Source organism: Haemophilus haemolyticus (assembly GCF_003493605.1).
Classification (GTDB): Bacteria; Pseudomonadota; Gammaproteobacteria; order Enterobacterales; family Pasteurellaceae; genus Haemophilus; species Haemophilus haemolyticus_J.
In genome coordinates this window covers 1-230,686 of record NZ_QQKA01000001.1, presented here as the reverse complement: position 1 = coordinate 230,686, position 230,686 = coordinate 1, and the positions used below count along the sequence as shown (strand labels likewise).

The 230,686-nt window shown below is 37.8% G+C and carries 214 protein-coding genes, 3 tRNA genes, 1 other RNA gene, 6 pseudogenes and 1 riboswitch (1 of these 225 cut by a window edge); of the genes and pseudogenes, 136 read left to right on the top strand and 88 right to left on the bottom strand.

Annotated elements, in window-relative coordinates; translation table 11 throughout:
* From radA to DV424_RS01105, 5 genes are all read left to right on the top strand, one after another.
* On the top strand, positions 1-426 hold the 3' end of the coding sequence (radA, locus tag DV424_RS01125; RefSeq protein WP_118858770.1) for a DNA repair protein RadA. Its footprint begins 951 nt before the window's first position; 426 of the gene's 1,377 nt are visible here — the last part of the coding sequence; its start codon lies off the left edge, out of view; the stop codon is at positions 424-426.
* Positions 427-548: 122 nt separating this feature from the next.
* On the top strand, positions 549-1,028 hold the full coding sequence (gene lrp, locus DV424_RS01120; RefSeq protein ID WP_005644818.1) for a leucine-responsive transcriptional regulator Lrp: 480 nt from the start codon (positions 549-551) through the stop codon (positions 1,026-1,028).
* A gap of 1 nt (position 1,029) precedes the next feature.
* Positions 1,030-3,804, top strand: a complete 2,775-nt coding sequence (locus DV424_RS01115; RefSeq protein ID WP_118858769.1) for a DNA translocase FtsK — start codon at positions 1,030-1,032, stop codon at positions 3,802-3,804.
* A gap of 17 nt (positions 3,805-3,821) precedes the next feature.
* Positions 3,822-4,439 (top strand): outer membrane lipoprotein periplasmic chaperone LolA, encoded by a 618-nt coding sequence (gene lolA, locus DV424_RS01110; protein WP_118858768.1) that lies wholly within the window; start codon positions 3,822-3,824, stop codon positions 4,437-4,439.
* 60 nt (positions 4,440-4,499) lie between these two features.
* On the top strand, positions 4,500-5,840 hold the full coding sequence (locus DV424_RS01105) for a replication-associated recombination protein A (RefSeq protein ID WP_118858767.1): 1,341 nt from the start codon (positions 4,500-4,502) through the stop codon (positions 5,838-5,840).
* A gap of 83 nt (positions 5,841-5,923) precedes the next feature.
* On the opposite strand, the gene aroA is transcribed toward DV424_RS01105, so the two are convergent.
* The 3 genes from aroA to DV424_RS01090 form a co-directional block, all read right to left on the bottom strand.
* On the bottom strand, positions 5,924-7,222 hold the full coding sequence (gene aroA / locus DV424_RS01100) for a 3-phosphoshikimate 1-carboxyvinyltransferase (RefSeq protein ID WP_118858766.1): 1,299 nt from the start codon (positions 7,220-7,222) through the stop codon (positions 5,924-5,926).
* Complete coding sequence (purU, locus tag DV424_RS01095; RefSeq protein WP_118858765.1) at positions 7,222-8,058, bottom strand: formyltetrahydrofolate deformylase; 837 nt, start codon at positions 8,056-8,058, stop codon at positions 7,222-7,224. Before purU ends, aroA begins: the two co-directional genes overlap by 1 nt.
* A gap of 70 nt (positions 8,059-8,128) precedes the next feature.
* Positions 8,129-8,533, bottom strand: coding sequence for an H-NS histone family protein (locus DV424_RS01090; protein ID WP_005632458.1), 405 nt, complete (start codon positions 8,531-8,533; stop codon positions 8,129-8,131).
* A gap of 217 nt (positions 8,534-8,750) precedes the next feature.
* Positions 8,751-8,928: riboswitch (Lysine riboswitch) on the top strand.
* A 57-nt stretch (positions 8,929-8,985) separates the two neighbouring features.
* On the opposite strand from DV424_RS01090, the gene DV424_RS01080 reads away from it, so the two are divergent.
* From DV424_RS01080 to ilvN, 3 genes are all read left to right on the top strand, one after another.
* Positions 8,986-10,506, top strand: coding sequence for a Na+/H+ antiporter NhaC family protein (locus DV424_RS01080; protein ID WP_154099476.1), 1,521 nt, complete (start codon positions 8,986-8,988; stop codon positions 10,504-10,506).
* Positions 10,507-10,772: 266 nt separating this feature from the next.
* Positions 10,773-12,494 (top strand): acetolactate synthase 3 large subunit, encoded by a 1,722-nt coding sequence (locus DV424_RS01070; protein WP_118858763.1) that lies wholly within the window; start codon positions 10,773-10,775, stop codon positions 12,492-12,494.
* Positions 12,494-12,985: an acetolactate synthase small subunit gene (ilvN, locus tag DV424_RS01065; protein WP_005647229.1), complete on the top strand. Its 492-nt coding sequence runs from the start codon at positions 12,494-12,496 to the stop codon at positions 12,983-12,985. Before DV424_RS01070 ends, ilvN begins: the two co-directional genes overlap by 1 nt.
* Positions 12,986-13,278: 293 nt before the next feature.
* On the opposite strand, the gene argS is transcribed toward ilvN, so the two are convergent.
* Positions 13,279-15,012 carry an arginine--tRNA ligase gene (gene argS / locus DV424_RS01060; protein WP_118858762.1) on the bottom strand — a complete coding sequence of 578 codons (1,734 nt, stop codon included), beginning with the start codon at positions 15,010-15,012 and terminating at the stop codon, positions 13,279-13,281.
* 79 nt (positions 15,013-15,091) lie between these two features.
* On the opposite strand from argS, the gene DV424_RS01055 reads away from it, so the two are divergent.
* The 3 genes from DV424_RS01055 to DV424_RS01045 are packed head-to-tail and all read left to right on the top strand — an operon-like array spanning position 15,092 to position 16,449.
* On the top strand, positions 15,092-15,661 hold the full coding sequence (locus DV424_RS01055; RefSeq protein WP_118858761.1) for a VOC family protein: 570 nt from the start codon (positions 15,092-15,094) through the stop codon (positions 15,659-15,661).
* A gap of 4 nt (positions 15,662-15,665) precedes the next feature.
* A complete protein-coding gene (locus DV424_RS01050; RefSeq protein ID WP_114908984.1) occupies positions 15,666-15,962 on the top strand; it encodes a hypothetical protein in 297 nt (98 codons plus the stop codon).
* Positions 15,963-15,987: 25 nt separating this feature from the next.
* Entirely contained in the window at positions 15,988-16,449 is a 462-nt protein-coding gene (locus DV424_RS01045) for an outer membrane lipoprotein (RefSeq protein WP_118858760.1), read from the top strand.
* A 227-nt stretch (positions 16,450-16,676) separates the two neighbouring features.
* Here DV424_RS01045 and pgi read toward each other — a convergent pair whose 3' ends face one another.
* From pgi to pyk, 4 genes are all read right to left on the bottom strand, one after another.
* A complete protein-coding gene (gene pgi, locus DV424_RS01040; RefSeq protein ID WP_118858759.1) occupies positions 16,677-18,326 on the bottom strand; it encodes a glucose-6-phosphate isomerase in 1,650 nt (549 codons plus the stop codon).
* A 106-nt stretch (positions 18,327-18,432) separates the two neighbouring features.
* Positions 18,433-19,515: an alanine racemase gene (gene alr / locus DV424_RS01035; protein ID WP_118858758.1), complete on the bottom strand. Its 1,083-nt coding sequence runs from the start codon at positions 19,513-19,515 to the stop codon at positions 18,433-18,435.
* 9 nt (positions 19,516-19,524) lie between these two features.
* Positions 19,525-20,940 (bottom strand): replicative DNA helicase, encoded by a 1,416-nt coding sequence (locus DV424_RS01030; RefSeq protein WP_272941228.1) that lies wholly within the window; start codon positions 20,938-20,940, stop codon positions 19,525-19,527.
* Between the two features lie 132 nt (positions 20,941-21,072).
* Positions 21,073-22,509, bottom strand: coding sequence for a pyruvate kinase (pyk, locus tag DV424_RS01025; protein ID WP_118858756.1), 1,437 nt, complete (start codon positions 22,507-22,509; stop codon positions 21,073-21,075).
* A gap of 228 nt (positions 22,510-22,737) precedes the next feature.
* Here pyk and DV424_RS01020 point away from each other — a divergent pair.
* A tRNA-Val gene (locus tag DV424_RS01020) sits at positions 22,738-22,814 on the top strand.
* A 134-nt stretch (positions 22,815-22,948) separates the two neighbouring features.
* Here DV424_RS01020 and DV424_RS01015 read toward each other — a convergent pair.
* Positions 22,949-23,353 (bottom strand): Z-ring associated ZapG family protein, encoded by a 405-nt coding sequence (locus DV424_RS01015; RefSeq protein ID WP_013527781.1) that lies wholly within the window; start codon positions 23,351-23,353, stop codon positions 22,949-22,951.
* A gap of 30 nt (positions 23,354-23,383) precedes the next feature.
* Positions 23,384-23,734 carry a RidA family protein gene (locus DV424_RS01010; protein ID WP_005629055.1) on the bottom strand — a complete coding sequence of 117 codons (351 nt, stop codon included), beginning with the start codon at positions 23,732-23,734 and terminating at the stop codon, positions 23,384-23,386.
* A gap of 111 nt (positions 23,735-23,845) precedes the next feature.
* Here DV424_RS01010 and DV424_RS01005 point away from each other — a divergent pair, with 111 nt between their 5' ends.
* Positions 23,846-24,562, top strand: a complete 717-nt coding sequence (locus tag DV424_RS01005) for a YwiC-like family protein (protein WP_118858755.1) — start codon at positions 23,846-23,848, stop codon at positions 24,560-24,562.
* On the top strand, positions 24,563-25,105 hold the full coding sequence (locus DV424_RS01000; protein WP_118858754.1) for a tetratricopeptide repeat protein: 543 nt from the start codon (positions 24,563-24,565) through the stop codon (positions 25,103-25,105).
* A 13-nt stretch (positions 25,106-25,118) separates the two neighbouring features.
* Here the strand turns inward: DV424_RS01000 and DV424_RS00995 are convergent, their stop codons facing one another.
* Positions 25,119-25,526, bottom strand: coding sequence for a Cd(II)/Pb(II)-responsive transcriptional regulator (locus tag DV424_RS00995; protein WP_118858753.1), 408 nt, complete (start codon positions 25,524-25,526; stop codon positions 25,119-25,121).
* Between the two features lie 95 nt (positions 25,527-25,621).
* Between DV424_RS00995 and DV424_RS00990 the strand changes: the two genes are divergently transcribed.
* The 8 genes from DV424_RS00990 (at position 25,622) to hypE (ending at position 31,762) form a co-directional block, all read left to right on the top strand.
* Positions 25,622-26,305, top strand: a complete 684-nt coding sequence (locus DV424_RS00990) for a DUF4198 domain-containing protein (protein WP_046949690.1) — start codon at positions 25,622-25,624, stop codon at positions 26,303-26,305.
* Positions 26,306-26,317: 12 nt separating this feature from the next.
* Complete coding sequence (locus DV424_RS00985) at positions 26,318-26,803, top strand: hypothetical protein (RefSeq protein WP_005632431.1); 486 nt, start codon at positions 26,318-26,320, stop codon at positions 26,801-26,803.
* The gene (gene cbiM, locus DV424_RS00980; protein ID WP_118858752.1) at positions 26,803-27,423 is read left to right on the top strand and encodes a cobalt transporter CbiM; all 621 of its coding nucleotides are present in this window, start codon (positions 26,803-26,805) and stop codon (positions 27,421-27,423) included. Before DV424_RS00985 ends, cbiM begins: the two co-directional genes overlap by 1 nt.
* Positions 27,423-28,055: an energy-coupling factor transporter transmembrane component T family protein gene (locus DV424_RS00975; RefSeq protein ID WP_118858751.1), complete on the top strand. Its 633-nt coding sequence runs from the start codon at positions 27,423-27,425 to the stop codon at positions 28,053-28,055. The genes cbiM and DV424_RS00975 overlap by 1 nt, the downstream gene beginning before the upstream one ends.
* 1 nt (position 28,056) lies before the next feature.
* Positions 28,057-28,674 (top strand): energy-coupling factor ABC transporter ATP-binding protein, encoded by a 618-nt coding sequence (locus DV424_RS00970; RefSeq protein ID WP_118858750.1) that lies wholly within the window; start codon positions 28,057-28,059, stop codon positions 28,672-28,674.
* 147 nt (positions 28,675-28,821) lie between these two features.
* Positions 28,822-29,631: a hydrogenase nickel incorporation protein HypB gene (hypB, locus tag DV424_RS00965; RefSeq protein WP_118858749.1), complete on the top strand. Its 810-nt coding sequence runs from the start codon at positions 28,822-28,824 to the stop codon at positions 29,629-29,631.
* Positions 29,632-29,634: 3 nt separating this feature from the next.
* Complete coding sequence (hypD, locus tag DV424_RS00960; protein ID WP_005632422.1) at positions 29,635-30,747, top strand: hydrogenase formation protein HypD; 1,113 nt, start codon at positions 29,635-29,637, stop codon at positions 30,745-30,747.
* Position 30,748: 1 nt separating this feature from the next.
* Positions 30,749-31,762 carry a hydrogenase expression/formation protein HypE gene (hypE, locus tag DV424_RS00955; protein ID WP_118858748.1) on the top strand — a complete coding sequence of 338 codons (1,014 nt, stop codon included), beginning with the start codon at positions 30,749-30,751 and terminating at the stop codon, positions 31,760-31,762.
* 51 nt (positions 31,763-31,813) lie between these two features.
* Here hypE and ssrA read toward each other — a convergent pair.
* Positions 31,814-32,179, bottom strand: a transfer-messenger RNA (tmRNA) gene (gene ssrA, locus DV424_RS00950).
* 173 nt (positions 32,180-32,352) lie between these two features.
* Between ssrA and dinB the strand changes: the two genes are divergently transcribed.
* The 19 genes and pseudogenes from dinB (at position 32,353) to aroG (ending at position 49,727) form a co-directional block, all read left to right on the top strand.
* Positions 32,353-33,420 (top strand): DNA polymerase IV, encoded by a 1,068-nt coding sequence (gene dinB, locus DV424_RS00945; RefSeq protein WP_118858747.1) that lies wholly within the window; start codon positions 32,353-32,355, stop codon positions 33,418-33,420.
* Between the two features lie 32 nt (positions 33,421-33,452).
* A complete protein-coding gene (locus DV424_RS00940) occupies positions 33,453-33,989 on the top strand; it encodes an elongation factor P hydroxylase (RefSeq protein ID WP_118858746.1) in 537 nt (178 codons plus the stop codon).
* A gap of 103 nt (positions 33,990-34,092) precedes the next feature.
* A pseudogene (locus DV424_RS00935) lies at positions 34,093-34,416 on the top strand (tetratricopeptide repeat protein).
* Positions 34,417-34,427: 11 nt separating this feature from the next.
* Positions 34,428-35,450 (top strand): tetratricopeptide repeat protein, encoded by a 1,023-nt coding sequence (locus tag DV424_RS00930; RefSeq protein WP_118858745.1) that lies wholly within the window; start codon positions 34,428-34,430, stop codon positions 35,448-35,450.
* Between the two features lie 105 nt (positions 35,451-35,555).
* Complete coding sequence (gene prfA / locus DV424_RS00925) at positions 35,556-36,638, top strand: peptide chain release factor 1 (protein ID WP_046943218.1); 1,083 nt, start codon at positions 35,556-35,558, stop codon at positions 36,636-36,638.
* Between the two features lie 52 nt (positions 36,639-36,690).
* Complete coding sequence (locus tag DV424_RS00920; protein WP_192880616.1) at positions 36,691-37,131, top strand: RDD family protein; 441 nt, start codon at positions 36,691-36,693, stop codon at positions 37,129-37,131.
* Positions 37,131-38,009, top strand: coding sequence for a peptide chain release factor N(5)-glutamine methyltransferase (prmC, locus tag DV424_RS00915; RefSeq protein WP_118858743.1), 879 nt, complete (start codon positions 37,131-37,133; stop codon positions 38,007-38,009). The genes DV424_RS00920 and prmC overlap by 1 nt, the downstream gene beginning before the upstream one ends.
* Entirely contained in the window at positions 38,009-38,812 is an 804-nt protein-coding gene (locus tag DV424_RS00910) for a SirB1 family protein (RefSeq protein WP_005632383.1), read from the top strand. Before prmC ends, DV424_RS00910 begins: the two co-directional genes overlap by 1 nt.
* 14 nt (positions 38,813-38,826) lie before the next feature.
* Complete coding sequence (gene kdsA / locus DV424_RS00905) at positions 38,827-39,681, top strand: 3-deoxy-8-phosphooctulonate synthase (protein WP_005632382.1); 855 nt, start codon at positions 38,827-38,829, stop codon at positions 39,679-39,681.
* Between the two features lie 62 nt (positions 39,682-39,743).
* Complete coding sequence (locus DV424_RS00900; protein WP_005632381.1) at positions 39,744-40,691, top strand: 2-hydroxyacid dehydrogenase; 948 nt, start codon at positions 39,744-39,746, stop codon at positions 40,689-40,691.
* Entirely contained in the window at positions 40,691-41,872 is a 1,182-nt protein-coding gene (locus tag DV424_RS00895) for a lipoprotein-releasing ABC transporter permease subunit (RefSeq protein ID WP_005632380.1), read from the top strand. Before DV424_RS00900 ends, DV424_RS00895 begins: the two co-directional genes overlap by 1 nt.
* A 21-nt stretch (positions 41,873-41,893) precedes the next feature.
* Entirely contained in the window at positions 41,894-43,198 is a 1,305-nt protein-coding gene (bioA, locus tag DV424_RS00890; protein ID WP_005632379.1) for an adenosylmethionine--8-amino-7-oxononanoate transaminase, read from the top strand.
* Positions 43,185-44,327, top strand: coding sequence for an 8-amino-7-oxononanoate synthase (gene bioF / locus DV424_RS00885; RefSeq protein WP_005632378.1), 1,143 nt, complete (start codon positions 43,185-43,187; stop codon positions 44,325-44,327). The genes bioA and bioF overlap by 14 nt, the downstream gene beginning before the upstream one ends.
* Before the next feature lie 9 nt (positions 44,328-44,336).
* The gene (locus DV424_RS00880) at positions 44,337-44,984 is read left to right on the top strand and encodes a DUF452 family protein (protein WP_005632377.1); all 648 of its coding nucleotides are present in this window, start codon (positions 44,337-44,339) and stop codon (positions 44,982-44,984) included.
* Positions 44,972-45,754 (top strand): malonyl-ACP O-methyltransferase BioC, encoded by a 783-nt coding sequence (bioC, locus tag DV424_RS00875; RefSeq protein WP_005632375.1) that lies wholly within the window; start codon positions 44,972-44,974, stop codon positions 45,752-45,754. Before DV424_RS00880 ends, bioC begins: the two co-directional genes overlap by 13 nt.
* A gap of 9 nt (positions 45,755-45,763) precedes the next feature.
* The gene (bioD, locus tag DV424_RS00870) at positions 45,764-46,405 is read left to right on the top strand and encodes a dethiobiotin synthase (RefSeq protein ID WP_005632373.1); all 642 of its coding nucleotides are present in this window, start codon (positions 45,764-45,766) and stop codon (positions 46,403-46,405) included.
* An 81-nt stretch (positions 46,406-46,486) separates the two neighbouring features.
* The gene (gene lolD / locus DV424_RS00865; RefSeq protein WP_005632371.1) at positions 46,487-47,170 is read left to right on the top strand and encodes a lipoprotein-releasing ABC transporter ATP-binding protein LolD; all 684 of its coding nucleotides are present in this window, start codon (positions 46,487-46,489) and stop codon (positions 47,168-47,170) included.
* A complete protein-coding gene (lolE, locus tag DV424_RS00860) occupies positions 47,170-48,420 on the top strand; it encodes a lipoprotein-releasing ABC transporter permease subunit LolE (RefSeq protein WP_032825161.1) in 1,251 nt (416 codons plus the stop codon). Before lolD ends, lolE begins: the two co-directional genes overlap by 1 nt.
* Before the next feature lie 218 nt (positions 48,421-48,638).
* A complete protein-coding gene (gene aroG / locus DV424_RS00855) occupies positions 48,639-49,727 on the top strand; it encodes a 3-deoxy-7-phosphoheptulonate synthase AroG (RefSeq protein WP_005632367.1) in 1,089 nt (362 codons plus the stop codon).
* Between the two features lie 62 nt (positions 49,728-49,789).
* Here the strand turns inward: aroG and DV424_RS00850 are convergent, their stop codons facing one another.
* Positions 49,790-50,230 carry a LexA family protein gene (locus DV424_RS00850; RefSeq protein WP_005632365.1) on the bottom strand — a complete coding sequence of 147 codons (441 nt, stop codon included), beginning with the start codon at positions 50,228-50,230 and terminating at the stop codon, positions 49,790-49,792.
* 287 nt (positions 50,231-50,517) lie between these two features.
* On the opposite strand from DV424_RS00850, the gene sstT reads away from it, so the two are divergent.
* The 3 genes from sstT (at position 50,518) to DV424_RS00835 (ending at position 53,045) form a co-directional block, all read left to right on the top strand.
* Positions 50,518-51,762 carry a serine/threonine transporter SstT gene (sstT, locus tag DV424_RS00845; protein ID WP_005632363.1) on the top strand — a complete coding sequence of 415 codons (1,245 nt, stop codon included), beginning with the start codon at positions 50,518-50,520 and terminating at the stop codon, positions 51,760-51,762.
* A 120-nt stretch (positions 51,763-51,882) separates the two neighbouring features.
* Positions 51,883-52,491 (top strand): NAD(P)H-dependent oxidoreductase, encoded by a 609-nt coding sequence (locus DV424_RS00840; protein WP_005632361.1) that lies wholly within the window; start codon positions 51,883-51,885, stop codon positions 52,489-52,491.
* Positions 52,491-53,045 carry a TorD/DmsD family molecular chaperone gene (locus tag DV424_RS00835; protein WP_005632359.1) on the top strand — a complete coding sequence of 185 codons (555 nt, stop codon included), beginning with the start codon at positions 52,491-52,493 and terminating at the stop codon, positions 53,043-53,045. The genes DV424_RS00840 and DV424_RS00835 overlap by 1 nt, the downstream gene beginning before the upstream one ends.
* Positions 53,046-53,092: 47 nt before the next feature.
* Here the strand turns inward: DV424_RS00835 and DV424_RS00830 are convergent, their stop codons facing one another.
* Positions 53,093-53,647 (bottom strand): NAD(P)H nitroreductase, encoded by a 555-nt coding sequence (locus DV424_RS00830; protein ID WP_005632356.1) that lies wholly within the window; start codon positions 53,645-53,647, stop codon positions 53,093-53,095.
* 97 nt (positions 53,648-53,744) lie between these two features.
* Between DV424_RS00830 and sppA the strand changes: the two genes are divergently transcribed.
* A complete protein-coding gene (gene sppA / locus DV424_RS00825; protein WP_118858742.1) occupies positions 53,745-55,592 on the top strand; it encodes a signal peptide peptidase SppA in 1,848 nt (615 codons plus the stop codon).
* A 65-nt stretch (positions 55,593-55,657) separates the two neighbouring features.
* Here sppA and mnmC read toward each other — a convergent pair whose 3' ends face one another.
* The gene (mnmC, locus tag DV424_RS00820) at positions 55,658-57,670 is read right to left on the bottom strand and encodes a bifunctional tRNA (5-methylaminomethyl-2-thiouridine)(34)-methyltransferase MnmC2/FAD-dependent 5-carboxymethylaminomethyl-2-thiouridine(34) oxidoreductase MnmC1 (protein WP_118858741.1); all 2,013 of its coding nucleotides are present in this window, start codon (positions 57,668-57,670) and stop codon (positions 55,658-55,660) included.
* Positions 57,671-57,818: 148 nt separating this feature from the next.
* Between mnmC and fabB the strand changes: the two genes are divergently transcribed.
* Positions 57,819-59,039, top strand: a complete 1,221-nt coding sequence (gene fabB, locus DV424_RS00815; protein WP_118858740.1) for a beta-ketoacyl-ACP synthase I — start codon at positions 57,819-57,821, stop codon at positions 59,037-59,039.
* 64 nt (positions 59,040-59,103) lie between these two features.
* Here fabB and DV424_RS00810 read toward each other — a convergent pair whose 3' ends face one another.
* On the bottom strand, positions 59,104-59,367 hold the full coding sequence (locus DV424_RS00810) for a GrxA family glutaredoxin (protein WP_005628952.1): 264 nt from the start codon (positions 59,365-59,367) through the stop codon (positions 59,104-59,106).
* Positions 59,368-59,483: 116 nt separating this feature from the next.
* Here DV424_RS00810 and DV424_RS00805 point away from each other — a divergent pair, with 116 nt between their 5' ends.
* Both DV424_RS00805 and fdhF read left to right on the top strand, forming a co-directional pair.
* Positions 59,484-60,398 carry a RimK family alpha-L-glutamate ligase gene (locus tag DV424_RS00805; RefSeq protein WP_118858739.1) on the top strand — a complete coding sequence of 305 codons (915 nt, stop codon included), beginning with the start codon at positions 59,484-59,486 and terminating at the stop codon, positions 60,396-60,398.
* 239 nt (positions 60,399-60,637) lie between these two features.
* Positions 60,638-62,797 carry a formate dehydrogenase subunit alpha gene (fdhF, locus tag DV424_RS00800; RefSeq protein ID WP_239993563.1) on the top strand — a complete coding sequence of 720 codons (2,160 nt, stop codon included), beginning with the start codon at positions 60,638-60,640 and terminating at the stop codon, positions 62,795-62,797.
* A 102-nt stretch (positions 62,798-62,899) separates the two neighbouring features.
* Here fdhF and hypA read toward each other — a convergent pair whose 3' ends face one another.
* From hypA to htrB, 5 genes are all read right to left on the bottom strand, one after another.
* Positions 62,900-63,241 (bottom strand): hydrogenase maturation nickel metallochaperone HypA, encoded by a 342-nt coding sequence (hypA, locus tag DV424_RS00795; RefSeq protein ID WP_005633520.1) that lies wholly within the window; start codon positions 63,239-63,241, stop codon positions 62,900-62,902.
* 94 nt (positions 63,242-63,335) lie between these two features.
* Positions 63,336-64,550, bottom strand: coding sequence for a sodium/glutamate symporter (gene gltS / locus DV424_RS00790; protein ID WP_118858738.1), 1,215 nt, complete (start codon positions 64,548-64,550; stop codon positions 63,336-63,338).
* A 29-nt stretch (positions 64,551-64,579) separates the two neighbouring features.
* On the bottom strand, positions 64,580-66,835 hold the full coding sequence (gene parC, locus DV424_RS00785; protein WP_118858737.1) for a DNA topoisomerase IV subunit A: 2,256 nt from the start codon (positions 66,833-66,835) through the stop codon (positions 64,580-64,582).
* Between the two features lie 67 nt (positions 66,836-66,902).
* On the bottom strand, positions 66,903-68,801 hold the full coding sequence (gene parE, locus DV424_RS00780) for a DNA topoisomerase IV subunit B (RefSeq protein ID WP_118858736.1): 1,899 nt from the start codon (positions 68,799-68,801) through the stop codon (positions 66,903-66,905).
* A 73-nt stretch (positions 68,802-68,874) separates the two neighbouring features.
* Positions 68,875-69,810: a lipid A biosynthesis lauroyl acyltransferase HtrB gene (gene htrB / locus DV424_RS00775; protein ID WP_118858735.1), complete on the bottom strand. Its 936-nt coding sequence runs from the start codon at positions 69,808-69,810 to the stop codon at positions 68,875-68,877.
* Between the two features lie 96 nt (positions 69,811-69,906).
* Here htrB and hldE point away from each other — a divergent pair, with 96 nt between their 5' ends.
* The 3 genes from hldE (at position 69,907) to rpsO (ending at position 72,712) form a co-directional block, all read left to right on the top strand.
* Positions 69,907-71,337, top strand: a complete 1,431-nt coding sequence (gene hldE / locus DV424_RS00770; RefSeq protein ID WP_118858734.1) for a bifunctional D-glycero-beta-D-manno-heptose-7-phosphate kinase/D-glycero-beta-D-manno-heptose 1-phosphate adenylyltransferase HldE — start codon at positions 69,907-69,909, stop codon at positions 71,335-71,337.
* Positions 71,338-71,461: 124 nt separating this feature from the next.
* Positions 71,462-72,307 carry a ModD protein gene (gene modD, locus DV424_RS00765; protein ID WP_118858733.1) on the top strand — a complete coding sequence of 282 codons (846 nt, stop codon included), beginning with the start codon at positions 71,462-71,464 and terminating at the stop codon, positions 72,305-72,307.
* A gap of 135 nt (positions 72,308-72,442) precedes the next feature.
* Entirely contained in the window at positions 72,443-72,712 is a 270-nt protein-coding gene (gene rpsO, locus DV424_RS00760; RefSeq protein WP_005628925.1) for a 30S ribosomal protein S15, read from the top strand.
* Between the two features lie 140 nt (positions 72,713-72,852).
* Here rpsO and DV424_RS00755 read toward each other — a convergent pair whose 3' ends face one another.
* From DV424_RS00755 to dacB, 3 genes are all read right to left on the bottom strand, one after another.
* Positions 72,853-74,622 carry an ABC transporter ATP-binding protein/permease gene (locus DV424_RS00755; protein ID WP_118858732.1) on the bottom strand — a complete coding sequence of 590 codons (1,770 nt, stop codon included), beginning with the start codon at positions 74,620-74,622 and terminating at the stop codon, positions 72,853-72,855.
* 61 nt (positions 74,623-74,683) lie between these two features.
* Positions 74,684-76,933: a TonB-dependent siderophore receptor gene (locus tag DV424_RS00750; RefSeq protein WP_118858731.1), complete on the bottom strand. Its 2,250-nt coding sequence runs from the start codon at positions 76,931-76,933 to the stop codon at positions 74,684-74,686.
* Between the two features lie 185 nt (positions 76,934-77,118).
* Positions 77,119-78,558, bottom strand: coding sequence for a serine-type D-Ala-D-Ala carboxypeptidase (gene dacB, locus DV424_RS00745; RefSeq protein WP_118858730.1), 1,440 nt, complete (start codon positions 78,556-78,558; stop codon positions 77,119-77,121).
* 163 nt (positions 78,559-78,721) lie between these two features.
* On the opposite strand from dacB, the gene greA reads away from it, so the two are divergent.
* Positions 78,722-79,198 carry a transcription elongation factor GreA gene (gene greA / locus DV424_RS00740; RefSeq protein ID WP_118785747.1) on the top strand — a complete coding sequence of 159 codons (477 nt, stop codon included), beginning with the start codon at positions 78,722-78,724 and terminating at the stop codon, positions 79,196-79,198.
* A gap of 39 nt (positions 79,199-79,237) precedes the next feature.
* Here the strand turns inward: greA and yhbY are convergent, their stop codons facing one another.
* On the bottom strand, positions 79,238-79,537 hold the full coding sequence (gene yhbY / locus DV424_RS00735) for a ribosome assembly RNA-binding protein YhbY (protein ID WP_118858729.1): 300 nt from the start codon (positions 79,535-79,537) through the stop codon (positions 79,238-79,240).
* A gap of 126 nt (positions 79,538-79,663) precedes the next feature.
* Here yhbY and rlmE point away from each other — a divergent pair, with 126 nt between their 5' ends.
* The 8 genes from rlmE to bioD (DV424_RS00695) all read left to right on the top strand — a co-directional run bounded on the left by rlmE (position 79,664) and on the right by bioD (DV424_RS00695) (position 87,103).
* The gene (rlmE, locus tag DV424_RS00730; RefSeq protein ID WP_118858728.1) at positions 79,664-80,293 is read left to right on the top strand and encodes a 23S rRNA (uridine(2552)-2'-O)-methyltransferase RlmE; all 630 of its coding nucleotides are present in this window, start codon (positions 79,664-79,666) and stop codon (positions 80,291-80,293) included.
* Between the two features lie 89 nt (positions 80,294-80,382).
* The gene (ftsH, locus tag DV424_RS00725; protein WP_118858727.1) at positions 80,383-82,275 is read left to right on the top strand and encodes an ATP-dependent zinc metalloprotease FtsH; all 1,893 of its coding nucleotides are present in this window, start codon (positions 80,383-80,385) and stop codon (positions 82,273-82,275) included.
* Between the two features lie 123 nt (positions 82,276-82,398).
* Positions 82,399-83,229 (top strand): dihydropteroate synthase, encoded by an 831-nt coding sequence (gene folP, locus DV424_RS00720; RefSeq protein WP_118858726.1) that lies wholly within the window; start codon positions 82,399-82,401, stop codon positions 83,227-83,229.
* Positions 83,230-83,266: 37 nt separating this feature from the next.
* Positions 83,267-84,601, top strand: coding sequence for a phosphoglucosamine mutase (gene glmM, locus DV424_RS00715; protein ID WP_118858725.1), 1,335 nt, complete (start codon positions 83,267-83,269; stop codon positions 84,599-84,601).
* 62 nt (positions 84,602-84,663) lie between these two features.
* Positions 84,664-85,158 carry a phosphohistidine phosphatase SixA gene (gene sixA, locus DV424_RS00710; protein ID WP_118858724.1) on the top strand — a complete coding sequence of 165 codons (495 nt, stop codon included), beginning with the start codon at positions 84,664-84,666 and terminating at the stop codon, positions 85,156-85,158.
* 209 nt (positions 85,159-85,367) lie between these two features.
* Complete coding sequence (locus DV424_RS00705; RefSeq protein WP_192880615.1) at positions 85,368-85,931, top strand: prolipoprotein diacylglyceryl transferase; 564 nt, start codon at positions 85,368-85,370, stop codon at positions 85,929-85,931.
* A gap of 75 nt (positions 85,932-86,006) precedes the next feature.
* Entirely contained in the window at positions 86,007-86,273 is a 267-nt protein-coding gene (locus tag DV424_RS00700; RefSeq protein ID WP_118858722.1) for a YcgL domain-containing protein, read from the top strand.
* A gap of 101 nt (positions 86,274-86,374) precedes the next feature.
* Positions 86,375-87,103: a dethiobiotin synthase gene (gene bioD, locus DV424_RS00695; protein WP_118858721.1), complete on the top strand. Its 729-nt coding sequence runs from the start codon at positions 86,375-86,377 to the stop codon at positions 87,101-87,103.
* Between the two features lie 86 nt (positions 87,104-87,189).
* Here the strand turns inward: bioD (DV424_RS00695) and metF are convergent, their stop codons facing one another.
* Complete coding sequence (gene metF, locus DV424_RS00690) at positions 87,190-88,071, bottom strand: methylenetetrahydrofolate reductase (protein WP_118795789.1); 882 nt, start codon at positions 88,069-88,071, stop codon at positions 87,190-87,192.
* Between the two features lie 319 nt (positions 88,072-88,390).
* Between metF and rplM the strand changes: the two genes are divergently transcribed.
* The 4 genes from rplM to DV424_RS00670 all read left to right on the top strand — a co-directional run bounded on the left by rplM (position 88,391) and on the right by DV424_RS00670 (position 90,492).
* Positions 88,391-88,819 (top strand): 50S ribosomal protein L13, encoded by a 429-nt coding sequence (rplM, locus tag DV424_RS00685; protein WP_005628896.1) that lies wholly within the window; start codon positions 88,391-88,393, stop codon positions 88,817-88,819.
* A 16-nt stretch (positions 88,820-88,835) separates the two neighbouring features.
* The gene (rpsI, locus tag DV424_RS00680) at positions 88,836-89,228 is read left to right on the top strand and encodes a 30S ribosomal protein S9 (protein WP_005631594.1); all 393 of its coding nucleotides are present in this window, start codon (positions 88,836-88,838) and stop codon (positions 89,226-89,228) included.
* 173 nt (positions 89,229-89,401) lie between these two features.
* The gene (gene sspA / locus DV424_RS00675; protein ID WP_118858720.1) at positions 89,402-90,040 is read left to right on the top strand and encodes a stringent starvation protein SspA; all 639 of its coding nucleotides are present in this window, start codon (positions 89,402-89,404) and stop codon (positions 90,038-90,040) included.
* On the top strand, positions 90,040-90,492 hold the full coding sequence (locus DV424_RS00670; protein WP_005644698.1) for a ClpXP protease specificity-enhancing factor: 453 nt from the start codon (positions 90,040-90,042) through the stop codon (positions 90,490-90,492). Before sspA ends, DV424_RS00670 begins: the two co-directional genes overlap by 1 nt.
* Before the next feature lie 35 nt (positions 90,493-90,527).
* Here DV424_RS00670 and dxs read toward each other — a convergent pair whose 3' ends face one another.
* From dxs to xseB, 3 genes are read right to left on the bottom strand one after another with little or no spacing between them, the layout of a single operon-like run.
* Positions 90,528-92,405 carry a 1-deoxy-D-xylulose-5-phosphate synthase gene (gene dxs / locus DV424_RS00665; protein ID WP_118858719.1) on the bottom strand — a complete coding sequence of 626 codons (1,878 nt, stop codon included), beginning with the start codon at positions 92,403-92,405 and terminating at the stop codon, positions 90,528-90,530.
* A 54-nt stretch (positions 92,406-92,459) separates the two neighbouring features.
* Complete coding sequence (gene ispA, locus DV424_RS00660) at positions 92,460-93,350, bottom strand: (2E,6E)-farnesyl diphosphate synthase (protein ID WP_118858718.1); 891 nt, start codon at positions 93,348-93,350, stop codon at positions 92,460-92,462.
* Positions 93,350-93,589: an exodeoxyribonuclease VII small subunit gene (gene xseB / locus DV424_RS00655; protein WP_005628882.1), complete on the bottom strand. Its 240-nt coding sequence runs from the start codon at positions 93,587-93,589 to the stop codon at positions 93,350-93,352. Before xseB ends, ispA begins: the two co-directional genes overlap by 1 nt.
* A gap of 158 nt (positions 93,590-93,747) precedes the next feature.
* On the opposite strand from xseB, the gene thiI reads away from it, so the two are divergent.
* From thiI to cspD, 5 genes are all read left to right on the top strand, one after another.
* Positions 93,748-95,205, top strand: coding sequence for a tRNA uracil 4-sulfurtransferase ThiI (thiI, locus tag DV424_RS00650; RefSeq protein WP_118858717.1), 1,458 nt, complete (start codon positions 93,748-93,750; stop codon positions 95,203-95,205).
* A gap of 14 nt (positions 95,206-95,219) precedes the next feature.
* A complete protein-coding gene (locus tag DV424_RS00645; RefSeq protein ID WP_118858716.1) occupies positions 95,220-95,540 on the top strand; it encodes a YqcC family protein in 321 nt (106 codons plus the stop codon).
* A complete protein-coding gene (gene truC / locus DV424_RS00640) occupies positions 95,534-96,253 on the top strand; it encodes a tRNA pseudouridine(65) synthase TruC (protein ID WP_118858715.1) in 720 nt (239 codons plus the stop codon). Before DV424_RS00645 ends, truC begins: the two co-directional genes overlap by 7 nt.
* Positions 96,246-96,404, top strand: a complete 159-nt coding sequence (locus tag DV424_RS00635) for a YoaH family protein (protein WP_005628875.1) — start codon at positions 96,246-96,248, stop codon at positions 96,402-96,404. Before truC ends, DV424_RS00635 begins: the two co-directional genes overlap by 8 nt.
* A 144-nt stretch (positions 96,405-96,548) precedes the next feature.
* A complete protein-coding gene (cspD, locus tag DV424_RS00630; RefSeq protein ID WP_005628872.1) occupies positions 96,549-96,767 on the top strand; it encodes a cold shock domain-containing protein CspD in 219 nt (72 codons plus the stop codon).
* Between the two features lie 67 nt (positions 96,768-96,834).
* Here cspD and matP read toward each other — a convergent pair whose 3' ends face one another.
* Complete coding sequence (gene matP, locus DV424_RS00625; protein WP_005628871.1) at positions 96,835-97,281, bottom strand: macrodomain Ter protein MatP; 447 nt, start codon at positions 97,279-97,281, stop codon at positions 96,835-96,837.
* A 126-nt stretch (positions 97,282-97,407) separates the two neighbouring features.
* On the opposite strand from matP, the gene DV424_RS00620 reads away from it, so the two are divergent.
* From DV424_RS00620 to tyrA, 11 genes are all read left to right on the top strand, one after another.
* Positions 97,408-99,183 (top strand): AAA family ATPase, encoded by a 1,776-nt coding sequence (locus DV424_RS00620; protein WP_192880614.1) that lies wholly within the window; start codon positions 97,408-97,410, stop codon positions 99,181-99,183.
* A gap of 167 nt (positions 99,184-99,350) precedes the next feature.
* Positions 99,351-99,884, top strand: coding sequence for a bifunctional 3-hydroxydecanoyl-ACP dehydratase/trans-2-decenoyl-ACP isomerase (gene fabA / locus DV424_RS00615; protein ID WP_118858713.1), 534 nt, complete (start codon positions 99,351-99,353; stop codon positions 99,882-99,884).
* Between the two features lie 241 nt (positions 99,885-100,125).
* Positions 100,126-100,854 carry an RIO1 family regulatory kinase/ATPase domain-containing protein gene (locus DV424_RS00610; RefSeq protein WP_118858712.1) on the top strand — a complete coding sequence of 243 codons (729 nt, stop codon included), beginning with the start codon at positions 100,126-100,128 and terminating at the stop codon, positions 100,852-100,854.
* A complete protein-coding gene (locus DV424_RS09015) occupies positions 100,854-100,988 on the top strand; it encodes a hypothetical protein (protein WP_005628603.1) in 135 nt (44 codons plus the stop codon). Before DV424_RS00610 ends, DV424_RS09015 begins: the two co-directional genes overlap by 1 nt.
* 103 nt (positions 100,989-101,091) lie before the next feature.
* Positions 101,092-101,168, top strand: a tRNA-Met gene (locus tag DV424_RS00600).
* Positions 101,169-101,354: 186 nt separating this feature from the next.
* Entirely contained in the window at positions 101,355-101,810 is a 456-nt protein-coding gene (gene rimP / locus DV424_RS00595; RefSeq protein WP_118858711.1) for a ribosome maturation factor RimP, read from the top strand.
* 17 nt (positions 101,811-101,827) lie between these two features.
* Positions 101,828-103,315: a transcription termination factor NusA gene (nusA, locus tag DV424_RS00590; protein ID WP_118788395.1), complete on the top strand. Its 1,488-nt coding sequence runs from the start codon at positions 101,828-101,830 to the stop codon at positions 103,313-103,315.
* 11 nt (positions 103,316-103,326) lie between these two features.
* Positions 103,327-105,861 (top strand): translation initiation factor IF-2, encoded by a 2,535-nt coding sequence (gene infB / locus DV424_RS00585; RefSeq protein ID WP_118858710.1) that lies wholly within the window; start codon positions 103,327-103,329, stop codon positions 105,859-105,861.
* 211 nt (positions 105,862-106,072) lie between these two features.
* The gene (rbfA, locus tag DV424_RS00580; protein WP_118858709.1) at positions 106,073-106,459 is read left to right on the top strand and encodes a 30S ribosome-binding factor RbfA; all 387 of its coding nucleotides are present in this window, start codon (positions 106,073-106,075) and stop codon (positions 106,457-106,459) included.
* A complete protein-coding gene (truB, locus tag DV424_RS00575) occupies positions 106,459-107,379 on the top strand; it encodes a tRNA pseudouridine(55) synthase TruB (protein WP_118858708.1) in 921 nt (306 codons plus the stop codon). The genes rbfA and truB overlap by 1 nt, the downstream gene beginning before the upstream one ends.
* 89 nt (positions 107,380-107,468) lie before the next feature.
* Positions 107,469-108,593 (top strand): bifunctional chorismate mutase/prephenate dehydrogenase, encoded by a 1,125-nt coding sequence (gene tyrA / locus DV424_RS00570; RefSeq protein WP_192880613.1) that lies wholly within the window; start codon positions 107,469-107,471, stop codon positions 108,591-108,593.
* A 32-nt stretch (positions 108,594-108,625) separates the two neighbouring features.
* Here the strand turns inward: tyrA and queF are convergent, their stop codons facing one another.
* Genes queF through DV424_RS00545 form a run of 5 tightly spaced genes read right to left on the bottom strand, consistent with a single transcriptional unit; the run spans position 108,626 to position 112,356 of the window.
* The gene (gene queF, locus DV424_RS00565; RefSeq protein ID WP_118858706.1) at positions 108,626-109,465 is read right to left on the bottom strand and encodes an NADPH-dependent 7-cyano-7-deazaguanine reductase QueF; all 840 of its coding nucleotides are present in this window, start codon (positions 109,463-109,465) and stop codon (positions 108,626-108,628) included.
* A gap of 54 nt (positions 109,466-109,519) precedes the next feature.
* Positions 109,520-110,305, bottom strand: coding sequence for a Zn-ribbon-containing protein (locus DV424_RS00560; RefSeq protein ID WP_118858705.1), 786 nt, complete (start codon positions 110,303-110,305; stop codon positions 109,520-109,522).
* Positions 110,296-110,676, bottom strand: coding sequence for a SufE family protein (locus DV424_RS00555; protein ID WP_118858704.1), 381 nt, complete (start codon positions 110,674-110,676; stop codon positions 110,296-110,298). The genes DV424_RS00560 and DV424_RS00555 overlap by 10 nt, the downstream gene beginning before the upstream one ends.
* Positions 110,673-111,872, bottom strand: a complete 1,200-nt coding sequence (locus DV424_RS00550) for a cysteine desulfurase (RefSeq protein ID WP_118858703.1) — start codon at positions 111,870-111,872, stop codon at positions 110,673-110,675. Before DV424_RS00550 ends, DV424_RS00555 begins: the two co-directional genes overlap by 4 nt.
* Positions 111,862-112,356 carry a thermonuclease family protein gene (locus DV424_RS00545; RefSeq protein WP_192880612.1) on the bottom strand — a complete coding sequence of 165 codons (495 nt, stop codon included), beginning with the start codon at positions 112,354-112,356 and terminating at the stop codon, positions 111,862-111,864. The genes DV424_RS00550 and DV424_RS00545 overlap by 11 nt, the downstream gene beginning before the upstream one ends.
* A 117-nt stretch (positions 112,357-112,473) precedes the next feature.
* Between DV424_RS00545 and DV424_RS00540 the strand changes: the two genes are divergently transcribed.
* The 4 genes from DV424_RS00540 (at position 112,474) to DV424_RS00525 (ending at position 117,136) form a co-directional block, all read left to right on the top strand.
* A complete protein-coding gene (locus DV424_RS00540; RefSeq protein ID WP_065246224.1) occupies positions 112,474-112,905 on the top strand; it encodes a CidA/LrgA family protein in 432 nt (143 codons plus the stop codon).
* A gap of 20 nt (positions 112,906-112,925) precedes the next feature.
* A complete protein-coding gene (locus DV424_RS00535) occupies positions 112,926-113,621 on the top strand; it encodes a CidB/LrgB family autolysis modulator (protein WP_005631777.1) in 696 nt (231 codons plus the stop codon).
* A gap of 92 nt (positions 113,622-113,713) precedes the next feature.
* Positions 113,714-115,099, top strand: coding sequence for an anti-phage deoxyguanosine triphosphatase (locus DV424_RS00530; RefSeq protein WP_118858702.1), 1,386 nt, complete (start codon positions 113,714-113,716; stop codon positions 115,097-115,099).
* Between the two features lie 93 nt (positions 115,100-115,192).
* Positions 115,193-117,136: an ABC transporter ATP-binding protein gene (locus DV424_RS00525; RefSeq protein ID WP_118858701.1), complete on the top strand. Its 1,944-nt coding sequence runs from the start codon at positions 115,193-115,195 to the stop codon at positions 117,134-117,136.
* 28 nt (positions 117,137-117,164) lie between these two features.
* Here the strand turns inward: DV424_RS00525 and can are convergent, their stop codons facing one another.
* Both can and asnS read right to left on the bottom strand, forming a co-directional pair.
* Entirely contained in the window at positions 117,165-117,854 is a 690-nt protein-coding gene (can, locus tag DV424_RS00520; protein WP_118858700.1) for a carbonate dehydratase, read from the bottom strand.
* A 75-nt stretch (positions 117,855-117,929) separates the two neighbouring features.
* Positions 117,930-119,333 carry an asparagine--tRNA ligase gene (asnS, locus tag DV424_RS00515; protein ID WP_005662510.1) on the bottom strand — a complete coding sequence of 468 codons (1,404 nt, stop codon included), beginning with the start codon at positions 119,331-119,333 and terminating at the stop codon, positions 117,930-117,932.
* 226 nt (positions 119,334-119,559) lie between these two features.
* Between asnS and ribH the strand changes: the two genes are divergently transcribed.
* The 6 genes from ribH (at position 119,560) to dapB (ending at position 123,469) form a co-directional block, all read left to right on the top strand.
* Complete coding sequence (gene ribH, locus DV424_RS00510) at positions 119,560-120,033, top strand: 6,7-dimethyl-8-ribityllumazine synthase (RefSeq protein WP_005628657.1); 474 nt, start codon at positions 119,560-119,562, stop codon at positions 120,031-120,033.
* Between the two features lie 3 nt (positions 120,034-120,036).
* Positions 120,037-120,471 (top strand): transcription antitermination factor NusB, encoded by a 435-nt coding sequence (gene nusB, locus DV424_RS00505; RefSeq protein WP_005628659.1) that lies wholly within the window; start codon positions 120,037-120,039, stop codon positions 120,469-120,471.
* 65 nt (positions 120,472-120,536) lie between these two features.
* Positions 120,537-121,523: a thiamine-phosphate kinase gene (thiL, locus tag DV424_RS00500; RefSeq protein ID WP_118858699.1), complete on the top strand. Its 987-nt coding sequence runs from the start codon at positions 120,537-120,539 to the stop codon at positions 121,521-121,523.
* Positions 121,520-122,011, top strand: a complete 492-nt coding sequence (locus DV424_RS00495) for a phosphatidylglycerophosphatase A family protein (protein ID WP_118858698.1) — start codon at positions 121,520-121,522, stop codon at positions 122,009-122,011. The genes thiL and DV424_RS00495 overlap by 4 nt, the downstream gene beginning before the upstream one ends.
* Positions 122,011-122,640, top strand: coding sequence for a LysE family transporter (locus DV424_RS00490; protein WP_192880611.1), 630 nt, complete (start codon positions 122,011-122,013; stop codon positions 122,638-122,640). The genes DV424_RS00495 and DV424_RS00490 overlap by 1 nt, the downstream gene beginning before the upstream one ends.
* 16 nt (positions 122,641-122,656) lie before the next feature.
* Complete coding sequence (gene dapB, locus DV424_RS00485; protein WP_118858696.1) at positions 122,657-123,469, top strand: 4-hydroxy-tetrahydrodipicolinate reductase; 813 nt, start codon at positions 122,657-122,659, stop codon at positions 123,467-123,469.
* On the opposite strand, the gene yfaE is transcribed toward dapB, so the two are convergent.
* Positions 123,464-123,712 carry a class I ribonucleotide reductase maintenance protein YfaE gene (gene yfaE / locus DV424_RS00480; RefSeq protein ID WP_118858695.1) on the bottom strand — a complete coding sequence of 83 codons (249 nt, stop codon included), beginning with the start codon at positions 123,710-123,712 and terminating at the stop codon, positions 123,464-123,466. The genes dapB and yfaE overlap by 6 nt on opposite strands.
* A gap of 48 nt (positions 123,713-123,760) precedes the next feature.
* On the opposite strand from yfaE, the gene DV424_RS00475 reads away from it, so the two are divergent.
* From DV424_RS00475 to DV424_RS00440, 8 genes and pseudogenes are all read left to right on the top strand, one after another.
* Complete coding sequence (locus tag DV424_RS00475) at positions 123,761-124,438, top strand: hypothetical protein (protein ID WP_239993558.1); 678 nt, start codon at positions 123,761-123,763, stop codon at positions 124,436-124,438.
* A gap of 148 nt (positions 124,439-124,586) precedes the next feature.
* On the top strand, positions 124,587-125,576 hold the full coding sequence (gene pheS, locus DV424_RS00470) for a phenylalanine--tRNA ligase subunit alpha (RefSeq protein WP_005637841.1): 990 nt from the start codon (positions 124,587-124,589) through the stop codon (positions 125,574-125,576).
* 33 nt (positions 125,577-125,609) lie between these two features.
* The gene (gene pheT / locus DV424_RS00465) at positions 125,610-127,997 is read left to right on the top strand and encodes a phenylalanine--tRNA ligase subunit beta (protein ID WP_118858693.1); all 2,388 of its coding nucleotides are present in this window, start codon (positions 125,610-125,612) and stop codon (positions 127,995-127,997) included.
* A 1-nt stretch (position 127,998) separates the two neighbouring features.
* The gene (locus DV424_RS00460; RefSeq protein WP_005628676.1) at positions 127,999-128,289 is read left to right on the top strand and encodes an integration host factor subunit alpha; all 291 of its coding nucleotides are present in this window, start codon (positions 127,999-128,001) and stop codon (positions 128,287-128,289) included.
* 52 nt (positions 128,290-128,341) lie between these two features.
* The gene (locus tag DV424_RS00455; protein WP_046950270.1) at positions 128,342-128,827 is read left to right on the top strand and encodes an NlpC/P60 family protein; all 486 of its coding nucleotides are present in this window, start codon (positions 128,342-128,344) and stop codon (positions 128,825-128,827) included.
* 65 nt (positions 128,828-128,892) lie between these two features.
* Positions 128,893-129,072 (top strand): annotated as a pseudogene (locus DV424_RS00450) (WYL domain-containing protein); the annotation flags it as partial.
* Positions 129,073-129,154: 82 nt separating this feature from the next.
* Positions 129,155-129,712, top strand: a complete 558-nt coding sequence (locus tag DV424_RS00445; protein WP_118858692.1) for a 5' nucleotidase, NT5C type — start codon at positions 129,155-129,157, stop codon at positions 129,710-129,712.
* A complete protein-coding gene (locus DV424_RS00440; RefSeq protein WP_118858691.1) occupies positions 129,709-130,419 on the top strand; it encodes an SIR2 family NAD-dependent protein deacylase in 711 nt (236 codons plus the stop codon). The genes DV424_RS00445 and DV424_RS00440 overlap by 4 nt, the downstream gene beginning before the upstream one ends.
* 51 nt (positions 130,420-130,470) lie before the next feature.
* Here the strand turns inward: DV424_RS00440 and DV424_RS00435 are convergent, their stop codons facing one another.
* Entirely contained in the window at positions 130,471-131,472 is a 1,002-nt protein-coding gene (locus DV424_RS00435; protein ID WP_118858690.1) for a virulence RhuM family protein/type II toxin-antitoxin system death-on-curing family toxin, read from the bottom strand.
* Positions 131,473-131,704: 232 nt separating this feature from the next.
* Here DV424_RS00435 and DV424_RS00430 point away from each other — a divergent pair.
* The 13 genes and pseudogenes from DV424_RS00430 (at position 131,705) to recD (ending at position 145,520) form a co-directional block, all read left to right on the top strand.
* Positions 131,705-131,904: pseudogene (locus tag DV424_RS00430) on the top strand (DNA translocase FtsK).
* Between the two features lie 259 nt (positions 131,905-132,163).
* Positions 132,164-133,843 carry a solute:sodium symporter family transporter gene (locus DV424_RS00425; protein WP_118858689.1) on the top strand — a complete coding sequence of 560 codons (1,680 nt, stop codon included), beginning with the start codon at positions 132,164-132,166 and terminating at the stop codon, positions 133,841-133,843.
* Positions 133,843-135,288, top strand: a complete 1,446-nt coding sequence (locus tag DV424_RS00420; protein WP_118858688.1) for a sulfatase family protein — start codon at positions 133,843-133,845, stop codon at positions 135,286-135,288. The genes DV424_RS00425 and DV424_RS00420 overlap by 1 nt, the downstream gene beginning before the upstream one ends.
* Positions 135,289-135,372: 84 nt before the next feature.
* Positions 135,373-136,185 carry a D-hexose-6-phosphate mutarotase gene (locus DV424_RS00415; protein WP_118858687.1) on the top strand — a complete coding sequence of 271 codons (813 nt, stop codon included), beginning with the start codon at positions 135,373-135,375 and terminating at the stop codon, positions 136,183-136,185.
* A 130-nt stretch (positions 136,186-136,315) separates the two neighbouring features.
* Positions 136,316-136,861 (top strand): translation initiation factor IF-3, encoded by a 546-nt coding sequence (gene infC, locus DV424_RS00410; protein ID WP_425613348.1) that lies wholly within the window; start codon positions 136,316-136,318, stop codon positions 136,859-136,861.
* 210 nt (positions 136,862-137,071) lie between these two features.
* Complete coding sequence (gene rpmI, locus DV424_RS00405; RefSeq protein ID WP_005596065.1) at positions 137,072-137,269, top strand: 50S ribosomal protein L35; 198 nt, start codon at positions 137,072-137,074, stop codon at positions 137,267-137,269.
* 65 nt (positions 137,270-137,334) lie between these two features.
* Entirely contained in the window at positions 137,335-137,688 is a 354-nt protein-coding gene (gene rplT / locus DV424_RS00400) for a 50S ribosomal protein L20 (RefSeq protein ID WP_005596075.1), read from the top strand.
* A 334-nt stretch (positions 137,689-138,022) separates the two neighbouring features.
* The gene (locus tag DV424_RS00395; protein WP_118858686.1) at positions 138,023-138,568 is read left to right on the top strand and encodes a tetratricopeptide repeat protein; all 546 of its coding nucleotides are present in this window, start codon (positions 138,023-138,025) and stop codon (positions 138,566-138,568) included.
* A gap of 13 nt (positions 138,569-138,581) precedes the next feature.
* Positions 138,582-139,184, top strand: a complete 603-nt coding sequence (locus tag DV424_RS00390; protein WP_118858685.1) for a hypothetical protein — start codon at positions 138,582-138,584, stop codon at positions 139,182-139,184.
* 118 nt (positions 139,185-139,302) lie between these two features.
* Entirely contained in the window at positions 139,303-139,629 is a 327-nt protein-coding gene (locus tag DV424_RS00385; protein ID WP_118858684.1) for a tetratricopeptide repeat protein, read from the top strand.
* 93 nt (positions 139,630-139,722) lie between these two features.
* Positions 139,723-141,330 (top strand): annotated as a pseudogene (locus tag DV424_RS09040) (UvrD-helicase domain-containing protein); the annotation flags it as partial.
* A gap of 240 nt (positions 141,331-141,570) precedes the next feature.
* A pseudogene (locus DV424_RS09035) lies at positions 141,571-143,598 on the top strand (3'-5' exonuclease); the annotation flags it as partial.
* Entirely contained in the window at positions 143,598-145,520 is a 1,923-nt protein-coding gene (recD, locus tag DV424_RS00370; RefSeq protein WP_118858683.1) for an exodeoxyribonuclease V subunit alpha, read from the top strand. The pseudogene DV424_RS09035 and the gene recD, both read left to right, overlap by 1 nt.
* 46 nt (positions 145,521-145,566) lie before the next feature.
* On the opposite strand, the gene ybaK is transcribed toward recD, so the two are convergent.
* Positions 145,567-146,043 carry a Cys-tRNA(Pro) deacylase gene (gene ybaK, locus DV424_RS00365; RefSeq protein WP_118858682.1) on the bottom strand — a complete coding sequence of 159 codons (477 nt, stop codon included), beginning with the start codon at positions 146,041-146,043 and terminating at the stop codon, positions 145,567-145,569.
* A gap of 58 nt (positions 146,044-146,101) precedes the next feature.
* On the opposite strand from ybaK, the gene DV424_RS00360 reads away from it, so the two are divergent.
* Entirely contained in the window at positions 146,102-147,055 is a 954-nt protein-coding gene (locus DV424_RS00360; protein ID WP_118858681.1) for an oxidoreductase, read from the top strand.
* Between the two features lie 19 nt (positions 147,056-147,074).
* On the top strand, positions 147,075-147,431 hold the full coding sequence (locus DV424_RS00355) for a DsrE/DsrF/TusD sulfur relay family protein (RefSeq protein ID WP_118858680.1): 357 nt from the start codon (positions 147,075-147,077) through the stop codon (positions 147,429-147,431).
* A gap of 50 nt (positions 147,432-147,481) precedes the next feature.
* Here DV424_RS00355 and trpA read toward each other — a convergent pair whose 3' ends face one another.
* The 3 genes from trpA to DV424_RS00340 are packed head-to-tail and all read right to left on the bottom strand — an operon-like array spanning position 147,482 to position 150,259.
* The gene (gene trpA / locus DV424_RS00350) at positions 147,482-148,288 is read right to left on the bottom strand and encodes a tryptophan synthase subunit alpha (RefSeq protein ID WP_118858679.1); all 807 of its coding nucleotides are present in this window, start codon (positions 148,286-148,288) and stop codon (positions 147,482-147,484) included.
* Positions 148,288-149,481, bottom strand: a complete 1,194-nt coding sequence (gene trpB / locus DV424_RS00345; protein WP_118858678.1) for a tryptophan synthase subunit beta — start codon at positions 149,479-149,481, stop codon at positions 148,288-148,290. The genes trpA and trpB overlap by 1 nt, the downstream gene beginning before the upstream one ends.
* Positions 149,482-149,500: 19 nt before the next feature.
* Positions 149,501-150,259 (bottom strand): SDR family oxidoreductase, encoded by a 759-nt coding sequence (locus DV424_RS00340; RefSeq protein ID WP_118858677.1) that lies wholly within the window; start codon positions 150,257-150,259, stop codon positions 149,501-149,503.
* Between the two features lie 179 nt (positions 150,260-150,438).
* Here DV424_RS00340 and purM point away from each other — a divergent pair, with 179 nt between their 5' ends.
* Both purM and purN read left to right on the top strand, forming a co-directional pair.
* On the top strand, positions 150,439-151,473 hold the full coding sequence (purM, locus tag DV424_RS00335) for a phosphoribosylformylglycinamidine cyclo-ligase (RefSeq protein WP_118858676.1): 1,035 nt from the start codon (positions 150,439-150,441) through the stop codon (positions 151,471-151,473).
* Between the two features lie 54 nt (positions 151,474-151,527).
* The gene (gene purN, locus DV424_RS00330) at positions 151,528-152,166 is read left to right on the top strand and encodes a phosphoribosylglycinamide formyltransferase (protein WP_118858675.1); all 639 of its coding nucleotides are present in this window, start codon (positions 151,528-151,530) and stop codon (positions 152,164-152,166) included.
* A gap of 84 nt (positions 152,167-152,250) precedes the next feature.
* On the opposite strand, the gene DV424_RS00325 is transcribed toward purN, so the two are convergent.
* The 3 genes from DV424_RS00325 to fnr all read right to left on the bottom strand — a co-directional run bounded on the left by DV424_RS00325 (position 152,251) and on the right by fnr (position 155,120).
* Positions 152,251-153,087 carry a DUF4198 domain-containing protein gene (locus DV424_RS00325; RefSeq protein ID WP_118858674.1) on the bottom strand — a complete coding sequence of 279 codons (837 nt, stop codon included), beginning with the start codon at positions 153,085-153,087 and terminating at the stop codon, positions 152,251-152,253.
* Between the two features lie 196 nt (positions 153,088-153,283).
* A complete protein-coding gene (gene uspE / locus DV424_RS00320) occupies positions 153,284-154,213 on the bottom strand; it encodes a universal stress protein UspE (protein ID WP_005634635.1) in 930 nt (309 codons plus the stop codon).
* Positions 154,214-154,346: 133 nt separating this feature from the next.
* Positions 154,347-155,120, bottom strand: a complete 774-nt coding sequence (gene fnr / locus DV424_RS00315; protein WP_005634634.1) for a fumarate/nitrate reduction transcriptional regulator Fnr — start codon at positions 155,118-155,120, stop codon at positions 154,347-154,349.
* A 285-nt stretch (positions 155,121-155,405) separates the two neighbouring features.
* On the opposite strand from fnr, the gene DV424_RS00310 reads away from it, so the two are divergent.
* Positions 155,406-155,491 (top strand) — tRNA-Leu (locus DV424_RS00310).
* 188 nt (positions 155,492-155,679) lie between these two features.
* Here the strand turns inward: DV424_RS00310 and ftnA (DV424_RS00305) are convergent.
* The 8 genes from ftnA (DV424_RS00305) to mukF form a co-directional block, all read right to left on the bottom strand.
* Positions 155,680-156,177, bottom strand: a complete 498-nt coding sequence (gene ftnA, locus DV424_RS00305) for a non-heme ferritin (RefSeq protein ID WP_005637808.1) — start codon at positions 156,175-156,177, stop codon at positions 155,680-155,682.
* A 17-nt stretch (positions 156,178-156,194) separates the two neighbouring features.
* On the bottom strand, positions 156,195-156,680 hold the full coding sequence (gene ftnA / locus DV424_RS00300; RefSeq protein ID WP_118858673.1) for a non-heme ferritin: 486 nt from the start codon (positions 156,678-156,680) through the stop codon (positions 156,195-156,197).
* A 698-nt stretch (positions 156,681-157,378) separates the two neighbouring features.
* Positions 157,379-158,800 (bottom strand): exodeoxyribonuclease I, encoded by a 1,422-nt coding sequence (sbcB, locus tag DV424_RS00295; protein ID WP_118858672.1) that lies wholly within the window; start codon positions 158,798-158,800, stop codon positions 157,379-157,381.
* A 12-nt stretch (positions 158,801-158,812) separates the two neighbouring features.
* Entirely contained in the window at positions 158,813-159,688 is an 876-nt protein-coding gene (locus DV424_RS00290) for an EamA/RhaT family transporter (RefSeq protein ID WP_118858671.1), read from the bottom strand.
* Positions 159,689-159,691: 3 nt separating this feature from the next.
* The gene (locus tag DV424_RS00285; RefSeq protein WP_118858670.1) at positions 159,692-160,600 is read right to left on the bottom strand and encodes a DUF5655 domain-containing protein; all 909 of its coding nucleotides are present in this window, start codon (positions 160,598-160,600) and stop codon (positions 159,692-159,694) included.
* Positions 160,601-160,675: 75 nt separating this feature from the next.
* Complete coding sequence (gene mukB / locus DV424_RS00280) at positions 160,676-165,208, bottom strand: chromosome partition protein MukB (RefSeq protein ID WP_118858669.1); 4,533 nt, start codon at positions 165,206-165,208, stop codon at positions 160,676-160,678.
* Positions 165,208-165,942, bottom strand: coding sequence for a chromosome partition protein MukE (gene mukE / locus DV424_RS00275; protein WP_105891036.1), 735 nt, complete (start codon positions 165,940-165,942; stop codon positions 165,208-165,210). The genes mukB and mukE overlap by 1 nt, the downstream gene beginning before the upstream one ends.
* A 259-nt stretch (positions 165,943-166,201) precedes the next feature.
* Positions 166,202-167,536 (bottom strand): chromosome partition protein MukF, encoded by a 1,335-nt coding sequence (gene mukF / locus DV424_RS00270; protein ID WP_118858668.1) that lies wholly within the window; start codon positions 167,534-167,536, stop codon positions 166,202-166,204.
* Positions 167,537-167,685: 149 nt separating this feature from the next.
* Between mukF and ttcA the strand changes: the two genes are divergently transcribed.
* The 5 genes from ttcA (at position 167,686) to DV424_RS00245 (ending at position 174,757) form a co-directional block, all read left to right on the top strand.
* Positions 167,686-168,627 carry a tRNA 2-thiocytidine(32) synthetase TtcA gene (gene ttcA / locus DV424_RS00265; protein WP_118858667.1) on the top strand — a complete coding sequence of 314 codons (942 nt, stop codon included), beginning with the start codon at positions 167,686-167,688 and terminating at the stop codon, positions 168,625-168,627.
* Between the two features lies 1 nt (position 168,628).
* On the top strand, positions 168,629-168,958 hold the full coding sequence (locus DV424_RS00260) for a TusE/DsrC/DsvC family sulfur relay protein (RefSeq protein ID WP_118858666.1): 330 nt from the start codon (positions 168,629-168,631) through the stop codon (positions 168,956-168,958).
* A 119-nt stretch (positions 168,959-169,077) separates the two neighbouring features.
* Positions 169,078-169,287: a TOBE domain-containing protein gene (locus DV424_RS00255; RefSeq protein WP_005631673.1), complete on the top strand. Its 210-nt coding sequence runs from the start codon at positions 169,078-169,080 to the stop codon at positions 169,285-169,287.
* 162 nt (positions 169,288-169,449) lie between these two features.
* The gene (locus tag DV424_RS00250) at positions 169,450-171,873 is read left to right on the top strand and encodes a TonB-dependent receptor plug domain-containing protein (RefSeq protein WP_118858665.1); all 2,424 of its coding nucleotides are present in this window, start codon (positions 169,450-169,452) and stop codon (positions 171,871-171,873) included.
* Positions 171,874-171,976: 103 nt separating this feature from the next.
* Positions 171,977-174,757, top strand: coding sequence for a M16 family metallopeptidase (locus tag DV424_RS00245; protein WP_118858664.1), 2,781 nt, complete (start codon positions 171,977-171,979; stop codon positions 174,755-174,757).
* A 122-nt stretch (positions 174,758-174,879) separates the two neighbouring features.
* Here the strand turns inward: DV424_RS00245 and thrS are convergent, their stop codons facing one another.
* Entirely contained in the window at positions 174,880-176,811 is a 1,932-nt protein-coding gene (gene thrS, locus DV424_RS00240) for a threonine--tRNA ligase (protein ID WP_118858663.1), read from the bottom strand.
* A 283-nt stretch (positions 176,812-177,094) separates the two neighbouring features.
* Here thrS and DV424_RS00235 point away from each other — a divergent pair, with 283 nt between their 5' ends.
* Positions 177,095-177,679: an FMN-dependent NADH-azoreductase gene (locus DV424_RS00235; RefSeq protein ID WP_105892068.1), complete on the top strand. Its 585-nt coding sequence runs from the start codon at positions 177,095-177,097 to the stop codon at positions 177,677-177,679.
* A 75-nt stretch (positions 177,680-177,754) separates the two neighbouring features.
* Here DV424_RS00235 and topA read toward each other — a convergent pair whose 3' ends face one another.
* Positions 177,755-180,361 (bottom strand): type I DNA topoisomerase, encoded by a 2,607-nt coding sequence (topA, locus tag DV424_RS00230; RefSeq protein WP_118858662.1) that lies wholly within the window; start codon positions 180,359-180,361, stop codon positions 177,755-177,757.
* Positions 180,362-180,456: 95 nt separating this feature from the next.
* Between topA and DV424_RS00225 the strand changes: the two genes are divergently transcribed.
* On the top strand, positions 180,457-181,374 hold the full coding sequence (locus DV424_RS00225) for a LysR family transcriptional regulator (protein WP_118858661.1): 918 nt from the start codon (positions 180,457-180,459) through the stop codon (positions 181,372-181,374).
* A 61-nt stretch (positions 181,375-181,435) separates the two neighbouring features.
* Here DV424_RS00225 and pntB read toward each other — a convergent pair whose 3' ends face one another.
* The 15 genes from pntB to DV424_RS08895 all read right to left on the bottom strand — a co-directional run bounded on the left by pntB (position 181,436) and on the right by DV424_RS08895 (position 204,483).
* Complete coding sequence (gene pntB / locus DV424_RS00220; RefSeq protein ID WP_005637794.1) at positions 181,436-182,860, bottom strand: Re/Si-specific NAD(P)(+) transhydrogenase subunit beta; 1,425 nt, start codon at positions 182,858-182,860, stop codon at positions 181,436-181,438.
* Between the two features lie 10 nt (positions 182,861-182,870).
* The gene (gene pntA, locus DV424_RS00215; RefSeq protein WP_118858660.1) at positions 182,871-184,409 is read right to left on the bottom strand and encodes a Re/Si-specific NAD(P)(+) transhydrogenase subunit alpha; all 1,539 of its coding nucleotides are present in this window, start codon (positions 184,407-184,409) and stop codon (positions 182,871-182,873) included.
* Between the two features lie 306 nt (positions 184,410-184,715).
* Positions 184,716-185,222, bottom strand: coding sequence for a DUF5384 family protein (locus tag DV424_RS00210; RefSeq protein WP_118858659.1), 507 nt, complete (start codon positions 185,220-185,222; stop codon positions 184,716-184,718).
* Positions 185,223-185,237: 15 nt separating this feature from the next.
* A complete protein-coding gene (locus DV424_RS00205) occupies positions 185,238-185,741 on the bottom strand; it encodes an outer membrane lipoprotein (protein WP_118858658.1) in 504 nt (167 codons plus the stop codon).
* A 277-nt stretch (positions 185,742-186,018) separates the two neighbouring features.
* Positions 186,019-188,484 (bottom strand): glycogen/starch/alpha-glucan phosphorylase, encoded by a 2,466-nt coding sequence (locus DV424_RS00200; RefSeq protein WP_118858657.1) that lies wholly within the window; start codon positions 188,482-188,484, stop codon positions 186,019-186,021.
* 246 nt (positions 188,485-188,730) lie between these two features.
* Positions 188,731-190,161 (bottom strand): glycogen synthase GlgA, encoded by a 1,431-nt coding sequence (glgA, locus tag DV424_RS00195; protein ID WP_118858656.1) that lies wholly within the window; start codon positions 190,159-190,161, stop codon positions 188,731-188,733.
* A gap of 106 nt (positions 190,162-190,267) precedes the next feature.
* Positions 190,268-191,569, bottom strand: coding sequence for a glucose-1-phosphate adenylyltransferase (gene glgC / locus DV424_RS00190; RefSeq protein WP_192880610.1), 1,302 nt, complete (start codon positions 191,567-191,569; stop codon positions 190,268-190,270).
* A gap of 22 nt (positions 191,570-191,591) precedes the next feature.
* The gene (gene glgX / locus DV424_RS00185; protein WP_118858654.1) at positions 191,592-193,571 is read right to left on the bottom strand and encodes a glycogen debranching protein GlgX; all 1,980 of its coding nucleotides are present in this window, start codon (positions 193,569-193,571) and stop codon (positions 191,592-191,594) included.
* A 146-nt stretch (positions 193,572-193,717) separates the two neighbouring features.
* On the bottom strand, positions 193,718-195,913 hold the full coding sequence (gene glgB / locus DV424_RS00180) for a 1,4-alpha-glucan branching protein GlgB (protein WP_118858653.1): 2,196 nt from the start codon (positions 195,911-195,913) through the stop codon (positions 193,718-193,720).
* Positions 195,914-195,922: 9 nt separating this feature from the next.
* On the bottom strand, positions 195,923-198,013 hold the full coding sequence (gene malQ / locus DV424_RS00175) for a 4-alpha-glucanotransferase (RefSeq protein ID WP_192880609.1): 2,091 nt from the start codon (positions 198,011-198,013) through the stop codon (positions 195,923-195,925).
* A gap of 177 nt (positions 198,014-198,190) precedes the next feature.
* Positions 198,191-200,035 carry a UDP-glucose:protein N-beta-glucosyltransferase gene (locus tag DV424_RS00170; RefSeq protein WP_118858651.1) on the bottom strand — a complete coding sequence of 615 codons (1,845 nt, stop codon included), beginning with the start codon at positions 200,033-200,035 and terminating at the stop codon, positions 198,191-198,193.
* Positions 200,036-200,169: 134 nt separating this feature from the next.
* On the bottom strand, positions 200,170-200,601 hold the full coding sequence (locus DV424_RS00165; protein WP_118858650.1) for a YcgN family cysteine cluster protein: 432 nt from the start codon (positions 200,599-200,601) through the stop codon (positions 200,170-200,172).
* Positions 200,602-200,666: 65 nt separating this feature from the next.
* Entirely contained in the window at positions 200,667-202,334 is a 1,668-nt protein-coding gene (glnS, locus tag DV424_RS00160; RefSeq protein ID WP_118858649.1) for a glutamine--tRNA ligase, read from the bottom strand.
* 197 nt (positions 202,335-202,531) lie between these two features.
* Complete coding sequence (locus DV424_RS00155) at positions 202,532-204,307, bottom strand: YadA-like family protein (protein WP_118858648.1); 1,776 nt, start codon at positions 204,305-204,307, stop codon at positions 202,532-202,534.
* Between the two features lie 26 nt (positions 204,308-204,333).
* Positions 204,334-204,483, bottom strand: coding sequence for a hypothetical protein (locus DV424_RS08895; protein WP_192880608.1), 150 nt, complete (start codon positions 204,481-204,483; stop codon positions 204,334-204,336).
* Positions 204,484-204,713: 230 nt separating this feature from the next.
* Here DV424_RS08895 and tdeA point away from each other — a divergent pair, with 230 nt between their 5' ends.
* Together tdeA and DV424_RS00145 are read left to right on the top strand one after the other, a co-directional pair.
* Positions 204,714-206,081, top strand: a complete 1,368-nt coding sequence (gene tdeA, locus DV424_RS00150; RefSeq protein WP_118858647.1) for a toxin/drug exporter TdeA — start codon at positions 204,714-204,716, stop codon at positions 206,079-206,081.
* A 90-nt stretch (positions 206,082-206,171) separates the two neighbouring features.
* Positions 206,172-206,801, top strand: a complete 630-nt coding sequence (locus tag DV424_RS00145) for a histidine phosphatase family protein (RefSeq protein WP_118858646.1) — start codon at positions 206,172-206,174, stop codon at positions 206,799-206,801.
* Between the two features lie 159 nt (positions 206,802-206,960).
* On the opposite strand, the gene pepT is transcribed toward DV424_RS00145, so the two are convergent.
* Positions 206,961-208,199, bottom strand: coding sequence for a peptidase T (gene pepT / locus DV424_RS00140; protein WP_118858645.1), 1,239 nt, complete (start codon positions 208,197-208,199; stop codon positions 206,961-206,963).
* A 296-nt stretch (positions 208,200-208,495) separates the two neighbouring features.
* On the opposite strand from pepT, the gene potA reads away from it, so the two are divergent.
* The 4 genes from potA to DV424_RS00120 all read left to right on the top strand — a co-directional run bounded on the left by potA (position 208,496) and on the right by DV424_RS00120 (position 212,438).
* Positions 208,496-209,614: a spermidine/putrescine ABC transporter ATP-binding protein PotA gene (gene potA, locus DV424_RS00135; RefSeq protein WP_005645368.1), complete on the top strand. Its 1,119-nt coding sequence runs from the start codon at positions 208,496-208,498 to the stop codon at positions 209,612-209,614.
* Positions 209,598-210,458 (top strand): spermidine/putrescine ABC transporter permease PotB, encoded by an 861-nt coding sequence (gene potB / locus DV424_RS00130; protein WP_005638601.1) that lies wholly within the window; start codon positions 209,598-209,600, stop codon positions 210,456-210,458. The genes potA and potB overlap by 17 nt, the downstream gene beginning before the upstream one ends.
* Positions 210,458-211,228 (top strand): spermidine/putrescine ABC transporter permease PotC, encoded by a 771-nt coding sequence (potC, locus tag DV424_RS00125; protein WP_118858644.1) that lies wholly within the window; start codon positions 210,458-210,460, stop codon positions 211,226-211,228. Before potB ends, potC begins: the two co-directional genes overlap by 1 nt.
* A 127-nt stretch (positions 211,229-211,355) precedes the next feature.
* Entirely contained in the window at positions 211,356-212,438 is a 1,083-nt protein-coding gene (locus tag DV424_RS00120) for an extracellular solute-binding protein (RefSeq protein ID WP_118858643.1), read from the top strand.
* A gap of 105 nt (positions 212,439-212,543) precedes the next feature.
* Here DV424_RS00120 and folE read toward each other — a convergent pair whose 3' ends face one another.
* Entirely contained in the window at positions 212,544-213,200 is a 657-nt protein-coding gene (gene folE, locus DV424_RS00115) for a GTP cyclohydrolase I FolE (protein WP_112071527.1), read from the bottom strand.
* Between the two features lie 137 nt (positions 213,201-213,337).
* Here folE and moeA point away from each other — a divergent pair, with 137 nt between their 5' ends.
* From moeA to DV424_RS00100, 3 genes are all read left to right on the top strand, one after another.
* Positions 213,338-214,552, top strand: a complete 1,215-nt coding sequence (moeA, locus tag DV424_RS00110; RefSeq protein WP_118858642.1) for a molybdopterin molybdotransferase MoeA — start codon at positions 213,338-213,340, stop codon at positions 214,550-214,552.
* Positions 214,553-214,555: 3 nt separating this feature from the next.
* Entirely contained in the window at positions 214,556-215,287 is a 732-nt protein-coding gene (gene moeB / locus DV424_RS00105) for a molybdopterin-synthase adenylyltransferase MoeB (protein ID WP_118858641.1), read from the top strand.
* A gap of 66 nt (positions 215,288-215,353) precedes the next feature.
* The gene (locus DV424_RS00100; protein WP_005628170.1) at positions 215,354-215,677 is read left to right on the top strand and encodes an HI1450 family dsDNA-mimic protein; all 324 of its coding nucleotides are present in this window, start codon (positions 215,354-215,356) and stop codon (positions 215,675-215,677) included.
* A 67-nt stretch (positions 215,678-215,744) separates the two neighbouring features.
* On the opposite strand, the gene DV424_RS08890 is transcribed toward DV424_RS00100, so the two are convergent.
* From DV424_RS08890 to msrAB, 4 genes are all read right to left on the bottom strand, one after another.
* On the bottom strand, positions 215,745-216,662 hold the full coding sequence (locus DV424_RS08890) for a LysO family transporter (RefSeq protein WP_192880607.1): 918 nt from the start codon (positions 216,660-216,662) through the stop codon (positions 215,745-215,747).
* Between the two features lie 180 nt (positions 216,663-216,842).
* Positions 216,843-217,313: a redoxin family protein gene (locus tag DV424_RS00090; RefSeq protein ID WP_118858640.1), complete on the bottom strand. Its 471-nt coding sequence runs from the start codon at positions 217,311-217,313 to the stop codon at positions 216,843-216,845.
* A 25-nt stretch (positions 217,314-217,338) separates the two neighbouring features.
* A complete protein-coding gene (locus DV424_RS00085) occupies positions 217,339-217,980 on the bottom strand; it encodes a cytochrome c biogenesis protein CcdA (RefSeq protein WP_118858639.1) in 642 nt (213 codons plus the stop codon).
* 11 nt (positions 217,981-217,991) lie between these two features.
* A complete protein-coding gene (msrAB, locus tag DV424_RS00080) occupies positions 217,992-219,053 on the bottom strand; it encodes a bifunctional peptide-methionine (S)-S-oxide reductase MsrA/peptide-methionine (R)-S-oxide reductase MsrB (protein WP_118858638.1) in 1,062 nt (353 codons plus the stop codon).
* Between the two features lie 174 nt (positions 219,054-219,227).
* Here msrAB and DV424_RS00075 point away from each other — a divergent pair, with 174 nt between their 5' ends.
* Entirely contained in the window at positions 219,228-220,091 is an 864-nt protein-coding gene (locus DV424_RS00075; protein WP_118858637.1) for a DMT family transporter, read from the top strand.
* 95 nt (positions 220,092-220,186) lie between these two features.
* Here DV424_RS00075 and DV424_RS00070 read toward each other — a convergent pair whose 3' ends face one another.
* Both DV424_RS00070 and DV424_RS00065 read right to left on the bottom strand, forming a co-directional pair.
* Positions 220,187-220,360 carry a zf-HC2 domain-containing protein gene (locus tag DV424_RS00070; RefSeq protein WP_005631822.1) on the bottom strand — a complete coding sequence of 58 codons (174 nt, stop codon included), beginning with the start codon at positions 220,358-220,360 and terminating at the stop codon, positions 220,187-220,189.
* 8 nt (positions 220,361-220,368) lie between these two features.
* Positions 220,369-220,914: a sigma-70 family RNA polymerase sigma factor gene (locus DV424_RS00065; RefSeq protein ID WP_118858636.1), complete on the bottom strand. Its 546-nt coding sequence runs from the start codon at positions 220,912-220,914 to the stop codon at positions 220,369-220,371.
* Positions 220,915-221,006: 92 nt separating this feature from the next.
* Between DV424_RS00065 and DV424_RS00060 the strand changes: the two genes are divergently transcribed.
* A complete protein-coding gene (locus tag DV424_RS00060; protein WP_118858635.1) occupies positions 221,007-221,225 on the top strand; it encodes a hypothetical protein in 219 nt (72 codons plus the stop codon).
* Between the two features lie 40 nt (positions 221,226-221,265).
* Here the strand turns inward: DV424_RS00060 and DV424_RS00055 are convergent.
* The 8 genes and pseudogenes from DV424_RS00055 to rng form a co-directional block, all read right to left on the bottom strand.
* Positions 221,266-221,370 (bottom strand): annotated as a pseudogene (locus tag DV424_RS00055) (N-acetylmannosamine-6-phosphate 2-epimerase); the annotation flags it as partial.
* A 147-nt stretch (positions 221,371-221,517) separates the two neighbouring features.
* Positions 221,518-221,973 (bottom strand): type II toxin-antitoxin system VapC family toxin, encoded by a 456-nt coding sequence (locus tag DV424_RS00050; protein ID WP_118858633.1) that lies wholly within the window; start codon positions 221,971-221,973, stop codon positions 221,518-221,520.
* 1 nt (position 221,974) lies between these two features.
* The gene (locus DV424_RS00045) at positions 221,975-223,087 is read right to left on the bottom strand and encodes an AAA family ATPase (RefSeq protein ID WP_118858632.1); all 1,113 of its coding nucleotides are present in this window, start codon (positions 223,085-223,087) and stop codon (positions 221,975-221,977) included.
* 125 nt (positions 223,088-223,212) lie between these two features.
* The gene (locus tag DV424_RS08950; protein ID WP_118858829.1) at positions 223,213-223,353 is read right to left on the bottom strand and encodes a zf-HC2 domain-containing protein; all 141 of its coding nucleotides are present in this window, start codon (positions 223,351-223,353) and stop codon (positions 223,213-223,215) included.
* A 206-nt stretch (positions 223,354-223,559) separates the two neighbouring features.
* Entirely contained in the window at positions 223,560-225,047 is a 1,488-nt protein-coding gene (locus DV424_RS08945; protein WP_239993556.1) for a YadA-like family protein, read from the bottom strand.
* A 632-nt stretch (positions 225,048-225,679) separates the two neighbouring features.
* Positions 225,680-226,072, bottom strand: coding sequence for a type II toxin-antitoxin system VapC family toxin (locus tag DV424_RS00030; RefSeq protein WP_118858631.1), 393 nt, complete (start codon positions 226,070-226,072; stop codon positions 225,680-225,682).
* A complete protein-coding gene (locus tag DV424_RS00025; protein ID WP_005631831.1) occupies positions 226,073-226,333 on the bottom strand; it encodes an antitoxin in 261 nt (86 codons plus the stop codon).
* Between the two features lie 82 nt (positions 226,334-226,415).
* Positions 226,416-227,891 carry a ribonuclease G gene (rng, locus tag DV424_RS00020; RefSeq protein ID WP_118858630.1) on the bottom strand — a complete coding sequence of 492 codons (1,476 nt, stop codon included), beginning with the start codon at positions 227,889-227,891 and terminating at the stop codon, positions 226,416-226,418.
* Positions 227,892-228,006: 115 nt separating this feature from the next.
* On the opposite strand from rng, the gene putP reads away from it, so the two are divergent.
* Positions 228,007-229,521 carry a sodium/proline symporter PutP gene (putP, locus tag DV424_RS00015; RefSeq protein ID WP_118858629.1) on the top strand — a complete coding sequence of 505 codons (1,515 nt, stop codon included), beginning with the start codon at positions 228,007-228,009 and terminating at the stop codon, positions 229,519-229,521.
* Positions 229,518-230,483 (top strand): tRNA 5-methoxyuridine(34)/uridine 5-oxyacetic acid(34) synthase CmoB, encoded by a 966-nt coding sequence (gene cmoB, locus DV424_RS00010; protein ID WP_118858628.1) that lies wholly within the window; start codon positions 229,518-229,520, stop codon positions 230,481-230,483. The genes putP and cmoB overlap by 4 nt, the downstream gene beginning before the upstream one ends.
* Before the next feature lie 40 nt (positions 230,484-230,523).
* Here the strand turns inward: cmoB and DV424_RS00005 are convergent.
* Positions 230,524-230,686 (bottom strand): IS3 family transposase (locus DV424_RS00005; protein ID WP_154099475.1); only part of this gene is annotated, 163 nt, incomplete at its 5' end.

The following is a 230,686-nucleotide window of genomic DNA, read 5'->3' as shown; positions in this document are numbered from 1 at the left end:
CATTCAATGCTAGCAAATCCTCGCCGTGTTGCGGTGGGATTAGAGCAAAATCGCTTAGCACTATTATTGGCGGTGTTACATCGACATGGTGGTTTACAAATGGCTGATCAAGATGTCTTTGTAAATGTCGTTGGTGGTGTAAAAGTGAGTGAAACAAGTGCGGATTTGGCTTTGTTGCTTGCATTAATTTCTAGTTTTCGTAATCGCCCTTTGCCACAAGATTTAGTGATTTTGGGCGAAGTTGGATTAGCGGGAGAAATTCGCCCTGTTCCAAGTGGGCAAGAACGTATTAGTGAAGCGGCAAAGCATGGCTTTAAACGCGCGATTGTTCCTTTTGGCAACAAACCAAAAAGTGCGGTCGAAAATATGCAAGTTTTTACGGTGAAGAAACTTTCCGATGCGCTAGCTGTATTGGATAATTTCTAAATACTTCCATTAGAGATAATTAATAGACTCAATGGAAATGAATTATCTAATTCCGTTGTACTGAAAATGTTAGCAAAATTTGTTAAAATAAACATACTTTTTATTCAAAGAAAAATAAGAAAATGGAAAAAAAACTGAATAAAGCGCTGGATGCGATTGATATAAAAATTCTTAATGAATTACAACGCAACGGTAAAATTTCTAATATTGATTTGTCGAAAAAAGTAGGGCTTTCACCTACGCCTTGTTTAGAACGTGTTAAACGTCTAGAAAAACAAGGTGTAATTATGGGATATCGTGCGTTGTTGAATCCTGAATTATTGGAAGCGCCTTTGCTTGTGATCGTGGAAATTACGTTAGTTCGTGGAAAACCTGACGTATTTGAGGAATTTAATGCTGCGATTCAAGAGTTGGAAGAAATTCAAGAATGCCATTTGGTATCGGGCGATTTTGATTATTTATTAAAAACTCGTGTTGCCGATATGGCTGAATACCGAAAATTTCTGGGGACGACATTATTGCGTTTACCTGGTGTAAACGACACTCGCACTTATGTTGTGATGGAAGAAGTAAAACAAACCAATTTCCTTGTATTGAAATAATATGATTAAACAAATAACAGAACGATTTACACCAAGACAGTATTTAGCTGAACTTTTGCTTGGATTGACCGCACTTTTCGGGCTTTATTTAATTATTGCTTGGTCAAGTTATACTCCGCTTGATAATTCTTGGGCAACGGCTGGTGCGCATGGTGAAACAATTAATAAAGTCGGCGCATTTGGTGCGTGGATTATTGATCTTTCTTTTGTTTTCTTAGGCTATGTCGCCCATATTATTCCTTTTACAGTTTTTTTTGTACCTGTCTATTTATTGAAAACAAAAGCGGTTAAAAACCTTTCCTGTACTCGAATTATTTTACGTGGTTTTGGCTTTACCATGTTGATTATTGGGCTTTGCGTAATGAGTATGTTGCTTTTGCAAAGCAATGCCTTTTATTTAAGTGGTGGCGTATTGGGCGGTTCACTTGTTGTAAATTGGCTTTATCCAGCATTAGGTAAATTCGGAGCAGTTTTAATTGGTTTTACATTTGCTTTAATCGGTTTTATTTTTTGCTCTGGAGCCTCATTAATTCGACTGATTGTGGCCTTTTATCATTGGTTGACAATGAAAAATGAGCAGGAAGGAAGTGTTGAGCAAGAAATATCAACGGAAGAATTAGAGCAAATCGTGATTGTAAAATCAGATAGTTCAGAAACAGAAAATCTAGATCAAAATAATCTTAATGTAGAACCAAATAGTGAGATTGAAACTCAAAAATCGTCTTTAGAGGAAGAAGACAACAACTCAGTTAATCATCCTTCGCATTTAATTAATATTCATGGTTTAAATCCAGAGGTTTCTATTAAGTCAGAATATGAAGTTTCTCCTGAAGAGAGTGTAAAAACTCAGTTTTCTCTTGAGTTTGAATCTGAAGCATTACCTAGCGTGAATTTATCGAGTGATTTACATAGACAAATAGTAAGTAAAAATGATTTTGTGCCAGTGTGGAATAAACCGATAAAGCCTGCTGTTCAGGATGATGTATCAATGAATCAAAGTGCGGATGATTTTACTAAGATTTCCTTGCTTACAAATGATGAAATGCCAACAGTTTCATTAAAACCGACTCATGAATCTTTGAATACGGAAATGGCGGATAATAATTTTGATGTTCAAGCTGATGAAAAAGTCCGTTTGGGTGATGATGAATTAAAATTTAACGTATCCTTACAGGATGATATGAGGGATGTTCAATTAGACAAAAGTCAAGAAGAATCGCCTAACTATAAAGGTTATAGCGGTAGCTTGATTCATCCTGCATTCCAACAGCAAACAACTAAACGTGAAAAGCCTAGTACACCGTTACCAAGTTTAGAGTTATTATCAAAACATCCAGCAGTGGAACAAAATATTACGCAAGAAGAAGTTTTTGAAACGTCTCAACGTATTGAACAACAATTACGCAATTTTAATGTAAAAGCCAGCGTAAAAGATGTGCTTGTTGGCCCTGTTGTTACGCGTTATGAATTAGAATTACAACCTGGGGTGAAAGCGTCAAAAGTCACGAGCATCGATACCGATTTAGCAAGAGCATTGATGTTTCGTTCTATTCGTGTGGCAGAGGTTATTCCAGGTAAACCTTATATTGGTATTGAAACCCCAAATCTTCATCGTCAAATGGTGCCATTACGTGATGTATTAGATAGCAATGAATTCCGTGATAGCAAGGCAACTTTACCTATTGCTTTAGGTAAAGATATTAGTGGCAAACCAGTCATTGTTGATTTAGCAAAAATGCCACATTTATTGGTAGCAGGTTCTACGGGATCAGGTAAGTCTGTTGGTGTGAATACGATGATTCTAAGTTTACTTTATCGTGTTCAACCAGAAGATGTGAAATTTATTATGATTGATCCTAAAGTCGTCGAACTTTCTGTTTATAATGATATTCCGCATTTACTGACACCAGTTGTAACGGATATGAAAAAAGCCGCTAATGCGTTGCGTTGGTGCGTAGATGAAATGGAACGTCGTTATCAGTTGCTTTCAGCTTTACGCGTACGAAACATTGAAGGCTTTAATGAAAAAATTGATGAATACGAAGCAATGGGAATGCCAGTGCCAAATCCAATTTGGCGACCTGGCGATACAATGGATGCAATGCCACCTGCATTGAAAAAATTGAGTTATATTGTGGTTATTGTCGATGAGTTTGCTGATTTAATGATGGTAGCGGGTAAGCAAATTGAAGAACTCATTGCTCGCTTAGCACAAAAAGCGCGAGCTATCGGCATTCATTTAATTTTAGCGACACAACGTCCTTCTGTCGATGTGATTACCGGTTTAATTAAAGCGAATATCCCAAGTCGTATTGCCTTTACCGTTGCAAGTAAAATTGACTCACGCACTATTCTTGATCAAGGTGGGGCAGAGGCCCTTTTAGGTCGTGGTGATATGCTTTATTCTGGGCAAGGTTCATCAGATTTAGTGCGTGTTCATGGTGCCTTTATGAGTGATGATGAAGTTATTCGTATTGCGGATGATTGGCGAGCACGTGGTAAACCGGATTATATCGATGGCATTTTAGAAAGCGCTGACGATGAGGAAAGTTCAGAAAAAGGGATATCAAGCGGTGGGGAATTAGATCCACTCTTTGATGAAGTAATGGATTTTGTTATTAATACCGGTACAACCTCAGTATCTTCTATTCAACGTAAATTCAGCGTGGGTTTCAACCGAGCCGCTCGTATTATGGATCAAATGGAAGAACAAGGAATTGTTAGCCCAATGCAAAATGGTAAGCGTGAGATTTTATCGCGTCGTCCGGAATATTAATTTAAAAGGAAAGTAAAATGAAAAAAACAACGTTAAAATTTACCGCACTTGCCTTACTTGGTTTGAGTAATTTGGCATTGGCTGATGCGGCAAGTGAATTGCAAATGCGTTTAGCCAAAGTCGATGTGTTAAGCGCTGAATTTGTGCAGACAGTGACTTCTGGAAGTGGCAAAAATGTTCAACAGGGAAGTGGCAAACTTCAAATTAAACGCCCAAATTTATTCCGTATGGATACTAAAACTCCTCAAGAAACCCAGATTATTTCTGATGGTAAAACCTTGTGGTTCTACGATCCATTTGTGCAACAAGTAACAGCACAATGGGTGAAAGATGCGGTAAATAACACCCCTTTTGTCTTGCTTACAAGTAATGATAAAAGCCATTGGGATCAATATTCGGTCATGCAACAAGTGGATACTTTCGTATTGAAACCCAAATCTTCAAAAAGTAATATCAAGCAATTTGATATTCGCGTCGATGCAAATGGCGTATTAAGAAATTTCAGTACGACAGAGAAAGATGGGCAAACCAATCTTTATGTTTTACGTAATATTACGAATCAAACCTTGTCTGATAGCTTGTTCCAATTCAAGCCAGAAAAAGGAGTTGAAGTGGATGACCAACGTAAAAAATAACAAATGATTATTTTAAATAAGGGCGTAGAAATACGCCCTTCAATTTTGTGAGAAATAAATATGTCTAATCTCAATTTTGATTTTGCCGAAAATGATTTTCGTCCACTGGCAGCCAAGATGCGTCCAACGAGTCTAGAGCAGTATTTTGGGCAAACTCATCTTATTGGTGAAGGTAAGCCGCTGCGTAAAGCTATTCAAGCTGGGCATATTCATTCTATGATTTTCTGGGGGCCTCCAGGTACGGGAAAAACAACGCTCGCAGAAATTATTGCCCAACGTATTAATGCTGAAGTTGAGCGAATTTCTGCGGTGACGAGTGGCATCAAAGAAATTCGTGAAGCGATTGATCGTGCAAAACAAAATCGTCTTGCGGATCGTAAAACTATCTTATTTGTGGATGAAGTCCATCGTTTTAATAAAGGCCAGCAAGATGCATTTTTACCGCACATTGAAGACGGAACGGTTATTTTCATTGGGGCGACAACAGAAAATCCCTCTTTTGAGCTAAATAATGCGTTGCTTTCTCGTGCTCGAGTGTATGTGCTGAAATCACTCACAACTGCTGAAATTGAACAAGTTTTGCAGCAAGCCGTAGAAGATCCCGAACGTGGATTGGGTAAAGAGCGGTTAATTTTAGAAGAGAATTTACTGCAAGTACTTGCCGAATATGTTAATGGGGATGCGCGATTGGCCTTGAATTTCCTCGAATTAATGGTGGATATGGCAGATGAAACGGAAAATGGAAAGAAAATTGACCGCACTTTATTAAAAGAAGTCTTAGACGAACGCCAAGCGAGATTTGATAAACAAGGTGATCGTTTCTATGATTTAATTTCTGCGCTACATAAATCTGTTCGAGGTTCTGCACCAGATGCTGCATTGTATTGGTATGCACGAATTTTAACAGCGGGTGGAGACCCTTTATATGTTGCGCGCCGATTACTTGCCATTGCTTCAGAAGATGTGGGAAATGCAGATCCTCGCGCTATGCAAGTCGCATTGGCTGCATGGGATTGCTTTACGCGAGTCGGGGCTTATGAAGGGGAGCGAGCCATTGCCCAAGCCATTATCTATCTTGCGGTAGCGCCAAAAAGTAATGCCGTTTATACCGCATTTAACACTGCAAAACAGCAAGCGAAAGATTTGCCCGATTACGATGTTCCACCACATTTACGCAATGCGCCGACTAATTTAATGAAAGAGCTTGGCTATGGTGCTGAATATCGTTATGCTCATGATGAACCTAACGCTTATGCGGCAGGTGAAAATTATTTCCCGCCTGAATTAAAAGACACTCAATATTATTTTCCGACAAATAGAGGTATGGAAATTCAGATTAAGGAAAAACTAGAACGATTACGTGAGCAAGATAAAAGTGCGGTGAAAAAACGGTATAAATAATCTCAATTTGGGATTTTTTAAGAATGGAATGAAAGTGCGGTTAATTTTGAAAACTTTTTTGAAATTTACCGCACTTTTTTAATTTAACCTCTTAAGCAGATTTTCTCAAATTCACTAAAAAATGTTGGAAAGGTTTTGGCTGTACATTTGGGATCTAAAATCGTCACTGGTGTATTGGACAGAGCGATTAGAGAAAAACACATTGCCATGCGGTGATCGTTATAAGTTTCAATATCAGCATGTTTAAATTGATTGAGTACGAGCGGTTGAATGCGAATAAAATCTTCACCTTCTTCGACTTCTGCACCGACTTTACGGAGTTCGGTTGCCATTGCTGTTAAACGATCTGTTTCTTTCACGCGCCAGTTATAAATATTTCGAATGACGCTTTCCCCTTTAGCAAAAAGAGCAGTGGTTGCAATCGTCATTGCGGCATCTGGAATGTGGTTCATATCCATATCAATGCCATGCAATTCAGCACGTTCGGCTTGAATAAAATCCTCTCCCCAAGTGATTTTTGCCCCCATTTTCTCTAATACATCAGCAAATAAACGATCGCCTTGAATTGAGTTTTTGCCAATGCCTGTTACTTTCACTTTTCCTTTAATTGCTCCAGCTGCAAGAAAGTAAGAGGCTGATGAGGCATCGCCTTCTACCAAGTATTTATTAGGCGAAATATAGGATTGATTTCCCTTAACTTGAAATTTTTGGTAGTGATGATTTTCAACCTTAACACCAAAATCTCGCATCATTGCAAGGGTAATGTCAATATAGGGTTTAGAGACTAGTTCACCGATAATTTCTATTTCTGTGTCATTTTCTGCAAGTGGCGCAGACATTAAAAGTGCGGTCAAAAATTGGGATGAAATTGAACCATCAATTTTGACTTTTCCACCTTTTATCCCTTTGTTGCGAATTGCGAGTGGAGGATAACCTTCATTTTCTAAGTAGCGAATATCTGCACCCGCTTGACGTAAAGCATCGACTAAATGGAGTATTGGACGCTCTTTCATACGAGGTTCACCCGTTAAGATGATTTCAACTTCGGAGGTGCCTTTTAAGCAAAGCGCAGCGGTTAATGGACGCATTGCCGTCCCCGCATTGCCAAGAAAGAGCGAAAGATTATCCTGTATATTGAATGCTCCGCCTAATCCCTCTATTTCACAAATAGTTTTGTCGTCAGAAAGCTGATAGCGTACGCCTAACGCTTTGAGGGCGTTAAGCATATGTCGAATATCATCGCTATCTAATAAATTGGTTACTTTTGTTGTGCCTTTAGCTAAGGCGGCTAAAAGTAATGCGCGGTTCGATAAACTTTTAGAACCTGGTAAATTAATTGTTCCTTCAACCGCACTTATTGGCACAAGGGTGATTTTTTCCACTACAACACCACCGTTTTATTTTTATAAACAAAAATTCTATCGTGTAAAGCAAGATCAAGGGCACGACTTAACACGGTTTTTTCTACATCACGACCGGCGCGCATCATGGCTTCAGCGCTATAAGTATGATCCACATTAATGACGCTTTGCATAATGATTGGGCCTTGATCCAATTCATTATTAATGAAATGAGCCGTTGCGCCGATAATTTTTACACCTCGTTCATAGGCTTGTTGATAGGGTTTCGCGCCAACAAAAGCAGGTAAGAATGAATGATGGATATTAATCACTCGATTTGGATAACGAGCAACAAATTCAGGATTTAACACACGCATATATTTAGCGAGAACAATATAATCTGGCGTGTATTCATCAATTTTTTCAGCTAATAATTTATCGTGCTCAATACGAGTCAAGCCTTCATGACTAACCAAATGAAACGGAATATTAAATCGCTCAACGAGCTCGCGTAAATTATCATGGTTGCCGATGACTGCTGCAATTTCTACATCAAGCGCACCATAATAATTTTTCATTAAAATATCGCCGAGGCAGTGAGCTTCTTTGGTGACTAAAATAACAATTCGTTTACGTTGTGTACCAATTAATCGACAATGCGTTCCTTCGGGTAAGCTATATTTTAGATCTTCTAATAAAGTAGCTTCGTTAAAAATACCTTCTAATTCTGTGCGCATAAAGAAATGTTTGGTTTCAAAATCTACAAATTCATTATTATGCAGAATGTTTAGTTGATGTTTGTAACAAATGTTGGTTATTTTAGCTATTAAGCCTTTATCATCGGGACAATCGGTGAGTAATATTTTTTTTTCGATCATAATGTTGTGTGTTACGTTTAGATAAAAAAATAGAACCCATAAAAATGGGTTCTAGTTTCAAATAGAAAAATTAAATTTCGAAATCAGATAATGATTTACCAGAATTCAATGCATTTTGAATTGGGCGTGGTGTGCGGCCTTGGCCAGTCCATGTTTTACGCTCGCCATTTTCATCAATAAATGCATATTTTGCTGGGCGAGGTGGACGTTTTGCTCTAGCAGATGTTGCTGCTGTACCAAAGATCTCTTGTAATTCTTCAGGTGTAATACCTTCTTTTTCCATTAATTCTTTATATTTAGCTAAACGTTCTTTTCGCTCTGTTTCTGCTTTAATTAATTCTGCTTCATTAGCACGTTTCTCTTCAACAGCAGTTTGTAATTTTTCAAGAGCACTTTCCGCTTGTTCTAAAGTTAATTCGCGCACTGCCGCACGTAAACTACGAAGATTTGTCAAACCTTTTGCTAATTCGCTCATAATAAACCTCGATAAAATAATCTTGTATGTGGAAAACTTATTTAATAATAGGGAAAATAATATTTATTGTAAATATCTATTTTAAATAAATGGTCGGAGCAGGTATATATCTTTAAATTTCTTTTTGTTTATTTTTTATATTTTTAATTCAATCCAATAAAAAATTTTATAAAACCTGTTGGCATTTGGATTTTTTTACGGTAATCTCTTGAATCACTACAAAAGTAGAGGTGCAATCATTATAAGTATTTTTTCAGAGTGGATAACGATGAAGAAAAAAGAAAGGAATGATTGCCGAAATCAAACAGAAGTCATTTTGTTTGGTTGGTGGCGTACTCGAAAGGGGCGACACTGTCATAGTTTTTTTTGATTAACTATGGAGCGCTACGGTTGTTCTGGTCTTATTCTGTCCTTTGCTTTCCGTTCTCTCCATTAATTGTAGGTATCTCTTAATGGAACTTATCGATTTTTCATCCTCAGTTTGGTCAATCATTCCAGCTGTATTGGCGATTGTCTTGGCCATTGCAACCCGTCGTGTATTGGTGTCTCTCAGTGCAGGGATTATTGTTGGTGCGTTAATGTTAGGTGGCTGGAATATTGGCTCATCTTTCAGTTATCTATCAAGCAACGTGATTTCACTTGTTTATGCTGATGGCGCAATTAACTCTAATATGAACATTGTCTTGTTCTTATTATTGCTTGGTATTTTAACCGCACTTTTAACCGTATCAGGCAGTAACCGTGCGTTTGCTGAATGGGCACAAAACCGTATTAAAGGCCGTCGTGGTGCTAAATTATTAGCTGCATCATTAGTTTTTGTTACTTTTATTGACGATTATTTCCACAGTCTTGCTGTAGGCGCAATTGCTCGTCCAGTGACAGACCGTTTTAAAGTTTCTCGTGCGAAACTTGCTTATATTTTGGATTCAACGGCAGCGCCGATGTGTGTAATGATGCCAGTTTCAAGTTGGGGTGCATATATTATTACCTTAGTAGGCGGTTTATTAGCGACTTATTCGATCACTGAGTACACACCAATTGGTGCATTCGTGGCAATGAGCTCAATGAACTTCTATGCAATTTTCTCAATTATCATGGTGTTCTTTGTGGCATATTTTTCTTTCGATATTGCTTCAATGGCACGCCATGAACAATTAGCTTTGGAAAATTCTGAAAATGAATTAGAAGAAGAAACGGGTGCAAAAGGTCACGTACGTAATCTTATATTGCCTATTTTAGTTTTAATTATTTCAACAGTTTCAATGATGATTTACACGGGTGCAGATGTATTAGCAGCGGATGGCAAAGTGTTTAGTGTTTTAGGTGCATTTGAAAACACAGTAGTAGGAACATCTTTGGTTGTAGGTGGATTCTGTTCAATTATTATTTCTACTTTATTAATTATCCTTGATCGTCAAGTGAGTGTTCCTGAATATGCACGTTCTTGGATTGTGGGAATTAAATCAATGTCAGGCGCAATCGCAATTTTATTTTTTGCTTGGACAATTAATAAAATCGTAGGAGATATGCAAACAGGTAAATATTTATCTTCTCTTGTGTCAGGTAATATTCCAATGCAATTTTTGCCTGTTATACTTTTTGTTCTTGGTGCAGCGATGGCGTTCTCAACAGGTACGAGCTGGGGGACATTTGGCATTATGTTACCAATTGCCGCAGCAATGGCAGCGAATGCGGCACCAGAATTATTGCTCCCTTGTTTATCTGCAGTAATGGCAGGGGCTGTATGTGGAGACCATTGCTCGCCAGTGTCGGATACAACAATTTTGTCTTCAACGGGAGCAAAATGTAATCATATTGATCATGTTACTACTCAGCTTCCTTATGCTGCTACAGTTGCAACAGCGACGGCTATTGGTTACATTGTTGTAGGGTTTACTTATTCAGGTTTAGCTGGTTTTGTAGCAACGGCAGTTTCATTGATTGTCATTGTATTTGTAGTTAAAAAACGCTAAAAGTGTGATCTAATTCAAAAAATTGAATAAAAAATAATATTTTTACTATTTTATAAAATGCGGCATTTTGTCGCATTTTTTTATTTTTATTAATAAAAGATTTTATAAAAAACTAAATTTTCATTTATTTTTGGTTTTTTATATTTTTTTAATTAATTTTTTTGTTGTTTTAGTGGCTAGACAAATTTTTTTTACTTTGTATGATGTGAAACATCGACATAACCTGTTCGTATTTTTAAAAGTGCGGTGAATTTAAGGAGTGAAAAATGAAGAAGTTATCTGGCGCAGAGATGGTGGTTCAATCTTTACGCGATGAAGGCGTAGAGTATGTATTTGGTTATCCTGGTGGGGCGGTATTAGATATTTATGATGCAATTCATACGCTAGGTGGTATTGAACATATTTTAGTTCGCCACGAACAAGCCGCGGTGCATATGGCGGATGGTTATGCTCGTTCAACGGGTAAAGTAGGATGTGTACTTGTGACTTCGGGACCTGGTGCAACAAATGCTATCACTGGCATTTTAACGGCTTATACCGATTCTGTGCCTATGGTTATCATTTCGGGTCAGGTTATGAGTAATTTAATTGGCAGTGATGCTTTCCAAGAATGCGATATGGTGGGTATTTCTCGTCCTGTTGTGAAGCATAGCTTTATTGTAAAAAAGGCGGAAGATATTCCATCTACTTTGAAAAAAGCCTTTTATATTGCATCTACGGGTCGTCCCGGCCCTGTTGTGGTGGATATTCCAAAAGATACTGTAAATCCGAATTTTAAATATCCTTATGAATACCCTGAATCTGTCGAGTTACGCTCTTATAATCCCACAGTAAATGGACACAAAGGTCAAATTAAAAAAGCGTTAAAAGCACTTTTAGTGGCGAAGAAACCAATACTTTTTGTCGGTGGTGGCGCGATTGCTGCTGAATGTAGTAAACAGTTAATTCAATTTGCACAACGTTTAAATTTGCCAGTGACTTCATCATTAATGGGATTAGGAGCTTATCCAAGTACAGATAAACAATTCTTAGGTATGTTGGGTATGCACGGTACTTTAGAAGCTAATACGGCAATGCACGAAAGTGATCTTATTTTGGGGATTGGCGTTCGTTTTGATGATCGCACGACAAATAATTTAGAAAAATATTGCCCAAATGCAAAAGTGATTCATATTGATATTGATCCAACCTCGATTTCTAAAAATGTGCCAGCTGCGATTCCAATTGTCGGAAATGCGAAAAATGTATTGGAAGAATTTTTGAGTTTATTGAATGAAGAAGGCTTGAGATCGCAAACAGATCTTGAAAGTTGGTGGCAAGAAATCAACCAATGGAAAGCAAAAAAATGTTTGGAATTTGACCGCACTTCTGGTGTGATTAAACCACAACAAGTAATAGAAGCCGTATATCGCCTCACGAAAGGACAAGCCTATGTCGCTTCTGATGTAGGTCAGCACCAAATGTTTGCTGCGTTACATTATCCATTCGATGAACCTCGTCATTGGATTAATTCTGGCGGTGCTGGCACAATGGGTTTTGGTTTTCCTGCAGCACTTGGTGTGAAATTAGCTCATCCTGAAGGAACTGTTGTTTGCGTTACTGGCGATGGTAGTATTCAAATGAATATTCAAGAGCTTTCTACCGCAACCCAATATGGCATTCCTGTTGTTATTATTTGTTTGAATAATCATTTCTTAGGAATGGTAAAACAATGGCAAGACTTGATTTATTCTGGTCGTCATTCACAAACCTATATGAATTCCTTGCCTGATTTTGTGAAATTGGCTGAATCTTATGGTCATATCGGTATAAAAATTGCTACGCCAGATGAACTTGAAAGTAAATTGCAAGAAGCATTCAGTATTAAAAATAAATTAGTATTTGTGGATATTAATGTAGATGAATCTGAGCATGTGTATCCAATGCAAATTCGTGGTGGCGCAATGAATGAAATGATTTTAAGTAAACCTCAAGAGGAGACAAACTAATGCGTAGAATTTTATCTGTTTTACTCGAAAATGAATCGGGAGCATTGTCGCGTGTTGTTGGTTTATTCTCTCAACGTGCCTTTAATATTGAAAGTTTGACGGTGGCGCCAACGGATGATCCAACGCTTTCCCGAATGACTATTGAAGCGGTGGGCGATGCTCAGGCATTGGAGCAAATCGAAAAACAACTCCATAAATTAGTGGATGTGTTCAAAGTGGTTAATTTAAGTGAGCAGGAACATATAGAACGAGAAATTGTTTTAGCGAAAGTAAGAGCAGTGGGATCATCTCGCGATGAAATTAAACGATTAGCGGATATTTTCCGTGGTCAAATTGTAGATGTTACACCTAAATCTTATACGATCCAATTAAGCGGTACAAATGATAAAGTTGATGCGTTTATTTCTGCACTGAAAGAAGAAACCACATTATTAGAAATTGTTCGTTCTGGCTTGATTAGTGTATCTCGTGGAGAAAAGAATATTCTCTAAAGTAGGGGCGTAAAGTGCGGAAATATTTTAATAAAATTTTTACCGCACTTTATTAAAAACGTTGTTGTTTTAAGGTTTTAATAAAAAAATCGTGACCAAGTTCACAAATCTAAAAATATGTATTTGCATAACTGATCGGATTTCTTTATTCTGAAACCACTAAAAACAAGTGCTATCTTAAATAGCCGACATCTATTTTGCTTTCCGAGTAGTGCCCCATTGGGGCACTTTTTTTATGCTTATTTACAGAATAAAAAATCCCTTTCGTGAGAAAGGGATTTTAATTATCTAAATTACATTTTTTCTACGGTTTTAATACCGAGTAACTCTAAACCTTGTTTCAAGGTTTTTTCCGTTAATAATGCTAATTTCAAACGACTTAATTTTACGGCCTCATCTTCAGCATTTAAAATTGGGCAATGCTCGTAGAATGACGAGAAGATGCCTGCTAGTTCGTATAAATAAGCACAAAGCACGTGTGGTGTGCCTTCTTTTCCGACAGTCTGCACGGCTTCTTCAAATTGTAGAAGTTTGATTGCAAGCGTTCTTTCTTTATCATCTTTAATAGTTAAAGGTGCAGCCAAAAGTGCGGTCGAATTTATATTAGTTTTATTAAAGATCGAACGAATACGGGTGTAAGCATATTGCATATAAGGTGCAGTGTTGCCTTCGAAACTTAACATATTATCCCAATCAAAAACGTAATCAGTAGTACGGTTTTTGGAGAGATCTGCATATTTCACCGCACCAATACCGACAGCCTCAATCACGGCTTCTTTTTCATCATTAGATAAATTGGTATTTTTTTCATTAATTAATACAGTGGCGCGTTCGATGGCTTCATCTAATAGATCGGCTAATTTTACCGTGCCACCAGTACGAGTTTTAAATGGCTTGCCATCTTTACCAAGCATCATCCCAAAGTTTTTATGCTCTAATGAGAAACTGTCTGGTACATAACCTGCTTTACGAGTAATTAACCAAGCTTGTTGCATATGTTGGCTTTGGCGAGTATCTGAAAAAACAAGTACGCGATTAGCTTTTAATGTTTCATAACGATATTTTGCTGCAGCTATATCGGTTGTAGTGTAAAGAAAACCGCCGTCTTTTTTCTGAACGATTACGCCCATTGGGTCGCCATCTTTATTTTTAAATTCATCTAAATAAACAACCAATGCACCATCATTTTCTACAGCCAAACCTTGTTTTTTAAGATCTTCTACAATGCTTGGTAACATAGGATTATAAAGACTTTCGCCCATTACATCTTTCTCGGTTAAAGTGACGTTTAAGCGATCATAGTTATGCTGATTTTGTTGCATAGTAATATCGACTAAACGTTTCCACATAGCTCGACAATATTCATCTCCACTTTGTAATTTCACGACGTAATTACGCGCTTTTTCTGCGAATACTTCATCTTCATCGTAATGTTTTTTGGCTTCGCGATAAAAGGCTTCAAGATCTTGTAATTCCATTTCACTGGCGTGTTCGTTTTGCATTTTTTCAAGATAAGCAATAAGCATTCCGAATTGCGTTCCCCAGTCGCCTACGTGATTAGCGCGGATGACATTGTGACCTAAAAACTCAAGGGTTCTAGCTACAGCATCGCCGATTATTGTAGAGCGTAAATGACCTACGTGCATTTCTTTTGCTACGTTTGGAGAGGAATAATCAATCACAACTGTTTGTTTATTGGTAGCTTGAATACCTAAATTTTTGTGGGAAAGTGCAGCTGAAATTTCAGTTGCTAGCCAAGTTGGATTTAAGAAAATATTGATAAAACCTGGGCCTGCAATTTCTAATTTTTCTGCAATATCAGATAGTTGAAGATTATCTAAAACTTTTTGAGCAAATTCTCGTGGATTTAAACCTAATTTTTTTGCTGCAGCCATAATGCCATTGGCTTGATAATCGCCAAATTGTGGTTTGCCTGATTGACGAACAAGCGCATCGCAAGATTGATCAGCTCCTGCAAGAATCATCGCTTGTTTAATTTTATCGGATAGAATAGATTGAATATTCACGTTTTTTCCTATGTTCAAATTGAATAATAAAAATAATCAGTTATGATACCGTTCTTTGTATATTTCTCAAAGGGACAAAATGACAAATTTACAGGAAAATTTGACCGCACTTTCAGCAGATTTAGCAATATTTGAAAGAAAAATTCAGCATTTAGCCAAAGAAATGACAATAGATTTGTCTCATTATGAAATCGATCACCTTGCATTACGGGTAAATAGTGAGCAAAGTGCTAAAAATTGGCTGATACTTTTATTAAAGTGCGGTAGAATTTTATCTGATAATATTGTTAATGGTCGTAAGATTTATCTTATTGAATTAGAAAAACCAGTTAAATTTGCCAATCAATTTGTGGATATTATTGAACTTCCACTTCCTAAAAATAAAAAATATCCAATTGAAGGTTGGGAACATATTGAGATTGTAGTGCCATTTTTACCGAATGAATCGATAAATGAATGGATTGACCGTGTTAATATGTATTTTTTATGGGACAAATTAACTCAATTAACCATTAAAGTGAGCGAGCCTAAAGTGGATGGCGAGAGATTACCTAATCCATCTATTGCAGTAAGTTTTGTTGATAAGACATCAAATCATACTTGTATTAAGGTTCATCCTTATTCTATAAAGAAAATACTCGAGGTTTAGCAAAATGAAAAAATTATCTCTTGCATTAGCGGTTTTAGCAGCTGTAGGTTTAAGCGCTTGTTCTTCTTTCCAAAAAGATGAAAATGCTTATAAAGGTCAAATCGTTTTTAGTCAAATGGAAGGTGAAAATCTTAAATTAACCATCCGTAAAAATAATTGTTCAGGTAATCAACAAGAAGGTGAGCAAGTTGTGCTTACTCACAAGTATGATTCAACCTTGGTTGTGGGGGCTTGTGTTTTAGTATCAGAGAATGGTAATACTAAAAACATTTCAACTTTTTCTCCGAGAAATCCACTTTAATTCCTTTTCAGAGGGAACATAGCATATAAAAAAAACAAGTATGGCATTAGCACTGTTAGTTGCTTTTAGTGTAACTGGTTGTGCAAATACTGATGTTTTCAGCGGTGATGTTTATAGTGCGTCTCAAGCTAAAGAAGCTCGTTCAATTACTTATGGTACGATTGTTTCTGTGCGTCCTGTTAAAATCCAAGCGGATAATCAAGGTGTTGTTGGTACGCTTGGTGGTGCTTTAGGTGGTATTGCAGGTAGTGCAATTGGCGGTGGTCGTGATCAAGCTATTGCTGCAGTAGTTGGCGCAATCGGCGGAGCAGTAGCTGGAAGCAAAATCGAAGAAAAAATGAGTCAAGTAAACGGTGCTGAACTTGTAATTAAGAAAGATGACGGTCAAGAGATCGTTGTTGTTCAAAAGGCTGACAGCAGTTTTGTAGCTGGTCGCCGAGTTCGTATTGTTGGTGGTGGCTCAAACTTAAATGTTTCTGTGCTATAACTAATAGCGTTAACGCTTAATATATTATTAATCAGCGTCTTAACTTAATCAGTTAAGGCGCTGATTTTTTTATTATTAAACATACAAAAAACAATCAATTAAAAATTGCTATATCTATTCATAACATCTTAAAGATAAATTTAAAGGACTAAATCCTATAATAAATATGGAATTTAGTCCTTTATATAAAATTATAATTGTTTAAATATTTTATATTAAATAAACAATTAACGCCATGCTTTAAATTGATTAATTAACCCATTGGTTGAACTGTCATGACTTGCTACTTTTTCAGAATCTGTTAATTCAGGAAGAATTCTGTTTGCAAGTTGTTTGCCTAGTTCTACACCCCATTGATCGAAGCTAAAGATATTAAAAATGACACCTTGTACGAAGATTTTATGTTCATACATAGCAATTAATGCTCCCAAGGTAAATGGCGTGATTTTTTGAACGAGAATCGAATTAGTTGGCTTATTACCAGTGAATACTTTAAATGGAACGATATTTTTTACATCATCCAAAGATTTACCCGCTTTTACAAATTCAGCCTCAACTTCCTCTTTTGTTTTTCCGAATGCTAATGCTTCTGTTTGTGCGAAGAAGTTAGAAAGCAATTTATTGTGATGATCTGCCAATGGGTTATGGCTTTGGGCTGGCGCAATAAAATCACAAGGAATTAAAGTAGTGCCTTGGTGAATTAATTGATAGAACGCGTGTTGTCCGTTTGTACCAGGTTCTCCCCAAATGATAGGGCCAGTTTGATAATTTTTAATGACATTGCCATCACGATCGACATATTTACCATTTGATTCCATATTACCTTGTTGGAAATAAGCCGCAAAGCGATGTAAATATTGATCATAAGGTAATATCGCTTCTGTTTGTGCACCAAGGAAATTAGTATTCCATAAACCAACTAATGCTAAAGTGGTAGGAATATTTTTTTCAATTGGAGTAGAGCGGAAATGTTTATCCATTTCATGCGCACCATTCAATAGCTCTTCAAAGTTTTCAAAGCCAATTGATAGTGCAATTGAAAGACCAATAGCCGACCACAAAGAGTAACGGCCACCAACCCAATCCCAAAATTCAAACATGTTATTGGTATCAATACCAAATTTTTCTACATCTTTGGCATTGGTTGATAATGCTGCGAAATGTTTTGCAACCGCACTTTCATCTTTCGCTGCTTTCAGTAGCCAATCACGTGCACTTTGCGCATTTGTCATGGTTTCTTGAGTGGTAAACGTTTTAGATGCCACTAAGAAAAGAGTGGTTTCTGGATTTACTTTTTTTAAGGTCTCCGCAATATGTGTACCATCCACATTTGAAACAAAGTGCATATTTAGATGATTTTTATATGGGCGAAGTGCTTCGGTTACCATATAAGGACCTAAATCAGAGCCACCAATACCAATATTCACAACATCAGTAATGGCTTTTCCTGTATAGCCTTTCCATTCTCCCGAAATGATACGCTGGCAGAAATCTTTCATTTTAGCTAGCACAGCATTGACTTCAGGCATAACATCTTTACCATCAACAAGCACTGGCGTATTAGCGCGATTGCGGAGTGCGGTATGTAGCACAGCACGATTTTCAGTACGATTGATTTTATCGCCAGTAAACATTGCTTCTTTTGCGCTATCAAGAGAGCATTCTTGAGCAAGTTGGCGAAGAAGTGAAAGGGTTGTTTGATTGATATTATTTTTGGAAAAATCTACAAGAATTTGGTTATTGAATGTTAAAGAATAATCGTCAAAACGATTTTTTTCTTGTTTAAATAAATCTTGGATAGTAGTGTTTGATAATTCAGCTTTGTGTGCTTCAAGAGCTTTCCACGCTTGGGTGTGAGTTGGGTTAATATTTTTCATAGTATTTCCTTTCATTAAAAATAATTGAAATTTTAACCGCACTTTCTGGGATTTTTATTAGAGAGGGAATGAATCCCTCTTTTCAGAAAATGCAGTGATTAACAGATTAATCAATATATTCAGTTATAACACGCGGAGTTAATTTTGTAATTAGCTCGTAGCTTAAAATTCCTGTGAATTTAGCTACGGTTTCAATAGGTAATTCCTTACCCCATAGAATTACTTCATCACCTACTTGATCTTGGCTATCAGGTCCTAAATCAACGGTTAACATATCCATTGAAACCCTTCCAACGATTGGCACGATACGACCATTCAAATAAACAGGCGTGCCTTCAGGCACATCTCGAGGATATCCATCGCCATAGCCAATAGCCACAACGCCGATTTTTGTATCATGTGAACTTGTCCAAATGCCACCGTATCCAACAGGTTCACCTTGTTTATGGTTACGAACAGCAATCAATGATGAAGTTAAATTCATCACTGGCGTTAAACCAAATTCAGCGCCGACGGTATCGGTTGGTGAAATGCCATACATAATAATACCTGGGCGGATACATTCCAGATGAGATTCAGGCCAGAAGAGAATGCCGCCTGACGCAGCAATAGTACGTTCATCTTGTTTATCTTTTGTGGCGGATAAAAAGCGGTTGATTTGAAGTTGGGTATAATTGGATTCTAATTCATCAGCGCGACTAAAATGGCTAACAAAGCCTAAGTGCGGTTGAATATATGGAAGTTTTTTAAGTTCATTATAGAAAAAATCCACTTCATCTAATGCAACACCTAAACGATGCATGCCTGTGTCTATTTTTAACCAAACTTTAATTGGGCTTGGTAAATTCGCACGTTTTAGTGCTTCCAATTGTTCACGATTATGTACGATAGTTTCAATATTATTGACTGCTAAGACGGGCAAATCTTGTTCATTAAAAAAGCCTTCAAGTAATAAAATCGGTTTAGTAATACCATTGGAACGTAATGCCAGAGCCTCTTCTAAACGCGCCACGCCAAAGCAATCAACATTTTGTTCTAAAGTTGATGCGACAAACACAACGCCGTGACCATAGGCGTTTGCTTTAACCACAGCGATGATTTTACTATTTGGTGCTTTTTGTTTAATTATTTCTAAATTTTGTTTTAAGGCGTGCGAGCTAATTTTCGCTGTCGCCGGTTTTACATTCATTGTTATTCCTTAATAATCATCATGATATTCACGTTGTTCGGCGAGATTGTCGAAGCGTGAGAATTGCCCATTAAATTTTAACCGCACTCGACCAATCGGGCCGTTACGCTGTTTACCGATAATAATTTCTGCAACCCCTTTATCTTCCGAGTTATCGTTATAGACTTCATCTCGGTAAATAAACATAATCAAGTCTGCATCTTGTTCAATAGAGCCAGATTCACGTAAATCTGAGTTTACAGGGCGTTTGTCCGCACGTTGTTCTAAAGTACGATTTAACTGAGAAAGGGCGACTACTGGCACTTGTAATTCTTTAGCGAGCGCTTTGAGGGAACGGGAAATTTCTGCGATTTCTAGTGTTCGGTTATCTGAAAATGCGGGTGCGCGCATTAATTGCAAATAATCCACCATAATCATACTTAATCCACCATTCTCACGATAAACTCGGCGTGCGCGCGAACGAACGTCGGTAGGAGTTAAACCTGAAGAATCATCGATAAAAAGATTATTTTTTTGCTTGAACATTCCCACTACGCTGGCAATTTTGTTCCATTCGATTTCATCTAAATTTTGACCTGTTCGGATTTTAGTTTGATCAACGCGAGCAAGGGATGCGATCATACGCATCATAATTTGTTCTGCGGGCATTTCTAAACTAAATACTAAAACGGGTTTTTCGCTTGCCATTGCGGCATTTTCGCAAAGGTTCATGGCGAAAGTAGTTTTACCCATTGACGGACGTGCTGCAACGATAATTAAGTCAGAAGGCTGTAAACCTGCCGTTTTTTTATCAAGATCAGTGAAACCTGTCGTAATGCCCGTTACACCTGAATGATTTTCAAGTTTGCTTAAAATATCGATTTTTTCAATGGTACTTTCCAGCACATTGATCACATTTTGTGGGCCTTCGCTAGAAGTAGTCCGTTTTTCTGCAATCGCAAACACTTCACGTTCAGCCTCATCAAGAATTAACTTGATATCTTGCCCTTTGGGAGAATAGCTATTTTCAGCAATGCGATTTCCTACCGAAATAAGTTCTCGTAATATGGCTTTCTCGCGCACAATATCTGCATAGGCCAAAATATTAATTGCGTTCGGAGTATTATTGGAAAGTTCAGCTAGATAGGCAAATCCACCCACTTCATCGCTTACACCACGGCTTCTTAAGGCTTGATCTAGCGTAATTAAATCAATAGGTGATTGATTACGCATTAGATGTTCCATTTCTGTAAAAATTAGACGATGCTGAAAAGTATAAAAATCGTCAGCAATCACACGTTCAGCAATGCCATCCCAATGTTGATTGCTCAGCATGATGCCACCCAACACGGCTTGTTCAGCCTCAAGTGAGTGCGGTGGAATACTTATTTGTGCCGTTTTTTTGTCAGAAGATTTGATTTGAGGTTGTGAGGCCATAGGACTTATTTCGATACTAGAATGTCGCCTATGATACCGCAAATATCTATTGGATTTAAGTGAAAAGTGCGGTGAAAAAAGGAAATAAAAAATGGTGGAAAAATCCACCGCTCTTTCATTTTAACGTATTTAGATTGTTGATTATTCAACAATTAATGTACGACATACGTTGGTTTGTGTCGCACCTTGACCACCGTGAGTAACAAGCACTAAATCCCCAGTAGATAAGTAACCTTTTTCTTTTAATGATTGAAGTGCTACTTTTGCACTGGTTTCTGTGCGGCTATCTTCACCATGATAAACTGGAGTTACACCACGGTATAGTGCACAAAGGTTTAACGTTTCTTGGTTACGAGATAAGGCAAAGATTGGTAAGCCAGAGCTAATGCGTGACATTAATAATGGAGTACGGCCTGTGCTAGTTAAAGTGACGATTGCTGCAACACCTTTCATGTGGTTTGCTGCATACATTGCAGACATAGCAACAGACTCTTCAATGGTTTCAAATTCTTTATCCATACGGTGACGAGAAACGTTAATGCTTGGCATTTTTTCTGCACCTAAACATACGCCAGCCATTGCTGCTACTGTTTCAGAAGGATATTGACCAGCAGCCGTTTCTGCAGAAAGCATAACTGCATCAGTACCGTCTAATACTGCGTTTGCAACGTCCATTACTTCAGCACGAGTTGGCATTGGGTTGCTAATCATTGATTCCATCATTTGAGTCGCTGTAATTACAGCACGATTTAATTGACGTGAACGACGGATTAATTTTTTCTGTACACCGACTAATTCAGGATCACCGATTTCTACACCTAAGTCACCACGAGCAACCATAATTACGTCAGATGCTAAAATGATATCGTCCATTGCCTCATCATTAGCTACGGTTTCTGCACGTTCAACTTTAGCAACGATTTTTGCATTTAAACCAGCTTGTTGAGCAAGTTCACGCGCATAATTTAGGTCAGCACTTGAACGAGGGAAAGAAACGGCTAAGAAATCAACGCCAATGCGTGCCGCTGTAATAATGTCTGCTTTATCTTTTTCTGTTAATGCATCTGCAGATAAACCACCGCCTAATTTGTTGATACCTTTATTATTTGATAATGGTCCCCCAACAGTAACTTCAGTGAAAACTTTTGCTCCATCAGTTGATAATACTTTTAATTGAACACGACCATCATCTAATAAAAGAATATCGCCCGGCACAACATCTTGTGGAAGCGTTTTATAGTCTAAACCAACGGATTCTTGAGTGCCTTCGCCTTTTGGTAACTCTGCATCAAGAATGAATTTATCGCCAACGCTTAAGAAAATTTTACCGTCTTTAAAGGTAGAAACACGAATTTTAGGACCTTGTAAATCACCTAAGATTGCCACGGTTTTACCTAATTTTTTCGCGATAGAACGTACACGTTCTGCTCGTTCGATATGATCTTCAGGTGTACCGTGAGAGAAGTTCATACGAACTACGTTAGCACCCGCTGCGATAATTTTTTCAAGATTGTTATCACGGTCAGTTGATGGGCCCATAGTACATACAATCTTCGTTCTTCTTAGTCTTCTAGACATTATTTACTCCGTCAATAATCACAAAATTTTAAAGATACTATTTTACTTGGCTACATATTAGCCAGATGAAAAATTGGTGCGCATTATACGCTTAAAAAATTTGGAAATCAAAAACAGCCCTGTTATTTAAGGTAATACTGTTTACTTTTTTGCCAGTTATCTCGAGTTTTAAGAAAAATACTTGTTTTCAGATTAAAAATATCTATAATTCCAAACACTTTATGCAGTGCGACTATAGCTCAGTTGGTTAGAGCACCACCTTGACATGGTGGGGGTCACTGGTTCGAGTCCAGCTAGTCGCACCAATTAACCCTTTCATAACCCCGTGAAACTAATCGCGGGGTTTTGTTTTATCCAGGTTTTATGAGTAATATAAGAGAACAATAAATTGTTCCTATATAAAAACGGCTAAAAATATTTCTATTTTTAGCCGCGCTTTTTAATTTTCTTCTTTATTTTCTTTAAATAAGCCTGATGTGCCCTCCGAATAATCTCTAGGCTGTTCATTTTGAGATTTATCTGTTGCAGTAATTAACTGTTGGGTGAATAAACCTTTGTGATCTTTTTCGCCCAGTAAATTATTGGAGGAAGTTGCGTAGTGGCGATAAAGTTTTTGATAATCGTTAATTAAGGTTTTGAATAACTCAGCACTTTCTGCAAAATGTTTTTCGATTTGCGCCTTTTGTGTATCAAGTTGGGTTTTGACTGTTTTTAATTCAGCCTCTGTTTTAGCTTGATGTTTTACGGATCCTTTGGTTAAACGCACAATAATGTAACCAATAAATAACCCAACAATAAAAGCGATACCAATTGCTACCCAAATTTCATTTGTCCAATTTTCCATAATATTCTCCTGTTTATTCGGCTTAAAAAACTAACAAGTTGCAATAATAACAATTTCAACTTTCCAACGAGGATCCGCTAATTTAGCTTCCACTGTCGCTCGACTTGGTGGGCTAACATGATCGACCCATTCATCCCAAGCTTGATTTAATTGTGCATAATCTTGCATGTCTGCCAAGAAAATTTGTGCGGTTAAAATGTTGCTTTTATTGGAGCCAATTTCTGCTAACAATTTATCAATTAAACCTAATACTTCTTTGGTTTGTTCGTAGGCATTTTGCTCGATGGTTAATTCTGGAACTTGCCCTGCAAAATAGGCGAGGTTGTTATGAATTGAAACTTCACTTAAACGTGCACTGGGTAAAATGCGTTGAATTGTCATAGGGTTCTCCTTTGGGGTATTTTCTTCTATTCTAAATAGCGTTTACCACTTTGTAAAATCCTCTTTACTAGGCTAGAATACCCGATAATTATTCTCAATTATTTAATCATTATGAAACTGCTTATCTCTAATCAGCATGGCGCTATTGTTATGGCATTGGTGCCTTTTATTTACGGCATGTTACTTGCCAATCCTGTATGGGCGCACGTATTTTTACTATTAGGATGGTTTTCGCTTTATTTGATGACGTATCCTTTTTTGAATTTATTTAAAGGTAAAAATCTTGAGTTATACAAAAAATGGTCTGTGATTTATTTTGCTGCCGCCGTGATTTTGGCGATTCCGGCGTTAATTTATAATTGGCAAGTGCTGTATTTTATGTTTGCCATGCTGCCGTTTGTCGTGGTAAACATTTATTTCACCAAGAAAAAAGATGAGCGCAATTTATGGAATGATTTAGCGGGGATCTTAATTTTTGCCCTAGCAGGAATGGGATCTTATTATTTTTCTGACCGCACTTTTGATGAAAAAATGCTTTGGGTAGCGATTTATCCAACATTATTTTTTATTGGAACAACACTTTATGTGAAATCTATGATGCGTGAGCGAAAAAATCCACGTTATTTTTGGGCGTCAGTAATTTTTCACTTATTATGTGTGCTGATTTTTGTGGTTTCGCAACAATTTATTTTAGCATTAGCTTTTGTCCCTGGATTAGTGCGAGCGGTTTATCTGCCCACTAAAAAGCTCTCTGTTATGCAAGTTGGACTAACCGAATTTGCGATTACTGCCGTGTTTTTTATTTTACTTTTAATAGCAACCTTGTAAATGAAACTGAAGTTATTTTTTCATACAGTATTACTTTCTTGTAGCTTGCCTATTTGGGCGATGAAAACCGTTGATATTACAGCGAGTTCGAAAATGGATGATCAAGCAAGAATGAATTTGGCACAAGACTTTGCCAATAAACAACAATGGATCTCTGTTTTCGATATTATGTATCCGATGGCTTTAGAAGGAAATATCACCGCTCAAAGCAATCTAGGTATGTTATATAACCTTGGGCGTGGTACAGTGAGAGATTACGAAAAGGCTTATTGGTGGTTTAGCGAAGCGGCAGAGAAGGGCAGCGTGAAAGGGCTAAATAACCTTGGCGTTATGTATCTACGTGGCGATTACGTCAAACAAAATACAGAGCAAGCCATTAAGCTTTTTGAACGTACAGCTCGAGCTAAAGATACGGATGCGATGATGATGTTAAGCAATATTTATCGCTCGCAAAACCAACCTGAAAAATCATTGGAATGGTTGAAGAAAGCTGCTGACTTAGGTAATAAGGAAGCAAAACAGCGTTTATCTAATCAGCCATAATCTAAAAGTGCGGTTATTTTAATCGCACAAATTTCACGCCACTATGTTGCAATAGCAATTTCATTGGATCTTCATCATTCGAGACTGTTTTCTCACGTAATTCAATTAATTTCATCCGCAAATGGGCGAGTTCATGAATTCGTATGGCCACTTCTTTAATATGTTTGTCTAACACGCGATTTATTTCTTCTGCTTGTTGTTTGGAGGCATTTTCTAAATTCAGTAGGCTTTTTATTTCACTTAATGAAATATCTAGATTTCGGCAGTTACAAATAAACGATAAACGTTGTAAATGTTCTTCATTATATTGCCGAAAATTGCCTGAAGTGCGTTTTGGGGGCGGGATTAAACCCTGTTGTTCATAATAACGAATGGTTTCTACGGTACAGCCTAGGGCTTTAGCAAGTGCTCCAATTTTCATCAATTTCCTTAAAAAATGACTTGACTCTAAAGTTACTTCATATTTTATCATGCATTCAGATTTTCTTAAACAAAAACAAACAAGGAGTATCCAAAATGGAATTAAAAAAAATCGCAGTGGGATTAACCGCACTTTTAGGTATGTCTGTTGCTAACGCTCACAATGTTTGGCTTGAACCTGCTTCAGCTAAAGGTGAATACGTGGTGAAATTTGGACATGAACAAACTGAAACCTATCCAGAATCTAAACTTAAATCTATCCAAGCCTTAAATGCGCAAGGAAAATTAACTGCCGTTGATTACCAATTCAGAAATGGCGAAGCCTATCTTATGCCTAAATCAGATTTAGTATTCGTTCATTTCGATAATGGCGTATGGTCAAAATTACCAAGCGGTAAATACGTTGAAAAAACAAAACGTGAAGAACCAACAGCAGAATTTAGTACCAATCCTGTTAAATTTGGTAAAGCGATTTTGAAATGGGATGCTGAATCTTTCAAATCTCATCAACAAGCTTACGAATTGATTCCTCAAGAAAAAGCACAAGCGAACAAACCACTTTCTATCCTTGTGTTACATAATGGCAAACCAGTTCAAGGCATTAAAGTGGGCGTGAGTGAAGATGCTCCGTTCAATTTAACTAATGAAAAAGGTATCGCTCAATTTACGCCAACTAAAGGTTTCAACAAAGTATGGGCAGAGTTTGAGGAAAAAGTAACTAATAATGCGGATTACGATCGTCGCTCTGTAGAATATATGTTAACTTTTGATGCGCAATAATATGGATTTGGGATGAAGAAAATTGTTTTTTTAACCGCACTTTTTGCGGCTTGCTATCTCCCGAATGCTTATGCCCACGCGCTTTATGTGTTTGCCCAATATGATGGGCAAACACTCTCTGGTAAATCCTATTATTCTGATATGACCCCAGCAGCTGAAACTTATTTAGAAGTTTTCCGATCAGGTGTTTCTGATCCTGTTTTAACTGGAAAAACAGACCGCCAAGGTGCATTTAAGCTTTCGATTGCTGATGTGCCACATACAACCTTAAAAGTTGTGGTGGAAGGCGATGAAGGACACCGTGCGTCAGTGGTTGCCGCTCATACATCTGCCGAAAATCAAAGCGGTGCAGATTTAATGCTTCTTCGTGAAGATATTGCGCATTTAAAAGATAAAATTTATTTGCATGATATTTTAGGCGGAATCGGTTATATCGTTGGTATTGCTGGACTTATTGCTTTACGTAATGCGCGTAAAATTAAACAAGGACGTATTTAATGCATTTATCTGAAGGCGTGTTACATACGCCTATTTTATTAGCTGGCGCAGTGCTTGCTGTTGCTGGCATTGCCGTGGGGTTACGTCGTTTAGAATCAGAACGTTTACCGCTCACCGCACTTTTTGCGGCTGCATTTTTTGTGGCAGGAACCATTCATGTACCTGTAGGAATTGGTAGCGTGCATTTAATTTTAAATGGAATGGCTGGTTTATTTCTTGGGTGGGCTGTTTTTCCTGCATTCCTCATTGCACTTTTATTGCAAGTCATCTTCTTTTCTTTTGGCGGATTTGCAGTGTTAGGTGTTAATCTTTGCGTGATGGCAACGCCAGCGGTGATTGCTCATTATCTTTTCCGTTCTCGTTTACAACCGAACATGGCTTTAAGAGATCGCTTATTAGTCGGTATTGGTGCTGGCGTTATTGGCGTTGGCGGAGCAGGGGCGCTTGCTTCTTTTGTGCTGATGTTAGATGGTGGAAAAAGTTATCTGAATCTTGTTTGGCTCTTGCTAGTCTCTCATATTCCGGTATTTATTTTGGATAGTATTATCAGCGTAGGAGTGATTACCTTGCTTGGTAAAATGTATCCTGAAGTCATGAATCGTACCGAGAATGTCTCTTAATGAAAATTCACTGCTTGTTTCAACCGCACTTTAGGTTGGTTTATCTGTTTATCTGGGGGCTAATCATCAGTGGATTGAGTGATCTCACTTGGCTTATTCCCCTTAATGTGCTTGCTGTTTCTCTCTTTTTTATTTCACTGCAGTTCAGTCAAAAATCTTTTTTGCCTTACCTTAAACGTTGGTTTGCTTTAATCATTTTTATTGCTTTAATGTGGGCGACATTAAGTTGGAAAATTGGAGAAAATGGCATTGAACTCAATTTTCAAGGTATAGAATTAGCAGAAAAATTGAGTTTGCGGACTCATTTATTGTTGATTTCACTTTGGCTTTTTTTGTGGAATATTAATGATGCGGTGCTTGTTCAAGCTATTGGTAAATTGCCTTTACCAGAAAAATTAATTCAACTTTTTGTGCTGACTATACGTTACATTGCACTGCTTGGCGAATTGCGTCAAAAAATGGATATTGCCATGCGCGCTCGTGGATTTCGTCCTGGGCTTAATCGCCGAACCCTTTATGTGACGGCTCAAAGTGTCGCTTTATTATTGATTCATGCCCTGCTGAAAGCCGAAACGGCACAAATGGCTTTAAAATGTCGTGGTTTTCAGTTCGGAAAAAAGAGAGAAAAATAACATGTTAGCTGTAAATAATCTTTGTATAGAACGCAATGGTAGAGCAATTATTCAAGATTTGAGTTTTACCTTGGAAGGTCAAAAACGCCTTTTCGTACAAGGGGAAATTGGATCAGGAAAAACCACTTTACTGCTTGCTTTGTTGGGATTTGTTCCTGTAACCAAAGGTGAAATTAAACTATTTGGCCAAGTTTGTCGTGAAGAAAAAGATTTTGCACCGTTTCGTGGCACGATTGGTATTTGTTTTCAAAATGCCGATGATCAACTTTTTGGCCCAACAGTATTAGATGATATTGCCTTTGGTCCATTAAATCAAAACGTGCCTATAGAGCAGGCGTATCATATTGCAGAACAGCAATTAGAACGTCTTGGTATTACACGTTTAAAAGATCGTATGGTACATACCTTATCTGGTGGTGAGAAAAATTTCACCGCACTTGCAGGTGTTTTAGCGATGCAACCAAAAATCTTATTATTAGATGAACCCACCAATGGATTAGATCGAAAAAATACTGAAAAATTGACCGCACTTTTGCGAGAACTTTCCTTACCCATTTTGATTTCATCCCATCATCATGGATTTATTAACGAATTAGCCACAGAAATTATTAGTTTATGATCTTCATCAAAAAGCCGAATTTTGATTGTGCTATGCTTGTTGCAAATTTGTTGACAAAGCTAAGGGTTTTGAGTGTTTTAAACATCATTTCTGTTGAAAGTCAGTTTGAAATCTCAGCCCAAATAATCACATTAAAACGGAGGATTTATGTGTACAACCTGTGGCTGCGGACATCCAGAGCAAGTCCGTATTGGTGAATTACCTCATACTCATGATGATCAAGGAAGTCATCAATCAGGTACGCCAAACTTTTCACATTCAACATTTCATTTCAATAAACCAGTCGATTCAGACGATACTCAAAAACGTTTGTTAAAAATCGAACAAGATGTTCTTGGAAAAAATAATCAACTCGCGGATCACAACCGAGCATTCTTTGCGAAACAACATATTTTAGCTTTGAATCTTGTATCGAGTCCGGGTTCAGGCAAAACCACACTTTTAACGACGACGCTAAATGCCCTCAAAAATGACCGCACTTGTTATGTAATCGAAGGCGATCAACAAACTGAAAATGATGCAGATCGTATTCGTGCTACTGGCGTGCCGGCTATTCAAGTAAATACAGGCAAAGGCTGCCACTTGGATGCACAAATGATTAGCGAAGCAATGGTAAAATTAAGACCTCAAGCTGACAGTATTATGTTTATCGAAAATGTGGGAAATTTAGTTTGTCCATCTGAATTTGATCTGGGTGAAAAAGCGAAAGTGGTGATTTTATCAGTGACAGAAGGCGAAGATAAACCGCTTAAATACCCGCATATGTTTGCCGCATCAAGTTTAATGATTTTAAATAAAGTGGATTTATTACCTTACTTGAAATTTGATGTAGAACAATGCATTGCTAATGCAAAACGTGTGAATCCGAATATTGAAGTGATTCAACTTTCCGCTACCACAGAACAAGGTCTCAGTGAGTGGTTAAATTGGCTAGAACAACAACGTAAACAAGGATAATCGATGCGATTTGTTGATGAATTTCGCGATCCTGAACTTGCCCGTAGTTTAGTGGCGCAACTTGAAAAATTGATGGAAAAAATGCCGCACTTTACGGCGCAGAATCCATTGTATTTAATGGAAGTATGTGGCGGGCATACCCATACGATTTTTAAATTTGGATTGGATCGGCTATTGCCAAAAAGTATCGAATTTATTCATGGCCCAGGTTGTCCTGTCTGTGTGCTTCCGATGGGACGTATTGATGTTTGTATTGAAATTGCACTAAAACCAGATGTTATTTTCTGTACCTTTGGTGATGCAATGCGGGTGAAAGGTCGCAAAGGTTCGCTTTTAGAAGCAAAAGCGAAAGGCGCAGATGTTCGCATTGTGTATTCTCCTTTGGATGCATTGAATATTGCACAAAATAATCCGAATAAAAAAGTCGTCTTTTTTTCCTTAGGATTTGAAACGACGATGCCGAGCACAGCAGTGACGCTTCAACAAGCCAAAAAACTAGGAACAAAAAATTTCTGGATTGTTTGCCAAAACATCACAATTATTCCAACGTTACATAGCTTGCTAGCACAAGATCAAGTCAAAATTGATGGTTTTCTTGCGCCAGGGCATGTGAGTATGGTGATTGGTTCATCGCCTTATCAAGGGATTGTCGATAAATATCACAAACCTTTTGTGATTACAGGTTTTGAACCTTTAGATATTTTGCAGGCGATTGTGATGTTAGTGCAGCAATTTGTTGATGGCCGTTGTGAAATCGAAAATCAATATAAACGCATTGTTGATGATCACGGAAATGCTTTAGCCCAACGTTCAATGCAAGAAGTATTCCAGCTTAAAGCAAGCAGTGAATGGCGTGGCTTGGGAGAAATTGAACAATCAGGCGTGGAATTGACAGATGCTTATCGTGAATTTGATGCCGAAATTTATTTCCAAAGCCAAGCGCAACAGGTGGCGGATGATCCTAATTCTCGTTGCGGCGATGTCTTGACTGGGCGTTGTAAACCATCTGATTGCCCATTATTTGGCACAGGTTGTAATCCAGATAATGCTTATGGCGCATTAATGGTTTCTTCCGAAGGTGCATGTGCAGCCTATTATCAATATCGGAGAGAATAAAATGAGCGAATTTATCACAATGGCGCACGGTAATGGCGGTGCTGCCATGCAGAAATTGATCCAAGATTATTTTGTTGAAGCCTTTGCCAATCCAATTTTGGCGCAAGGGGAAGATCAGGCAAGAATTCCATTAACCGAATTAGCAAAGCAAGGCGAAACACTGTCATTTAGCACGGATAGTTTTGTGATTGATCCCATTTTTTTCCCTGGTGGTAACATCGGGAAATTAGCAGTGTGCGGCACTGCAAATGATGTGGCGGTGTGCGGTGCGATGCCAAAATACTTATCCTGTGGCTTTATTTTGGAGGAAGGCTTGCCGCTTGCGGATCTTAAAGCAATTATTCAATCAATGGCTGAAACCGCAAAAGCTGCGGGCATTCAGGTGGTTACCGGCGATACAAAAGTGGTACAAAAAGGCGCAGTGGATAAGATTTTTATCAATACCAGTGGAATTGGAGTTATTCCTCAAAATTTGGATTGGGGTGTTCATAACATTCAGGCTGGCGATAAAATCATTGTTAGCGGCACTATTGGGGATCATGGCGCAACAATTTTAAATTTACGAGAAAAATTGGGTATCCAAACGGATCTTCACAGTGATTGCGCCGTGCTTTATCCATTGATTGAAAATTTACGCGAAGTAGATGGTGTGAAAGCAGTTCGAGATGCGACCCGTGGGGGAGTCAATGCTGTTTTGCATGAATTTGCACAGGCACAACAGCTAGGGATTAATATTGATGAACAAGCCTTACCAATTCGCCAAGAAGTGCGAGGAATTTGTGAATTACTTGGTCTTGAAGCATTAAACTTCGCTAATGAAGGCAAGCTTGTTATCGTTGCTTCAGCTGAAAAAACACCAGAAATTTTGACCGCACTTCGTTGTCATCCATTAGGTGAAAATGCGGCTGTGATTGGTGAAGTGACAACCGATAAAAAAGTGCGTTTAGTAGGCATTTTTGGACAAAGTCGATTGTTAGATTTACCAACAAATGAACCATTACCAAGAATTTGTTAATGATTAAATAAAATTAAAGCCTTGATAATCAAGGCTTTAGTTTTTTTTGTTTGGTGGAGCTGGGGGGAGTTGAACCCCCGTCCGAAATTACTCTACCTTCAGTACTACACGTTTAGTCTCGTCTTTAATTTCACTTAAGCATGCGGACAGACACGCTAAACTTAAGCTAGTTTGATTCAATTTAGTGCTTCGATCCTCAAACGGCGACTTCCACACGATCTCGTTTTGGTTTGACTCCGCGTTATCCCCGTCTTACGAGCGGAAGCTGGGGCGCGAAGGCTAAATGCAGGTTATTAAGCTGCTAAAGCGTATTGTTCGTCGTTTGCGACTATTTTTTTGCGGTTTATTTACGAGGCCTACCGCACCTCGACGTGCACCTTGGGCTTCGCTAATCCCGTCGAATCCTGAATCAGCCCCAAAATTGCGTGTTAGTCTAACAAAAAAAGAAAGGTAGGGAAAGTTGAGATTGATTGAATTGCTGCTTTAAAGGGCATTTATAAAAGGTTAAATTGCAAGGATATTAATTTAAGTGTATATTTAAACAGTTGTTTGCTTGATTAATATTAGAAAATATTTAACCGCACTTTTTTATGCTACAAGATAAAAAAATTATTCACATTGATATGGATTGTTTTTACGCATCAATTGAGATTCGTGAAAATCCTAATTTACAGGGAAAGCCTGTTGCTGTAGGTGGTTCTTCTCGTCAACGAGGTGTATTAACAACTTGTAATTATGAGGCGAGAAAATTTGGTTTACATAGTGCAATGCCAACGGCTCAAGCCATAAAAAAGTGTCCTAATCTAGTTCTTGTGCCTGTGAATATGGCGTTGTATAAACAAGTCTCAGCACAAATTCATCAAATCTTCCAGCGTTACACCGATATTATTGAACCACTTTCTTTAGATGAAGCTTATTTAGATGTTACGCACTGCCAAAAATGTTCTGGCTCAGCTACTTGGATCGCACAAGAAATCCGCCAAGCCATTTTTGATGAGTTGAATTTAACTGCCTCGGCAGGTGTGGCGCCTTTAAAATTCCTTGCCAAAATCGCCTCGGATATGAATAAACCTAATGGGCAATTTGTGATTAAACCGAACGAAGCCAGTGAATTTATTAAAACCTTATCTTTAAATAAAATTCCTGGTGTGGGTAAAGTAACATCACAACGATTACTTGATATGGGATTAGAAACTTGTGCTGACATTCAAAACTTTGATCAAATCGTCTTATTAAATCAATTTGGTAAAGCGGGTAAACGTATTTGGGACTTTAGTCATGGCATTGATGATCGTGAAGTACAAGCCCACCGTGAACGTAAATCAGTCGGCGTAGAACAGACGTTGATTGAGAACATTCACACAGTTGAGCAAGCTTTAGCTTTATTAAATAATCTTTATCAAGAGCTAATTCGTCGCCTTGAACGTGTTAGTTCTAATATACCGTTATCTGCATTTCGTAAAATCGGCGTGAAACTTAAATTTGAAGATTTTCAAGTAACCACTTTAGAAAAAACAGGTTTGCCACTTTCTTTGGAGAGTTTTCAGCAATTACTTCCCCAAATTTTTATGCGAGCAAAAGGGCGATCGATTCGTTTGATTGGGTTACATGTCAATTTACCTGAAGAAAATAAACAAGAACAAATGAGCCTCTGGTGATATAATCTCGCGGTTTTTTAGGAGTCGATACCATGGAACATAAATTAGAAGATATTATTGCAATTTTTAATCAATGTTTTGAAGAAGAATACAATACTCGCTTAGTCAAAGGCGGTGATGAGCCCATTTATTTACCCGCAAATGATGAAGTGCCTTATAACGCGATTTATTTTGCGCGAGGATTTTACAGCAGTGCATTGCACGAAATTGCCCATTGGTTAGTTGCAGGCAAAGAACGCCGTAAACTAGAAGATTTTGGTTATTGGTATGAGCCAGATGGACGTTCTGAAGAACGCCAGCGTGACTTTGAAAAAGTTGAAGTTAAACCGCAAGCATTAGAGTGGATTTTAGCAACAGCGGCAGGTTTCCGTTATTTTGCCAGTACGGATAATTTGAATGGCAATCCGGGCGATACACAGCCTTTTAAACAAGCTGTGTATGAGCAAGTGAAAATCTACGCGGAAAAAGGTTTACCAAAACGAGCTGAAACGTTACGCCATGCTCTTGCTATTTTTTATGGCACAGAAGATCGTATTGATTTAAGTAAATTTGATGTGGCACGCATTTAAAATTATATTATTCCTTGCCCTTTTTACAGGCAGTGTAATCAATATTATCAACTAAACAATAGTTTGTTTTATAATTTTTTACAAAAATAAAGGACTAATTTCTATGAAACTTCCAAAAACACTTATCACTACTGCCATTCTAGGCTTTTCACTTGCTTCTTTTCATTCTACTGCTTGGGCAGATACACCTGAGCAGCAATTCCAACAAGGCGTTGAAGCCACGACGAGGGGCGATTATCAAACTGCCTTTAAACTTTAGTTGCCTTTGGCGAAGCAGGGAGATGCACAGGCTCAATTTATATTGGGATTATCATATATTTTAGGAAAAGGTGTTCAAGTAAATAAAGCTTTAGCCAAAGAATGGTTTGGCAAGGCTTGTGATAATGGCGTTCAACAAGGTTGTGAGATGTATAAAGAATTAAATTAGGGAGCAAAATAATGAAGAAAAAATTAACCTTAGCTGTTTTATTATTGGCGGTGATTGGTGGCGGAGCGGTGTATTTTACCCAATATTACCCAGAACAGGCAGAAATTCGGAAGTTAGAACGTTTATTAGAGCGTGAAGAGCATTATAACGATCAAAAAGCGCGTAATGAATTAAGCCAATTCCCTGCTGAGCGTTTGCGTGTGTTAGCAGAAAAAGGTTATCCAGCTGCACAATTTCAGTTGGCTAAAATCTATAAAAGTAATGATCAAGAAGAATTTGCTAAAAAATGGTATGAGAAAGCTGTGGCACAGAATTATGCTGAGGCTTATTATCAATTATCCAATTTAGATAAGCAAAGAAAAGATGAATATCTTGAAAAAGCCGCTCAATTAGGGAGTTATAATGCGAAAGATTCCCAGGCACTCCGCTTGGTTGCTAAAGGAGATAATTTAAGTGCAATAATGTTATTGACCCAAAACGCTGAAGCAGGATTTCCAGCGTCTCAAGCACATTTAGGAAATGCCTATTTTTATGGTGATGGTGTGCAACAAGATTGGCAGAAAGCATTTTATTGGTATAGTGAAGCTTACAAAAATATAAAAATAAATAGTTCATCTGATTTTTTTCTACTATTACTTGGACGTGTAGATTTTGATATTTACCAAAATCTAGCCACGCTTTATTTATTAGGTTTAGTTAGTCCAAAGAATGAGGAAATGGTTGAAGAACTACTGAATAGATGTAATGAACATTCGACTTGTAAAGAGAAAAAAATTACTGATATAACCGATTTAAAACTGAATATTCTTAGTCGTGATGATTTACCAAAACAACCTGAGTTTCAAGAAAAAATCGAAGCGATTAAAGAAGAATTGGTGTTAAGCAAAGATCCGAAAGTGTTAATTAAGCTAGGAGAGTTGGAAAAAGATGAATCCAAAGCCCAAAAATACTTTGGCGATGCTTGCGATTTACGCAGTCAAGAAGGGTGTGATAAATATCGTGAGCTCAATCAAAAAGAAGAGACTCATAAATAGTAAGTCACCAACAAAGCGTCTGAAATTCTTAATTTCCTTTTCGCTGTCAATTCTCCCTAAAATCGGCTAGAATACGCCGATTTTATTTTCGGTGACTTACAAATGATGAAAGATTCCATTATTGCAAAATTAGAAAGTTTAAAAGAACGTTATGAAGAGCTAGAAGCCTTATTAGGCGATGTTTCTGTAATTAGTGATCAGGATAAATTCCGTGCGTATTCTAAAGAATATTCGCAACTTGAAGAAGTGGTGAAATGTTTTAATCGTTGGACGCAATTAAATCAAAATATTGAAGAAGCTGAAATATTGCTCGACGATCCTGAAATGAAAGAAATGGCGCAAATGGAAATTGAAGAATCCAAAGTGGAAATTGAAGAAGTGGAACAGCAACTTCAAATTCTTTTACTGCCGAAAGATCCTAATGATGAATATAACTGCTATTTAGAAATCCGTGCGGGAACAGGCGGTGATGAAGCGGGTATTTTTGCCGGTGATTTATTCCGTATGTACAGTCGCTATGCTGAAAGTAAACGCTGGCGTGTAGAAATGCTAAGTGCTAACGAAAGTGAGCAAGGCGGTTATAAAGAGGTGATTGTTAAAGTCACTGGCGAAGGTGTGTATGGTCAGTTAAAGTTTGAGTCTGGCGGTCATCGTGTGCAACGTGTACCAAAAACTGAATCACAAGGGCGTATCCATACCTCTGCTTGTACTGTTGCGGTAATGCCAGAATTGCCAGAGTCTGAAATGCCAGAAATTAATCCTGCAGATTTACGTATTGATACTTATCGCTCATCAGGCGCTGGTGGTCAGCATGTAAATACAACGGATTCTGCGGTGCGTATTACACATATTCCAACAGGTATTGTGGTGGAATGTCAGGATGAGCGTTCACAGCACAAAAATAAAGCGAAAGCAATGTCGGTATTAGCGTCACGTATTGTTCAAGCAGAGCAAGAACGCCAAGCTGCAGAACAAACAGATATGCGCCGTAACTTATTAGGTTCGGGCGATCGTTCTGATAAAATTCGTACTTATAATTATCCGCAAGGTCGAGTCACAGATCACCGTATCAATCTCACAATTTACCGTTTGGATGAAGTAATGAATGGTAAAATTGATGAACTGATTCAGCCGATTATTACCGAATATCAAGCGGATCAGTTAGCGGCATTGTCTGAACAGAATTAATGATAGGGGCATCTGATTTCAGATGTCCTTTTTAACTTTACGGAGAAATAAAATGATTATTGAAAATCAAAAAGATGCTGAATTTTCTTCTGCTTTCAAACCTTCTCAACCTGCTCAAGCGAGCCGTTTTAAACGTTGGCTTGCAAGTATAATTAATGGGCTTGTATTTTGGGTGATGGTTGGTCTTGGTTTTGTATTGGGGGATTTTGCCGGTGTAGTGGGGACGATTGTATATGCTGGTTTTCAGTTATATTTCATGAAAACTTATGGCCAAACAATGGCAAAACGTTGGTTAGGCTTGCGCGTATTTAATTATCATACTAATCAGCCTGTTGAATTTGGTAAATACATCGGCCGTGAGATTATTGATATTTTATTGGCATGGACAAGTTTCTTATTGATTATTAGCGGTATTGTTGCACTTGTGCGCGATGATCGTCGTTCTTTAACTGATTTAGTGGTTGGCACAATTGTGTTAAAAGACGAAAAATAATGAATTATAAAGAATGGCTGGCACAAGCGATTGCGGATTTAGCACAAAAAAATCCCACTGAAAATAGTAAAATTGATGCGCTTGTGCTTCTTCAACATGCTACTGGTAAATCGCGTACGCGAATCCTTGCTTTTGATGATACCGAGATTGATGAAAAAGTGCGGTTAAAATTGACCGCACTTTTAGATCGTCGTCTAAAAGGCGAACCTATCGCTTATATTCTTGGCGAAAAAGAATTTTGGTCATTGCCATTAAATGTCTCAAAAGGCACCTTGATTCCAAGATCAGATACCGAAACTTTAGTGGAAAAGGCATTACAAATTGCTTTAGACAAATTACAAGAAAATCCACCGCACTTTCGTATTCTTGATCTTGGCACTGGCACAGGCGCTATCGCGTTAGCATTATCATCGGAGCTTTCACCTCTTTGTCAAAAACGACTAATTTTGTTAGAAATAATTGGTGTTGATCTTATGCCTGATGTTGTGGCGTTAGCTCAATCTAATGCAGAAAAAAATAAGTTAAATGTGCAATTTTTGCAGAGCCGTTGGTTTGAAAATATAACAGGGCAGTTTGATCTTATTGTCAGCAATCCGCCTTATATTGATGCTAAAGATGAACATTTACATCAAGGAGATGTGCGTTTTGAACCGCTTTCTGCATTAGTTGCCAATGATGCGGGTTATGCTGATTTACGTCATATTATTGAATTATCGCCGAGTTATTTGAATTCTAATGGCGCATTATTGCTTGAACACGGATGGCAACAAGGCGAAAAAGTGCGGTCGATTTTCCAAGAAAATCATTGGGAAATGGTTGAAACCGTGCGTGATTATGGCGACAATGAGCGCGTCACTTTAGGTTTTTGGAAGAAGTAATGAAATATTATCGACGTGCGTTATATGATCAATTTGTGCATTTTTATAATACCATCTCAGATGATGGTACATCAGAAGCGCAACTTCGGGGAAAAATTGGCGGGCTTGTACGTCGAGCGCGTAAAGAAATTTCGCCAGATTGGCCGAAAGAAGAGCAGATTCATCAGTTACTACAGCTATTTTATGGTGATTGGGGCTTTCATTGCGATTCAGAAGAGTATTTCTACGCACGCAATTTATATTTGCCTTATGTATTGGAGCATCATCAAGGAATGCCAGTGACTCTTGGAGCAATTGTGCTTTATTTAGCCGAGGTATTGGATTTGCCGATTTACCCAGTAAATTTCCCAACACAGCTCATTTTACGTGCCGAAGTCAGAGATGAAGTAGCTTTTATTGATCCTTGGGATGGCACTTATATATCGCAAGAAAAATTACAGCAACTTTATGAAGGTGCATTTGGCTTTGGTGTGCAAATTCAACCTGAAGAACTTGATAGAGCCGATCTTTCTTTACTTTATTCTCGTTTTGAGCAACTGGCGAAGAATGCGCTCATCCGCGAAGAGCATAACGACATGGCATACCGTTATATTGAGAATTTACTGATTGGTAATGATGAAGATCCTTATCACATCCGTGATCGCGGTTTAGTTTTAGCTCAGATGGGTGCTTACTCTTCGGCATTAAAAGATTTAGAATTTTTTGTGGAACGTTGTCCGGAAGACCCAACTGCAGCTTTAATCCGAACTCAACTTTTAGAACTTAAGGGCGAGATTGATAAAGATCCTTTTCCCCTCCATTGATTTAAGGAAAATTTATGCAAAATAAAATTGTAAAAATTGGCAATATTGATGTTGCAAATGACAAACCTTTCGTGCTTTTTGGTGGAATGAACGTACTTGAAAGTCGTGATATGGCGATGCAAGTCTGCGAAGCTTACGTGAAAGTGACGGAGAAACTTGGCGTGCCTTACGTATTTAAAGCTTCTTTTGACAAAGCGAATCGATCATCTATTCATTCTTACCGCGGTCCTGGTATAGAAGAAGGCTTAAAAATTTTCCAAGAATTAAAAGATACATTCGGTGTAAAAATTATTACCGATGTACACGAAATCTATCAATGTCAGCCCGTTGCAGATGTTGTCGATATTATTCAACTTCCAGCCTTTTTGGCTCGTCAAACAGATCTTGTTGAAGCGATGGCGAAAACAGGCGCAGTGATTAATGTGAAAAAACCACAATTTTTAAGCCCTGGTCAAATGGGTAATATCGTGGAAAAAATCGAAGAATGTGGCAACGATAAAATCATTCTTTGTGATCGTGGAACAAACTTTGGATACGATAATTTAATTGTGGATATGCTTGGCTTTAGTGTTATGAAAAAAGCATCTAAGGGTAGCCCAGTTATTTTTGATGTAACCCATTCACTTCAATGCCGTGATCCATTTGGAGCTGCATCAGGTGGTCGTCGCGCGCAAGTAACAGAATTAGCGCGTTCTGGTTTAGCAGTAGGAATTGCAGGTTTATTCTTAGAAGCGCATCCAAATCCAAATCAAGCGAAGTGTGATGGTCCTTCTGCATTGCCTCTTTCTGCTCTTGAAGGTTTTGTCTCTCAAATAAAAGCCATTGATGATTTAGTAAAATCTTTCCCTGAACTGGATACTTCAATCTAAGAAAATATTTCACCAAAAGTGCGGTTAATTTTGACCGCACTTTGTATATAAAAGGAGAAACAATGAATATCGTCTTTTTGGATAGTACAGCTATCCCGAACCATATCCCTATTCCTCGTCCAAGTTTTGCGCATACTTGGATTGAATATGAGCATACTTCTTCTGCAGAAACGATTGAAAGAGCGAAAGATGCTGATATTGTTATTACGAGCAAAGCCATTTTTGATCGAGAAACGTTAAAACAATTACCTAAGTTAAAGTTGATTGCGATTACTGCAACGGGTACAAATAATGTTGATCTTGTGGCCGCAGAAGAAATGGGCATCGCCGTGCGTAATGTGACAGGTTATTCCAGCACAACAGTACCAGAACACGTAATCGGTCTGATTTTTTCTTTAAAACACAGCTTTGCAGGTTGGTTACGCGATCAATCGGAAGCAAAATGGCCTAAAAGCAAACAATTTTGTTATTTTGATTACCCAATTACAGATGTGCGCGGTTCAACATTAGGCGTATTTGGTAAAGGTTGCTTAGGGACAGAAGTGGGGCGTTTGGCGAATGCCGTGGGAATGAAGGTGCTTTATGCAGAACACAAAGATGCCACTTTTTGCCGTGAAGGTTATACGCCATTTGAGGAAGTATTAAGACAAGCGGATATTGTGACGTTGCATTGCCCATTAACTGAAACAACAAAGAATTTAATTAATGCAGACACCTTATCCAAAATGAAAAAAGGTGCATTTTTGATTAATACAGGGCGTGGGCCTTTGATTGATGAAGTTGCCTTAGTTGATGCGTTAAAAACGGGGCATTTAGGCGGAGCGGCTTTGGATGTAATGGTAAAAGAGCCACCAGAAAAAGATAATCCGTTAATTTTAGCTGCAAAAACTATGCCTAATTTAATTATCACCCCGCATATTGCTTGGGCGAGTGATAGTGCAGTGACTACATTAGTTGGCAAAGTAATGCAAAACATCGAAGAATTTGTACAACAATTAAATCAAAAATAATGAATTTTCCTATTTCTCTTTATATTGCGCTACGTTATTGGCGTGCGAAAAGTGCGGATCGTTTTGGCCAATTAGTGGCTAATCTTGCAAGCCTAGGGATTGTGCTAGGTGTGATGGCATTGATTATCGTGCTTTCTGTGATGAATGGATTAGAAGGTTACCAAAAACAACAGGTGCTATCTTCTATTCCTCACGCGATTGTGAGTGAAGAACAGACCATTTCTACAGAAAAAACATTAGAAAATTTACCGCTCTTTGTCCAAAAAGCGGTGCCGATCAATACAACAAATGTGATTTATCAAACGACAAAAGGCGTGAGTGCAGGACAAATCATTGGTATTCAATCATTTTCTGATGATCCCTTGGTTGAATCTTTTGATCAGGCTAAATTTAATGAAATTTTACCGACAGGTGAATTTAAATTGGTCATTGGTGATCAACTGGCCAAAAAATTGGGCGTGAATGTAGGGGATAAAATCCGTTTGATGATTACGGAAAACAGCCAATATACACCGTTTGGTCGCGTGCCAATGCAGCGTTTATTTACGGTTAGCGATATTTATTATGATTATGGCGAAGCATCTGGTTACGAATCCTTTGCTAATATTACAGATATTGGTCGCTTAATGCGTATTCAACCGCAGCAAGCTCAGGGCTATCGTTTATTTTTGAATGATCCGTTCCAAATTACAGAACTCCCACAACATTTCCCAACACAAAAAATTACGGATTGGCGTGTGCAAAAAGGTGAATTTTTCCAAGCGGTGAGAATGGAAAAAAATATGATGGGATTGTTGATTAGTTTGATCATTGTCGTGGCGATTTCCAATATCGTGACTTCATTAAGTTTGATGGTGGTGGATAAACAAGGGGAAATTGCGATCTTGCAAACTCAGGGCTTAACAAAATCCCAAGTGCGTTCAGTGTTTATTTATCAAGGATTACTGGTGGGATTTGTTGGCACATTGCTCGGTGCTATTTTGGGTGTTTTAGTCACGTTGAATTTAACGGACATTGTAAGTGCGGTAAATCCACAGGGTGTTTTTTTACCGACAGAATTATCTTTTATTCAAATGATTTTTGTCATTGGATTTTCCTTGTTGCTTTCTTTACTTTCTACACTTTATCCCGCTTATCGAGCTGCGAAAGTAGAACCTGCCGCTGCTTTGCGATACGAATAAGTTTTTAATGGTAAATGAATGATGGATGAACAATCACTTTTAGCTTTTGATACACAACATATTTGGCATCCTTATTCTTCCGTTTCTTCTGATATGCCGCTTTATGCGGTAGAACGTGCTGATGGCGTGATGATAACTTTAAAAGATGGTCGTCGTTTAATTGATGGTATGTCCTCTTGGTGGGCGGCGTTGCACGGTTATAATCATCCACGCTTAAATGCGGCGGCACAGAATCAATTGGCAAAAATGAGCCATATTATGTTTGGCGGTTTTACCCATGAACCCGCGGTGGAATTAGCTCAATTATTGGTACAAATTTTGCCAAATGGATTAGATAAGATCTTTTTTGCTGATAGTGGTTCTGTCGCTGTGGAAGTGGCGATGAAAATGGCTATTCAATATCAGCACGCAAAAGGGGAAGCACAACGACAAAAATTCGCCACCATCCGTTCTGGTTACCATGGCGATACTTGGAATGCGATGTCGGTATGTGATCCAACCACAGGTATGCATCATTTATTTCATCATAGCCTGCCCGTACAATATTTCCTTCCTCAACCCAATATTCCATTTAATGAATCTTGGAATGATTATGCGATTGAACCTTTAGCTGATTTACTTGAACGAAAAGGTAATGAAATCGCCGCACTGATTTTAGAACCTGTTGTACAAGGTGCGGGCGGTATGTATTTTTATTCGCCAACTTATTTAGTGAAAGCACAAGCACTTTGTAAACAATATGGCGTTTTGCTGATTTTTGATGAAATCGCTACGGGATTTGGTCGAACAGGAAAATTGTTTGCAGCCGAACACGCAGGCATTTCGCCAGATATTATGTGTATCGGTAAAGCCTTAACAGGTGGTTATTTAACTTTATCGGCAACCATTACAAGCACTGAAATTGCACAAATTATTTGTAGTGGTGAGGCTAAATGCTTTATGCACGGCCCCACTTTTATGGCAAATCCGTTGGCTTGTGCAATTGCGGCGGAATCTATCCGTTTATTGTTGGAAAGTACTTGGCAACAAAATATTCAGCGAATTGAGCATTCCTTAAAACAACAGCTTTCGCCTTTATCTGAAAAAGATTATGTCAAAGAAGTTCGCGTATTAGGGGCGATTGGGGTGGTCGAAATGAAAAGTGTGGTAAATATGAAAACTTTAGTTCCGCGTTTTGTGGAACAAGGTGTTTGGATTAGACCTTTCGGAAAATTGGTTTATGTTATGCCGCCGTTTGTGATTAAAGATGATGAACTTCAGAAATTAACAAAAGGCATGATTCTGGCTTTAACTCAGGAATATTTACATCATAATGAACGTCTTTAAACAACAGCTTGAACAACTCGGCGCGCAAAATCAATATCGTTCGATTCCGGATTTGATTCATCAAGGGCGGTATATTACGCGGGAAAACCGCAAAATGCTGAATATGTCGTCTAATGATTATTTGGGTTTGGCATCAGATGAAAACTTGCGCCGGTCTTTTTTGCAGCAATACGGCGGTAATTTTCCCTCTTTTACCAGTTCTTCATCGCGTTTATTAACGGGCAACTTTCCTATTTATACCGATTTGGAAGAGCTTGTCGCACAACGTTTCCAACGGGAAAGCGCGTTATTGTTCAACAGCGGCTATCACGCCAATCTCGGTATTTTGCCTGCTTTGACGACGACGAAAAGTTTGATTTTGGCAGATAAATTTGTCCACGCCAGTATGATTGACGGCATCCGTTTGAGCCGGTGTGCGTTTTTCCGTTATCGTCATAATGATTATGAACATTTGAAAAATCTGCTTGAAAAAAACGTCGGAAAATTTGACCGCACTTTTATCGTTACCGAATCTGTTTTCAGTATGGACGGCGATGTGGCGGATTTGAAACAGCTTGTCCAATTAAAAAAACAGTTTCCCAATACTTATCTTTATGTGGATGAAGCCCACGCAATCGGTGTTTATGGGCAAAACGGATTGGGGATTGCCGAACGGGATAATTTGATTGCCGAGATTGATTTATTGGTCGGCACTTTCGGTAAAGCCTTAGCCTCGGTGGGGGCGTATGCCGTCTGCAACCAAGTATTGAAAGAATGTTTGATTAATCAAATGCGCCCATTGATTTTTTCAACCGCATTGCCGCCGTTTAATGTGGCTTGGACTTATTTTATTTTTGAACGATTGCCGCAATTCTCAAAAGAAAGAAGCCATCTTGAGCAGTTAAGTGCATTTTTACGGCGGGAAGTGGCGCATCGGACGCAAATAATGCCGAGCCAAACCTGTATCGTCCCCTATATTTTAGGCGGGAATGAAGCCGCCCTTGCCAAAGCGGAATATCTGCAAAGGCAGGGTTATTATTGCCTGCCCATCAGACCGCCGACAGTACCCAAAAACACATCCAGAATCCGCCTGTCTTTAACGGCAGATATGACAACGGATGAAGTGCGGCAGTTTGCGGCGTGCCTGTAAGGATATGATATGAAAACAAAATTTTACAATCATCAAGGCGGACATTTAATCCTGTATTTTGCAGGTTGGGGAACGCCGCCCGATGCTGTAAATCATTTGATTTTGCCGGAAAATCACGATTTATTGATTTGCTATGATTATCAAGATTTAAATTTGGATTTTCATTTTTCCGCCTATCAGCAAATTCGTGTAGTCGCATGGTCAATGGGTGTTTGGGTGGCAGAGCGAGTATTACAAGGAATCACCTTACAATCAGCAACAGCAGTGAATGGCACAGGTTTACCTTGTGATGATAGCTTCGGTATTCCCTATGCTATTTTTAAAGGTACGTTAGATAATCTCACAGAAAATACTCGTTCAAAGTTTGAACGTAGAATTTGTGGTGACAAAGTATCTTTTGAACGTTATCAGCAATTTTCTGCACGACCATTTAACGAAATTCATCAAGAACTCACCGCACTTTTTGCGATGATTCAGCAGGATAAACGCACCGATCTTATTCACTGGGCAAATGCATGGGTTAGTTCTCGCGATAAAATTTTTACGCCAGCTAATCAGCACAAATATTGGGCATCCCGTTGTGCCGTTCAGGAAATAGAGGGTGAGCATTATGTGTTTTCAAGATTTACCCACTGGTCGGCATTATGGAATCATTAACTTCCGTAGATAAATCGCGTATTCAACACGCCTTCCAAAAAGCCTTAAATAGCTATGATGAACATGCGTTAATTCAACAAAAAATGAATATTAAGTTAATGATGCATTTGCAAGACTATTTACCAAATGGGTCACTAGATAGTGTTTTGGAGCTTGGTTGCGGTTCTGGTATGTTGAGTACGTTGTTGCAGAAACAGATTTCAGCCAATTATTGGTTATTTAATGATTTGTGCGATGTGCGCTCTCTACTCGCTGAAAAGCTGATTCAACCCTTTGATTTTTCTTGTGGCGATGCGGAAAACTTTTCTTTTCAACGACGATTTGACTTGATTGCTAGTGCATCAGCCGTGCAGTGGTTTCATTATCCTGACAATTTTATTTCCCATTGTAAAACAGGATTGAAACCTAATGGTTTATTGGCGATTACTAGCTTTGGTGAAGATAATTTAAAAGAGATTCGTCAAATGGCGAATGTGGGGTTAAGTTATCCGAATTTATCTCAATGGCAAAATTGGTTAGCCAATGGTTTTGAGCTTTTATGGTGTGACGATTTTACTGTAATACTAGAGTTTGATACGCCATTGGATGTACTCAAACATCTGAAATATACCGGTGTAACAGCCACGAACCGAAAAAATTGGACAAGAAAAAATCTCAACAAATTTATTGATGATTACTTGCAGGCTTTTAGTTTGCCATCGGGTAAAGTGGGGTTAACTTACCATCCATTGTTTTTTATCGCACGTTATTCTCATGCTAAAAATCAGTAAGGCGTATTTATGGGCAAGGTTATTTTTGTATCGGGCATTGATACCGATGTAGGTAAAACTGTTGCAACAGGCATTTATGCTAAAAAGTTGATGGAACAAGGCTTTTCCGTTATTACACAAAAAATGATTCAAACAGGCTGTAAAAATATTGCTGATGATTTGCTTGTACATCGAAAGATTCAAGGCATTGATTTGACAGCAGAAGATTTACAAGGCGAAACCTGCCCTTATCTTTTTGAATATCCTTGTTCTCCTCATTTAGCTGCAAAGCTCGAAGAGCGAGAAATTAATGAAAAAATTATTAAAAAATCCACCGCACTTTTGGCAGAAAAATATGATTATGTATTGTTGGAGGGGGCGGGAGGATTAATGGTGCCTTATTGTGACGACGCGACGACGTTAGATTATATCCAGTCAAATAATTACCCTTTGATTTTAGTGACATCGGGAAAATTAGGTAGTATTAACCACACATTATTAAGTTTAGAGGCTTGTCGTTCTCATGGGGTGTCAGTGCTAAGCGTAATGTATAACGGTTATCCAGAATACGATCCCATCATTAGTCAAGAGACGCAAGGTTATTTAAAGGGTTATCTTAAAAAATATTTTCCTGAAACGAGATTTGAATACTTTGGGCGCATTGAAATTTAAGCTCAGGGAAAAGTGTGATAGACTCGCGCCAGTTTTTAATGAGATGATTTACCGCTAAAGTGCGGTTAAAAAGAGTAAAAAATGAATAACTATTTATTAAAATGCGAAAATATCAATAAATTTTATCAAGAAGGTGAAAATCAAACGCAAGTGTTAAAAGGCGTTTCTTTTTTTATGGAACCCGCAGAGTTGGTTGCGATTGTGGGAAGCTCAGGTTCAGGGAAAAGTACGTTATTGCACACTTTAGGGGGACTTGATCAGCCAAGTAGTGGTGAAGTGTTTATTAATGGACAATCTTTGCAAAAAGCATCGGCTAATGAATTAGCGGCTTTGCGTAATCGTTATTTAGGATTTGTGTATCAATTCCATCATTTAATGGCGGACTTTACCGCACTTGAAAATGTGATGATGCCGATGTTGATTGGTCATCAAAATAAAACAGAAGCGAAAGATCGTGCCGAAAAAATGTTAAGCGCGGTGGGATTAAGCCATAGAATTACCCATCGTCCATCTGCGCTTTCTGGTGGGGAACGTCAGCGTGTGGCGATTGCGCGAGCTTTGGTGAATAATCCATCGTTAGTTTTAGCGGATGAGCCAACAGGGAATCTCGATCACAAGGCCACAGAAAGCATTTTTGAACTCATTCAACAACTTAACCAAGAGCAAAATATCGCTTTTTTATTAGTCACTCACGATATGGGGCTTGCTGAAAAATTATCACGCCGTTTAGTGATGCAAGATGGTATTTTGAAGGAAGGTGTATGATGAATACGCCGTTTTTTATTAGTTGGCGTTATCAACGTGGTAAGCAGAAAAATCCTTTGGTTGCGTTAATTGCAAAATTTTCAGCTATTGGTATTGCGCTGGGGGTTGCAGTTTTAATTGTTGGTTTAAGTGCGATGAACGGTTTTGAGCGTGAGCTTAACCAACGGATTTTGGCTGTCGTGCCACATATTGAGATTTTTTCTGCTCCTCAAGCGAAAGATCCCACAATTCATCATTGGCAAAATTTAGAAAAACGCTTACAACAAAATGCCCAAATTAAAGGTATTTCTCCTTTTGTTAGTTTTACTGCATTGGTAGAAAATGGCTCAAAACTGAAAGTGGTTCAGATCAAAGGTGTTGAAAAACAAGCTGAAGATAACGTAAGTTCAATTGGCAATTTTGTACAAGAGCAAGGTTGGAACAAATTTGAGAAAGAAGGCGGATTGGTCTTGGGATCAGGTATTGCTAAAGAACTTGATGTAAAAGTAGGGGATTGGATTACCTTGCTTATTTCTCAGCAAAACGGCGATGAACAATTTGCTCAACCCACTCGTGAACGCGTGCAAGTCACTGCAATTTTACGTTTAGATGGGCAACTGGATTATAGTTATGCCTTATTACCGCTTGCTCAAGCGCAAGAATTTTTGGCTTATAAATCAGATCAAATAACAGGTGTTGAATTGAAATTAGATGATCCTTTTTCTGTGAAAAATCTGGATTTATCTATGCTTAATGATTATCCGCAGATGCTTTATATTCAAAACTGGATTGGTAAATTTGGTTATATGTATCGCGATATTCAACTTATTCGAACAGTGATGTATATCGCGATGGTGCTCGTGATTGGGGTGGCATGTTTTAATATTGTTTCTACGCTGATTATGGCGGTAAAAGATAAGCAAGGCGATATAGCCATTATGCGCACGCTTGGAGCGAATAATGCGTTCATTAAACGTATTTTTATTTGGTATGGCTTACAGGCAGGAATGAAAGGTTGCTTAATTGGTATTGTATTAGGCATTATACTTGCATTAAATTTGACAACTTTTATTCAAGGCATTGAGTGGGTTATCGGTAAGAAATTATTATCGGGCGATGTGTATTTTGTCGATTTTTTGCCAAGTGAGTTACATTGGTTGGATGTTTTGATGGTGTTAGTCGCAGCGCTTGCATTGAGTTTAATTGCTAGTCTTTATCCAGCAAGTAGGGCAGCTAAATTACAACCAGCACAAGTATTAAGTAGCCATTAATTTTGTGAATACCGCATGAAAGTGCGGTATTTTTTTGTCTTTTATTCACTCAATATTTCACTTTATTCGGCTTGCAAGCATGCACCAAAGATAGTTTAATAGAGAATCTGTAGGTTTTGTTCTAAAAAAAACACGACGAACTAGTTTACTAGTACAAAAAATAAGTGTAGATTACCTACATAATTAAAACACAACATTTGAAAGTTTGAGAGTGATATATGGCTAAAGAGAAAATTGAAATTGTCGTGGCAAACGACGATACGCGAATTGAAAAAGTCGATCAGGTGTTACCACCCATTGCCTTATTAGAAAAATACCCTGCTAGTGAACATGCTGCGGCATTAGTGAAGCAAACTCGTCATGAGGCACATAATATTATTCATGGTAAAGATGATCGTTTATTAGTGATTATCGGTCCTTGCTCTATTCATGATCCGAAAGCGGCAATTGAGTATGCAAACCGTTTAAAACCATTACGTGAAAAATATAAAGATAGCCTTGAAATTATTATGCGTGTGTATTTTGAGAAACCACGTACAACTGTGGGCTGGAAAGGTTTAATTAACGATCCGTATTTAAATGATACTTATCGTTTAAATGATGGTTTACGCATTGCACGGAAATTACTTTCTGATATTAATGATTTAGGTGTGCCATCTGCCGGTGAATTTTTAGATATGATCACGCCACAGTATGTGGCAGATTTTATGAGCTGGGGCGCAATTGGTGCACGTACGACTGAATCACAAGTTCACCGTGAGTTAGCTTCTGGTTTATCTTGTGCTGTTGGATTTAAAAATGCCACTAATGGTGGTGTGAAAGTTGCTTTAGATGCAATTGGCGCTGCAGAATCCCCTCATTATTTCTTATCTGTAACCAAATTTGGTCATTCAGCGATTGTTTCAACTAAGGGAAATGAAGATTGTCATATTATTCTACGTGGCGGAGATAAAGGACCAAACTTCAATGCTGAAGATGTGGCAAAAGTGTGTGCAGATATTGAGAAATCTGGCCGAATCCCTCATGTCATGATTGATTTTAGCCATGCAAATAGCTGTAAACAATATAAGAAACAAATGGATGTTTGCCAAGATGTGTGTCATCAAATCGCATCTGGTTCTAAACAAATCTTTGGTGTAATGGTAGAAAGTCATTTGGTGGAAGGCCGTCAAGATTTAGTTGATGGCAAAGCACAGACTTATGGACAAAGTATCACGGATGCGTGCATTGGATGGGAAGATTCTGAAAGATTATTGCAACAACTTTCTGATGCAGTGATTGCTAGACGTAAAGTGACGAGTAATTAATTGAAATATAATCTAGATACAAGTGCGGTTGATTTTCACCGCACTTTTTTATTTGCCTCTAACTACGCTGCCCATTTCATTTTATCGCGACGTTTCATTTGATGAATCGTATTGGTTACGGTGCCGACAATAGGTAAATTTGACCAATCTTTGGTATTTATATTTGGTGTAGTGGAATCCAATGCCATGAAAAGGTAATTGCCGCTATGCGCCATAAATTCATAGACATGAAATTCATTATTTTCTTCTAGCACAACAAGATCACCTGAATAAAGCTCGTCATTTTTTTCAACGACTAGCATATCTCCAGTTTCAATTCCCCAAGCTAACATATTTGGATTGGTTACATGAATAAAACAGGTTTGCTTTGGACGTTTAATGCAATAAAGATTTAAGTCTAGTTTTTTATTGAATTTAAGGCTGTCATCCATATCACTGAAAAAAGGGAGTGGATTATAAGAAAAATCCATTTCATATTGCGCAGTCAAAGTTTGGTTGTTCATTCTCTTATCTCCTGTTAAATAATATGGATAAATAACCTTTTACCTTGTTTTTTTGTACAGTTAAATTCTACTGGTGTTTCATACAGGGTGTCAATAGGTTAAATAAAAAATTTTTTTATAAGTATGTTTTTAGAAAATATCTAACAAATTTAGAAAAAAGTTCACTTATTGGATAAAAAATAACAAAAAATATTTTCTTTCGATAAGAATTTACGCTATCTTTAATTCCCTTGTAGGTGGATTGGTAACAATCTGAAGTTAAATTTATTAAAAAGAAAGATAAAAGTATGAACACATCTCGTTTATTTCGTCTGTTATTCCAGGGCAATTTAGTAAAAAGAATTGCAACTGGTTTAGTTCTAGGGATCATTATTGCACTTGTTGGACCTGCACTTGAAGGTGCTTTGGGTTTTAATATTGCGGAAAAAGTAGGCGTTTTAGGTACCATCTTTGTTAAAGCATTGCGTGCTGTTGCGCCAATTTTGATTTTCTTCCTTGTTATGGCTGCGCTTGCAAACCGTAAGATTGGTACGAAAAGCAATATGAAAGAAATCATTGTGCTTTACCTTTTAGGCACATTCCTAGCTGCATTTGTTGCTGTTATTGCTGGTTTCGTATTCCCAACGGAAGTGGTTCTTGCAACCAAAGAAGATGCAAGTTCAGCGCCGCAAGCTGTTGGGCAAGTTTTATTTACCCTTATTTTAAATGTGGTAGACAATCCATTAAATGCGATTTTCAAAGCAAACTTTATTGGTGTATTAGCATGGTCTATCGGTTTAGGTTTGGCGTTACGTCATGCATCTGATGCAACTAAGAACGTATTATCTGATTTCGCTGAAGGCGTATCAAAAATTGTTCACGTCATTATTTCTTTTGCGCCATTTGGTGTATTCGGTTTAGTGGCTGAAACCTTATCTGATAAAGGATTAGTCGCATTAGGGGGGTATGTGCAATTACTTACAGTATTAATCGGTACAATGTTATTTACTGCTTTTGTTATTAACCCAGCATTAGTTTATTGGAAAATTCGTCGTAATCCGTACCCATTAGTATGGACTTGTGTACGCGAAAGTGGTGTAACCGCATTCTTTACACGTAGTTCTGCGGCAAATATTCCTGTGAATATTGAATTAGCAAAACGCTTAAACCTTGATGAAGAAACTTATTCTGTTTCTATTCCATTGGGCGCTAACATCAATATGGCGGGTGCTGCAATCACGATCACAATTTTAACGTTAGCGGCAGTACATACATTAGGTGTGGAAGTCTCTTTTGTTAGTGCGATTTTATTAAGTATCGTGGCTTCTCTTTGTGCTTGCGGTGCATCTGGTGTGGCAGGTGGTTCATTATTATTAATCCCATTAGCATGTAGCTTATTTGGTATTTCAGATGATGTAGCAGCACAAATGATCGGTGTTGGTTTCATAATCGGTATTTTACAAGACTCAACTGAAACGGCATTAAACTCATCAACTGACGTATTATTTACTGCGGCAGTATGTATGGAAGAAGAACGTAAAAACGCAGCATAATTATGATGCAAATAAGAGAGCGGGCTATGCCCGCTTTTTTTATGTGATTTTATATGCAAAGTGCGGTCTATTTTGATAGACTTCTGCCACGTTTTATTTCCCTACAAATAGGTAAGAAAAATGAACCACTTAATTATTTTTGCTCACCCTAATTCTGTGCGTAGTTTTGGGCGAGCGATTGCCAATCGCATTGAGCAAGTTAGTCAAGAAAATGGTGTAAATGTATTTTTTCGTGATCTTTATGAAATGAATTTCAATCCAATTTTATCTCATGAAGAATTGCAGAATGCTAACAAAGGTATTATTCCAGCAGATATTCAGCAAGAGCATGATTTTATTCTTCAAGCGGATTTTATTACGTTGGTTTATCCTCTTTGGTGGATGGGATTTCCAGCAATTTTGAAAGGCTATTTAGATCGCGTATTAAGCCATGGCTTTGCCTATAAAACGGAAAACGGCGAATCAGTGGGATTGCTCAAAAATAAGCAAATGCAGCAATTTATTACGATTGGCAGTAATGTTGATAAATATAAAGAATTTGGTGTGGATAAGTCCCTCAATCATTGTTTAATTAATGGATTGTTTAATTACTGTGGCATTGAAAATGTTGAGTTTGAATTATTCGGTGATATTCATTTAATTGATGATGAGGCGCGCAAAGCAATGATTGAACTTGCCGCTCAAAAAACAAAAGAAAAATTGACCGCACTTTTAAAGGAAAAAGCGTAATGTCTGAAAAACAAATTAATAATTTTTCATTAATTAGTCGATTATTCGGTAATCTTTTTTATCGTTCTCCTATTGATGAAGTACTTGCAGGCGCGTTTGTTTGGTTACAGCAAAAAGGTTTGAGTCAAGTTTGGGCGTTAGATACTGATAAAGAAAGTGAATTAGCGCTGAATAGCTTACAAGTTAAAATTGATCTCGATTTATTGAACCAAGAGTATCAAAAATTATTTGGTACCAATGGTAAAGTTATGACTGCTATTTCAGCTTATGACATTGATGTTGAAGAATTTATGAATTTTCGCCTTGTACGCAATATGCCAGAGGTGGAAAGTGCGGATCATTTTGCTTTATTATTGCTCACAGCCTCTTGGCTTGAAGATAATTCGGATTCTTTAGTGGCTCAACAAGAATTCTTTGAAACCTTTTTATTGCCTTGTGCAGCGAAGTTTTTAACTCAAGTAGAAACTCAAGCAACTTTGCCTTTTTATCGTGTATTAGCCCTTCTTACACGAGAAATATTGGCGGCGATGGCGGATGAATTGGAAGAAGAGTAGTGCAATATTTTGCTTTCCTCTAAGTCTTGAGGAAAGCAAGAAATATTTTATAGATAGGTTACAAAATCTTTTGTATCGATAACACGGCATTCACGTTCGGCTTTTTCCATGCCTGTGCCAATCATGACTAACGCAATCACACGATCTTGTTCACAGCATCCGAAAGCTTCTCGTAATGCAGTGCCATTAACCCATTTCCCTGAAATCCAAACATTATCAAATCCTTGCGCTTGTGCAGCCAGTTGTAATCCATAAGTTGCACAGCCTGCACTCAACATTTGTTCCCATCCAGGTACTTTAGCGATAGTTGGGTCGATCTTTGCTACGACAGCAATGACCATAGGTGCTCGATGTGCTAAATTTTCAGCTTTCTTTAATTTTTCTTCACCCAAATCAAATTCCACAACGGCTGCTTTAAGTAGCGTTTCCAATTTATTTAATCCATCATTTTCCATTACAACAAAATGATAAGGATGTAATTTTCCATGATCTGGTGCGTGCATTGCTGCTTGGAGAATAAGTTTAAATTGTTCTGTATTAGGCGCAGGTGCGGTCAATTTTTTGTTTGATTTTCTTGTTGTTAAAAGAGTTAACGCGTCCATTTTATTATTCCCGATGAATAAAAGTGCGGTGGATTATAGCATAGTTTTTGACAAGGCTTTGTGATACTCTAGCGCAAATTTTTTAAAGGTAATTTGTATGTTTCGAGTATTAAAATTATGTTGGAAAGCGCTATGTTTTATTCGTGATCTTGTGATGAATGTTGTGTTTTTAGGCTTTGTACTATTGCTAGTGGCGATTATTAGCTTTTCAAGCGGTGGAAAAAAATCTACAACATTAACAGGGGAAGGCGCGTTATTACTGAATTTAGATGGCTATCTAGCGGACAACCGAGATGAAACACTTCGTTGGCAAGATGCGTTAAGCGAATTGAATGGCGAGCACGTCCCTCGAAAAATTTCGACGTTTGATGTGGTATTTGCCATTCAACAAGCGGAAGATGATCCTAAAATTAAAGGATTAGTGCTCGATCTCAATTATTTTGAAGGGGCAGATTTACCCGCATTAGATTTTATTGGTGGCGCTATCAGCCAGTTTAAAAATGCAGGAAAACCGGTGATTGCTTATGCGGATAATTATTCCCAAGGACAATATTATTTAGCAAGCTTTGCAGATGAAATTTATCTAAATTCAATTGGGAGTGTGGATATTCACGGTTTATCACAAGAGAATTTGTATTTCAAAGAAATGCTCGACAAATTAGCCGTTACACCTCATATTTTCCGCGTGGGAACGTATAAATCAGCAGTTGAACCATTTTTACGCAACGATATGTCGGCTGAGGCAAAAGCAAATATGCAGCGTTGGTTAGGTGAAATGTGGAACAATTATGTTTTATCCGTCAGCGAAAATCGTAAGATTAAGAAAGATAATGTTTTGCCGAATGCGAAACAATATTTATCGGATCTTAAAGCATTAAAAGGCAATAGTACGGCATACGCACAACAACGTGGATTAGTAACCGATGTTGTAACTCGTTTGGATTTAGATAAAAAACTCACCGCACTTTTTGGTAAAGGGAGTGACGGGAAAGCGAATCTCATTGAACTTGATGATTATTTGAGTCAACTACCCGATCGTTTAGAACATTACAATGTACCAAATAAAATTGCAGTTGTGAATGTTGAGGGAACGATTATCGATGGTGAAAGTGATGATGAAAATGCAGGTGGCGACACCATTGCACGAATTCTTCGAAAAGCTCATGATGACAACTCCGTAAAAGCCGTTGTTTTACGCGTCAACTCACCAGGCGGTAGTGCTTTTGCTTCTGAAATTATTCGTCAAGAAACAGAAAACTTACAGAAAATCGATAAGCCTGTCATCGTATCTATGGGAGCAATGGCCGCATCTGGCGGTTATTGGATCTCATCCACTGCGGATTATATTATTGCCGATGCAAACACCATTACGGGCTCTATCGGTATTTTCGCGATGTTCCCGACTTTTGAAAATAGCATTAAGAAAATCGGGGTGAGTGCAGATGGTGTTTCAACCACTGAATTAGCTAATACATCCGCGTTTTCTCCGTTAGCAAAACCAGTGCAAGATATTTATCAAACAGAAATTGAGCATGGTTATGATAGATTTTTAGAAATTGTTAGCAAAGGTCGCCAGCTTTCTAAAACACAAGTAGATAAACTTGCTCAAGGTCAGGTTTGGTTAGGCAGTGATGCATTCCAAAATGGCTTGGTGGATGAGATTGGTTCTTTTAATGAAGCGGTCAATAAAGCAGAGCAATTAGTGAATCAACGTCAAGATACTGCAGTACAAGATTTTAGCGTGGAATGGTTCACTGATGATAATGTTAGTTTAATTAGCACCTTATTACGTGATACTAAAAAAGGTACGCAAGAGCAGTTAGTTAAATGGCTTGGTCTGCCAGCTCCAATTCAAAAATTACAAAAAGAATTGAATGTATTAACCAAATTTAATGATCCTAAAGGTCAATATTTGTATTGTTTGAATTGTGGAAGAGTGAAGTAAAATTTACGTTTATTATGTGAACAGCACAAGTTTAATACCTGTGCTGTTATTTTTTTGCAGTAAAATTATTCCACGATGCTTCCTTTCAACCACTTTCTCACCCAAGCTCGGTTAGCTGAAAGGTTATGTAATATAGCTTCGCTTATTGGTAATGGCTCTCCATAAATGATTGAGGCTAAGGTCTCGCCTAATAGTGGAGCGGAGGTGAGACCTCGAGAACCTAAGGCTGCGATTAAGAAAAGATTCTGAAAATTGGCTGCACTTTGAATAGGTTGTTTACGACGACGGAGGTTAAATAGATTGTAATAATCCACTTGTTGCTGTTCAAAATTAGGTACGTTTCCAACCATTGGGGCAAGATCTCTTACGGAGCAGCGGATGCCTACACGAGCGAGATTACCTGATGTATCCACATCTTGCGTCCAAGGTTGGACGATATTTTGTTGGAGTTTTTGTTGATTTTCTTGTTGTTCTTGTTCGCTAAAATGGCGATCAACATTATCACGGATATGGCTTGCGCCGATGCAATGTGAGGTTTTTAATTGATCGGCTGGGGTGAGATAGCCATCATAACAAAGCACAGATTTCAGTTTGAGTAAGTTTTCTGATGTTGGAATTTGACTAACTTGCCCGCGGATAGGGTAGAGCGGTAGCTTTTCTGTTTGAACAAAATCAGTAATTTTATATCCGTTCGCAAGAATGACGACTTCATGGCAGTATGTTTGACCTTGCGTATTTTCTAGTTCCCAACCTTTTTCTTGTTGAGAAAGTGCGGTAATTTTTTGTGAGGTTTTAATGACGACCCCCTGCTTTTCAAGAAATGAAAAGGCATTTTGAACAAATTGTCTTGGTGCAAGCCAAGCGCCTTGCTCAATCCAACCGCCTTCGCAATTAAGCGGTAATCCCACTTTTTCACTGAGTTGTTCAGCATTCAGTATTTGGAAGATTTCGTTCGGCAAACCAAGCTGAGAAATCTTTGTTAATTTAACCGCACTTTTTTCGTTGTAAGCACATAGTGCCACGCCACAAAATTCGTGTTCAAACGCTATGTTTTGTGTGTTCGCCCAATCAAGTAATTGGCGACCGTAACTAAAAGCGTGCAGGTAAAAATCAACGGTGAGCCCATTATCATCGCTAAGTTGCGGATAAAATGCGCCTTGTTTATTGCCTGAGGCATTGAGTGCAAGCGCGTCATCCTCACAATAAATGGTGACTTTTGCCCCACGTTTTACTAAGGAAATGGCAGCACAAAGAGAAGCAATACCACCGCCGGTAATAGCGACATCTTGTTTTTCCATTTTCGCAGGCTGAGCAAGATACCAAGGTGTGGAAAGTGCGGTAGAGTTTGATTGTATTTTTAGCCCACTTAAACATTCTCGCTTTTTGCCGAAGCCTTTACGCTTGGTCACATTAAAGCCTGCGGATTCAAGCCCTTTTCTGACCGCACTTGCTGCGGTGAAGGTGGCAAAAGAACCATTGGGTTTTGTGAAACGAAACATCAGATTATAAAGATCATCATTCCACATTTCAGGATTTTTGCTCGGAGCAAAACCATCTAAAAACCAAGCATCAATACGTTCATTCATATAATCGCCAAGTTGTGGCAAGTTTTCTGATACATCACCCAGCCATAAATCTAACGTGGTCTCTCCAAAATCGATACGATGACAACCTAGAATCAATGAAGGCCAATAACGTTGCAAATGAGCGCTTAAATCTTCAAACTGCGGATAGGCAAGATGCGCTTGCGAAAGTGCGGTGATTTTTAGCGGATATTTTTCAAAGGAAATAAAATTTAGGCGTTTTAAAGGATGATTCTTGTGTTGCTGGCGAAATTCACGGAATAATTGGCTTACCGCGAAGAAATTTAATCCTGTACCAAATCCTGTTTCGGCGATGACAAAATTAGCCTCGTTGTGGCTTATCCAACGTTCCCAAAGTTGATTACCCTGTAGAAAAACATAATCTGTTTCTGCTAATCCATTTTTGTTAGAAAAATAGACATCATCGAATTGATCGGAGACGGGAATATGGTTTTGATTGAAGTGAATCTCAGCATGTTGCACGCTAAAGGTCATTTTTTATTCCTTCCTTGCCTAATGAAATTTGCGTATAATAACGCGATTTTCTAAACTGGTCGAACAAATGAATTATTGCTTGAAATATTTTTATTTCGTAGTAATTTTGAGCCGTTATTTTTACATATAAAACAATAAGGAAGAAGCAATGAGAAGAGCTGTAATTACAGGCTTTGGGATTATTTCAAGTATCGGTAACAACAAAGAAGAAGTATTGGCTTCATTAAAAGCAGGTAAATCAGGTATTGAAGTTGTGCCTGAGTTTGTTGAAATGAATATGCGTAGCCATGTTGCCGGAACAATCAAATTAAACCCAAGCGAGCACATTGATCGTAAAGTGTTCCGTTTTATGGGTGATGCAGCGGCTTATGCTTATCTTTCTATGCGTGAAGCGATTGAGGATGCAGGCTTAACAGAAGATCAAGTTTCTAATGATCGTACTGGTTTAGTGATTGGTGCAGGTACAGGTTCTGCACATAATCAATTAGTGGCGTGTGATGCGGTACGTGGCCCTCGCGGTGTAAAAGCAATTGGCCCTTATGCTGTAACGAAAACTATGGCTTCAAGTGTTTCCGCTTGTTTAGCCACCCCTTATAAAATCCGTGGTGTGAACTATTCAATCAGTTCTGCTTGTGCAACCTCTGCACATTGTATTGGTCATGCGGTTGAGTTAATTCAATTAGGCAAACAAGATGTGGTTTTTGCTGGTGGTGCAGAAGAATTATCTTGGGAATGTGCTACTGAGTTTGATGCAATGGGGGCAGTTTCAACTAAATACAATGACACGCCAGAAAAAGCATCTCGTGCTTATGATGCAAACCGCGATGGTTTCGTTATTGCTGGTGGTGGTGCTGTTGTGGTTGTGGAAGAATTAGAACATGCACTTGCTCGTGGTGCAAAAATCTACGCTGAAATTGTAGGTTATGGCGCAACCTCTGATGGTTACGATATGGTTGCACCAAGCGGTGAAGGTGCAGAGCGTTGTATGAAACAAGCAATGGCAACTATAGATACCCCAATTGATTACATTAACGTACACGGTACATCTACACCAGTAGGTGACGTGAAAGAATTAGGTGCAATCAAAAATGTATTTGGCGATAAAATCCCAGCTATTTCTTCAACTAAATCAATGACTGGTCATTCTTTAGGGGCAGCAGGTGCACACGAAGCAATTTATACTTTATTAATGCTTGATAATGACTTTATTGCACCAAGTATTAATATCGAAACCTTAGATGAAGCCGCTGAAGGTTGCAATATCGTTACTGAGACGAAAGAAAATGCAGGATTACAAACTGTCATGTCAAATAGCTTTGGTTTTGGTGGTACAAATGCAACATTAATTTTTAAACGTTATAACAGTTAAGACTCTTTTATGAAAAAAGCCACTTTCAATTGAAAGTGGCTTTTTTGTAAATTAAAAAGAAAAATTAAGCAACGATACCAAATTGTTCTTTCATTAATGCTTCAAAATCAGTGCAACCACCGATTGGTTTTTCATCAATAAAGATTTGTGGTACGGTTTCTACTGGTTTGCCGACAGATTTTGATAAATCTTCTTTAGTAATGCCTTCTGCGTGAATATCCACATAACGATAGTCGAAATCAGCAACTTCGCCTTTTAATTTTTCAGCAAGGTTTTTTGCACGCACACAGTAAGGGCAGCCAGGACGACCAAAAATAACAACGAACATAAGATTTCCTTTTTTGAGTTAAAAATTCTAGGCAATTCTACCCGATTTTTATCGTCTACATAAAGTGTTTTTATTCGTGTAATATACGGAACATCGTAGACAATGAGTGAAATATTATGAAATTACTAATGCTTTGCCGCGAACCTCGTCTTTATAGTTGCCAACACTTAAAAGAAGCGGCTGAACATCAAGGGCATGAGATGGATATTTTAGATCCGAATCGTTGCTTATTAAAACTCTCGCAAAATCCACCGCACTTTCAGATTTTTTATCAAGAAAATTCAGAATCGGATCCTTATTTATTGCCTAATTATGATGCTGTTTTGCCTCGATTTGGCACAACAAGTACACAAATGGGATGTTCAGTCTTACAGCATTTTGAAGGCAAAGGGACTTTTTGTTTAAATTCATCTCAGGCATTTTTAAATGCACGTGATAAGTGGAAAAGTTTGCAACTTTTGCTGAAGGCTGGTGTTCCTATTCCCAATTCACTTTTAAGTGGCGGTGAAGTACAAGCTCAGGCGACGACACCTCATATCAGTTCGCCGACAATTTTAAAAACGCTAAATGGTTCACAAGGAATTGGAGTGATTTTGGCTGAAAAACCACAAAGTGCGGTGAGCATTATGGAAGCTTTTAAGCAAACCAATATATCTATGTTGCAGCAAGATTTTATCGAAGAAGCGGGCAATGCGGATATTCGTTGTTTTGTGATTGGTGATCAAGTTGTAGCAACGATGCAGAGAATTGGACAAGATGGTGAGTTTCGAGCGAATTGTCATCGTGGCGGAAAAACTGAAAAAATTACCCTAAGCGATGATGAGAAACAGATAGCCATTAGAGCAACAAAAGCTATCGGTTTAGATGTGGCTGGCGTGGATTTAATTTGTTCAAAAAATGGATTATTGGTTTTAGAGGTAAATGCCAGTCCTGGCTTAGAAATGATTGAAAAAACAAGCGGAGTTGATATTGCGTTACAGATGATAAATTATGTTGAAAAGCAGATTTATTTGAATAAGAAAAATAAATAAAATTTGATATTTGTAAAGCCTTATTATTCATACCAATTTTTATACACCTCTTCTAATGACCTAGCTATCAAAAGTGCGGTCATTTTTCTTTGAGTTTTCTCAGAATATTAAAAAATTATCTAAAACCTGTTTTATATCAAAAAATCCATAGAATTTATAAGCCTATGTTCTTTATTTAGGCGTATTATATTACTCGGAATGAGTAATTCATTCTGGTTATCTAAAATAAGGACATTACTATGGCAATTAAAAAAGTGATTACTGTCTGTCCGTATTGCGCTTCAGGTTGTAAAATCAATCTATTGGTTGAGAACAACAAAATTGTGGGTGCTGAAGGTGCAAACGGTAAAACAAACGAACGGGAGCTTTGCCTGAAAGGATATTATGGCTGGGATTTCGTGCATGACACAAAAATCCTCACTCCTCGCCTAACTCAACCGATGATTCGCTACAAACGTGGTGAGCCGTTCACGCCAGTGAGCTGGGAAGAGGCTATTTCCTATTCTGCAAAACGTTTACAAGAAATTAGAGAAAAATATGGCAACGAGTCAATTATGGTAACGGGTTCTTCTCGTGGACCAGGTAACGAAGTGAATTTCGTTATGCAAAAATTTGCTCGTGCGGTATTAGGCAATAACAACATTGACTGTTGTGCACGTGTCTGACATGGCCCATCTGTAGCAGGTCTGCTCAAATCAGTGGGTAATGGCGCGATGTCCAACTCAATCGTTGAGATTGAAGACACTAAATGCGTATTTATCTTTGGGTATAATGCCTCAACATCTCACCCTATTGTGGCGCGTCGTATTAACCACGCAAAAGCAAAAGGGGCGAAGATTATTGTTTGTGACCCTCGTAAAATCGAAACCGCTCGTATTGCTGACATTTATGCGCCTCTTGCCAATGGTAGCAACGTCGCATTTTTGAATGCAATGATGAACGTGATTCTTGAAGAAGGATTACAAGATCAAAAATTCATCGATGAACATACCGAAAATTTCGATGCATTCTATGAAACTGTAAAAGCTTATACACCTGAATCAACTCAACATATCACTGGCATTGAGCCTGAAATGTTGAGAGAAATTGCCCGCACTTATGCGAAAGCAGAAACAGCGACAATTCTTTGGGGTATGGGCGTGTGTCAATTCCGTCAAGGTGTGGAAACTGTACGTGCGTTGGCAAGCTTGGCAATGCTTACTGGTAACTTAGGTAAACCAAATGTTGGTGTAAACCCTGTGCGTGGTCAAAACAACGTACAAGGCGCATGTGACATGGGGGCTTTATATAATACCTTACCAGGTTATCAAAGCTATGCGGATCCAGAAATCAACGCTAAATTTGCGAAAGCATGGGGCGTACCGTCTATTCCAACCAAACCAGGTGTACCATTGAGTGAAGTACCACATGCTGTGGCAGAAGGTAAACTCAAAGCATTCTATATTATGGGTGAAGATACTTTACAAACTGAACCTGATTTGAATGCCATGAAACAAACCTTTAAAGATCTTGAGTTTATTATTGTTCAAGATATCTTTATGACTCAAACGGCAGCGGAAGCGGATGTGATTTTACCAGCAACATCTTGTGCAGAACACGAAGGTGTTTATAGTGCAGCAGACCGTGGTTTCCAACGTTTCTATAAAGCGGTGGATCCTGTTGGTGATGTGAAAGACGACTGGGAAATCATTAGTCTTATGGCACAAGCTTTGGGTTATCCAATGCATTACAACAATACCAAAGAAATTTGGGATGAGTTGCGTGAGCTTTGCCCAATTTATAAAGGTGCAACTTACGAGAAAATGGAAGGCTTGGGTTATATTCAATGGCCATGTACGGATGAAGGCCCTGAAGATCAAGGCACGACATATTTGTATGAAGGTCAAATCTTCGACCGTCCAAATGGTAAAGCAGAGTTCTTTGCTTGCGATTGGGAACCACCAATGGAAGAAGTCTCTGAAGAATATCCGTTAGTGCTTTCTACAGTGCGTGAAGTTGGTCACTATTCTTGCCGTTCAATGACGGGTAACTGCCGTGCACTTGCTGCGTTGGCTGATGAGCCAGGATTCGTTCAAATGAACGATCAAGATGCGAAAGCTTTAGGTATTAAGAATAATGAGCTTGTTTGGATTTCTTCATCTCGTGGTAAAGTTATATCTCGTGCTGATGTAAGTTCTCGTACTAACAAAGGTGCGTGTTATATGACTTACCAATGGTGGATCGGAAAATGTAACGAACTCACCGCTGAACATTTAAATCCGGGATCTCGTACTCCGGAATATAAATACAGCGCAGTGCGTATCGAAAAAATTGAAGATCAACGTTGGGCTGAGCACTATGTTGTAACTGAATATACTAAGCTCAAATCTCGTTTAAAAGAAACCGCACTTGTGGCTTAATATAATATTTATCATGATTAGGACAGGCTTTATGCCTGTCCTTTTTTATGCTTAATGAAATATGATATGGGTAAGAATATTGGAAATGTTAAAAAGAGCGGTCTATTCAAAGGCAATTTCTTTAATACGTAATTCATCACCGCTTTGTCGTTGCAAGTGTATGCTGCCACAATTTGGACAAGAATCATGATGAGCTTGTATCTCAACTAATTTTTGACATTGCCAACACCAGGCTTGTGCTGCAATAGGAATGAGATGAAGTTTACAGCCTTCAGCAGCCGTACCTTGAAAAGTTATATCAAAACAAAATTCTAATGCATCAGGTTCTACACAAGAGAGTGCGCCAATTTCCAACCAAAGATCCGTGACTTTTTTTATATCGTGGCTCTTACATTGTTGTTCTACTATTTCTAGCATATTTTGACAAAGAGATAATTCGTGCATAATTTTTCCTTTTGTTTTTCTTTCTTAAAATAAATGCCTTTATCAATTCAAGATAAAGGCATTTCTCTAAAACATTGTCAATTTCAACCGCACTTTACGCGAGCATATTTACAACTGCAAATGAGATTTTCAATAATGCTGCGTTGATTAGGTCGATAAAGAATGCACCGACCATTGGAACGATTAAAAATGCTTTGTGCGATGGCCCAAAACGGCTGGTAATAGCTTGCATATTTGCGATTGCTGTTGGGGTTGCGCCTAAACCAAAACCACAGTGTCCAGCACTTAATACGATGGCATCGTAATCTTTACCCATTGCTCGATAAGTAATGAAAATTGCAAAGGCAGCCATAAATGCTACTTGAATAGCCAGAACAATTAATACGTCAATTGCTAAACCTGCAAGTTCCCAAAGTCTTAATGACATTAAAGCAATTGCTAAAAAGATGGATAAGCCTACGCTACCTAATACGTCAATAGCGGATTCTGCTACTTGGAAACGGAAAATGTTGGTTAAAATATTGCGGACAATAACACCAGTGAATAAACACCATACGAAAGTTGGTAATTGGAGTGCAGTACCTTTTGTTTGTACATCTAAATATTGACCAATTAATAAACATACTGAAATCATTGCAATTGTTTCAATTAATGAACGTGCGGTAATTTTACGTTTATAAGTTGGGTGTTCAAATGCTTCTTGAATGTCATCAACTTCATCATTTTCAGGATTTTCGCCTTGTTTTTGGCGATTTAATAAGAAACGAGCGACAGGACCACCGATGATACCACCAAAGACTAAACCGAAAGTTGCACAGGCAAGGGCAATTTCAGTTGCACCTTGTAGATTAAATTGATGTGCAAATGTATCTGCCCAAGCAGCTCCAGTGCCGTGACCACCTGTTAAAGTTACTGAACCTGCAAGTAAACCATAAGCGGGATGGATTCCTAATGCCATTGAACTTGCAATACCAATGACGTTTTGTCCTAAGATTAATAATGCAGCAATGAATAAAAATACAACGAGTGGTTTTCCGCCTTTAATTAAACGGGAAAAGTTTGCGCTTAAACCAATAGAAGTGAAGAACACTAACATCATGGTAGTTTGCAAATTCTTATCGAAGTTAAAGGATGTACCGTCTACTTTATTCCAAATTAAAAGACCAATGGCAACAATAAAACCACCAACAACTGGCTCAGGAATGTTGAAGGTTTTTAAGATGCTGATTCGTTTAACGAGAAAATAACCCAAGAGCAAGACTAAGCTTGCTAGTGCAAGGGTTTCATACGTGCTAAATGTATGACTCATAAATTGGATCTCCCTATGTTGTGTTTAAATTATGTGTTGTGTTGCGGTTCGATTACTACTATTTCAACATTGGTATGTAATCCGCGTGGTAATGTCGAACCTTTTCTGCCTCGTTCAGCACGGAACTTCTGCAGATCTTCCGGTTTTAATACAATTTTTCGTTTTCCGGAATGAAATTCAAGACTTGCTTGATCTGAAATAAGCAATAATTTCACTAACAATTCGCTGCGCTCTTTTGCATTTGCGGCAGGAATTGTCACAATTTTATTACCTTTGCCTTTTGATAATGCCGGTAAATCTTTTGCCGGGAAAATCAACATTCTGCTAGCTGATGTGATTGCGACAACAAGTACGGTAGAATTTATCAATGTTTTAGGCTTCAACACTTTGGCATTTTCTGGTAAAGAAATCAAGGCTTTTCCAGCCTTGTTACGTGCAATTAAATCTTCAAATTTACAAATAAAACCATAACCTGCATCAGAAGCCATCAATAATTCTTGCTGTTCACTCGTCATTACGACATATTCAATGGTCGCACCAGCGGGTAAATTTAGTTTACCTGTAAGTGGTTCGCCTTGGGAGCGAGCGGAAGGCAATGAAAGCGGATCGAGTGCATAACTTCGCCCCGTACTATCAATGAATACAACGGCTTGATTACTCTTGCCACAAGCGTGAGCTCGATAATTATCACCCGCTTTGTAGCTTAATGATTTAGGATCAATATCGTGTCCTTTAGCACAACGTACCCAGCCCATTTCTGATAAGATGACTGTGACAGGCTCTGCTGGCGTCATGTCACTTTCAGAGATCATTTTGGCTTCTTCTCGTTCGACCAGTTGAGACATACGTGGACTGGCATATTTTTTCGCATCTTCTTGAATTTCTTTTTTGATAAGCGTATTCAAACGGCGTTCTGATCCTAAAATTGCTTCTAAATTTAACCGCTCTTTTTCAAGTTCATCTTGTTCAGCTTTGAGTTGGTTTTCTTCTAATTTCGCTAAATGACGTAAGCGTAAATTTAAAATTGCATCGGCTTGTTCATCGCTTAAATTAAAGCGTGCCATAAGCTCTGCTTTTGGATCATCTTCGTGACGTATAATTTCGATAACTTCATCAATATTTAAAAAGGCTATCATCAACCCTTCTAAAATATGCAAGCGAGAGAGTACTTTATCTAGGCGATATTGAAGGCGACGAGTCACGGTTGTTCGGCGGAAAGTAAGCCATTCATTTAAGATTTCTAATAAGCCTTTTACCGCAGGTTTATGATCAAGCCCGATCATATTCATATTTACACGGTAGCTTTTTTCAAGATCTGTGGTAGCAAATAAATGTGCCATTAACGCATCAGTATCGACGCGATTTGAGCGAGGAACTAGCACAATGCGAATTGGATTTTCGTGATCGGCTTCATCTCGAATATCTTCTAGCATTGGCAGTTTTTTTGCCGTCATTTGTTCGGCTATTTGTGCAATAACTTTAGATGGCGAAGATTGATGTGGAAGCGCGGAGATAATAATTTCACCATCTTCTTTTTTCCACGTCGCACGCATTTTTATTGAGCCACGACCTTGCTCATAAATTTTACGAATTTCTGATTTTGGTGAAATAATTTCCGCTTCTGTTGGAAAATCTGGGCCTTGAACAATTTCAAGTACATCATCTAATCCCGCTTTCGGATTATCTAGCAACATTACTGCCGCATCAGCAATTTCGTTAATATTATGTGGTGGAATATCTGTCGCCATACCCACCGCAATACCTGTTGTGCCGTTCAATAAAATATGAGGTAAACGAGCAGGTAAATATTGTGGTTCAGCCAAGGTTCCATCAAAGTTTGGCTGATAATCTACTGTTCCTTGTCCGAGTTCACTTAGCAAGATTTCAGAGATTTTAGAGAGGCGTGATTCCGTATAACGCATGGCAGCGAAAGATTTTGGATCATCTGGTGCCCCCCAGTTGCCTTGACCATCTACAAGCGGATAACGATAAGAGAAGGGTTGTGCCATTAACACCATTGCTTCATAACAAGCGCTATCACCATGTGGATGGAATTTACCGAGTACATCACCGACGGTACGGGCAGATTTTTTGTATTTTGCCGTGGCATTCAAGCCAAGCTCAGACATCGCGTATACAATACGGCGTTGAACGGGTTTTAAACCATCACCGATAAAAGGCAACGCACGATCCATGATGACATACATGGAATAGTTGAGATAAGCCCTTTCGGTGAAGGTGCGTAGAGGCATTTGCTCAATGCCTTCATAATTGATATTTGTCATTTTGGTTTCTGTTAATTGAATATATTCTTAATTTATTAAAATTCGGATTTGTTGAGATTAATTTAGTCTAAACAGATAAATCAACCTGATCGCCTTTCACTTGTAACCAATTTTTACGGTCTTCGGAACGTTTTTTCGCTAACAACATATCCATGAGTTCTAATGTATCCGCGCCTTGGTCTTCTTCTAAATCATAAGTTAATTGAACAAGGCGACGCGTATTAGGATCCATTGTTGTTTCACGTAATTGTGATGGGTTCATTTCACCTAAACCTTTAAAACGTTGAACATTCGGTTTGCCTTTTTTATTTTTCAACCGATCTAAAATTGCCTCTTTTTCACTTTCATCTAATGCGTAGAAGACTTCTTTATTTAAGTCAATCCGATAAAGTGGTGGCATTGCGACGTAAACGTGACCGTCTTGTACCAATTTCGGAAAATGGCGTAAGAACAGAGCACAGAGTAGGGTGGCAATGTGAAGACCATCGGAATCAGCATCCGCGAGAATACATACTTTGCCATAGCGAAGTTGTGATAAATCATTGCTATCAGGATCGATACCTAGAGCCACGGCGATATCGTGAATTTCAGTTGAACCTAATACTTGATCCGGTGAAACTTCCCATGTATTTAAGATTTTTCCACGTAACGGCAAAATCGCTTGATATTCGCGATCACGCGCTTGTTTTGCTGAACCACCCGCAGAGTCGCCCTCTACTAAAAATAATTCCGTTTTTTCTAAATCCTGTGAGCCACAATCAGCTAATTTTCCTGGTAATGCAGGTCCACTAACAAGTTTTTTTCGTACGACCTTTTTTGCTGCGCGTAATCGGCGTTGTGCAGAACTAATGGCAATTTCTGCTAATTTTTCAGCATCTTGTACGTTTTGGTTGAGCCATAGGCTGAACGCATCTTTTAAAACACCGCTGACAAACACCGCACTTTGGCGTGATGATAAGCGTTCTTTGGTTTGCCCCGCGAATTGCGCATCTTGCATTTTAAGGGAAAGAATGTAAGAACAACGATCCCAAATATCATCAGCGGTAAGTTTTACGCCGCGTGGTAATAGATTTCTAAATTCGCAAAATTCACGAATGGCATCTAATAAACCTTGACGTAAGCCATTAACATGCGTTCCGCCTTGAATAGTCGGAATTAAGTTTACGTAGCTTTCGCCAATCAGTTCGCCACCTTCTGGTAACCAAAGTAATGCCCAGCTAACCGCTTCATTTGTTCCTTTAAATTCACCAACGAATGGTTTTTCCGGAAGTGTTTCAAAGCCGTTAACTGCTTCGATAAGGTAATCGGAAAGACCATCTTCATATAACCAAATATCTTGAGTATTGTTTACTTTATCAATGAATTTGATTTCAAGCCCTGAACAGAGGACTGCTTTCGCTCTTAATAAATGGCGTAGGCGGCTAACGGAAAATTTTGCGCTGTCAAAATATTTTGGGTTTGGTTTGAAGTGAACGGTTGTTCCCGTTGTGCGTCTGCCACAAGTCCCAATGACTTCCAATTCTTCTACTTTATTGCCGTCTTCAAAGGCAATTTTATACACTTCACCATTGCGTTTAACTTGAATATCCACGCGTTCAGAAAGCGCATTCACCACAGAAATCCCCACACCGTGTAAACCTCCCGCAAATTCATAATTTTTATTGGAGAATTTACCACCAGCATGCAGTTTAGTCAGGATCACTTCTACGCCAGAAACGCCTTCCGTAGGATGAATATCCACAGGCATACCGCGACCATTGTCCGTTACTTCAATGGATTGATCAGGGTGTAAAATTACTTCAATTTTTGTGGCAAAACCCGCAAGGGCTTCATCTACGCTGTTATCAATAACTTCTTGTGCTAAATGATTAGGGCGAGTAGTGTCAGTGTACATTCCCGGGCGAATTTGCACTGGTTCGAGATCTTTAAGAACGGTAATTTCTTGAGCTGAATAATTGGTTGTCATGGTGAGATTATTCGTTAATTTTTTAAATTTGAGAAAATTCTATCAAAAAGTGCGGTGATATTCGACCGCACTTTTAATCGTATAAACTAGGCGTCTTTTCATCGGGGCGCGTTTTAAAACGGCGATGTAGCCACATATATTGTGATATGCCCTTCATGATTTCCTTTTCTACGATTTGATTCATTCGCGTAGCAATCGCCGTTTCATCTTGTAAATCCGTAAAATCAACAGGCGCTGAAATACTCACGGTATAGCCTGAACCATCTTTATTGCGTAATGGCGCAAATGGAATCACTTTGCTGTTTGGTGAAGATTTCAATAAATAATAACTACCAGTGGTTGTGCAAGCATCGGGTACCGCAAAAAAGGGAACAAAAACGGCATTTTTTCTGCCGTAATCGTGATCAGGCGCATACCAAATGGTTTCTTCGTGGCGTAAAGCTTTGATCATTCCGCGTAAATCTTTACGATCAAGCATATCTTTATTAGAGCGTAAACGACCTTGCGTTTGTAGCCAATCAAGCAAAGGATTATCATTTGGACGATAAACACCAATGCCAGGATGATGCAAACCAAGAATGCGTGCGCCAAGTTCTAGCGTTAAGAAATGAACACCAACGAGAACAATTCCATCTTTTTGATTTTCTTTTAGATAATGTAAGCTTTCAACTTTTGACCATTTTTTGATACGTGAATCCGACCAAAACCAAGCCATGCCAGTTTCGATAATTGCCATGCCTACTGAGCGGAGATTTTCTTGCAAAATCGCCTCACGCTCGTTTTCAGACATATCAGGAAAACAAAGTTCAAGATTACGGCGTGCAATGGCTGCTCGACGTTTACCCACTTTTAAATGTGAAAACAGCCAACCGAAACCATGACCAATATGGCGCAAAATAGGATAGGGAAGACATAAAATACTTCGCCAAATTGCCACGCCTAGCCAAAAAAGCCAGTATTTTGGGGCTAAAAAGTGCGGTTGAAATTGAGGGAGTTTTTTGTTTTTCATTGTTCTTTCCACGTAAGTTAGGGGCGTAGTTTATCGTAAATTTGAGTTGTGGTAAAATCGTCACAATTTTGGTTATTCAAATAGAGAGATTTTAAAATGGCTCAATATTCAGCAGAATTTAAGCAAGCAAAAGTACTCGTATTAGGCGATGTGATGCTTGATCGTTATTGGTTCGGCGCAACCAACCGTATTTCACCAGAAGCTCCAGTGCCAGTGGTTCGTGTACAGGAAAATGAAGAACGTGCGGGTGGTGCAGCAAATGTGGCGATGAATATTGCGTCACTTAATGTACCCGTTCAATTAATGGGATTGATTGGACAAGATGAGACAGGTTCTGCACTTTCCCACTTATTAGAAAAGCAAAAAATTGATTGTAATTTTGTTGCATTAGAGACCCATCCAACCATTACTAAATTACGTATTTTATCTCGTCATCAACAGCTGCTCCGCCTTGATTTTGAAGAAGATTTCAATAATGTAGATTGCAAGGATTTATTAGCGAAGTTAGAAAGTGCGGTGAAAAATTACGGTGCTCTGATTCTTTCTGATTACGGCAAAGGCACGCTTAAAGATGTTCAGAAAATGATTCAAATTGCACGCAAAGCAAATGTGCCAGTGTTGATCGATCCAAAGGGAACTGATTTTGAACGTTATCGTGGTGCGACATTATTGACACCCAATATGTCTGAATTTGAAGCTGTTGTGGGCAAATGCAATACAGAAGAAGAGATTATTGAGAAAGGTTTAAAATTAATTTCTGATATTGAATTAACCGCACTTTTGGTGACGCGTTCTGAAAAAGGCATGACATTATTGCGTCCAAATCAAGAACCCTATCATTTGCCAACTGTCGCAAAAGAAGTGTTTGATGTGACGGGAGCTGGTGACACTGTTATTAGTGTATTAGCAACTGCATTAGCAGATAGACGTTCTTTCGAAGAATCTTGTTACCTAGCCAATGTCGCCGCTGGAATTGTCGTGGGTAAATTGGGGACTTCAACGGTTTCGACCGTGGAACTTGAAAATGCTATTCATGCTCGCCCTGATACAGGATTTGGCATTATGAGTGAAGCTGAATTAAAAGATGCTGTAGCACAAGCTAAAGCGCGCGGTGAAAAAATAGTGATGACTAATGGCTGTTTCGATATTTTGCATCCAGGGCATGTTTCTTATTTAGAAAATGCACGTAAATTGGGCGATCGTTTAATTGTCGCGGTAAACAGCGATGATTCCGTTAAACGGTTAAAAGGTGAAAGTCGTCCAATTAACAATCTTGAAAACCGTATGGCGGTACTTGCTGGTTTGGCATCCGTGGATTGGTTGGTGCAATTCATCGAAGACACCCCACAGCGTTTAATCAGTGAAATTCTACCGGATCTTTTAGTCAAAGGCGGTGATTACAAACCCGAAGATATTGCTGGCGCAAAAGAAGTTTGGGCAAATGGCGGTGATGTTAAAGTGCTAAACTTTGAAAATGGTTGTTCAACAACAAATGTGATTGAAAAAATTAAATTATTGAAAGATTAGATGAAAGGTTGGGGAGTCCCAACCTTTTTTATTGCTTTAATATTTATATGAAATTATTAGAGAAAGCCCCGTTTTGAAGTAACAGGTTTATTTATATCAAGGACAACTAATTTAAGGGGGAACAATGATTTATTTTTCAGATAAAGAATTGGATGATTTATTGCTTGAGGATATTTATCGTGGTGATTTAACCACTCACGCCCTTGGTATTGAAAATATTCCAGCAAACATTCTTTTTAAGCGTAAAAATGCAGGGATTGTGGCGGGCGTTTCTGTTGCGGAAAAATTATTAAAAAAACTGGATATTCAACCGCACTTATATGTAAAAGAAGGTGAGTGGGTTGAATCAGGTGCTTTGCTGATAAGTGCGGAAGGAATGTCTGAACAATTACATCAAGCTTGGAAAGTGGTGCAATTGGTACTTGAATGGTCATGTGGAGTTGCTCAATATACGGCAGAAATGATTGCCAATGCCAAAGCGGTTAATCCAAGTGCTGTTGTGGCTTGCACGCGTAAAAGTATTCCTAATACGCGTAAACTTGCCACGAATGCTGTATTAGCCGCTGGTGGGCATATTCATCGACAAGGCATCAGCGAAACTCTTTTGGTTTTTACTAATCATCGAAACTTACTTTCTGATCCAAATGATTGGGTGAAAATTGTGGATAGATTACGTCAAGAAGCGCCTGAAAATAAAATTACTTTAGAAGCAGATAATTATGCTCAATTTGAGCAAATGTATGTAGCTGAGCCAGATATTATTCAACTTGATAAATGGTCATTGGAGGATGTGAAAAAGGCTTTAGATCTACTTCAGTCAAAACAGAAAGATATTCTGCTTTCTGTCGCTGGAGGAGTAAATAAAAATAATGTATCAGATTACGCCAAATTAGGTATTCGTTTATTTATTACTTCTGCACCTTATTATGCACCACCAGAGGATATAAAAGTGGTGATTGAAAAGATATAATGTTTTTCAATTTTATTTTTTAGCTTTAAACCTTGCATTTAAGCCTATTCATCGCTAGAATACAGGCTCCTTGTCATCGCTGAGTTAGAGATCGGCGAATGATGTATTAACAACACTACCTTTTAGGAGTAAAAAATGTCTCTAAGTACTGAAAAAAAAGCAGCAATCGTTGCTGAATTTGGTCGTGATGCGAAAGATACTGGTTCTTCTGAAGTTCAAATCGCATTATTAACTGCACAAATCAACCACTTACAAGCTCACTTTGCTGAGCACAAAAAAGACCACCATGGTCGTCGTGGTTTATTACGTATGGTTTCTCGTCGTCGTAAACTTTTAGACTACTTAAAACGTACAGACCTTGCTTTATACCAAAGCACTATTGCTCGTTTAGGTTTACGTCGCTAATTTTTATTACGATAGTAAAAAATCAAGCCCTCGATATCGAGGGCTTTTTTCATAGTTTTATTTTAATTTTATAGGCGTTCTTTAGACTAGCATCAAAATAAACAAAATATTTGGTTTATATATTCTTAACTTGCCATCTTCTAATTTTCACATAATAAACATACATCTAATTTTAGTTGTTTGTTATGAAATTGCTGTAATGTACTACGATGACCTACGCTGAGAATGATCATTTCGGGCAAACGCTCTTTAATTGTTTGGTAGAGTAAATGCTCGGTTGTTTCATCCAATGCGGAAGTTGTTTCATCGAGAAATACGACATCTGGTTTTGTGAGTAAAATACGAATAAACGCCACTCTTTGAAGTTCACCAGGCGATAAAATTGCTTGCCAGTCATTTTTTACATTAAGTGCGTGTATGTATTTTCCTAGCGCACAATCCTTCATGGTTTTTTCTAATTCTGCGTGACTTGGATTGATATTTGGATAACAAATTGCTTCTCGTAAAGTACCCTGCGGCATATAAGGTCGTTGTGGTAGGAATAAGCTTCCCATGCATGGGTGTTCCGCAATGCCTATTGTTTCAAAAGGATATATTCCTGCAATTGCTTTTAGTAGCGATGTTTTTCCTGTTCCTGATGCACCTTGAATCAATAAAGCATCCCCATTTTCTAAATTAATATTCAAATTATTGAGTAATATATTGCCTTGTTCATCTTTGATGCCAAAGTTTTTTAAGGCGACACGATGAGAACAATGAAAAGGGTGATGAACGTTTTGTTTATCTAATTCATCCATTTTTGTTATAAAACCATAAAGACGATTTAAGCGTGCTTGATAGAGTGTGAATTGCTCATAGAACAAGCGGAAAAATGAAAGTGCGGTCATTAATCGGTTAAATGCTTGGACTGTTTGATGCATATCACCTAGCTTTATTTGACCAGAAAAGAAACGTGGTGCTTGTAACATTAAAGGCAATAATTTAGCCACGCGAGTTACCCCTGAGTTGAAACTATTTAAGCCTAACATTTTTAATACAATGGACCAACGGTTATGAATAATTTGACGGAATTGATGTTGTAAGAAAGTTTGTTCTTTTGGCTCTCCATTATAAAAAGCAATGCTTTCTGCATTGTCTCGTACACGGATTAAGGAATAACGATAATCGCCATTGAGTTTTTCTTTCGTAAAATTCAGCTTAATTAGAGGGCGACCAATCCACACGGACATGAGTGTTGCAAAAATAATAAAAGCATAAATGAAGAAAACAACGCCTTTTTCGATATTAAATTCAAATAAAGTTAACACACCAGAAAGTGACCATAAAATAATCGTAAATTCAATGGTCGTGAGTACTGAGTTAATTACGCCTCGCACAATTTGTACGGTACTGGTAATAAATTCTCTTGCATCTTGTTCAATACGTTGATCGATATTATCTGGTAAATCTCGTTCGTATTTTAGGCGATAGTATTTTTTCTTATTTAGCCAGCGTTTAACAAGTGTTGCATTAAGATTTTCCAACCAACGAATTTCAAAAACTTGTTGAAAGAAGTAATCAGCAATGGCATGTATAACTTGTGCTACCACAAGAAGAGCATTTAGTTTTGCAAAGAACCAAAATTTCTCAATGTTTAGTTCTTGCATTGAGCTATACAATCCATTGTAAAAAAATGAATTAAGCACGCTAAATCGTACTTCCAACAATATCATTATAAATAGCACTAACAACATTAAAATTAGTTTAATGCTGGTTTTTTTATTAATCGATGGTGACACGATACACCAGAATTTTTTGCCGAAAGTAGTTTGTTTTAAGGCTAACATTGTTACGCTAAAGCACAATATTACCCAAAAAAGTGCGGTTAAAATCCAGTTTAAACTATTATTAAGTTCGCTTTGCCAGTTCATTGATTATCCATAAAGTAAAAAACGAAAAAGGGCGAAATATTCGCCCTTATTGTGCACTCAATTAAAATTCAACTTTAGTGTTGAAGATAAATTCACGTCCATAACCTAATGCAACAGGGATTAACGTATTTGTTGCGTTACCAGAGGTAGATGGATAGTAAGTTTTATCTGTTAAGTTTTTACCGTTAAGTTGGAAAGAGACTTTCTTGCCAGAGATTTTGGTATCGTAAGCAATAAAGGCATCATATACCACGGCATGAGGTAATTTGTATGCTTTTGTATAAGTATCGTTGTAGGCATACCATGAGCCTAAATAACGAGCCCCCCCACCAATACGGATGTTACCAAAATCAAATTTACCTACGTTATAAGCTAGGAACAGAGATGCTTGATGTTTTGGCACACCTGAAAGTTGTTTACCCACTGATTCTTTGGTTTTAGGATTATCATTTTCAAGTGATTTTACCTTAGTGTATGTATAGTTAGCTGCTACACTTAGGTTATCTGTAATTTGACCATTAAGATCAAATTCCATACCTCGAGAACGTTGTTTGCCGACGATATTTAATTGTGCATTTGAACCTGAACCAACGGTTTCAGCCACATTACGTTTACTGATATTGAATAATGCAAGTGTCGCATTAAAGCCCGAGTTTTCGTATTTTGCACCAATTTCAAAAGATTTGCCTTGTTCAGGTTTTAAATCGCCGCTAACAGGTGTTGCTACACTCATTTGTGGGCGGAAAGATTCAGCATAGTTTGCAAAGGTCGCAATATGTGGCGTAAATTTATATACGGCACCTAATTGATACAATAATTTGCCATCGTGCTGATCAGTATTTCCAGTTTTTGTTGGATTTTGACCTTTTTTACAGTTTGCAGGAGCCGCATTTAAGCAATGACGTCCTGCAAATTGATCAAAGTACTCATAACGTAAACCGCCCGTCATAATAAAGTTATCTGTAAAGTAGGCGGTATCTTGAATATAAACACCAACAGTTTTGAGATAGTTATATTGGTAGGCGTTGCCGTTACCATTTTTATGTTCCGCAACAGGGCTGGTATAGTTTGGATTATCAATATTGATATCAGAATTCATGATGCCTTGATTATAAATAGGACCAAGATCACGAATATTACGCATTGCATCAATACCCGCTACAAAGCGGTTAGCAATATCACCAATACCAAATTCACCAACGATATTTAATGTACCGCTATGAACGCGTTGATCGCCTTGTTGCTGTTCAATGGCTCGGCGTACATAACGCGCGCTTAATTCAGGAGAGGTAATCTCGCCCTTTTTATTTTTAACTGCAGGGATAGCAACATCTGTAACGTTAATATTTGTAATACGAGCTTGATTGTAGAAATATTTGTAACGAGCATAGCTATAACCCGCATTTAATTTCCAACTATCACTTAATTTGTGCTCAATTTTAAAATCAATGTTATCGGTTTTTGCGATTGTTTCATTATTTGGTTCATCTAAACGACGCGATACAGGAATATCTGGTAATGCATTAGTTGCTGTTAAAAGATTTGTACCACGATCAAATGGCTCAAGAATATCTTTGTGTTCATAAGAAAGAAGCACTTTAGTTTTATCATTTTCCCAAGAAAGTGATGGTGCGTAAGTCGTATTTTTCACTTTGCCAAAATTACGCCAGTAGTCTTTTTCTTGTTTGTCATAGATAAAGCGGTAAGCAAAACCATTTCCTAAACCACCAGTGAAATCTAATTGCGTTCCCCACATACTATGATTACCTAAGGTTCCACCAACAACATAACGTGGCGTTTCTTGTGGTTTTTTAGTAATGATATTAACCACACCACCTGGATCTTGAATGCCATAAAGTACAGATGCAGGTCCTTTTAAAACTTCAACGGTTTCAGTTGTCGCGCTAAAGTTTTTAGCTGGGCCAGCTTGTAAACCGTTACGCATAATTGAGTTATCGCGGTTTCCACCAAAACCACGTTTTTGAATGGCATCAAACATACCTCCTAGAGTATTCGCTTGACTCACACCGCTGACGTTATAAAGTGCATCAATAAGAGAATTTGGTTTACGATCTTGTAAAAGTTGTGTTGAAAGGATATTTACGGTGTTTGGCGTATCAAATACGGGTACTTCAGCTTTAGAGACGGCAGATGTACCTGTTACACGATAACCGTTTTGTTTAAGACCTGTATCTTGGATAGTAATTTGCTCTAACGTTTCAGTATCAGTTTGCTGAGGAATTTTTGCTATGGCAGAAACAGAAACTCCAGCAAAAAGTGCGGTGTAAACTAAGCTTAATTTAAACTTCATAAGTTGCTTCCCAAAAGTTAAATCTAGGTTAAAAAGGAGTGGCGAGTATAAAAAAATATAACAATTTAAGCAATGAAAATTATTATCATTTAATAATCTTGCATTGATCAATAGCATTTTTTAAAAAGCTATAAAAAAACACCGCACTTTTGATGGCAAAGTGCGGTGTTTTTTAGAAGGCTTTATTAGTATTTATAGATTTCGTTATATAAGCCACTCTCAAATTGTACTAATGGTGCTCGTTTTGTTTTGCTTTCCAAATCGCCTGTTGAGTAGCCATTAATAAATTGTACAAAAGCCACTTTTTCCCCTCGAGCGTTTGTCATAAAGCCGGCGAGGTTATAAACCCCTTTCAAAGAACCAGTTTTAGCAATCACATTTTTGACTAATGGCGGACTAATTAATCCACCTCGCCCACTGATCGTGCCATCTACACCTGCGATGGGGAAAGTTTCCATTAAATGTAATTTATCTTCGTTTTTGGCGATGTATTCTAAAACGGATAGCATCGTTTTAGGTGCCACAAGATTATGGCGAGACAGGCCAGAGCCATCGGCTAAAATACTGTTACCAAAACGAATTCCTTGTTTTTGCAAGATGGATTTAACCGCTAATGTGCCTAATTGAAAGGACGCTGGGCGTTTATAGTAATTGAATGCCACAGCTCGGAACAATGAATCGGCAATTTGGTTATCCGATTTTTTCATCATTTTTTTCAATAAATCTGGTAATGGTTTGGATAAATGTTTTGCTAATAGCTGACCTTGTTGTGGTTTTTGGGACAACATAACTTTGCCATTAAACTCAATACCTAATTGTCTTAATTGACGTTGAATAATCGCGGCAGCATAAGCATCCGTATCTTGCACGGCAAAGCTTAAGCCAAAAGGTTTAGATTGACGGGCTAAACATCCTTTTACTTGATAGCGATTATTGTCGTGTACAACAACATCGAGCTGACAATAAGGCGCCTCATTGCTATCCGCTACATAGACTTGTCCGAACACTTGAATTGGAAATTGTGCAGGCACATTGATTTTTACTGTTTCACCGGGATTTTGATTGGCATCGAGTTCCGCATAAAAACAGTTGTTATCAATATTCGCAGCGGATGGGGGAGAGTTGAAACACATGGTCAGATCGTTCCAAATCCAACCTAATCCTCGGTCGTGACTCGAAAAAACAGAGGTATCTAATATTAAATCGCCATTAATTTTTTTGATGCCTTGTTTTTTTAATTCTGCAAGTAAGGTATAAAGTTGGCCACTTGTGAGATCTGGATCGCCTGTGAAACGCACGATTAAGTGACCATCTAAATTCCCATTTTGAATTTTCCCATTACTTAAAAGAGCGGTTTCAAATTGGAATTGATCACCTAATGCGAGTTTAGCGGCAACGGCAGTAAAAACTTTTTGTGTACTCGCAGGAAGCATAAAGATCGAGCCATTATAATCCGCAATAATTTGATTTTGATTTATATTTTTTGCGATGAAACCTACGCTAGAGCCTTCAGGCAGTTTTTGTGTTAAGTCTGAAACATTAATGTTTGCGAAGGTTGGAAGGCTAAAGCTTACGGAAAGTAAAAAGGATCCAAGTGCGGTGGAAATTGAAGATAATTTTTTCATATTAGGTTTGTTATGGTTGCTATTTTTTTTTAGACGAACAATAATAAGCCCCTAATGAAATTGAGTAAATCATTTTCTCATTTCAAGTTTATTTTTAATAATACTGCGGCAAGATTTTAGGATTTTGCCGTGGTTTTTGTTTTATTTAGTAAAAGGAAAAACAATGCAACAAATTCCAATGACTGTGCGTGGCGCAGAACAATTACGTGAAGAATTGGATTTCTTAAAAAATGTACGTCGTCCTGAAATTATTAAAGCGATAGCAGAAGCACGCGAGCACGGTGATTTAAAAGAAAATGCAGAATATCATGCAGCTCGTGAGCAACAAGGTTTTTGCGAAGGGCGTATTCAAGAGATTGAAGGTAAACTTGGTAATGCTCAAATTATTGATGTAACAAAAATGCCAAATAACGGTAAAGTTATTTTTGGTGCAACCGTTGTGCTTGTAAATACAGATACAGACGAAGAAGTCACTTATCGAATTGTGGGCGATGATGAAGCGGACATTAAATCTGGTTTGATTTCGGTTAATTCACCAATTGCGAGAGGTTTAATTGGTAAAGAATTAGATGATACCGTTAATATTACAACGCCTGGCGGTATCGTTGAGTTTGATATTATTGAAGTGAATTATATTTAAATAAAGAAAGTGCGGTTAAAAATGACCGCACTTTTGTTGTTATTTGCGTGGAAGCTGAATTTTCGCTTCTTCGCTTGGGCGATAAAGCACCAAAATATGCCCGATAGTTTGTACTTGTGCTGCTTTGGTTTCACGCACAATTGCATCAATAATAAGTTGTTTGGTTTCGCGATCTGCGCCAGCAACTTTTACTTTGATGAGTTCGTGATGATCAAGTGCATTTTCAATTTCAGCAAGTACGCCTTCGGTTAAGCCATTTCCACCAAGCATAACGACTGGGTTAAGATGGTGCGAAAGACCTTTTAAAAATTGTTTTTGTTTGGTTGATAAGGTTGTCATAAGGATTCCTAATTAAAAAGAGCGGTTGATTTTCTCAATGTTCTTCACTGATTTCAATCAGTCTCGGCTTGAATTCGGCAGATTGTAACCAAATATAAGCAAAACTACTACCAAAAATAGAAAATTATGGGAAAGAAAAAACGTTCAGCGAGTTCTTCTCGCTGGCTAAATGAACATTTTAGTGATCAATTTGTGCAAAAAGCGCATAAGCAAAAGTTGCGTTCACGCGCTTATTTTAAGATTGATGAAATTCAGCAAACGGATAAATTATTTAAACAAGGAATGACTGTGGTCGATCTTGGCGCTGCACCTGGCGGTTGGTCGCAATATGTGGTGGGACAAATTGGTGGCAAAGGTCGTGTAATTGCTTGTGATATTTTGGAAATGGATCCTATTGTAGGTGTTGATTTTCTGCAAGGCGATTTCCGTGATGAAAATGTTTTGAATGCTTTATTAGCGCGCGTAGGCGAAGCTAAAGTTGATGTTGTAATGTCTGATATGGCACCAAATTTTAGTGGAATGCCGTCAGTGGATATTCCACGCGCAATGTATTTGGTCGAGCTTGCTTTAGATATGTGTAAACAGGTCTTGGCAAGCAAAGGAAGTTTTGTTGTTAAAGTCTTTCAAGGGGAAGGCTTTGATGAATATTTAAGAGAAATTCGTTCTTTATTTAATGTGGTGAAAGTGCGTAAGCCTGAAGCATCACGCGGACGCTCTCGTGAAGTATATATTGTGGCGACAGGCTATAAAGGCTAATTGCTTTGATAGCTTTTCATTGCTAATGATGTGTAGTATCTTGTAAAAAATTTTTTAACTTAGGAAAGGTAGGTTAGACTTTGAACGATATGGTCAAAAATCTGGTGCTTTGGGTGGTAGTAGCGGTCATTATGATGACTGCATACCAGAGTTTTAATTCCTCTTCGGTAGATAATTCTACTGATTATACAACCTTTGTTTACGATGTAAGCAATGGACAAGTGACAGAAGCGCGTTTTGATGCCAATGAAATTACGGTAACGAAAACCGATGGTTCTAAATATTCAACTGTAATGCCACCACTTGAAGACAAAAAATTGCTTGATGATTTATTAAGCAAAAAAGTGAAAGTGGAAGGCACGCCATTTGAAAAACGTGGTTTCTTATCCCAAATTTTAATTTCTTGGTTCCCAATGTTATTCCTTGTTGGCGTATGGGTATTCTTTATGCGCCAAATGCAAGGCGGTGGCGGCAAAGCGATGAGCTTTGGTAAAAGTCGTGCAAAAATGCTAAATCAAGATCAGATTAAGGTGACTTTTGCGGATGTAGCTGGTTGCGATGAAGCCAAAGAGGAAGTGGGCGAAATCGTTGATTTCTTGCGTGATCCGAATAAATTCCAAAACTTGGGTGGTAAAATTCCAAAAGGTATTCTGATGGTAGGGCCTCCAGGTACAGGTAAAACCTTACTGGCTCGTGCGATTGCAGGGGAAGCAAAAGTTCCATTCTTCACTATTTCTGGTTCTGATTTCGTAGAAATGTTTGTGGGTGTTGGCGCGTCTCGTGTACGTGATATGTTTGAACAGGCTAAGAAAAATGCACCTTGCTTAATCTTCATTGATGAAATCGATGCTGTGGGTCGCCAACGCGGTGCGGGTTTAGGCGGTGGACATGATGAACGTGAACAAACCTTAAACCAAATGCTGGTTGAAATGGATGGATTTAGTGGTAATGACGGCGTAATTGTTATTGCGGCAACTAACCGCCCAGATGTGCTTGACCCAGCTTTAACTCGTCCAGGCCGTTTTGACCGACAAGTTGTTGTTGGTTTACCTGATGTAAAAGGTCGTGAGCAAATCTTAAAAGTCCATATGCGTAAAGTGCCTGTAGCACAAGATGTTGATGCAATGACATTAGCGCGTGGTACGCCTGGCTATTCCGGTGCAGATTTAGCAAATTTAGTGAATGAGGCTGCTTTGTTTGCTGCTCGAGTGAATAAACGTACGGTCACCATGCTTGAGTTTGAAAAAGCGAAAGATAAGATCAATATGGGGCCAGAGCGTCGTACCATGATTATGACAGATAAGCAAAAAGAATCGACTGCTTATCATGAAGCAGGTCATGCGATTGTGGGTTATTTAGTTCCCGAACATGATCCTGTACATAAAGTGACTATTATTCCCCGTGGCCGAGCGTTGGGTGTGACATTCTTCTTACCTGAAGGTGATCAAATTAGTATTAGCCAAAAACAATTAGAAAGTAAGCTTTCTACCTTGTATGCTGGGCGTTTAGCAGAAGATTTGATTTATGGTGAGGAAAATATCTCAACGGGTGCATCAAATGATATTAAAGTAGCGACTAATATCGCGCGTAATATGGTGACGCAATGGGGATTCTCTGACAAATTAGGTCCAATTCTTTACACGGAAGATGAGGGTGAGGTTTTCTTAGGTCGTTCAATGGCGAAAGCAAAACATATGTCAGATGAAACGGCTCATGCTATTGATGAAGAAGTTCGTGCAATTGTAAATCGTAACTATGCGAGAGCAAGACAGATTTTGACTGATAATATGGATATTCTTCATGCGATGAAAGATGCATTGGTCAAATATGAAACCATTGAAGAAGAACAAATCAAACAATTGATGAATCGTGAACCAGTCACACCACCATCTGGATGGGAAGAGCACACCGGGCAGGCTGCTTATGCAAATAGCAATAATGCTCAAAGTGTGGGTGAAAATTCGGTAGATTCTAATTCCTAATCAACTATCTAATCAACAAGGCCTTTCCTCGGAAAGGCTTTATTTTTCCCTAATGATTTTTTTCTTCAGCGTATTCCGTTATAATCGCCCAATTAAAATTAATCTAAAAATTGACCGCACTTTATGAAACTTTACGCGAACAATAAATGTCTTGATTTAAGCGTGCCTCAAATTATGGGAATCCTTAATTTTACGCCTGATTCTTTTTCTGATAGCGGACAGTTTTTTAGCTTGGATAGAGCGCTTTTTCAAGTTGAAAAAATGTTGGAAGAGGGGGCGGCAATTATTGATATTGGTGGTGAATCTACGCGTCCTAATGATGCGGATGAAGTCTCTGAACAAGAAGAATTGCATCGTGTTGTGCCAGTAGTGGAGGCGGTGCGAAGCCGTTTTGATTGCTGGATTTCTGTCGATTCTTCAAAAGCAGTTGTGATGCGTGAAGCAGCAAGTGTTGGAATGGATTTGATTAATGATATTCGTGCTTTGCAAGAGCCAAATGCGTTAGAAACCGCAGTAAAACTAGCTTTACCTGTTTGTATCATGCATATGCAAGGGCAACCTAGAACGATGCAGGCAAATCCTCATTATGAGAATGTCGTACAAGATGTATTCGCTTTTTTACAGAAACGTACTAATGAATGTCTTTCTGCTGGTGTTAAAAAAGAAAACTTAATTTGGGACATGGGATTTTGTTTTGGTAAGTCTGTACAGCATAATTATCAATTATTACAAAATCTGAATGAATTTTGTCATAGTGGATATCCTGTGTTAGCGGGATTATCTCGCAAATCAATGATTGGCGCTGTGCTTAATAAAGCCGTCGATCAGCGAGTGATAGGTAGTGCGGCAGGTGCGCTTATTGCTGCGCAAAAAGGTGCAAAAATTTTACGCGTACATGATGTTGCAGCAACATCAGATATGCTCAAAGTTTGGCAGGCAACAGAAAATGCCTGATGATTTTATAACGATAAAAAATTAAAGGAATTGTATTATGGCAAATCGTAAATATTTTGGAACAGATGGTGTTCGTGGAAAAGTGGGTACTTATCCAATCACACCAGATTTCGCATTAAAATTAGGTTGGGCAGCAGGAAAAGTATTGGCTTCTCAAGGTTCTAAAATGGTTTTAATAGGTAAAGATACTCGAATTTCTGGATATATGTTGGAATCAGCCCTTGAAGCAGGTTTAGCTGCTGCGGGGTTATCTGCTGCATTTACTGGCCCTATGCCTACACCAGCTATTGCTTATTTAACCAGAACTTTCCGTGCTGAAGCGGGTATTGTAATCTCAGCCTCTCATAATCCTTATTATGATAATGGCATTAAATTCTTTTCAGCAAAAGGCACTAAATTGCCTGATGAAATTGAAGAAGCCATTGAAGCGATGTTAGAGCAACCGATGGATTGTGTGGAATCTGCAGAATTAGGTAAAGCAAGTCGTATTAATGATGCAGCAGGACGCTACATTGAGTTTTGTAAAGGCACATTCCCAGCTCACTTAGGCCTGGAAGGTTATAAGATCGTGGTAGATTGTGCAAATGGTGCAACCTATCATATTGCACCTAACGTGTTGAGAGAGCTTGGTGCGGAAGTTATTGAAATTGGTACGGATCCAAATGGTTTGAACATTAATGAAAAATGTGGCGCAACGGATGTAACAGCGTTGCAAGCTAAGGTTATTGAAACGAAAGCTGATGTTGGTTTAGCTTATGATGGTGATGGCGACCGCATTATGATGGTTGATCATTTAGGAAATAAAGTCGATGGCGACCAAATTCTCTTTATTATTGCGCGTGAAGCACTGCGTTCAGGTCAATTAAAAGGCGGTGTCGTTGGCACATTAATGAGTAATATGAGCCTAGAGATAGCCTTAAAAATGCTTGGTGTTCCCTTCTTACGTGCAAACGTGGGAGACCGTTATGTATTGGAAAAAATGGTTGAAAATGATTGGACGCTTGGGGGGGAGAATTCTGGACATATTATCATTGCGGATAAAAATACAACGGGAGATGGCATTGTTGCATCATTAGCTGTATTGGCGGCGATGGCACAGCATAAATTATCATTAAATGAATTAGCGAGTGCGGTTAAATTATTCCCACAAGTGTTAATCAATGTACGTTTTGCAGGCGGGGAAAATCCACTTGAAAGTGACGCTGTAAAATCTGTTGCCGCAGACGTTGAAAAACGTTTAGAAGGCAAAGGTCGTATTTTATTGCGTAAATCGGGTACGGAACCACTTATTCGAGTTATGGTGGAATGCCAAGACGCTGCACTTGCACAACAATGTGCAGAAGAAATTGCAGAAGCTGTGAAGAAAAATTAATTAATTTTTGACCGCACTTTACTAAGTGCGGTTTATTTTTATAAAGTTTTTAGGAAAGCAAAATGAACATTTTTATTATGCGTCACGGAGAAGCGGAAGTAATGGCTGATAGCGATAAAGCCCGTCGCTTAACTGCTTATGGTATTAAACAAGCTTTTTCGCAAGGGGAGTGGTTAAAACAGCATTTAAGCGTGCTAGTAATTAATTCGCTAGACCGTATTTTAGTGAGCCCTTATGTCAGAGCTCAAGAAACCTTTCATCAAGTTAATCAAGCGTTTGATTTGGAGTTAGAAAATAAACTTGAAACTTGGGAGGGTATAACCCCTTATGGCCATGCGCATTCAGTCATTGATTATTTAGAGCTGCTGAAAGACGAAGGCATTAAGTCTGTATTGATTATTTCTCATTTGCCCTTAGTGGGAGAAATCGTTGCTGAACTGTATGGAAAACGAAATCCAATACCATTTTATCCTGCAACGATTGCTCAATTATTATGGGATGGTAATAAATCAGAAATATTGATGCATCAAGCATCTCCTGTAATTTATTTAAAATAAACTATTTTTTTACAAAAAATAAAATTTTTATTGGTTTTTATTTAATTTATTAAAAATCAACATCTTAGATGTTGTTTTATAAAGTAATTTTTTTAAATAAAGGTAAAGTTTTACTATTACTGTTTTTCTTTTTATGAAAATTACCGTAAACTAAACTGCATCAAAGTAATAGGGCTTTGTAATAATCAAATTATTCTATGGAGAAAATAATGAAAAAATTAACATTAGCATTGGTTTTAGGTTCAGCTTTAGCCGTGACAGGTTGTTTTGATAAGCAAGAAGCAAAACAAAAAGTTGAGGATACGAAACAAACTGTAGCATCAGCCGCATCAGAAACAAAAGATGCTGCAGCTAATACAATGACTGAAGTAAAGGAAAAAGCACAGCAGCTTTCTACAGACGTGAAAAATAAGGCAGCAGAGAAAGTGGAAGATGCGAAAGAAGTAATTAAATCAGCAACAGAAGCTGCATCAGAAAAAGCAAGTGAGATGAAAGAAGCTGCATCAGAAAAAGTAAGTGAAATGAAAGAAGCTGCATCAGAAAAAGCAAGTGAGATGAAAGAAGCTGCATCAGAAAAAGTAAGTGAAATGAAAGAAGCTGCATCAGAAAAAGTAAGTGAAATGAAAGAAAAAGCAACTGAAATGAAAGAGGCTACATCATCAAAAATGGATGCAATAAAAGATACTGCTACTTCTAAAATGACTGAAGTTAAAGATGCGGTTTCTGAAAAAGCAACTCAAGCAGCTGATGCAGTAAAAGAAGCGGCAAAATAATTCTTTAATCAATTTAAATGATAAAATCCCTGTTAAAGAAATTTAATAGGGATTTTTTATTTAGGAAAACAAAATATGTTATGTGCAATTTATAAAAGTAAAAAGAAACCGGGATGCTATCTGTATATCGCAAAAAGAGAGGATTTTTCTCAAGTGTCAGAAGTGTTACTGAGCCACTTTGGAAAACCAGAATTAGTCATGATGTTTAATTTACTTGGGGGCAAGCCGCTACATAATGTAGATAGTAATGAGGTATTGGAAAAAATTAAACAACAAGGATTTTATTTGCAAATACCAAAACAAGATGATGGTTTATTTAATAGCTTGAGTGAGATCAAATAAATTGTTTATTTTTGATACGAAAAAGAGAAAATTTGCGTTATCTCAAATTTTTAAAGGAAAAATTCTTTTAAAATTCACCGCACTTTTTAAAGGAGATAAAAATGAGTAGCTTTTTTGTTGCGGGGACAGATACAAATGTGGGAAAAACCACGGCAACCCGCGCGATTATTCAAGCCTTGCAAAAGCAAGGTGTGCAAGTGGTTGGTTATAAACCCATTGCTTGTTGCGGTGAGGAAAGTATTTACCCAGCGATGCAAGAAGAAAATACATCAGACTATGATAATGTATCAAATTCAGATGTATTAACATTAATGGATTCTACCAAAGAAAATGTGTCCTATAAGGATATTAATAGTTATACCTTTAGCCATAGCGCACCGATGCTGACACAAGATAGGACGCGTATTAAGTTAGATAAAATTAATCATGATTTAACTCGATTAAATAAAAATTATCAGTCTGTGGTGGTTGAGGGCTCGTTTGGTTTAATGACTCCAATGGCGGATGGAAAAAGTTTTGCTGATTGGGTTGAACAACGAAAAATGCCTGTGGTTCTTGTGGTTGGTATTAAAGATGGTTGTGTGAATCACGCGTTGTTAACTGTGCAAGCGATTCAACAGCTAGGTGTGCCGTTATTGGGCTGGATAGCTAACCGAGTTAATCCATTATTAAGCTACTATGCAGAAATTGTTGATTTGCTTGTTAAGCATATTGATGCGCCGCTTTTAGGTAAAATACCTTATTTGCATAAACCAGAAGAGCAAGAATTGGGACATTATTTGACGGATATTGATCGATTAATGTATATGCAAACAGAGTTAGTCAAATAATAAAGTGCGGTTAAAGTTTTTTATATTTAGATAAGGGCGTAAACAACGCCCCTTATTTTATGGAAGAAAGATTTCTTATCTTTGAGTTATTCTGGTCTTACACCTAACATATGACAAATTGCATAAGTTAGTTCACTACGGTTTAGCGTATAGAAATGGAAGTCATTCACGCCTTCGCGAGATAAAATTTTCACCATATCCATCGCCACACTTGCGGCTACAAGATTACGAGTAGTTTGATCATCGTCTAATCCTTCATAAGCGTTAACAAGCCATGCAGGAATTTTCACATTAGTGAAAGAAGCCATTTTTTGTAACTGCTTAAAGTTAGTTACGGGTAAAATGCCTGGCACGATTTCAGTATCAATACCAATTGATGCACAACGATCACGGAAACGTAGGTAGCTTTCAATATCAAAGAAAAATTGAGTGATAACATGATTTGCACCTGCATCAATTTTACGTTTTAAATTAATCAAGTCTGCTTGTGCTGATTTTGCTTCTGGATGAACTTCTGGATAAGCGGCTACAGAAATATCAAAATCAGCGACAGAACGGAGTAATTCCACAAGATCTGACGCATAAAATGGTTTTTTAGCATAGCCTTTTGGTTCGTCACCGCGTAACGCAACGATGCGACGAATACCACTCTCCCAGTAATCTTTAGCAATTTGTTTTAATTCTTCAGGTGTGGCATCAATACCAGTTAAATGCGGAGCAGCCTCTAAGCCAGTTTCTTGTTTGATTGCTTTTACAATACCATGAGTGCGGTCACGCTCGCCAGAGTTTGCACCGTAAGTAACAGAAACGAATTTTGGTTTTAACACTTTTAAACGATGAATCGAATCCCATAAAAGTGTTTCCATTTTTTCATTTTTGGGTGGAAAAAATTCAAAAGAAACATTAATTTTTTTATTGAAGTCAGCGATGTGCTGATTAAGTGTGTCAATTTCTTTAGCGTAGCTCATAAAAATTCCTATAGCTAGTATGATGATATTTGAGTTAACAAAGTTAACAATAAAATAACTTTATGTATGAGTCAATTTTAATAAATTCATTAAAAACATTAATTTAGTTAATGTAAATAGGTTTCAGCAAAAATACTAAAATATTGCATAAAAAATTAGCATTCATGAAATAAATATGTATAATACACCGACCCTGTAAATGTGCGAATTCCCATCGTACATTATTTTATCGAGATCTCACTCGAAGGGGTGGCGATTAAGATCAATGGTTGTGTTCATAAGAACACTGGGTATCAAACTAATTTTTGGTAATTAATTAATGAAAACTTTTGTAGCAAAACCAGAAACGGTTAAACGCGACTGGTACGTAGTAGATGCGACAGGTAAAACTTTAGGTCGTTTAGCGACTGAATTAGCACGCCGTCTTCGTGGTAAACACAAGGCTGAGTACACTCCACACGTAGATACTGGTGATTATATCATCGTTATTAACGCAGACAAAGTGGCAGTAACTGGTCGTAAAGAAACAGATAAACTTTACTACTGGCACACTGGCTATGTAGGTGGTATTAAACAAGCGACTTTCAAAGAAATGATCGCTCGCCGTCCTGAAGCAGTGATTGAAATTGCGGTTAAAGGTATGTTGCCAAAAGGTCCATTAGGCCGTGCAATGTTCCGTAAATTAAAAGTGTATGCGGGTGCTGAACACCAACACGCTGCACAACAACCACAAGTATTAGATATTTAATCACGAGGTTTAGAAAATGGCAGAGAATCAAAACTACGGCACAGGTCGCCGCAAAAGCTCTTCAGCTCGTGTATTTATCAAACCGGGCAGTGGTAAAATCACTATCAACCAACGTGAATTAGACGTTTACTTCGGCCGTGAAACTGCGCGCATGGTAGTACGTCAGCCATTAGAATTGGTTGAGTTAACTGATAAATTAGACCTATACATCACTGTTAAAGGTGGTGGTATTTCTGGTCAAGCGGGTGCAATCCGTCACGGTATCACTCGTGCATTGATGGAATACGATGAAACATTACGCCCAGCACTTCGTGCAGCTGGTTTCGTTACTCGTGACGCACGTCGCGTTGAACGTAAAAAAGTGGGTTTACACAAAGCACGTCGTCGTCCACAATACTCAAAACGTTAATTTTTATTTTCGTTTCGAAAAAGAAAAGCAGAGAGAAATCTCTGCTTTTTTTGTTATCTAACTTATTGATTATAAAACAATAAAAAAGAATTATTTGGCAAATGACTTACGCTTTGTGGTAGAATACACACCCTTATAAAATATAGAATATTTTTAGATCTTCGGAGGAATAAATGTCCAGCGCATCAAGTAAACGTTCAGTAATGACCCTTTTTTCAAATAAAGATGATATTTACTGTCATCAGGTAAAAATTGTTTTAGCTGAAAAAGGTGTACTTTATGAGAACGAAGAAGTTGATTTGCAAGCATTACCAGAAGATTTAATGGAATTAAATCCGTATGCTACGGTGCCAACGTTAGTTGATCGTGATCTTGTTTTGTTTAGTTCACGAATTATTATGGAATATCTTGACGAGCGTTTTCCGCATCCACCATTAATGCAAGTGTATCCAGTTTCTCGAGCAAAAGATCGTCTTTTGATGTTACGAATTGAACAAGATTGGTATCCAACTCTTAAGAAAGCAGAAAATGGTACAGAAAGTGAAAAAGCTGAAGCGCTCAAACAATTAAAAGAAGAACTTTTAGCGATTACACCAGTTTTCCAGCAAACACCTTATTTCATGAATGAAGAGTTTGGTTTAGTGGATTGTTACGTTGCACCATTATTATGGAAATTAAAACATTTAGGTGTAGAATTTACAGGTCCAGGTAGTAAACCGATTAAGGGATATATGGATCGTGTATTTAGTCGAGATTCATTCTTGCAGTCTGTAGGTGAGGTTGCACCAAAAAATTTAATGGATGATAAATAATGGAATACAAAGCTTCTCCTAAGCGCCCTTATTTATTACGCGCCTATTATGATTGGCTAGTAGATAATAGTTTCACGCCTTATTTAGTTGTTGATGCGACTTACTTAGGTGTGAATGTTCCTGTCGAATATGTAAAAGATGGGCAGATTGTATTGAACTTGTCTGCTAATGCTACGGGCAATTTACAACTTACAAATGATTTCATTCAGTTTAATGCCCGATTTAAAGGTGTTTCTCGTGAACTGTATATTCCAATGGGAGCAGCGCTTGCGATCTATGCTCGTGAAAATGGTGATGGCGTGATGTTTGAACCAGAAGAGGTTTACGATGAACTTAATTCTGAGCCAGATACTGAACAACCAACTGGTTTTCATGAGGCTGTAGAGAGTCCTAAAAAACGAGAAGAAAAAAAGAAAACAAAATCAGTTTCCCATTTAAGAATTGTTGATTAAGAAAGAACGCGATGAAGTTATCATCGCGTTTATTTTTATAAATTACCTTGTTTTTCAATAAAATTTAGAATTTTTTCTTCAATTCCTTTTGAATCTAATCCCAAATCTTTCAATGCCTCTTGCTGTGTTGCTTGAGGAATAAAATAATCAGGTAAACCAAGCTGTAAAAGTGCGGTCGATTTTCCAGATGAATTTAGCACTTCCGCAACAGCAGATCCGGCTCCACCTTGAATTGCATTTTCTTCTAATGTGACTAAATAATCGTGAGTTTGAGCAAGCACATTAATCATTTCAATATCAATCGGTTTCACAAAACGCATATCGACAACAGTGGCATTAAGTTTTTCTGCTGCCTCTAACGCAGAAGGTAGCAGAGTACCAAAGTTTAAAATCGCAATTTTTTGACCTTCTCGAATTAAACGTGATTTACCGATAGGAAGCATTTCTAAAGGTGTTAGTTCAACACCAATGGCATTTCCGCGAGGATAACGGACAGCAGCTGGTTTCCCACATTGATAACCAGTATAGAGCATTTGACGGCATTCATTTTCATCACTTGGTGTCATGATGATCATATTTGGAATACAACGCATGAAGCTGAGATCAAATGCCCCTTGATGTGTTGGGCCATCAGCCCCTACGATACCCGCGCGATCAATCGCAAATAATACAGGGAGATTTTGAATCGCAACATCGTGAATTAGTTGGTCGTAAGCACGTTGTAGAAATGTTGAGTAAATCGCAACTACGGGTTTATATCCGCCAATAGCAAGTCCAGTAGCAAACGTGACGGCGTGTTGCTCCGCAATTGCCACATCAAAATATTGTTCTGGGAAACGCTGAGAAAACTCCACCATGCCAGAGCCTTCGCGCATTGCTGGTGTGATACCAATAATTTTTGAATCTTTTTCTGCCATTTCGCATAGCCAATCACCAAAAATTTTCGAATAAGTTGGCTTGGTATTGTGTTTAGGCAATTCACCACTGATTGGGTCAAATTTGGGTACGCCGTGGAAACCAATAGGATCTTTTTCTGCGGGCGCGTATCCTTTACCTTTTTTTGTTTTTATATGTAAAAATTGTGGACCTTTCAGATTACGCATATTCGTAAGTGTTGCCACTAATTCGTCAATATTATGCCCATCCACTGGACCAATATAATTAAAACCGAGTTCTTCAAATAATGTACTTTCTGGTGAGAACATCACTCCTTTCATATGTTCTTCGGTTTTTTTCATAAAGTTTTTTACCGGTGGAACTTTATCGAGAATTTTTTTACTTCCATCTCGTAATGTGGAGTAGATAGAACCTGAGAAAATTCGAGCAAGGTGATTGTTCAGCGCACCGACATTCTCTGAAATTGACATTTCATTATCATTTAAAATGACCAACATATCAGTATGAACAGAACCTGCGTGATTCAGCGCTTCAAAAGCCATTCCAGCAGTAATTGCGCCGTCACCGATTACGCATACCGTTTTTCTACCTGCATTTTCTCGTTCTGCGGCGACAGCAATACCTAATCCAGCACTAATAGAAGTAGAGGAGTGGCCAACGCTTAATACATCAAATTCACTCTCTTCACGCCAAGGAAAAGGATGAATGCCGTCTTTTTGGCGAATTGTGGACATTTGATCTCGACGACCCGTTAAAATTTTGTGTGGATAAGCTTGATGTCCCACATCCCAAATTAACTGATCAAATGGGGTTTTATATACGTAATGTAGTGCAACAGTTAGCTCTACAGTGCCTAAACCTGATGCTAAATGCCCGCTAGTTTGACTAACAGATTCTAAAAGATAACCGCGTAATTCTTGGCAGAGTTGTGGTAGCTGATCTTTATTTAAAAGACGCAAATCTTCTGGTGAATTAATCAAAGATAATAAGGGGTAATTGTTCATATTGTTAGTCATTTTAAAAACGTTATAATTTTTGATCGCACTTTGTGAGCATTGATGCGGTCGATATTAACTTTTTCTAGTAATAATGAATTCAGCTAATGCACGAAGTGCGGTTGTATCAAAAGGAATTTTTTCTAATTCAGACAAAGCACTTTGATATAGATCTTGCGCTTTTTGTTTTGCGCCGCTTAATCCAAGTAATTTTGGATATGTACTTTTATCTAAATCAAGATCGGCGCCGACTTGTTTGCCAATTTCTGCGCTATCACCTTCAATATCTAAAATATCGTCTTGAACTTGAAAGGCTAAGCCAATGGCTTCTGCATATTGTGTTAAGGATTGTTCTAACGTTTTGTCGCCAAAATGCGGGGAACAAATAAAACCTAATTTTAATGCAGCAATCAGCAATGCGCCCGTTTTATTACGATGGATTAATTCTAATTCGCTTAAACTAATTTGTTTATGCTCAGAGATAAGATCTAAACTTTGCCCTAAGCACATTCCTTGTACGCCAGCGCCTTGCGCTAAAATTTGCACTAAAGCCAGTTTTTGTTCAGAAGAAATATTTGGCGTTTTAGTTAATATTTCAAAAGCAAAACTTTGAAGGGCATCGCCGGCAAGAATAGCCGTAGCTTCATCAAATTGGATATGACAAGTAGGGTGCCCACGACGCAAATTGTCATCATCCATTGCGGGTAAATCATCGTGAATTAAGGAATAGGCATGAATGGCTTCAATAGCCGCAGCGGCGTAATCTAAGGTTTGTTTCTCAGCGCCAAGCATTTGACCTGTTGCGTAAACTAAAAAAGGTCTAACCCGTTTACCACCAAGTAATAATGCGTATTTCATGGCTTCAAGCAAAGGCGCATTATGACTTTCAATGCCCTCAAATTGAGCTTCTAAAAAGTGGTTAATACGAGTTTGAACCTGTTGTAATTCTTCAGAAAAGTGACCCATTAAGCATTCCCTTCATAATCATTCAGTGGGGCATCTTCTGTTTTTTGCAATAAGATCTGAATGCGTTGTTCTGCTTGTTGTAAACGTTCTTGTCCTAACTTAGCGAGTTGCACACCTTGTTCAAATTCTTTTAACGCTTCTTCTAACGGTAGATCGCCATTTTCTAAATGTGTAACAATATTTTCTAACTGAGCTAACGTTGTTTCAAAATCTTGTGAAGATGCGGGTTTACGCGCCATGGAATTATCCTTTTTCACGGTAAAAATTGCTTGTAATTGTACTGTATTTTACTTGAGTTGTTAAAAAATTATTTCAAGCTAGGACCAGTGGACTTTTCACTATCTTTGCGTAAAATACTCGCCACTTTAAATACCCAAGAAATACCTAAGCTATTTATATGAAATTTATCGTTAAACTTTTTCCTGAAATCATGATTAAGAGCGAAACTGTTCGTAAACGTTTCGCAAAAATTTTAACCTCTAATATCCGCAATATTTTACAGAAATATGATGAAGAAACTGCAGTTGTACGTCACTGGGATTACATTGAAGTGCGGTCAAAAAATGAAGAGAACCGTGAAGAATTAATCGCCTTGTTACAACGTATTCCTGGTATTCATCATTTTTTAGAAGTTGAAGAAAAACCGTTTACCGATTTACATCATATTTTTGAATTGACGCTTGAGGATGTATCGCAACAACTTCAAGGCAAAACCTTTTGCGTTCGAGTAAAACGTAAAGGAAAACATAAATTTAGTTCGATTGAAGCAGAACGTTATATCGGCGGTGGATTAAATCAACATATTGAAAGCGCAAAAGTGCGGTTGAAAAATCCAGATGTGACCGTTCGTATTGATATTGAAGATGACAAAATGATGTTAGTTAAAGCACGTCACGCAGGGATTGGCGGTTATCCGATTGGGACGCAAGAGGATGTGCTTTCTTTGATTTCAGGGGGATTTGATTCTGGTGTATCGAGTTATATGCTAATTCGTCGTGGTTCGCGAGTTCATTATTGTTTCTTTAATCTTGGCGGCGCAGCCCATGAAATTGGCGTAAAACAAATGGCTTATCATATTTGGCAACGTTATAGCTCTTCACATAAAGTGCGCTTTATTGCGATTAACTTTGAAGGGGTTGTCGGTGAGATTTTAGAGAAAGTCGATAACGGCCAAATGGGCGTTGTATTAAAACGGATGATGGTGCGAGCAGCAAGTAAAGTCGCTCAACGTTTTAATATTGAAGCGATTGTGACAGGGGAGGCATTAGGACAAGTATCTAGCCAAACTTTAACCAATTTACGCTTGATTGATGAAGCCGCTGATGCCTTAGTATTACGCCCGTTAATTACGCATGATAAAGAACAAATTATCGCGATGGCGAAAGAAATTGGTACTGACGATATTGCAAAATCTATGCCTGAATTTTGTGGTGTGATTTCAAAAAATCCTACGATCAAAGCGGTTCGTGAAAAGATTCTAGAAGAAGAAGGGCATTTTAATTTTGAGATTCTTGAAAGTGCGGTACAAAATGCGAAATATTTAGATATTCGCCAGATCGCAGAAGAAACAGAAAAAGAAGTCGTGGAAGTCGAGGCTATTTCTGTATTAGGTGAAAATGAAGTGATTTTGGATATTCGTAGCCCAGAAGAAGCGGATGAAAATCCATTTGAATCAGATACACATGACGTCATTCAAATGCCGTTCTATAAACTTTCCTCTCAATTTGGTAGCCTTGATCAAAGTAAAAATTACGTGTTGTATTGTGAACGTGGTGTGATGAGCAAATTACAAGCCTTATATTTGAAAGAAAATGGTTTTTCAAATGTGCGTGTATTTGCAAAAAACATTCATTAATTAGGATATAAAATATGCGTAATCAAACTAAACGGCATCTTGAACAGCTTCAAATTACCATGCAGCAGCTTAATTTATGGCAAACGATGCCCCCTGCTGCTGAGGCTTTTTTAAGTGAGGAGCCTTTTTCAATTGATACGATGTCTGCTGATGAGTGGCTACAGTGGGTATTTATTCCACGCATGCAGGCATTGTTAGAAAGTGGTTCTGCTTTACCAAATAAAATTGCTATTTCTCCTTATATTGAAGAAGCAATGAAGGAATTTGATGAGTTACAACAACTATTAACTCCTTTAGTTGCTTTAGAAGAACTTCTGAACAAGAACGAATGTTAGAAATTTTATATCAAGATGAGTTTCTCGTTGCGGTGAATAAGCCTGCTGGTATGTTGGTTCATCGTAGTTGGTTAGATCCTCATGAAACTCAATTTGTGATGCAAACCTTGCGAGATCAAATTGGCCAACATGTATTTCCTGTTCATCGTTTAGATCGACCGACATCTGGCGTGTTGTTATTTGCATTGAGCAGTGAAATTGCGAATCTAATGTGTGAACAGTTTGAACAAAAGTGCGTTCAGAAATCTTATTTGGCTGTAGTGCGAGGGTATCTACAGGGAAAAGAGCGGATAGATTATCCACTAAAAATTCAATTGGATAAAATCGCAGATAAATTTTCTCAAGAAGATAAAGAGCCTCAAAAAGCCGTTACTGATTATGAAGGATTAAAAATAGTCGAAATGCCTTATCCTGCTGGGCGTTATCAAACGGCGCGTTATTCTTTAGTTAAATTAATCCCTCATACAGGCAGAAAACACCAATTACGTCGCCATATGAAACATATTTTTCACCCAATTTTAGGTGATACGCAATATGGTGATTTGCATCAAAATCGTGCGTTAACCTTGCATCTTGGCTGTTCTCGGTTATTTTTACATTCTGATAGTTTGTCATTTATTCATCCAATAACGAAAGAACAAATAACAATTACAGCAGGATTAGATGAACAATGGCATCAATTAATGAATCAATTTGGATGGGAAAATGTTTGATATTAACTTAACACACGAACAGCAACAAAAAGCAGTTGAACAAATTCAAGAACTTATGGCAAAAGGGATTAGTAGCGGAGAAGCGATTCAAATAGTGGCGAAAGCACTACGAGAAATTCATAAAAATGATAAAAAAACTCCAGAAAATTAAATTTTTTGTGATCTACTTATCATTTTTGAATATTGCTCATTGCATAACCGATCAAAATATTTAAATATAACGTCCATACGAGGTGATAAGGCGAGAGTCTTATTGATTTATTGTTTTAGTAGGCGAAGCCTAGAGAGGTCTTTTATGGAAATTGGTGTTGTGAAATGGTTCAATAATGCAAAAGGATTTGGTTTCATTTCCGCAGAAGGCGTGGATGCCGATATTTTTGCACATTATTCAGTGATCGAAATGGACGGTTATCGTTCATTAAAAGCAGGTCAAAAGGTGCAATTTGAAGTTATCCACGGAGACAAAGGATCTCATGCAACGAAAATAATTCCACTTGTGGATAATCAAGAGTAATGCGAATACTCTAAATTTTTCTCTATTAGTCCTAACTCAAAAAGACAAGAATTGCAGCTTGTCTTTTTTATTTCAATAAATTCTTTAAACTGGTTTTCATTGCTGCCATTTGATTTTCAAATTGTGCTTTGCTTTCTCTTTCATCAATCATATAGGTAATTGTTTCCGAAAGTGTCATTTTCATTTTTCGAGAATATTTAGAAAGACGTAGCCAAACCGCATATTCCAAATCAATGGATTTTTTCTTGGTATGTTGTTTTTCACCATTAAAAAAGCGTTTACGGCGTGCACGAATGGCTTGATCAAGCTTAATTGGTAAGGCTGGGGAAAGATGATTCTTAATCCATTCTTCAATTTTTTCTGGATAATTTTGGGATTCTAATAATTCTTGCGCTTTGGCTTCTTGTAAACTACGTTCTTCGTAGCGAGTAATATTTTCCCCTTCGCGATGTTTACGAATTAGGTAAATCCATTTCCAATTTGCTTCTTGATTTTCGAGTTTTTGGTATTTCATTTTTTATCATTGAGTGACGTGGTAACTGTATTAATATACGTGTTTTTATGCTGATTTTCTAGTGGATTTTCACAAGGCTATTAAATATGCGATAATGTGGTCAATTTTTCTAGAAAGAGACCAGCCGTGAGTTCATCATTTTCTCAACAACAAGCTATTGAGCAATCTTTAAATTGGCAGGCATTGCAACCTGATTTAGCAATTCAAGATTTTCCTTTAGAACCAGTAGATTTTTGGGCGTTACAACCGAATGCCACACAGGCTATCGATTTATTTTTACGCCATCCGACACGTTCACTACTAATGATGAAAGTGGGCGAACCTGTTGAATATGCGGAGTTATTACAAAATTTTATATCGCAAAATCATCATAAAGTGCGGTCAATTTTTGGTGTGAATTATGTGATAGAGCAGGGGGATTCTTTTTCTTTTCCGTATATTTATACTGATCCTGCAAAATCTTTAGATGATAATTTTGCCAGTCAAGGGGACGTGTTAAGTGCATTGTATTGTGATCAATTCCAGCTTTTTGGTAGTTTTCGGCTTCATCCGAGTTCGCAAGATATTCAATTAGTGTCGGGATTGGTGCATAAGGCTAATGGTGGTGTTTTGATTTTAAGTGCGGCAACATTGTTATCTCAATTTGATTTATGGGGGCGATTAAAACAAATTTTGCAAACCCAAACTTTTGATTGGTATTCAGCCCATCCATTTAAAAATTTACCTTGTGATATACCAGGCTATGAGCTGAGCTTAAAAGTGATTGTACTTGGTAATCGTACTGAATTAGCCACTTTGGCTGAGTTAGAAGAAAATCTTTATTCTTTCGCCGATTATGCTGAAATTGAAAGTTATGTTTCTGTGGCTGAAGTGGAGGAACAAAAAACTTGGGCTAGTTATGTTCAACAAATGGCTCAAGAGCAAAATATTGAGCTAGATTTTTCGGCGTTAAATAAACTCTATCAATTATTGGTGCGTGAAAGTGAAGATCGTTTTTTAATTAACGCATCTCCTCTCAAATTAAAAGAAACATTACAGGATGCTTCAACTTTTGCTGAAAAAACTGCATTAAGTGCGGTGGATTTTGAGGATATTTTTCAACAAAAATTAGCGCAATATGGTTTTTTAAAAGAACAAACCTATGCAGATATTTTAAACGAGCAAGTTTATGTCGAAACGCAAGGCGAAATTGTTGGACAAATTAATGGGCTTTCGGTAATTGAATATCCTGGTACACCCATATGTTTCGGCGAGCCTTCGCGTATTAGTTGTATTGTGCAATTCGGCGAAGGGGAGGTAATCGACGTTGAAAGAAAAAATGAACTCGCTGGAAATATTCATGGTAAAGGTATGATGATTGCACAGGCTTGCCTTTCCAATATCTTAGATTTGCCCTCGCAATTGCCATTTTCTGCATCATTGGTGTTTGAACAGTCTTATGGAGAAATTGATGGCGATAGTGCATCTTTGGCGATTTTTTGCGTGTTAGCCAGTGCTTTAGCCGATTTACCTTTGCCTCAACATATCGCAATTACAGGATCGATTGATCAATTTGGACTTGTTCATTCTGTGGGTGGTGTAAATGATAAAATTGAAGGCTTTTTTACTATTTGCCAACGTCGCGGTTTGACTGGAAAACAAGGTGTAATCATTCCAATGACAACAATCCAGCAACTGAGTTTATCTGATGAAGTGAAAAGTGCGGTAAAAAATGGCGAGTTTTTTATTTATCCTGTGGAAGATATTTATCAGGCTTGTGAATTGTTATTTGAGCGTGATTTGTTAGATGAGAACAAAGATTATACAGAAAAAACTGAGCCTTTATCTCGTCTTATTCAACGTCGTATTGAGGGACGTGCCGATTCCGAACGAAAAAGTTTTTGGCGTTTTTTCCGCTCCTAATAGAGAAAAGCGAGCATTTCTTCGCTTTTCTTTTCTCTATAATTTCTAAGAGTGACTGCTCCGACAAGTTTTGCGAACAAGTGTTAGCTATTTACAGTTTGCTGCGTTCCTTTTAAAATACATATATCAGTTATAAACTGGATTTATCATATATAAAGGAATCTGAAATGCAAAACACTTGTACACTTAATAAAAAAAGTAGCTATTCTTATGATGATTTGCTCGCGTCAGGTCGCGGCGAATTATTTGGTAAAGAAGGGCCGCAATTACCCGCACCAACAATGTTGATGATGGATCGCATTGTTGAAATGAATGAAGAAAAAGGTGCTTTCGGTAAAGGATACATTGAGGCAGAACTTGATATTAAGCCTGAATTGCCATTTTTTGCTTGCCATTTTATTGGCGATCCAGTGATGCCCGGTTGTTTAGGATTGGATGCGATGTGGCAGCTTGTTGGGTTTTATTTAGGCTGGATTGGTGGCAAAGGAAAAGGGCGAGCATTAGGGGTTGGCGAAGTTAAATTCACAGGACAAATTTTGCCAACAGCGAAAAAAGTAGTTTACAGAATCCATATGAAACGAGTAATTAATCGTAAACTAGTTATGGGAATGGCTGATGGCGAAGTTGAAGTAGATGGTCGTGTTATTTATACCGCGACAGATTTAAAAGTAGGACTATTCCAAGATACCTCAGCATTTTAATTTTTCTTTATTAATTCATACAAAAGTGCGGTAAAAATTTTTCTTAGATTTTCACCGCACTTTTCCTTATTAAATTGTAATAAATTTTTAAAATATCTATAATATTCTTGTTATTTTTTAATTTTATTAGTGGTAAATAAAGTTTATTTTAAAGTTTTTGATAAACGTTATCATAGAAAATATTAAATTAATTTCTATTTAAACTATAAATGATTAAATAATATACTAAAGTAGTGGGAATATGATGGCAAATGATGATTTTCAAGAATATGTGAAGCAACTGGTAACAAAACATCGAGATGAACGAATTTATCCTTTTCAATATGAAGGAAAAAAATATTGGTTGAAACAACCTGAAAAATTGAAAGGGATTTGGCTATTATTAAAACCTCGCCCTAAGCAATCTTTTAAAAATGAATTACAAACTTTATTGAAGCTTGCTGAACAAAATGCGCCAGTGCCAAAAGTCTTTTATTATAGTGATCATTTTTTTGTGTTGGAAAATGTGGGGCTGACTGTATCACAATGGCTATGTAATAAAAATATAGATGAACAACAGAAATTTTTAATTATTTATGATGCTTGTCTCGCTTTAATTGATTTACATGCTAAAAATTTAGTGCATGGTCGCCCTGCTATTCGAGATATTACTTGGGATAAAGAAAAGGTTACTTTTCTTGATTTTGAATCTCGCTCAAATAGCCAAAATCAAAATTGGGTAGTTATTCGGGATATGTTATTTTTCTTTGATAGTTTATGTCGAGAAGAAGATATTTCGGACACTTTTATTCAAAAAGTAGCATTATATTATCAAACACATTGTGAAGAGAAAAATTGGCAAAATATGATTATATATTTGCAGCGTTTTCGCTGGATTTACTATCTTTTGTTACCTTTTAAACCTATTGCAAAGACAGATCTAATTGCAGTTTATCGCTTATTTGAGATTTTATTAATAAAGGAAAAATGATGAAGAAAACACTTTTTATTATTGTATTATCAAGCATATTAGCTGCTTGTGCTGTAGGTGGTGGCGTCAGCGCCGGTGGCGGAAGTAACGGCGTTGGATTAGGACTAGGGATAGGTTCAGGTATTCGATTCTAATGATGATGAAAAGTGCGGTAAGTTTTAGCAAAGTTTTTAAGGAACTTAGTAAAACTTCTTGCATTTTAAATTTTTATCACTATAATGCACTCCATATTTCGGACGCGGGGTGGAGCAGCTTGGTAGCTCGTCGGGCTCATAACCCGAAGGCCGTCGGTTCAAATCCGGCCCCCGCAACCAATAATAAGTTCAGTAAAAGAACCCCAGTTTTGGGGTTTTTTTCTATAAGAAATTTAATAAAAACTGGGCTTAGGTTCCTGTGAACCTAACCCTTTTTTTATGCCTAAAATTTTTTGTAGAAGTTTTTAGATTAATTAAAAGAAGTTATTTTGACTAAAAACTGACACTACAGTATAGGAGTAGAAGTTGGCTACATTAGAACAAAATTTACAACAAATGCTACAAGGCGCAGTAGAGGATTTAGGCTGTGAACTTTGGGGCATTGAATGTCAACGCGCAGGCCGTTTTATGACTGTGCGTTTATTTATTGATAAAGAAGGTGGCGTAACTGTCGATGATTGTGCAGATGTAAGTCGTCAAGTGAGCGCAATTTTAGACGTAGAAGATCCAATTGCGGATAAATACAATCTAGAAGTGTCGTCACCAGGTTTAGATCGTCCACTATTTACCTTGCCGCAATTTGAACGCTATATTGGGCAAGATATCGCAGTGCATTTGCGGATTCCTGTAATGGAACGCCGTAAATGGCAAGGTAAGTTAGCGCGTATTGAAAACGATATGGTGACTTTAATCGTTGATGGACAGGAACAAGTTTTAGTCTTTGGTAACATTCAAAAAGCGAATGTTGTTGCAAAATTTTAAAAGGAGCAAAAGAAAAAATGAGTAAAGAGATTTTACTGGCGGCAGAAGCCGTATCCAATGAAAAGTTATTACCACGTGAGAAAATTTTTGAAGCGTTAGAAAGTGCTATTGCGCTCTCAACCAAGAAAAAATACGAATATGAAACAGATATTCGCGTATCAATCAACCCAAAAACAGGTGATTTTGATACTTTCCGTCGTTGGTTAATTGTTGATGAAGTCAAAGTACCGACGAAAGAAATTACTTTGGAAGCGGCACAATTTGAAGATCCAAATCTTCAGCTAGGCGATTATGTAGAAGATCAAATCGAATCTATCGCATTTGACCGTATTGCAATGCAAACTGTACGCCAAGTAATTAGCACTAAAATTCGTGAAGCTGAGCGTGCAAAAGTTGTAGAACAATTCCGTGCTGAAGAAGGCAAAATTGTAACGGGTACTGTGAAAAAAGTAAGTCGTGACAGTATCATCTTAGATCTTGGCAACAAAGCAGAAGCGATGATTGCTCGTGAAGATATGTTACCACGTGAAAATTTCCGTCCAGGTGACCGTGTTCGTGGTGTGCTTTATAAAGTAAATCCTGAAGGCAAAACTGCACAATTATTTGTGACACGTTCTAAACCAGAAATGTTGATCGAATTATTCCGTATTGAAGTGCCTGAAATTGGCGAGGAAATGATTGAAATTCGTGGTGCGGCTCGTGATCCTGGCTCTCGCGCTAAAATTGCGGTGAAATCAAACGATAAACGTATTGATCCAGTTGGTGCTTGTGTAGGGATGCGTGGTGCGCGTGTTCAAGCCATTACCAATGAACTTGGTGGTGAGCGTGTAGATATCGTGCTTTGGGATGATAATCCAGCACAATTTGTGATCAATGCTATGGCTCCAGCTGATGTGTCTTCTATCATCGTTGATGAAGATAATCATTCTATGGATATTGCAGTTGAAGCAGCTAACTTGGCACAAGCAATTGGTCGTAATGGTCAAAACGTGCGTTTAGCAACACAATTAACAGGTTGGACACTAAACGTAATGACTACTGATGAGTTAAATGCAAAACATCAAGCAGAAGATAACAAAGTTTTAAACTTATTTATGAACGCATTAGAACTTGATGAAGAATTTGCACAAATCCTTGTAGAAGAAGGCTTCACAAGTTTAGAAGAAATTGCTTATGTTCCAATGAATGAATTGACAGCAATTGATGGTTTAGAAGATGAAGATCTTGTCGAAGAACTTCAAACTCGTGCTAAAAATGCGATTACAGCCGCAGCAGTAGCTGAAGAAGAAGCATTGAAAAAAGCGAATATTGAAGATCGCTTATTGAATTTAGATGGCATGAATCGCCATGTGGCATTCAAATTAGCTGAAAAACAAATTACTACTCTCGAAGAACTCGCCGAACAGGGTGTAGATGATTTAGCAGATATTGAAGAATTAACAGCAGAACAGGCAGCAGATTTAATTATGGCTGCACGTAATATCTGTTGGTTTGGCGAAGAATAAGGAGAGTAGTAATGACTGAAGATGTTAAGGCTGATGCGCCAAAAAAATTAAGCATTCAACGCAGAACAAAAACAACAGTAAGCAGCACCATAACTGGCGGTAAAAGCAAAGAAGTACAAGTAGAAGTACGTAAAAAACGCACAGTAAAAACTGATATTGCTCAACAAGAAGAAGCAAAATTAAAAGCACAGCAAGAAGCGGAAGCTAAAAAAATTGCTGAACAAAAAGCGGCAGAAGAAAAAGCTCGTTTAGAAGCTGAAAAAGCAGCAGCTAAGAAAGAAGCTGATGAAAAAGCAAAAGCTGAAAAAGCGAAAGCAGAAACAGCTAAGCAAGCAAAAAGTGCGGTAGATTCTAAAGCTAAATCTGTTGATCCTGAAAAAGAGAAACGTAAAGCAGAAGAAGCAGAACTTCGTCGTAAAGCTGAAGAATTAGCTCGTCAAAAAGCAGAAGAACAAGCTCGCCGTGCAGCAGAAGAAGCGAAACGTTATGCTGAAGCAGATGATTCAGACAATGAATCTTCTTCTGAAGACTATTCTGATTACAACTTAAGTTCAAGATATGCACTTGAAGCAGAAGATGAAGAAGATCGTCGTAACGAAAATCGTGGCCGTGGGAAAAATAAAGTAGCGAAAGCGAAAAAAGGCGGTCGTGACGATGAAAATAGCAAAAACTCGAAAAACGAGCGCGAATCTAATCGTAAAAATCAAAAAGACGCTAAGTTTGGTAAAGGTAAAAACGGCAAAAAAGGTGCCGCACTTCAACAAGCTTTTACTAAACCAGTTCAAGCTGTAAAAGCGGATGTTGTAATCGGTGAAACCATCACCGTTGCTGAATTAGCGAATAAGATGGCTGTAAAAGCGACTGAAATCATCAAAACGATGATGAAGATGGGCGAAATGGTTACTATCAACCAAGTTATCGACCAAGAAACCGCTCAATTAGTAGCAGAAGAACTTGGTCATAAAGTAATTCTTCGCAATGAAAATGAGCTTGAAGAAGCAGTATTAGGCGATCGCGATGTAAACGCAGAAAAAGTAACGCGTGCGCCAGTTGTAACCATCATGGGACACGTTGACCATGGTAAAACCTCTTTACTTGACTATATTCGTAAAGCGAAAGTTGCAGCAGGTGAAGCGGGTGGTATTACCCAACATATCGGTGCGTATCATGTAGAAATGGATGATGGCAAAATGATCACCTTCTTGGATACTCCGGGACACGCTGCGTTTACTTCTATGCGTGCACGTGGTGCAAAAGCAACAGATATTGTTGTTCTTGTTGTTGCAGCCGATGATGGTGTGATGCCTCAAACTATCGAAGCAATTCAACACGCAAAAGCAGCGGGTGCACCTTTAGTGGTTGCAGTAAATAAAATCGATAAACCAGAAGCCAATCCAGACCGTGTTGAGCAAGAATTATTACAACATGATGTCATTTCTGAAAAATTCGGTGGTGATGTTCAATTCGTTCCAGTATCTGCGAAGAAAGGTACAGGTGTTGATGATTTATTAGATGCTATTTTGCTTCAATCTGAAGTACTTGAATTGACTGCTGTAAAAGACGGCATGGCAAGTGGTGTAGTCATTGAATCTTACTTGGACAAAGGTCGTGGCCCTGTGGCAACTATCTTGGTTCAATCAGGTACACTACGTAAAGGTGACATCGTACTTTGTGGTTTTGAATATGGTCGTGTGCGCGCAATGCGTGATGAAAACGGGAAAGAAGTGGATGAAGCAGGTCCTTCAATTCCAGTTGAATTATTAGGTCTTTCAGGCGTGCCTGCAGCGGGTGATGAAGCAACCGTTGTACGTGATGAGAAAAAAGCACGTGAAGTTGCGTTATATCGTCAAGGTAAATTCCGTGAAGTGAAATTAGCTCGTCAGCAAAAAGCGAAACTTGAAAATATGTTTAGCAATATGTCTGAAGGAGATGTGGCTGAATTGAACGTTATTGTGAAAGCGGACGTACAAGGCTCTGTGGAAGCGATTGTTCAAGCACTAAATGAACTTTCTACCAATGAAGTAAAAGTTAAAGTGGTTGGTTCTGGTGTAGGTGGTATTACTGAAACTGATGCAACTTTAGCTGCAGCATCTAATGCCATCATTGTTGGTTTTAACGTTCGTGCTGATGCATCTGCGCGTCGTGTCATTGAAGCGGAAAACATTGATTTACGTTATTACTCAATCATTTATGAATTGTTGAATGAAATTAAAGCAGCAATGAGCGGTATGTTAGAGCCTGAATTTAAACAAGAAATTATTGGCTTAGCTGAAGTTCGTGATGTATTCCGTCATCCGAAATTTGGTGCAATCGCAGGTTGTATGGTGACCGAAGGTGTAGTGAAACGTAACAATCCAATCCGTGTATTACGTGACAACGTCGTTATCTTTGAAGGGGAATTAGAATCTCTTCGTCGTTTCAAAGATGATGTATCTGAAGTTCGCAACGGTATGGAATGTGGTATCGGCGTGAAAAACTACAACGATGTAAAAGTCGGTGACCAAATCGAGGTGTTTGAAGTGGTTGAAGTTAAACGTTCAATCTAACCTTTGACAAAATAAAGGGCGGTTAAAAATCATAGTGTTTTTAATCGCCCTTTTTATATCAGCCTTATGAAATAATCTTATTTTAGATAAAAGTATTTCTTATGGTTATATTCAATTTCTTTACAAACAGCATCATGCTGAAAGGGATTTTTGCGTGCTAAATACAATGATTTCCAGTAGAATGAGGCGCTTTTATAAATAAGGAATAACTATGGCAAGAGAATTTAAACGTAGCGATCGCGTCGCTCAAGAAATACAAAAAGAAATAGCGGTAATCTTACAACGCGAAGTGAAAGATCCCCGTATTGGGATAGTGACGGTTTCTGATGTGGAAGTGTCGAGTGATTTATCTTACGCAAAAATCTTCGTGACTTTTTTATTCGATCACGATAAAACGGCAATTGAGCAAGGCATGAAAGGCCTAGAAAAAGCATCGCCTTATATTCGTTCATTACTAGGCAAAGCGATGCGTTTACGTATCGTGCCAGAGATTCGCTTTATTTACGATCAATCCTTAGTAGAAGGGATGCGTATGTCAAATCTTGTAACAAATGTTGTGCGTGAAGACGAGAAAAAACACGTTGAGGAAAGCAACTAATGTCTAGACCTCGTAAACGCTGGCGTGATGTTGATGGTGTGTTTTTGTTGGATAAACCACAAGGCATGTCATCAAATGACATCATGCAAAAGGTGAAGCGTTTATTTCAAGCGAACAAAGCAGGGCATACTGGCGCGCTCGATCCGTTGGCAACGGGGATGTTGCCGATTTGCTTGGGTGAAGCAACTAAGTTTTCACAATTTTTGCTTGATGCCGATAAGCGTTATCTTGTTACGGCAAAATTAGGCGAACGTACTGATACTTCCGATGCGGAAGGGCAAGTCGTGGAAACGCGTGAAGTTCATGTTGAAACTCAGCAAATTTTGACCGCACTTGGACAATTTCGTGGAGATATTTTACAAGTGCCAACCATGTTTTCTGCACTAAAACATAACGGTAAACCGCTTTATGAATATGCGCGCCAAGGTATTACGGTTGAGCGTGAGGCGCGCCCAATTACGATTTTTGAACTCAATTTTATTGAATATAACGCTCCTTATTTAACCTTAGAAGTGCATTGTTCAAAAGGCACTTATATTCGCACCTTAGTAGATGATTTAGGTGAAGTGCTAGGTTGTGGCGCGCATGTGACAATGTTACGCCGTACAGCCGTAGCGGATTACCCCGTAGCAGAAATGATGCCAATTGATGAGTTACAACTGCTCGCTGAAAGTTTTCCATTAAGTGAATTGGATCGTTTATTATTGCCAACCGATACTGCTGTAAGTAAATTGCCAGCTTTGCATTTAGATGCAGATCAGAGTAAAGCCATTGGCTTTGGTCAGCGAGTGAAATTTGCTAACGACCAGCAATTAAGCGGTCAAGTGCGGTTATTTTCAGCAGAGAATTTATTCTTAGGTGTGGCATTAATCGATGGAAATATTATTCGCCCACAACGCTTAATCACGCAATCCGCATAACTTAATTGCCTTTCCTATAAAATTTTAGTAATCTCATCTGTAATTAATTTTTTACAAAATATGTAAACTAAATTTTGCAGGTGAGTTTTATGGAAGCCCTTAAAGATTTACGTTCTGAAATTGATTCGCTTGATCGCGAACTTATCCAACTTTTTGCTAAACGTCTTGAGTTGGTTTCTCAAGTCGGTAAAGTTAAACATCAACATGGATTACCTATTTATGCGCCAGAGCGTGAAATAGCAATGCTCCAAGCGCGTCGTTTAGAAGCTGAAAAAGCAGGCATTTCAGCAGATCTGATTGAAGATGTTCTACGCCGTTTTATGCGCGAATCCTATGCCAATGAAAACCAATTTGGTTTTAAAACTATCAATCCTGATATTCACAAAATTGTTATCGTGGGCGGTTATGGTAAATTGGGTGGCTTATTTGCCCGTTATTTACGTGCATCTGGCTATCCAATTTCTATTTTAGATCGTGAAGATTGGGCGGTAGCTGAAAGTATTTTAGTGAATGCTGATGTCGTGATCGTTTCCGTCCCTATTAATCTCACCTTAGAAACAATTGAACGCTTAAAACCTTATTTAACAGAAAATATGCTACTTGCAGATTTAACCTCTGTTAAGCGTGAACCGCTAGCCAAAATGCTTGAAATCCATTCTGGTGCTGTTTTAGGTTTACATCCGATGTTTGGGCCAGATATTGCAAGTATGGCGAAACAAGTGGTTGTACGTTGTGATGGCCGTTTCCCCGAACGTTACGAATGGTTACTTGAGCAAATTCAAATTTGGGGCGCAAAAATTTATCAAATCGATGCCACAGAACACGATCACAATATGACTTATATACAAGCCTTGCGCCATTTTTCAACTTTTGCGAATGGTTTACACCTTTCCAAACAGCCCGTTAATCTTACTAATTTATTGGCGCTTTCTTCCCCTATTTATCGCCTAGAACTTGCAATGATCGGTCGTTTATTTGCGCAAGATGCAGAGCTTTATGCAGATATTATTATGGATAAACCAGAAAATTTAGCGGTAATTGAAACGCTAAAACAAACTTACGAAGAAGCCTTAACTTTCTTTGAAAATAATGATCGTCAAGGTTTTATTGATGCTTTCCACAAGGTGCATGACTGGTTTGGCGATTATTCTGAACAATTCTTAAAAGAAAGCCGTCAGCTATTGCAGCAGGCAAATGATTTGAAACAAGGGTAGGGAAAAATGCGGTGAAATCTCACCGCATTTTTTTATTGTCTCGCTAATCTTAAATTTTCAGGTAAATTCTCAAAATTAGAGCGGAATGGATTAATGTCTAATCCGCCACGACGAGTATAGCGCGCGTAAACAGTGAGTTTTTCTGGTTTTGCGTAGTGCATTAAATCGCAAAAAATACGTTCGACACATTGTTCGTGGAATTCATTGTGTTGACGGAACGATACAACGTAACGCAATAATTTTTCGTGATCGATTTTTTTACCAATATAGTGAATATGTAACGTTCCCCAGTCTGGCTGATTAGTAATGAGGCAGTTAGATTTCAATAAATGGCTGACTAATTTTTCTTCGACAATTTCATCAGATACGCAATCTTTCAGCCAATCAGCGTTAAATTCGTAGCTGGTAATTTCAATATCTTGTTCATCAATGCAATCACCTTGTAAGTGATCAATTTTTTGAGAATCGTAAACTGCCACTGGATTTAACCGCACTTTTACATCGCCTTGCGAACATTCGCTTAAATCGCGTTGCATAGTTTGTTGAACGGTATTGAAGTCGGCAAATTTGCTTTGATTGAAGCTATTTAAATAAAGTTTAAAACTTTTTGATTCAATCAAATTTTGGCTTTGATAATCCAGATAAATGTCTGCGATAGCCACTTGTGGCAAGCCTTTTTCGTTGAGCCAAGAGATTTCATAAGCCGTCCAAATATCGGCGCCGATAGTAAATGGTTGGTTTTGAGTAATGCCCAATCCATCACGATTTAACGCACGTGGCACAGGCTGTAGTAAATTGCGGTCATATTGAGAGGCATATTCTGTTTTTTGACCGAGTTTTAAGGATTTTAAGCTGTTGTCTTGATAATTCATCTTTTCTCCGATTAAGTATTCGAGTTTTACAAATTTCGACACTTTATAAATTACTTACAAAAAATTCCACGATAGATTCGAAACTAATCGACAGGTATCGCATTTAAAATGAAAGGTATCAAAAATCGCGTCTTTTAATGCCCAGTTTGCACCACAAGAAGGGCAGCAACGGGACTTTTCAGATTCTAAAGATTGCCCACCTACACGATATAAATAATAGTAAGTCGGTATGCCTGTTTCTTTTTCTATTTCTTGTGCTAAATAACGCCCATGTTTTGAAAGCGTGCTTTGAAGCTCAGAAATTTCTACTAAAGATTGTTGTTCTAATACCGCACCATTCATTTGTAGTTGATCGCAGGCTTGCCAATTCTCTTGCCATTTAATCAGATCTTGGCTTAAGTGCGGTTGATTTTTCAACTGTTTATATAAAGGGATTGGTGCGAAATTTTCTCCGCTATGAATCGGTGAGCAACTTTGTAAATGGGTTGTGTAAAGCACTTGCCAAGCTGGTGATGCATTTTCTGCCGTTTGATCTGAATTGAAATCATCACCCACAAGTTGAAAACCATAAAAAATTACACCGCACTTTTCAGCTTCTTGTAATGCTAGATTCACTTCTGCGTTATTATTTTGCGGGAAAAGACTATCTTGCTCAGGGCAAATGACACGCATAGCAAAGCCTTGTGCGCCATCTTCTTCCGCTAAATATAAAGGAATTTCACGTCCGATAATTTGCCCGTTATACCGCCATTGATCGATCACCGCATTAAGTAAACGGCTTTGCGATTCAATGTTATTTTCAAGGGCAATCAGGCGAAAATAGGTCTCGATTAAATACATAAATTTTTTAATTGCTGTCCGATTTGGTTTAAGCCGTTTAAACGTGTTTCGCTTAAACGTTGTGAAATGCCGAGCTCGCTAAAAAAGGCAGTAATATCAAATTTATTCAATTCATCCGCTGTTTTGCCATTGATTTGATTGAGTAAAATCCAAAGCAAGCCATTCATAATTCTGGCTTCGCTAAATCCGTTGAATTGAAAAGTGCGGTCATTTTTAGGAATAATTTGAAACCACATTTGTGCTTCGCAGCCAGTAATGGGTTGCATTTGAGCGAGTTTATCATCGTTTGGTCGAGGTAAATTTTTGCCAGCTTGAATAATCAGGCGATAGCGATCTTCCCAATTTTTAGCTTGTTTTAATTGTTCTATCATTGTAATAAATCCAGTGCTTTGTCTAAGGCGGTAAAAAATTCCTCTACATCTTCCTGTGTATTATAAGGGGCAAAAGATAGGCGTAATGTGGTGCGTTCGCCTAAGCGTGCTAAATAAGGTTGGGCGCAATGTTCGCCCACACGAAGTGCAATATTTTGTTCGCTCAAAAGTGTAGAAAGATCGGAACAGTCAATGCCGTCAAATATAAAGCAAACGACAGTGCTTGGTTGAGGGGAATTGAATAATCGGCAATTCTCGTAAGATTTTAACCGCACTTTGACAAATTCAGCCAAGGATATGGCGTGCTGTTCTGCTGCCGTAAAATCCCATTTTTGTAGCCAATCCAGCACAGCATTAAAGACAATAACCCCAGCAATATTGGGTGTGCCTGCTTCTAAACGATAAGGCAATTCGGCAAAAGTAATACGATCATTTGATACACGATCAACCATTTTTCCACCGAAAAAGAGCGGTTGAAGTTGAGAAAGTGCGGTCAATTTTCCTGTTAAAACGCCAAGCCCATTTGGGCCATAAATTTTATGGGCAGAAAATGCGAGGAAATCCGAATCTAAATCTTGTAAATCGATTTTAATATGACTAATCGCTTGTGCTGCATCCACTAAAACCAAGGCATTACTATGTTTTTTGATAAGGTGAATCAGGCGTTTAATCGGCTGTTCTGTGCCCGTGACATTTGAAACAAAATTCAGTGCAACGAGTTTAGTTTTTTCAGAAAGGGCGGAAATAAGCGTATTTTCATCAATTAGCCAATTATCTAAAATCGGTAAAACTCGAATTTTTGTACCGCACTTTTTCGCCGTTTCGTGCCAAGTGACAAAATTAGCATGATGATCTGCTTGGCTAACCAGAATTTCATCTTCTGCGTTTAATTGTGGTAGTAATCCATTTGCCACTAAGTTAATCGCGTGAGTTGTGCCCGACGTCCAAATAACAGCACGTTTATCTTCTGCATTAACCCATTCTTTAACCTGTGTGCGAGCCTGTTCATATTGTGCTGTTTGGGTCGCATCATATTGGCTACGATGTACTGAACCGGCAGAAGCATAAAATTCGGCGGTGCGATCAATTAACACTTGAGGTTTCAACGCGGTAGCGGCGTTATCTAAATAAACAACAGAATCTTCACGTTGGAAATAGGGAAATTCTTGACGGAACGTTTGATAATCAAAAGCCATATTGATTTTTCTCTTGTCTGCGCCATTGACTTGGTTCAATCGGATTATTGTCCACCCAAAGACCAATTCGTTTGGCTTGTGCATTTTCTTGCGCTTGAAGATAAATCGGATCATGGGAATATTGCTTATAAGCCCATGCCATACCTCGTTTAACCATTTCTAAATTAATATTTTTATCTTGATAATAAACAATCGCCAATGTGCGTTGATAGCGATCTTGACCTTTTAAAGAAAGACGTACATCACGGAGATAAACCATATCAGACAATGCTTTTTTAGATTTTTGTCCAAAAGCTTGTTTTTTCTCTGGCGCATCAATTTCAGCTAGTCGCACTTTGATTTGTCGATTATTTTTAGCAAGGCAGGTAAGCGTATCGCCGTCACTAATGCCAACGACACGACAAGTATTTTCTTCACTAGAGCACGCAGAAAGTGCGGTAAAAATTAGTAATAAAATAGCCAATAGCGATTTTCGATTTATCATTTTGCAAGGTTCTTGATCTAAGTCTGGTTATTTTACCGAAAAAAACTGGTCAATTCAGAAAAAAAAAGCGTAAAATAATTTTGAAACATTATGAAAATAGTTGAAAAAAGGTTGTATATGATTCAAAAATCATTTTTATTGGCCCGTTCGTTGGTCATTTTGTACATTATGTTATATCTCGGAAATCTTATCGCTCATTATGTGCCTGCCGGTGTACCTGGAAGTATTTGGGGATTATTATTGCTCTTTTTAGGTTTAACGACACGATTAATTCATTTAGATTGGATTTATTTAGGCGCGAGCTTATTGATTCGTTTTATGGCGGTGCTTTTTGTGCCGGTAAGTGTTGGAATCATTAAATATTCAGATTTATTAATAGAACAAGTGAATATTTTATTGATTCCTAATGTTGTCAGCACTTGCGTAACTTTGGTCATCATGGGCTTGTTAGGGAATCATTTATTCCATTTACAATCTTTTACACACAAGCGTAAAAAAGTGGTTAAGCGCCGTGAGAATCAAGCCAAACAAATGAATGAATCAGCTTAATTATAGTGGGAAAGTTTTATATGCAGCAGTACATTATTTATCTTTATACATTTTTGACAATTTTCGGATTTTGGCTTGCACTGCAAATTAGCAAACGTTGGAAATCAATGATTTTTAATACTTTTATTTTAACAGTATTAATTTTGGTTGTGATTTTAGTGATAGGCAAGATTCCTTATGATGATTATATGGCAGGAAATGCGCCTATTAATAATCTACTAGGCTTGAGTATCGTTGCTCTTGCATTACCTCTTTATGAACAACTTCGCCAAATCGCCAAACAATGGAAAATTATTTTATCTATTGTGGTGATCGCCTCTTTTTTCTCGATGTTAAGCGGGGCGGTGTTAGCGCTCATACTTGGCGCATCGCCTGAAATGGTGGCGACGGTATTACCAAAATCAATCACTACACCAATCGCGATGGAAGTTTCACATAATCTAGGGGGAATCCCTGCCGTTACTGCAGTTGGGGTTGTTGTTGCAGGCTTGCAAGGCTCTGTATTTGGTTATTTAGTGTTGAAAAAATTACGCGTTAAACATCAAGAAGCGATTGGATTATCTGTCGGGGCAGTATCTCACGCACTTGGTACAGTAAGTTGTATGGAAACCAACCCAACCGCAGGCAGTTACAGTTCTATTTCTCTCGTGCTTTGTGGGATTATTAGTTCTATTCTCGCCCCATTTGTATTTAAGCTCATTTATTTCTTTGTTTAAATATCAATAAAAATTAAATCGCACTTTATTTATTCTAGATTGTGTTTGTTCTAGATAAAGTGCGGTTGTTTTTTGCGCTAAATGATTAGATAATGCAGAAAAACGAAATAAAACAAAGCGATATGAAACCACTTATCATTGATTCTTCTTGGACAGAACGTTTTCTTCCTGATCCTCCACGCGAAAAAGATAATCGTCCACCATTTCGTCGTGATCGCGGGCGAATTTTACATTCTGCCGCCTTTCGTTGCTTGCAAGCAAAAACCCAAATTCACGCAATTGGCGAAAATGATTTTTATCGCACTCGCTTAACTCATTCTTTAGAAGTCGCACAGATTGGTAGTAGTCTCGTTGCACAGCTTAAATTTTTAGAAACCTTTGAAAGCCTTTCGCAAACATTAAATATTGATAAAAATGAGTTACAAAAGCAGTTGAAACCTTTATTGCCGAGCAACGATCTTATCGAAAGTTTGTGTTTTGCGCATGATATTGGGCATCCACCTTTTGGGCATGGTGGCGAAACGGCATTAAATTATATGATGGCAGAGCAGGGCGGTTTTGAAGGTAATGCACAAACCTTTAGAATTTTAACGAAACTTGAGCCTTACACTGAAAATGCAGGGATGAATCTAACACGTAGAACACTATTGGGTGTAGTGAAATATCCCGCGTTGTTAGATGTAGCCTCGCCTCAATATGCAGAACTTAATTTTTCTCGCAATATTGATCCGCGTTTTGTGCGTATTCATGATTGGATTCCAGGAAAAGGCATTTTCCGCGATGATTTAAAAATGTTTAATTGGTTGCTGGAAAATCTTTCTGAAAATGACTGCACTTTATTCTGTCAATTTAAAAAAGTGCGGGAAAATCCAACTGAATCTTTACATACTCGGTTTAAATCTCTGGATTGCAGCATTATGGAATTGGCAGATGATATTGCCTATGGCGTGCATGATTTAGAAGATGCCATTGTGACCGGCGTTGTCAATCCTCATCAATGGCAAGCGGCGCATTCCGCATTAAAACAAATTCCATCAGCTTGGTTGCATGAAAACATTGATTCAATTAGCCAACGACTTTTCTCTGATAAACATTTTGAGCGAAAACAAGCTATTGGCGCATTGGTTAACTTTTTTATTACCAATGTGCGGTGGAAATTAACGGCAAATTTTGATGAACCATTGTTACGTTATAACGCAGAGCTGCCACCTGAAGTGATTGCTGCACTTGGTGTATTTAAAAAATTCGTTTGGGATTATGTTATTCGCAATGTGGATACTCAACGAATCGAATATAAAGGGCAGAGAATGTTGACAGAAATGTTCCAAATTTTTGAATCTGATCCGGAGCGTTTATTACCGCGAAATACTGCAAATCGTTGGCGTAATGCACCAGAAAAAGGGAAGAAACGGATTATTTGCGATTATATTGCAGGCATGTCGGATGCGCACGCATTGCGGGTATATCAACAACTTTGATTTAATAGAGAATCCCATCGAATTGATGGGATTTTTTATGCAAACCGTATAGAATAGCGCGGTTAATTTTCACTGAATTTTTATGGGGCAGTTGTGGCATTAATTAGTTTAACCAATGGATACCTTTCCTTTAGTGATGCACCTTTGTTAGATCACGCAGAATTACATATTGAACCGAATGAACGCGTTTGTTTAGTTGGGCGTAACGGCGCAGGTAAATCAACTTTATTGAAAATCATCGCAGGCGATGTGCTCATGGATGATGGTAAAACCCAATACGAAAAAGATCTTGTGGTTTCTCGTTTAGAACAAGACCCACCGCGTAATGCGCAAGGCAATATTTTTGATTATGTTGCGGAAGGTGTGGGGCATTTAACGGATTTATTGAAAGAATATCATCATATTTCTGTTCAGTTGGAAGAAAATTACAGTGATCAAATTTTAACTCAATTAGAACAGGTTCAAGCCAAATTAGAACACGCCGATGGCTGGCGATTTGAAAATAAAATCAATGAAGTATTGTTAAAACTAGGCTTGAATCCAAACATAAAATTATCCGCACTTTCGGGCGGTTGGTTACGTAAAGCAGCATTAGCACGCGCATTGGTATGCGATCCTGATGTGTTATTACTTGATGAACCAACTAACCACTTGGATGTGGAAGCTATTGAATGGTTGGAAAATTTCTTATTGGATTTTCAAGGTAGTATTGTATTTATTTCCCATGACCGTTCTTTTATTCGAAAAATGGCAACACGCATTGTGGATTTGGATCGCGGTCAATTGCGGTCTTATCCAGGCAATTATGATTTATATTTAACCACGAAAGAAGAAAATCTACGCGTTGAAGCTTTGCAGAATGAATTATTTGATAAACGTCTTGCACAGGAAGAAGTCTGGATTCGCCAAGGTATCAAGGCTCGCCGTACAAGAAATGAAGGGCGAGTGCGTGCATTAAAAGCGATGCGTGAGGAACGCCGCCAACGCCATGACGTAATGGGAACAGCCAAATTACAGTTAGATACCTCAAGTCGTTCAGGCAAAATTGTCTTTGAAATGGAAGATGTGAGTTACGAAATCGCAGGAAAAACCTTGTTAAAAGATTTTTCAACAACGATTTTACGTGGCGACAAAATTGCGCTTGTTGGGGCAAATGGTTGTGGGAAAACCACGTTCATTAAATTATTGCTGGGGGAAATTCAACCTACATCTGGCAAAATTCGTTGTGGTACCAAATTAGAGATTGCTTATTTTGACCAATACCGTGCTGATTTAGATCCTGAAAAAACTGTAATGGATAATGTGGCAGATGGTAAACAAGATATTGAAGTCAATGGTGTAAAACGCCATGTGCTAGGGTATTTGCAAGATTTCTTATTCCCACCAAAACGAGCAATGACGCCAGTTAAAGCCTTATCGGGAGGAGAACGAAATCGTTTATTACTCGCAAAATTGTTGCTCAAACCAAATAATTTATTGATTCTTGACGAACCGACCAATGACCTTGATGTAGAAACATTGGAGCTTTTAGAAGAAATTTTGACTGATTATCAAGGCACATTGTTAATTGTGAGCCACGACCGTCAATTTATTGATAATACTGCCACAGAATGTTATTTATTTGAAGGCGAAGGACGTTTGAATAAGTATGTGGGAGGATTCTTTGATGCGAAACAGCAACAAGCCAATTTCTGGGCAAGCAAAGTAACAGAAGAACAGGCTAAAGCGAAGAAAACGGAAGTGCAAAAAGAAGAAAGTGCGGTGAAAAATGACCGCACTTCTAAGCCGAAATCAGTAAAACTTTCTTATAAAGAACAACGTGAGCTAGAACAACTTCCACAACTATTGGAAGAATTAGAAACTAAAATTACCGTACTTCAAACTGAAATAGCCGATCCAGCATTTTTCCAACAGGCTCATGATATTACCGACGCTAAATTAAAAGCATTGGCGGATACTGAAGCCGAATTAGAAACAACATTTTTACGCTGGGAAGAATTGGAAGAAAAGAAAAATTTGGCTGACGGTAAATCTTAAAAAAATAACGCCCGAAAGGGCGTTTTCTTTAGATATTTTCAAGATGATCTTTTTTCAAAATATTTTCTTCATCAAGTATTGATAAACGAGCGATAGCGTTTCGATAAGAAATTTCAAGGGTTTCTCTACTGGTTGCCATTACGCCTTGATCCACTAAAAATCCATCATTTACATCATATACCCAGCCGTGTAATGAGAGTTTTTGTCCGCGTTCCCAAGCACTTTTTACAATTGATGTGCGCCCTAGATTGTAAACCTGTTCCGCTACGTTAATTTTAGTTAGCATATCGGCACGTTTTTCTGGGGAAAGTTTACCGAGAAGATGACCGTGTTTAAACCAAATATCACGAATATGAAGGAGCCAGTTGTTGATAAGCCCTAAATCTTTATCTGCCATCGCCGCATGAATACCACCGCAGTTGGTGTGGCCACAGATAATAATATGTTCAATTTTAAGCACATCGACGGCATATTGCACAACAGAAAGGCAATTAAAATCTGTGTGAATTACTTGGTTAGCAACATTACGGTGAACAAATAATTCACCTGGTTCAAGATTCGTTAATTTCTCAGCGGGCACACGGCTATCAGAGCAACCAATCCAAAGATAATGTGGCGTTTGATGATCCGCAAGCTCTTTGAAGTAAGTAGAATTTTCTTCCTTCATTCTTTGCGCCCAACTGTAATTGTTGGCAAAGAGTTGTTTAATTTTATCCATTTTACTTTCCTTAAAATTTTTAAAAAATTAACCGCACTTTTAGGTAAGTGCGGTCAATATTAAAGTTAAATTGAATTAGAAATTCGCATTTCTTGGCGCACGTGGGAATGGAATTACATCACGAATATTTTGCACGCCAGTTACATAGACAATTAAGCGTTCAAAACCAAGACCAAAACCAGAATGTGGAACGCTTCCGTATTTACGAAGATCGCGATACCACCAATAATCATCTGGATTTAATCCCATTTCTTCCATACGTTTATCAAGCACATCTAAACGTTCTTCACGTTGTGAACCACCGATGATTTCACCAATTCCTGGTGCTAACACGTCCATTGCTGCTACAGTTTTTCCATCATCATTTAAACGCATATAGAATGCTTTAATGTCTTTTGGATAGTTTTTCACAACAACTGGTGATTTGAAATATTCTTCCGCTAAGAAACGTTCGTGTTCAGAAGAAAGATCGATACCCCAAGAAACAGGGAATTCAAATTTCTTACCAGATTTTAATAACACATCAATGGCGTCAGTATAGTCAATTTGCGCAAAATCCGAGTTTACAAAGTTTTCTAGACGCGTAATAACATCTTTATCTACATGTTTTTCAAAGAATTGTAAGTCGTCTTTACGCTCAGCCAATACTGCTCGGAATACGTATTTCAACATATCTTCTGCAAGTTTTGCGTTATCCGCTAAAGTTGCAAATGCAACTTCAGGTTCAACCATCCAGAATTCAGCTAAGTGACGGGTAGTATTTGAGTTTTCTGCACGGAATGTTGGGCCGAAAGTATAAATTTTGCTTAATGCACAAGCATAGGTTTCGCCGTTTAACTGGCCTGAAACCGTTAAAAATGATTCTTTACCGAAGAAATCTTGGCTGAAATCCACTTTTCCATTTTCACCACGTGGAAGATTTTCTAAATCAAGTGTAGAAACACGGAACATTTCACCTGCACCTTCAGTGTCTGATGCAGTAATTAATGGGGTTGCCACCCAGTAGAAGCCTTGCTCATGGAAGAAACGGTGAATTGCTTGAGATAAACAATGGCGAACACGTGCGACCGCACCAATAATATTGGTACGAGGGCGTAAGTGAGCTACTTCGCGTAAATATTCGATAGAGTGGCGTTTTGCTGCCATTGGGTAAGTATCTGGATCTTCAACAAACCCTGTCACTTCCACTTTTTCTGCTTGTAATTCAACGGCTTGTCCTTCAGAAGGTGATTCAACGACTTTACCAGTTACAATCACAGAACAGCCTGTTGTTAAACGTAAAATTTCGCTTTCGTAATTTTTAATATCGTTATTAATAATTGCTTGAATTGGATCAAAGCAAGAACCGTCATAAACCGCTAAAAAAGATAAGCCTGCTTTAGAATCGCGACGGGTACGCACCCAACCACGCACAGTGACGGTTTCACCAATCGCCACTTTCCCTTGTAATACATCAACAATTGATGCCACTTTAGACATATTAAACCTCTGTAACTGAATGTAATTCACATAAAATTGCTGATAGTTTACCTTAATGAAGGAAATTTTCCATAAAAATATAGTGTTGGTGCGGGCTATGAACAATAAAATAGCCTTAAAAATGAGCCCTAAATAAAATAGGGTAAAGCCTTATTAATATTGAATATACGCGATTTTATGCTAAAATCTCGGGTCAAAATCATTATGGCTAATAATAGGAAAAAATATGAAAGTTTTAGAAGGCTCAGTCGCAGCACCTAATGCAAAAGTTGCAGTAGCAATTGCTCGTTTTAACAGTTTTATTAATGAAAGTTTATTAGAAGGTGCAATTGATGCATTAAAACGTATCGGCCAAGTGAAAGATGAAAATATCACTATCGTGCGTGCTCCGGGTGCGTATGAGTTGCCATTAGTTGCTCGTCGTTTAGCTGAAAGTAAAAAATTTGATGCGATTGTGGCATTAGGTACAGTTATCCGTGGTGGTACTGCGCACTTTGAATATGTAGCAGGGGAAGCAAGCAGCGGTTTAGGAAAGGTTGCAATGGATGCTGAAATCCCAGTCGCTTTTGGTGTATTAACCACAGAAAATATTGAACAGGCGATTGAACGTGCTGGTACTAAAGCAGGAAATAAAGGTGCAGAAGCAGCCTTAACCGCACTTGAAATGGTTAATCTTATTCAACAAATTGATGCGGCATAAATCATGACAGAACAAAAACAAGTTAAAAAGCCTTCTGCTCGTCGTCGTGCGCGTGAATGTACCGTTCAAGCCTTGTATTCTTGGGCGGTATCTGGCAATACTGCAGAACAAGTTGAATTAGCCTTTGTGTTAGATCAAGATATGGATGGGGTAGATAAACCTTACTTCCGTAAATTATTTCGTCAAACAGTAGAAAATATTGAAACCGTTGATTTTTCAATTTCGCCTTATATTGACCGCGCTTTTGATGAGCTTGATCCTATTGAAACTGCAATTTTGCGTTTGGCCGTTTATGAATTGCGCTTCGAGTTAGATGTGCCATATAAAGTGGTTATCAATGAAGCGATTGAAGTAGCAAAAGTATTCGGTGCAGACGAAAGCCATAAATATATCAATGGCGTACTCGATAAAATCGCACCAGCATTAGGGCGTAAATAACCCTTTTAAACTGAAAATGGCGCGCGTTTTTAACGCGTGCCTTTTCTTTTATAAGATAGGTGAAAATGGCAATGGGTGAATTTGATTTAATTAAACGATATTTTCAGCAACAAATATTAGTTGATGATTCCGTTCAATTATCTATTGGCGACGATTGTGCGCTGGTTTCCGTGCCAGAGAATTATCAGCTTGCTATTACGACCGATACAATGGTGGAAAATACCCATTTTTTACCAACTATTTCACCTGAAGATTTAGCTTATAAGGCGGTTGCAACAAATTTAAGTGATCTTGCTGCAATGGGGGCACAGCCAAAATGGGTTTCTCTGGCATTAACTTTGCCAAATGTAGACGAAAATTGGATTTCAACATTTAGCCAAAGTTTATTGCACACGTTAAAAAAATACAACGTCACATTAATTGGTGGCGATACCACAAAAGGTAATTTGTCTATTACGATTACGGCACAAGGCTTTGTCGAAAAATACAAAGGAATTTGTCGGCATAAAGCACAAATCGGCGATTTAATTTATGTTTCAGGTACTTTAGGCGATAGTGCGGCGGGTTTAACACAAATTTTATCGGGCAAAAGTGCGCTTGATTCTGATGATGTTTTTTTGCAACAACGACATTTTAGACCCACACCTAGAATTGAACTTGGGCGGGCGTTAATTGATATTGCTCATGCTGCCATTGATCTTTCCGATGGGGTAATCTCTGATTTAGGGCATATTCTTGAGCGAAGTCAATGTAGTGCTGAAGTTGAACTTACAGATTTACCTCTTTCATCATCGATTTTAAATAAATATGATCACACTCAAGCGGAACAATTTGCCTTAAGTGGTGGAGAAGATTATGAACTTTGTTTTACCATACCGCCCGAATCTAAAGATGAATTAGAATTACGCTTGAAAAAACTGAACGTACCTTGTACTTGCCTTGGTAAAATCACTGAAAAGTGCGGCGACTTTTCTCCCCGTTTTTTACGGGATGGAAAACCTGTGAATATAACTTTTTCAAGCGGTTTCGATCATTTTAAGGAATCAAAATGACAGAAAATAATCCTCTTAAAAAAATCTCTCTTTTAAATCCTATCCATTTGCTTGCCGTTGGTTTTGGCTCGGGCTTAATTCATCCTGCTCCCGGTACTTGGGGTAGCTTGGCTGGAACAATTTTAGGCGTGATTTTACTTTCCTTATTAGGAGTAAAAACCTTTTTAATTTTCACCGCACTTTGTTTTCTACTCGGTTGCTACCTTTGCCAAAAAACTACTGCAGATATGGGCGTGCACGATCATGGTTCTATCGTCTGGGATGAATTTGTCGGCGTATTTATTGTATTAGCGGCGATACCGTCATTATCTTGGCAATGGATTGTGGCTGCTTTTGCGTTATTCCGCTTTTTTGATATTTTAAAACCGTTCCCAATTCGTTATTTTGACGAAAAACTCGAAAGTGGTTTTGGCATTATGGTCGATGATGTTTTAGCAGCAATTTATGCAGTGATTGTCGTATTTGCTATTCAGTATTGGACGTTGTGATGCTAAATTTAATCATTGTACATTTATTTGGATTAATGACGCCAGGGCCTGATTTCTTCTATGTAAGTCGGATGGCGGCAAGTAACTCTCGTCGTAATACAGTTTGTGGCATTTTAGGCATAACGCTTGGCATCGCTTTTTGGGGAATGCTTTCTATGTTGGGATTGGCGGTGTTATTCGTTACTATTCCTGCATTACATGGCGTTATTATGTTGCTAGGCGGTAGTTACCTAGCATATATCGGTTTTTTAATGGCCCGCAGCAAAAAACACGCTCAATTTGAACCGCACTCTGATACTGAATTTAATCAGCAAACCACAATCAAAAAAGAAATTGTGAAAGGGCTTTTAGTGAATTTATCCAATGCAAAAGTCGTGGTGTATTTTAGTAGCGTGATGTCGCTTGTCTTGGTAAATATCACTGAAATGTGGCAAATTATCTTGGCTTTTATAGTGATTGTGGTAGAAACATTTTGTTATTTTTATGTGATTTCATTGATTTTTTCACGTAATATTGCCAAGCGTTTATACAGTCAATACAGCCGCTATATTGATAATATGGCAGGCATTGTATTTTTATTTTTTGGTTGTGTGCTTGTTTATAGCGGCATCAACGAAATAATTCATTAATAAAAAAGGAAGTAACATGACATTAAAAATTGCAATCGCTGGTGCTGGCGGAAGAATGGGGCGTCAATTAATTCAAGCGGTTCATTCTGCGGAAGGAGTAGAACTAGGTGCGGCTTTTGAACGCAAAGGATCATCTTTAGTAGGGGCAGATGCGGGAGAATTGGCGGGAATAGGCCAACTTGGTGTAATAGTTTCAGACGATCTTGAAAGCCAAAAAGATAAATTTGATTTATTAATCGATTTTACTCGACCAGAAGGTACCCTTGAACATATTGCATTTTGCGTAGCGAATAATAAAAAAATGGTGATCGGTACAACTGGTTTTGATGATGAAGGTAAAGCTGTAATTAAGGCTGCTTCAGATCAAATTGCTATTGTGTTTGCATCAAATTTCAGTGTTGGCGTGAATTTAGTCTTCAAGCTTTTAGAAAAAGCGGCAAAAGTGATGGGGGATTATTGCGACATTGAAGTGATCGAAGCACATCACCGTCATAAAGTCGATGCGCCATCTGGCACCGCACTTTCTATGGGGGAACATATCGCAAAAACCTTAGGTCGCGATTTAAAAACGCACGGCGTATTTTGTCGTGAAGGAATCACAGGCGAACGTAAACGCGATGAAATTGGTTTTTCTACTATTCGTGCTTCGGATGTAGTAGGAGAACATACGGTTTGGTTTGCAGATATTGGCGAACGTGTAGAAATTTCTCATAAAGCATCAAGCCGAATGACTTTCGCTAATGGCGCAGTGCGTGCTGGTAAATGGTTAGAAAATAAGGCGAATGGCTTATTTGATATGACCGATGTATTAGATTTAAATAATTTATAAATCAATTTCAATGTCACTTTCTACGTGACAGCAGCATAATAAAATTTCATCAGGTTGAATAAAGGCAAGGGGCGTATCTTTATAGGACACCTTGCCTTTTTTGATCTTCACACGACAAGAACCACAATAGCCACTGCGGCATTGATATTCATGGTGAATATTATTTTTCTCGAGATGATCAAGTAAACTTGTTTCATTATTGAATTCTAATGTGGTTTGACTGTAGATTAGATGAATTTTCATAAGAGCAATATACTGAAATTTGCTGAGCATTATATAAGGAAAATCCATATGTTAAAAATACTGTGTTTTATAACTGCACTTTTTATTACTGCTTGTAGTTCTATTAGCAAAGAACCAGTGAAGACGGTGGATGTTTATATCAAACCTTATTATTCTGCGGAAAATGGAAAAGCAGAAAATGTATTTGTGCATAAAGCCATTGATCCTATGCTACGTGAAAATACGCTAAAAGGTTATAAAAGTGCGGTAAAATTTGTTGAAGAAAATCCGGCTCGTATTTCACCAATGACAATGTTTACCTTAGCCGCTCGGGCTTACGATTTTGACTTAAGAGATGAAGCTGTTACTTGGTTTTATCGTGGACAAAATCGTTTGATTACTGCACTTTATGTGTTGAAATTACCAAAACAAACGGTGCAGGATAATACAGGGTTCAGCCATGTTGTAGGGCAGTTTGTTAATGCTTATGCGTTTTGCAATTTTGATAAACAAAGTCGTGCTGCCGAAAATGCGGTGAAATGGACAATTGCGCATCCTTATGAAGTCATTTTCTTACCAGCATTACCCGCAAAATTTGCAGATCGTCAAAAAGCGTTAAAAGAAGCAGAAGAAAAATTAATGCAACGTTTACAGGAACAAGCCCGCTTTTTTGCCAATCCCCAAAATAAAGAAAAATGGCAAAAAGAGCGGTCAGAAAATTTTGTGAATGAACGATTCTGTTGGTAACTAGAAAAAATGGAATAGCGATAACGTTATTCCATTTTTATTTTTTATAAACCAATGATTTTTCGTATTATTCTTTTACTTTTTAAGTACTTGGTATTATCATTACTTGGTTTTTTATTTTATAGAGAAAAGAGAAGCAGGGGAAACTATGCAACATCTGAACGAGCTTGTTGAGAAAGCGAAATTAGCGATTGAATCCATTCAGGATAAAAGTTTAACGGCTTTGGATGAAATCCGAGTCGAATATTTTGGTAAGAAAGGGCATTTTACTCAATTAATGCAAGAATTGCGTAATGTGTCAGCAGAAGAACGTCCGGCTATGGGCGCAAAAATTAACGAAGCAAAACAAGCTGCGTTAGAATTTTTAAATGCAAAAAAAGCGGAGTGGGAACAGGCTGAACTTAACGAAAAATTAGAAAAAGAACGTGTAGATGTCAGTTTACCAGGTCGCAAAGTTGAAACAGGTGGCTTGCACCCAGTTACCATGACGATTAATCGTGTAACAAAATTTTTCTCAGAACTTGGCTTTTCAGTTGAAAATGGCCCTGAAATTGAAAGTGATTATTACAACTTTGATGCTTTAAATATTCCTAAACATCACCCAGCACGTGCCGATCACGATACTTTCTGGTTTAATCCAGAATTATTACTTCGCACTCAAACGTCTGGTGTGCAAATTCGTACTATGGAAAAAATGCAGCCACCAATTCGCATTATGGCTCCGGGACGTGTGTATCGTAATGACTACGATCAAACGCATACGCCAATGTTCCACCAAATTGAACTGCTTTATGTGGATAAAAAAGCAAATTTCACAGAATTGAAAGGTTTATTGCACGATTTCTTACGCGCTTTCTTTGAAGAAGATTTACAAGTGCGTTTCCGTCCATCTTATTTCCCATTCACCGAGCCTTCAGCCGAAGTGGATGTGATGGGTAAAAATGGTAAATGGTTAGAAGTGTTGGGCTGCGGTATGGTGCACCCGAATGTGTTGCGCAATGTGGGTATTGATCCGAATGAATATTCTGGTTTTGCCGTGGGAATGGGCGTTGAGCGTTTAACAATGTTACGTTATAACGTAACAGATTTACGTTCGTTCTTTGAAAACGACTTACGTTTTTTAAAACAATTTAAGTAATTTCTCGGATTTGAATTAAAAGGATAACAACAAATGAAATTTAGTGAACAGTGGGTAAGAGAATGGGTGAATCCATCCGTTTCAACCGAGCAATTATGCGAGCAAATTACCATGCTTGGCTTAGAAGTGGATGGTGTAGAAGCCGTTGCGGGTAAATTTAATGGTGTCGTTGTTGGTGAAGTGGTGGAATGTGCACAACATCCAGATGCGGATAAATTACGTGTAACTAAAGTGAACGTAGGTGGTGATCGTTTATTGGATATCGTGTGTGGCGCACCAAATTGTCGTCAAGGCTTAAAAGTCGCTTGCGCAACAGAAGGTGCGGTATTACCTGGCGATTTTAAAATTAAGAAAACGAAATTACGTGGTCAACTATCAGAAGGGATGCTTTGTTCATTTTCTGAATTAGGTATTGATGTTGAAGCGGATGGTATTATTGAATTGTCACTTGATGCACCAATCGGTACTGATTTACGTGAATATTTAGGTTTAAATGATAATGCCATCGAAATTAGCTTAACGCCAAACCGTGCGGATTGTTTGAGCATTGCGGGTATTGCGCGTGAAATTGGCGTGGTAAATAAACAGCCGGTAAATCAACCGCACTTTGAAGCGGTGCCAGCAACAATTTCTGATAAAGTTCAAATTGATTTACAAGCACCAGAAGCGTGCCCACGTTATTTATTACGTGTGGTGAAAAACGTTAATGTGAAGGCTGAATCGCCAATGTGGATGCAAGAAAAATTGCGTCGTTGTGGCATTCGTTCTATTGATCCTATTGTTGATATTACTAACTACATTTTGCTTGAACTTGGTCAGCCAATGCACGCGTTTGATGCGGCTAAAGTTGCACAACCCGTTCAAGTTCGTTTAGCAAAAGAAGGTGAAGAATTAGTATTATTAGATGGTTCAACAGCAAAACTTCAATCAAATACTTTATTAATTGCCGACCAAAATGGGCCTTTAGCAATGGCAGGGATCTTTGGTGGTGCAGCTAGTGGCGTAAATAGTGAAACGAAAGATGTAATTTTAGAATCCGCATTTTTCGCTCCATTAGCGATTGCAGGCCGTGCAAGACAATATGGTTTACATACTGATGCATCACACCGTTTTGAGCGTGGTGTGGATTTTGAATTAGCGCGTAAAGCTATGGAACGAGCAACCGCATTATTACTTGAAATCTGTGGTGGTGAAGCGGGTGAGGTTTGTGAAGCAAGCAGTGAAGTTCATCTTCCTAAAGTTAATACAGTTCAACTCCGCCGTAGTAAATTAGATGCACTTTTAGGTCATCATATTGAAACAGAAAGCGTAACCGAAATTTTCCATCGTCTTGGTTTCGATGTTACTTATGCAAATGATATTTGGACGGTAACTTCTGCAAGCTGGCGTTTTGATATTGAAATTGAAGAAGATTTAATTGAGGAAGTGGCGCGTATTTATGGTTATAACAGCATTCCAAATAATGCGCCATTAGCGCATCTCCGCATGCGTGAGCACAAAGAATCTGATTTAGATTTAGCTCGAATTAAGACCGCACTTGTGGATGCAGATTATCAAGAAGCCATTACTTATAGCTTTGTGGATCCAAAAATTCAAAGTTTATTACATCCACATCAAGAAGCACTTGTATTGCCAAATCCTATTTCTGTGGAAATGTCCGCAATGCGCGTGTCTTTAATGAGTGGTTTATTAGGTGCAGTGCTTTATAACCAAAATCGCCAACAATCTCGAGTTCGTTTATTTGAAACTGGATTGCGTTTTGTGCCAGATGCCAATGCTGAATTTGGCGTGCGTCAAGAATTTGTTTTAAGTGCGGTGATTACTGGAACGGCAAAATCTGAACATTGGGCAGGTAAAGCAGAGTCTGTTGATTTCTTTGATCTTAAAGGCGATTTAGAATCAGTACTTTCTTTAACTGAAGGGGGTAATAGAGTTCGTTTTGTTGCAAAACAATTTGATGCATTACACCCTGGACAATCTGCTGCTATTGAATTAGATGGTCAAGAAATTGGTTTTATTGGTGCAATTCATCCATCTATTAGCCAAAAACTTGGTTTAAATGGCAAAACTTTTGTATTTGAAATTCTTTGGAATGCAATTGCGGCACGTAATGTGGTCCAAGCAAAAGAAATTTCTAAATTCCCAGCAAACTGTCGTGATTTAGCTTTAGTCGTAGCAGATAACGTACCAGCAGGGGAATTAATCGTAGCCTGTAAACAAGCAGGCGGCGAAAAATTGGTGCAAGTGAACTTGTTCGATGTATATCAAGGTGTGGGCGTCGCTGAAGGCTATAAAAGTTTAGCGATTAGCTTGACTGCCCAAGATAATGAAAAAACACTTGGAGATGAAGAAATTAATGCAGTGATTTCAGCAGTATTAGCGGAGGTAAAACAACGCTTTAATGCTGAATTAAGGGATTAATATGGCTACGATAACCAAAATTGATATTATTGAATATTTAAGTGATAAATATCAGTTATCTAAACACGATACGAAAAATGTGGTGGAGAACTTTTTAGAAGAGATTCGTTCATCGCTAGAATCTGGTCATGATGTGAAATTATCAGGATTTGGTAATTTTGAACTACGTGATAAGTCATCGCGCCCAGGGCGTAACCCAAAAACAGGTGATGTTGTGCCAGTTTCTGCTCGCCGAGTGGTGACATTTAAACCAGGGCAAAAGTTACGTGCTCGTGTAGAAAAAACTAAATAGTAAGCAACAAAAAGTGCGGTGAATTTCTACCGCACTTTTCATATGAAAAGGTATGAAAGTATATAAATCATTTTTAATCGCTACTGCCTCGTTGTTTTTATTCGCTTGTTCTAGTTTTCAAAATGATGATTATGCGATGAACTATAAAGGTCAAATCGGCGATCCGATTATGGCTATAGCCATGTTGAGCGAACAACAACATGAATGGGCAGGAACGCCTTATGTACTCGGTGGTGTTTCACGTCGTGGGGTAGATTGTTCTGGTTTTGTGCAGAAAACTTTCTTCGATCGTTTTAATCTTCGTTTGCCAAGAAGTACAACTGAACAAGCCAATTATGGTAAACATGTCCGCAAAGAAGATATTCAAACGGGGGATTTAATTTTCTTTAAAACTGGCCGAGGCCCTAATGGTTATCATGTAGGAATTTATGTAAAAGAAGACAAATTCCTTCATGCTTCCACCAGAGGGGGCGTTGTCTATTCTTCAATGAATAACCCTTATTGGTCGAAAGCCTTCTGGCAAGTCAGACGGATTTAAAAAGTATAATGCTGGAATTTTCCAGCATTTTTTATAATGATTTTTTTCAAATTTGGGAGATAAAAATGCCCTCAAACTTAACCGCACTTCAAATTCAACTTGAAATTTTACGCTTTATTCCAAAAACTCGTTTTATTACCGCAGAAGAAATCTTACAAAAACTTGCTGATATTGGCGTTCAACGTGATATTCGTTCAATCCAACGCCAGCTAGAAAGCTTATCTCAACAGTTTGAAATTGAGCGTGTATATTTAGAAGAAATAGTATAACGACATAAATTGTCGCTTCATATTTTATCATTAAGCCATCAACAGAGAGGGCATTAAAATGAAGAAAATTGTTTATATTGATATGGATAATGTGATGGTTGATTTCCCGTCTGGTATTGCAAAATTAGATGAGAAAACCAAGCAAGAGTATGAAGGTCGATATGATGAAGTCGAGGGCATTTTTAGCTTAATGGACCCTATGCCAAACGCGATTTCTGCCGTTCATAAATTGATGAAGAAATACCATATTTACGCACTTTCTACCGCACCTTGGCATAATCCTTCGGCTTGGAGCGATAAAGTAAAATGGATTCAGCATTATTTCAGTGAAGAAAAAGGCTCGGCATTGTACAAACGGTTAATTTTATCTCACCATAAAAACCTGAACCAAGGCGATTATTTAATTGATGATCGTACTAAAAATGGTGCTGGCAAATTTCAAGGCGAACATGTTCATTTTGGTACACAATATTTCCAACGCCTTTCAGATAAGCCATTCTTACATATTGAAAGTTATGTTTATCAACCTCTTTATAAAGCAGGGAATATATTTGGCATGATGGCTAGAGATAGACAGATTGATGAAATTTTAGAACAAAAGGAGCCTGAAAAATGACAGAGAAAAATAAACCAATTTGCGTGGTATTAACGGGAGCTGGAATTAGTGCCGAAAGTGGTATTCCTACTTTTAGAGCGGAAGATGGCTTGTGGGCAGGACATAAAATAGAAGAAGTTTGTACGCCCGAAGCCTTGAAGAAAAACCGAGCAAAAGTATTGGCGTTTTATAATGAACGACGTCGTAATGCTCAAGCTGCAGAGCCTAATGCAGCACACCTGGCTTTGGTTGAATTGGAAGAGTTTTATGAAGTTCATATAATCACTCAAAATGTGGATGATTTACATGAGCGAGCGGGAAGTACTAACGTACTCCATTTACATGGAGAATTGAATAAAGCTCGCAGCAGTTTTAATACCGATTACATTGTTCCATGTTTGGGTGATCAACTGTTAGAGGATAAGGATAATCACGGTCATCCAATGCGTCCACATATAGTCTTTTTTGGGGAAAATGTACCCATGTTTCCTAAAGCAGAAAAGTTAGTGAAAAAGGCAGATATTGTGATTGTTATTGGCACTTCATTACAAGTTTATCCAGCTAATGGATTGGTAAACTTAGCTCCATACGGTTCACTTATCTATTTGATCGATCCTAATCCAAATACAGGGTTTGTTCGTAAGCAAGTTATCGCAATAAAAGAAAAAGCGGGTGAGGGCGTTCCGAAACTGGTCGCCGAGTTATTGGAGAACGTTAAAAATATATAGAAAATCGACCGCACTTTTTAAACAAATAGCGACTTCGGTCGCTATTTATCGTTACTTATCTTGCTTATGTTTAAGCATATGCATAATAAGCCTAATAAGCGTTTCTTTTTGTTTCGGATCAGATTCTGCGACTAATAAAGTGAGTGCGGCAAGCCCAGTATCATTGATAACTGGATGCCCATTATGATCAAACAAACGCCCATTTCTATGTAAGAAATCTACAAATAAAAATGCGCCACTACGTTTATTACCATCTGAAAAAGGATGGTTCTTGACGACAAAATAAAGTAAATGCGCTGCTTTTGCTTCAATGCTTGGATAAGCGGGTTCACCAAATACACTTTGATCTAAATTACCTAGAATCGCAGATAAGCCGTTATCTCGTTCACGTCCAAACAGATCACTTGCTTCACCTTTTGCCATCAACTGTGATTTTAACTCTGCTAGTGCAGAACAAGCCTCAGCATAAGTCGGTAATGTACCGCCTTGCTGTGTTTGTGGTTCGGCAAGTAAACCTTCATCATATTGTTGTAGCCATAAAAACGTATGCGTATAACGGCTGACAATATCCACTAATCCGCGACCGCTTTCTAGCGTTAATTCCGATGAATTTGCCGTTTTTTGAATAAGCGCAAGTGCTTGTTCTAATTCGTGAGCATTTTGCTGTAAACGTTTTTGGTTAATGGTATAGCCTTGAGTCAGATATTCTTTTAAACGTGCAGTTGCCCAACGGCGGAAACTAATGCCTTGTTTAGATTTTACTCTATAACCAACAGAGATAATCATATCTAAATCATAATGCTCAATTTCACGATTGACTTGGCGTTTACCTTCTTGGCGAACTATCCGGAATTTCCGGATAGTTGATTCTTTCTCAAGTTCTTCGTCATCAAATATATTGGTAATGTGCTCATTGATGGTGCGAATATCTTTACCAAATAACATAGCCATCTGCGCTTGGGAAAGCCAAACGGTGTCATTTTCAAATCTCACTTCCACTTGAGTTGTGCCATCTTGAGCTTGGTAAATTTCAATTGGGTTTTGGTTATTCATGTTCTTTTCCTTAATAAGTTACATGTATATATAAACAGATAATTGTACATCTTGCAATACAGATAAACTTATTTGCAAAAAATCTTCTAAAAATAACCGCTTTCAACATTCGCAAACGACACACGTTGTCGCTCCCTTCCATATAATTTTCCCATAAAAGAAAGGTTTTACTTCTTATAGCACTCTTAAGCCTTTTTCTAGGGAGTTATAAAAACGACAGAGGAGAAAAATTATGTCAATGAAAGTAATTGATACGCGCGATCCACTTTTGAGGATGTAAAAAAATTTGTGCAACAACAAAAATTCGCATCTTGCTCAATGATTCAACGCAGATTTATGTTGGGTTTTAATCGAGCTGGGCAAATTCTAGAACAGTTGGAACAAGCGGGTATTATTTCATCAATGAAAAATGGACAGAGAAAAGTATTATGAAAAATGATTTGAATTATGCAGTGGAACTTATTCGCAAGACGAATAGGATTCTAATCAAAGTGCGGTCATAATTTTTATGGTTTTTTGACCGCATTTTTTTATTGTTTTTTCAACTGCCAGAAAATAAAAACCATTGAATTTATCTTCAATTATTATTTCTGTGATCCACCTCACAATCTTAATATGACAATTATCATAACCCTTTATAGAGCGTTATATTATCTTTACGCTATGTTGATCGATATAGGGAGGACAACATATGCTTATGACGATACTCAGCTTCCTCATTGTAACTGGTGTGGTTGCTTATATTTCTTGGTTAAAAACAAAAGGGGATGATTTAAAATCTTCAAAAGGATATTTTTTGGCTGGTCGCGGATTAAGCGGTTTAGTGATTGGTTGCTCAATGGTATTAACTTCACTCTCAACAGAACAACTGATCGGTGTAAATGCGGTCTCTTATAAAGGAAACTTTTCCATTATCGCATGGACCGTTCCAACGGTTATTCCGCTTTGTTTCTTGGCACTTTATATGTTGCCGAAATATTTGCGTAACGGTTATACAACGGTGCCAGAGTTTTTTGAAAGCCGTTTCGACCGTCAAACTCGCTTGATTATGTCCACGCTTTTCTTAGTCTTTTATCTTTTCATCGTAATTCCAACCGCACTTTATACTGGTGCAATCGCTTTTAATAAAATCTTCAACTTAGAAACCGCATTTGGCTTAAGTTATGGGGCGGCCATAACTTACACCGTTATTGCGATTGGTGTTGTAGGGGCTATTTATGCGATTTTTGGTGGTTTGAAAGCAGTGGCGGTATCAGACACGATCAATGCGGTGATTTTAGTCATTGGCGCATTGCTTGTACCATTCTTTGCCTTGATGTATTTAGGCGATGGCAGTTTCTCTGAAGGTTTACACACAATCACAACAACGTACATTGAAAAATGGAATGCGATTGGTAGCGAAACAGATGCCACACCTTGGCCAACGATTTTCACCGGTATTATGGTTGTTCACTTTTTCTATTGGACAACGAACCAAGCTATCGTACAACGTTGCTTAGGTGCGAAAGATTTACAATCAGGTCAAAAAGGTATTTTGATCGCGGCACTATTCTTATTAACTTTACCGATCATTTTAAACCTTCCAGGTTTATTGAGTTTCCATATTTTAGGTGAAGGCGTAAATCCAATTGATGCGTCTTATCCATTATTAGTAAACAAAGTATTGCCAACTTGGTTACAAGGTTTCTTTATTGCTGCATTATTTGGCGCAATTTTAAGTACCTTTAACTCATTCTTAAATTCGGCAGCAACCATTTACTGTAAAGACCTATTGCCTTCTATCAGCAAAAAAGTGCGGTCAGAAGAAGAATTAATTTCTTATGCGAAAAAAGTTTCTACCATTATGGCTATTGTCACTATGATTTTCGCTCCGTTACTCATGTTTGGTACAGATGGTATTTTCTTAATCACTAAACGTTTCGCAGGATTTGTGAATATTCCAATCGTTGCTTTATTTGCCGTAGGTATGTTTAACAAAACGGTATCTGGCAAAGCGGCACGTATCGCTTTACTTGCTCACGTTATCTTGTACTTCTGCATCGTTTGGGTGTTTAATGTCAAAATCAACTTTGTGTATGTTATGGGCGGATTATTCGTATTTGATGTTGTATTAATGCTCATCTTAGGACAATTCTTACGCCGTGAACCTTACATTGAAAACAAAGAAAACTTAGGTAACGTAGATTTAACTAACTGGAAATACTTAAAAGTAACCAGCGTGTCTTTAATCTTAGGTTTACTTGCGCTTTATACTTTCCTTTCACCACTTGGTATGGCATCAGAATCTGGCAATCCATCAATGGTGCTAGGCGTATGGGCGGTGTTACAAATTATCGTGTTATTTGTTGTACGAGATAAAGAGGCTAAATAATGAACATTATTTATATTCTACTGGATCAAATTCGTAAAGATATGTTGGGGCCTTATGGTCACCAAATTGTGAAAACTCCGAATTTAGATCGTTTGGCAAAAGATGGCGTTCGCTTTAATAACGCCTTCACTCCAGCGTCTGTTTGCGGTCCTGCACGCACTTCACTTTTTACTGGATTAATGCCGTCGTCTCACGGCATTATTAAAAATGGGGAAAAAGGTGGTACTGGTGAAATTAGCCAAGAAAAACCGAATATCGGTAAATTGGCTGGCTATAACACTTATGTTGTAGGGAAATGGCACGTAGGTACTAAATCCGTACCCGAAGATTACGGGATTAAAGGTCATAACTTTGATGGTTATGGCTATCCCGGCAGTGGAGTATATAAAAATTTAGTCTTTAACCAACCGCCAACACATTCTAATCGTTATAAAGAATGGTTAGAAGAAAAGGGGTATGAAATCCCAGAAGTAAGTCGCGCCTACTTTGGTGATAACCCACATTTAAGAGTACAAGAACTTTGCGGTTTACTCTCAGGCACAAAAGATCAAACTATCCCTTATTTCATCATTGATGAAGCGAAAAAATATATTCAAGAATCATTAGATGAAGGCAAGCCGTTCTTTGCATGGATAAACTTCTGGGGGCCACACACGCCTTGTATCGTGCCAGAACCTTATTATTCCATGTATCGAAAAGAAGATGTGGTACTTGATAAAAGTTTCTTTAAACCGTTAGAGGGCAAACCAGGTCATTTCCGCACCATTTCAAAAATGTGGGGAATGTGGGAGGCGAGCGAAGATCATTGGAAAGAGGTCATCACAAAATTCTGGGGGTATATCACCTTAATTGATGATGCAATCGGTGAATTATTCGAATACTTAGAAAAAAACGGCCTTTATGACCGCACTTTCTTGGTAGCAACCGCAGATCATGGTGATGCAATGGGAGCGCATCGAATGATTGAAAAAGGTGAATTTATGTTTGATGCCACCTACAACATTCCGATGATTATCAAAGATCCAAATTCAGACCGAGTCAATCAAGAAGATGATAACTTTGTCTATCTTCACGACTTAACCTCGACAGTTTTTGATTTAGCTAATCAAAAAGTTCCTGGAAGTTTTGAAGGGCAGAGTATTCTCCCGATTATGCGTCAACACCAAGATAACCAAAGAAAAGGTGTGCTTGGTCAGCTAGCGGGGCATTTTGTGTATTTTGAACAACGCATGTGGCGTCGTAAAGATTATAAACTCGTGTTTAATGCGACTGATGTTTGTGAACTTTATAATATCCGTAACGATCCGGAAGAAATGCATAATTTATTCTATGATTCACAATATAACACCATCAAAAAAGAGATGTTGGAAGAAATGCGCGCTGAGATGAAACGTCTGAATGACCCGCTGGAAAATTGGGTTTATCGAATTATTGACGAAATTTAACCAAAGTCGTAGATTAAGGGCGTATCTGATACGCCCTTTGTTATCTCTGAACCTTATTTATCTTTTAAAACTACAGGAATAAACATGAAAACAACATTACTAAAAATACTGACACCAGAGCTTCACCTTGTTCAACATAACGACATTCCAGTTCTTCACTTAAAACATGCTGTTGGAACTGCAAAAATTTCCTTGCAAGGCGCACAGCTTATAAGTTGGAAACCGCAAAATGCGAAACAAGATGTATTATGGCTAAGTGAAGTAGAACTATTTGAAAGTGGCAACGCTATTCGTGGGGGTGTACCGATTTGTTATCCTTGGTTTGGTGGCGTAAAACAACCTGCGCACGGCACAGCTCGTATTCGCTTATGGCAGTTAAGCCATTATGATATTTCAGCACATAAAGTGCGGTTAGAATTTGAGTTGTTTTCTGATTTAAATATTATCGAAGCTAAAATTGTAATGGTGTTCACAGATAAATGTCATTTAACTTTCACACATTATGGCGAAGAACCTGCACAAGTAGCGTTGCATACCTATTTCAATATTGGGGATATTAATCGAGTGGAAGTACAGGGTTTACCTGAAACTTGTTTTAATAGCTTAAACCAACAACAAGAAAACGTTCCGTCACCGCGTCACATTTCTGAAAATGTTGATTGCATTTATTCCGCAGAAAAAATGCAGAATCAAATCGTAGATAAAAGTTTCAATCGTACAATTGCACTGCATCATCATAATGCAAGCCAATTTGTCCTTTGGAATCCTTGGCACAAAAAGACGAGTGGAATGAGTGAAACAGGCTATCAAACAATGTTGTGCTTAGAAACAGCTCGCATTCATCATTTACTTGAATTTGGCGAAAGTTTAAGCGTAGAAATTTCGCTTAAAGGCTAAATTTTGTTGCATAAGTGGTGTGAATACTATAAAATCCGCAAGATTTTTCCCGTTCCTTAACGGGCAACAAATTTGAAATCTTTTATTTTTAGCGAAAAGATTTTTACTATTAACCAATAGAAGGAATACGATTATTAAAACCGTAAAAAAAGCGCCGGCAGTAAATCGCCCAAACCGTATCAATGAAGAGATTCGTGTAAAAGAAGTTCGTTTAATTGACCAAGATGGTGAACAAGCAGGGATTGTTTCTATTCAACAAGCCCTAGAAATGGCAGAGCAAGCAGAGCTTGATCTTGTTGAAATTAGCCCAAATGCTGAGCCGCCGGTTTGTCGCATTATGAACTACGGTAAATTCCTTTACGAGAAAAGTAAAACCGCTAAAGAACAAAAGAAAAAACAAAAAGTTGTGCAAGTAAAGGAAATTAAATTCCGTCCAGGCACAGACGAAGGTGACTATCAAGTTAAATTACGTAGCTTAATCCGTTTCTTAGAAGACGGAGACAAAGCAAAAATTACCGTGCGTTTCCGCGGTCGTGAAATGGCTCACCAAGACATTGGTTTTGATGTGTTAGAGCGCGTAAAAAATGATTTAGCTGAAATTTCTGTCGTTGAATCTGCACCAGGTAAATTAGAAGGCCGTCAGGCTGTAATGGTGTTAGCACCTAAGAAAAAATAAGAATTTTGCTGAGATTTCTCAGCAAATCTTTTTGTTTAAGTTTGACTTAAATGAAAAGACAACTGCACGTTGGGCAAACTACGCAGCCTAACTGCTTTTGAAAAGGCAATTTAATTTGCCTTATGATGGAAATGATCAGTGCTTCCAAGTAACTTTTTAAGTTCGCCTGATTATGTTGTTTTAAACGAAAAATGCGGAGTTATTTTAACAATGCCTAAAATCAAAACAGTACGCGGCGCAGCGAAGCGCTTCAAAAAAACTGCTTCTGGTGGTTTCAAGCGTAAACAATCTCACTTACGTCATATTTTGACTAAAAAAACAACTAAACGTAAACGTCATTTACGTCATAAATCAATGGTTGCGAAAGCAGACCAAGTTTTAGTAGTAGCTTGCTTACCATACGCATAAGCCGTTATTTAAGCAAAACGTACGATTAGTTCATTTTAGAAAAATATTACATAGGAGATTAAATAATGGCTCGTGTAAAACGTGGTGTTATTGCAAGAGCACGCCATAAGAAAGTTCTTAAGGCTGCTAAAGGTTATTATGGTGCACGTTCACGCGTGTATCGCGTTGCTTTCCAAGCAGTGATCAAAGCTGGTCAATACGCATATCGTGACCGTCGTCAACGTAAACGTCAATTCCGTCAATTATGGATTGCACGTATCAACGCTGCAGCGCGTCAAAATGGTTTATCTTACAGCAAATTCATCAACGGCTTGAAAAAAGCATCTGTTGAAATCGACCGTAAGATTCTTGCTGATATCGCTGTATTCGACAAAGTAGCGTTCGCTGCATTAGTTGAAAAAGCAAAATCTGCACTTTAATTTTTTAAAGTTTAGATAAAGAAGAATTAGGACGCTGAAAGGCGTCCTTTTTTCATTATTATGATAGATAAGTCTATCTTTTCTATAAATTCTAAATTGATAATTTCGCTAAATTGTCCTCCTAAAAGCAGTGTGTTTTTTAGCCTATTTCTATCTTTTAAGCGATTAAATATAAATAATAAAAAGGCACTTTTGTTAGTTATTTAAAGTTTAATTTTTAACCTTTTTGCACCCAGTATACTGGGTGTTGTTATCTCTTTACAGAGATAACAACAAAACATCTTGCTAAACAAAAAGTTTGGTATTTCAATTAAGGTTAATTAATAGGTATGTTATGAAACTGACAAAAACACTTCTCACTAGCGCATTGTTAGCTACTTCAATTTTTTCTTTTCAATCTACTGCTTGGGCAGATACGCCAGAACAGCAATTTAAACAAGGACTTGAATCTGCAAAGAAAGGTGATTATCAAACAGCCTTTAAACTTTGGTTGCCATTGGCTGAACAAGGCAATGCAAATACTCAATTTAATTTGGGTAATATGTATTACGAAGGAAAAGGCGTCAAACAAGATTATGCCGAAGCGGTGAAATGGTATCGCAAAGCAGCTGAACAAGGCAAAGCAAATGCTCAACTTAATTTGGGTAATATGTATTACGAAGGAAAAGGCGTCAAACAAGATTATGCCGAAGCGGTGAAATGGTATCGCAAAGCAGCTGAACAAGGCAATGCAAATGCTCAATTTTATTTGGGTGTAAACTATTATGAAGGACAAGGCGTGAAACGTAATCTTTCTGAAGCTAAAGAATGGTTCCGTAAGGCTTGTATTAATGGTCGTATAGCAGAGAGTTGTGAGAATTTTTACAATTTAAGCAAATAATGGAGATCATGTTATGAAAACTGAAGAAATGAAAAAAATAATCAAGAGCTATAAAGGAATTTTGACTGAATACCAATCGTTGCCAGAAGATATTCAAAAATATTTTGAATATCTTCCAGAACTTATCAAAGGTGACTACGAAATTGCTATTGCTTATTTGTTTTTTAAAATCGAACAAGGACAAAATAGATTACTTTATGGCGGTGCTGTAAAGTTATTTGCTGCAGATATAGAAGTTGCAAGAAATATCGTGAATTATCATCATTTAACACGTGATGGATTTAAACAAATTTATAAGAATATTTTTAATAAACCGTTACCAGATAGTATTATAAAACAATTAAAAGAAGCTGAAAAAATACGTGATAAAGTAGTACACGGAAAACAAGTAAAAGAAGATCAATTACGACAAGCTATTACTGATTGTTTAATATATGCCAAATTAGTTAATGAAGAAATAAAAAACATTGCAAGTTTTGAGCCTTTTGGTGATATGCGTGGATTTAAAGGTCGCAAGGAGTCATTGTCTAAAGACGTGACTCATTTTTTATTAAAAGGATTGGGATTTAGTGGATTTACTTTGTCTGAAAAGCAACAAGAAAATCGTGCTGAATAAAATTTGTTTTTGTCTCCGAGTTTTTTATCTGTACTGAGTGTGAATACCTCTGTAAAAAGAAAATATCTTACTGGACAAAAATTTATCTTCTTTTATAAATCAATTTAGAGATTATTCTATGAAACTAACAAAAACATTTCTCACTAGCGCATTGTTAGCTACTTCAATTTTTTCTTTTCAATCTACTGCTTGGGCAGATACGCCAGAACAGCAGTTTCAACAAGCCGTTGAATCCTACAATAAACGCGATTATCAAAAAGCCTTCAAACTTTGGCTGCCATTGGCTGAACAAGGCAATGTAGCTGCTCAAAATAATTTGGGTGTGATGTATAGAAATGGACAAGGCGTGAAACGTAATCTTTCTGAAGCTAAAGAATGGTTCCGTAAGGCTTGTGATAACGGTTCTCAATATGCTTGTGATGATTTAAGGAAGTTAGAGAAATAGTTTTTAAATTAGGACGCTGAAAAGCGTCCTTTTTTGCATTTGTGACTTCAAATTTTGTAAAATAATGCCATTAGTTCTCATCTGTTAAAATCTATGGCCGAAACAATCCCACTAAATCCCATCACGTTGCCTTTAAATCAAATTAGCTTAATTGAAGCATCCGCTGGTACAGGGAAAACCTATACTATTGGTTCTTTATATCTCCGACTTTTATTAAAGGCAGGAGAAAATAACTTTTCTCGTCCGTTAAATGTGGAAGAAATTCTGGTGGTAACCTTTACGGAAATGGCGACAGAAGAACTCAAGAAAAAAATTCGTGAGCGTATAACAGATGCGATTGATAAACTCACAGCCTTTGCAGAAACCAAAGATAAATCCTCATTTAAAAATGATGAATTTCTTACCGCACTTTCTCAGGATTTAGATATTTTTGAGGCAATTCATCGCTTAAAGCTAGCTGAACAAAATATGGATTTGGCGTCGATTTATACCATTCACGGTTTTTGTCGCCGTATGTTGATGCAATATGCTTTCCATTCTGGCATTCATTTCAATTTAGAATTAATTAAAGATCAATCTGATTTGTTAGTTCGTTTTGCTAATGAATTTTGGCGAGAGCATTTTTATCCGTTGGATTTTGAATCTGCGAATTTTATCGCGACAGAATTAGTATCACCAGCAAATGTGTTGTCTTTATTGAAAGCGGATTTAGGTAAAGATTTGCAGGTGGAGATTGAAAATAAACAGGCGTTATCTGTACCAATACAAATCTTTTTACCGCAATATCTTGGTGGTTATCAAAAGGCGTTGAATGAATTAAAGGCATTTTGGTTAGAAAGTGCGGATGAAATTTCAGCGATTATTACCAATGAACTGGTGAAAGATTATCCAAAAGATCAGTTGAAATCGTTAAATCGTAAAAAGTACCAAGTAAAGCGTTTAGGGGATTGGATTAATAAAATTAATCAATGGTCAAATAATCCTAGAGATTATCAAATTAATACCACATTGAAAGACTATTTCCTACAATCATCTATTGAGAAAAATTGCGAAGAATCAACGGATAAAAATAAAGATAAAAAACCCGCAACGCCTTTTTATTCCCCGATTTTTGCAGAGCTTGAAAAGCGCGTTAATGCCTTAATGACACCAGATTTACTAAGCAAGCTCACTCTTTATCATTATCGCCAAGGTCTACAACAAAAACTTTTAGACTATAAACTTAATCATCAAGAAAAATCCTTTGATGATTTATTGCGTTTGCTTTGTGAAGCCTTGCAAGGTGAGCAAGGAGATGAATTATCGGAAATGATTCGTTTCCAATATCCTTTTGCGATGATTGATGAATTTCAGGATACGGATTCACAACAATACGCTATTTTTTCAAAAATTTATCGTGATAATCCCGAAAAAAATACTGGTTTTATTATGATTGGCGATCCGAAACAGGCGATTTATCGTTTCCGTGGTGCAGATATTTTTACTTATCTAAAAGCCTCAGATGAAGCCCAATCTCGCTTTGAACTCACTAAAAATTATCGGTCAGAGAAGCATTTGGTTGATGGCGTAAATGCGTTGTTTGATTTTCCTCAATCGCCATTTATTTATCAAAATATTAACTTTACTGCTGTTGATTCTCGTGATGATCATCTGCGATTTTATTTAAATGGCAAAGCCGAACCAGCTTATCGTTTTTATCTAACTAAAAGTGACAAAGTGAATAAAACTGAAAGTGACAAAGTAAATAAAACTGAAAGTGACAAAGTAAATAAAACTGAAAGTGACAAAGTAAATAAAACTGAAAGTGACAAAGTAAATAAAACTGAAAGTGACAAAGTAAATAAAACTGAAAGTGACAAAGTAAATAAAACTGAAAGTGACAAAGTAAATAAAACTGAAAGTGACAAAGTAAATAAAACTGAAAGTGACAAAGTAAATAAAACTGAAAGTGACAAAGTGAATAAAACTGAAATGGCAAAAATATGTGCTATTTCTATTCAACATTGGCTAAAAAGTGCGGCAGAAAATCAGGCAGTTTTTCAAAACGAAGATACCTGTAAAAGCTTACAAGCGGAGAATATTGCCGTATTGGTGCGTGATAAAAATGAAGCGGCTTTAGTAAAAAATGAATTGCAAAAATTAGGGATCGCGTCGGTTTATCTTTCTGATCAAAATAGCGTATTTGATAGCAATATTGCGAAAGAATTAGCTTGGGTGCTTAAAGCCTGTTTGAATGTGGCAGAACGTCCAATTTTGAATGCGATTGCAACCGCACTTTTTGGCTTAAATGCGGCAGATATTCATCAAATTCAGCAAAATGAGGCAGATTGGCAACGTTGGGCAGATAGCTTTGCTCAATACCAACAAACTTGGCAACGCCAAGGAATATTGGCAATGTTACATCAAATTTTATTGGAGCAAGGCATTTCAGCTCGATTATTAAGCCAAGCAACAGGCGAGCGAGATTTAACGGATTTCCTACATTTGGCAGAAATTTTACAACAAGCTGCCACGCTACACGAAAGTGAAGCTGAATTGCTTAGTTGGTTTGAAAAACAAATTCAAGGCGAAGGTCGTCAAGAGGCTCAAATTCGTTTAGAAAGTGAACGCCAGTTGGTAAAAATAGTGACAATCCATAAATCCAAAGGCTTAGAATACGATTTAGTTTGGCTACCATTTTTAGCTGTGCCGAGCAAAGATCCAAGTAAAAAAGACATCAATATTTATTATTCTAAAGAACGAGATGAAACCTTATGGGATATGGAAAATCGTAATTTAAACGCACTTTATGAAGAAACTTTTGCGGAAGAGTTACGTTTACTTTATGTGGCTTTAACCCGTGCCAAATATCAAATGGCATTCTCTTTGCCTACGCAATTTGATAAAAAATGGAATGCCTTACATTATGTATTAAGCCAAGGCGAAATAGGCAAAGAAATAAATTTGTCAGATTCTAAAAATACCGAGACGTTGTTGCAAACCTTTAAAGAAAAAATGCAAGATAATGTGGAAATCTGCACTAAGCCAAATTTAGAGGCTTTGACGGCTTTATCAATCAATATAAAAAATGATGAGCTTAAAGCCGCAGAATTTACGGGCAATATTGAGCAAGATTGGCGAATAACCAGTTTTACTTCAATTGAACAAGGTCATCGCCGACAAAATTATTTCACTGAAAGTGCGGGTAAAAAACAGGCTGTTTTTGATGATGTAAAAGATTATGATAGCCAAAATGCTATTAAAATTTCGACCGCACTTTTAAGCGAAAATGAATCAAGCATTTTAGATTTACCACGAGGTAAACAAGTCGGGACTGCATTGCATCGCCATTTTGAAAATTGCTATTTTTCTGATTTAGCAAATACAGAAGAAATTGGCAAATTAAGACAATCCCTACAATTAGATGAAACTTTTACAGAGCCGCTACAAAATTGGCTACAACAGATTTTACATACGCCACTTTCTAATGAAATAGGAATAGCATTAGCTAATTTGGCAAATAAAGATTGCATTAAAGAAATGCCATTTTATCTGGCTATTCGGGAACATTTTGATGTTGAAGCGTTTAATCGCGCGTTGAAAGCCCATCATCATTTACCAAGCGAGCCACTTCAATTTGAAAAAATTCAAGGCATGGTGCGAGGTTCGATTGACTTAGTTTTCCGCCATAATGGGAAATATTATCTTGTTGATTATAAATCTAATTTCTTAGGTTCAACCCTTGCTGATTACAATCAAGAGATATTGAAAAAAGAAATGTTACACAGTCACTATGATTGGCAATATTTAATTTATACGCTGGCATTACACCGTTATTTGCAAAGCGTTGTGCCTCATTACGATTATGCGCGAGATTTCGGCGGGGTATTTTATCTTTTCTTACGTGGAATGAACGGTGAGCCACAATCTGGCGTATTTTATGATCGTCCAAGTGTTGAATTAATCACAGAATTAGATGGGGTGTTTTAATGTTATCTGTATTACAAAAACTTAAAGAGCAGGGCATTCTTTCTCAAGGTGATTATTATTTTGCTAAATTGATAGCAGATAAACAATGCCATACGGATTATGCGGAGCCAGTCAAAAATTTAGCCATATTATTAGCCGCACTTTGTAGTTGGCGTTATACGCAGGGAAATACTTGCAGCCAATTAGATCGCTATTTAGAACATAATTTATTTGGTTTGGCTTATCGTACAACGGAAGAAAATTATTTAGCTGAAATTCGTGAAAAAATTGGTTATTTACCTGTGGAAGATTGGCAATGTGCGTTGTGCGGGCATATGGCATTTACGCAAGATCCCGTCAATCAAATTGCGCCAATGGCATTTCAATTTGGCGCGTTGTATTTCTATCGCGCTTGGCAAGATGAATACCGTATCGCACAATACATAAAAAACACTTTAAAAAAACACCGCACTTTAGCCTTTTCTTATGATGAAATTCATCAAAAATTGGATAAATATTTCCCTGAAAAACAGGAAAAAATAGATTGGCAAAAAGTCGCGGTGGCAACGGCGATTAAAAGTCCATTTTCGATTATTACAGGTGGCCCAGGAACAGGAAAAACCACCACAGTTACCCGTTTATTGCTCGTTCTACAAGAATTATTTGATTGTAAATTACACATCAAATTGGTTGCGCCGACTGGCAAAGCAGCCTCTCGTTTGGAAGAGTCGATTAAAAATGCGTTAAGTTTTATGCAAGAAAAAATGAATTTATCCGATTCACTTTTCAATGCGATTCCACAAAAAGTCAGCACTTTGCATAGTTTACTGGGCGTGAATGCCTTTAATGATTACACGCGCTATAACACACATAACCCTTTGCAGCTGGATGTATTAGTTATTGATGAAACATCAATGATTGATTTGCCGATGATGGCAAAACTTATCAATGCATTAAAGCCCGAAACCCGATTAATTTTATTAGGCGATCAGGCGCAATTAGCCTCTGTCGAGGCGGGAGCTGTATTGGGAGAATTGGCACAATTTGTTAATCAACCTTATAGTCATGAACAAGCTGCATATTTGCAAGCGACGACAGGATACGAAGTAAAAGGTACTGATTGTTCAAATCCAATACGTGATTGTTTATGCCATCTAACAGAAAGCCGTCGTTTTGATAAAGATTCAGGTATTGGCAAGTTAGCTGAATTCATTCAAAAAGGCAAAGCAGACGATAGCCTTGGGTTATTTGAACATTATCCGCAAGAATTGCACTTTAATGCCTTAAATGATGAAAGCGATACGGTTAATCAAGTAGTAAAAAGTGCGGTGGAAAATTACCGCACTTTCTTAAAAATGTTGGATGATTTACGTAAACAAAAAATTGATCCTAACGCTAAAAATGAACAAGGCATTTCCTATGCCGAAGCTATTCAAGCACAATTTAATTCTGTGAGATTTTTAACCGCACTTCGTAATAGCGATTTAGGTGTTGAAAATCTCAATAAAGAAATCGCATTAGCGTTGCGAGAGGAAAAATTGCTTTGGTTCCGTAATGAACAAGATTGGTATATCGGCAAGCCAATTATGATTACTGAAAACGATCATAATGTTCGCCTTTATAACGGCGATATTGGACTGTGCTTGGCGAATGGTAAAGTATGGTTTGGCAATAGAGAAGTGCTGACAAGCCGAATTCCAGCACATGAACCCGCTTTTATGATGACGATTCATAAATCTCAAGGTTCCGAATTTGAACATACCGTCATGGTGCTTCCTACAGAAGTAAATCCAGTATTGTCGCGAGAATTAGTTTTCACGGGCGTGACTCGTGCGAAAAAAGAACTCACTGTATTTGCCGATGAAAAAATATGGAAAACAGCAATTCGCCAGACCGTCAAACGCCAGAGTGGATTGGGTAAATTATTGGAAGAGTTGAATTAGTCAAAAAGGCGGAATAAATCCGCCTTTAAGTTTATAAATCCATCAGTTATTCATCAACAATATCAGTAAATTCTGCGCCTAATACTTTTGCTAAATCTTGTGGCGCAATTTCTACACTTAGCCCACGTTTTCCGCCAGAAACATAAATCGTTTCAAACTCAAGTGCGGTGGAATTTATCACGGTTTTCACGCGTTTCTTTTGACCGAGCGGGCTAATTCCACCTACAAGATAGCCTGTACTTTTTTGTGCTGCATCTTTATCCGCCATTTCCACTTTTTTCACACCGATAGATTTTGCTGTTTTCTTTAAATTCAGCATATTAGCCGTTGCAAGCACAAAACAAGCGAGTTTTTTCTGATCGCCATTTTCTGCCACAAGTAAGGTTTTAAAAGAGCGGTTAGGATCAATGCCTAATTTTTCTGCTGCTTCATCACCAAAATGTTGATTGTTTGGATCATGATCATAAGTGTGCAAGATAAAAGGAATTTTTTGTTTTTTAAGTAAATCAATTGCGGGTGTCATTATTTCGTTCCTGGTTTTGGTGTAAAATAATGTCGATTATTTTACAGCGGAGAGAAAAATGGACGCAACCTTAAATATTGCGATAGCAGCAGAATTTGAATTAAGTGAAAAAATTGTAGAGCGTTTAGAACAAAGTGCGCTTGAAATTAGCAGCGTTTCTATTGTTGAAATAACACCTTTTGAAGAAGAGCAAAATATTCGTTTTCGCAATAAAGGCGTTGAACAACTTTCGCCAAATGAAGTTGAGTGGGCTGATTTTAATTATATCTTTTTTGCAGGAAAACTTGAGCAAGTTGCCCATATTGCGCAAGCAGCAGAGCAGGGCTGTATTGTCATTGATATGTTAGGCGTTTGTAGTGCGCTTTCGGATGTACCCGTTGTTGTCCCGACGGTAAATGAATCACAACTATTTGAACTGAGACAACGTAACATTGTTAGCTTGCCTGATCCACAAGTAAGCCAACTTGCTTTAACGCTTGCCCCGATTTTACAAGAAACGAATCTTAATCAAGTGCTTGTCACTTCTTTATTGCCAGCTTCTTATATGGATGCAGAAACAGTGACTAAACTTGCGGGGCAAACAGCCCGTTTATTAAACGGTATTCCATTGGATGAAGAAGAAACGCGCTTAGCGTTTGATGTCTATCCGCATCAAGCACCTAATTTATCAAATCAATTACAACGAATTTTTCCTCAATTAGATCGTGCTACATTCCATGCAATCCAAGTACCTGTATTTTATGGATTGGCACAAAAAGTCACCACACTTTCAGATTATGATTTCGACTATCAGCCGCAAAATAGCGAGCTTATCGCTTTAGAAGAAACCTTAATTACGCCTGTGCTTAATGGAGAACAAGAAAATGGTGAAGAATCAGTAAAACTTCATTTAAGTCAAATAAGTGCGGTAGAAAATGGTGTAGAATTCTGGTCTGTGGCAGATGAACAACGCTTTAATCTCGCCCTGCTTTCAGTGAAATTGTTGGAAGGAATTTATCAGCAAGGTTATTAACGAAATTAAGGAGAAGAGTATGCAAAATATTCTATTTATTATCCATTCATCCCCTTATGGTGACGAACATTTTTTTAGTGCATTACGTTTGGCATTACAGTTGCAAGAGCAGCATAAAAGTGCGGTTAATTTAAAAATATTTTTAATGTCTGATGCGGTAACTGGCGGTTTAGCACAACAAAATCCAGCAGAAGGGTATCATTTACAACAAATGTTGGAAATTTTAACGGCACAAGGGGCGACAATTAAACTTTGTAAAACCTGTACAAATGCTCGTGGTATTACTGAATTACCGTTGGCGGAGGGCGTGGAAATCGGCACGTTGGCAGAGTTGGCAGACTGGACAATGGAAGCTGACAAAGTATTAAATTTTTAATTTTCTCGGTAGATAAAAGAAACCCGCCACAAGTGCGGGTTCTTTTTTGCTTATTTTGTTGCTGCTTTCATTGCTTGAACAAATTCAGCTAATTCAACTAAACATTGCTCGTGATTATCTAAATTCTGCTCAATAATTTTCACCGTTGCCGAACCTGAAATTGCACCGGCTGCCCCTAAAGTTAATGCTTCTTTTACCTGTTCAGGATGCGCAATGCCGAAGCCTTGTAAAATTGGCGGGGCATTATGCGCCTTAAGCAGTTCTACAAGAGTATCTAAATTCGCTGCGTGAGCTTGATTTTCAGCACTGGTTACGCCTGCGCGAGAAACTAAATAAGTATAGCCTTCGCTATTTTCGGTTACACCTTGGATCGTTTTTTCATCCGCATTTGGCGGGCAAATAAAGACGGGTTGAATACCGTGTTTTTTAGCCGCTTGTACATAATCTTCTTTTGCGAGTAAAGGAATATCTGCCACAAGCACAGCATCAACACCGACTTCTGCACAACGTTGATAAAAATCGTCTAGGCCTTTGGCAAAAATTAAATTAGCACAAAGTAATAAGCTAATCGGAATCTCGGGATATTTTGACCGCACTTTTTCCAATAGTTTAAAGCTATCTTCACTGCTATGACCTGCAGTTAAAGCACGATTATTCGCCGCTTGGATAACCGGGCCATCAAGGAGTGGATCGGAAAAAGGAAAACCGAGTTCTAAAGCATCCGCACCGTTATCGACAAGTGTGCAAATGATCTCAAAAGAGCGGTCAAAAGTAGGATCGCAAAGGGTAACGAACGGCACGAAAGCCCCTTCATTTTTTGCGTTAAGTGTCGCAAATTGCGTTTCAAAACGGCTCATTAGTTCGTTCCTCCATTTAAAATTTTATCAACGGTAAAAATATCTTTATCGCCTCGTCCTGAAAGATTAACCACTAAAAGTTGTTCTTTTTCAGGATTTTGTTTAATCAATTTCAAGGCATAAGCCAAGGCGTGTGAGCTTTCTAATGCAGGAATAATGCCTTCGTGTTTTGCCAATTCTTGGAATGCGTTGAGGGCTTCTTCATCGGTAATCGATACATAATCAGCACGACCAATCGCATTTAAATAAGCGTGTTGCGGCCCGACAGAAGGGAAGTCTAATCCTGCAGAAATAGAATAAGATTCCTCAATTTGTCCATCTTGATCTTGCATAATTGGCGATTTCATTCCGAAATAGATACCTGTTGTGCCGTGCTTGAGCGGTGCACCGTGTTCGCCCGTGTCAATACCTTTACCCGCAGGTTCTACGCCGATGAGTTTCACAGCGGTTTCTGCAATGAAATCCGCAAACATACCAATTGCATTCGAGCCACCGCCAACCGCAGCAATCACTGCATCAGGTAAACGACCTTCTCGTTCGAGAATTTGACGTTTAGTCTCAATCCCAATCATTTTTTGGAATTCTCTCACAATCGTCGGGAATGGATGGGGGCCTGCAGCGGTGCCAAGTAAATAATGGGTGGTTTCGTAGTTTGCTGACCAGTCTCGCATCGCTTCACAACAGGCGTCTTTTAAAGAACAAGAGCCTTTTTGTACAGGAATCACTTCCGCACCCATCAAACGCATACGGAACACATTTGGCGATTGACGCTCAACATCTTTTGCGCCCATATAAACACGGCATGGCATATCTAACATAGCACAAGCAAGGGCGGTCGCCACACCGTGCTGACCCGCACCAGTTTCGGCAATAATACGCGTTTTGCCCATTCGTTTGGCAAGCAAAATTTGTCCTAACACTTGATTGGTTTTGTGCGCACCACCGTGTAATAAATCTTCACGTTTAAGATAAAGTTTAGTTTTTGTGCCTTTGGTTAAGTTACGGCAAAGGGTAAGTGCGGTCGGTCTTCCCGCATAATTTTTGAGTAAATCAGCAAATTCTGCTTGGAATGTAGGATCATTTTGAGCCTCCACAAAGGCTTGTTCTAATTGCTTTAAAACAGGCACTAAAATTTCTGGCACATACATTCCGCCAAATTCGCCGAAATAAGGGTTGAGAAGTGTGTCTGACATATTTTTTCCTATTATTTTTTTAGTTATCTTTTGCAACGCTCATTCCCGCAAAAGATTGAGCGGTTGGCATGACTTCAATGCGATTAATGTTCACGTGTTCAGGTTGTTGATGAAGCCATAATACAATGTTCGCAATATCTTCAGGCTGAACTGATTGCACGTTTTCATACACTTTTGCCGCTCTTTCATCATCGCCGTGAAAACGCACATTAGAGAACTCCGTACCGCCACATAAACCGGGTTCAACATTGCTTACTCGAATTTTTGTGCCTGCCAGATCGGCTCGTAAATTTAAGCTAAATTGTGTGACAAAAGCTTTAGTTCCACCATATACATTACTGCCAGCATAAGGATAAGTACCTGCAATTGAACTCAAATTGATAATCTGCCCGTGATTACGGGCCACCATATTTGGCAACACAAGACGAGTGATAGTAACCAATCCTTTGATATTGGTGTCGAGCATCTGATACCAATCTTGTAAATCCGCTTTATGTGCCGGCTCTAATCCCAAGGCTAAACCTGCATTATTCACTAATAAATCGACCGCTTGCCAGCCTTCAGGAAGGGTATTTAGAGCGTTAATTGTGGCTTGTTCATCACGAATGTCAAAGGCAAGCGGTAGAAAATTATTGCCCAATTGTGAATGAATTTCTACTAATCGATCTGCACGTCTGCCCGTGCCAATCACTTTATAGCCTGCTTCAATTAACTTTTTACAAATTGCCAAGCCAAAGCCTGCGGTTGCACCTGTAACTAATGCAGTAGTAGTTTTCATTTTTTCTCCTAGAGTCTGAGCTTATTTGTACTATTAAAGTAGTACAAATAAATTTTGATTGCAAGCAATTTCATTTTAATTTTAAAAATGTCATCAAATGAATTAATTTAACAATACCGCAAACGTTTGCTTAATGGTATAATCTGCCCGATTTTTATTTCAACTGATTGAGGTTAATCGTGAGCAACACACAACTTAGCTACAAAGATGCTGGCGTAGATATTCACGCTGGGAATGAATTAGTCGAACGTATCAAAGGCGATGTAAAACGTACTCGCCGCTCTGAAGTCATGGGTGGATTAGGTGGTTTCGGTGCATTATGTGCTTTACCAACCAAATATAAAGAGCCGATTTTAGTATCAGGCACAGATGGTGTAGGCACAAAATTACGTCTTGCGATTGACTTGAAAAAACACGATACCATTGGTCAGGATTTAGTCGCAATGTGTGTGAACGATTTAATAGTACAAGGGGCAGAACCGCTTTTCTTCTTAGATTACTATGCTACAGGGAAATTAGACGTTGATGTGGCAGCAAGCGTGATCAAAGGTATTGCAGATGGTTGTGAAATGTCTGGCTGTGCGTTAGTCGGTGGCGAAACTGCTGAAATGCCCGGAATGTACCACGAAGGCGACTATGATTTGGCGGGTTTCTGCGTAGGCGTGGTAGAAAAATCAGAAATCATTGACGGCACGGCAGTGAAAACGGGCGACACGCTTATTGCTCTTGGTTCAAGCGGTGCACACTCAAACGGCTATTCATTAATTCGCAAAGTACTTGAAGTGAGCGGTGCAAATCCAGCGGATTTATTAGAAGGCAAACCGCTTAGCGAGCATCTTTTAGCACCCACCAAAATCTATGTGAAGTCTATTTTACAACTTATCAAACAGACTGAAGTTCACGCCATTGCTCACTTAACAGGTGGTGGCTTCTGGGAAAATATCCCGCGTGTATTACCTGAAAACACAAAAGCGGTGATTGATGAATCAAGCTGGCAATGGCCTGCGATTTTCAATTGGTTACAAGAAAAAGGCAATATCAGCCGTTATGAAATGTATCGCACCTTTAACTGTGGTGTAGGTATGGTGATTGCATTACCAGAAAAAGAGGTTGAAACGGCTCTTGCATTACTTGAACAAGCAGGCGAAAAAGCGTGGGTTATCGGCAAAATTGAACATCTTGGCGAAGGCGAAGCACAAGTTGAGATTCAATAATAAAATCTTAAATTTAAATTCAGCCCTTTTGGGCTGATTTCTATAAGGAAGAAAATGAAAAAAATTGCCGTCCTTATTTCTGGTCAAGGAACGAATTTACAAACTATTATTGATGCCTGCCATTCAGGCGATATTCCCGCCAAAATTGCTTGTGTGGTAAGTAACAAAGCTGATGCTTACGGCTTAGTTCGAGCCAAACAAGCACAGATTCCGCAAGCGGTCTTTCTTCGCAAAAATTTTTCCAATAACCTTGAAATGGACGACGCAATTGGCGATTATTTGCAAAGCCTAGCCGTAGATTTGATCGTCCTTGCTGGTTATATGAAAATTCTTACCCCAAAATTTACCCAACGTTTTACAGGGAAAATTTTAAATATCCATCCTTCTCTTCTTCCTAAATACGCAGGCTTAAACACCTACCAACGTGCGATTGAAGCAGGCGACAATGAACACGGCACAACCGTTCATTTTGTCAATGAAGAAGTGGATGGTGGTGCGATTGTCTTACAAGCAAAAGTGCCAATCTTCCCTGAAGATAGCATCGAAGAAGTGGAAGCTAGAACCCGTGAGCAAGAATACCAAATTTATCCGCTTGTGATTAAATGGTTTACCGAAGGGCGGCTAAGACTTAAAGATAATTTGGCATATTTAGATGGGAAAGCTCTGCCAAAATCTGGATATGCAAATGAATAACTTAGAATTTAGATAGACTATTTTTGTATTTTTTTATTGAATTGGGATGTAAAAGTGCGGTGAAATTCCACCGCACTTTCAAAATTAATGATGATGGTGTTCTGGTTTTGGAGGAAGTTTAGCCAATCCTTTACCAACCGGTAAAATTAATGTGCTATAGCTTGCAGATTGCTGACAAATTTGTTGATCTGCAAATGGTGTTTTATGAATAACTTTAATTTTCCAAATACCATCAATTAATGGAATGATATTCACACGCCCTTGACTATCTGTTTTACCTGAAAAACCTTGTGGTTCACGATGGCTTGTACTTGCTTCAAGATCTTTCACGACAATAGTATCAGCGGTTGCAATTACAGTTTCGCCTGCTAATGGCTGATCTTGATAGAAAATTTGAACAGGGAACGGTTCGCCTAATTTCACTTTGCTTGGATCACGCAAAGGAACAATTTCAAGTGGTAAACCAACTCTTGTCATTGCCATTTCTGCATTTAATGGTTTTTTACCAACTGTAACAAGACTTTTACCAAACATTTGAGTTTGTTCGCAATAAGTTGGATTTTCTAATCCTTTCAAATTGTCCATTTTCCAACCTTCAGCATTTTGTGACCAAAAAGTTGGTTTGTAAGTCGCCGTCACCCAATAAGAGCCATCAGACAATGCTTTCTCTGATTGATATTGATAGTTTTCACCTTTTTGAACTAAGGTTTGTTTTTCACCATCTTGACGAATAATTTCCATTGGCGCAAAAATTTTTAAACGTGCTTCAGGAATTTTTTCTACGTAAGGGTAGTCCCCATAAGCTAATTCTGCTTTTAATACAGAACCAGATGCCAATTTTGCAGGCGCTTGAACCCAAACTTCATGAGCTTGCGCTGCACCAGCTAAAACCAATAAACTTGCAATTAATGTTTTTTTCATACCTTTCCTTAATAAAAAAATAGAGGTGAGCATTTATAAAATGAACGCAAATATTAAATGAAAATAACTATCATTTAAATGATAGTTTAGAGAAAATTTCAAATTTGTGATCAAGATCACAAAACATTTGTATAACGTATAAAAAATTCCCTAAATACTTAGTACTTAGGGAATTTCTAAATGTAGATGTCTGTTATTAATCGTCTTTTTTAGATGGCTTAATACCTAATAAATTACAACTTAATTTACTAATCACATGTTCCGCAGTATTGCCCAATAATGCAGCAGACAAACCTGTACGGCCAACTGTACCTAAAATCACTAACTCAGCTTCAATTTCTTTTGCGACTTCAGGAATCACTTCTTCTGGAAAACCTTCTCGAACATGAGTATGGTCTTCACTAATACCAAATTTTTGACGTAATGCTTTCATATTAATGAGATGTTGGCCACGAATACCGTTTTCATAGCCTGAAGTATTAAATTCTGGTAAATCAATCGCCATATTGATTGGAGCAGAAGGGTAGGCTGCAACCAAGTGAACATTACCACGATTTAGATTTTCAGCGAGTGACATGCCTGTTTCCACTAATTCTTGATTAAATTCATCTTGATAGTCTTGCTCACCAGAAACATTTACCGCAACAAGAATACGGCGTTGATGTTTCCAATCGCCATCGCGAACCATCAAAACAGGAACAGGGCATTTACGAAGAAGCTGCCAATCCACTGGTGTGAAAATAAGTGAGGTAAAACTTTCTTCATCTTTAGTATATTTCACCACAAGATCATAATTGTTGCCTTCGACTTCTTCTTTAATCGCCTCAGCTTCGTTGCTATTCCAAACAATGTGAGATTGCAATTCAATTTCAGGATCTGCATATTTATCTAAGTAATATTGAACCGCATGTCGGTGTTTTTCGATTACTTGTTGATGCATTTCTGAACGTTCTTCAGAAGAAAGTAAAGCCGACATTTCATAAGATAAGTCATATACAGATAAAAGTGCGGTGATTTTTACCTTAGTTTCATTTTTTTGTTCTTTTACCAAACGCACGGCACGCGCAAGAGCATATTGTTTTTCATTTTCAGGATTGAGAACAACCAGGATATTTTTAAATTTCATAACAACCTCCAAAATTCACCATAGAATAAGAAAGAATCTTTTGAATGGCAAGGTTCGATTTTCAAAAAGGTGATCTAGTGCAAAATTTATTTTTAATGAATACAAAAAAGGCGTGAAATTCACGCCTTAAAAATTATTCAACTAATGTTATTTTGGTTTTATTCGTGCCAGTTAATTCAATTAAAGCATTGAGATCATTAATTGTAATATATTTTCCTTGCACTGTAAGAACACCTAGTTTTTGAAAGCGTCCCAATAATCGACTGATAGTTTCAACTGTTAACCCTAGATAGTTGCCGATATCGCCACGCGTCATCGTTAAACGGAATTCTTTAGCTGAAAAACCACGAGCAGAGTATCGTTTAGAAAGATTATGAATAAAAGCAGCCAAACGTTCTTCAGCATTCATTTTAGACAGTAACAAAATCATTTCTTGATCACTTTTAATTTCATTACTCATTAAGCGCAAAATTTGTTGGCGCAATTTTGGCATTTTACCAGCTAAATCATCCAAAATATCATAAGGAATTTCACATACCATTGCGGTTTCTAAAGCCTGTGCAAAACTAGGGTGTTGCATTTGAGTAATTGCATCAAAGCCAACTAAATCACCAGGTAAATGGAATGAAGTGATTTGTTCTTCGCCAGATTCACTAATAGTGTAGCTTTTAATTGTACCAGAGCGAATTGCATAAATTGAATTGAGGGAATCACCTGCTTTAAAAAGAACCTGTGATTTTTGGATAGGTTTCTTTCGTTCGATAATATTATCAAGCTGATCTAATTCATGTTCGTTCAGCGTAAAAGGAATACAAAGTTGACTAATACTGCAATCCTGGCAATGAATAGCACAACCTCCCGATTGAACCCGGCGTCCTGCCTTGGTTTCTGCAACGAAATTTTTCATGTAAGCCTCAAATATTTCGAAAAATTAGTGTAAAATTGATCTAACTCAATAATTATACCACTAAATAGTCATTTTAAGAAGAGTAAAGCATTATGGCAGCAGAAAAATTAACAAAAAAACGGCTGATTCAGATTCTAATCATGTTATGTATTTTAGTTATTGCATTTATTTGGCGATATTTTTAAAAAACCAGAAAATCCTTGCTCATTTTTAAAACAAATGGATTATTTCTAAAAAATTTTACTTGTCACATATTTATATATACGTATAATTCAACACCATTAAGCCTGGGTGGCGAAATTGGTAGACGCAGCGGATTCAAAATCCGCCGTTGAATAAACGTGTCGGTTCGAGTCCGACCCTAGGCACCAACTTAAGTAAAGTCGTAAATCACGAGGAGAATCAATGATTTACGGCTTTTTTATTTGTGCTTTTTCGCTAATTTCGTCATTTTCCGCAATGACATTTGACGTATCAAATGATGACTTTGACGTAAATTTGACGTATAAAAAATAAGCCTAGTGTAATACTAGGCTCATAAATATTTTATACTCTTAGACTAAGCTTCAGTAGCAAGATTACCTAAATCTTTATCAACTAAGAATAAACCTTTACCATCTTCGCCAAGAAGATTCAATTTATCCAAGATACCACTGAATAATTTTTCTTCTTCATGTTGTTCTGCTACATACCATTGTAGGAAATTAAATGCAGAGTAGTCTTTTTCTTCAAAAGTTTTACCTACTAATTCATTGATTTTACTGGTAATCAATTTCTCATGTTCATAAGTAATTTCAATCACTTCTTTTAATGACTTATATTCGTGTGATGGAGCTTCAATTGCAGAAATTAGAGCAACTGAGCCTGTCTCATTTAAATAAGTGAATAATTTACGCATGTGTTGCATTTCTTCAGCAGCATGAGCTGATAAAAATTTTGCAGCACCTTCAAAACCTTTTTGCTCGCACCAAGCACTCATTTGTAGATATAAATTAGAAGAATAAAATTCCAAGTTCATTTGGTCGTTTAATAGTTTTACTACATTTGCTGATAACATTTTATTTCTCCTATCTATTATAAAGTTGCTAACTCACGATCAATAAAGAACAACGCTTTACCGTCTTCGCCAACAAGGTTAAATCTATCAATAATGCCACTAAATAATTTTTCTTCTTCGTGCTGTTCTGCTACGTACCATTGTAAGAAGTTAAAAGTAGAGTAGTCTTTATTTTCAAAAGTAACTTCAACTAATTTATTGATTTTGGACGTTACCAATTTTTCATGTTCTAAAGTTGTTTCAAATACTTCTCTTAATGAAGAATAATCGTGCTTAGGTGCATCGATTTTTCCTAGAAGCGGCATGCCGCTAGTTTCACTTACATAATTGAATAATTTTTGCATATGTTCTAATTCTTCATCTGCATGACGAAGTAAAAATGCTGCTGCACCTTCATAGCCATGAATTGAGCACCATGCACTCATTTGTAAATATACATTAGAAGAGTAGAACTCTAAATTTATTTGGTCATTTAGCTTGTTTGTGATGATTTGATTAAGCATAACTAATTCCTTTCCATTTGATTGATAAAGTGCAATAAAACTTGACTTGCGGTTCTCATTTTAAGCTCACAAATGAGAATTGCAAGTTTTTTATTAAAATAAAACTCATATAACCAATTAATTTTAAAAAGAAAAATTAAAAGTAATTATTCTCATTTGAGTAATCTAGGCATATAAAATAATTACAATGTCACAATTAAAACTAAAGATGTTAAATCTACAAGCAAATCTTCTATCAATTTATTGAGATTTCACATATCGCAATCCAAATCCAGAGTTAAATATTATTGCTTTAACTTTTGAATAGAGAAGAAGCAGAGTATCCCTTTTTGACCACATCACAAAAGTTACTTTTACACTTGCTATATTTAACATAATATACATTATGCGAAATTAGTTATCGGGTTAGCAAAAACTACGGATCAAATAAATCACACAGTTATGCACAAGTCACGGATACTAGCAAAACAAGACAAAACAAGGCTGGATAACACGTTGTAACGCGTCATTTTATAGAGTTATTGAACGGATGAATTTAAATGTAAAGGAAATGTAAAGTGAAATAAACTAAATCTATGTGATTACGCTACGTAAAATCTGGTTGATTTTTTGGATAAATTACTCCCAGAATAAAAATAACAAAAAAGCATGTTTTTATTAAAACATGCTCTTTGAAAAAAAAAGTGACAACGTATCGACTAACCCAGTAATTTTATACCGTATTCATATACTTGTTGTAATAAAGATAGTTTTTCAGGATTATCTGAATGTTCCTCAGCTAAACGTTGTAAACTTGATTCAAAATCTACCGCACTTTTTTCAAGTTTATTCTGTCGGTATTTCTGCCATTTAATTTGTTCAGCGCGTGTGAGGGTTTTATAAAAATGACGAGCGCGATAATGGAACAATAATTCAGGGATACGTTTATCTTCAAAAGCTAAGCCATGTTCAGCTAATTTTTCTGCAGGTAAACTACGTAAAATAGCCATATTATTTTTATCAGCATTGCTGAAAAAGCCATTGTATAACTCAGTTTCTACGTTATCATTCGATTCAAATTGACGTTCTTCATTAAAAATATCCACCACTTTTTCTCGAATATCAAAAGATGCTTGTAATTTTGCAAGATTATCTAAGCATAATTGTCGATCAATACCCAAGCGATTTGCTGTTTCTGGCAACAAGGTTTTGGCTGGCGCTAAAATAGGACATTTATTGATATGCACAAGCTTTAATGGAACAGATGAAACGCCTCTTTCTTCTAATTCTGATTTTTTAGTATATAAATCTCTCCGCAATTCATCCGGACTTTTGGCTAATAAATTATCTATGTCGCCAGTTAAATCACACACAATTAATGCGTTTTGATTTGTTGGATGCCAAGCTAAAGGTGCAACCCAAGTGCAATTTCCACGATAATTCCCTAACATCCCAGAAACATGCACTAAAGGCGCCATTGCGCCTGTATCAACCAATTTTTCGATTTCTTTTTTACCTCGGTTTTCAAAGAAATATTGGAATAATTTAGGCTGTTTTTCTTTAATTAATTTCGCCATAGCAATAGTGGCATATACATCCGCCATTGCATCGTGAGCATTTTCATGTTCAATATCATTTGCTTTAGTGAGTTTTTCTAAGCGGAAACTTGGCATTCCATCATCGTCATAAGCCCAATTAATCCCTTCTGGACGCAAGGCATAACAGGCTCGCACTAAATCTAACAAATCCCAGCGTGAATTTCCGTTTTTCCAGCTGTATTCATAAGGATCAATGAAATTACGATAAAATGTGTAACGCGTCATTTCATCATCGTAGCGAATATTGTTATAGCCCATGACACAAGTATTGGGTTGGGAAAATTCTGATAAGATGTTTGCAGCAAATTCAGGCTCAGAAAGCCCCTTTTCATTACATTCTTGTGGTGTAATTCCTGTCACCATTACGGCTTCAGGAGCAGGTAAATAATCGTTGGTTTGTTTACAATAAAACATTATTGGTTCACCAATGATATTAAAATCAGCATCTGTACGAATACCTGCGAATTGCGCAGGACGATCTGTTGCTGGATTTACACCAAAACTTTCATAATCGTAAATAAAAAAGCTGAAATCTTTTGCCATGACTACTCTCTTTTACGCGATAATTTTATCTAAATAATATAGGCAGAAAATAGCTGATAAACTAAAAATAATACCTAGCCAATTTAGCTTACTGATTTTTTCTTTAAAAACTAATGCGCCAGTTATCGTACCCAAGCAAATTACCCCGATATTCATTCCTGCGAAAACAAGCGTCGGATTTCCAGCAAAACTTTGATGGGCTTTTATGTAGAATAAAATATTAAAGAAATTCAATACACCTAAAACGATGCCACCAATTACACTTGATGATGTCCATTGGGCACGTTTTAAAAATAAATAAATAAACATAACACAAGCTGCAAGCGAGAAGGAAATAAACAATGTTGCAGGGAATGCGCCGCCGCTTTTCGCCACTTGTTTGAATAAAATATCAATGATGCCGTAACCAAACCAGACGCCGATTAATCCTAAAACACCTTTAAAATTCACCGCACTTTGCCCTTGATTTGGCTTAGTTAATAAACAAAACAAACCAATAAAGGCTAATACAACGCCAATGATTTTAGATTGGCTTAATGTTTCATGAAAAATTAAAAATGCCGCTAGAATGGGAAGAAACAACGAAAGACGTTGTGCTGCATCTGAACGTACAATTCCAGCAAACTCCACCGCTTTTGACATAATAATAAACACGCTAGGTAGCAATAAACCTAGCGCTAAAAAAATGGGTGAGTTTTCGCTTTGTACAATGTAATCAGTAAATTCTAAATCTTTAAAATCAGGTTTGAGTAAGAAATAACTGAAAGTGATGGCTGTGATGTAGTTGAATGCAATCGCTTGTTCAATAATGATATTTTTTTTACGAGCTATTTTAAGCAAGATTGAAACAGCTACACTGCAAAGAATGGCAAGAATAAGATTGTGCATTTATTAATCCTTAATAGCTTGTTTAATTAAACTCATAATGTATTCAAGGTATTGGGTGCTTTCAATGGTGATTTCATAATCTCCATTCCCCCAGTGACCAGTATTAGATACATTTTTTGCTAGATTTTTAGGATCATCTAACTCTCCATAAGGAAGATTAATCCAAATTTTTAAATTCTTTTGTTGGATACGAATATCTGCAATATTTCGATCTTTTTTGAATGCAATGTAAAGTTTTCTGGTATTAATTTCGATATCAGGAGCTAAATTTAAAATGCCTTGTTTAAAATCTTCGTATAGTTCTTGAATAAAATCTGATTTATCACTTAAGTGATCAGATTCTTGATAAACTTTTATTTCTTTTAATGTAGAAAATTCTTCATTTTTTTCAATAGAAACAGCTTTAATATTCGGTGCTGATTTTGATTTATTAATAATATTGAGCGTAATAATATCATTATCAAAGCGATTAACTTCCCATAATTCAATAGGTAAATCTTTAAAATTCGTGGCTTGAATCTGGAAATCATTAAAAGCAGGTGAAACGAAAATCACCTTAGATTGTGACCAATCCACATCATTTCTTTTAAGTGGGACTTTTTGCTTTTCATTATATTCCACAATAAAATCAGCTTTGTATTCAAGCATCAAATTAAGATAAGAAATTCCTTGATCAACCACACTAGAATTTTGTTGTCTTTTATATTCAATAATGACAAAGGCTTGAGTTTCAGGATCAAAAGCTAAGGTATCAATACGTGAATTTTTAATAGAAAATTCCGAGCGAATAAAAATATAGCCACTTAATAAGGTAAGATTTTCTTCAAATAAACGCTGAATATCCTTTTCCAGCTTAAATTTTTGCTGCTTCAGTTGTGATAATTGTCCTTTTTTGGATGTAAAGATTTTCATTATTCCTTCCTTAAAGGCTTAAGTGCGGTCAAAAACACCGAAGTTTTCAACCACACTTCTCTGGTCTTTATATTCTTATTCTGTCGCACCGAATCCGCGTAAACCAACAACATGTACATGCTCTTGGTTGCCTGCGATTTTACGCACGAGTTTATAGGTTGTACCTTTTTCTGGGCTAATGTTTTCTGGCGCAGCAATAAGTAACTGCATATCTAAACGTTCGCAAAGCTCAAATAAGGTAGAAATAGATTTACCGTCTAAACGCGCTGCTTCATCTAAGAACAACAAGCGACAAGGCACAATATCTTTACCACGAATTCGACGGCTTTCTTCTTCCCAACTTTGAACAACCATTAAGAGAATTGACATACCTGTACCGATAGCTTCGCCAGTAGAAAGTGCGCCACTTTCTGCACGTAACCAACCATCTGCACCACGGAATACTTCCACTTCAAGTTCAAGATAATTACGGTAATCTAACAATTCTTCCCCAATTGTTTGCGCTGTGCGTTGCCCCATATCAATATGTGGATTAATGCGTTGATAGAGCTTCGCCATAGCTTCAGAAAAGGTAATGCGGTTATCGTTGAATAAATCTTGATATTCATCTTGCTGACCAGAAAGCGCATCCAGCAACATCGCGTGCGTATCGCGAATATTTACCACCAAACGCACAGATTTCACTTGACCAAACGAGATGTTTTGCAAACCTTGATTGAGCATACGAATACGATTTTGTTCACGCTGAATCGTTTTACGCATAATATTTGCAACACTTTCAGAACTGATTGCCAATTTTTTCTCACGACCAGTTAATTCAGCCGTTAAGCGAGAAAGCTCAATTTCCATTTGTTCAATGGCATCAATTGGATCATCCGTTTTAATGATGTCTTGGCGAATACGTTCACGTAGATGCTGATACACCGCAATAAAGAACCGCACTTTATTTTCAGGTTTGCGACTATCTTCCGACACTCTTAAGCTATCACGTAGATATTCATTATCCGCCACTGCTGTACGCAACGCACCTAAAGCTTTATCCGACATTGAACGTAACTCATCTGCAGATAAATAAGCGAGCTCTCGACGATTGAGGCGTTTTTCCATATCGGAATTACGTGATAAACGTAAAACCACACACCAACTCACTTTCGCTGCCACAACTAATTCACGTTGAGTTTTATAATCACGTTCGGTTTTACGAATAAGACGATTTAAGTTGTCCGCTTCGCTTTCAATTAATGTCAGTTGTTTTTCTACATAAGACCGACACTGACGGCTCATTGAAAGTTGTTGATGTAATTCATCACGACGGATACGCGCGCGTTCTTCAGCACCATCATCAGCTCTCACGCCAAGATCGCTAATCTCTCCAATCAATTCATTTAAAAGCTGATATTTACTATCGTAAGAGCTTTGTAACTGAATCAATACGCGATTATATTCTGCAAATTGACTTTGTTTTTGACGAACTTGCTCACGTTGCGTATCTCGCTGTGCCTGCATTTGTTCTAAACGTTGGCGAAGTTTTTCGTTTAGTTCAGAAGTTTCAGCCTGCCCTGCATCTTCATAACCAAAATGCGGTTTACGCTGTACAACATCAGCTAACGCAAATACACGTTGTTGAACTTGTTTTTGACGCTCAATCGCTTGAGTTAATTCATTTTTTAAGCCTTCGTAATTTTCTGGATCACTTTGTAAACTATTGGCAATCGGCTCTAATTGTGACAACGTTACGCCATGCTGACGAATAAAATATTCATCTTGCTCTGCAATATCTAATTGCTCGCGACATTCTTCAATACGATCAATTAAATCTTCATCAGCTAATACATTGAGTTGTGGAATTAACTTGTTGAGTAATTGCAGTTTTTCTTTTGCATTATCTAATTGAATGCGTAATTGTTGTTCGCCGCTATTAAATTGGTTTAATTCACGATCAATTTCATTGCGTTCGCGATTAATCTCAGACATTAACGCTTCTGGATTTGGCTGGAACGCAAGTGCCAAATGCAACCCAACAAATTGGCTGAAATGTTCGTATAAACGTTGGCATTTTTGTACATCAAACGCAATTTGGGCATATTGTTCTGCCACTTCATCACGTTCAATTTGTAATTCTTCTAAACGTTTTTCACGTGCTGCTCGCCCAAATAATGGAATTTCAGGGAATCTTGAATAGCGTAATTCACGATCTGAAACTTGCACTACAACACCCAGCTCAAGTTCTTGTGCGGATAATACGCTGTCGTCAAATGCGGTAGGATCGCCTTCAATTAAATACAAATCATCAGGACAATCTTCTAATTGCGCAAGTTGTTCACGCACAGCATTGAGATCACGCACGACAATAGCATGACGTGCAGGCCCGTAAAGTGCGGAGAAATAAGGCGCATCTTCAATGGTTACATCATCGTAAAGCTCTGAAAGCAACACCCCACCAAAACGCTCTGCCAGCATATTTAAACGCGGATCTTCTGAACCATCTGGCTGACTTAAACGAGAAATTTGTTCATCTAAATGCAAACGTTTTTGTTCAAGTTGATCACGTTGCATCGTGAGTTCACGTTCTTTCACAAGTTGAGATTGCATAAAATTCATCACATCTTGGCTATGTTCAAACGTCTCGCCGCTTTGTTGCTCTAAACGTTCTAATGCAGCTTGAGCCGTCAGCCATGCTGGGGCTTTACGCGCATTTTCATCATAAAGTGCAGTTAAATTTTCACGTTTTTGACGAAGTGTAGAACGATTTTCCACTTGTTCTGAAAGTCTTGCTGAAACATCTTCAATCAACGCTTCTTGCTCGGCGTGATAATCCTCTAATTCTTCTGCCGTTTGTAAACTTAAATTAGCACGTTGATTAAAATCATTAAGTAATTTGACCGCACTTTGTTGTTGTGCATAACGTTGCTCAAGTTCATGTAATTTTGTGCGAAGTTGTGGCGTTTGTTGTGCCTGCAATTTTTGGCTTGGATATTCACGTAATAATTCTTTGGCACTTTCCCACGCAGCAGAACGAGGCATTTCACCCGCAATTTTGCATACTAATTGATACGCTTTATCAAACTGAGATTTTGCTGCTTCAGAAATTGACATTTTGTGCTCAAGCTCAAGTACGGTTTCCGTTAAACTTTCAGCATGTGCTTCAAATTCTGCGTGATAATCTTCTACATTTTTAACACTTAAATCCGCTAAACCGCATAATGTTTTCGCTTTTTCAAGAGCTGCAATGGCTTGTTGATATTGAAGTGCGCGAGTTTGTTGGGCATCTAATGCTTGTTGATAGTCTGCTAATTGAGCTCGTACCGCATCAATTTCAATCTCGGTTTGTTCAAATTGAGCTTGGCTTTCTTCTAACGCATCATTCGCATCTTCAACCACCATTTTTTGTTCTTCTAAACGCTCGGTGAGTTCTGCAATATCTTCTTGATAACGCGTGATTTTTTCTTGATGACGCAAAGCATTTAACACTAAGTTAAGATGATCAACCGCACTTTGATGATCAACTTCTAAAATCCGTTCATTTTCTGCCAATTCAGCCGCTTCTCGACTTAAATCAACTAAACGATGTTGAGATAAATTCTGCTCTGCTTTTGCTTTATACCACTCGCGACGAGATTCTAATGCAGCCTCAATATTGCCACGGCGTTCATTTGCATTACGCATATAGTCCGAAGCAACATAGTTGGTGGTTTCAGTAATTAAATGTTTGAATAAATCGCGATCTGATTGAGTAACTTTAATCGCTTCTAAAGTCATACGGTTCTCACGCAATGCACTTTCCATATCTTGGAAGGCTTTGCGCACACCTAAATTTTCTGGCAATAAATAGTCACGTAAAGAACGTGTGATTGCGCTGGAAATACCGCCGTATAAAGACGCTTCGATAAGTTTATAGAATTTGCTTCGGTCTGATGCTGATCGTAAACGTTTCGGAACAATACCTAAATCAAACATCATGCCGTGATAATCGGTGATGGAATGATATTGTTTAAATTGTGCACCGATATTTTCAATTTTATCTTTGAGTTCGTTTAAATTAAGTACACGTGCTTGACGTTCGCCCACTGTTTCAGTGAAAAGTGCGGTCGGATTTTGAGATAATTCAACGCCCTGAATTGAGAACGTTTTTAAATCAACTTTTTTATCACGACCCGCAATTTGTTGCAGACGAACACCGACAAGAATACGTTGATGACGTGAGTTAATGGTATCTAATACCGCGTAACAAACACCCGGACGCAATTTACCATGTAAACCTTTATCGCGAGAACCGCCTGTAGAGCCAGCCTCTGTTGTATTACGGAAATGTAAAAGGGTCAAATCAGGAATTAATGCGGTCACAAATCCAGCCATTGTGGTTGATTTACCTGCACCGTTACCACCAGAAAGTGTGGTAACTAATTCATCTAAATCGAAAGTACGCGCAAAAAAACCATTCCAGTTAATTAAGGTTAAAGAACGGAATTTACCACGCTCTACACCATTATTTGCCGTCATGCTAAAAGGCATTGGCGTTTCAACGATTTCTTCGACGTTTTCATTTTCCATAATGACTTCATCGCTCTCTAATTCGATTTCATTTTCTAATCCAAAAACATCAGACATTATTCTTGTTCTCCGTCAAATTCTTCGTCAATTTCATCCGCACTTTCTGCATCGTTTTCCATTAATTGTGCTTGTTTTTCCAACGCTAAGGATTCTGGTGTTGCCGCTTCTCCATCACGAATAAGTCGAGCTTGTGCTTCTAATGGATCATCTCCGCTACGCACTTCCGCACCAAAACGAAATACAGATTCAGAAATCGTAAATTTCCCACTATTTTGTTCGCCAACAGTTTGAATCATACCTAAACGACGTAAACGACCAATTGCCGCCCGCACTTTTTCTGCCAATTTTTGTTTATCTAGGTCAGAACCACTTGAACGCTGATTAACTGCTTTTAATAATTTTCCTTCATCGGCAAGATTTAATAATTCATCATACACTTCTTGCGTACTAAAAATGCCTTGTTGAGCTAAACGTTCTGGACTTAAATAAAGATAACAAAGCACTTTACCAACAAGCATTTCCAGCTCAGAAAGTACTGAACGTGCAATTAATGTCGTTGCTTTCGGGCGAAGATAGAAAAAGCCTTCTGGAGCACGAATGAGTTCCACGTTATAGCGACGATAAAATCCGTCTAATTCATTTTGGAAATCCATTAAAAATGAGTGATTATCTAAGTGCTCCGTGCTGATATGGCGACCGGAACGTAACAGGCTATCTACCGCTGGAAATATTGGATTTGCAATCGCCACAGCGAGTTTTGGGGAAATTACATCTTGAAGGTTGTCTGTCATAGGTTATTTCTCTATTAAAACTTTATTCAGTTACTTTCTTCGTTAATCATTATTGCCAAATCTCCCCTAGCCCCTCTTTGCTAAAGAGGGGGATATTCTTTAGCAAATCAATTCTTGCTGGTTCCTTCAGCATTTTCTAACACAATGAAATAATCTCAATATCGATTATTTCATTATTATTCCCCTATTTAGCAAAGAAGGATTAGGGAGATCTAACAGGAGTAATTCCGTCGAAATTAGCTTTTAAATTATCTTAAAATCAATACTTATCAATCATATGCGCTTGCACTTCTGCACCACGTTTATTAATTGCTTGCCAATCTGGATAAATACCCGATAAATCATCATTCGCCATACCAAGGCGTACGGCTTGATCAACAATGATTCGAGCCACATCAAAATGACGAGAAAGTGGATAATTTTCCAGTTGTTCTTTTAACACTAAACTCAAATCAATCGGACGGTTATTTTCACGATAAGCAATCAGTAAGTCTTGCATATGCTCTACAATTTGATCATGTAAATCTGAAAGGGATTCGTATTGCAATTCTTCTGGCAATTCACCTAAAGCATCATCTTCACGCAACACCATTTCTTCATCACGCAGATCGACTAAACGCTCAGCTTGCGCTGTCCATAAGAACCAAGGATGCTCAAAATAATTATGAATAGAATTACGTAAACGTTGTGAAAACACGCGATTTTTATCCATATCAATGGCAGTTCGGATAAATTTATGCACATGGCGGTCATAACCAATCCATAAGTCTATGGCTTGTTGTCCCCAGCTAATAATTCGGTCAAGTTTAGATTGTAAATCGGTAATTAATTGATCAATAAAATACAAATCATCACGCCCAATCACACAATCTTGAATACGCAATAATTGTGTTTGAAGTTTATCCCCCGCGGCATTTAGCGTATCTTGCAATTCGCGTAAATTCCCTGATGTTTCATCTAATAAACGTTCACAGCTTGAAATTGCAGCTTGCCAATCTTTAGTAAGAAGCTCTGCAATTTCATCTTTAATACTTTGCTGGTTTTCATCCATAATGCGTTGTGAAAGGTCGATGCTATCAAAAATCTCTGCAACGGAATATTTTAATGGCGCAAACACATTACGACGCCAATAATGTTCGTTTTCGTTATTCTTCACACCTTCTTCTGCAGAATCAGAAGCACGTTGAATTTCATCTGCCACAATGGAAAGTTGCACTGAAAGACGCAATGCGGAAAATTCACGCTGACGAATGTAATAATCAGACACGCCAACACCTAATGGTGTTAAACGATAAATCGCCAAGCCTTCAGTAAATTCGCTACTAAAACGGTTTAACAAACGTTGTTTCACTAATTCATTAATTGCATTATTCGCTCGTGTTGCAATGGCATCGGTGGATTGCTCAAAAGCATTCATCGTGTGGCGGAAAATATCCACAAGATCGGTTTCTAACATTTCGCCGTCTAAACGTTCGTTGTTATAAATTGCAATCGCCAGCAGGAAAACCAAGCGTTCGGTAGGTAAATTCAAAGAAAACTCGCGATCTTTTGCCCAAGAGACGAGTTCAGGAATAGTTTGGGATGTTTCAATCATTGAATTGCAAAGCGTTAAAATTGAACAAAAAATTGGAAAGATTATACAGGATTTTTTACGGATCTTAAAAATCTTCTTTTGAATTGACCGCACTTTTCCTATTTTTCACGTATAATGTGCGCCTTTCATGAATAACTAAAGATAACAGAATGAGAGAATTAACCCACTTAGCCCAACAAGAAAAAAAACAAACCTATAATTTCAATAAATTACAAAAACGTCTTCGTCGCAACGTAGGTAATGCGATAGCAGATTTTGGAATGATCGAAGATGGCGATAAAGTCATGGTGTGTTTATCTGGAGGTAAAGACAGTTATACGCTTCTCGATATTTTGTTGAATTTACAGCAAAGTGCGCCGATTAAATTTGATATTGTGGCAGTGAACCTCGATCAAAAACAACCGGGTTTCCCTGAGCACGTATTGCCTGAATATTTAAAAAGCATTGGCGTAGATTACAAAATCGTACAAGAAAATACTTACGGCATTGTGAAAGAAAAAATTCCAGAGGGAAAAACCACTTGTTCGCTCTGCTCTCGCCTACGCCGTGGAATTTTATATCGCACTGCCACAGAACTTGGTGCAACCAAAATCGCGTTAGGACACCACCGAGACGATATGTTAGCGACACTATTTTTAAATATGTTTTATGGCGGCAAAATGAAATCAATGCCACCTAAATTAATTTCTGACGATGGCAAACAAATTGTGATTCGTCCGCTTACTTACTGCAAAGAAAAAGACATTGAAAAATATGCCATCGCGAAAGAATTTCCGATTATTCCTTGTAATCTATGTGGCTCACAACCAAATCTTCAACGCCAAGTTGTAAAAGAAATGCTTAATACTTGGGATCGCCAATATCCAGGACGTTTAGAAACCATGTTCAGTGCAATGCAAAACATTACATTGTCACATATGTGTGATCCAAAATTATTTGATTTCAAAGGAATCAAACATGGACAACTAATTGATGGCATTGAAGGCGATACCGCATTTGATGAAGAAAAAATCACGCCAATACAATTTGAAGATGAAGATCATACCGATTTTTCAAACAACGAAATGATTAACTTTAAAGAAGTAAATTAATATGTTGAATATCAATGGAATGGAAGTTGAAACTGACAAAGACGGTTACTTGCTCCATAGCCAACAATGGAACGAAGATATCGCTAGCTCTATTGCGCAGTTAGAAAATATTGAATTAACAGATGCCCATTGGGAAGTGATTTACTTTGTACGAGACTTTTATCAAGAATATAACACCTCCCCTGCCATTCGTATGTTGGTAAAAGCCATGGCTGAAAAACTGGGAGCAGACAAAGGCAACAGCCGTTATTTGCAACGCTTATTTCCTGAAGGCCCGGCAAAACAAGCCACAAAATTAGCAGGCTTGCCGAAACCTGCAAAATGCCTATAAAAGTGCGGTCAATTTTCCAAAAATTTTTAAACACTTGTGTTTTTTACTTATGACTTGTCTTTTTTAAGATAAGGAATAAAATACAGGCTCTTCTAAACCCTAACTAACAAGGAAATGTTATGAAAATTAGTGCAAGAAACCAATTAAAAGGTAAAGTTGTTTCAATCGAAAACGGTTCAGTAAATGCAATCGTTCACATTGATATCGGTGGCGGTAACGTGCTTTCTTCTACTGTATCTTTAGCCGCAGTTAAAGAATTAAACTTAGAAGTTGGTAAAGAAGCGTACGCAATCATCAAAGCAACTTCTGTAATGGTTGGCGTAGAATAATTTCTTCCATAAAAACAGAATTGAATATAACCGCACTTTTAAAGTGCGGTTTTTTTATTTCTTTGATACCTCTTTTAAGTCAAATTCCCCTTGCATTCATAAATTTTAAAAATATAATGATAATCATTCTTATTTATATCTTTTATTTTAGGGAACTATACTATGTATCAAAAAAAGCCATTAATGTTGTTATTCTGCACAACATTTGTTAGTCCATTTGTTATGGGGAAAACTATTGAAACAACCAACAACCAACAACCAACAACCAACAAAAATATATTGCCCGAAATTGTTGTGTATGGCGACAATAATAAATCACTTTCTTCCGTTAAAACACTCTCTTCTGACGAGATAAGTAAAACGCCTACATCAAATGGTAATATCACTGATTACCTTCGTTCTAATCCCCATATTCGTTATGAAAATAGCGACCAAGATGGTTTTCAACGTGGAGAAATCAAGCCTGAAAATATTTCAATTAACGGAGCCGATCCAAATCAAACTGCTTATTTTGTTGATAATGTCAATATAAATAATGAACTTACTGCTGATAGCGACATTTTTGATGGTTCTATGCAAGTTGTACCTGGAATTAGTCACACTCAAGCTTATTTTTTTGATGCCTCTATGCTTTCTAAAGTGGAAGTACAAGATAGTAATATTTCTGCTAGTTTAGGAGGCTTTATGGGTGGTGCCGTTATTGCTAAAACAAAACAATATAGCGGCACTGATAGCATAAAACTTAAATATCGCACGACAAATTCCTCTTGGGCAAAAATGGAAGCTGGCGACTCAGTACAAAAAATACTTAAACAAGTAAGACCAGATCTTGTCGGAGTGGCAGAGCTACAACCTAAATATGATAAACAAACATTCAATATTTTGGCTGAAAAAAGGCTAAATGATAATTTAGGAATGGTTTTTGGCTATAGCCGTAGAACATCATCTATTGAACAAAATCGTTTAATTGGCTTTGATCAAAATGCCAATAATAAAGCACAGTTAGACAAACAAAATCATCAACGACTTTCCGATAATCTTTTATTAAATTTCAATTGGACACCGCAAGAAAAAGAACGTATTGAATTTGGTTTACGTTATTCAAATTATAAAGAATTGAAATATTTTGGAGAAAATATAGATAACAATGTAAGCGATTATCATCAAGCATTGGGATCAACGCTTGCTTGGGTGCATTCATTTGACTCTGGCGTTTGGACAAATACCTTAGCATACGATCGTTTTAAGGATAAGCGTAAATCATCCTCGAATAATGTTGAAACAACATCTGTGTCAAATGAAGATTATGAACCACTGTATAATTTTGAAAAAGGCGGATATGGTAATAGCCGTTTATCCCAAGATAATTTACATTTTTCTACTGAATATGTAATGGATCCTTTTTATTTAGCTTCTACCGAGCATTCTATTTCTATTGGCGGAATTTATCAGGCAACTAAATATCAATTCTATCGCCCACAGGATGTTCATTCAAAAATAATATTATCTACTTTACAAAATGATGGGACTATAGATCCTTTACCTTTACCAGAAAGTACAACATCAAAAGGTCGTGTTAAAACCAGTTATCAAAATATTGCTATTTATACTGAAGATTTGATTAAATGGCGTAAATTTGAATTTCGACCTGGCATTCGCATTGAACGTAATGATTATTTAAAAAACAATAATATTGCCCCGCGTTTTGTTGCACGTTACCGACCTTGGGATAATACAGGATTTACACTAGGTTTAAATCGTTATTACGGTCGTTCTTTTGCTTCTTTAAAATTAGCGAATGGCATTTTAAAGCTCAATAATAATCCAACACGTCAGCATCAAAACTTTTCATCCCTAAAAAGCCCTTATGCAGATGAATTAAGTTTAAGTTTTGACCAAAATATGGGTAATTTAGCACTGAAACTCGGTTATATTCATCGTGATAATAAAAATCGTATCATATTGAAACGAGAACCTATAATGGGAAAAAGAAAAACTAGTTATATCAATGGGCGTCCGTTTGGTGTTGATATTTATACTTTCCAACTTAACAATATAGAACCTTGGAAATTAGGTAAAACTTATTGGACTACGTCACTTGGTTTTGATTGGTTAAATACAAAACGAGCCGATGGCGAAGAATTTGATCTGAATAAACTTGTTTCTTTAGATGGTAAATTAATGACTTATCGTGAAATGTTACGACAAGTTAATAGTAACACTGAAGATTGGATTGCTCGTCTAGGTATTGATATGACGATACCAGATTACGATATTACTTGGTCAAATAAAGTGTATATGAAAGCACCAATTCGTCGTTATGATCCAATTAATGAAAATAACGATGACGACGATGCTCCTCCACGCTATCGTAGCTATCATTACGGCAGACATACACAATGGGATAGCAGCATTCGTTGGCAACCAACCATTCGTGGTAAACATAGCGTTTATTTGCAAGTAGATATTTTAAATGTACTTAATAAAACACGTAAAAATAAAGTCGCTACTATTTCTACTAGCGATGAATATGGTGTCTATACGCCTGGGCGTGAATTTTGGCTAGAAGTTGGCTATCAATTCTAATTTTCTTCAATGTATAGGGATTATGGGCTTTTGAAATATCCACCAGCCCTACTCTACGCTCGTTTTACTTAGCGTAGAGTTTTCTTTTTTCTAGGTAAAAATAATGAAAAAAACAACCGCACTTTTTTTGCTTATCTTTTCACTAATTGCTTGTCAATCATTGGAACTATCGCCCAATAGTGATTTACCTTTTGATCCAAATATTCAGCACGGTAAACTATCAAATGGTTTGCAATACTTTGTATTAAAAAATACTGAACCCAAAGAACGCGTTTATATTCGATTAGTAATTAATGCAGGCTCAATGCACGAAGATGACGATCAAAAAGGCATTGCTCATTTAGTTGAACATATGGCATTTAATGGCTCAAAGAAATATCCAGAAAATCAAATTATTAATGCGTTAGAAAAACTTGGAATGAAGTTTGCACGAGATATTAATGCTTTCACCGATTTTGAAAATACAGTCTATACTTTAAATTTAGATAGCAACAATCAGCAAAAATTAGAATTGGCGTTTGATGTCATCAATGAATGGATGAATAATATTACTTTTTTGCCTAAAGATGTGGATGGCGAACGTGGTGTCGTACAAGAAGAATGGCGGAGACGTTTGAGCCCAATGCTACGTATTGGTAATAAGAAAAGTGCTATTGAAATGGCGGGTTCTCGTTATGTATTACGTGATCCTATTGGAGATATGGATATTATTAAAACAATTTCAGCTAAACGCGTCGCTGATTTTTACCACAAATGGTATCGACCAGATAATATGTCAGTAATTATTGTAGGCGATATTGATACAAAACAAGTAGTAAAACTATTAAAACAAAACCTATCCCAAGAAAACCCAATTACTAAAACAACATTGGAAAAAATTGATTTTAATATTCCTCTTATCAACAAATGGCGATTAGATTCTATTTCTGAACAAGGCACAACAATTCCGAGTATTGAATTAAGTTTTTTTGAAAATACAATTGAAACCAATACATTAGCGAGTTATAAACAGGAATTAATTCAGCAAATTACCACTCGATTGCTTAACTTACGTTTACAGAAATGGGAAAAGGAAACAGAAAATGGCGTAGATTCTGCAAATTTTTATCGTACTCATTTAGGTAAAGAAACACTACAAAGCATTTTTTCTCTCCAGCTTATAGATACACAATATTCAAAAACGATAGATAAATTATTTGCCTTTATTGCCAGTATAAAACAACAAGGTTTTACTCAAAATGAATTAAACGGAGAGATTAAACGCTTAACTCAACTCAATGAAAAACAATTAAATATTCGTTCTGGTAGTTTAAAAATTGCTGATGATCTCATTACTTCTGTGGCAAATAAGCAAGTGGTATTGAGCGTGAATGATCGTTATGAACTCAATAAACGTTTTTTATCTCAAATTACATTAGCTGATTTACAACGCACGTTAAATCAAACCTTAACATTAAAAGCAAAATTATTATTAATCACTCAACCCTTGCCACAAAAAGCCTTGCCTTTTGATGTAGCAGAAATAGAAACTCATTGGAACAATGCAATGAAAATGCAACAACATCAATGGGATGAAAAAAAACAACTCGAAAAATTACCGCACTTAACATTTAACACAGGCTCACTTTCTCAAGAAAAATACTGGGATCGTGGCGATATTTATGAATTTCGTTTAAGTAATGGAAGTAAATTGATCTACCACTATAGTGACAAAACTCCAAATCAAGTACATTTTCGTGCTGTTACTCAAGGTGGTTTACGTTCTATCCCAGATAAGGACTATCACTTATTACGTGCTGCCGTTAGTGTAGTTGATGAAACAGGTGTTGGAGAACTTTCTCTTTCTGCGGTTAATCAAATTTTTTCGCGTGATCCATTGGTAATTGCAACTGTGATTGATGATGATAAACAAGGTTTTACTGGTGTATCTAAACCTAAGGATTTGGAAAATTTACTGACATTGTTCCGCTTAAAATTACGTTCATCCCCTATATCCGATCTTGCCTTAGAAAAATATCGACGTGAAACCCGTGATTATTTCAAACAGATTGATTTAGAAACACAATTTATGCAAGCCGTTTCAAAACTACGCTTTCCAAATATTGAAACTGTCTATACTCAAAAACAAGCACAGCAATTCGCATTTGATAAAAACCAATTAAGTAACGCTTATCAACGTTATATTTTAAATAAAACAGATTTTACCTATTTTATTATTGGCGATATTGAGCTTAATCAAGTAAAGAAATTGGCAGAACGTTATTTAGCTTCTGTTGAATCAAAAACTCAGATACGTCACTTTGTCCCTACTATTATTCATACACCAACTCAATCATTTATTATGAATGGTTTGAAAGAACCGAGAGCTGATGTAGAAATATACCTTACCGCAGATAATACTTGGCGAGCGGAACAAAAATACTTATTCAATATTCTTGCTGATATTGTGCAAGAAAAATTACGCTTAATTCTACGTGAAAAAGTTTCAGGTGTTTATTCTGTAAATAGTTGGTTTATGCAAGATGTTCATACACCACAAATTGAGGGAAAAATTGAATTTAGTTGCGATCCTAAGCGAGTAGAGGAACTTACGCATCTTACAAATCAGGTGCTAGATGATATTGTAAAAAATGGCATTGATGAAAATTTATTACGTAAAAAACTAGCGGAACAACATACTCAGATTCGACGTGAATTTGATTCTTTAGTTTCAGTTGCTTCGATTATTGAAGAAAGTTACTGGCAACAAGATAATCCAGATGCCATTTATACCTATCAACATTTAGATCAGTTAGCGACAAAAGCCACAATAGATGCGTTGGCTCAAAAAGCCCTAAAAAAATCAGGCAGATTTGTCAGCGTATTAAAAGCAGCTACTTATTAGAAAATAAATGAAATCTCAATAGATCTGAAACAGATAAAAATAACGGTGATCGCTTAAACGATCACCGTTAAATTGAACTCACTGTTTAAACAGTAAATTATATTGGTTATTTTCGAGAAGTATTACTCTTCATTCAATAACTTTAATTCACGACTTCTTACTTGATTTTTCAAGATTTCCGCAAATTCTTCCACAGTAAATGTACCTAAATCAGCACCTTTACGGGTACGTACAGCCACTTTTCCTTCTGCGATTTCTTTATCGCCACAAACGAGCATATAAGGCACGCGACGTAAAGTATGTTCACGAATTTTGAAGCCCACTTTTTCATTTCGGAGGTCTGCTTTAACACGTAAACCTGCATCAGATAAGGTTTTAACGACTTGTTGTACATAGTCAGCTTGGCTATCAGTGATATTCATCACAACTGCTTGGGTTGGGGCTAACCACGCAGGGAAGAAACCAGCATATTCTTCAGTAATGATACCAATGAAACGCTCAATTGAGCCTAAAATCGCACGATGAATCATTACTGGGGTTTTACGGCTATTGTCTTCTGCTACATAAGTTGCATCTAAACGACCTGGTAACGCGAAGTCTAATTGCACGGTACCACATTGCCATTCACGACCTAAACAATCGCGTAGTGCAAACTCAATCTTTGGACCATAGAATGCGCCTTCGCCTTCTTGGATTTCATATTCCAAGCCGTTATGTGCTAATGCAGCTGCAAGACCTGCTTCCGCACGATCCCACATTTCATCTGAACCGATACGATTTTCAGGGCGAGTAGAAAGTTTTACTGCAATATTAGTGAAACCAAAGGTGCTATAAATGTCGTACACCATTTTAATACAGCTAGTTACTTCGCTCTCAATTTGATCTTCAGTACAGAAAATATGCGCATCATCTTGAGTAAAGCCACGCACACGCATTAAACCGTGTAAAGAACCCGATGATTCATTACGATGGCAAGAACCAAATTCCGCCATACGGATTGGTAAATCACGGTAAGATTTTAAACCTTGATTAAAAATCTGAACGTGACCAGGGCAGTTCATCGGTTTAATTGCGTATTCACGGTTTTCAGATTGAGTTGTGAACATTAAATCTGCGTAATTTTGCCAGTGACCTGTTTTTTCCCACAATACACGATCCATCATAAAAGGACCTTTTACTTCTTGATAATCGTATTGTTTTAATTTAGTACGCACGAAAGTTTCAAGCTCACGGAAAATTGTCCAACCATCGTTATGCCAGAACACCATACCTGGTGCTTCTTCTTGCATATGGTATAAATCTAAGGCTTTACCAATTTTGCGGTGGTCACGTTTTGCCGCTTCTTCTAAGCGTGTTAAGTATTCAGCAAGCTGTTTTTTATCCGCCCAAGCCGTACCATAGATACGTTGTAACATTTTATTTTTGCTGTCGCCACGCCAGTACGCACCAGCGACTTTTTGTAATTTGAAATGCTGACAGAAACGCATATTTGGCACGTGTGGCCCACGGCACATATCAATATATTCTAAGTGATGATATAACGCAGGCGTTGCAGTACGTTCAATGTTTTCATCTAAAATTGCCATTTTGTACGGCTCTCCGCGTTTTTCAAACGTATCACGCGCTTCTTGCCAAGTAACACGTTTTTTCACTACGTCATAATTGGTTTTTGCCAATTCCAACATACGTTTTTCGATTGCATCTAAATCTTCTTGCGTTAAAGAGCGATCTAAATCTACATCATAATAGAAGCCATTTTCAATGGTTGGGCCAATTGCCATTTTTACATCTGGGAATAATTGTTTAATAGCGTGTCCAAGCAAGTGAGCGCAAGAATGGCGGATAATCTCTAAACCGTCTTCATCTTTTGCAGTAATAATTTCTAACGTTGCATCTTGGTCGATAACATCGCATGCATCGCGACGTTCTCCGTTTACACGACCTGCGATAGTGGCTTTAGCAAGACCCGCACCAATATCTTGTGCGACTTCAAGAACAGAAACGGGATGATCGAATTGACGTTGGGAACCGTCAGGTAAAGTAATAATTGGCATTGTTTTTTCCTTATACAGTGGTCACCCATACGAAAGGTGACGTGTTCGTTTAAAATTCTATAAAAATTAACCGCACTTTTGCCCTACTTGGCTTCATTCCTACCATTGAACGAGCAAAATTAGGCAAAAAATGCGTGGCGAATTCTATCACTTTCTTAAGGTATTGTTAAATAAATGCACATATTTTACAGAAAGGAAATAATGTTTTTCTGGCTAGGGGCTTTATATCCTAAAAATAAAGGCTAGAATAACCGCACTTTTAACTAGGTAGCAAGGAATAAAAATGAACAACGTATTAGTATTAAAATCTAGTATTTCAGGAAATAACTCCCAGACCAATCAATTAGCTGATTATGTCATCGAAAAATTACAAGGTAATCACATTGTCGTACGCGATCTAGCCCAACAACCGCTTCCATATTTTGATACCGTAGCTGCAATTGCTGTGCGTGGAGAACCAAAAACAACAGAAGAAAAACAACTTTTGGCGTTGTCTGATGAATTAATCGAAGAATTAAAAAACGCACAGACATTAATAATTGGCGCACCAATGTATAATTTAAACATACCAACACAATTAAAAAGCTATTTTGATTTTATCGCACGTCCACGCGTTACTTTCCAATATACAGCAAAGGGCCCTGAGGGTTTATTAAAAGGCAAAAAAGCCATTGTGTTATGTGCATTTGGCGGGTTGTATGATGAAGAAAATTTAGTAACGCAATATATGAAATCAATTTTAGGTTTTATTGGCATCACAGATGTGCAATTTGTTTATGCACAAGGCATTGGATTAGGAGCTGAAGCCATTGAAAAAGCACAATCATCTGCGAAAAATAAAATTAATGAACTTATCGCAAGCCTTTAATTCTCAGATAATCTAAAAAATATAAGAAAATGTATTACAAACAAAAAAGTGCGGTAATTTACCGCACTTTTCTTGTTATTTTTTTCGTTCAACCCATTTTCCATTGATGAAATCAACAATCCATTTCGTTGCTTTTCCATCTTTTTCAGAAGTCACATATTGTTTCTTCTCTTTACGACTAAAACGAACAATCGCTTCATTCCCTTCTGGGTCTTTTTGTGGTGCATCGGCTAAATAAGCTAATTTTTCAGGTAAACGCTCGCGATATTGCACTAGTTCTGCGATTTTAACTGGACGTGTTTCACGGGATTTCGGGAAGTTATGCGCTGACATAAATACACCGCTCGCACCATCACGCAATACAAAGTACGCATCAGATTTTTCACATTTTAGCTCAGGAAAATGTACTGGCTCTTCTTTCGGTGGTGCAACTTCGCCATTTTTCAAAATTTTGCGCGTGTTATCGCAATTTGTACATCCCATATACTTGCCAAAACGACCAAGTTTTAAATGCATATCTGCACCGCATTTATCACACTCAACAACAGGGCCATCATAACCTTTAATTTTGAATGAGCCTTCTTCAATTAAATATCCATCACAATTTGGATTATTACCACAAATATGGATTTTACGATGGGCATCGATTACATAACTGTCCATTGCCGTTCCACATTTTGTACAACGTTTACGATCCATTAATGCTTTGGTTTCTGAAGATTCATCTAAAACATTCAATAATTCTGCTTCAGGAATTAAATTAATCGTCGTTTTACACCGCTCTTTTGGCGGCAATGCATAACCTGTACATCCTAAAAACACCCCTGTACTTGCCGTGCGAATTGCCATATTTCTGTCACAGGTTGGGCATTTAATATCGGTTTCCACGAGATTATTCGGACGCATACCACCTTCAAGTTCATCTAATTCAGCTTTAGAAAGTTGGCTAGAAAAATCCTTGAAGAATTGATTCAATTCAGTTTTCCAATTTACTGAACCAGAGGCAATTTTATCTAAAGTATCTTCCATATTCGCGGTAAAATCGTAATTCATTAATTCCCCGAAAGATTCATTGAGGCGATCAGTTACAATTTCGCCCATTTTTTCTGCATAGAAACGACGATTTTCAGTACGAACATATCCACGTTCTTGAATAGTAGAAATAATTGCCGCATAAGTGGAAGGTCTACCAATACCACGTTTTTCCAATTCTTTTACTAAAGCCGCTTCAGTAAAACGAGCAGGTGGTTTAGTAAAGTGTTGAGTTGGTTGTACTTCTTTTAAAGCAAGTTTTTCTGACACAGTAACTGAAGGCAATTCTTGATCTTCAGGATTTTTGCCTATCTGTGGCAATACTTTTGTCCAACCGTCAAAACGTAAAATTCTGCCTTTTGCTTTTAAGGTATAATCGCCTGCTGACACAGTCAATGTACTGCTATCATATTGTGCAGGCGGCATTTGGCAGGCTAAGAATTGACGCCAAATTAAATCATAAAGGCGTACCGCATCTTTTTCCATTCCTTCTAAAGATTCAGGCAATGCTCGAATGTCAGATGGACGAATAGCCTCGTGAGCCTCTTGCGCATTTTCTTTACTAGAATAGAAATTTGGTCTTTCTGGTAAATATTGTTTACCAAAATGATTTTCAATATAGCTACGTGCCATATTAAGCGCATCTTGACTCAAATTGGTTGAATCCGTACGCATATAAGTAATGTAACCCGCTTCATATAAACGTTGGGCTAACATCATTGTTTTCTTAACGCCAAATCCTAAACGAGTACTTGCTGTTTGTTGAAGCGTTGATGTAATAAATGGCGCACGAGGGCGAGAACTTGTTGGCTTAGTTTCTAAATTTGTGACAACGTAATCGGAAACATTAAGAAAATCTACCGCACTTTGTGCTTCTTTTTGATTCTTTGGATCAAATTTTTTGCCTTTATAATCCGTGACATCCAAACGTATAGATTGTTTATTTTGATTGTTTGTAAGGACGGCAACTTCCCAATATTCTTCAGGTTGGAATGCTTTAATTTCACGCTCGCGTTCTACTAGTAATTTAACCGCAACCGATTGAACTCGACCTGCAGAAAGCCCGCGTGCGACTTTTTTCCAAAGTAACGGAGACACCATAAAGCCCACTACTCTATCTAAAAAACGACGAGTTTGTTGAGCATTAACACGATCTATATTAAGTTGTTCAGGTTTTTCAAAAGCTTGTTTTATTGCATTTTTAGTGATTTCGTTAAACACCACGCGACTAAAACGATCGTCGTTACCACCAATCACTTCACGTAAATGCCATGCAATCGCTTCCCCTTCTCTATCCAAGTCGGTTGCGAGATAAATATGATCTGCTTTTTTAGCAAGCGATTTTAATTCGGAAACTACTTTTTCTTTACCAGGCAAAATCTGATAATTTGATTTCCAATCGTGATAAGGATCAATCCCCATACGTTTAACTAAGGCGTTACGTTCCTTCTCAGCCTTAATTTTTGCTTTTTCTTCGGCATCCATACCTTTGGTTGAAATTGGTTTAGCTTTTTCGCCTGTAGTAGAACCAACCGTCGGCAAATCACGAATATGTCCAACACTTGATTTCACCACATATTGGCTGCCTAAATACTTATTAATAGTTTTTGCTTTTGCTGGCGACTCCACAATCACCAAGGATTTACTCATTTGATTACCTAATATCACTAGAATTTTGTAAAATTGGGGGTATAGTGCAAAGTTATGTAGGCAAAATCAAGCATTTTTTCAAAAAAGGTCTATAAATGGATAAACTCAACGCGATTTCTATTTTCTGCAAAGTTATTGAAACCCAAAGTTTTACATTGGCAGCAAAGCAACAAAATATTTCTGTGGCAATGGCTAGCAAATTAGTTTCACAGTTAGAAGAACATTTAAAAACACGATTGTTACAACGTACCACCAGAAAAATTATGCCTACTGAAGCAGGAATGATGTATTACCAACGCTGCCAAGGAATTTTGCTTGATTTAGATGAAGCAGATTCTAGCATCACCCACCTCACCAGTTCATTACAAGGAAATTTACTTATTTCTGTTCCTCGTGACTTTGGTTTACTTTTCATCGTACCGAATTTACCGCTATTTATTGCCAAGCATCCTAATCTACATGTTGAAATTGAGTTTAATGATAAAAAAATTGACCTTGTGGCAGAAGGCTATGATCTTGCATTACGTATCGGCCATATGGCGGACAGTTCTCTTGTATCACGCAAAATCAGCACAAATACGCTACACTTTGTAGCATCACCAAGCTATCTTGAAGCGAATGGTATTCCACAAACACCTGATAATTTAGAACATCACAATGGCTTACTTTATAAAAATGTAATGAATCAAGTGAATTGGGTTGGCTCACGCATAAATCAAACACAGCGCTTCAAAATCCAATCAAAGGTTGTGAGCAATAGTGGTTTAGCCTTATTAGAAATGGCAAAAGCAGGACTAGGCATTGTGAATTTACCTAGATTTATTATTGGTCAATCTCTCGAAAAAGGGGAACTCATCGAAGTATTGCCAGAATATAAACAACAAAAATTAGAAATTCATGTGGTCTATCCAAACAGAAGACATTTACCAATAAAAGTGCGGGCATTTATTGAATTTTTATCTGGTTTAGGCTTGTGTTCAGAAATTTTGGAAAATCCTGAAAATAGTCACTAAACACCATAAAAAAACACCGCACTTAGGCAACCCCAAGTGCGATTATTTTTATACGTGTTTTTTATAATGCTTTTAAGATATCTTCAACACGATCTTTTGCATCACCAAAGAGCATTTGCGTATTCTCTTTGAAGAATAATGGGTTTTGTACGCCAGCATAACCCACAGCCATTGAACGTTTGAACACAATCACATTTTGTGCTTTCCATACTTCTAACACTGGCATTCCCGCGATTGGGCTATTTGGATCTTCCATCGCAGCTGGGTTTACCGTATCGTTCGCACCAATAACCAATACCACATCGGTATCAGCGAAATCGTCGTTGATTTCATCCATTTCAAGTACCACATCGTAAGGTACTTTTGCTTCGGCTAAAAGCACGTTCATATGACCCGGTAAACGTCCTGCAACAGGATGAATACCAAAACGAACGTTCACACCACGTTCACGCAATTTTGCCGTAATATCAGCGACTGGATATTGTGCTTGTGCCACAGCCATACCATATCCCGGCGTGATAATTACAGAACTTGCATTTTTCAACAATTCAGCCACTTCTTCCGCTGTAGTTTCACGGTGTTCGCCTTGTTCTTCGCTTGAAGAAACTTGAACATCGTTACCAAAACCACCCGCAATTACGCTCACAAATGAACGGTTCATCGCTTTACACATAATGTAAGACAGAATTGCACCAGAAGAACCAACAAGCGCGCCTGTAACGATGAGCAAATCATTATTCAACATAAAACCTGCCGCCGCCGCTGCCCAACCAGAATATGAGTTAAGCATTGATACCACAACTGGCATATCTGCCCCACCGATTGATGCCACTAAGTGCCATCCAAATGCAAGCGCAATCGCTGTCATTAATAACACAGGAAAAATGCTTTCTGGATTATTCAAGAATGCAACCATTAATAATGCAGATACCACAAGTGCGGCTAAATTTAATTTATGGCGATGCGGTAACATTAATGCTTTTGAATTAATTTTTCCGCTCAATTTACCAAATGCGACAACAGAACCAGTGAAAGTTACTGCACCGATAAAAATACCTAAAAATACTTCGACATTATGAATATTCGTTAATACCGCTTGTTCAGCTACAAATGCGGCTTGTGCTGCTGCATCTAATCCTTCAGGCATTAATGCCTCATGGTGTAAACCATAGCTATTAAAGCCTACGAGTACAGCCGCTAAACCGACGAAACTGTGAAGAATCGCCACAAGTTCTGGCATTTCAGTCATTTCTACTTTTAATGCACGTTGAACACCGATTGCACCACCGATGATCATTGCAATAATGATCCAAAATGTTCCTTCAGAATGAGGCCCAAAAATTGTTGCGATAAGGGCAATTGTCATACCAACAATACCGAACCAACAACCCGCTTTAGCAGTTTCATGTTTAGAAAGTCCTGCCAAGCTCATAATGAAAAGTAATGCTGCTAAAATATATGCAGCCTGTACTAAACCTTCAGACATTGTGCGCTCCTTAACCTTTTCTAAACATTGCTAACATACGTTGTGTGACACGGAAACCACCAAAAATATTGATGCTTGCCACCAAAATCGCCACAAAAGCTAAGGCATCGATAAATAGGTTGCCTGTTGGCTGACGAATTTGTAATAACGCACCCACAATAATAATACCTGAAATTGCATTTGTTACTGCCATTAATGGTGTGTGAAGTGCATGGCTAACATTCCAAACCACGTAATAACCCACCACGCAAGCTAAAACAAATACAGTGAAATGTGATAAAAATGCAGCGGGCGCAACAGAAGCTAACCAAAGGAATAACACACCAACACCTGCCATCACACCATATTTCATACGAGGATCTGTTGGTTTAGATTCTTTTTTCTCTGCCACTGGTGCAGCTTTGGTCTCTTGTTTTGGTTGTGCAGACACTTGAATTTGTGCTGGTGGAATTTCTTCTCCATCACGAACAACAGTTACACCACGAAGAACCACATCTTCAAAATCAATATTGATATTGCCATCTTTCTCTTTGCACAAAAGTTTTAATAAATTGACTAAGTTTGTGCCATAAAGTTGAGAAGATTGCGTTGGTAAACGGCTTGGGAAATCTGTATAACCAATCACTTTCACTTGGTTTTCAGTTGTAACAACTTCCCCTGCTTGAGTATATTCACAGTTACCGCCAGTTGCAGCGGCTAAATCCACAATTACCGAACCTGGTTTCATTGAATCCACCATTTCTTTGGTAATCAAACGAGGTGCTGGTTTACCTGGAATGGCTGCCGTAGTAATAATAATATCGACTTCTTTAGCTTGTTCTGCGTAAAGCTCCATCGCACGACGGTTAAATTCTTCCGACATCACTTTCGCATAACCATCACCACTGCCGCCTTCTTCTTTAAAATCAATTTCTAAGAAGCTCGCACCCATACTCTGAACTTGCTCTTTCACTTCAGGACGAGAGTCAAAAGCACGAACAATCGCCCCAAGGCTATTTGCCGCACCAATTGCCGCCAAACCAGCCACGCCCGCACCAATTACCAACACTTTTGCTGGTGGAACTTTACCTGCAGCAGTAATTTGCCCAGTAAAGAAGCTACCGAATTCATGCGCAGCTTCAATGACAGCACGATAACCAGAAATATTCGCCATAGAAGAAAGTGCATCCAATGCTTGCGCACGAGAAATACGAGGCACTGCATCCATGGCTAACACATTAATTTTCTTCGCGGTGAGTTTTTCCATTAACTCAGGATTTTGCATACGCCAAATAAAGCTCACAAGCGTTGCGCCTTCCTTCATTTGAGCGATTTCTTCATCTGTCGGTGCATTTACTTTGAAGATAATATCCGATTGCCAAATTTCAGCCGACGAACCGATCTTCGCGCCTGTCTCTAAAAATGCTTGATCTTCAAAACTAGCTTTAAAACCTGCATCGTGTTCCACGATCACGTCAAAGCCCAATTTCAATATTTGCTGAACCGTTTTCGGCGTTGCAGCCACACGGCTCTCATTCTCAAGCAGCTCTCTAGGTACACCAATTAACATATACTGTTTCCCTCTGATTGATGATTGGGTTGATGAGATTAATGAACAAACTTTCGCCTATTCATCGTTAAAATGACAAAAAGTCAAACGGATACAACTGTATCATTGATTGAATGAAAATAGGTAACGTTTTTAAGTGGTTTTACAAGATATTGTGATAGGGATCACGAAAAATCTCTATTTATAATTTTCTGTAAAAAAATCAAAAATAATAAATCTATATATCTTATAAGTAATAATATTATATAGAAAAGGCCTCCCAACTTTTGCTGAGAGACCTTTAAAAAAGCTTTGAATTAAAGAATATTATTTAAAGAAACCTGATTCTTTTTTTACTCTAGCTTCCCCTTCTCTTTCCATTAGATTTTTAGTTCCACTGGAAATATTACGTGCTGAATCTGCTCCAGACTGAATAACGTCAGTCTTAGCTGACTCTCTTTTTAATTCTTGCTCAATAAAATCATCTTCACGATTTACACGAGCTTTTTTACGAGCTAATTCCAACTTACGCTCTTCAATCTCAAGCTGACGTAATTCATCTTCATAAGACTGATCACGTTTTTTATCAGCCATTTGATTCTCATATTCACGTTGTTCAATAGCTTCTTGTTTACGACGAATTTCTGCTTGAGCTGCTGCACGCGCTTTTGCTGCTGCTTGAGCTACTGCACGAGCCTTTGCCGCTGCTCTTGCCTCAGCTTGCTGACCACTACTTTCTGCGGCTGCCACAGCACTAATATCAGATCCTAAATCTGCAAATGCAGGTGAAATAACAGCACAGCCTGTTAAAAGAATAATTAAACTTTTTTTCATTGTTTAACCACCTAATTATTTTTTAGCTGGACATTCTGAATTTGGTTGAATACGGGTTTCATTTGCTTTAGTTGTAATAACCACAGCTAAACCAGGTTTAAATTGACATTTACGGCCTGCTTGAGTTGAAGTGTATACCTTAGTGCCTTGTTTATAAGTTAAACTAACACCTTCAACTTTAACTTTATCTTTAACCATAGAACCAGCAATAGCCCCACCTGTAGCTCCAGCTGTACCAGCTGCAGCTGCCGCAAGATTACTGTGTTGATAACCTAATACAGCACCAGTAAGACCACCGAGAATTGCACCTGCTGCCTGAGCCATTTGTTTATTTTCTTTATTATCAACAAGTACTTTAGCTGGCAACACAGATAAGATCGTGACAGTTTTAGTTTCTTGCTTAGTATTTAATTGTGTTGTGTCATAGACATCAGCCCCTAAGTCTTCAGAAGAAACGTTTGCACAACCAGCTAAAACCAAAGAAGAAGTTAATGCAGTTAAGAGAAAATATTTTTTCATCTAAATGATCCTCAAGTTGATTAAATTTTAAATTAATAAATTTAGGATAAAAATTATCCTACTCAAAATTCTATAAAACTTTTATGTATAAGTAAATTAAAATCTAATTAAAAACTATATCTAAAAAATTGATAAACAATGACTATGAAATACTACCTGCCCGTAGTGATTTTGGCTTAAAAATTTATGTAATTTTGTTTGTAACTAACACTCAAAAAAATCTGCATCAAACTCGGGCTTGATGCAGATAATTTATTTATTGGCTGTTAATATAAAATTAATCACCTAATTGAACAGGCTCAACTTTCCAAATTCTCTCTGCGTACTCTTTAATCGTGCGGTCAGACGAGAAGAAGCCCATATTCACGATATTTTGAATAGTACTTTCAATCCATTGGTCGCGTTGTTTGTATTTTTCATCTACGGCTTTTTGAGTTTCTACATAACTGCGGAAATCAGCGAAAGCTTGATAATAATCGTGGTATTGCAAGCCTTGTAATAGTTGATGATAACGTTGAGGATCTTCTGGTGAGAATTTACCCTCAATAATTTGATCCACGACTGTGCGTAATTGAGCATCGTTTTGATAGTATTCAAATGAACGATAGCCATCGCGGCGAAGCTGTTCCACTTGTTCTACGGTGTTACCGAAGATAAAGATATGATCTTCGCCCACGTTTTCCAAAATTTCTACGTTTGCCCCGTCAAGCGTGCCAAGGGTTAATGCACCATTAAGCGCAAATTTCATATTGCTCGTGCCTGATGCTTCCGTACCTGCAAGGGAAATTTGCTCTGAAATATCAGCTGCTGGGATGATAAGCTGTGCAAGGCTCACGCTGTAGTTCGGGATGAACACCACTTTCAAGCGGCCTTTCAAACTCTCATCATTATTGATAACATTAGCAACATCATTAATTAAATGGATCGTTTGTTTCGCAGCATAGTAAGCCGAAGCTGCTTTACCTGCTAAAATAAATACGCGCGGTTGCCAATCTTGTTCAGGATGAGCAAGCATTTCATTGTAGCGAGCGATAATATGTAATACGTTCAACATTTGGCGTTTGTATTCGTGAATACGTTTTACTTGCACGTCAAATAAAGCGTGCGGATCAAGCTCTACCCCTAATTCGCGTTTTACGTATTCCGCTAATTTCACTTTATTAGCAAATTTAATGTCAGCAACAGCCTCTTTAAATGCTTTTTCTTGCGTGAACGGTTTGAGTTTTTCGATTTGGCTTAAATCGCAACGCCATTCTGAGCCGATATATTTATCAAACAATGCGGCTAATTGTGGATTTGCCACGGCTAACCAACGACGCGGTGTGATACCGTTTGTTACGTTGGTAAAGCGTTCTGGGAAAATGCGAGCGAAATCTGCAAAGGTTGAAGTTACCATTAAATCGGAATGGATTTCGGCAACCCCGTTGATTTTGTGTGAACCTACCACGGATAGCCATCCCATACGCACTTTGCGTTGGTAGCCTTCTTCGATAAGAGAAACACGGCGGATAAAATCGTTGTCAGTTGTCACATAAGTGCGGACATATTCCAAGAAGTGATCGTTAATTTCAAAAATCATCTGTAAATGACGCGGTAAGATTTTCGCCATCATTTCCACTGGCCAAGTTTCTAACGCTTCGGACATTAAAGTATGGCAGGTGTAAGAGAAAATGTTACGCGTCATCTCCCACGCTTTTTTCCATTCGAAACCTTCATCGTCCACTAAAATACGCATTAATTCAGGAATCGCTAACGCTGGGTGGGTATCATTTAAGTGGATCGCCACTTTATCCGCCAAGTTTTCAAGGCTATTGTGGGTGCGTTTGTGACGGCGTAAAATATCTTGAAGCGATGCAGAGACTAAGAAATACTCTTGACGTAAACGTAATTCGCGACCATTCCAAGTAGAATCATCAGGGTAAAGTACACGTGATAAATTTTTATTTGCGGAGTGCTCTTCTAATGCGGCTAAATGTTCGCCACGGTTGAAGTCGGCAAGGTTAAACACTTCGCCTGCGTGTGCCGACCATAAACGTAATGTTGCTGCAGAATTATTTTGATAACCTGGGATCATTTGGTCGTAAGCAAGTGCGGTTACTTTTTCGGTATCTTGCCAAATGCATTTTTTGCCTTCGAAATGAATGTTTCCACCAAATTCTACGGTAAAGCGTTTAGATGGACGAATAAACTCCCAAGGTGCCCCTTTTTCAAGCCATGCATCTGGACGCTCGACTTGCTGACCATTTTCAATTTTTTGGCGGAACATACCATATTCATAACGAATACCGTAGCCCATACCTGGTAAACCAAGGGTCGCAATAGAATCCATAAAACAAGCGGCTAAACGACCTAAACCACCATTACCCAAGCCTGGATCGACTTCTTTTTCTAAAACCTCTTCTAAATCCACATTTAATTCAGATAAGGCTTCCTGTGCTAATCCGTAAATGCCTTCTGCGATCATCGCATTAGAAAGCGTACGACCGATTAAAAATTCCATTGAAAGGTAGTAAACACGGCGAGAATCTTCTGCTCGAGTTTGGCGAGCAGTAGTGATCCAACCCTCTGTTACTAAATCACGCACAGCGTGGAGTGTTGCATTGAGCCAATCGCGTTGGCTGGCTTCACGTGGAGAGCGACCGATTAAGAAAATAAGTTTGTAAACGATGGATTTTTTAATCGCTTCAACGGTCATTTCAGGACGATTATATTGGAATGGAGAATCAAAGTTATCCATTATCATAGGTAAAACCTCTATTAGAATGCTAAGAAATGATTAACGTAGGGTGTGTGAATTTTCAAAATTCACGCACGTTTACAAAAATCAATCAAAATTTGACCGCTCTTTGAGTGCGTGAATGTTGTTTACACAGCCTACAAAAGTAGTTCGAATTTTATGCTTATCTTTGCAAAAAACAAGCACAACCACACCGCTTGCAAAATATTCTTTCACAAGCGGTGTGATTGTTAAGAAAGTTTACGAATAAAACTACAAGCGTTCATAAAGTGTTCTATATTGCTCTGCAGCCTTACGCCAGCTGAAGTCTTGTTCCATTGCATCGATGCGAACCATCGCCCACGCACGTGGTTTTTGCCATAAGGCAAAGGCACGTTGCAAGCAATGGCGGAGAGCTTCAGGCGTTGCACTTTCAAACACAAAACCAGTTGCCGTGCGATCTTTAATATTTTCCGGTGTGCTATCCACCACTGTATCGGCTAAACCACCCGTTTTACGAACAAGAGGAAGAGTGCCATATTGCAAACCATAAAGTTGTGTTAAACCACAAGGCTCAAAACGGCTTGGCACTAAAATAACATCACCACCTGCCACTAATAAATGTGACAGTGTTTCATCGTAACCAATTTTGACTGCAACATTTTGTGGATAACGTTCAGCAAGCTCACGAATACCTTGTTCCAAGTGCGGTGCACCAGAACCTAAAATCATCAACTGTCCGCCTTGTTTGACGATTTCGTCTGCACTTTCGATTAATAAATCAACACCTTTTTGCTCGGTTAAACGGGTCACCATTACAAATGCCAACGAGGCTTCATCTTGTGGCAAATTAAAATACGCCTGCAATTCGGCTTTGTTTTTCTTTTTACCTGCCATATATTTCAGCTTGTAATGGTGCGGAATGTATTGATCCACGTTCGGATGCCAAATATTTTCGTCCACGCCGTTTAATATCCCCACCAAACGACCCTGAGCTTTTAAACCAGAAAGCAAGCCTTGTAAACCATAGGCAAATTCTGGTGTCGTGATTTCTTGGGCATAAGTTGGGCTAACTGCCGTGCTTGCATCAGAATAGAACAAGCCTGATTTTAAATAAGAAATTTGTCCGAATAACTCCAAACCGTCCACATTAAACATTCCCGCAGGCAAACCAATTTCGTATAAATGATGATAAGAAAACTGCCCTTGATACGCCAAGTTATGAATAGTGAACACCGATTTTGCTGGACGACCTTTATTGAACAGATACGCTGCACATAAGCCCGCGTGCCAATCGTGCGCGTGTACCACTTCCGCACGCCACCAACTGTCTAAACCTGTAGCAAGCTCTGCCCCTACCCAACCGAGCAAAGCAAAACGTTTGTAGTTGTCGCCGTAATCGTTGTAATAAGCATCGTGATACGGATTGCCTTCGCGACCATATAAATGCGGTGCGTCAATCAAATAAATTCCGACACCATTATATTCGCCATAACGCAACACCACATGCCCAGCGAAGTTGTCAAATTCGGCAACCACTTGGGTATTCGGAATACCTGCTGTAATTGCAGGATAAGCAGGCAATAAAACGCGGGCATCTAGCCCGATTTGGTTCTGTGCTTGGGGTAATGCCCCTAAAACATCGGCAAGCCCGCCTGTTTTTAAGAGCGGATAGAGTTCCGAGCAAACGTGTAAGATTTTCATTGAGTGTTTGTTTTCCCTGTAAATGTAAATAATGCTCGATCAACTCCTCTCTTTGCTAAAGAGGAGGTTCAGAAAGTGCGGTTAATTTTGACCGCACTTTTCCTAACTAATCTAAATGTCCTTCTTCGCCAATCTCATGTCCCTCAAGTTTCTTTAACATTTTCGAGGTCACAAGAATCACTTTACCTGTTGAGCTAATACGGAAGCGTTTTTTATCTTCTTCCCTATCTACACCAATTTGCATACCATCAGGAATTTCACATTCACGATCAATAATACAATTTTTCAACACGCAATTTTCACCGATTTTAACTTGTGGTAGCACAACGCAGTGATCCACTTTTGAAAATGCATCAATTTTAATGTGGTCGAATAACACAGAATTGCTGATCGACGCATCGGTAATCACACAACCGCCGCCGATAAGTGAGTTATCTACAGGGTGCACATTGGAGTGTTTGTAGAAAAATTTTGATGGATAAGCCTGAATAGGATTACCACGAATTGGCCAGCTTTGATCGTAAATGTCTAATTGTGGATTTTCAGAGACTAAGTCGATATTAGATTGCCAGAAACTATCAAGTGTACCCACATCACGCCAGTAAATTTCGCCCTCGGTGTTACGCCCCATGCAAGAGCGGCTGAATGGGTGAGCATAAAGCGTGCCTTCTTCTAAACATTTTGGCAATACATCTTTACCGAAATCATGGCTAGTTTGCGGGGTATTAACTTCCTGCTCAAGCATTTTATAAAGATAATCCGCATCAAATACATAAATCCCCATTGAGGCAAGCGAAATATCAGGTTTGCCCACCATGGCTGGCGGATCTTTCGGTTTTTCCACGAAAGCTTTTACTTTCAAGTTTTCGTTCACTGCCATTACGCCAAATTCGTGTGCTTCAGAACGGGGCACTTCAATGCAACCTACGGTACATTTTGCCCCACTATTGACGTGATCCATTAACATCACGCTGTAATCTTGTTTGTAAATATGGTCGCCCGCTAAGATCAAAATATATTTCGGGCGATAGTGATTTTTAATAATAGCCATATTTTGATATACCGCATCCGCTGTGCCACGATACCAAGTGGAATCATCGATTTGTTGGCGAGCAGGCAGCATATCCACAAATTCGCCACGCTCTTGCGGTAAGAAAGACCAACCCGTTTGCAAATGGCGAAGTAGAGAGTGTGCCGCATATTGAGTCACCACGCCGATACGGTTTAAACCTGAGTTAATGCAGTTAGAAAGTGCGAAGTCGATAATACGACGGTTGCCGCCGAAATAAAGTGCAGGTTTTGCACGTTTATCTGTCAATTCGTGTAAACGTGAACCACGTCCACCTGCGAGAACAAGCACCAAAGTATTTTTAACTAAATCATATTTGTTAAGGTCGCCAGATTTCATAAGGATCTCCATAGTCTTATTGTTATTCGTCATTCAGCATACAAAAGCCCATTGAACGAAGTTCGGCTTGTTGTGCTTCAAGGGTTACATTATGTGTGCCGATTCGGGGCTTCCATTTCCCATTAGGCAAGTGAAACACCTGACCTTCGGCTTTGGCGTTAATCAACAAAAGCCAACGATTATCTAAAACCACCTGTAATGCTTTGGTTTGTTGATTTTGCCAATCTTCAACTGTCATCGGTTCGCCTACAATGTTAAGCCATTGCACATTCTCGCCCGACCACCATTGATCTCGGTTTAAACTGCCAATTTGCTTACGAAATGCAATCGTTTGCTTGGTCAGTTCAAATAATTCTTCGTTAAAATTTGCCCATTTCAGCCAAGTAATTTCGTTATCTTGGCAATAGGCATTGTTATTACCATATTGGGTATTCCCGAACTCATCGCCCGCCAGCAACATTGGCGTGCCATTGGCAAGCAGCAAGCTCATTAGCAAACCCGCCTGGGCGAAAGTGCGGTCATTTTCCACCGCACTTTTTTGCGGTTCGGAAAGGAGATCCGTTGAACCTTCTACTCCGTGGTTATAACTGTAATTTTCATTGCGACCATCACGATTTTCTTCGCCGTTCGCTTCATTATGTTTTTGGTTGTAACTCACTAAATCTTTAAGCGTAAAACCATCGTGGGCGGTAATAAAATTAAGTGTAGTATGTGGTAAGCGGTTATTTTTCTTAAATAAATCGCTAGAACCTGCAAAGCGTTCAGCAAATGCACCAATTTCGCCACTTTTCCATAGCCAGAAACGGCAAAGATCATCACGGAAGCGGTCGTTCCATTCGGCAAAATAACTTGGGAAATTGCCGACTTGATAGCCGTAATGTCCGATATCCCAAGGCTCGGCAATCAATTTAATATTCTGTAAACTTAGCTCATTTTTAATATCTGTAAAAAGCTGAGCTGACGAGTTAAAATCAGGTGTATCACGCCCCAAAACAGTGGCTAAATCAAAACGGAAACCATCAATATGGCATTGCTCCACCCAATAACGCAAACAATCCACCACCCATTTTCGCCCTACATCAGAGGATAAATTGAGCATATTGCCGCAGCCTGTCCAGTTGATGTAATGCCCGTTGTCGTTACGCCAGTAGTAAGTTTGGTCATCAATACCACGCTGGCTGAACGTTGGGTAAGTTCGCTCTGATTCTGCGGAATGGTTAAATACCACGTCTAAAATAACTTCAATACCCGCTTTGTGAAACGCCTTTACCATCGCTTTAAATTCAGCCAATGGATTATTTGTTGCCGCATATTTAGGTTCCACCGCAAACATCGCTAAGGGATTGTATCCCCAGTAATTTTGTAAGCCTTGTGCTTGTAAGTGCGGTTCATTGATATGGAAATTAACAGGCAGCAATTCCACCGCAGTCACACCTAATTTTTTTAAATAAGCTAAATTGATAGGATGACTTAAGCCCGCATAAGTACCACGCAACGCCGCAGGGATTTTCTCGTTTAACTTGCTAAACCCTTTAACGTGTAATTCATACACAATGGTTTCAGCCCAAGGCGTATTGGGGGAGGTATCATTTTCCCAATCAAAATCTTCCGAAATCACAACCGCTCTTGGGGCAAGATGTGCGTTGTCGCGATTATCTAAAAGCAAGAACCAAGAACGACTTTCTTTACTACTTAAATCAGGTTTACCATTCACGGCTTTCGCATAGGGATCGAGCATTAATTTATTCGGGTTGGCATATTCGCCGTGAATACGAAATCCATATTCCGTACCAGTTTTCACGCCAGTTACCGCCAAATGCCACACATTTTCAGTACACACCATTGGAAAGCGAGTTTCTTGATTTTGTTCGTCAAAAAGGCAAAGTTCGATGCCTATTGCCGCAGCGGAAAACAGAGCAAAATTGGTAATTTGCACGTTGTTTTCGACCGCTTGTGAGTATCCCATTGGAATAGGATTGCCGTTGTTGTAAATCGTAAACATATCTTTCGTTGTTCCTAGGGTAACAAGTTACCCTAGGTTAGTTATAATCCAACCCCTTTGGGGGTGTAATTTGCTATTCTATTCCACTATTTGGTTCTCCAAATGGGAACGCCTATGCCTAACCGTGGGGTATTTATACCCACGGATCACTCTACTGATTTCAATCTCAAATAAACCGTTGCTAACGGCGGAATGGACACTGAAATCGAATTTTCTCGTCCGTGGCTTTCGATGTTTTCACTTACGACACAACCAAAATTACCCACATTTGAGCCTTGGTAATACATTGAATCGGTATTCAAAATTTCTTCATATTCGCCCGCAATATTCACGCCGATGCGGTAGTCGTGACGAGGCACAGGGGTAAAGTTACTGATGACAATAATGCCTTCTCCGTTTGAACTGCGACGCTCAAAGGCGAACACAGAATTTGCCGCATCATCAACGACAAGCCAATCGAAACCTTCTGGGGAGTTGTCAAGTTCAAAGAGCGGTCGATTTTTTTGATAAATTTGATTGAGGTCTTTAACCAGCTTCAACACGCCTTTGTGCCAGCCTCCGCCAATATTTTCATCAAGCAAGAACCAGTCTAAACTTTCTTCGTAATTCCATTCTCTGCCTTGAGCAAATTCATTACCCATAAAGAGCAATTTTTTGCCTGGGTAGCCCCACATATAACCGTAATATGCACGCAAGTTAGCGAATTTTTGCCACGTATCGCCTGGCATTTTGCCAAGAAGTGAATATTTACCGTGAACCACTTCATCGTGCGAAAGTGGCAGCACAAAATTTTCGCTATATTGATACACCATTCCAAAGGTCATTTTGTTGTGATGATATTGGCGGTAAATTGGGTCAAGCTGCATATAGGCGAGCGTATCGTTCATCCAGCCCATATTCCATTTGAAATTAAAACCTAATCCACCGTTTTCGCTTGGGTGAGTTACGCCTGCAAAAGAAGTTGATTCTTCCGCAATGGAAATTGCTCCCGCCATTTCACTGTGAATTTTCCAGTTGGTATGTTTTAAAAACTCGATGGCTTCTAAATTTTCACGTCCGCCATATTGATTTGGAATCCACTCGCCTTCAGCACGGCTGTAATCGCGGTAAATCATCGAAGCCACGGCATCTACGCGAATACCATCTACACCAAAGCGTTCAAGCCAATACAGTGCATTACTGGATAAGAAGTTTTTGACCTCATTACGTCCATAGTTATAAATCAAGGTATTCCAATCTTGATGATAACCTTCGCGTGGGTCGGCGTGTTCGTAAAGAGCCGTGCCATCGAAAGCACTCAAGCCGTGAGTATCGCTTGGGAAATGCCCTGGCACCCAATCTAAAATCACGTTGATGCCTGCTTCGTGAGCACGTTTTACTAAACGGCGAAATGCTTCAGGCGAGCCAAAACGACTGGTTGGCGAATAAAGTCCAAGTGGTTGATAGCCCCAAGAACCATCAAACGGAAATTCAGAAAGCGGCAAAAATTCAATGTGGGTAAAACCCATCTCTTTTACATAAGGGATCAATTCATCAGCAATTTGATCGTAATCTAGCCAAAAATTGTTCTCCAAATTACGACGCCAAGATCCTAAATGTACTTCATAAATAGAAATCGATTGATTTGATTGATTTGCTTGACGACGTTGTTCCGTCATTTCCACTACATTTGGCAAGGCACTGACTTGCGAAGCCGTATCAGGGCGAAGCTGCGAACTAAAGGCATAAGGATCCGCTTTCAAACGAAGATTGCCATGACAATCAATTAATTCAAACTTATAGAGCTGTCCTAAACTGGTTTTTGGTAAAAAGAGCTCCCAAACACCACTTTTTAGATGAAAACGCATAGGATGACGACGACCATCCCAATAGTTAAAATCACCAACAATAGAAACTCGTCTTGCATTAGGTGCCCACAAGCGGAAATTCACTCCGCTCACACCATCACATTCCATAAAATGTGCACCAAGTACTTCATACGGGCGAAGCATAGAACCTTCAGAAAGTAGCCATTGTTCTAAATCATCAATCATAGGATGAAAACGATAAGGATCTTCGACTATTTGCGATTCATTGCCCCAAAAAACCTGTAATTGATAAACAAAAAAATGACGACAATTTGGAATAATACCAACAAAAAAGCCACGATCATCGACACAATCAAGTTCCGTTATTTCTTTACCACTTTCACGCTCAATCACTATCACTCGATTGGCATCTGGCAATAAGGTGCGAATTTCTACGCCGAGATCAGTTTCGTGCATACCAAGCGTAGCAAAAGGATCGCCATTGCTCGCATCAAAAAAACCATCAATAATTGCTTGAGTTACTGTGGTTGTCATATTTACTCCTTATACATTTCGCCCTTGGTTAATTTGCACAAAGAACGTTTTTAAAGCGTCATTGCTAAAAATAAACGCTAACGGTTGAGCAAGTTTCTTGCACCAATTTGGGTATTCATTTGAGGTGCCCGGCAAATTAAAACTGATTTCTTGGCTAAGTAAATTTTCTAATTGCACACCAATCAATCGGCTATTACTTTTCGCTAAATAATGATGGATCATTCGGTTTAAATGATCATGCATCGCCATAGAAAGCGCATCGCCTTCATAATGTGGTGGTAAATAATTATCACGATGTAAACTATTTAATAAGGCTTGTTTATCCATGACGCGTTGATCGTATTTTTGCTTAAGCACTTCCCCATTCAAAATACCGAGTTGATTAAATAATTCTAAATCACGACAATGCCAAAAACTTTGTAATGAGGGAACATCATGAGTGCCAATAGTGGCATAAGCATTTCTAGGATAATCAGATATACGAGGAAATTCGCCATTTCTTTGGGCGAAATACAATACAAAATAAGAGAAAATTTGAAACTCGTTTAATTTCCACCGCACTTCATCAGGCACGGTGCCGAGATCTTCACCAATAATCAAACATTCATTGCGCACACTTTCTATGGCAAGAATCGCCATTAATTCATCAAAAGGATAATGCACATAAGCACCGTCAGCCGCGGTTTTTCCTTCTGGAATCCACCACAAACGGAATAAGCCCATAACATGATCGATGCGTAGCACACCGAAATATTGCATATTGGCACGTAGCATATCGATAAATGGCGCAAAGCCACGTGCTTTTAGCACCATCGGATTATAAGGTGGCAAGTTCCAATTTTGCCCGACTGGGCCTAACGGATCGGGTGGTGCACCAATAGAGGCATTTACACAATATAAATCAGGATCACTCCAGACATCAGCACTACCACGAGAACTATTCACCGCTAAATCGCCATAAATACCCAACTTCATACCAGACTGTTTACAAAGATTTTGTAATGCGGAAAGTTGTTCTTCTGTAAGCCATTGCAACCAAGCAAAAAATTGGATTTGCTCACGGTGTGTTTTTAATAGGGCTTTTCTTTTTGCCGCACTTAAATGTTGCCATTCCTTACGCCAGCCAAGCCAACCAATGGTATTTTCTTCTGCTTGATGATCAGCGTGTTCTTGTAAATCCAAGACATTAAATAAGCACTGTAACAACAAAGGTTCCCCTTTGTTTTTTAAATAATCGGCAAAGATTTTTCGACGTGTCACAATTTCAGCGGATTGACTACGTTGAAAGAAATCAAATAGAAACTCAAGTGCGGTTAATTTTAAAGCCCAAATTGAAGAATAATCGACGCAATCACTTTCACGTAAATTACCAATTTTTTCTTGAATATCCTCACGCTTAAACCAATCTTGCACTGAACGGCAACGCTTAAATTCGGGTAAATCAGGAATTGCCAAATATAAAAAATTCAACCAACGACGAGAGGATGAACTATAAGGGCTTGCCCATTTTGGCACAGCAGGATACGGCAAATGTAATGGATTAATTCCCACATAATCTGCGCCTAATTTTGCACTTTTTTCGATCAAATAAGCTAAATCACCAAAATCGCCAATGCCCCAATTTTGTTCTGAGCGTAAACTATAAAGTTGCACATTCACGCCCCACACTTTTTTATTTTTTAATACGGGTGGTTGAAAAGCTGTTTTAGGAGAAATAAGTAAACGAACGCGGTACTGTTCAGTATCAGAAAAAATAGATAATTGATAATAGCCAAAAGGAAGTGGAGGCAGGGAAAGTGCGGATAAATTTGAAAGTGTTTTTTCTAACAGAATGACATTAGATTCATCAATCAGTTGATAACGATATTCACTAGCAGGCGGCAAATCTAGACGATTGAGTCGATAATCAATCGGTTCATTTTCAAATGCAGCCAGTACATCGTCAAACTGTCCTTTCGCTTTTGGCGGAGGCTGCAGAAGCTCAACAAAAGTTGAAACTGTCTTTTCATCTGCGAAAATAAGATGTCCATCAATATCATAATGAGAAAGCGCGATACCGCATTTTTCTGCTTTTTGTTTGAGAGAATCCGAGATTTGCATAGACACCACATGACAACTGTATAACTCTTGTTAGGGATTATAACCAAGCTGAAAGTGATGACAACTGGCTTTATTTAAAAGTGTGATCTTCGTCAAAATAAAGCCTCTAATCAGTTAAGTAAAATCTAACTTTTAGAGGCTAAATATAAAACTAAATTTTTCGTGAATAAAATCTTATTAAAATTTTAACGCCTTTACTTTTTCTAATAACACTTTACCCATAGGGCTAGGATCACCTTTAAAAAGTGTTTTTAAACCATTGCTTTTTATAATGTGACGACGAAGCTCTAGACGCTCTTTATGGTTTTCAGCAAGTCTTACTGCACAATCAATATATTCTTCCACACTCTGTGCAATAAGCCATTCTGGTAAACCTAAACGTTTGAATAACCCTTCATCAATATGTTCATGTACTTCATCCCCAGTCTTACAAACACCAACTAGACCAAGTGTTACCATATCAATAATTCCATTTGTATTACCAAATGGAAATGGATTCAGCATCATATCACATTGGTGTAAAATACTGAGATACTGATGATAAGGCGCGTGAGCATGAGCCGTTGCACTATCGCCTAAATACTGCTCAATAAACCACTTAACATAAGGGTGTGTAATACCGAAAGACTGCCCTAGTGCGAAATGGAAATGAACTTTCACTTTAGCCTTATCACGAATTATTCTCAATGTTTCAAGGAATGTTGGATTCAATTTCATTGTTGTTGCAGCAATACCGATATTTACCACTTCGGGTTCTTCTCTGAACAAGTAATCGACTTTTTCAGGTGCCAATGCTGACGGCACATAAGGTAGTGCATCTTTTGGTAAACGGAGTAATGTTTCACTAAAACAGTCTTCTGAGCCTACATAATCATCTTCAACAATCACATATTCAATGAAATCAGAATGAGTTGTTGCTGGATGCCCCAATGCTATTGCTTGAATTGGAGCTAAGCGTGTATTACTTGCAAAAATTGTTGTTAAATCCATACCGATACTTGGCATATAAAAAACAGCTGCTCCATATTCTTCGCACTTATCACGAATAAACTCAAGACGTTGGAAAATGCTATCGCCTTCAAGTTGGAAAAACTCATCAAATACCTCGCGTCCAAGCTGATCCACTGCTTCTCCACCAATACCAACCAAATGGAATTTCTTACGTGCAGCAATCATTGATGTAGAATGAGTACGATAAATAGAATGTGCGGAATGAAAATGCTCTAAAAGCACTACCATAACAGGTTTACGACGACGTTTACCTAATGAAGTTATTTCACGATCTTTCCACCCCTGAGCTAACAAATGTTTACGTATAACCTGATTTAGCGCACGCTTTACATCATGTTTATTTTGAGCAAAATCGTAACTGCAATGCATATACACATCATGAGAAATACTAGAAGGCAATTTATCTAAATTTTCAAATTCAGCCAACTTTTTAGGAAACCATTGTAAAAGAATCGCTCTTTTATTAAACGAGGTACCAGTGCCAATAAAACGTGGTGATTGCAAAGCAAAGCAAAGAGATGCACAAAGCTCTTTATTTATTTCCCAAAGCGCATCCAAATTAATATTAATATTTGATTCAGATAAATATAAAATACAGAATTTCGCAAATGAAGAAAACTCAGTATTTAAGTGTACATCACCATCAGGATCTGGGTTAATATTGTAGGTTCTTAGAATATGATCTGCATTCACATAAGGTGAACTTGCAAAAATAAACGTTAACCAACGCTGAAAACCAATAAAACTCAGTGCTCCACTTTCTGAAATAATCAAATTAGGATCAGTAAATAACTCTGTTATAGCATTAGCTACGCGAGTACAAAAATATTGAGTACGCTTTTCTAATAAATCTGAAATTTGCTCAGGAAAATCAAATTCTATACCATCAATCCCACCAAAATTGTCATCAATTTTCCGTAAAATATTCAAAAGTTCTTGGCAAGCACCTTCATAATTTTTATTCAAAATTTCTTTTTCTAAGCGGTTAACGCTGGGTTGTAGTATTGTCATAATTCCTTCTATAATCAATTAAATATATGACGCTTTAGCAGATAAAACTCTATAGAATTTTATTCTCATAAGTCATTATTATCGGCGCGAAATTATAAATAATTACACAAATAACGCTAGTTTTTTATAAAAACTTAAATCACAAACTCAAACCAATCAATCACATCGCGTTCGTGAATACCGTTTTTAATCAAAATATCCGCATTTTTTACAGAATGGGGAGAGCCAGAAATAAGCGGATGCCATTTGGGTAGCGTTTTTCCTTCATAAAGTAAACGATAAGCGCAAGTATCAGGCAACCAATGAAAATCAGGTAAATTCTTTTTGGTGAGTTTGGTGCAGTCGGTTTCAATTTTAAAACGCTCTAAATAATTACCGCACTTTCCAGTTTCCACATCTAAAAGGTTGCAAGCAATTCGAGTGTAATAAAGTTTTTGGCGTTTGCCTCGCCCTTGAATATATTTGCGATAACAGCATTTGCCGCAGCCATCACATAAGGCTTCCCATTCAGATTCGGTCATTTCAAGCAGGGATTTTGTTTGCCAAAAATTAGGTTCAAGTTGCATAGTTGATACAAATAAAAAGTGCGGTCAAAATCACATTTATTTTGACCGCACTTGGTTGATTAAAATTAGAAGCCTTCTTTTAAGCTTACTGTTAAGTTAAATACCAAATGTTCAGGACGGCTATCTTTACTATCTGCACAGAAATAACCTTCGCGTTCAAATTGGTAACCTTTTTCTGGTTCCGCATTTGCGAGGCTTTGTTCTACAAAACCGTGTTTTACCACTAAAGAGGTTGGATTTAACACGCTTTCAATATCATCTTCAGCACCTGGATTTGGCACGGTAAATAAGCGATCATACAAACGGAATTCAGCTGGGTGATTATGTACAGCCGATACCCAGTGAATGACACCTTTCACTTTACGACCATCTGCTGGATTTTTACCTAAAGTTTCAGGATCGTAAGTACAGAAGATCGTGGTGATTTCACCATTTGTATCTTTCTCTACACGTTCTGCTTTAATCACATAAGCATTACGTAAACGCACTTCTTTACCTAATACTAAACGTTTATATTGTTTGTTTGCTTCTTCACGGAAGTCTGCGCGATCAATATATAGCTCTTTCGTAAACAGCAATTGACGCTCCCCTAATTCAGGACGATTAGGGTGATTTGGTGCCGTTAAGGTTTCTTCGCCTTCAAAGTTTTCAATCACTACGCGAACAGGATCAATCACCGCCATTGCGCGTGGTGCATTTTCGTTCAAATCCTCACGAATGCAGGCTTCAAGTGCAGAATATTCCACCACGTTATCTTGTTTAGTCACACCGATACGACGACAAAATTCACGTAACGAAGCTGGGGTATAACCGCGACGGCGTAAACCTGAAATCGTTGGCATACGAGGATCGTTCCAACCGTCCACAATACCGTCATTCACTAATTTTAATAATTTACGTTTAGAGGTTAAAGTACCTTCTAAATTTAAACGTGAAAATTCATATTGATGCGGTAATGGACGTTCAATACTAATATTGTCTAACACCCAGTCATATAAACGACGATTGTCTTGGAACTCTAATGTGCATAGAGAATGTGTAATACGCTCAATCGCATCAGAGATACAATGAGTGAAATCGTACATTGGGTAAATGCACCATTTTTCGCCTGTTTGATGATGACTGGCAAATTTAATGCGATAAATTACAGGATCACGCATTACCATAAATGGCGAAGCCATATCAATTTTTGCGCGTAAACTTGCTTTACCCTCGGCAAATTCGCCATTTTTCATTTTTTCAAATAAAGCTAAGTTTTCTTCAATAGTGCGGTCACGATATGGGCTGTTTTTACCTGGCTCAGTTAATGTACCGCGATATTCACGCATTTCTTCTGGAGAAAGCTCATCCACATACGCTAAACCTTTTTCGATTAACTCAATGGCATAGCCATAAAGTGCATCGAAGTAATCAGACGCATAACGCGGTTCGCCTTCCCATTTAAAGCCTAACCATTCCACATCGGCTTTAATGGAATCCACATATTCCACGTCTTCTTTTACAGGATTGGTGTCATCAAAACGTAGGTTACATAAACCCTGATATTCTTTGGCTAATCCAAAGTTTAAACAAATAGATTTTGCGTGACCAATATGCAAATAACCGTTCGGCTCAGGCGGAAAACGGGTATGCACACTTTTATGTTTACCCGAAGCTAAATCTTCATCAATAATTTGGGTAATAAAATTGTGAGTGCGAGTATTTGCAGCACCCAAAGATGTCTCTGTCATCATTTTCTCTCGTTAAAATAAAAAAATATTTGGCTATTCTATACAAATCTAAGGGAAAATAAAGGTTCATCTCTTGTTCTTGCCATAGAAATACTGGATTTAAATAAAAGATTGTAAAAACTTGCCATAAAAAAACGCCACGAAATTATCGTGGCGATGTATAAATGCAAAAAGTGCGGTAAGTTTTTTGGCAATTTAGCTTACCAAACCCAACCAGCTCCCATTTGATAGGAAATTTTACTGTTTTTGCCTGCATTCACGGCGATACCGCTTTTTAATGTGATATTGGCTTTTGGTGTGTAGCCAACACCAATCGCCACCGCATTACGGCTGCCATAACCGCCCACCGCTGCAGAAAAACTCGCTTTTCCGACCACTTGTGGCAAGACTAAACCAGAAAGTGCGTTAGCTGCCGCCAAACCACGTTCTAATTTGCTGTCTAATTTCCCTAATTTGCCATTTAACTCGTTAAAATCTGATTGGAAATTATGCACTTGCGTTTGCAATGTTCCTAATTTGAGGTCGGTATATTGATTTGCAGTTTGTAAAGTTTGTGTATCGCCAGCTTCACGGTTAGCAACTTCTGCTGTAATTTGTGAAACTACTTCATTTTTTGCTTGAACAATTTTGCTATCTACACCAGCAACTTTAGTTTCTACATCAGTAACTTTATCTCCAATTTGAGTAACTTTACCTTCAACTTGAGTAATTTTACCATCTGTTGCAGTTATTTTAGTTTCGATACCTGCCACTTTTGTATTTAATGGACTGAATTTATCATCGGTATATTGCTTCGCATCTACTAAAGATCTTCTATCGCCATCTTCACGCAAAGTCACTTCTGAAGCGATTTTACCATCTGTATATTGATTTGCATCTTCTAAAGTTTTCGCATCGCCTGCTTCACGTTTAAGTGCTTCTGAAACAATTTTTCCAGCGGTAAATAATTTAGCATTTGCTAAAGTTTTTGTATCCCCCTCTTCTCTTTTAGTTGCTTCTAAAGCGATTTGTTCAGTAGTAAATTGTTTAGCAGTCTCTAAAGTTTTCGCATCGCCTGCATCTACTTGTTTTTTATTAGTAACATCATAATCATTTGTACCCTCTGCTACATTAGATAAAATTCTTTTGATGCTAGGATTATTTTCATTTATTTTATCTCTACCAAAAGAAACTTCATTTTCTCTTGTTGTTCTTGATGAAGCACCAATCGCAACAGAATTTGTATATTCGGATTTTGCATAAAAACCAAATGCCATTGATTTTTCTGCCGTGGCTTGCGCACTGTTACCAACAGCAATTGAGTTTTTGCCTGATGCTTTGCTATCAAAACCTGCTGCAATAGCATATTCGCTTTCAGCTTTAGCAGAACCACCGACGGCAATGCTATCTTCCTTAGTCGCTTTTGCCTCGTTACCAATCGCCACGGCACGAGTTCCTCGAGCTTTAGCGCTATTGCCTATAGCAACCGCCCTTAATACTTTTCCACCTTGTTCTGTTGCCTGAGCTTCGCTTGATTCGCCTAATACCACATTCGCTACACCGTTTACTCTATTTAATAAACCAAGCACCGTATTGTTCGCACTATCCTCCCCATCAATTTTATTACCACGTCCAAATACAAAACTCCGACTTCCATTTACAGTATTTTCTTTACCAAAAATAGAAAGCCCAGCACCATTTACTACATTCTTATGACCATAAACGTGATTATGCCCTATATTGTCATCTGCTTGATGTATACCTGTTACTATATTCTCTATACCTGTAATAATAGTTCCTTTGTTTTCAATACCTTTTAGTTCATTTTTAGCACCAATAATTAAATTATCTTCATAATTTGCAATAGTACCAAAAATAAACAAGGGTCTTTGACTATTTAGTTTATTGTTTTTTAAATTACCGATAACAAGATTAGTATTATCAAATTCTTTCAGTCCAGGAGTATCCGCCGCAAAGGCTTGAGAGGAAATCAGCAAACTGCTGATAAGTGAAGCTGCCGTGGTTAGTTTGACAGATGAAAAGAAAAGATTAATATTGCTTGCTTGCTTGCTTGCTTGCTTGCTTGCTTGCTTGCTTGCTTGCTTGCTTGCTTGCTTGCTTGCTTGCTTGCTTGCTTGCTTGCTTGCTTGCTTGCAGAATTGTAATAAAACATATTATATCCTCCTAGGATAAAACAAAAAAGAAACATGACTTTACGTTAAATAGATTGATATGTAAAGGAAATACAATTTTTTCGTGCAAATTCTACTATTTAACTTTAAAATACCTGCCACTGAACAAACGTTCATTATAAATAATGGTCACAATATTTATTTTATAAATAAAAAAGTGCGGTTAAAATCATCCGCACTTTCCACTCATTTTCGTAAGAAGGAAAACTCAATGTTTAAAATGAAAAATATCACGCTTGCTTTGTTGATATCTGGTGCATTGGTGGGATGTGCCAATATTGGCGATTCTTATCAAGCTAGCCTTGAAGATTACAAGCAATATGAAGAAATTACCAAGCAATATAATGTAAAAGAAAATTGGTGGTCATTGTATAACGATGCGCAATTAAATCGCGTAGTAGAACAAGCGTTAATAAACAACAAAGATTTAGCTAAAGCAGCCGTGGCTGTAAACCGTGCGCTTTACAGTGCAAATTTAGTGGGTGCAAATTTAGTGCCTGCATTTAATGGTTCAACTTCATCAGCGGCACAACGTCGAGTTGATACAAGTGCAAACTCTGCCATTTCACACAAAGGTTCTTTAAATGTGAGCTATACATTGGATCTTTGGCAACGTTTAGCCAATGCCGCTGATGCTGCAGAATGGTCGCACAAAGCAACCGCTGAAGACATGGAATCTGCTCGTTTATCATTAATCAATTCTGTGGTCACGACTTATTATCAAATTGCTTATTTAAATGATGCAATTAGCACAACCAACGAAACGATCAAATATTACACGGATATTGGCAATATTATGCAAACGCGTTTAGCACAGGGTGTGGCTGATGCGGTCAGTGTTGATCAAGCACAACAAGCAGTATTAACAGCGCGTAATAACAAATTAAATTTTGAAACCCAACGCAAAACGGCAGAACAAACGCTACGGAATCTTCTTAACCTAAAACCAAATGATGCGTTAAATATCACGTTCCCACATATTATGAATGTGAAAACTGCCGGGGTGAATTTGAATGTTCCTGTATCTGTGATTGCAAATCGTCCTGATGTAAAAGCAGCGCAATTCCGTTTAAGTAGTGCATTCAAAAATGCCAAAGCAACTCAAAAAAGTTGGTTCCCAGAGGTTAATTTAGGTGGAAGTCTATCTTCAACCGCAAGTACTGTTGGCACGGCGTTACACAATCCTGTGGCTGCTGGCACAGTCGGAATTAGCCTACCATTCCTAAATTGGAACACCGTAAAATGGAACGTTAAAATTTCTGAAGCTGACTACGAAACCGCACGTTTAAATTACGAACAACGTATTACCACGGCTCTCAATAATGTGGATACCAACTACTTTGCCTTTACCCAAGCGCAAAGCACATTAAGGAATTTACAGCAAACCCATAGTTACAATCAGCGTATCACGCAATATTATCGAAATCGCTATAATGCGGGCGTATCAGAATTGCGCGAATGGCTAGTTGCAGCCAATACTGAAAAATCATCACAACTTGCGATTTTGAACGCAAAATATCAAGTGCTACAAAGTGAAAATGCAGTATATAGCTCAATGGCGGGATATTACTCTCGTTAATAAAACTAAACATAGGGCGTTTTTAAACGCCCTTTTTAATATTACATTCCTCACTTAACGTATAAACCTTACCAATAAATATTCCTAAAAATGAAAAAACAACTGACTTTTTATTTTATTCGTCATGGCCGCACTGTTTGGAACGAACAAGGATTAATGCAAGGCAGTGGAGATTCTCCATTAACAGAAGAAGGCATTCAAAGTGCGGTAAAAACTGGGCAAGCTTTACAAAATATCGATTTTATTGCGGCCTATTCAAGCTGTTTACAACGAACCATTGACACAGCCAATTATATTATTGGCGATCGTGGCATTCCCTTATTCCAACATCGTGGATTAAATGAACATTATTTTGGTAGTTGGGAAGGAACGAATGTGGAACTGATCCGACCTTTACCCGAATTCCAACAAATGATTAATGATCCTGCAAACTATAAAGCTGAATCGAATGGTGGAGAAACTTATGAACAACTAGCAAAACGAGCTATCGCAGCAGTACAAGACATCATTAAGATTCATCAAGAAGGGAATATTTTAGTGGTATCGCATGGCCATACCTTGCGTCTATTGATTGCTTTACTCAATGGCGAAACTTGGCAAAATCACCGAGATAAAGACAAATCAGTATCTTTATTAAATACAGCTATTAGCGTCATGCATTATGACAGTGAAAAAGGCTTTAGCCTTGAAAAACTAAATGACACAACGCATTTACAATAGATAAAAAAAAGCCCCTAAATCATTAGGGGCATCAAAAAGGAATTTATGAATAAAATCTCTAAAGTTTAGCTTTATCAAAGGAATCTCGATAAAACAGGGTCATTATATTGATTAATCTAAAGAATAGCAAGAGAAATCTTTACATTTCTTTACAAATCTTTACGCTTCTTTACATTTCAGCATTTCGATAATTACTTGAACCGTCTTTTCCATGCCTTGTAAAGAAACCAACTCGTGTTTACTATGGAAATTATAGCCACCAGTAAAAATATTCGGGCATGCTAAACCTTTAGATGCTAAAAATGCCCCATCTGTACCGCCTCGAATCGACTTGTGACTTGGTTTAACCCCTACCGCTTTCATTGCTCGATCAGCAAGTTCAATTGATTGAGGAACATTTTTTACCACATCATACATATTTTGGTAGCTATCTTGAATTTCTAACTCAATAGACTTTTTCAAACCTTTTTTAGCATTAAATTTTTCCACCTGACTTTTAATGAAGGCTTTTCTTTGTGCGAAATTCTGCTCATCAAAATCACGAATCAAATAAGTGAGCTCTACTTGCTCAATATCGCCAGAAAAATCTTCTAAATGATAAAAGCCCGCTTTCCCATCTGTTTTTTCTGGTACTTCATCAACTGGAAAAACTTGCTGGAACTCGCAAGCTAAAGTCAGTGCATTCACCATTTTTCCTTTTGCGTAACCAGGATGAATACTACGCCCGAAAAACCGCACTTTTACCGTTGCAGCATTAAAGTTTTCGTATTCTAATTCCCCTACTTCGCCACCATCAATGGTATATGCCCAATCACAGGAAAACTTTTCCATTGGGAAATAATGGATTCCCAAACCAATTTCTTCATCAGGCGTAAAAGCAACACGAATATTGCAATGAGGAATATTCTCTTTCTGAAGAATGGAAAGTGCGGTCATAATTTCTGCAATTCCCGCTTTATTATCCGCCCCAAGCAAAGTGGTTCCGTCGGCAACAATCAGAGTCTGCCCGACCAATTTTTGCATAAAAGAATAATAAACAGGACTAATAAACTCCTCACCAATACCTAATGCAATATCTCCGCCACGATATTGCTCTATCACTTCGGCACGTACATTTTTGCCACTACATTGCGGGGACGTATCAAGATGCGCAATTAAACCAATGGTTTTCGTCAAGCTAGGATCATTAGCGGGTAAAAATGCTGTTACCACCGCATATTTACTTACTTCAACATTCTCCAAACCAAGCTGGATGAGTTCTTTTTCCAGCTGCATGGCTAACTTCATTTGCCCGACAGAGCTAGGGGAATGCTTCGCGTTAGGTTTTGATTGGGTGTCAAAAGACACATAATGTAAAAATCGTTCTAAAAGTTCTGTTTTATCTGTTTGAGAAATCATATTCTCGCTCCTTTTAAAAAAATCTTTTTTAGTTTAACGAGAAAAATAGAAAACACCTTGATATATAACAATATTTATAAAATTAACGAAGTAAAATTCATCGAAAGTGCGGTTAAATTTCTCGTTATTTTTATGGATGGCAGTTTTTTTACTTTCTAAGGCATTAAGTCCTTTTAATTATTAACAATTCACTATATCATAGGCGCCTATTTTTATATGTCGCCCCTGCAGTCTTGCAGGTTTTATTTCTACTCAGTACCAAATCATTGGTGAAATTAGGGAGAAAACCAAAGCTAGTGGAAAATCAGCTTCAAAACAAGCCTATTATTGAGCTTCGTTCAATCAAAAAATCCTATGGTTCTAACACCATTATTAACGATTTCAATCTTACAATTAATAACGGTGAATTTGTCACTATTCTCGGCCCTTCAGGCTGTGGTAAAACCACAGTTTTACGCTTACTTGCAGGCTTAGAAGAATTGGATTCAGGTAGCATTATTTTAGATGGTGAAGATATCACCAATGTGCCAGCGGAAAAACGTCATATTAATACGGTATTCCAAAGCTATGCGCTATTTCCACATATGACAATTTTTGAGAACGTGGCTTTTGGTTTGCGTATGCAAAAAGTACCAAACGACGAAATTAAACCGCGTGTTTTAGAAGCCTTGCGTATGGTACAGCTAGAAGAAATGGCAGATCGTAAGCCAACTCAACTTTCTGGCGGACAACAACAACGTATTGCCATCGCTCGCGCCGTAGTAAATAAACCAAAAGTGTTGTTACTTGATGAGTCTTTATCTGCATTGGATTACAAATTGCGTAAACAAATGCAAAATGAACTCAAAATGTTACAACGTCAGCTTGGCATTACCTTTATTTTCGTCACCCACGATCAAGAAGAAGCCATTACAATGTCTGATCGCATCGTATTGTTACGTAAAGGTAAAATCGCACAAGATGGTTCTCCACGTGAAATCTATGAAGATCCAGCGAACTTATTCGTTGCTCGTTTCATTGGCGAGATTAATGTATTTGAAGCAACGGTGATTGAACGTAAGTCAGAACAAGTTGTACTTGCAAATGTGGAAGGTCGAGTTTGTGATATTTACACAGACATGCCTGTTGAGAAAGATCAAAAACTTCAAGTACTACTTCGCCCTGAAGATATTGTGATTGAAGAATTAGATGAAAATGAACATTCTAAAGCAATTATCGGCCACATTGTTGACCGCACTTACAAAGGAATGACATTAGAATCAACGGTAGAATTTGATCATAATGGCATGCGTGTACTTGTAAGTGAATTCTTTAACGAAGACGATCCACATATGGATCATAGCGTAGGTCAACGGGTAGGCATCACATGGCATGAAGGCTGGGAGGTTGTTCTCAACGATGAAGATAATCAATAATAAATTCCAGAAAATTACTGTTGCGATTATCTTCAGTTGGCTCATCTTCTTTGTGTTGATTCCAAACTTATTGGTATTCGCCGTAAGTTTTCTGACTAGAGACGGTAGCGACTTTTACGCTTTCCCAATCACCATTGAAAACTACACAAACTTATTTAATCCGCTTTATGCACAAGTTGTGTGGAATTCATTGTATATGTCGGGCATAGCTACCATTATTTGCTTATTAGTTGGCTATCCATTTGCTTTCATGATGAGCAAAATTAATCCTAAATATCGACCGCTCTTATTGTTCCTTGTGGTATTACCATTCTGGACAAACTCGTTGATCCGTATTTATGGAATGAAAGTGTTTCTCGGTGTGAAAGGTGTACTTAACACTATGTTGATGGACATGGGAATTTTGAGTGAACCCATTCGCATTTTGAATACAGAAATTGCGGTAATCATTGGCTTAGTTTATTTACTATTGCCATTTATGATTTTGCCGCTTTACTCTGCGATTGAAAAATTAGACGGTCGCTTATTAGAGGCTGCAAGAGATTTAGGCGCAAATGCATTCCAACGTTTCTTCCGTGTCATTTTACCACTAACCATGCCAGGCATTATCGCGGGGTGTTTATTAGTATTATTACCGGCAATGGGTATGTTCTACGTTGCAGACTTACTTGGCGGAGCAAAAGTATTGCTGGTTGGTAACGTAATTAAGAGCGAATTCTTAATTTCTCGTAACTGGCCATTTGGTTCTGCAATCAGTATTGGTTTAACTGTTCTAATGGCATTGTTGATTTTCGTGTACTACCGCGCTAACAAACTATTGAATAAGAAAGTGGAGTTAGAATAATGAGTCGTTTACTACGTAATGCATTTATGTTTGTGGTATACGCTTATTTGTATATCCCAATTATCATTTTGGTCACCAATTCCTTTAACGAAGATCGTTATGGTTTAAGCTGGAAAGGCTTTAGCTGGAACTGGTACGAGCGTTTATTTAATAACGACACCTTAATACAAGCAGCGATTCATTCGGTAACTATTGCATTTTTTGCGGCTACACTAGCTACTATTGTAGGTGGATTAACGGCAATCGCACTTTACCGCTATCGATTCTGCGGTAAACAAGCGGTAAGCGGAATGTTATTTATCGTCATGATGTCACCAGATATTGTAATGGCAGTATCTTTACTCGCGTTATTTATGGTTGTCGGTATTTCATTAGGTTTCTGGTCTTTATTACTAGCTCATGTGACCTTCTGTTTACCGTATGTGACCGTAACTATCTTCTCTCGCTTAAATGGCTTTGATTCTAGAATGTTAGAAGCGGCAAAGGACTTAGGCGCAAGCGAAGTGACCATTTTACGTAAAATTATCCTTCCTTTAGCATTACCTGCAGTTGTATCTGGTTGGTTATTAAGTTTCACTATTTCATTAGATGATGTTGTGGTTTCATCATTCGTCAGCGGTGTAAGTTATGAAATCTTACCATTGAGAATATTCTCTCTAGTGAAAACCGGTGTAACACCTGAAGTTAATGCTCTAGCAACAATTATGATCGTGCTTTCATTGGCTCTTGTCGTTTTAAGCCAGCTAATTACACGAAAAAATAACCATTAATAAACAAAAGGTTTCACAAACCTTTGAATTTAAAATAGAATACGCCTTGACGCACAATCAAGGCGTTTTTTTATGCCTGTCATTCGGCAGGTGGTTTTTTACGACTCTTTACGGAGAACAAACAAAAATGAAAAAATTCGCAGGTTTAATTACTGCAGGTTTAGTAGCTGCAACTTTAACTGCTTGTAATGATAAAGAGAGCAAAGCTGAAGCTGCAAAATCTCCGGCTACTGCCAATGACACTGTGTATCTCTACACTTGGACAGAATATGTGCCTGATGGTCTTTTAGATGACTTCACAAAAGAAACAGGTATTAAAGTTATTGTTGCAAGTTTAGAATCAAACGAAACAATGTATGCAAAACTCAAAACTCAAGGTGCCTCTGGTGGCTATGATGTGATTGCACCATCTAACTACTTCGTCTCTAAAATGTCTAGAGAAGGCATGTTAATGGAACTAGATCACAGCAAATTACCTGTTATTAAAGAATTAGATCCTGATTGGCTCAATAAACCTTATGATAAAGGTAACAAATACTCTCTTCCACAATTATTAGGTGCACCAGGTATTGCATTCAATACCAACACTTATAAAGGCTCTCAATTCACTTCTTGGGCTGACTTGTGGAAACCAGAATTTGCAAACAAAGTTCAGTTATTAGACGATGCGCGCGAAGTATTCAACATCGCTTTATTGAAAATTGGTCAAGATCCAAATACTCAAGATCCAGCCATTATCAAACAAGCCTATGAAGAATTATTGAAACTACGTCCAAACGTACTTTCTTTCAATTCCGATAACCCAGCTAACTCTTTCATCTCGGGTGAAGTTGAAGTAGGTCAATTATGGAATGGTTCTGTACGTATTGCTAAAAAAGAAAAAGCACCTTTAGACATGGTATTTCCGAAAGAAGGTCCAGTACTTTGGGTTGATACTCTAGCAATTCCTAAAACCGCTAAAAACCCAGATGGCGCACATAAACTTATTAACTATATGTTAGGCGCTAAAGCTGCAGAAAAATTAACCTTAGCAATTGGCTATCCAACAGCTAACTTAGAAGCGAAAAAAGCATTACCAAAAGAAATCACTGAGGATCCAGCGATTTATCCACCTGCTGATGTATTAAAAAATAGCCACTGGCAAGATGATGTTGGCGATGCAATTCAATTCTATGAACAATATTACCAAGAATTAAAAGCAGCTAAATAATCTACAATCCAAAAGTGCGGATAAATTTCCCCGCACTTTTCTATTCGAGATAATATAAAAATAGCCGCACTCATCTTAAAGTGCGGCTATTTTATTAACTATTTTTTACTTCTGAACTGTAGCTAAAAATTCTTTACGAGTATCTCTATCTTCTAAGAATACGCCACCATAAGCAGATGTGACAGTATAACTATTTGTATCTCTAATACCACGCGCTTTCACGCAGAAATGGGTCGCTTTCACATATACCGCGACATCATCTGTCTCAAGAATTGTTTGAAATGCTGTCAAAAGTTGCTCGGTTAAGCGCTCTTGAACCTGTGGACGCTGAGCAAAAAATGAAACGATTCGATTAATTTTAGAAAGACCAATCACCCAATCTTTTGGATAGTACGCCACACAAACTTTACCATCAATCGTAACAAAATGATGTTCACAAGTGCTTGTTAGCGTGATGTCATTCACTTGTACCATTTCGCTGACTTTCATTTGATTTTTGATTTTTGTCATCTTTGGAAAATTCGCATAATCCATTCCACTAAAAATCTCATCAATAAACATTTTAGCCAAACGATTTGGCGTTTCTTCCAAACTATCATCTCGCAAATCTAATCCAATCAGCTTCATCACTTCATGCATGTGTTTTGCAATACTTTCTCGACGTTCATCTTTAGCCTGTGTTGGATCAATCATAGGTGTTTCAATGCCTTTTTCAATCAAGGCATTTCTTACATTTTGTGCATCCAGTGAAATTTTGCTCATAATAGTCTTTCCTAAAAAAATAATCGGCTATTCTAGCAAAGGATAATAGGATGGTAAAATGAGAAAAATTGCAAATTTGAATGAATTAGGCTTTAGATATAGAATAGCTGACAAATTTTATCAAATAAGGATTTTCTATGCTTACATTGGATCAAGCTCGCTCGAAAATGCTCGAACAGATTCCCTTCCCGACTCAAACTGAATACCTAAATTTACAAGATGCCGCCAATCGAATTTGTGCAGAAGATATTATTTCACCTATTAATGTTCCCTCTTTCGATAATTCAGCAATGGATGGCTATGCTGTACGTTTATCTGATTTACAACAATCTTTAACGCTTTCGGTAGCAGGAAAATCTTTTGCAGGTAATCCATTCCAAGGGGAATGGTCATCACAAAGTGCGGTCAGAATTATGACTGGTGCGATGATTCCTGAAGGCGCAGATGCAGTGATAATGCAAGAGCAAGTGATACTCAATGAAGACGGAACCGTCACTTTTAGTGAATTACCTAAACCAAATCAAAACATCCGTCGTATTGGCGAAGATGTAAAAAAAGGCGATGTGGTATTAGAACAAGGCGCACCACTCACCCCAGTTTCCTTGCCATTATTAGCCTCTCTAGGCATTGCAGAAGTAAAATGCTATCGCCAATTAAAAGTCGGCGTACTCTCAACTGGTGATGAACTTGTCGAAGTTGGCAAACCATTACAAAGCGGACAAATCTATGACACTAACCGTTTCACCGTAAAATTATTACTCGAAAAACTAAACTGTGAAGTCATTGATTTAGGACTATTGCCTGATAATGAAGCTGAATTTGAAAAAGCATTTATTGCCGCACAAAGCCAAGCCGATTTAGTGATTACCAGTGGCGGAGTTTCCGTTGGTGAAGCGGATTTTACTAAAGCAGTATTAGAAAAAGTAGGTCAAGTAAATTTCTGGAAAATTGCAATCAAACCCGGCAAACCATTCGCTTTTGGTAAATTAGAAAACGCTTGGTTCTGTGGCTTACCAGGCAATCCAGTTTCCGCATTAGTGACATTCTATCAGCTTGTTCAGCCACTTATTGCTAAACTGCAAGGCCAAAAACAATGGAAAAAACCACCGCACTTTTCAGCCATTGCCACAATGAATTTGAAAAAAGCACCTGGGCGTTTAGATTTCCAACGGGGTTTTTATCACATCAATGAACAAGGCCAAATTGAAGTGCAATCAGTGGGGTTCCAAGGATCTCATCTCTTTAGCGCTTTTGTAAAAAGCAATTGTTTTATCGTTTTAGAACAAGAACGTGGCAATGTCTCTGCCGGTGAAACGGTGACGATTGAGCCTTTCAATCATTTATTAGGATAAAAAATGATCGAACTTAGTCACGAAGAAGAATTGCGTTATAATCGTCAAATTATTCTTAAAAGAGTAGATTTTGACGGGCAAGAAAAACTTAAAGAAAGCAAAATGCTGATCGTTGGGCTTGGTGGTTTAGGCTGCGCAGCCAGCCAATATCTCGCAGCAGCAGGTGTTGGAAATTTAACTCTATTGGATTTCGATATAGTTTCTCTTTCGAATCTTCAGCGACAAGTCTTACACTGCGATGCTCGCTTGAATATGCCCAAAGTAGAATCAGCCAAAATTGCACTCAAGCAAATCAATCCACATATAAACATCGAGACGATTAATGCGAAGTTAGACGAAGAAAAACTCGCAGAAATCATTCCGCACTTTGATATTGTTTTAGATTGTACAGACAATGTGGAAATCCGTAATCAGTTGGATCGCCAATGTAATCATGCAAAAATTCCTCTTATTTCTGGCGCAGCGATTCGAATGGAAGGTCAGGTTTCCGTTTTCACTTATGAGCCGAATACGCCTACTTATCGTGATCTCAGTAAATTATTTGGACAAAATGTATTAAGTTGTGTGGAAGCTGGCGTGCTTGCACCAATCGTCGGCATTGTGGGCACGATTCAGGCCTTAGAAGCAATTAAAGTGCGGTTAAAAATCGGTAAGAATTTATGTGGCCGCTTATTGATGATTGATGGTTTTTCGATGAATATCCGAGAAATTAAACTTCCAACCCATATGGAATAAAACGCTTAAAAGAGAAAGAAATTTAACCTCACTTTTTATTAGCCATAACCTTTACGACAAAATACTATGACAACAGAAATTAAAAAACTTGATCCAGATACAGCCATTGATATTGCTTACGATATTTTCTTAGAAATGGCTGGAGAAAATTTAGATCCTGCTGATATTCTTTTATTCAATTTACAATTTGAAGAACGCGGCGGCGTGGAATTTGTTGAAACTGCCGATGATTGGGAAGAAGAAATTGGTGTACTAATTGACCCAGAAGAATACGCTGAAGTGTGGGTGGGCTTAGTCAATGAGCAAGATGAAATGGATGATGTCTTTGCTAAATTCTTAATTTCTCACCGAGAAGAAGATCGCGAATTTCACGTTATTTGGAAAAAGTAACGATAACGTAAAAATAAGGGAAATCATCTGATTTCCCTTTTTCTTTTCTCTTAAAATTAACGCGCTATTAAATTGGAAAACTCGAGAAAAAGACTAATAACAGCGGTGGTAATAAATTTGTCACCATACCAAAAGAAATGGCAATAGGCGTCACTTCAATTCCGCCTGATTTTTGAATAATAGGCAATGTACAATCTAATGCCGTTGCGCCTGTAATCCCAATAGCTGTAGAGCGATAATGTTGCATAAACAATGGAATCAAAAATAAGCTCAAAATTTCACGCGATAAATCATTGAAAAAGGCAATACTACCCTGTATCGGTCCCCAAGCATTTGTCAGCACGACGCTTGATAAAGAATACCAACCAAATCCCGATGAAAAGGCTAAACCTTGAGTAATCGGCATACTTAGAAAAAATGCTGAAATAACACCACCGACTAAAGAACTTAAGGTAAAAATTGCCCCCATCATTAAGCCTTGCTTATTTAATAAGACTTCTTTCAAGGAAATTCCGTTATTACGAAGCTGAATCCCGACAAAAAAGATCAACGCAATAAGCACGTAAAGATTGGAACCATGTGGGAAATGCAAGCAATCATTGCACAGCCAACCTAAAACGATGCCAATAATTACCGCACTTAATAATTTAATTGAATCCATTAACGAATGCCAACGAGATGGCAATTCTTCCTGTAAATAATTAACAGGCTTAGGCAAAGTGCGGTCATAAATGGCCAAGCCTACGATATTACAAGTCAGAATGATAGCGGATAGCTCCAAAGCAGTCATACCAATAATCGGCAGTTTTTGTTCTAAATGCTCGAGTTGCCCAAGCATAAACCCCATCATAAATAAAATAATGTAAAGCAATAACATCACCATTTTATTAATAAATGCCAACGCATTTTGATTCTGTATTTTGACTAAGTAGCCCAACATCATCGGCACAAGCACGATGAGTAGTCCATTAATTATTTCTTCCATTGTTTCCTTCACAAATATTACTTTTATCTCGTCTGTAAAAGTAAAGACCATTTCAATATCTAAGCACTATTTATAATATATACTTTTTATCAATCTACCAAATTCCCAATGAAAGAATATCTACGTTATGCCAGAAATAAAAAAGCGGCTGGTTAAATTTTAATTACCAGCCGCTTGATTTTATTTCTCAATAAACTTACTTATTTGCTCTGCACCTAAATGCCCTGGCACCGTTTTCTTCACATTTAAATCAGCATCTAAAAATAGATTAAACGGATAACCTCGAACATGAACACGATCAATAATATCACCATTTTCATCTAGCAAGACTTTAATATTTTTATATTCTAGCCCTTTGTACCACTCAATAAAATCAGCAGAGCCTTTTTCGCCTTTGTGATCGGGCGAAACAATGGTAATCACTTCAAAATTGCGATCTTTTTCCGCACTTAAATCATCAATTTCAGCTAATCCAGCCAAGCAAATCGGACACCATGACGCCCACATTTTAATGTATAGCGGCTTACCTTTATATTGTGAAAGTGTCACAGGTTGATTATTAAGATCTTTTAGTTGTACATCCGCTAAATTGGTTTCAGCAAAGCTGTTTAAACTAAACGCCATCAAAAAAATTGCCAGTAATTTTTTCATATTTATTTCCTTTTATTTCATATTTTTACGCTAAGTTATTAGTAATTAATAAAATACCCATCACAATAATCAAAATACCACCCGCAATTTTGAATTTATTGAGATGTTTATTAAGCCCTTTGACTCGTTTAAGCAAGCTATCAGAGAAGAACGAAAACAGTACAAAAGGCGTTGCCAAGCCTAAAACATAAACGAACATCATTGATGCACCGTAAAGTGAGGATCCTTCATCGCCTGATAAAGCTAACACGGAAGCCAAAATCGGGCCAATACAAGGTGTCCAACCAAGACTAAAGGTTAAGCCAAGCACAAATGCCTCAAGTGCAGTTGATTTTCCTGATGTTTTTATTTCCACCAATTTTGTGCGTTCAAGTAAACCAATTTTGAAAATGCCAAGTTGATGAATACCTAAAATAATCACGATAACGCCAGCAATAATGCGGGTGGTGTTACTAAATAAAATATTCCCTAAAAAGCCAAAACTAAAGCCTAAACTGACAAATGTAAGGGAAAGCCCTAAAATAAATAAAAAAGTATTTAAGACTTTTTTACCGCCTTTACTCAAAATACCGAAATAAATCGGGATAATCGGGAAAATACAAGGCGAAAGAAAAGACGCAAGCCCCGCTAAAAATACAGTTCCAATAAGGAGTTGTTGATCTAACATCCTACATCTCCTTATTTTTTAATGGATTGAATCAAATATCCGTATCCTGCCTTTTCCATTTCGGCTAACGGAATAAATTTAATTGATGCACTGTTAATGCAATAACGCAAACCGCCTTTATCTTTCGGGCCGTCATCAAATACGTGACCTAAATGAGCATTACCCGCACGGCTTAACACTTCGGTACGTTGCATATTGAAGCTGTTGTCGGTTTCATAATGCACTACATCTTTAATGATCGGTTTCGTAAAACTTGGCCAGCCACAACCTGATTCAAATTTATCATTTGAAGAGAAAACAGGCTCTCCTGTGGTGACATCAACATAAATACCAGGTTGGAAGTTATCCCAATATTCGTTACTAAAAGAGCGTTCAGTATGTTTATTTTGAGTAACGGAATATTGCAACGGTGTCAATTTCGCTTTAAGTTCTGCATCACTCGGTTTCGGATAATCTTTTTCATCAATCACAGGTTCATCTGCTTTGGTAATATCAATATGGCAATAACCATTTGGATTTTTCTTCAAATAATCTTGATGATATTCTTCCGCTACGATGTAATTTTTAATCGGTTGTACCTCAATTTGCACTGGTTTTTTATATTTGGTTTGAAGCTGGGCGAGAGCTTGTTCGATCACCGCTTTATCTGCCCCATCTTGATAATAAATCCCTGTGCGATATTGTCTGCCACGGTCGTTACCTTGTTTGTTTACACTCGTTGGATCAATCACTTTAAAATAATATTTAAGCAATTTATCTAACGAAATTTGGTTTGCATCGTAAGTGACTTTTACCGTTTCTGCGTGATCGGTTACCCCAATCATCTGATAACTGGTTTTATCCGTATTACCATTGGCATAGCCAGAAATTGCATCTTTCACACCGTGAATACGCTCCATATATGCTTCCATACCCCAGAAACAACCACCAGCAAGATAAATTTCTCGGATGTTTTGTGTATTTTCCATTGCCATTTTTTGTTCTCCAGATGATGATGTTGAATTTTGTATTGCTAAAGTTGGTGTAGCACTGCAAAGTGCGGTAATAAATAGAAATGTTTTTGATAGTTTCATTGCTTTTCCTTATGAAGTAAAAATTAACGTTACATAAGGTTAGACGGCGGATAATTCGATTTCTTACAGATTTTTGCAAAATTTTTAAAGAAATTGACTAAAATCCATTGTTATAACCAATAATAAAGCGTTAAGATGCCCAATCTCCCCCTCTTTTCTAAGGTAAAAATCTATATGCAATCACATTCCATTCCTTCACTTTATCACAAAGCAATTAGTTTTATGGTATCAGCGTACTTTTCCATTACCTTGATGAATGTATTTGTCAAAACGGCTTCTCAAACAATCCCTGCAAGTGAAACCTTATTTTCACGCTTTTTAATCGGCTTGCTTTTCTTACTTCCTTTTGTGATTAAAGATCGAGATTTTAAAGTGGATACTCGTCAATGGAAATTTTTAATCCTGCGTAATGCCGCGGGTGTATCGAGTATGTTGATTAACTTTTATGTCGTGAAGTTCTTACCGCTTTCCATCACTGTCTTGTTGATGAATACCTCTGCCCTATTTATCCCGATTTTATTGCTCTTTTTCCATCAAAAAACACCGCTTAATGTGCTTTTATGTAGCTTAATCGGTTTTCTTGGCGTTTCCATTATTTTACTCACCAATCACAATGGCAATGTTGATCCTATTTATGTGTTGGTAGGATTATCTGGTGCTGTATTGGCAGGAATGGCATTTATTGGCTTACAAGAATTAAACAAATACAACACACCAAAAAATATCGTATTTTATTTTCATCTGATTGGTACATTCATGTTACCAGTCTTCTTTATTAACCAATGGAAAATCCCTAATTTATACGAGCTTGGCTTATTGCTATTAGTGGGCGGATTTGGATTGATTTTCCAATTATTACTCACGCGCGCTTTTAAATACGCACCCGCCAATATCATTACTCCTTTTGCGTTCACTGGCGTAATTTTCTCTAGCGTTTTCGACTGGCTCTTTTGGCATCATACACCTAACCTCTATTTTTGGCTCGGTGCAGTTATAATTGTGGGCGCAGTGAGTTTATTGGCGAAGCTGAAGAAATAAAACCTTTGAGAGTATAAAATTCCGTACGGATAAGTTAGAAATACCGCTATAAAGTGCGGTCAAAATAGCGGTATTTTTTAATACTTTCATCACTCTTAATGTGAATCTTTAAATTTCTTCATCATCATACTTAAGGTTTTGCAATTTCGTTGAAAACGGCGGCAATGTGGGCAGGTAACTAAATGCACTTTTAGCCCCACTTTTTCTTGTATATCTAATGAACGTTCGTGTGATTCGGAAATCATTCGAGTGGCTTGGCGACAACGCATAATCTCTCCTAAAGTTTTTTTGAAAGACAGTTTTGCAACTGTAAACGAGCCCGATAAAGGGTGGTATGTAAATTAGACGAAGTTAAATGCGTTTCTTGACAAATTTCTTCAGATGAAAGCTCTAAAAACTCTCGCATCATAAAAATTTTTGCCTGTTTAGCGGGTAAACAAGTCAAACAAGTTTCAAAAATCAGCCAAAATTCATCGGAATAAACGGTTTCTTCTTCGCCTTGTAATTCACTCGGGTAATGTTCTGGTTTCCAATGCCCCTTTTCATCAAAAAATGAATTATTGGTATTTTCATCTTCAAGTTCACTTTCTAAAACAAACCGCCCTTTCTGACGTAAATAATCAATAATCTTATTTTTAAGAATCGCAAAAATCCAAGTTTTAAATGCAGATTGATGCTTAAAATTAGCGAGATTTTTGAATGCACTTAAAAAGGCTTCTTGTACTAAATCTTCGGCAAGATCAGCTTGATTAACTTGCAATCGTGCAAATGTCAGCATTTGAGTGCGAATTTGCTGAAGCTCAAGATCAGATATAACATTCATTTTAATTCCTTTAAAACTTATATAAGAAATGAAACCCACTTCCTTTAACATACTAAGGTTGTTATTTTTACACTCAAAAAAGGAAATTTAAAATGAAAAATTTTACATTGAAAAGCGCAATCTTAGGTATGACTATGTTATTTGGTACGACAACCGTTTATGCAGAAGAAATGAAATCTGATGACATGCAAATGCACTCCGACCACATGATGAAGTCTGATGAAATGGGAATGAAATCTGATATGAAAATGAAATCTGATAAAAAGATGAAATCAAATAAAAAAATGAAAATGACAAAAGAAAAAATGTAAAGAACAGTCTGTAAAAGTGCGGTAAAAAATCTCAAAAATTTTTTACCGCACTTTCAATACCAACAGAACGCAGACAATTTATTCCATCTACCGCAATAATCTCTGGCCCCATATTCGCTAAATCGTCAATATCTTGTAAGAATGGAATATTTGGATATAAAACGCCTTAAAACAAGAACCTTTCAGAATAAGAATACCTAGAAATCTTATTTTTAAGCTAAGAAGGGAGAAATGAAACAAAAGCGACCAAATTCTGTAAGACTTAAGTAAAAATTTGACCGCTTGGTAAGTACTATTCAGTTATCAACCTCGTATAAAGCAAATCCCAATCTGCAATATCTTTATCAATGGAAGCTAATGCCAATCCATTCTGTTTAGCTGTTGCAAAGTGCATAATATCAAAATTATGCTTATCAATTTTCTTTGGCGTTTGCCCACTATCTTGACGCAAACGTCTTTCATATCGAAATAACTTAGCCGCCAAATTTGCAATCGGCTTATCAATATTCAAATTACTGAGTCTATTTAATACCGCAAGATGTTTTTCGTAATTAGGAATATCCACCCAATCAACACCACGCAATACCTCATAATAAATAAGCGGTGTAATATAAACGATGTTTTGCGAATCTGATAACAACTCACGTAAACGCTGAGCCTCTGTACTACGATTATTTTTAATTGCGGCAATTAAAATATTGGAATCTAATAGCACTTTATTATTTAATGGGACTTTATTTATAGACATATTAAGCTCCTAATAAATCTAATAGTGCTTTCTTCATATCAGATTGAGATTCTGCTGTAGTATTTTCAAGACGTAACTTGTTGAGACTCACTCCAAACGCTTCATCTAATAAGTCAATCAACGCAGCTTGACCCGCATTTTGAATAAGTTCCGTCACCACAACATCATTTTTTTGAACTAGCTGATATGCAGCTCCATCAACTAATTGAGTTAATACTAGAGAAGAGTGCGTAGTAATTACAAAATAGGTATTTGGAAAAATTTTTGTTAGCAACGGTAATATCTTCGTTTGCCATTCAATATGTAGATGGCTTTCAATTTCGTCAATCAAAACATAGCCTTTTACTTGCTCAATATCTTCAGAATTTGTGAAATAAGAATAGCCAGCTACAATAGATTGAACAATTTTAATTAAAGAAGCAAATCCACTACTTAACTCGCTCAAATAATGTATTTTTCCATCTAATTTAATGGTTACACGTTCTCCATCTGGCGATTTAAAATCTTCAGGAGCTGCACTTATGCGAGAGTCAATCTGATTTAAAATTCGCAATACAGCTAACAATTCCACCTCACGATTATTTTCACGAAGTTGATATCGATTAGATGAATTTGCTCGCTGAATAAACCATTCATCAATCGAACCTTGCATATTTAAAGTAGAAAAACTGTATTGCATTTTATCAATAACAGATTTCACATAGGCTTTTTTTCTTGTCTCAAATTCACCTATTGCGCCATCCACATTACCCTGTTTTTGTTGGATTTCTCCTCGATTTTGTGCTGCCAAATAAATTATAGGAAAGTCATGGAAACTCTTCGACTCAATAGCATCTGATATTCTTATATAAGAAGAATTCATTTTTATAAAATCAGAAACCTTAGTCTTATTAATAAGTGCTTTTTCAAATACAATTTTGTCAGAATAAACATAAAAATTATCTGCCACATATTTATTCGTAAAGAATAGTTGCGTGTAAAGCGATTCCAAAGTTTTAGTTTTACCGACTCCATTAGAGCCAATAATCACATTCATTTTTTTATTAGAGAGCTGTAAATTAATACTACCCACTCCCTTTACATTCTTAAATTCAATATGCTGATCTAATAACATACCGTAATCCTATTTTGTTTGTAAGCATAGATATAAAACTAGTTTACCATTTAATAAACTAGAACAATCGAATTTGTAAAATATTTTGCCAGTTCAATTATCAATTTTTATTATCTATCATTTAATTATATAGATTTATCTGTGGCATCTCTAAATTTTTTCACCATTTTGCTTAATGTTTCACAATTTCGTTGAAAGCATCGACAATAAGGGCTGGTAGTTAAAGACAGTTTTAGCCCAACTTTTTCTTGTATATCTAATGAAATCTATTTTTTAACTATTTTTACACTCAAAAAAGGAAATTTAAAATGAAAAATTTTACATTGAAGCTGTTTCACGAAGTTAAGAAAAATCTGGTGTTTAAGAAAGAATAATTCAAATAAAAAACGAGCATTTTCGATTTAACTTGATGCTAAACAGAAAATGCTCGTTTTAGATGCTAATTTATCCGATTAGATTGGTTGTTTTATCTTTACCAAATCCAGCCAGCCCCCATTTGATAGGAAATTTTACTGTTTTTGCCTGCATTTACGGCAATACCACTTTTTAATGTGATATTTGCTTTTGGTGTGTAGCCGACACCAATCGCCACCGCATTACGGCTGCCATAACCGCCCACCGCAGCAGAAAAACTCGCTTTTCCGACCGCTTGTGGCAATACTAAACCAGAAAGTGCGTTAGCCGCCGCCAAACCACGTTCTAATTTGCTGTCTAACTTACCAATTTTGCCATTTAACTCGTTAAAATCTGATTGGAAATTATGCACTTGCGTTTGCAATGTGCCTAATTTGAGGTCGGTATATTGTTTTGCATCTGCTAACGTTTTTGCATCGCCCGCTTCACGTTTAACAGCTTCTTCCGTAATTTGTGAAACTACTTCATTTTTTGCTTGAACAATTTTGTTATCCACACCAGCAACTTTAGTTTCTACATCAGTAACTTTACCTTCAACTTGAGTAATTTTCCCCTCTGTTGCAGTTATTTTAGTTTCGATACCTGTCACTTTTGTATCTAATGGGTTGAATTTATCATCGGTATATACTTTAGCATCTGCTAAAGTTTTTGTATCGCCATCTTCCATTTGTTTTTTATTTACTGCATCAGTGTCTTTTTCGGCTGTTTTTACATTAGCAATGTATCTTTCTGTACTTTCTTTACCAAAAGAAACTTCATTTTCTCTTGTGGTTATAGATTCAGCCCCTAAGGCCATAGAATTATTGTGTTCAGCTTTTGCATCAGAACCAAGAGCTACTGCTGACGATTTTGAGGCTTTTGCACCGTCACCAATTGCCACTGTATAACTTCCCAATGCCTTACTTTCTTTCCCTAATGCAACCGAATAATTACCTGTAGCCTTTGCTTCTTTACCAATTACCGTAGAACCCATATTTGCTTCGGTTTGCTTGCCAATTGCCACGGCATTATCTCCAAGGGTTTTCACGCTATATCCTAACGCCACTGTATAATTTACCTTAGGTTTGGCATTGTCAGATGTCTTCGCTTCATTTGCTTCGCCAAACACAATGTTATGTTCCCCCTCCACTTTATTTTTATAACCAGATACTACGTTGTATCTATAATCATCTACCTGATTGCTATCTTTGCCTACTTCATTATAATAACCAGACACAGTGTGATAGACACCATACACTTTATTTCCTTGCCCAAACACCTGACTTGATGCACCTTTTACTGTATTACTCAAACCGTAAACCTGTAAGTCGCCATTGCCACTACCATAATCCTTTCCCGTTACAGTATTACTAAGCCCTACAACCACCGTGCTATTCCCCGTTAGCTCGTTATTATTTCCCACAATTAAATTATTAGTTGCGTGAGATAATTTAGAATTAGTATTAGAAGTATCAGTACCTTTAACACCATTAATTTTATTGGTTTCTAAATTACCAATAATGATATTGTTACTGCTCGTACGCTCAGATGTACTAATATCTTTCATTCCAAAATTATTTGAGAAGTTGGGATTTGAAGTGGTTGGAGGAGAAGCATCAGCTAAAGCTGGATTAGTGAATATTCCACCAATAATAGAAAGAGCCGTAGTTATTGTGCAAGATGGGAAGAAAAGACTAGTGTTGTTTGTTTGTTTGTTTGTTTGTTTGTTTGTTTGTTTGTTTGTTTGTTTGTTTGTTTGTTTGTTTGTTTGTTTGTTTGTTTGTTTGTTTGTTTGTTTGTTTGTTTGTTTGTTTGTTTGTTTGTTTGTTTACAGAATTATATAAAAACATATTATATCCTCACTATATTAAATAAAAGATGCCTAATTTTACTTCATATAGATTAAGATATAAAGGAAATATTGTTTTTATAAATAAAAAGTGCGGTGAAAATCTCAAAAATTTTTACCGCACTTTCAATACCAACAAGAAGCAGGCAGATTGTTCCATCTATCCTGCATTCACTAAATTATCCAATATCTTATAAGAACAGAATATTTGGATGTATAAAACACCTTAAAACAAGAACCTTTTAGAATAAGGAATACCTAGAAATCTTATTTTTAAGCTAAGAAGGGAGAAATGAAACAAAAGCGATCAAATTCTGTAAAACTTTTGCAAAATTTGACTGTTTGGCAAGTTAAACACTACACCAATTTTCTAAAATCAAGTTGGAGACAAACTCAAAGGCTTTATCACTCGTGACTAAAACACATTCATTGGCTAAAGCGTGAGCTGCAATCATCTGATCTTGTACGCCCATTACTTTGCCTTCTTTTTCCATTTCAGCTCTTAGCTTGCCATAAATTTCAGCAGTTTTCGTATCCCATTCTAAAATAGAAATCGCAGATAAAAATGCATCTAGAAACTGTGAAAGTTGCAGATTATTACGCTTTGCTACACCATAAAATAATTCAGCGGCGGTAACAGAAGAAATACAGAGAATTTCAGGATTAAGCAACCTTAATCGTTCTACCACAGAAGGCACTTTACGGAAAAAATAACTCACAGTATTCGTATCTAACATATACATTTAAAAGCCCTCAAAAGGATCTCGCGTTGCCACTTCTTGCTTACGTTCTTTTTCTGATAAAAAATCTTCATCACATTGAATTGTAGGTAACAATTCGAAGACTTTCTGCCAATTTTGCTGGCTACGAGAACGAGTTGAAAGCGTAATATCGCCATTTTCTTCTTTGAAAACATAAATTTGAGTGGCGTCAAACTCAAATTCCACAGGTAAACGAACGGCTTGATTGCGACCATTTCTAAATAAACGTGCGATTTTTTCCATTATGTTCCTCCTTAAATATATGCTTTAGTATATGCCAAAACACTAGTCTGAACAAACACGATTAAATTTAACCGCACTTTAATTACATCACCACCACATCAAACTGTTCTTGGTTATAAAACTGTTCTGTTTTTACTTTTACTCGTTTGCCAATAAACATTTCTACTTCTGGTAGCAAGCCGTGAGATTCTTCATTAATAAGATATTCGGAAACTGCTGGCGAGGCATAAACAACAAATTGTTCGCTACTGAATAAATGATAAACCCGAATAATTTCACGCATAATTTCGTAACAAACTGTCTCAACAGTTTTCACCCTCCCGCGTCCATGGCACGTTGGACATTCATCACATAGCACATGCTCTAAACTTTCGCGGGTTCTTTTACGAGTCATTTCTACAAGGCCTAATTGCGTAAAGCCATTCACATTAGTTTTCACACAATCTTTAGAAAGTGCATCGCATAAAGATTCTAGTACTCGATTGCGATGTTCATCTGTTTGCATATCAATAAAATCAATAATGATAATGCCACCAAGATTACGTAGTTGTAGTTGCTGAGCAATGGCTTTAGTTGCTTCAATATTAGTATTGAAGATGGTTTCTTCTAGATTACGATGCCCCACAAATGCGCCTGTATTAATATCAATGGTGGTCATCGCTTCTGTTTGCTCGATAATTAAATAGCCACCCGATTTGAGATTAACACGTTTATCTAGCGCTGTTTGGATCGCATTTTCAACCCCATACACATCAAAGATAGGTTGATTGCCAGAATAAAGAACAAGTTTATCGCTTAATTCAGGCATAAATTCATCGGTAAATTCTTTCACTTCGCCAAAGCAAAGTTTAGAGTCGATACGAATTTTTTCTAAGTTCGTGCCGATAAAATCGCGCAAAATACGTTGAGGAAGCGCTGGCTCGCCGTAAATTTTTGATTTGGTTGGATATTTAGATTTACGTTCTAAAACTTTACGCCATAAGCGTTTTAAAAATTCAGCATCTTGACGTAATTCTTCTTCGCTTGCCCCTTCTGTGGCGGTACGAATAATAAAACCGCCGAGTTCATCACAAAACGGTTCAACTAATGCTTTTAAACGGGCACGTTCTTCTTCGCTTGCAATGCGTTGTGAAACGCCCACGTGGCTATTTTCCGGCATAAAAACAAGATGACGCGATGGCAATGTGATGTCTGTTGTTAAACGTGCGCCTTTTGTACCAAGGGGATCTTTCACCACTTGTACAACAATATCCTGCCCTTCGCGTACTAATTCTGAAATGCTCTTAACTTTAAATTGCTTTTGTTCATTTTCATCTACACATTCCGTGTGGGATACAATATCAGCAGCGTGTAAAAAAGCCGCTTTTTCCAAACCAATATCAACAAAAGCCGACTGCATACCAGGCAACACTCGAGTGACACGACCTTTATAAATATTTCCGACAATTCCTCGTTTGGCTTGGCGTTCAATATGCACTTCGCGCAACATTCCTGTTTCTACTAGCGCAATGCGTGTTTCGTTAGGCGTTACGTTCATCAATAACTCTACAGCATCCATTTTATATTCCTAATTTCTTAAATTTCATCAAATATTCAGTCTAAATAGAATAATAGCCCGAAATAAGGTAAAATGCACCCTTTCTGAAATTTTTAACCCATTTTGGACTTATAAAATGTTTGGATTCGACCCAACTCTTATTACTTTTACTATTTATATTTTCGGGATGTTACTGATTGGCGTACTTGCCTATTATTACACGAATAATTTATCAGATTACATTCTCGGTGGACGTCGTTTAGGCAGCTTTGTCACTGCAATGTCTGCGGGTGCTTCAGATATGTCTGGTTGGCTTTTAATGGGCTTACCTGGTGCGGTATATTTATCAGGCTTAGTTGAAGGCTGGATTGCTATTGGCTTAACGCTTGGCGCTTATTTTAACTGGCTTCTGGTGGCTGGTCGTTTGCGTATTTATACTGAATTAAATAATAATGCCCTCACTCTTCCAGAATATTTCCACAACCGCTTCGCCACATCACATAAATTATTAAAAATTATTTCTGCTACGATTATTTTAGTATTTTTCACTATCTATTGTGCTTCGGGTGTCGTGGCGGGTGCAAAATTATTCCAAAATTTATTTTCAGTCGAATATTCCACCGCACTTTGGTATGGTGCAGCGGCAACCATTGCTTACACGTTCATCGGTGGTTTCCTTGCGGTAAGCTGGACAGATACCATTCAAGCCACATTAATGATTTTTGCATTAATTTTAACCCCTGTTTTTGTGTTATTAAGTTTCGCTGATACCGCTCAATTTTCCGCAGTATTAGAACAAGCTGAGGCTGCCGTAAATAAAGATTTCACGGATTTATTTACTTCTACCACACCGCTTGGTTTATTAAGTCTTGCTGCTTGGGGATTAGGCTATTTCGGGCAACCGCATATTTTAGCGCGTTTTATGGCGGCTTATTCTGTCAAATCACTTATCAAAGCTCGCCGCATTAGTATGACATGGATGGTGCTTTGCTTAGGTGGTGCAATTGGTATTGGTTTCTTCGCGATCCCTTATTTCTTTGCCAATCCAAACATTGCAGGCACAGTCAATAATGAACCAGAGCAAGTATTTATTGAACTTGCAAAACTTTTATTTAATCCTTGGATCTCTGGCATATTACTTTCTGCTATTTTAGCGGCAGTAATGAGTACATTAAGCGCGCAATTATTAATTTCATCTAGCTCAATCACAGAAGATTTCTACAAAGGTTTTATTCGCCCTAAGGCTTCAGAAAAAGAGCTCGTATGGCTTGGCAGAATAATGGTATTAGTTATTGCCGCACTTGCTATCTGGATCGCACAAGATGAAAACAGCAAAGTATTAAAACTTGTAGAATTCGCTTGGGCTGGTTTTGGTAGTGCATTTGGCCCAGTTGTACTTTTCTCTCTTTTCTGGAAACGAATGACATCATCAGGTGCGATGGCGGGTATGCTTGTAGGCGCAGTAACAGTATTTGCTTGGAAAGAAGTTGTTCCAGCTGATACCGATTGGTTTAAAGTATATGAAATGATCCCGGGGTTTGCTTTCGGTAGCCTTGCAATTATTGTTGTCTCATTGCTGTCTAGCAAACCGGAACAAAATGTTCTAAATACCTTTGACAAAGCAGAAAAGGCCTATAAGGAAGCAAAATGATCGACTTTCGCCCATTTTATCAACAAATTGCGACCACAAATTTATCAGACTGGTTAGAGACCTTACCGCGCCAATTGAAAGAATGGGAAACTCAAACTCATGGCGATTATGCGAAATGGAGTAAAATTGTTGATTTCCTACCTGATTTACATGCTGATGAAATCGATCTCAAAAGTGCGGTAAAATCTGACCGCACTTCTCCCCTTTCAGAAGGCGAAAAACAACGAATTATCCATCATTTAAAACAATTAATGCCATGGCGAAAAGGGCCTTATCATCTCTTCGGCATTCATGTAGATTGTGAATGGCGTTCAGATTTTAAATGGGATCGTGTTCTTCCTCATTTAGCGCCACTGCAAGGTCGCACTATTTTAGATGTAGGCTGTGGCAGCGGTTACCATATGTGGAGAATGGTAGGTGAAGGCGCAAAAATAGTCGTCGGGATTGATCCTACCGAACTTTTCCTTTGCCAATTTGAAGCCGTACGCAAGCTGCTTAATAATGATCGTCGAGCAAATCTTATCCCGCTAGGTATTGAGCAAATGCAGCCATTAGCGGCATTCGATACTGTATTTTCAATGGGCGTACTCTATCATCGTAAATCACCATTAGATCATTTAAGCCAATTGAAAAATCAATTGATAAAAGGTGGCGAATTAGTATTAGAAACGTTAGTTGTGGATGGCGATGTAAATACTGTGCTTGTACCAGCAGATCGCTATGCGAAAATGAAAAATATTTATTTTATCCCCTCTGTCGCCGCACTAATTAACTGGCTAGAAAAAGTTGGCTTTACCAACGTACGTTGTGTGGATGTAGCGACAACCACATTAGAGGAACAGCATAAAACTGATTGGTTGGAAAATGAAAGCCTGATTGATTTCTTAGATCCAAATGATCACAGTAAAACCATTGAAGGTTATCAAGCACCGAAAAGAGCGGTAATTTTAGCGAACAAATAAAAAAGGGAAATTTGATCTGACCCCAAAAAGTTAGACTGATTTAGTTCAAGGACTGAGTTCTGTAATTCACAGGGCTGAGTCCTTTTAGTTTCCCCTGAATGCGCTCATGGTTGTAATAATGAATATATTCATGAATCGTTTTTTCCAGTTGTTCGAACGTCTCAAATCGTTTGCCGTAATAACATTCCGTTTTTAATCGCCCA

What these genes read in the sequence shown, in the direction of transcription:
- DV424_RS00755 (WP_118858732.1), bottom strand. Translation starts at nt 74,622, where the DNA reads ATGAACTGGCAAAGCGAACTTAATAATAGTTTAAACTGGATTTTAACC.
- hldE (WP_118858734.1), top strand. Translation starts at nt 69,907, where the DNA reads ATGGCTCAATATTCAGCAGAATTTAAGCAAGCAAAAGTACTCGTATTA.
- DV424_RS00070 (WP_005631822.1), bottom strand. Translation starts at nt 220,360, where the DNA reads ATGCGTTGTCGCCAAGCCACTCGAATGATTTCCGAATCACACGAACGT.
- dinB (WP_118858747.1), top strand. Translation starts at nt 32,353, where the DNA reads ATGCTACAAGATAAAAAAATTATTCACATTGATATGGATTGTTTTTAC.
- rbfA (WP_118858709.1), top strand. Translation starts at nt 106,073, where the DNA reads ATGGCAAGAGAATTTAAACGTAGCGATCGCGTCGCTCAAGAAATACAA.
- DV424_RS00120 (WP_118858643.1), top strand. Translation starts at nt 211,356, where the DNA reads ATGAAAAAATTCGCAGGTTTAATTACTGCAGGTTTAGTAGCTGCAACT.
- DV424_RS00250 (WP_118858665.1), top strand. Translation starts at nt 169,450, where the DNA reads ATGTATCAAAAAAAGCCATTAATGTTGTTATTCTGCACAACATTTGTT.
- DV424_RS00415 (WP_118858687.1), top strand. Translation starts at nt 135,373, where the DNA reads ATGAAAACAACATTACTAAAAATACTGACACCAGAGCTTCACCTTGTT.
- lrp (WP_005644818.1), top strand. Translation starts at nt 549, where the DNA reads ATGGAAAAAAAACTGAATAAAGCGCTGGATGCGATTGATATAAAAATT.
- topA (WP_118858662.1), bottom strand. Translation starts at nt 180,361, where the DNA reads ATGAGTAAATCCTTGGTGATTGTGGAGTCGCCAGCAAAAGCAAAAACT.
- DV424_RS01050 (WP_114908984.1), top strand. Translation starts at nt 15,666, where the DNA reads ATGAAAAAATTATCTCTTGCATTAGCGGTTTTAGCAGCTGTAGGTTTA.
- glnS (WP_118858649.1), bottom strand. Translation starts at nt 202,334, where the DNA reads ATGATGACAGAGACATCTTTGGGTGCTGCAAATACTCGCACTCACAAT.
- ftnA (WP_118858673.1), bottom strand. Translation starts at nt 156,680, where the DNA reads ATGCTTAATCAAATCATCACAAACAAGCTAAATGACCAAATAAATTTA.
- bioA (WP_005632379.1), top strand. Translation starts at nt 41,894, where the DNA reads ATGGATGAACAATCACTTTTAGCTTTTGATACACAACATATTTGGCAT.
- thrS (WP_118858663.1), bottom strand. Translation starts at nt 176,811, where the DNA reads ATGCCAATTATTACTTTACCTGACGGTTCCCAACGTCAATTCGATCAT.
- msrAB (WP_118858638.1), bottom strand. Translation starts at nt 219,053, where the DNA reads ATGAAACTATCAAAAACATTTCTATTTATTACCGCACTTTGCAGTGCT.
- DV424_RS00835 (WP_005632359.1), top strand. Translation starts at nt 52,491, where the DNA reads ATGTCTGAAAAACAAATTAATAATTTTTCATTAATTAGTCGATTATTC.
- alr (WP_118858758.1), bottom strand. Translation starts at nt 19,515, where the DNA reads ATGAATGTAAAACCGGCGACAGCGAAAATTAGCTCGCACGCCTTAAAA.
- DV424_RS00420 (WP_118858688.1), top strand. Translation starts at nt 133,843, where the DNA reads ATGAACATTATTTATATTCTACTGGATCAAATTCGTAAAGATATGTTG.
- parE (WP_118858736.1), bottom strand. Translation starts at nt 68,801, where the DNA reads ATGACAACCAATTATTCAGCTCAAGAAATTACCGTTCTTAAAGATCTC.
- DV424_RS00555 (WP_118858704.1), bottom strand. Translation starts at nt 110,676, where the DNA reads ATGATAGAACAATTAAAACAAGCTAAAAATTGGGAAGATCGCTATCGC.
- ilvN (WP_005647229.1), top strand. Translation starts at nt 12,494, where the DNA reads ATGCGTAGAATTTTATCTGTTTTACTCGAAAATGAATCGGGAGCATTG.
- DV424_RS00455 (WP_046950270.1), top strand. Translation starts at nt 128,342, where the DNA reads ATGAAAGTATATAAATCATTTTTAATCGCTACTGCCTCGTTGTTTTTA.
- bioD (WP_005632373.1), top strand. Translation starts at nt 45,764, where the DNA reads ATGGGCAAGGTTATTTTTGTATCGGGCATTGATACCGATGTAGGTAAA.
- tdeA (WP_118858647.1), top strand. Translation starts at nt 204,714, where the DNA reads ATGTTTAAAATGAAAAATATCACGCTTGCTTTGTTGATATCTGGTGCA.
- nusB (WP_005628659.1), top strand. Translation starts at nt 120,037, where the DNA reads ATGACAGAACAAAAACAAGTTAAAAAGCCTTCTGCTCGTCGTCGTGCG.
- putP (WP_118858629.1), top strand. Translation starts at nt 228,007, where the DNA reads ATGTTTGGATTCGACCCAACTCTTATTACTTTTACTATTTATATTTTC.
- DV424_RS08890 (WP_192880607.1), bottom strand. Translation starts at nt 216,662, where the DNA reads ATGGAAGAAATAATTAATGGACTACTCATCGTGCTTGTGCCGATGATG.
- DV424_RS00425 (WP_118858689.1), top strand. Translation starts at nt 132,164, where the DNA reads ATGCTTATGACGATACTCAGCTTCCTCATTGTAACTGGTGTGGTTGCT.
- pntB (WP_005637794.1), bottom strand. Translation starts at nt 182,860, where the DNA reads ATGTCTGAAGGTTTAGTACAGGCTGCATATATTTTAGCAGCATTACTT.
- DV424_RS00065 (WP_118858636.1), bottom strand. Translation starts at nt 220,914, where the DNA reads ATGAATGTTATATCTGATCTTGAGCTTCAGCAAATTCGCACTCAAATG.
- DV424_RS00635 (WP_005628875.1), top strand. Translation starts at nt 96,246, where the DNA reads ATGTTTGATATTAACTTAACACACGAACAGCAACAAAAAGCAGTTGAA.
- mnmC (WP_118858741.1), bottom strand. Translation starts at nt 57,670, where the DNA reads ATGACCTTTAGCGTGCAACATGCTGAGATTCACTTCAATCAAAACCAT.
- DV424_RS00940 (WP_118858746.1), top strand. Translation starts at nt 33,453, where the DNA reads ATGGAACATAAATTAGAAGATATTATTGCAATTTTTAATCAATGTTTT.
- DV424_RS00255 (WP_005631673.1), top strand. Translation starts at nt 169,078, where the DNA reads ATGAAAATTAGTGCAAGAAACCAATTAAAAGGTAAAGTTGTTTCAATC.
- sspA (WP_118858720.1), top strand. Translation starts at nt 89,402, where the DNA reads ATGTCCAGCGCATCAAGTAAACGTTCAGTAATGACCCTTTTTTCAAAT.
- truB (WP_118858708.1), top strand. Translation starts at nt 106,459, where the DNA reads ATGTCTAGACCTCGTAAACGCTGGCGTGATGTTGATGGTGTGTTTTTG.
- tyrA (WP_192880613.1), top strand. Translation starts at nt 107,469, where the DNA reads ATGGAAGCCCTTAAAGATTTACGTTCTGAAATTGATTCGCTTGATCGC.
- glgX (WP_118858654.1), bottom strand. Translation starts at nt 193,571, where the DNA reads ATGTTTACGATTTACAACAACGGCAATCCTATTCCAATGGGATACTCA.
- DV424_RS00460 (WP_005628676.1), top strand. Translation starts at nt 127,999, where the DNA reads ATGGCTACGATAACCAAAATTGATATTATTGAATATTTAAGTGATAAA.
- DV424_RS08895 (WP_192880608.1), bottom strand. Translation starts at nt 204,483, where the DNA reads ATGTTTTATTACAATTCTGCAAGCAAGCAAGCAAGCAAGCAAGCAAGC.
- DV424_RS00750 (WP_118858731.1), bottom strand. Translation starts at nt 76,933, where the DNA reads ATGAAGTTTAAATTAAGCTTAGTTTACACCGCACTTTTTGCTGGAGTT.
- modD (WP_118858733.1), top strand. Translation starts at nt 71,462, where the DNA reads ATGATTTATTTTTCAGATAAAGAATTGGATGATTTATTGCTTGAGGAT.
- metF (WP_118795789.1), bottom strand. Translation starts at nt 88,071, where the DNA reads ATGAGCTACGCTAAAGAAATTGACACACTTAATCAGCACATCGCTGAC.
- DV424_RS00025 (WP_005631831.1), bottom strand. Translation starts at nt 226,333, where the DNA reads ATGGAAAAAATCGCACGTTTATTTAGAAATGGTCGCAATCAAGCCGTT.
- moeB (WP_118858641.1), top strand. Translation starts at nt 214,556, where the DNA reads ATGATCGAACTTAGTCACGAAGAAGAATTGCGTTATAATCGTCAAATT.
- DV424_RS00390 (WP_118858685.1), top strand. Translation starts at nt 138,582, where the DNA reads ATGAAAACTGAAGAAATGAAAAAAATAATCAAGAGCTATAAAGGAATT.
- rpsO (WP_005628925.1), top strand. Translation starts at nt 72,443, where the DNA reads ATGTCTCTAAGTACTGAAAAAAAAGCAGCAATCGTTGCTGAATTTGGT.
- DV424_RS01115 (WP_118858769.1), top strand. Translation starts at nt 1,030, where the DNA reads ATGATTAAACAAATAACAGAACGATTTACACCAAGACAGTATTTAGCT.
- DV424_RS00165 (WP_118858650.1), bottom strand. Translation starts at nt 200,601, where the DNA reads ATGCAACTTGAACCTAATTTTTGGCAAACAAAATCCCTGCTTGAAATG.
- hypB (WP_118858749.1), top strand. Translation starts at nt 28,822, where the DNA reads ATGTGTACAACCTGTGGCTGCGGACATCCAGAGCAAGTCCGTATTGGT.
- fabB (WP_118858740.1), top strand. Translation starts at nt 57,819, where the DNA reads ATGAGAAGAGCTGTAATTACAGGCTTTGGGATTATTTCAAGTATCGGT.
- DV424_RS00060 (WP_118858635.1), top strand. Translation starts at nt 221,007, where the DNA reads ATGAAAAATTTTACATTGAAAAGCGCAATCTTAGGTATGACTATGTTA.
- rplT (WP_005596075.1), top strand. Translation starts at nt 137,335, where the DNA reads ATGGCTCGTGTAAAACGTGGTGTTATTGCAAGAGCACGCCATAAGAAA.
- hypD (WP_005632422.1), top strand. Translation starts at nt 29,635, where the DNA reads ATGCGATTTGTTGATGAATTTCGCGATCCTGAACTTGCCCGTAGTTTA.
- DV424_RS00700 (WP_118858722.1), top strand. Translation starts at nt 86,007, where the DNA reads ATGTTATGTGCAATTTATAAAAGTAAAAAGAAACCGGGATGCTATCTG.
- DV424_RS00090 (WP_118858640.1), bottom strand. Translation starts at nt 217,313, where the DNA reads ATGAAAAAATTACTGGCAATTTTTTTGATGGCGTTTAGTTTAAACAGC.
- DV424_RS00550 (WP_118858703.1), bottom strand. Translation starts at nt 111,872, where the DNA reads ATGGCTTTTGATTATCAAACGTTCCGTCAAGAATTTCCCTATTTCCAA.
- DV424_RS00670 (WP_005644698.1), top strand. Translation starts at nt 90,040, where the DNA reads ATGGAATACAAAGCTTCTCCTAAGCGCCCTTATTTATTACGCGCCTAT.
- DV424_RS00970 (WP_118858750.1), top strand. Translation starts at nt 28,057, where the DNA reads ATGTTAGCTGTAAATAATCTTTGTATAGAACGCAATGGTAGAGCAATT.
- DV424_RS00260 (WP_118858666.1), top strand. Translation starts at nt 168,629, where the DNA reads ATGTTGAATATCAATGGAATGGAAGTTGAAACTGACAAAGACGGTTAC.
- rpsI (WP_005631594.1), top strand. Translation starts at nt 88,836, where the DNA reads ATGGCAGAGAATCAAAACTACGGCACAGGTCGCCGCAAAAGCTCTTCA.
- DV424_RS00490 (WP_192880611.1), top strand. Translation starts at nt 122,011, where the DNA reads ATGCTAAATTTAATCATTGTACATTTATTTGGATTAATGACGCCAGGG.
- hypA (WP_005633520.1), bottom strand. Translation starts at nt 63,241, where the DNA reads ATGCACGAATTATCTCTTTGTCAAAATATGCTAGAAATAGTAGAACAA.
- DV424_RS00495 (WP_118858698.1), top strand. Translation starts at nt 121,520, where the DNA reads ATGACAGAAAATAATCCTCTTAAAAAAATCTCTCTTTTAAATCCTATC.
- recD (WP_118858683.1), top strand. Translation starts at nt 143,598, where the DNA reads ATGTTATCTGTATTACAAAAACTTAAAGAGCAGGGCATTCTTTCTCAA.
- pntA (WP_118858660.1), bottom strand. Translation starts at nt 184,409, where the DNA reads ATGTTAATTGGTGTACCTAGAGAGCTGCTTGAGAATGAGAGCCGTGTG.
- DV424_RS00075 (WP_118858637.1), top strand. Translation starts at nt 219,228, where the DNA reads ATGCAATCACATTCCATTCCTTCACTTTATCACAAAGCAATTAGTTTT.
- DV424_RS00535 (WP_005631777.1), top strand. Translation starts at nt 112,926, where the DNA reads ATGCAGCAGTACATTATTTATCTTTATACATTTTTGACAATTTTCGGA.
- DV424_RS00085 (WP_118858639.1), bottom strand. Translation starts at nt 217,980, where the DNA reads ATGTTAGATCAACAACTCCTTATTGGAACTGTATTTTTAGCGGGGCTT.
- DV424_RS00540 (WP_065246224.1), top strand. Translation starts at nt 112,474, where the DNA reads ATGATTCAAAAATCATTTTTATTGGCCCGTTCGTTGGTCATTTTGTAC.
- DV424_RS00235 (WP_105892068.1), top strand. Translation starts at nt 177,095, where the DNA reads ATGAACAACGTATTAGTATTAAAATCTAGTATTTCAGGAAATAACTCC.
- DV424_RS00100 (WP_005628170.1), top strand. Translation starts at nt 215,354, where the DNA reads ATGACAACAGAAATTAAAAAACTTGATCCAGATACAGCCATTGATATT.
- DV424_RS00990 (WP_046949690.1), top strand. Translation starts at nt 25,622, where the DNA reads ATGGAATTAAAAAAAATCGCAGTGGGATTAACCGCACTTTTAGGTATG.
- glgA (WP_118858656.1), bottom strand. Translation starts at nt 190,161, where the DNA reads ATGAAAATCTTACACGTTTGCTCGGAACTCTATCCGCTCTTAAAAACA.
- kdsA (WP_005632382.1), top strand. Translation starts at nt 38,827, where the DNA reads ATGCAAAATAAAATTGTAAAAATTGGCAATATTGATGTTGCAAATGAC.
- DV424_RS00995 (WP_118858753.1), bottom strand. Translation starts at nt 25,526, where the DNA reads ATGAAAATTGGAGCACTTGCTAAAGCCCTAGGCTGTACCGTAGAAACC.
- cmoB (WP_118858628.1), top strand. Translation starts at nt 229,518, where the DNA reads ATGATCGACTTTCGCCCATTTTATCAACAAATTGCGACCACAAATTTA.
- cbiM (WP_118858752.1), top strand. Translation starts at nt 26,803, where the DNA reads ATGCATTTATCTGAAGGCGTGTTACATACGCCTATTTTATTAGCTGGC.
- mukE (WP_105891036.1), bottom strand. Translation starts at nt 165,942, where the DNA reads ATGACAGACAACCTTCAAGATGTAATTTCCCCAAAACTCGCTGTGGCG.
- mukB (WP_118858669.1), bottom strand. Translation starts at nt 165,208, where the DNA reads ATGTCTGATGTTTTTGGATTAGAAAATGAAATCGAATTAGAGAGCGAT.
- fabA (WP_118858713.1), top strand. Translation starts at nt 99,351, where the DNA reads ATGCAAAACACTTGTACACTTAATAAAAAAAGTAGCTATTCTTATGAT.
- thiI (WP_118858717.1), top strand. Translation starts at nt 93,748, where the DNA reads ATGAAATTTATCGTTAAACTTTTTCCTGAAATCATGATTAAGAGCGAA.
- bioC (WP_005632375.1), top strand. Translation starts at nt 44,972, where the DNA reads ATGGAATCATTAACTTCCGTAGATAAATCGCGTATTCAACACGCCTTC.
- DV424_RS00900 (WP_005632381.1), top strand. Translation starts at nt 39,744, where the DNA reads ATGAATATCGTCTTTTTGGATAGTACAGCTATCCCGAACCATATCCCT.
- DV424_RS00050 (WP_118858633.1), bottom strand. Translation starts at nt 221,973, where the DNA reads ATGTCTATAAATAAAGTCCCATTAAATAATAAAGTGCTATTAGATTCC.
- DV424_RS00145 (WP_118858646.1), top strand. Translation starts at nt 206,172, where the DNA reads ATGAAAAAACAACTGACTTTTTATTTTATTCGTCATGGCCGCACTGTT.
- DV424_RS00440 (WP_118858691.1), top strand. Translation starts at nt 129,709, where the DNA reads ATGACAGAGAAAAATAAACCAATTTGCGTGGTATTAACGGGAGCTGGA.
- purN (WP_118858675.1), top strand. Translation starts at nt 151,528, where the DNA reads ATGAAAAAAATTGCCGTCCTTATTTCTGGTCAAGGAACGAATTTACAA.
- DV424_RS01055 (WP_118858761.1), top strand. Translation starts at nt 15,092, where the DNA reads ATGACAAATTTACAGGAAAATTTGACCGCACTTTCAGCAGATTTAGCA.
- dacB (WP_118858730.1), bottom strand. Translation starts at nt 78,558, where the DNA reads ATGAAAAAATTATCTTCAATTTCCACCGCACTTGGATCCTTTTTACTT.
- nusA (WP_118788395.1), top strand. Translation starts at nt 101,828, where the DNA reads ATGAGTAAAGAGATTTTACTGGCGGCAGAAGCCGTATCCAATGAAAAG.
- rng (WP_118858630.1), bottom strand. Translation starts at nt 227,891, where the DNA reads ATGGATGCTGTAGAGTTATTGATGAACGTAACGCCTAACGAAACACGC.
- DV424_RS01080 (WP_154099476.1), top strand. Translation starts at nt 8,986, where the DNA reads ATGGAACTTATCGATTTTTCATCCTCAGTTTGGTCAATCATTCCAGCT.
- hypE (WP_118858748.1), top strand. Translation starts at nt 30,749, where the DNA reads ATGAGCGAATTTATCACAATGGCGCACGGTAATGGCGGTGCTGCCATG.
- greA (WP_118785747.1), top strand. Translation starts at nt 78,722, where the DNA reads ATGCAACAAATTCCAATGACTGTGCGTGGCGCAGAACAATTACGTGAA.
- lolD (WP_005632371.1), top strand. Translation starts at nt 46,487, where the DNA reads ATGAATAACTATTTATTAAAATGCGAAAATATCAATAAATTTTATCAA.
- dapB (WP_118858696.1), top strand. Translation starts at nt 122,657, where the DNA reads ATGACATTAAAAATTGCAATCGCTGGTGCTGGCGGAAGAATGGGGCGT.
- DV424_RS00355 (WP_118858680.1), top strand. Translation starts at nt 147,075, where the DNA reads ATGCAAAATATTCTATTTATTATCCATTCATCCCCTTATGGTGACGAA.
- pepT (WP_118858645.1), bottom strand. Translation starts at nt 208,199, where the DNA reads ATGATTTCTCAAACAGATAAAACAGAACTTTTAGAACGATTTTTACAT.
- malQ (WP_192880609.1), bottom strand. Translation starts at nt 198,013, where the DNA reads ATGCAAATCTCGGATTCTCTCAAACAAAAAGCAGAAAAATGCGGTATC.
- DV424_RS00205 (WP_118858658.1), bottom strand. Translation starts at nt 185,741, where the DNA reads ATGAAAAAATATTTTCTCTTAACTGCATTAACTTCTTCTTTGGTTTTA.
- DV424_RS00810 (WP_005628952.1), bottom strand. Translation starts at nt 59,367, where the DNA reads ATGTTCGTTGTTATTTTTGGTCGTCCTGGCTGCCCTTACTGTGTGCGT.
- DV424_RS01105 (WP_118858767.1), top strand. Translation starts at nt 4,500, where the DNA reads ATGTCTAATCTCAATTTTGATTTTGCCGAAAATGATTTTCGTCCACTG.
- ribH (WP_005628657.1), top strand. Translation starts at nt 119,560, where the DNA reads ATGAAAGTTTTAGAAGGCTCAGTCGCAGCACCTAATGCAAAAGTTGCA.
- queF (WP_118858706.1), bottom strand. Translation starts at nt 109,465, where the DNA reads ATGAATTATCAAGACAACAGCTTAAAATCCTTAAAACTCGGTCAAAAA.
- DV424_RS01005 (WP_118858755.1), top strand. Translation starts at nt 23,846, where the DNA reads ATGAAACTGCTTATCTCTAATCAGCATGGCGCTATTGTTATGGCATTG.
- pgi (WP_118858759.1), bottom strand. Translation starts at nt 18,326, where the DNA reads ATGAAAAATATTAACCCAACTCACACCCAAGCGTGGAAAGCTCTTGAA.
- cspD (WP_005628872.1), top strand. Translation starts at nt 96,549, where the DNA reads ATGGAAATTGGTGTTGTGAAATGGTTCAATAATGCAAAAGGATTTGGT.
- DV424_RS00545 (WP_192880612.1), bottom strand. Translation starts at nt 112,356, where the DNA reads ATGATAAATCGAAAATCGCTATTGGCTATTTTATTACTAATTTTTACC.
- DV424_RS00930 (WP_118858745.1), top strand. Translation starts at nt 34,428, where the DNA reads ATGAAGAAAAAATTAACCTTAGCTGTTTTATTATTGGCGGTGATTGGT.
- ttcA (WP_118858667.1), top strand. Translation starts at nt 167,686, where the DNA reads ATGAGAGAATTAACCCACTTAGCCCAACAAGAAAAAAAACAAACCTAT.
- DV424_RS00850 (WP_005632365.1), bottom strand. Translation starts at nt 50,230, where the DNA reads ATGAACAACCAAACTTTGACTGCGCAATATGAAATGGATTTTTCTTAT.
- sppA (WP_118858742.1), top strand. Translation starts at nt 53,745, where the DNA reads ATGTTTCGAGTATTAAAATTATGTTGGAAAGCGCTATGTTTTATTCGT.
- potC (WP_118858644.1), top strand. Translation starts at nt 210,458, where the DNA reads ATGAGTCGTTTACTACGTAATGCATTTATGTTTGTGGTATACGCTTAT.
- aroG (WP_005632367.1), top strand. Translation starts at nt 48,639, where the DNA reads ATGGCTAAAGAGAAAATTGAAATTGTCGTGGCAAACGACGATACGCGA.
- prmC (WP_118858743.1), top strand. Translation starts at nt 37,131, where the DNA reads ATGAATTATAAAGAATGGCTGGCACAAGCGATTGCGGATTTAGCACAA.
- purU (WP_118858765.1), bottom strand. Translation starts at nt 8,058, where the DNA reads ATGATCGAAAAAAAAATATTACTCACCGATTGTCCCGATGATAAAGGC.
- DV424_RS00705 (WP_192880615.1), top strand. Translation starts at nt 85,368, where the DNA reads ATGAAAAAATTAACATTAGCATTGGTTTTAGGTTCAGCTTTAGCCGTG.
- sstT (WP_005632363.1), top strand. Translation starts at nt 50,518, where the DNA reads ATGAACACATCTCGTTTATTTCGTCTGTTATTCCAGGGCAATTTAGTA.
- lolE (WP_032825161.1), top strand. Translation starts at nt 47,170, where the DNA reads ATGAATACGCCGTTTTTTATTAGTTGGCGTTATCAACGTGGTAAGCAG.
- pheS (WP_005637841.1), top strand. Translation starts at nt 124,587, where the DNA reads ATGCAACATCTGAACGAGCTTGTTGAGAAAGCGAAATTAGCGATTGAA.
- DV424_RS00225 (WP_118858661.1), top strand. Translation starts at nt 180,457, where the DNA reads ATGGATAAACTCAACGCGATTTCTATTTTCTGCAAAGTTATTGAAACC.
- DV424_RS00805 (WP_118858739.1), top strand. Translation starts at nt 59,484, where the DNA reads ATGAAATTACTAATGCTTTGCCGCGAACCTCGTCTTTATAGTTGCCAA.
- DV424_RS00830 (WP_005632356.1), bottom strand. Translation starts at nt 53,647, where the DNA reads ATGGACGCGTTAACTCTTTTAACAACAAGAAAATCAAACAAAAAATTG.
- trpB (WP_118858678.1), bottom strand. Translation starts at nt 149,481, where the DNA reads ATGTCAGACACACTTCTCAACCCTTATTTCGGCGAATTTGGCGGAATG.
- yhbY (WP_118858729.1), bottom strand. Translation starts at nt 79,537, where the DNA reads ATGACAACCTTATCAACCAAACAAAAACAATTTTTAAAAGGTCTTTCG.
- DV424_RS01090 (WP_005632458.1), bottom strand. Translation starts at nt 8,533, where the DNA reads ATGAGCGAATTAGCAAAAGGTTTGACAAATCTTCGTAGTTTACGTGCG.
- DV424_RS01010 (WP_005629055.1), bottom strand. Translation starts at nt 23,734, where the DNA reads ATGACAATTCAACGCATTTTACCCAGTGCACGTTTAAGTGAAGTTTCA.
- DV424_RS00920 (WP_192880616.1), top strand. Translation starts at nt 36,691, where the DNA reads ATGATTATTGAAAATCAAAAAGATGCTGAATTTTCTTCTGCTTTCAAA.
- DV424_RS00245 (WP_118858664.1), top strand. Translation starts at nt 171,977, where the DNA reads ATGAAAAAAACAACCGCACTTTTTTTGCTTATCTTTTCACTAATTGCT.
- can (WP_118858700.1), bottom strand. Translation starts at nt 117,854, where the DNA reads ATGGATAAAATTAAACAACTCTTTGCCAACAATTACAGTTGGGCGCAA.
- moeA (WP_118858642.1), top strand. Translation starts at nt 213,338, where the DNA reads ATGCTTACATTGGATCAAGCTCGCTCGAAAATGCTCGAACAGATTCCC.
- DV424_RS00895 (WP_005632380.1), top strand. Translation starts at nt 40,691, where the DNA reads ATGAATTTTCCTATTTCTCTTTATATTGCGCTACGTTATTGGCGTGCG.
- ftnA (WP_005637808.1), bottom strand. Translation starts at nt 156,177, where the DNA reads ATGTTATCAGCAAATGTAGTAAAACTATTAAACGACCAAATGAACTTG.
- htrB (WP_118858735.1), bottom strand. Translation starts at nt 69,810, where the DNA reads ATGAAAAACAAAAAACTCCCTCAATTTCAACCGCACTTTTTAGCCCCA.
- DV424_RS00030 (WP_118858631.1), bottom strand. Translation starts at nt 226,072, where the DNA reads ATGTATATGTTAGATACGAATACTGTGAGTTATTTTTTCCGTAAAGTG.
- pyk (WP_118858756.1), bottom strand. Translation starts at nt 22,509, where the DNA reads ATGTCTAGAAGACTAAGAAGAACGAAGATTGTATGTACTATGGGCCCA.
- DV424_RS00340 (WP_118858677.1), bottom strand. Translation starts at nt 150,259, where the DNA reads ATGAAAACTACTACTGCATTAGTTACAGGTGCAACCGCAGGCTTTGGC.
- gltS (WP_118858738.1), bottom strand. Translation starts at nt 64,550, where the DNA reads ATGAGTCATACATTTAGCACGTATGAAACCCTTGCACTAGCAAGCTTA.
- potB (WP_005638601.1), top strand. Translation starts at nt 209,598, where the DNA reads ATGAAGATAATCAATAATAAATTCCAGAAAATTACTGTTGCGATTATC.
- DV424_RS00530 (WP_118858702.1), top strand. Translation starts at nt 113,714, where the DNA reads ATGCAGAAAAACGAAATAAAACAAAGCGATATGAAACCACTTATCATT.
- sbcB (WP_118858672.1), bottom strand. Translation starts at nt 158,800, where the DNA reads ATGGCAAAAGATTTCAGCTTTTTTATTTACGATTATGAAAGTTTTGGT.
- lolA (WP_118858768.1), top strand. Translation starts at nt 3,822, where the DNA reads ATGAAAAAAACAACGTTAAAATTTACCGCACTTGCCTTACTTGGTTTG.
- DV424_RS00475 (WP_239993558.1), top strand. Translation starts at nt 123,761, where the DNA reads ATGTTAAAAATACTGTGTTTTATAACTGCACTTTTTATTACTGCTTGT.
- mukF (WP_118858668.1), bottom strand. Translation starts at nt 167,536, where the DNA reads ATGATTGAAACATCCCAAACTATTCCTGAACTCGTCTCTTGGGCAAAA.
- parC (WP_118858737.1), bottom strand. Translation starts at nt 66,835, where the DNA reads ATGACAAATATCAATTATGAAGGCATTGAGCAAATGCCTCTACGCACC.
- DV424_RS01015 (WP_013527781.1), bottom strand. Translation starts at nt 23,353, where the DNA reads ATGGAAAATTGGACAAATGAAATTTGGGTAGCAATTGGTATCGCTTTT.
- xseB (WP_005628882.1), bottom strand. Translation starts at nt 93,589, where the DNA reads ATGGCGCGTAAACCCGCATCTTCACAAGATTTTGAAACAACGTTAGCT.
- folP (WP_118858726.1), top strand. Translation starts at nt 82,399, where the DNA reads ATGAAACTTTACGCGAACAATAAATGTCTTGATTTAAGCGTGCCTCAA.
- DV424_RS00975 (WP_118858751.1), top strand. Translation starts at nt 27,423, where the DNA reads ATGAAAATTCACTGCTTGTTTCAACCGCACTTTAGGTTGGTTTATCTG.
- DV424_RS01000 (WP_118858754.1), top strand. Translation starts at nt 24,563, where the DNA reads ATGAAACTGAAGTTATTTTTTCATACAGTATTACTTTCTTGTAGCTTG.
- DV424_RS00880 (WP_005632377.1), top strand. Translation starts at nt 44,337, where the DNA reads ATGAAAACAAAATTTTACAATCATCAAGGCGGACATTTAATCCTGTAT.
- matP (WP_005628871.1), bottom strand. Translation starts at nt 97,281, where the DNA reads ATGAAATACCAAAAACTCGAAAATCAAGAAGCAAATTGGAAATGGATT.
- DV424_RS00560 (WP_118858705.1), bottom strand. Translation starts at nt 110,305, where the DNA reads ATGTATTTAATCGAGACCTATTTTCGCCTGATTGCCCTTGAAAATAAC.
- DV424_RS00200 (WP_118858657.1), bottom strand. Translation starts at nt 188,484, where the DNA reads ATGATAATGGATAACTTTGATTCTCCATTCCAATATAATCGTCCTGAA.
- ispA (WP_118858718.1), bottom strand. Translation starts at nt 93,350, where the DNA reads ATGGGTCACTTTTCTGAAGAATTACAACAGGTTCAAACTCGTATTAAC.
- bioF (WP_005632378.1), top strand. Translation starts at nt 43,185, where the DNA reads ATGAACGTCTTTAAACAACAGCTTGAACAACTCGGCGCGCAAAATCAA.
- rpmI (WP_005596065.1), top strand. Translation starts at nt 137,072, where the DNA reads ATGCCTAAAATCAAAACAGTACGCGGCGCAGCGAAGCGCTTCAAAAAA.
- glmM (WP_118858725.1), top strand. Translation starts at nt 83,267, where the DNA reads ATGGCAAATCGTAAATATTTTGGAACAGATGGTGTTCGTGGAAAAGTG.
- DV424_RS00045 (WP_118858632.1), bottom strand. Translation starts at nt 223,087, where the DNA reads ATGTTATTAGATCAGCATATTGAATTTAAGAATGTAAAGGGAGTGGGT.
- truC (WP_118858715.1), top strand. Translation starts at nt 95,534, where the DNA reads ATGTTAGAAATTTTATATCAAGATGAGTTTCTCGTTGCGGTGAATAAG.
- folE (WP_112071527.1), bottom strand. Translation starts at nt 213,200, where the DNA reads ATGAGCAAAATTTCACTGGATGCACAAAATGTAAGAAATGCCTTGATT.
- asnS (WP_005662510.1), bottom strand. Translation starts at nt 119,333, where the DNA reads ATGTCTAAAGTGGCATCAATTGTTGATGTATTACAAGGGAAAGTGGCG.
- DV424_RS08945 (WP_239993556.1), bottom strand. Translation starts at nt 225,047, where the DNA reads ATGAAAGATATTAGTACATCTGAGCGTACGAGCAGTAACAATATCATT.
- ybaK (WP_118858682.1), bottom strand. Translation starts at nt 146,043, where the DNA reads ATGACACCCGCAATTGATTTACTTAAAAAACAAAAAATTCCTTTTATC.
- DV424_RS01070 (WP_118858763.1), top strand. Translation starts at nt 10,773, where the DNA reads ATGAAGAAGTTATCTGGCGCAGAGATGGTGGTTCAATCTTTACGCGAT.
- DV424_RS00290 (WP_118858671.1), bottom strand. Translation starts at nt 159,688, where the DNA reads ATGCACAATCTTATTCTTGCCATTCTTTGCAGTGTAGCTGTTTCAATC.
- DV424_RS00645 (WP_118858716.1), top strand. Translation starts at nt 95,220, where the DNA reads ATGCGTAATCAAACTAAACGGCATCTTGAACAGCTTCAAATTACCATG.
- thiL (WP_118858699.1), top strand. Translation starts at nt 120,537, where the DNA reads ATGGCAATGGGTGAATTTGATTTAATTAAACGATATTTTCAGCAACAA.
- fnr (WP_005634634.1), bottom strand. Translation starts at nt 155,120, where the DNA reads ATGAAAAATTTCGTTGCAGAAACCAAGGCAGGACGCCGGGTTCAATCG.
- DV424_RS00385 (WP_118858684.1), top strand. Translation starts at nt 139,303, where the DNA reads ATGAAACTAACAAAAACATTTCTCACTAGCGCATTGTTAGCTACTTCA.
- ftsH (WP_118858727.1), top strand. Translation starts at nt 80,383, where the DNA reads ATGGTCAAAAATCTGGTGCTTTGGGTGGTAGTAGCGGTCATTATGATG.
- DV424_RS00610 (WP_118858712.1), top strand. Translation starts at nt 100,126, where the DNA reads ATGATGGCAAATGATGATTTTCAAGAATATGTGAAGCAACTGGTAACA.
- DV424_RS09015 (WP_005628603.1), top strand. Translation starts at nt 100,854, where the DNA reads ATGAAGAAAACACTTTTTATTATTGTATTATCAAGCATATTAGCTGCT.
- DV424_RS00285 (WP_118858670.1), bottom strand. Translation starts at nt 160,600, where the DNA reads ATGAAAATCTTTACATCCAAAAAAGGACAATTATCACAACTGAAGCAG.
- rplM (WP_005628896.1), top strand. Translation starts at nt 88,391, where the DNA reads ATGAAAACTTTTGTAGCAAAACCAGAAACGGTTAAACGCGACTGGTAC.
- DV424_RS00985 (WP_005632431.1), top strand. Translation starts at nt 26,318, where the DNA reads ATGAAGAAAATTGTTTTTTTAACCGCACTTTTTGCGGCTTGCTATCTC.
- uspE (WP_005634635.1), bottom strand. Translation starts at nt 154,213, where the DNA reads ATGAAATTTAAAAATATCCTGGTTGTTCTCAATCCTGAAAATGAAAAA.
- DV424_RS00210 (WP_118858659.1), bottom strand. Translation starts at nt 185,222, where the DNA reads ATGAAAAAAAGTTTAATTATTCTTTTAACAGGCTGTGCTGTTATTTCA.
- DV424_RS00445 (WP_118858692.1), top strand. Translation starts at nt 129,155, where the DNA reads ATGAAGAAAATTGTTTATATTGATATGGATAATGTGATGGTTGATTTC.
- prfA (WP_046943218.1), top strand. Translation starts at nt 35,556, where the DNA reads ATGAAAGATTCCATTATTGCAAAATTAGAAAGTTTAAAAGAACGTTAT.
- sixA (WP_118858724.1), top strand. Translation starts at nt 84,664, where the DNA reads ATGAACATTTTTATTATGCGTCACGGAGAAGCGGAAGTAATGGCTGAT.
- dxs (WP_118858719.1), bottom strand. Translation starts at nt 92,405, where the DNA reads ATGACTAACAATATGAACAATTACCCCTTATTATCTTTGATTAATTCA.
- DV424_RS00170 (WP_118858651.1), bottom strand. Translation starts at nt 200,035, where the DNA reads ATGACAATACTACAACCCAGCGTTAACCGCTTAGAAAAAGAAATTTTG.
- DV424_RS00435 (WP_118858690.1), bottom strand. Translation starts at nt 131,472, where the DNA reads ATGAATAACCAAAACCCAATTGAAATTTACCAAGCTCAAGATGGCACA.
- glgC (WP_192880610.1), bottom strand. Translation starts at nt 191,569, where the DNA reads ATGAAATCTGGCGACCTTAACAAATATGATTTAGTTAAAAATACTTTG.
- bioD (WP_118858721.1), top strand. Translation starts at nt 86,375, where the DNA reads ATGAGTAGCTTTTTTGTTGCGGGGACAGATACAAATGTGGGAAAAACC.
- DV424_RS00840 (WP_005632361.1), top strand. Translation starts at nt 51,883, where the DNA reads ATGAACCACTTAATTATTTTTGCTCACCCTAATTCTGTGCGTAGTTTT.
- DV424_RS00325 (WP_118858674.1), bottom strand. Translation starts at nt 153,087, where the DNA reads ATGAAAAAAACATTAATTGCAAGTTTATTGGTTTTAGCTGGTGCAGCG.
- pheT (WP_118858693.1), top strand. Translation starts at nt 125,610, where the DNA reads ATGAAATTTAGTGAACAGTGGGTAAGAGAATGGGTGAATCCATCCGTT.
- DV424_RS00360 (WP_118858681.1), top strand. Translation starts at nt 146,102, where the DNA reads ATGGACGCAACCTTAAATATTGCGATAGCAGCAGAATTTGAATTAAGT.
- yfaE (WP_118858695.1), bottom strand. Translation starts at nt 123,712, where the DNA reads ATGAAAATTCATCTAATCTACAGTCAAACCACATTAGAATTCAATAAT.
- rlmE (WP_118858728.1), top strand. Translation starts at nt 79,664, where the DNA reads ATGGGAAAGAAAAAACGTTCAGCGAGTTCTTCTCGCTGGCTAAATGAA.
- DV424_RS00395 (WP_118858686.1), top strand. Translation starts at nt 138,023, where the DNA reads ATGAAACTGACAAAAACACTTCTCACTAGCGCATTGTTAGCTACTTCA.
- DV424_RS00910 (WP_005632383.1), top strand. Translation starts at nt 38,009, where the DNA reads ATGAAATATTATCGACGTGCGTTATATGATCAATTTGTGCATTTTTAT.
- trpA (WP_118858679.1), bottom strand. Translation starts at nt 148,288, where the DNA reads ATGAGCCGTTTTGAAACGCAATTTGCGACACTTAACGCAAAAAATGAA.
- infB (WP_118858710.1), top strand. Translation starts at nt 103,327, where the DNA reads ATGACTGAAGATGTTAAGGCTGATGCGCCAAAAAAATTAAGCATTCAA.
- glgB (WP_118858653.1), bottom strand. Translation starts at nt 195,913, where the DNA reads ATGACAACCACAGTAACTCAAGCAATTATTGATGGTTTTTTTGATGCG.